Annotated in this window: 225 protein-coding genes, 17 tRNA genes, 3 rRNA genes, 2 pseudogenes, 5 CRISPR repeat arrays and 1 other annotated feature (2 of these 253 cut by a window edge); of the genes and pseudogenes, 75 read left to right on the top strand and 172 right to left on the bottom strand. The window is 41.1% G+C overall.

The window, feature by feature from the left end; translation table 11 throughout:
- From MHI23_RS05190 to MHI23_RS05175, 4 genes are all read right to left on the bottom strand, one after another.
- Nucleotides 1-33, bottom strand: the 5' end (the start) of a protein-coding gene (locus MHI23_RS05190; RefSeq protein WP_149125796.1) for an ABC transporter permease. Its footprint begins 918 nt before the window's first position; the window shows 33 of its 951 coding nt (coding positions 1-33); it begins with the start codon at nt 31-33; its stop codon lies beyond the left edge, outside the window.
- Between the two features lie 162 nt (nt 34-195).
- Complete coding sequence (locus MHI23_RS05185; RefSeq protein WP_024425485.1) at nt 196-474, bottom strand: barstar family protein; 279 nt, start codon at nt 472-474, stop codon at nt 196-198.
- 266 nt (nt 475-740) lie between these two features.
- Nucleotides 741-1,223: a hypothetical protein gene (locus MHI23_RS05180; RefSeq protein ID WP_024426543.1), complete on the bottom strand. Its 483-nt coding sequence runs from the start codon at nt 1,221-1,223 to the stop codon at nt 741-743.
- Nucleotides 1,224-1,522: 299 nt separating this feature from the next.
- Complete coding sequence (locus MHI23_RS05175) at nt 1,523-2,101, bottom strand: competence protein ComK (RefSeq protein ID WP_034621820.1); 579 nt, start codon at nt 2,099-2,101, stop codon at nt 1,523-1,525.
- A 289-nt stretch (nt 2,102-2,390) separates the two neighbouring features.
- Between MHI23_RS05175 and MHI23_RS05170 the strand changes: the two genes are divergently transcribed.
- On the top strand, nt 2,391-2,627 hold the full coding sequence (locus MHI23_RS05170; protein ID WP_008348804.1) for an IDEAL domain-containing protein: 237 nt from the start codon (nt 2,391-2,393) through the stop codon (nt 2,625-2,627).
- A 56-nt stretch (nt 2,628-2,683) separates the two neighbouring features.
- Here the strand turns inward: MHI23_RS05170 and MHI23_RS05165 are convergent, their stop codons facing one another.
- The gene (locus tag MHI23_RS05165; protein WP_024425480.1) at nt 2,684-3,544 is read right to left on the bottom strand and encodes an SDR family oxidoreductase; all 861 of its coding nucleotides are present in this window, start codon (nt 3,542-3,544) and stop codon (nt 2,684-2,686) included.
- A 142-nt stretch (nt 3,545-3,686) separates the two neighbouring features.
- On the opposite strand from MHI23_RS05165, the gene MHI23_RS05160 reads away from it, so the two are divergent.
- From MHI23_RS05160 to MHI23_RS05145, 4 genes are all read left to right on the top strand, one after another.
- The gene (locus MHI23_RS05160) at nt 3,687-5,219 is read left to right on the top strand and encodes an FAD-dependent oxidoreductase (protein ID WP_125587309.1); all 1,533 of its coding nucleotides are present in this window, start codon (nt 3,687-3,689) and stop codon (nt 5,217-5,219) included.
- Nucleotides 5,220-5,310: 91 nt separating this feature from the next.
- On the top strand, nt 5,311-6,606 hold the full coding sequence (locus MHI23_RS05155; RefSeq protein ID WP_339241101.1) for a globin-coupled sensor protein: 1,296 nt from the start codon (nt 5,311-5,313) through the stop codon (nt 6,604-6,606).
- Nucleotides 6,607-6,667: 61 nt separating this feature from the next.
- Nucleotides 6,668-7,252, top strand: coding sequence for a histidine phosphatase family protein (locus MHI23_RS05150; protein ID WP_024426547.1), 585 nt, complete (start codon nt 6,668-6,670; stop codon nt 7,250-7,252).
- 386 nt (nt 7,253-7,638) lie between these two features.
- Nucleotides 7,639-8,784 (top strand): S8 family peptidase, encoded by a 1,146-nt coding sequence (locus MHI23_RS05145; RefSeq protein ID WP_248351364.1) that lies wholly within the window; start codon nt 7,639-7,641, stop codon nt 8,782-8,784.
- A gap of 244 nt (nt 8,785-9,028) precedes the next feature.
- Here the strand turns inward: MHI23_RS05145 and MHI23_RS05140 are convergent, their stop codons facing one another.
- A complete protein-coding gene (locus tag MHI23_RS05140; protein WP_211484865.1) occupies nt 9,029-10,294 on the bottom strand; it encodes a M48 family metallopeptidase in 1,266 nt (421 codons plus the stop codon).
- A gap of 195 nt (nt 10,295-10,489) precedes the next feature.
- Between MHI23_RS05140 and MHI23_RS05135 the strand changes: the two genes are divergently transcribed.
- Nucleotides 10,490-10,897 (top strand): hypothetical protein, encoded by a 408-nt coding sequence (locus MHI23_RS05135; protein WP_024426550.1) that lies wholly within the window; start codon nt 10,490-10,492, stop codon nt 10,895-10,897.
- Nucleotides 10,898-10,978: 81 nt separating this feature from the next.
- Here MHI23_RS05135 and MHI23_RS05130 read toward each other — a convergent pair whose 3' ends face one another.
- From MHI23_RS05130 to MHI23_RS05120, 3 genes are all read right to left on the bottom strand, one after another.
- Nucleotides 10,979-12,532 carry a fatty acid--CoA ligase family protein gene (locus tag MHI23_RS05130; protein ID WP_025093351.1) on the bottom strand — a complete coding sequence of 518 codons (1,554 nt, stop codon included), beginning with the start codon at nt 12,530-12,532 and terminating at the stop codon, nt 10,979-10,981.
- A gap of 172 nt (nt 12,533-12,704) precedes the next feature.
- Nucleotides 12,705-13,694, bottom strand: a complete 990-nt coding sequence (locus MHI23_RS05125; protein WP_024425472.1) for a lipoate--protein ligase — start codon at nt 13,692-13,694, stop codon at nt 12,705-12,707.
- 2 nt (nt 13,695-13,696) lie between these two features.
- Entirely contained in the window at nt 13,697-14,440 is a 744-nt protein-coding gene (locus MHI23_RS05120; RefSeq protein ID WP_024426552.1) for an MBL fold metallo-hydrolase, read from the bottom strand.
- A gap of 156 nt (nt 14,441-14,596) precedes the next feature.
- Here MHI23_RS05120 and yhfH point away from each other — a divergent pair, with 156 nt between their 5' ends.
- Both yhfH and MHI23_RS05110 read left to right on the top strand, forming a co-directional pair.
- Entirely contained in the window at nt 14,597-14,734 is a 138-nt protein-coding gene (gene yhfH, locus MHI23_RS05115; RefSeq protein ID WP_008359029.1) for a protein YhfH, read from the top strand.
- A gap of 339 nt (nt 14,735-15,073) precedes the next feature.
- Nucleotides 15,074-16,363, top strand: a complete 1,290-nt coding sequence (locus tag MHI23_RS05110) for a cation:dicarboxylase symporter family transporter (RefSeq protein WP_024425470.1) — start codon at nt 15,074-15,076, stop codon at nt 16,361-16,363.
- A gap of 34 nt (nt 16,364-16,397) precedes the next feature.
- On the opposite strand, the gene MHI23_RS05105 is transcribed toward MHI23_RS05110, so the two are convergent.
- The 7 genes from MHI23_RS05105 to MHI23_RS05075 form a co-directional block, all read right to left on the bottom strand.
- The gene (locus MHI23_RS05105; protein ID WP_025093349.1) at nt 16,398-17,447 is read right to left on the bottom strand and encodes a M42 family metallopeptidase; all 1,050 of its coding nucleotides are present in this window, start codon (nt 17,445-17,447) and stop codon (nt 16,398-16,400) included.
- A gap of 144 nt (nt 17,448-17,591) precedes the next feature.
- Nucleotides 17,592-19,901 (bottom strand): YhgE/Pip domain-containing protein, encoded by a 2,310-nt coding sequence (locus tag MHI23_RS05100; protein ID WP_125587312.1) that lies wholly within the window; start codon nt 19,899-19,901, stop codon nt 17,592-17,594.
- Between the two features lie 64 nt (nt 19,902-19,965).
- Nucleotides 19,966-20,544 carry a TetR/AcrR family transcriptional regulator gene (locus tag MHI23_RS05095; protein WP_169510857.1) on the bottom strand — a complete coding sequence of 193 codons (579 nt, stop codon included), beginning with the start codon at nt 20,542-20,544 and terminating at the stop codon, nt 19,966-19,968.
- 175 nt (nt 20,545-20,719) lie between these two features.
- A complete protein-coding gene (gene hemY, locus MHI23_RS05090) occupies nt 20,720-22,132 on the bottom strand; it encodes a protoporphyrinogen oxidase (protein ID WP_041117028.1) in 1,413 nt (470 codons plus the stop codon).
- A gap of 22 nt (nt 22,133-22,154) precedes the next feature.
- The gene (hemH, locus tag MHI23_RS05085) at nt 22,155-23,093 is read right to left on the bottom strand and encodes a ferrochelatase (protein WP_024426557.1); all 939 of its coding nucleotides are present in this window, start codon (nt 23,091-23,093) and stop codon (nt 22,155-22,157) included.
- 32 nt (nt 23,094-23,125) lie between these two features.
- Nucleotides 23,126-24,184, bottom strand: a complete 1,059-nt coding sequence (gene hemE, locus MHI23_RS05080) for a uroporphyrinogen decarboxylase (RefSeq protein ID WP_041117026.1) — start codon at nt 24,182-24,184, stop codon at nt 23,126-23,128.
- 125 nt (nt 24,185-24,309) lie between these two features.
- Nucleotides 24,310-26,445, bottom strand: a complete 2,136-nt coding sequence (locus MHI23_RS05075) for a PBP1A family penicillin-binding protein (RefSeq protein WP_125587313.1) — start codon at nt 26,443-26,445, stop codon at nt 24,310-24,312.
- Nucleotides 26,446-26,572: 127 nt separating this feature from the next.
- On the opposite strand from MHI23_RS05075, the gene MHI23_RS05070 reads away from it, so the two are divergent.
- Nucleotides 26,573-27,058, top strand: coding sequence for an antibiotic biosynthesis monooxygenase (locus MHI23_RS05070; RefSeq protein WP_024426559.1), 486 nt, complete (start codon nt 26,573-26,575; stop codon nt 27,056-27,058).
- A gap of 63 nt (nt 27,059-27,121) precedes the next feature.
- Here the strand turns inward: MHI23_RS05070 and MHI23_RS05065 are convergent, their stop codons facing one another.
- Complete coding sequence (locus MHI23_RS05065; RefSeq protein ID WP_226015057.1) at nt 27,122-27,409, bottom strand: hypothetical protein; 288 nt, start codon at nt 27,407-27,409, stop codon at nt 27,122-27,124.
- Between the two features lie 148 nt (nt 27,410-27,557).
- On the opposite strand from MHI23_RS05065, the gene MHI23_RS05060 reads away from it, so the two are divergent.
- The gene (locus MHI23_RS05060) at nt 27,558-28,745 is read left to right on the top strand and encodes a M20 family metallopeptidase (protein ID WP_163115324.1); all 1,188 of its coding nucleotides are present in this window, start codon (nt 27,558-27,560) and stop codon (nt 28,743-28,745) included.
- Nucleotides 28,746-28,971: 226 nt separating this feature from the next.
- Here the strand turns inward: MHI23_RS05060 and MHI23_RS05055 are convergent, their stop codons facing one another.
- Genes MHI23_RS05055 through MHI23_RS05045 form a run of 3 tightly spaced genes read right to left on the bottom strand, consistent with a single transcriptional unit; the run spans nt 28,972 to nt 31,677 of the window.
- Entirely contained in the window at nt 28,972-29,679 is a 708-nt protein-coding gene (locus MHI23_RS05055; RefSeq protein WP_125587315.1) for an EcsC family protein, read from the bottom strand.
- A gap of 44 nt (nt 29,680-29,723) precedes the next feature.
- Entirely contained in the window at nt 29,724-30,944 is a 1,221-nt protein-coding gene (locus tag MHI23_RS05050) for an ABC transporter permease (protein WP_125587316.1), read from the bottom strand.
- Nucleotides 30,937-31,677, bottom strand: a complete 741-nt coding sequence (locus MHI23_RS05045) for an ABC transporter ATP-binding protein (protein WP_024426563.1) — start codon at nt 31,675-31,677, stop codon at nt 30,937-30,939. The genes MHI23_RS05050 and MHI23_RS05045 overlap by 8 nt, the downstream gene beginning before the upstream one ends.
- Nucleotides 31,678-32,163: 486 nt before the next feature.
- Between MHI23_RS05045 and MHI23_RS05040 the strand changes: the two genes are divergently transcribed.
- The 3 genes from MHI23_RS05040 (at nt 32,164) to MHI23_RS05030 (ending at nt 34,477) form a co-directional block, all read left to right on the top strand.
- The gene (locus MHI23_RS05040; RefSeq protein WP_342492348.1) at nt 32,164-32,592 is read left to right on the top strand and encodes an HIT family protein; all 429 of its coding nucleotides are present in this window, start codon (nt 32,164-32,166) and stop codon (nt 32,590-32,592) included.
- 159 nt (nt 32,593-32,751) lie between these two features.
- A complete protein-coding gene (serC, locus tag MHI23_RS05035; protein WP_024426564.1) occupies nt 32,752-33,831 on the top strand; it encodes a 3-phosphoserine/phosphohydroxythreonine transaminase in 1,080 nt (359 codons plus the stop codon).
- A 127-nt stretch (nt 33,832-33,958) separates the two neighbouring features.
- Nucleotides 33,959-34,477: a tryptophan transporter gene (locus tag MHI23_RS05030; RefSeq protein ID WP_024425455.1), complete on the top strand. Its 519-nt coding sequence runs from the start codon at nt 33,959-33,961 to the stop codon at nt 34,475-34,477.
- 253 nt (nt 34,478-34,730) lie between these two features.
- Here MHI23_RS05030 and MHI23_RS05025 read toward each other — a convergent pair whose 3' ends face one another.
- On the bottom strand, nt 34,731-34,922 hold the full coding sequence (locus MHI23_RS05025; RefSeq protein ID WP_024425454.1) for a hypothetical protein: 192 nt from the start codon (nt 34,920-34,922) through the stop codon (nt 34,731-34,733).
- A gap of 128 nt (nt 34,923-35,050) precedes the next feature.
- Here MHI23_RS05025 and MHI23_RS05020 point away from each other — a divergent pair, with 128 nt between their 5' ends.
- Nucleotides 35,051-35,407 carry a YtxH domain-containing protein gene (locus MHI23_RS05020; RefSeq protein WP_024425453.1) on the top strand — a complete coding sequence of 119 codons (357 nt, stop codon included), beginning with the start codon at nt 35,051-35,053 and terminating at the stop codon, nt 35,405-35,407.
- Between the two features lie 187 nt (nt 35,408-35,594).
- Entirely contained in the window at nt 35,595-36,215 is a 621-nt protein-coding gene (locus MHI23_RS05015; protein ID WP_024425452.1) for an HTH-type transcriptional regulator Hpr, read from the top strand.
- On the opposite strand, the gene MHI23_RS05010 is transcribed toward MHI23_RS05015, so the two are convergent.
- Nucleotides 36,193-36,537, bottom strand: coding sequence for a YhaI family protein (locus MHI23_RS05010; protein ID WP_342492347.1), 345 nt, complete (start codon nt 36,535-36,537; stop codon nt 36,193-36,195). The genes MHI23_RS05015 and MHI23_RS05010 overlap by 23 nt on opposite strands.
- A 232-nt stretch (nt 36,538-36,769) precedes the next feature.
- Between MHI23_RS05010 and MHI23_RS05005 the strand changes: the two genes are divergently transcribed.
- Complete coding sequence (locus tag MHI23_RS05005; RefSeq protein WP_024426567.1) at nt 36,770-37,291, top strand: DUF3267 domain-containing protein; 522 nt, start codon at nt 36,770-36,772, stop codon at nt 37,289-37,291.
- An 82-nt stretch (nt 37,292-37,373) separates the two neighbouring features.
- Nucleotides 37,374-37,559, top strand: coding sequence for a hypothetical protein (locus MHI23_RS05000; RefSeq protein ID WP_080652927.1), 186 nt, complete (start codon nt 37,374-37,376; stop codon nt 37,557-37,559).
- Between the two features lie 51 nt (nt 37,560-37,610).
- Here MHI23_RS05000 and MHI23_RS04995 read toward each other — a convergent pair whose 3' ends face one another.
- Together MHI23_RS04995 and MHI23_RS04990 are read right to left on the bottom strand one after the other, a co-directional pair.
- Nucleotides 37,611-37,700, bottom strand: a complete 90-nt coding sequence (locus MHI23_RS04995) for a YjcZ family sporulation protein (protein WP_017360317.1) — start codon at nt 37,698-37,700, stop codon at nt 37,611-37,613.
- A gap of 145 nt (nt 37,701-37,845) precedes the next feature.
- Nucleotides 37,846-37,932 carry a YjcZ family sporulation protein gene (locus tag MHI23_RS04990; RefSeq protein ID WP_008361129.1) on the bottom strand — a complete coding sequence of 29 codons (87 nt, stop codon included), beginning with the start codon at nt 37,930-37,932 and terminating at the stop codon, nt 37,846-37,848.
- A gap of 161 nt (nt 37,933-38,093) precedes the next feature.
- On the opposite strand from MHI23_RS04990, the gene MHI23_RS04985 reads away from it, so the two are divergent.
- The gene (locus MHI23_RS04985; protein ID WP_024425449.1) at nt 38,094-38,978 is read left to right on the top strand and encodes a peptidylprolyl isomerase; all 885 of its coding nucleotides are present in this window, start codon (nt 38,094-38,096) and stop codon (nt 38,976-38,978) included.
- Between the two features lie 53 nt (nt 38,979-39,031).
- Here MHI23_RS04985 and MHI23_RS04980 read toward each other — a convergent pair whose 3' ends face one another.
- The 4 genes from MHI23_RS04980 to MHI23_RS04965 form a co-directional block, all read right to left on the bottom strand.
- Nucleotides 39,032-39,262, bottom strand: a complete 231-nt coding sequence (locus MHI23_RS04980) for a sporulation YhaL family protein (protein ID WP_024425448.1) — start codon at nt 39,260-39,262, stop codon at nt 39,032-39,034.
- A 116-nt stretch (nt 39,263-39,378) separates the two neighbouring features.
- A complete protein-coding gene (gene yhaM, locus MHI23_RS04975; protein ID WP_024425447.1) occupies nt 39,379-40,326 on the bottom strand; it encodes a 3'-5' exoribonuclease YhaM in 948 nt (315 codons plus the stop codon).
- A gap of 62 nt (nt 40,327-40,388) precedes the next feature.
- A complete protein-coding gene (locus tag MHI23_RS04970; RefSeq protein ID WP_342492346.1) occupies nt 40,389-43,175 on the bottom strand; it encodes an AAA family ATPase in 2,787 nt (928 codons plus the stop codon).
- 16 nt (nt 43,176-43,191) lie between these two features.
- The gene (locus MHI23_RS04965) at nt 43,192-44,406 is read right to left on the bottom strand and encodes a DNA repair exonuclease (protein WP_342492345.1); all 1,215 of its coding nucleotides are present in this window, start codon (nt 44,404-44,406) and stop codon (nt 43,192-43,194) included.
- Nucleotides 44,407-44,578: 172 nt separating this feature from the next.
- Between MHI23_RS04965 and MHI23_RS04960 the strand changes: the two genes are divergently transcribed.
- Entirely contained in the window at nt 44,579-44,767 is a 189-nt protein-coding gene (locus MHI23_RS04960) for a YhzD family protein (protein WP_034623924.1), read from the top strand.
- A 31-nt stretch (nt 44,768-44,798) separates the two neighbouring features.
- Here the strand turns inward: MHI23_RS04960 and MHI23_RS04955 are convergent, their stop codons facing one another.
- A complete protein-coding gene (locus MHI23_RS04955; protein ID WP_051582030.1) occupies nt 44,799-45,572 on the bottom strand; it encodes an enoyl-CoA hydratase in 774 nt (257 codons plus the stop codon).
- A 181-nt stretch (nt 45,573-45,753) separates the two neighbouring features.
- On the opposite strand from MHI23_RS04955, the gene MHI23_RS04950 reads away from it, so the two are divergent.
- The 3 genes from MHI23_RS04950 (at nt 45,754) to MHI23_RS04940 (ending at nt 47,869) form a co-directional block, all read left to right on the top strand.
- Entirely contained in the window at nt 45,754-46,080 is a 327-nt protein-coding gene (locus tag MHI23_RS04950) for a potassium:proton antiporter (protein WP_231506868.1), read from the top strand.
- A 64-nt stretch (nt 46,081-46,144) separates the two neighbouring features.
- The gene (locus MHI23_RS04945) at nt 46,145-46,642 is read left to right on the top strand and encodes a cation:proton antiporter regulatory subunit (protein ID WP_024425442.1); all 498 of its coding nucleotides are present in this window, start codon (nt 46,145-46,147) and stop codon (nt 46,640-46,642) included.
- 3 nt (nt 46,643-46,645) lie between these two features.
- Nucleotides 46,646-47,869, top strand: coding sequence for a cation:proton antiporter (locus MHI23_RS04940; protein WP_024426572.1), 1,224 nt, complete (start codon nt 46,646-46,648; stop codon nt 47,867-47,869).
- Between the two features lie 37 nt (nt 47,870-47,906).
- On the opposite strand, the gene MHI23_RS04935 is transcribed toward MHI23_RS04940, so the two are convergent.
- The 5 genes from MHI23_RS04935 to MHI23_RS04915 form a co-directional block, all read right to left on the bottom strand.
- Nucleotides 47,907-49,181 (bottom strand): SidA/IucD/PvdA family monooxygenase, encoded by a 1,275-nt coding sequence (locus MHI23_RS04935; protein WP_342492344.1) that lies wholly within the window; start codon nt 49,179-49,181, stop codon nt 47,907-47,909.
- Between the two features lie 75 nt (nt 49,182-49,256).
- On the bottom strand, nt 49,257-50,756 hold the full coding sequence (locus MHI23_RS04930; RefSeq protein WP_024426574.1) for a coproporphyrinogen III oxidase: 1,500 nt from the start codon (nt 50,754-50,756) through the stop codon (nt 49,257-49,259).
- Nucleotides 50,757-50,869: 113 nt separating this feature from the next.
- The gene (locus MHI23_RS04925; RefSeq protein ID WP_024426575.1) at nt 50,870-51,736 is read right to left on the bottom strand and encodes a Cof-type HAD-IIB family hydrolase; all 867 of its coding nucleotides are present in this window, start codon (nt 51,734-51,736) and stop codon (nt 50,870-50,872) included.
- Nucleotides 51,737-52,187: 451 nt separating this feature from the next.
- On the bottom strand, nt 52,188-52,544 hold the full coding sequence (locus MHI23_RS04920) for a YlbF family regulator (RefSeq protein ID WP_024425750.1): 357 nt from the start codon (nt 52,542-52,544) through the stop codon (nt 52,188-52,190).
- Nucleotides 52,545-52,665: 121 nt separating this feature from the next.
- The gene (locus tag MHI23_RS04915) at nt 52,666-53,799 is read right to left on the bottom strand and encodes a DUF445 family protein (protein WP_125587322.1); all 1,134 of its coding nucleotides are present in this window, start codon (nt 53,797-53,799) and stop codon (nt 52,666-52,668) included.
- A 213-nt stretch (nt 53,800-54,012) separates the two neighbouring features.
- Here MHI23_RS04915 and MHI23_RS04910 point away from each other — a divergent pair, with 213 nt between their 5' ends.
- The 7 genes from MHI23_RS04910 (at nt 54,013) to MHI23_RS04880 (ending at nt 60,292) form a co-directional block, all read left to right on the top strand.
- Nucleotides 54,013-55,125: a YheC/YheD family protein gene (locus MHI23_RS04910; RefSeq protein WP_125587323.1), complete on the top strand. Its 1,113-nt coding sequence runs from the start codon at nt 54,013-54,015 to the stop codon at nt 55,123-55,125.
- A complete protein-coding gene (locus tag MHI23_RS04905; protein WP_125587324.1) occupies nt 55,082-56,440 on the top strand; it encodes a YheC/YheD family protein in 1,359 nt (452 codons plus the stop codon). The genes MHI23_RS04910 and MHI23_RS04905 overlap by 44 nt, the downstream gene beginning before the upstream one ends.
- A gap of 152 nt (nt 56,441-56,592) precedes the next feature.
- Nucleotides 56,593-56,802: a YheE family protein gene (locus MHI23_RS04900; protein ID WP_003211787.1), complete on the top strand. Its 210-nt coding sequence runs from the start codon at nt 56,593-56,595 to the stop codon at nt 56,800-56,802.
- A gap of 20 nt (nt 56,803-56,822) precedes the next feature.
- The gene (locus tag MHI23_RS04895; RefSeq protein ID WP_024426580.1) at nt 56,823-57,698 is read left to right on the top strand and encodes a helix-turn-helix domain-containing protein; all 876 of its coding nucleotides are present in this window, start codon (nt 56,823-56,825) and stop codon (nt 57,696-57,698) included.
- A gap of 144 nt (nt 57,699-57,842) precedes the next feature.
- Nucleotides 57,843-58,949, top strand: coding sequence for a sn-glycerol-3-phosphate ABC transporter ATP-binding protein UgpC (gene ugpC, locus MHI23_RS04890; RefSeq protein WP_024425745.1), 1,107 nt, complete (start codon nt 57,843-57,845; stop codon nt 58,947-58,949).
- A 236-nt stretch (nt 58,950-59,185) separates the two neighbouring features.
- A complete protein-coding gene (locus MHI23_RS04885) occupies nt 59,186-59,389 on the top strand; it encodes an alpha/beta-type small acid-soluble spore protein (protein ID WP_024425744.1) in 204 nt (67 codons plus the stop codon).
- A gap of 285 nt (nt 59,390-59,674) precedes the next feature.
- Nucleotides 59,675-60,292, top strand: a complete 618-nt coding sequence (locus MHI23_RS04880; protein ID WP_024425743.1) for an NAD(P)H-binding protein — start codon at nt 59,675-59,677, stop codon at nt 60,290-60,292.
- Nucleotides 60,293-60,408: 116 nt separating this feature from the next.
- Here the strand turns inward: MHI23_RS04880 and MHI23_RS04875 are convergent, their stop codons facing one another.
- Entirely contained in the window at nt 60,409-62,424 is a 2,016-nt protein-coding gene (locus MHI23_RS04875; protein WP_125587325.1) for an ABC transporter ATP-binding protein, read from the bottom strand.
- Nucleotides 62,421-64,178, bottom strand: coding sequence for an ABC transporter transmembrane domain-containing protein (locus MHI23_RS04870; RefSeq protein ID WP_125587326.1), 1,758 nt, complete (start codon nt 64,176-64,178; stop codon nt 62,421-62,423). Before MHI23_RS04870 ends, MHI23_RS04875 begins: the two co-directional genes overlap by 4 nt.
- A 556-nt stretch (nt 64,179-64,734) precedes the next feature.
- Between MHI23_RS04870 and MHI23_RS04865 the strand changes: the two genes are divergently transcribed.
- The gene (locus MHI23_RS04865) at nt 64,735-65,241 is read left to right on the top strand and encodes a universal stress protein (protein ID WP_025093324.1); all 507 of its coding nucleotides are present in this window, start codon (nt 64,735-64,737) and stop codon (nt 65,239-65,241) included.
- A gap of 45 nt (nt 65,242-65,286) precedes the next feature.
- On the opposite strand, the gene dat is transcribed toward MHI23_RS04865, so the two are convergent.
- Nucleotides 65,287-66,144 carry a D-amino-acid transaminase gene (gene dat / locus MHI23_RS04860; RefSeq protein ID WP_125587327.1) on the bottom strand — a complete coding sequence of 286 codons (858 nt, stop codon included), beginning with the start codon at nt 66,142-66,144 and terminating at the stop codon, nt 65,287-65,289.
- A gap of 296 nt (nt 66,145-66,440) precedes the next feature.
- Here dat and MHI23_RS04855 point away from each other — a divergent pair, with 296 nt between their 5' ends.
- Entirely contained in the window at nt 66,441-67,295 is an 855-nt protein-coding gene (locus MHI23_RS04855; protein ID WP_034282235.1) for a polysaccharide deacetylase family protein, read from the top strand.
- Nucleotides 67,296-67,335: 40 nt separating this feature from the next.
- Here MHI23_RS04855 and MHI23_RS04850 read toward each other — a convergent pair whose 3' ends face one another.
- The 3 genes from MHI23_RS04850 to MHI23_RS04840 form a co-directional block, all read right to left on the bottom strand.
- Nucleotides 67,336-68,082 carry an NAD-dependent protein deacylase gene (locus tag MHI23_RS04850; protein ID WP_125587328.1) on the bottom strand — a complete coding sequence of 249 codons (747 nt, stop codon included), beginning with the start codon at nt 68,080-68,082 and terminating at the stop codon, nt 67,336-67,338.
- Between the two features lie 14 nt (nt 68,083-68,096).
- Nucleotides 68,097-69,185 carry a mechanosensitive ion channel family protein gene (locus MHI23_RS04845; protein WP_024425736.1) on the bottom strand — a complete coding sequence of 363 codons (1,089 nt, stop codon included), beginning with the start codon at nt 69,183-69,185 and terminating at the stop codon, nt 68,097-68,099.
- Between the two features lie 164 nt (nt 69,186-69,349).
- Nucleotides 69,350-69,451 carry a YhdX family protein gene (locus MHI23_RS04840; protein ID WP_017360338.1) on the bottom strand — a complete coding sequence of 34 codons (102 nt, stop codon included), beginning with the start codon at nt 69,449-69,451 and terminating at the stop codon, nt 69,350-69,352.
- A gap of 305 nt (nt 69,452-69,756) precedes the next feature.
- Between MHI23_RS04840 and MHI23_RS04835 the strand changes: the two genes are divergently transcribed.
- Genes MHI23_RS04835 through crcB (MHI23_RS04825) form a run of 3 tightly spaced genes read left to right on the top strand, consistent with a single transcriptional unit; the run spans nt 69,757 to nt 71,237 of the window.
- Nucleotides 69,757-70,473, top strand: coding sequence for a glycerophosphodiester phosphodiesterase family protein (locus tag MHI23_RS04835; RefSeq protein ID WP_125587329.1), 717 nt, complete (start codon nt 69,757-69,759; stop codon nt 70,471-70,473).
- Between the two features lie 5 nt (nt 70,474-70,478).
- A complete protein-coding gene (crcB, locus tag MHI23_RS04830; protein ID WP_268479564.1) occupies nt 70,479-70,874 on the top strand; it encodes a fluoride efflux transporter CrcB in 396 nt (131 codons plus the stop codon).
- A complete protein-coding gene (crcB, locus tag MHI23_RS04825; RefSeq protein WP_342492343.1) occupies nt 70,875-71,237 on the top strand; it encodes a fluoride efflux transporter CrcB in 363 nt (120 codons plus the stop codon).
- On the opposite strand, the gene MHI23_RS04820 is transcribed toward crcB (MHI23_RS04825), so the two are convergent.
- Both MHI23_RS04820 and MHI23_RS04815 read right to left on the bottom strand, forming a co-directional pair.
- The gene (locus MHI23_RS04820; protein ID WP_024425732.1) at nt 71,234-71,626 is read right to left on the bottom strand and encodes a hypothetical protein; all 393 of its coding nucleotides are present in this window, start codon (nt 71,624-71,626) and stop codon (nt 71,234-71,236) included. The two genes, crcB (MHI23_RS04825) and MHI23_RS04820, sit on opposite strands and share 4 nt — an antisense overlap.
- 90 nt (nt 71,627-71,716) lie before the next feature.
- A complete protein-coding gene (locus MHI23_RS04815) occupies nt 71,717-73,099 on the bottom strand; it encodes a hemolysin family protein (RefSeq protein WP_024425731.1) in 1,383 nt (460 codons plus the stop codon).
- Between the two features lie 337 nt (nt 73,100-73,436).
- On the opposite strand from MHI23_RS04815, the gene MHI23_RS04810 reads away from it, so the two are divergent.
- Nucleotides 73,437-73,877: a MerR family transcriptional regulator gene (locus MHI23_RS04810; RefSeq protein ID WP_034667702.1), complete on the top strand. Its 441-nt coding sequence runs from the start codon at nt 73,437-73,439 to the stop codon at nt 73,875-73,877.
- A 58-nt stretch (nt 73,878-73,935) separates the two neighbouring features.
- Nucleotides 73,936-75,267: a hemolysin family protein gene (locus MHI23_RS04805; protein WP_024426590.1), complete on the top strand. Its 1,332-nt coding sequence runs from the start codon at nt 73,936-73,938 to the stop codon at nt 75,265-75,267.
- Nucleotides 75,268-75,513: 246 nt separating this feature from the next.
- On the opposite strand, the gene MHI23_RS04800 is transcribed toward MHI23_RS04805, so the two are convergent.
- A complete protein-coding gene (locus tag MHI23_RS04800) occupies nt 75,514-76,116 on the bottom strand; it encodes a 1-acyl-sn-glycerol-3-phosphate acyltransferase (protein ID WP_024425286.1) in 603 nt (200 codons plus the stop codon).
- Between the two features lie 371 nt (nt 76,117-76,487).
- Here MHI23_RS04800 and MHI23_RS04795 point away from each other — a divergent pair, with 371 nt between their 5' ends.
- The 3 genes from MHI23_RS04795 to MHI23_RS04785 are packed head-to-tail and all read left to right on the top strand — an operon-like array spanning nt 76,488 to nt 78,308.
- On the top strand, nt 76,488-76,979 hold the full coding sequence (locus MHI23_RS04795) for a sigma-70 family RNA polymerase sigma factor (protein WP_024425287.1): 492 nt from the start codon (nt 76,488-76,490) through the stop codon (nt 76,977-76,979).
- Entirely contained in the window at nt 76,972-78,030 is a 1,059-nt protein-coding gene (locus tag MHI23_RS04790) for an anti-sigma factor (protein ID WP_024426591.1), read from the top strand. Before MHI23_RS04795 ends, MHI23_RS04790 begins: the two co-directional genes overlap by 8 nt.
- Nucleotides 78,018-78,308, top strand: coding sequence for a hypothetical protein (locus tag MHI23_RS04785; RefSeq protein ID WP_024425288.1), 291 nt, complete (start codon nt 78,018-78,020; stop codon nt 78,306-78,308). Before MHI23_RS04790 ends, MHI23_RS04785 begins: the two co-directional genes overlap by 13 nt.
- A gap of 64 nt (nt 78,309-78,372) precedes the next feature.
- Here MHI23_RS04785 and MHI23_RS04780 read toward each other — a convergent pair whose 3' ends face one another.
- Both MHI23_RS04780 and MHI23_RS04775 read right to left on the bottom strand, forming a co-directional pair.
- Nucleotides 78,373-79,773, bottom strand: coding sequence for an amino acid permease (locus tag MHI23_RS04780; RefSeq protein ID WP_342492342.1), 1,401 nt, complete (start codon nt 79,771-79,773; stop codon nt 78,373-78,375).
- Nucleotides 79,774-80,225: 452 nt separating this feature from the next.
- On the bottom strand, nt 80,226-81,056 hold the full coding sequence (locus tag MHI23_RS04775; protein WP_041116968.1) for a C40 family peptidase: 831 nt from the start codon (nt 81,054-81,056) through the stop codon (nt 80,226-80,228).
- A gap of 353 nt (nt 81,057-81,409) precedes the next feature.
- On the opposite strand from MHI23_RS04775, the gene MHI23_RS04770 reads away from it, so the two are divergent.
- Complete coding sequence (locus MHI23_RS04770) at nt 81,410-82,774, top strand: alkaline phosphatase (protein WP_107163807.1); 1,365 nt, start codon at nt 81,410-81,412, stop codon at nt 82,772-82,774.
- Nucleotides 82,775-82,822: 48 nt separating this feature from the next.
- On the opposite strand, the gene MHI23_RS04765 is transcribed toward MHI23_RS04770, so the two are convergent.
- Nucleotides 82,823-84,238, bottom strand: a complete 1,416-nt coding sequence (locus MHI23_RS04765; protein ID WP_107163806.1) for a SpoVR family protein — start codon at nt 84,236-84,238, stop codon at nt 82,823-82,825.
- A gap of 76 nt (nt 84,239-84,314) precedes the next feature.
- Entirely contained in the window at nt 84,315-85,514 is a 1,200-nt protein-coding gene (locus tag MHI23_RS04760) for a globin domain-containing protein (RefSeq protein WP_107163805.1), read from the bottom strand.
- 183 nt (nt 85,515-85,697) lie between these two features.
- On the opposite strand from MHI23_RS04760, the gene MHI23_RS04755 reads away from it, so the two are divergent.
- A complete protein-coding gene (locus tag MHI23_RS04755; protein WP_047202875.1) occupies nt 85,698-86,129 on the top strand; it encodes an Rrf2 family transcriptional regulator in 432 nt (143 codons plus the stop codon).
- A gap of 160 nt (nt 86,130-86,289) precedes the next feature.
- Complete coding sequence (locus MHI23_RS04750; protein WP_039177466.1) at nt 86,290-87,765, top strand: catalase; 1,476 nt, start codon at nt 86,290-86,292, stop codon at nt 87,763-87,765.
- A 144-nt stretch (nt 87,766-87,909) separates the two neighbouring features.
- Here MHI23_RS04750 and MHI23_RS04745 read toward each other — a convergent pair whose 3' ends face one another.
- Nucleotides 87,910-88,173: a YqzG/YhdC family protein gene (locus MHI23_RS04745; RefSeq protein WP_224929232.1), complete on the bottom strand. Its 264-nt coding sequence runs from the start codon at nt 88,171-88,173 to the stop codon at nt 87,910-87,912.
- Between the two features lie 248 nt (nt 88,174-88,421).
- On the opposite strand from MHI23_RS04745, the gene MHI23_RS04740 reads away from it, so the two are divergent.
- A complete protein-coding gene (locus MHI23_RS04740) occupies nt 88,422-88,670 on the top strand; it encodes a YhdB family protein (protein WP_024425297.1) in 249 nt (82 codons plus the stop codon).
- A gap of 51 nt (nt 88,671-88,721) precedes the next feature.
- On the opposite strand, the gene MHI23_RS04735 is transcribed toward MHI23_RS04740, so the two are convergent.
- From MHI23_RS04735 to MHI23_RS04665, 15 genes are all read right to left on the bottom strand, one after another.
- Nucleotides 88,722-89,606 (bottom strand): GNAT family N-acetyltransferase, encoded by an 885-nt coding sequence (locus MHI23_RS04735; RefSeq protein ID WP_342492341.1) that lies wholly within the window; start codon nt 89,604-89,606, stop codon nt 88,722-88,724.
- A 250-nt stretch (nt 89,607-89,856) separates the two neighbouring features.
- Nucleotides 89,857-90,507 carry a response regulator transcription factor gene (locus tag MHI23_RS04730; protein ID WP_024425298.1) on the bottom strand — a complete coding sequence of 217 codons (651 nt, stop codon included), beginning with the start codon at nt 90,505-90,507 and terminating at the stop codon, nt 89,857-89,859.
- Nucleotides 90,504-91,649, bottom strand: a complete 1,146-nt coding sequence (locus tag MHI23_RS04725) for a GAF domain-containing sensor histidine kinase (protein ID WP_268416344.1) — start codon at nt 91,647-91,649, stop codon at nt 90,504-90,506. The genes MHI23_RS04730 and MHI23_RS04725 overlap by 4 nt, the downstream gene beginning before the upstream one ends.
- Before the next feature lie 155 nt (nt 91,650-91,804).
- Nucleotides 91,805-93,550: a phospho-sugar mutase gene (locus MHI23_RS04720; protein WP_125587335.1), complete on the bottom strand. Its 1,746-nt coding sequence runs from the start codon at nt 93,548-93,550 to the stop codon at nt 91,805-91,807.
- 135 nt (nt 93,551-93,685) lie between these two features.
- Nucleotides 93,686-95,347: a glycerol-3-phosphate dehydrogenase gene (gene glpD / locus MHI23_RS04715; RefSeq protein WP_024426602.1), complete on the bottom strand. Its 1,662-nt coding sequence runs from the start codon at nt 95,345-95,347 to the stop codon at nt 93,686-93,688.
- A 139-nt stretch (nt 95,348-95,486) separates the two neighbouring features.
- Nucleotides 95,487-96,983 (bottom strand): glycerol kinase GlpK, encoded by a 1,497-nt coding sequence (glpK, locus tag MHI23_RS04710; protein ID WP_024425302.1) that lies wholly within the window; start codon nt 96,981-96,983, stop codon nt 95,487-95,489.
- A gap of 15 nt (nt 96,984-96,998) precedes the next feature.
- Nucleotides 96,999-97,814 carry an MIP/aquaporin family protein gene (locus tag MHI23_RS04705; RefSeq protein ID WP_024425303.1) on the bottom strand — a complete coding sequence of 272 codons (816 nt, stop codon included), beginning with the start codon at nt 97,812-97,814 and terminating at the stop codon, nt 96,999-97,001.
- A 215-nt stretch (nt 97,815-98,029) separates the two neighbouring features.
- Nucleotides 98,030-98,587 carry a glycerol-3-phosphate responsive antiterminator gene (locus tag MHI23_RS04700; protein WP_024425304.1) on the bottom strand — a complete coding sequence of 186 codons (558 nt, stop codon included), beginning with the start codon at nt 98,585-98,587 and terminating at the stop codon, nt 98,030-98,032.
- Between the two features lie 158 nt (nt 98,588-98,745).
- The gene (locus MHI23_RS04695; protein WP_342492340.1) at nt 98,746-100,086 is read right to left on the bottom strand and encodes an aspartate aminotransferase family protein; all 1,341 of its coding nucleotides are present in this window, start codon (nt 100,084-100,086) and stop codon (nt 98,746-98,748) included.
- A gap of 255 nt (nt 100,087-100,341) precedes the next feature.
- On the bottom strand, nt 100,342-101,934 hold the full coding sequence (locus tag MHI23_RS04690) for a PucR family transcriptional regulator ligand-binding domain-containing protein (protein WP_125587337.1): 1,593 nt from the start codon (nt 101,932-101,934) through the stop codon (nt 100,342-100,344).
- 32 nt (nt 101,935-101,966) lie between these two features.
- On the bottom strand, nt 101,967-102,884 hold the full coding sequence (locus tag MHI23_RS04685) for an AEC family transporter (RefSeq protein ID WP_024425307.1): 918 nt from the start codon (nt 102,882-102,884) through the stop codon (nt 101,967-101,969).
- A gap of 284 nt (nt 102,885-103,168) precedes the next feature.
- Nucleotides 103,169-103,585 (bottom strand): VOC family protein, encoded by a 417-nt coding sequence (locus MHI23_RS04680; RefSeq protein WP_024425308.1) that lies wholly within the window; start codon nt 103,583-103,585, stop codon nt 103,169-103,171.
- Nucleotides 103,586-103,932: 347 nt separating this feature from the next.
- Nucleotides 103,933-105,471 (bottom strand): bifunctional GNAT family N-acetyltransferase/carbon-nitrogen hydrolase family protein, encoded by a 1,539-nt coding sequence (locus MHI23_RS04675; protein ID WP_012009394.1) that lies wholly within the window; start codon nt 105,469-105,471, stop codon nt 103,933-103,935.
- A 15-nt stretch (nt 105,472-105,486) separates the two neighbouring features.
- Entirely contained in the window at nt 105,487-106,152 is a 666-nt protein-coding gene (locus tag MHI23_RS04670; protein WP_034282284.1) for an HAD family hydrolase, read from the bottom strand.
- 307 nt (nt 106,153-106,459) lie between these two features.
- A complete protein-coding gene (locus MHI23_RS04665) occupies nt 106,460-106,807 on the bottom strand; it encodes a DUF5365 family protein (protein ID WP_041109882.1) in 348 nt (115 codons plus the stop codon).
- A 109-nt stretch (nt 106,808-106,916) separates the two neighbouring features.
- Between MHI23_RS04665 and MHI23_RS04660 the strand changes: the two genes are divergently transcribed.
- On the top strand, nt 106,917-107,825 hold the full coding sequence (locus MHI23_RS04660; protein ID WP_125587339.1) for an RluA family pseudouridine synthase: 909 nt from the start codon (nt 106,917-106,919) through the stop codon (nt 107,823-107,825).
- 37 nt (nt 107,826-107,862) lie between these two features.
- Here the strand turns inward: MHI23_RS04660 and MHI23_RS04655 are convergent, their stop codons facing one another.
- The 3 genes from MHI23_RS04655 to MHI23_RS04645 all read right to left on the bottom strand — a co-directional run bounded on the left by MHI23_RS04655 (nt 107,863) and on the right by MHI23_RS04645 (nt 114,846).
- Nucleotides 107,863-108,429 carry a class D sortase gene (locus MHI23_RS04655; protein ID WP_163115701.1) on the bottom strand — a complete coding sequence of 189 codons (567 nt, stop codon included), beginning with the start codon at nt 108,427-108,429 and terminating at the stop codon, nt 107,863-107,865.
- A gap of 46 nt (nt 108,430-108,475) precedes the next feature.
- Nucleotides 108,476-111,379, bottom strand: a complete 2,904-nt coding sequence (locus tag MHI23_RS04650; RefSeq protein WP_342492339.1) for a 5'-nucleotidase C-terminal domain-containing protein — start codon at nt 111,377-111,379, stop codon at nt 108,476-108,478.
- 86 nt (nt 111,380-111,465) lie between these two features.
- Nucleotides 111,466-114,846, bottom strand: coding sequence for a CheR family methyltransferase (locus tag MHI23_RS04645; protein WP_342492338.1), 3,381 nt, complete (start codon nt 114,844-114,846; stop codon nt 111,466-111,468).
- A gap of 144 nt (nt 114,847-114,990) precedes the next feature.
- Here MHI23_RS04645 and MHI23_RS04640 point away from each other — a divergent pair, with 144 nt between their 5' ends.
- The gene (locus MHI23_RS04640; RefSeq protein ID WP_125587343.1) at nt 114,991-115,635 is read left to right on the top strand and encodes a spore coat protein; all 645 of its coding nucleotides are present in this window, start codon (nt 114,991-114,993) and stop codon (nt 115,633-115,635) included.
- A gap of 24 nt (nt 115,636-115,659) precedes the next feature.
- On the opposite strand, the gene MHI23_RS04635 is transcribed toward MHI23_RS04640, so the two are convergent.
- Together MHI23_RS04635 and MHI23_RS04630 are read right to left on the bottom strand one after the other, a co-directional pair.
- Entirely contained in the window at nt 115,660-116,532 is an 873-nt protein-coding gene (locus tag MHI23_RS04635; RefSeq protein ID WP_125587362.1) for a hypothetical protein, read from the bottom strand.
- Between the two features lie 156 nt (nt 116,533-116,688).
- On the bottom strand, nt 116,689-117,195 hold the full coding sequence (locus tag MHI23_RS04630; protein ID WP_034623898.1) for a YhcN/YlaJ family sporulation lipoprotein: 507 nt from the start codon (nt 117,193-117,195) through the stop codon (nt 116,689-116,691).
- A gap of 151 nt (nt 117,196-117,346) precedes the next feature.
- Here MHI23_RS04630 and MHI23_RS04625 point away from each other — a divergent pair, with 151 nt between their 5' ends.
- A complete protein-coding gene (locus MHI23_RS04625) occupies nt 117,347-117,745 on the top strand; it encodes a hypothetical protein (RefSeq protein WP_024426613.1) in 399 nt (132 codons plus the stop codon).
- Nucleotides 117,746-117,779: 34 nt separating this feature from the next.
- Here the strand turns inward: MHI23_RS04625 and MHI23_RS04620 are convergent, their stop codons facing one another.
- Nucleotides 117,780-118,160 carry a hypothetical protein gene (locus MHI23_RS04620; RefSeq protein WP_125587344.1) on the bottom strand — a complete coding sequence of 127 codons (381 nt, stop codon included), beginning with the start codon at nt 118,158-118,160 and terminating at the stop codon, nt 117,780-117,782.
- A 96-nt stretch (nt 118,161-118,256) separates the two neighbouring features.
- On the opposite strand from MHI23_RS04620, the gene MHI23_RS04615 reads away from it, so the two are divergent.
- A complete protein-coding gene (locus MHI23_RS04615) occupies nt 118,257-119,348 on the top strand; it encodes a diguanylate cyclase (RefSeq protein ID WP_125587345.1) in 1,092 nt (363 codons plus the stop codon).
- 211 nt (nt 119,349-119,559) lie between these two features.
- Nucleotides 119,560-119,760 carry a cold shock-like protein CspB gene (gene cspB, locus MHI23_RS04610; protein WP_008349061.1) on the top strand — a complete coding sequence of 67 codons (201 nt, stop codon included), beginning with the start codon at nt 119,560-119,562 and terminating at the stop codon, nt 119,758-119,760.
- Nucleotides 119,761-119,873: 113 nt separating this feature from the next.
- On the opposite strand, the gene MHI23_RS04605 is transcribed toward cspB, so the two are convergent.
- The 9 genes from MHI23_RS04605 to queG all read right to left on the bottom strand — a co-directional run bounded on the left by MHI23_RS04605 (nt 119,874) and on the right by queG (nt 129,717).
- Entirely contained in the window at nt 119,874-120,233 is a 360-nt protein-coding gene (locus tag MHI23_RS04605) for a hypothetical protein (RefSeq protein ID WP_025093303.1), read from the bottom strand.
- Nucleotides 120,234-120,246: 13 nt separating this feature from the next.
- Nucleotides 120,247-120,771 (bottom strand): flavodoxin family protein, encoded by a 525-nt coding sequence (locus tag MHI23_RS04600; RefSeq protein ID WP_024425322.1) that lies wholly within the window; start codon nt 120,769-120,771, stop codon nt 120,247-120,249.
- 17 nt (nt 120,772-120,788) lie between these two features.
- Complete coding sequence (locus MHI23_RS04595; RefSeq protein ID WP_125587346.1) at nt 120,789-122,408, bottom strand: DHA2 family efflux MFS transporter permease subunit; 1,620 nt, start codon at nt 122,406-122,408, stop codon at nt 120,789-120,791.
- 39 nt (nt 122,409-122,447) lie between these two features.
- On the bottom strand, nt 122,448-123,080 hold the full coding sequence (locus tag MHI23_RS04590) for an HlyD family efflux transporter periplasmic adaptor subunit (RefSeq protein WP_125587347.1): 633 nt from the start codon (nt 123,078-123,080) through the stop codon (nt 122,448-122,450).
- A 364-nt stretch (nt 123,081-123,444) separates the two neighbouring features.
- On the bottom strand, nt 123,445-124,608 hold the full coding sequence (gene yhbH / locus MHI23_RS04585; RefSeq protein WP_034282299.1) for a sporulation protein YhbH: 1,164 nt from the start codon (nt 124,606-124,608) through the stop codon (nt 123,445-123,447).
- Between the two features lie 139 nt (nt 124,609-124,747).
- Nucleotides 124,748-126,643 (bottom strand): PrkA family serine protein kinase, encoded by a 1,896-nt coding sequence (locus MHI23_RS04580; RefSeq protein WP_024425326.1) that lies wholly within the window; start codon nt 126,641-126,643, stop codon nt 124,748-124,750.
- Nucleotides 126,644-127,087: 444 nt separating this feature from the next.
- Nucleotides 127,088-127,561 (bottom strand): tRNA (uridine(34)/cytosine(34)/5-carboxymethylaminomethyluridine(34)-2'-O)-methyltransferase TrmL, encoded by a 474-nt coding sequence (gene trmL, locus MHI23_RS04575; protein WP_125587348.1) that lies wholly within the window; start codon nt 127,559-127,561, stop codon nt 127,088-127,090.
- Nucleotides 127,562-127,604: 43 nt separating this feature from the next.
- Nucleotides 127,605-128,507 (bottom strand): amidase domain-containing protein, encoded by a 903-nt coding sequence (locus MHI23_RS04570; RefSeq protein ID WP_125587349.1) that lies wholly within the window; start codon nt 128,505-128,507, stop codon nt 127,605-127,607.
- A 61-nt stretch (nt 128,508-128,568) separates the two neighbouring features.
- The gene (gene queG / locus MHI23_RS04565; protein ID WP_024427417.1) at nt 128,569-129,717 is read right to left on the bottom strand and encodes a tRNA epoxyqueuosine(34) reductase QueG; all 1,149 of its coding nucleotides are present in this window, start codon (nt 129,715-129,717) and stop codon (nt 128,569-128,571) included.
- Nucleotides 129,718-129,800: 83 nt separating this feature from the next.
- On the opposite strand from queG, the gene MHI23_RS04560 reads away from it, so the two are divergent.
- Complete coding sequence (locus MHI23_RS04560) at nt 129,801-130,397, top strand: hypothetical protein (protein ID WP_241218609.1); 597 nt, start codon at nt 129,801-129,803, stop codon at nt 130,395-130,397.
- 98 nt (nt 130,398-130,495) lie between these two features.
- Here MHI23_RS04560 and MHI23_RS04555 read toward each other — a convergent pair.
- From MHI23_RS04555 to MHI23_RS04500, 12 genes are all read right to left on the bottom strand, one after another.
- Nucleotides 130,496-130,569: transfer RNA gene (locus MHI23_RS04555), tRNA-Gly, on the bottom strand.
- A 127-nt stretch (nt 130,570-130,696) separates the two neighbouring features.
- Nucleotides 130,697-131,353: a hypothetical protein gene (locus MHI23_RS04550; protein ID WP_197172745.1), complete on the bottom strand. Its 657-nt coding sequence runs from the start codon at nt 131,351-131,353 to the stop codon at nt 130,697-130,699.
- Nucleotides 131,354-131,432: 79 nt separating this feature from the next.
- Nucleotides 131,433-131,714, bottom strand: coding sequence for a hypothetical protein (locus MHI23_RS04545; protein ID WP_024425332.1), 282 nt, complete (start codon nt 131,712-131,714; stop codon nt 131,433-131,435).
- Nucleotides 131,711-132,616 carry a PqqD family protein gene (locus tag MHI23_RS04540; RefSeq protein ID WP_342492337.1) on the bottom strand — a complete coding sequence of 302 codons (906 nt, stop codon included), beginning with the start codon at nt 132,614-132,616 and terminating at the stop codon, nt 131,711-131,713. The genes MHI23_RS04545 and MHI23_RS04540 overlap by 4 nt, the downstream gene beginning before the upstream one ends.
- Nucleotides 132,600-134,066, bottom strand: coding sequence for a hypothetical protein (locus MHI23_RS04535; RefSeq protein WP_342492336.1), 1,467 nt, complete (start codon nt 134,064-134,066; stop codon nt 132,600-132,602). Before MHI23_RS04535 ends, MHI23_RS04540 begins: the two co-directional genes overlap by 17 nt.
- Complete coding sequence (locus MHI23_RS04530) at nt 134,044-134,790, bottom strand: ABC transporter ATP-binding protein (protein ID WP_076839170.1); 747 nt, start codon at nt 134,788-134,790, stop codon at nt 134,044-134,046. The genes MHI23_RS04535 and MHI23_RS04530 overlap by 23 nt, the downstream gene beginning before the upstream one ends.
- Before the next feature lie 115 nt (nt 134,791-134,905).
- Complete coding sequence (locus MHI23_RS04525) at nt 134,906-135,118, bottom strand: hypothetical protein (RefSeq protein WP_024425336.1); 213 nt, start codon at nt 135,116-135,118, stop codon at nt 134,906-134,908.
- A gap of 540 nt (nt 135,119-135,658) precedes the next feature.
- On the bottom strand, nt 135,659-136,801 hold the full coding sequence (gene ssuD, locus MHI23_RS04520) for an FMNH2-dependent alkanesulfonate monooxygenase (protein WP_342492335.1): 1,143 nt from the start codon (nt 136,799-136,801) through the stop codon (nt 135,659-135,661).
- A gap of 17 nt (nt 136,802-136,818) precedes the next feature.
- On the bottom strand, nt 136,819-137,649 hold the full coding sequence (locus MHI23_RS04515; protein ID WP_342492334.1) for an ABC transporter permease: 831 nt from the start codon (nt 137,647-137,649) through the stop codon (nt 136,819-136,821).
- Complete coding sequence (locus MHI23_RS04510) at nt 137,646-138,638, bottom strand: aliphatic sulfonate ABC transporter substrate-binding protein (protein ID WP_342492333.1); 993 nt, start codon at nt 138,636-138,638, stop codon at nt 137,646-137,648. The genes MHI23_RS04515 and MHI23_RS04510 overlap by 4 nt, the downstream gene beginning before the upstream one ends.
- Before the next feature lie 14 nt (nt 138,639-138,652).
- Nucleotides 138,653-139,420 carry an ABC transporter ATP-binding protein gene (locus MHI23_RS04505; RefSeq protein ID WP_342492332.1) on the bottom strand — a complete coding sequence of 256 codons (768 nt, stop codon included), beginning with the start codon at nt 139,418-139,420 and terminating at the stop codon, nt 138,653-138,655.
- Nucleotides 139,421-139,583: 163 nt separating this feature from the next.
- The gene (locus tag MHI23_RS04500; protein ID WP_342492331.1) at nt 139,584-139,739 is read right to left on the bottom strand and encodes an FbpB family small basic protein; all 156 of its coding nucleotides are present in this window, start codon (nt 139,737-139,739) and stop codon (nt 139,584-139,586) included.
- Between the two features lie 266 nt (nt 139,740-140,005).
- On the opposite strand from MHI23_RS04500, the gene MHI23_RS04495 reads away from it, so the two are divergent.
- The gene (locus tag MHI23_RS04495; protein ID WP_212053267.1) at nt 140,006-141,301 is read left to right on the top strand and encodes a homocysteine synthase; all 1,296 of its coding nucleotides are present in this window, start codon (nt 140,006-140,008) and stop codon (nt 141,299-141,301) included.
- Between the two features lie 41 nt (nt 141,302-141,342).
- On the opposite strand, the gene lepB is transcribed toward MHI23_RS04495, so the two are convergent.
- Both lepB and MHI23_RS04485 read right to left on the bottom strand, forming a co-directional pair.
- A complete protein-coding gene (gene lepB / locus MHI23_RS04490) occupies nt 141,343-141,909 on the bottom strand; it encodes a signal peptidase I (protein ID WP_342492330.1) in 567 nt (188 codons plus the stop codon).
- Between the two features lie 155 nt (nt 141,910-142,064).
- A complete protein-coding gene (locus tag MHI23_RS04485) occupies nt 142,065-144,008 on the bottom strand; it encodes an LTA synthase family protein (RefSeq protein ID WP_024427404.1) in 1,944 nt (647 codons plus the stop codon).
- 541 nt (nt 144,009-144,549) lie between these two features.
- Between MHI23_RS04485 and MHI23_RS04480 the strand changes: the two genes are divergently transcribed.
- The 5 genes from MHI23_RS04480 to MHI23_RS04460 all read left to right on the top strand — a co-directional run bounded on the left by MHI23_RS04480 (nt 144,550) and on the right by MHI23_RS04460 (nt 147,342).
- On the top strand, nt 144,550-145,353 hold the full coding sequence (locus tag MHI23_RS04480; protein WP_034624045.1) for a DUF2262 domain-containing protein: 804 nt from the start codon (nt 144,550-144,552) through the stop codon (nt 145,351-145,353).
- Nucleotides 145,354-145,371: 18 nt separating this feature from the next.
- A complete protein-coding gene (locus tag MHI23_RS04475; protein WP_224426424.1) occupies nt 145,372-146,061 on the top strand; it encodes a DUF1963 domain-containing protein in 690 nt (229 codons plus the stop codon).
- Between the two features lie 64 nt (nt 146,062-146,125).
- Nucleotides 146,126-146,395 (top strand): hypothetical protein, encoded by a 270-nt coding sequence (locus MHI23_RS04470; RefSeq protein WP_047202846.1) that lies wholly within the window; start codon nt 146,126-146,128, stop codon nt 146,393-146,395.
- Nucleotides 146,396-146,539: 144 nt separating this feature from the next.
- Entirely contained in the window at nt 146,540-146,737 is a 198-nt protein-coding gene (locus MHI23_RS04465) for a hypothetical protein (RefSeq protein WP_059377531.1), read from the top strand.
- Nucleotides 146,738-146,799: 62 nt separating this feature from the next.
- Nucleotides 146,800-147,342, top strand: a complete 543-nt coding sequence (locus tag MHI23_RS04460) for a histidine phosphatase family protein (protein WP_342492329.1) — start codon at nt 146,800-146,802, stop codon at nt 147,340-147,342.
- Between the two features lie 33 nt (nt 147,343-147,375).
- On the opposite strand, the gene MHI23_RS04455 is transcribed toward MHI23_RS04460, so the two are convergent.
- From MHI23_RS04455 to MHI23_RS04345, 23 genes are all read right to left on the bottom strand, one after another.
- Complete coding sequence (locus MHI23_RS04455; RefSeq protein ID WP_024425350.1) at nt 147,376-148,080, bottom strand: hypothetical protein; 705 nt, start codon at nt 148,078-148,080, stop codon at nt 147,376-147,378.
- An 18-nt stretch (nt 148,081-148,098) separates the two neighbouring features.
- The gene (locus MHI23_RS04450) at nt 148,099-148,893 is read right to left on the bottom strand and encodes a phosphotransferase (protein ID WP_125587360.1); all 795 of its coding nucleotides are present in this window, start codon (nt 148,891-148,893) and stop codon (nt 148,099-148,101) included.
- A 417-nt stretch (nt 148,894-149,310) separates the two neighbouring features.
- The gene (locus tag MHI23_RS04445; protein ID WP_056765984.1) at nt 149,311-149,736 is read right to left on the bottom strand and encodes a hypothetical protein; all 426 of its coding nucleotides are present in this window, start codon (nt 149,734-149,736) and stop codon (nt 149,311-149,313) included.
- 453 nt (nt 149,737-150,189) lie between these two features.
- Nucleotides 150,190-150,271 (bottom strand) — tRNA-Leu (locus tag MHI23_RS04440).
- Nucleotides 150,272-150,308: 37 nt separating this feature from the next.
- Nucleotides 150,309-150,397 (bottom strand) — tRNA-Leu (locus tag MHI23_RS04435).
- Between the two features lie 14 nt (nt 150,398-150,411).
- Nucleotides 150,412-150,482 (bottom strand) — tRNA-Cys (locus tag MHI23_RS04430).
- Nucleotides 150,483-150,487: 5 nt separating this feature from the next.
- Nucleotides 150,488-150,562: transfer RNA gene (locus MHI23_RS04425), tRNA-Gly, on the bottom strand.
- A gap of 7 nt (nt 150,563-150,569) precedes the next feature.
- Nucleotides 150,570-150,641: transfer RNA gene (locus MHI23_RS04420), tRNA-Gln, on the bottom strand.
- A gap of 9 nt (nt 150,642-150,650) precedes the next feature.
- A tRNA-His gene (locus tag MHI23_RS04415) sits at nt 150,651-150,726 on the bottom strand.
- 29 nt (nt 150,727-150,755) lie between these two features.
- A tRNA-Trp gene (locus MHI23_RS04410) sits at nt 150,756-150,829 on the bottom strand.
- Between the two features lie 14 nt (nt 150,830-150,843).
- Nucleotides 150,844-150,928: transfer RNA gene (locus MHI23_RS04405), tRNA-Tyr, on the bottom strand.
- Between the two features lie 15 nt (nt 150,929-150,943).
- Nucleotides 150,944-151,016: transfer RNA gene (locus MHI23_RS04400), tRNA-Thr, on the bottom strand.
- Nucleotides 151,017-151,022: 6 nt separating this feature from the next.
- Nucleotides 151,023-151,098 (bottom strand) — tRNA-Phe (locus tag MHI23_RS04395).
- An 18-nt stretch (nt 151,099-151,116) separates the two neighbouring features.
- Nucleotides 151,117-151,193 (bottom strand) — tRNA-Asp (locus MHI23_RS04390).
- A gap of 4 nt (nt 151,194-151,197) precedes the next feature.
- Nucleotides 151,198-151,274 (bottom strand) — tRNA-Met (locus MHI23_RS04385).
- A gap of 15 nt (nt 151,275-151,289) precedes the next feature.
- Nucleotides 151,290-151,365, bottom strand: a tRNA-Val gene (locus MHI23_RS04380).
- Nucleotides 151,366-151,398: 33 nt separating this feature from the next.
- Nucleotides 151,399-151,473 (bottom strand) — tRNA-Glu (locus MHI23_RS04375).
- A gap of 17 nt (nt 151,474-151,490) precedes the next feature.
- Nucleotides 151,491-151,581: transfer RNA gene (locus MHI23_RS04370), tRNA-Ser, on the bottom strand.
- Between the two features lie 4 nt (nt 151,582-151,585).
- A tRNA-Asn gene (locus MHI23_RS04365) sits at nt 151,586-151,660 on the bottom strand.
- A gap of 9 nt (nt 151,661-151,669) precedes the next feature.
- A 5S ribosomal RNA gene (rrf, locus tag MHI23_RS04360) occupies nt 151,670-151,785 on the bottom strand.
- Between the two features lie 109 nt (nt 151,786-151,894).
- Nucleotides 151,895-154,825, bottom strand: a 23S ribosomal RNA gene (locus tag MHI23_RS04355).
- 182 nt (nt 154,826-155,007) lie between these two features.
- Nucleotides 155,008-156,556: ribosomal RNA gene (locus MHI23_RS04350) — 16S ribosomal RNA — on the bottom strand.
- Together the 16S, 23S and 5S rRNA genes with 16 tRNA genes alongside form the textbook arrangement of a ribosomal RNA operon.
- 316 nt (nt 156,557-156,872) lie before the next feature.
- Nucleotides 156,873-157,751 (bottom strand): nucleotidyltransferase-like protein, encoded by an 879-nt coding sequence (locus MHI23_RS04345; RefSeq protein ID WP_024425790.1) that lies wholly within the window; start codon nt 157,749-157,751, stop codon nt 156,873-156,875.
- Between the two features lie 189 nt (nt 157,752-157,940).
- Here MHI23_RS04345 and MHI23_RS04340 point away from each other — a divergent pair, with 189 nt between their 5' ends.
- A complete protein-coding gene (locus tag MHI23_RS04340) occupies nt 157,941-158,288 on the top strand; it encodes a YgzB family protein (RefSeq protein ID WP_024425201.1) in 348 nt (115 codons plus the stop codon).
- A gap of 36 nt (nt 158,289-158,324) precedes the next feature.
- On the opposite strand, the gene perR is transcribed toward MHI23_RS04340, so the two are convergent.
- Together perR and bcp are read right to left on the bottom strand one after the other, a co-directional pair.
- On the bottom strand, nt 158,325-158,762 hold the full coding sequence (gene perR, locus MHI23_RS04335; RefSeq protein WP_012009347.1) for a peroxide-responsive transcriptional repressor PerR: 438 nt from the start codon (nt 158,760-158,762) through the stop codon (nt 158,325-158,327).
- A gap of 157 nt (nt 158,763-158,919) precedes the next feature.
- Entirely contained in the window at nt 158,920-159,387 is a 468-nt protein-coding gene (gene bcp / locus MHI23_RS04330; RefSeq protein WP_342492328.1) for a thioredoxin-dependent thiol peroxidase, read from the bottom strand.
- 129 nt (nt 159,388-159,516) lie between these two features.
- Here bcp and MHI23_RS04325 point away from each other — a divergent pair, with 129 nt between their 5' ends.
- Both MHI23_RS04325 and MHI23_RS04320 read left to right on the top strand, forming a co-directional pair.
- On the top strand, nt 159,517-160,812 hold the full coding sequence (locus MHI23_RS04325) for a glutamate-1-semialdehyde 2,1-aminomutase (protein ID WP_342492327.1): 1,296 nt from the start codon (nt 159,517-159,519) through the stop codon (nt 160,810-160,812).
- A 247-nt stretch (nt 160,813-161,059) separates the two neighbouring features.
- On the top strand, nt 161,060-162,133 hold the full coding sequence (locus tag MHI23_RS04320) for an aromatic acid exporter family protein (protein ID WP_024425203.1): 1,074 nt from the start codon (nt 161,060-161,062) through the stop codon (nt 162,131-162,133).
- Between the two features lie 228 nt (nt 162,134-162,361).
- Here the strand turns inward: MHI23_RS04320 and MHI23_RS04315 are convergent, their stop codons facing one another.
- From MHI23_RS04315 to fabL, 10 genes and pseudogenes are all read right to left on the bottom strand, one after another.
- A complete protein-coding gene (locus tag MHI23_RS04315) occupies nt 162,362-163,258 on the bottom strand; it encodes an ABC transporter permease (protein WP_125587596.1) in 897 nt (298 codons plus the stop codon).
- Between the two features lie 17 nt (nt 163,259-163,275).
- Complete coding sequence (locus tag MHI23_RS04310; RefSeq protein WP_024425205.1) at nt 163,276-164,277, bottom strand: ABC transporter permease; 1,002 nt, start codon at nt 164,275-164,277, stop codon at nt 163,276-163,278.
- A 60-nt stretch (nt 164,278-164,337) separates the two neighbouring features.
- The gene (locus MHI23_RS04305) at nt 164,338-165,924 is read right to left on the bottom strand and encodes an ABC transporter substrate-binding protein (RefSeq protein ID WP_070326745.1); all 1,587 of its coding nucleotides are present in this window, start codon (nt 165,922-165,924) and stop codon (nt 164,338-164,340) included.
- Nucleotides 165,899-166,876 carry an ABC transporter ATP-binding protein gene (locus MHI23_RS04300; RefSeq protein WP_125587599.1) on the bottom strand — a complete coding sequence of 326 codons (978 nt, stop codon included), beginning with the start codon at nt 166,874-166,876 and terminating at the stop codon, nt 165,899-165,901. Before MHI23_RS04300 ends, MHI23_RS04305 begins: the two co-directional genes overlap by 26 nt.
- Nucleotides 166,845-167,867 (bottom strand): ABC transporter ATP-binding protein, encoded by a 1,023-nt coding sequence (locus MHI23_RS04295; RefSeq protein ID WP_135033160.1) that lies wholly within the window; start codon nt 167,865-167,867, stop codon nt 166,845-166,847. The genes MHI23_RS04300 and MHI23_RS04295 overlap by 32 nt, the downstream gene beginning before the upstream one ends.
- A 111-nt stretch (nt 167,868-167,978) precedes the next feature.
- The gene (locus tag MHI23_RS04290; protein WP_025093468.1) at nt 167,979-169,721 is read right to left on the bottom strand and encodes an ABC transporter ATP-binding protein; all 1,743 of its coding nucleotides are present in this window, start codon (nt 169,719-169,721) and stop codon (nt 167,979-167,981) included.
- 95 nt (nt 169,722-169,816) lie between these two features.
- On the bottom strand, nt 169,817-170,347 hold the full coding sequence (locus MHI23_RS04285) for a DUF402 domain-containing protein (protein WP_024425209.1): 531 nt from the start codon (nt 170,345-170,347) through the stop codon (nt 169,817-169,819).
- 147 nt (nt 170,348-170,494) lie between these two features.
- Entirely contained in the window at nt 170,495-170,755 is a 261-nt protein-coding gene (locus tag MHI23_RS04280) for a YgaB family protein (RefSeq protein ID WP_234107686.1), read from the bottom strand.
- Between the two features lie 174 nt (nt 170,756-170,929).
- Nucleotides 170,930-171,079, bottom strand: a pseudogene (locus tag MHI23_RS04275) (gamma-type small acid-soluble spore protein); the annotation flags it as partial.
- 75 nt (nt 171,080-171,154) lie between these two features.
- Nucleotides 171,155-171,907, bottom strand: a complete 753-nt coding sequence (gene fabL / locus MHI23_RS04270; RefSeq protein ID WP_024425211.1) for an enoyl-[acyl-carrier-protein] reductase FabL — start codon at nt 171,905-171,907, stop codon at nt 171,155-171,157.
- Nucleotides 171,908-171,988: 81 nt separating this feature from the next.
- On the opposite strand from fabL, the gene MHI23_RS04265 reads away from it, so the two are divergent.
- A complete protein-coding gene (locus MHI23_RS04265) occupies nt 171,989-172,213 on the top strand; it encodes a hypothetical protein (protein WP_003217808.1) in 225 nt (74 codons plus the stop codon).
- Here the strand turns inward: MHI23_RS04265 and mutY are convergent.
- Nucleotides 172,200-173,300: an A/G-specific adenine glycosylase gene (gene mutY / locus MHI23_RS04260; protein WP_342492326.1), complete on the bottom strand. Its 1,101-nt coding sequence runs from the start codon at nt 173,298-173,300 to the stop codon at nt 172,200-172,202. The genes MHI23_RS04265 and mutY overlap by 14 nt on opposite strands.
- Nucleotides 173,301-173,491: 191 nt before the next feature.
- Between mutY and MHI23_RS04255 the strand changes: the two genes are divergently transcribed.
- Nucleotides 173,492-174,472 (top strand): metal-dependent hydrolase, encoded by a 981-nt coding sequence (locus MHI23_RS04255; protein WP_342492325.1) that lies wholly within the window; start codon nt 173,492-173,494, stop codon nt 174,470-174,472.
- A gap of 87 nt (nt 174,473-174,559) precedes the next feature.
- Nucleotides 174,560-174,858: a CRISPR direct-repeat array (repeat unit 32 nt; unit sequence ATTTCAATCCACGCACCCATGTAGAGTGCGAC).
- Nucleotides 174,859-175,150: 292 nt separating this feature from the next.
- A CRISPR array of direct repeats spans nt 175,151-175,643; the repeat unit is 20 nt; unit sequence ATTTCAATCCACGCACTCAT.
- Nucleotides 175,644-175,818: 175 nt separating this feature from the next.
- On the opposite strand, the gene cmr6 is transcribed toward MHI23_RS04255, so the two are convergent.
- The 9 genes from cmr6 to MHI23_RS04210 all read right to left on the bottom strand — a co-directional run bounded on the left by cmr6 (nt 175,819) and on the right by MHI23_RS04210 (nt 186,049).
- On the bottom strand, nt 175,819-176,595 hold the full coding sequence (gene cmr6 / locus MHI23_RS04250) for a type III-B CRISPR module RAMP protein Cmr6 (protein ID WP_342492324.1): 777 nt from the start codon (nt 176,593-176,595) through the stop codon (nt 175,819-175,821).
- A complete protein-coding gene (gene cmr5, locus MHI23_RS04245) occupies nt 176,592-176,960 on the bottom strand; it encodes a type III-B CRISPR module-associated protein Cmr5 (protein WP_342492323.1) in 369 nt (122 codons plus the stop codon). The genes cmr6 and cmr5 overlap by 4 nt, the downstream gene beginning before the upstream one ends.
- On the bottom strand, nt 176,957-177,826 hold the full coding sequence (gene cmr4 / locus MHI23_RS04240; protein ID WP_268421847.1) for a type III-B CRISPR module RAMP protein Cmr4: 870 nt from the start codon (nt 177,824-177,826) through the stop codon (nt 176,957-176,959). Before cmr4 ends, cmr5 begins: the two co-directional genes overlap by 4 nt.
- 13 nt (nt 177,827-177,839) lie before the next feature.
- Entirely contained in the window at nt 177,840-179,072 is a 1,233-nt protein-coding gene (cmr3, locus tag MHI23_RS04235) for a type III-B CRISPR module-associated protein Cmr3 (RefSeq protein WP_342492322.1), read from the bottom strand.
- Nucleotides 179,065-180,906, bottom strand: coding sequence for a type III-B CRISPR-associated protein Cas10/Cmr2 (cas10, locus tag MHI23_RS04230; protein ID WP_342492321.1), 1,842 nt, complete (start codon nt 180,904-180,906; stop codon nt 179,065-179,067). Before cas10 ends, cmr3 begins: the two co-directional genes overlap by 8 nt.
- Nucleotides 180,876-182,141, bottom strand: a complete 1,266-nt coding sequence (gene cmr1 / locus MHI23_RS04225; protein ID WP_342492320.1) for a type III-B CRISPR module RAMP protein Cmr1 — start codon at nt 182,139-182,141, stop codon at nt 180,876-180,878. The genes cas10 and cmr1 overlap by 31 nt, the downstream gene beginning before the upstream one ends.
- A gap of 57 nt (nt 182,142-182,198) precedes the next feature.
- Nucleotides 182,199-183,089 (bottom strand): DUF6602 domain-containing protein, encoded by an 891-nt coding sequence (locus MHI23_RS04220; RefSeq protein ID WP_342492319.1) that lies wholly within the window; start codon nt 183,087-183,089, stop codon nt 182,199-182,201.
- A gap of 243 nt (nt 183,090-183,332) precedes the next feature.
- A CRISPR array of direct repeats spans nt 183,333-183,632; the repeat unit is 34 nt; unit sequence TAATTTCAATCCACGCACTCATATAGAGTGCGAC.
- A gap of 343 nt (nt 183,633-183,975) precedes the next feature.
- A CRISPR array of direct repeats spans nt 183,976-184,340; the repeat unit is 32 nt; unit sequence ATTTCAATCCACGCACTCATGTAGAGTGCGAC.
- A 332-nt stretch (nt 184,341-184,672) separates the two neighbouring features.
- A CRISPR array of direct repeats spans nt 184,673-185,098; the repeat unit is 32 nt; unit sequence ATTTCAATCCACGCACTCATATAGAGTGCGAC.
- A gap of 179 nt (nt 185,099-185,277) precedes the next feature.
- Nucleotides 185,278-185,499, bottom strand: coding sequence for a sigma-O factor regulator RsoA (gene rsoA, locus MHI23_RS04215; RefSeq protein ID WP_029707333.1), 222 nt, complete (start codon nt 185,497-185,499; stop codon nt 185,278-185,280).
- On the bottom strand, nt 185,447-186,049 hold the full coding sequence (locus MHI23_RS04210) for a sigma-70 family RNA polymerase sigma factor (protein WP_098676621.1): 603 nt from the start codon (nt 186,047-186,049) through the stop codon (nt 185,447-185,449). Before MHI23_RS04210 ends, rsoA begins: the two co-directional genes overlap by 53 nt.
- Nucleotides 186,050-186,215: 166 nt before the next feature.
- On the opposite strand from MHI23_RS04210, the gene MHI23_RS04205 reads away from it, so the two are divergent.
- From MHI23_RS04205 to MHI23_RS04195, 3 genes are all read left to right on the top strand, one after another.
- Nucleotides 186,216-186,380, top strand: a complete 165-nt coding sequence (locus MHI23_RS04205; RefSeq protein WP_098676622.1) for a YvrJ family protein — start codon at nt 186,216-186,218, stop codon at nt 186,378-186,380.
- Between the two features lie 94 nt (nt 186,381-186,474).
- Nucleotides 186,475-187,638: an oxalate decarboxylase family bicupin gene (locus tag MHI23_RS04200; RefSeq protein WP_098676623.1), complete on the top strand. Its 1,164-nt coding sequence runs from the start codon at nt 186,475-186,477 to the stop codon at nt 187,636-187,638.
- A gap of 69 nt (nt 187,639-187,707) precedes the next feature.
- On the top strand, nt 187,708-188,127 hold the full coding sequence (locus tag MHI23_RS04195) for a regulatory YrvL family protein (RefSeq protein WP_024425804.1): 420 nt from the start codon (nt 187,708-187,710) through the stop codon (nt 188,125-188,127).
- Between the two features lie 61 nt (nt 188,128-188,188).
- On the opposite strand, the gene MHI23_RS04190 is transcribed toward MHI23_RS04195, so the two are convergent.
- The 3 genes from MHI23_RS04190 to MHI23_RS04180 form a co-directional block, all read right to left on the bottom strand.
- Complete coding sequence (locus MHI23_RS04190; RefSeq protein ID WP_342492318.1) at nt 188,189-190,783, bottom strand: YfhO family protein; 2,595 nt, start codon at nt 190,781-190,783, stop codon at nt 188,189-188,191.
- 87 nt (nt 190,784-190,870) lie between these two features.
- Nucleotides 190,871-191,854, bottom strand: coding sequence for a glycosyltransferase family 2 protein (locus MHI23_RS04185; RefSeq protein WP_024425218.1), 984 nt, complete (start codon nt 191,852-191,854; stop codon nt 190,871-190,873).
- A gap of 299 nt (nt 191,855-192,153) precedes the next feature.
- On the bottom strand, nt 192,154-192,426 hold the full coding sequence (locus tag MHI23_RS04180) for a YfhJ family protein (RefSeq protein WP_024425219.1): 273 nt from the start codon (nt 192,424-192,426) through the stop codon (nt 192,154-192,156).
- Nucleotides 192,427-192,542: 116 nt separating this feature from the next.
- Between MHI23_RS04180 and MHI23_RS04175 the strand changes: the two genes are divergently transcribed.
- Both MHI23_RS04175 and MHI23_RS04170 read left to right on the top strand, forming a co-directional pair.
- Complete coding sequence (locus MHI23_RS04175; RefSeq protein ID WP_003217849.1) at nt 192,543-192,692, top strand: small, acid-soluble spore protein K; 150 nt, start codon at nt 192,543-192,545, stop codon at nt 192,690-192,692.
- Nucleotides 192,693-192,717: 25 nt separating this feature from the next.
- Entirely contained in the window at nt 192,718-192,891 is a 174-nt protein-coding gene (locus tag MHI23_RS04170) for a YpzG family protein (RefSeq protein WP_008360604.1), read from the top strand.
- A 23-nt stretch (nt 192,892-192,914) separates the two neighbouring features.
- On the opposite strand, the gene MHI23_RS04165 is transcribed toward MHI23_RS04170, so the two are convergent.
- Both MHI23_RS04165 and recX read right to left on the bottom strand, forming a co-directional pair.
- Nucleotides 192,915-193,229 carry a YfhH family protein gene (locus MHI23_RS04165; protein ID WP_041087336.1) on the bottom strand — a complete coding sequence of 105 codons (315 nt, stop codon included), beginning with the start codon at nt 193,227-193,229 and terminating at the stop codon, nt 192,915-192,917.
- A 3-nt stretch (nt 193,230-193,232) separates the two neighbouring features.
- Complete coding sequence (recX, locus tag MHI23_RS04160; protein ID WP_133744899.1) at nt 193,233-194,024, bottom strand: recombination regulator RecX; 792 nt, start codon at nt 194,022-194,024, stop codon at nt 193,233-193,235.
- Between the two features lie 94 nt (nt 194,025-194,118).
- Here recX and MHI23_RS04155 point away from each other — a divergent pair, with 94 nt between their 5' ends.
- The 3 genes from MHI23_RS04155 (at nt 194,119) to MHI23_RS04145 (ending at nt 195,395) form a co-directional block, all read left to right on the top strand.
- Nucleotides 194,119-195,015, top strand: coding sequence for a TIGR01777 family oxidoreductase (locus MHI23_RS04155; protein WP_056767794.1), 897 nt, complete (start codon nt 194,119-194,121; stop codon nt 195,013-195,015).
- A 52-nt stretch (nt 195,016-195,067) separates the two neighbouring features.
- Complete coding sequence (locus MHI23_RS04150; protein WP_017358836.1) at nt 195,068-195,178, top strand: YfhE family protein; 111 nt, start codon at nt 195,068-195,070, stop codon at nt 195,176-195,178.
- Between the two features lie 61 nt (nt 195,179-195,239).
- Nucleotides 195,240-195,395: a YfhD family protein gene (locus MHI23_RS04145; RefSeq protein WP_024425223.1), complete on the top strand. Its 156-nt coding sequence runs from the start codon at nt 195,240-195,242 to the stop codon at nt 195,393-195,395.
- A gap of 38 nt (nt 195,396-195,433) precedes the next feature.
- Here MHI23_RS04145 and MHI23_RS04140 read toward each other — a convergent pair whose 3' ends face one another.
- Nucleotides 195,434-196,021 (bottom strand): nitroreductase, encoded by a 588-nt coding sequence (locus MHI23_RS04140; protein WP_024425811.1) that lies wholly within the window; start codon nt 196,019-196,021, stop codon nt 195,434-195,436.
- Nucleotides 196,022-196,292: 271 nt separating this feature from the next.
- Here MHI23_RS04140 and MHI23_RS04135 point away from each other — a divergent pair, with 271 nt between their 5' ends.
- A complete protein-coding gene (locus tag MHI23_RS04135) occupies nt 196,293-197,549 on the top strand; it encodes a transcriptional regulator (protein WP_024425225.1) in 1,257 nt (418 codons plus the stop codon).
- Nucleotides 197,550-197,585: 36 nt separating this feature from the next.
- Here the strand turns inward: MHI23_RS04135 and MHI23_RS04130 are convergent, their stop codons facing one another.
- The 3 genes from MHI23_RS04130 to mprF form a co-directional block, all read right to left on the bottom strand.
- Entirely contained in the window at nt 197,586-198,053 is a 468-nt protein-coding gene (locus MHI23_RS04130; protein WP_024425226.1) for a DUF393 domain-containing protein, read from the bottom strand.
- 334 nt (nt 198,054-198,387) lie between these two features.
- A complete protein-coding gene (locus MHI23_RS04125) occupies nt 198,388-198,936 on the bottom strand; it encodes a thioredoxin family protein (RefSeq protein ID WP_056767792.1) in 549 nt (182 codons plus the stop codon).
- A 92-nt stretch (nt 198,937-199,028) separates the two neighbouring features.
- Nucleotides 199,029-201,599 (bottom strand): bifunctional lysylphosphatidylglycerol flippase/synthetase MprF, encoded by a 2,571-nt coding sequence (gene mprF / locus MHI23_RS04120; protein WP_025093478.1) that lies wholly within the window; start codon nt 201,597-201,599, stop codon nt 199,029-199,031.
- 168 nt (nt 201,600-201,767) lie between these two features.
- Here mprF and MHI23_RS04115 point away from each other — a divergent pair, with 168 nt between their 5' ends.
- Nucleotides 201,768-202,247, top strand: coding sequence for a MarR family transcriptional regulator (locus MHI23_RS04115; RefSeq protein ID WP_024425228.1), 480 nt, complete (start codon nt 201,768-201,770; stop codon nt 202,245-202,247).
- Between the two features lie 15 nt (nt 202,248-202,262).
- Here the strand turns inward: MHI23_RS04115 and MHI23_RS04110 are convergent, their stop codons facing one another.
- The 5 genes from MHI23_RS04110 to MHI23_RS04090 all read right to left on the bottom strand — a co-directional run bounded on the left by MHI23_RS04110 (nt 202,263) and on the right by MHI23_RS04090 (nt 205,192).
- Nucleotides 202,263-202,550: a hypothetical protein gene (locus MHI23_RS04110; protein WP_342492317.1), complete on the bottom strand. Its 288-nt coding sequence runs from the start codon at nt 202,548-202,550 to the stop codon at nt 202,263-202,265.
- 12 nt (nt 202,551-202,562) lie between these two features.
- Entirely contained in the window at nt 202,563-203,090 is a 528-nt protein-coding gene (locus tag MHI23_RS04105; protein WP_286098995.1) for a YfiT family bacillithiol transferase, read from the bottom strand.
- Nucleotides 203,087-204,112 (bottom strand): zinc-binding alcohol dehydrogenase family protein, encoded by a 1,026-nt coding sequence (locus tag MHI23_RS04100; RefSeq protein ID WP_286098994.1) that lies wholly within the window; start codon nt 204,110-204,112, stop codon nt 203,087-203,089. Before MHI23_RS04100 ends, MHI23_RS04105 begins: the two co-directional genes overlap by 4 nt.
- Before the next feature lie 90 nt (nt 204,113-204,202).
- The gene (locus tag MHI23_RS04095; RefSeq protein ID WP_342492316.1) at nt 204,203-204,706 is read right to left on the bottom strand and encodes a hypothetical protein; all 504 of its coding nucleotides are present in this window, start codon (nt 204,704-204,706) and stop codon (nt 204,203-204,205) included.
- Nucleotides 204,707-204,805: 99 nt separating this feature from the next.
- Complete coding sequence (locus MHI23_RS04090; RefSeq protein WP_342492315.1) at nt 204,806-205,192, bottom strand: anti-sigma factor; 387 nt, start codon at nt 205,190-205,192, stop codon at nt 204,806-204,808.
- Nucleotides 205,193-205,284: 92 nt separating this feature from the next.
- Here MHI23_RS04090 and MHI23_RS04085 point away from each other — a divergent pair, with 92 nt between their 5' ends.
- A complete protein-coding gene (locus MHI23_RS04085) occupies nt 205,285-205,611 on the top strand; it encodes a YnfA family protein (protein WP_024425817.1) in 327 nt (108 codons plus the stop codon).
- Between the two features lie 61 nt (nt 205,612-205,672).
- Here the strand turns inward: MHI23_RS04085 and MHI23_RS04080 are convergent, their stop codons facing one another.
- The 4 genes from MHI23_RS04080 to MHI23_RS04065 form a co-directional block, all read right to left on the bottom strand.
- A complete protein-coding gene (locus tag MHI23_RS04080; protein ID WP_212052912.1) occupies nt 205,673-206,713 on the bottom strand; it encodes an NAD(P)/FAD-dependent oxidoreductase in 1,041 nt (346 codons plus the stop codon).
- 153 nt (nt 206,714-206,866) lie between these two features.
- The gene (locus tag MHI23_RS04075; RefSeq protein WP_056767763.1) at nt 206,867-207,496 is read right to left on the bottom strand and encodes a rhamnogalacturonan acetylesterase; all 630 of its coding nucleotides are present in this window, start codon (nt 207,494-207,496) and stop codon (nt 206,867-206,869) included.
- A 152-nt stretch (nt 207,497-207,648) separates the two neighbouring features.
- Nucleotides 207,649-208,113 (bottom strand): DUF6884 domain-containing protein, encoded by a 465-nt coding sequence (locus MHI23_RS04070; protein ID WP_056767760.1) that lies wholly within the window; start codon nt 208,111-208,113, stop codon nt 207,649-207,651.
- The gene (locus MHI23_RS04065) at nt 208,110-208,658 is read right to left on the bottom strand and encodes a VanZ family protein (RefSeq protein WP_342492314.1); all 549 of its coding nucleotides are present in this window, start codon (nt 208,656-208,658) and stop codon (nt 208,110-208,112) included. The genes MHI23_RS04070 and MHI23_RS04065 overlap by 4 nt, the downstream gene beginning before the upstream one ends.
- Before the next feature lie 176 nt (nt 208,659-208,834).
- Here MHI23_RS04065 and MHI23_RS04060 point away from each other — a divergent pair, with 176 nt between their 5' ends.
- The 3 genes from MHI23_RS04060 to MHI23_RS04050 all read left to right on the top strand — a co-directional run bounded on the left by MHI23_RS04060 (nt 208,835) and on the right by MHI23_RS04050 (nt 210,153).
- Nucleotides 208,835-209,413 carry a TetR family transcriptional regulator gene (locus tag MHI23_RS04060; RefSeq protein ID WP_025093485.1) on the top strand — a complete coding sequence of 193 codons (579 nt, stop codon included), beginning with the start codon at nt 208,835-208,837 and terminating at the stop codon, nt 209,411-209,413.
- A gap of 80 nt (nt 209,414-209,493) precedes the next feature.
- Nucleotides 209,494-209,838 (top strand): SMR family transporter, encoded by a 345-nt coding sequence (locus MHI23_RS04055; RefSeq protein WP_076839080.1) that lies wholly within the window; start codon nt 209,494-209,496, stop codon nt 209,836-209,838.
- Nucleotides 209,839-210,153 (top strand): multidrug efflux SMR transporter, encoded by a 315-nt coding sequence (locus tag MHI23_RS04050; protein WP_342492313.1) that lies wholly within the window; start codon nt 209,839-209,841, stop codon nt 210,151-210,153.
- A gap of 54 nt (nt 210,154-210,207) precedes the next feature.
- On the opposite strand, the gene MHI23_RS04045 is transcribed toward MHI23_RS04050, so the two are convergent.
- The 7 genes from MHI23_RS04045 to MHI23_RS04015 all read right to left on the bottom strand — a co-directional run bounded on the left by MHI23_RS04045 (nt 210,208) and on the right by MHI23_RS04015 (nt 218,093).
- On the bottom strand, nt 210,208-210,495 hold the full coding sequence (locus MHI23_RS04045) for a hypothetical protein (protein ID WP_342492312.1): 288 nt from the start codon (nt 210,493-210,495) through the stop codon (nt 210,208-210,210).
- A gap of 7 nt (nt 210,496-210,502) precedes the next feature.
- On the bottom strand, nt 210,503-211,171 hold the full coding sequence (locus tag MHI23_RS04040; protein WP_342492311.1) for a class A sortase: 669 nt from the start codon (nt 211,169-211,171) through the stop codon (nt 210,503-210,505).
- 129 nt (nt 211,172-211,300) lie between these two features.
- A complete protein-coding gene (locus MHI23_RS04035; protein ID WP_342492310.1) occupies nt 211,301-212,359 on the bottom strand; it encodes a DUF916 and DUF3324 domain-containing protein in 1,059 nt (352 codons plus the stop codon).
- Nucleotides 212,360-212,406: 47 nt separating this feature from the next.
- The gene (locus MHI23_RS04030) at nt 212,407-213,159 is read right to left on the bottom strand and encodes a WxL domain-containing protein (protein ID WP_342492309.1); all 753 of its coding nucleotides are present in this window, start codon (nt 213,157-213,159) and stop codon (nt 212,407-212,409) included.
- Nucleotides 213,160-213,162: 3 nt separating this feature from the next.
- A complete protein-coding gene (locus MHI23_RS04025) occupies nt 213,163-213,924 on the bottom strand; it encodes a WxL domain-containing protein (protein WP_342492308.1) in 762 nt (253 codons plus the stop codon).
- Entirely contained in the window at nt 213,905-214,333 is a 429-nt protein-coding gene (locus tag MHI23_RS04020; protein ID WP_342492307.1) for a hypothetical protein, read from the bottom strand. The genes MHI23_RS04025 and MHI23_RS04020 overlap by 20 nt, the downstream gene beginning before the upstream one ends.
- Nucleotides 214,326-218,093, bottom strand: a complete 3,768-nt coding sequence (locus MHI23_RS04015; RefSeq protein ID WP_342492306.1) for a pectate lyase-like adhesive domain-containing protein — start codon at nt 218,091-218,093, stop codon at nt 214,326-214,328. Before MHI23_RS04015 ends, MHI23_RS04020 begins: the two co-directional genes overlap by 8 nt.
- Nucleotides 218,094-218,472: 379 nt before the next feature.
- Here MHI23_RS04015 and MHI23_RS04010 point away from each other — a divergent pair, with 379 nt between their 5' ends.
- Complete coding sequence (locus MHI23_RS04010) at nt 218,473-219,981, top strand: helix-turn-helix domain-containing protein (RefSeq protein ID WP_342492305.1); 1,509 nt, start codon at nt 218,473-218,475, stop codon at nt 219,979-219,981.
- Nucleotides 219,982-220,137: 156 nt separating this feature from the next.
- Here the strand turns inward: MHI23_RS04010 and MHI23_RS04005 are convergent, their stop codons facing one another.
- The 10 genes and pseudogenes from MHI23_RS04005 to MHI23_RS03960 all read right to left on the bottom strand — a co-directional run.
- Nucleotides 220,138-221,418, bottom strand: coding sequence for a hypothetical protein (locus MHI23_RS04005; protein WP_342492304.1), 1,281 nt, complete (start codon nt 221,416-221,418; stop codon nt 220,138-220,140).
- Between the two features lie 23 nt (nt 221,419-221,441).
- Entirely contained in the window at nt 221,442-222,011 is a 570-nt protein-coding gene (locus tag MHI23_RS04000; RefSeq protein ID WP_149125865.1) for a hypothetical protein, read from the bottom strand.
- Between the two features lie 167 nt (nt 222,012-222,178).
- A complete protein-coding gene (gene thrS, locus MHI23_RS03995; protein WP_151040216.1) occupies nt 222,179-224,101 on the bottom strand; it encodes a threonine--tRNA ligase in 1,923 nt (640 codons plus the stop codon).
- 313 nt (nt 224,102-224,414) lie between these two features.
- Nucleotides 224,415-224,639: a binding site (T-box leader), on the bottom strand.
- A gap of 74 nt (nt 224,640-224,713) precedes the next feature.
- Nucleotides 224,714-225,895, bottom strand: coding sequence for a DUF1835 domain-containing protein (locus MHI23_RS03990; protein ID WP_151040218.1), 1,182 nt, complete (start codon nt 225,893-225,895; stop codon nt 224,714-224,716).
- Nucleotides 225,896-226,269: 374 nt separating this feature from the next.
- A pseudogene (locus tag MHI23_RS03985) lies at nt 226,270-226,347 on the bottom strand (MerR family DNA-binding transcriptional regulator); the annotation flags it as partial.
- A gap of 238 nt (nt 226,348-226,585) precedes the next feature.
- Nucleotides 226,586-226,711 (bottom strand): hypothetical protein, encoded by a 126-nt coding sequence (locus MHI23_RS03980; RefSeq protein WP_255222342.1) that lies wholly within the window; start codon nt 226,709-226,711, stop codon nt 226,586-226,588.
- A 25-nt stretch (nt 226,712-226,736) separates the two neighbouring features.
- Nucleotides 226,737-227,147 carry a DUF6508 domain-containing protein gene (locus MHI23_RS03975; protein WP_226015542.1) on the bottom strand — a complete coding sequence of 137 codons (411 nt, stop codon included), beginning with the start codon at nt 227,145-227,147 and terminating at the stop codon, nt 226,737-226,739.
- 171 nt (nt 227,148-227,318) lie between these two features.
- On the bottom strand, nt 227,319-228,077 hold the full coding sequence (locus MHI23_RS03970) for a methyltransferase domain-containing protein (RefSeq protein ID WP_226015543.1): 759 nt from the start codon (nt 228,075-228,077) through the stop codon (nt 227,319-227,321).
- Between the two features lie 386 nt (nt 228,078-228,463).
- The gene (gene rlmD / locus MHI23_RS03965; RefSeq protein ID WP_197202907.1) at nt 228,464-229,849 is read right to left on the bottom strand and encodes a 23S rRNA (uracil(1939)-C(5))-methyltransferase RlmD; all 1,386 of its coding nucleotides are present in this window, start codon (nt 229,847-229,849) and stop codon (nt 228,464-228,466) included.
- A gap of 102 nt (nt 229,850-229,951) precedes the next feature.
- Nucleotides 229,952-230,686, bottom strand: partial view of a DNA-3-methyladenine glycosylase gene (locus tag MHI23_RS03960; protein WP_226015544.1) — the 3' portion only. It continues 135 nt past the right edge of the window; the window shows 735 of its 870 coding nt (coding positions 136-870); its start codon lies off the right edge, out of view; it ends in the stop codon at nt 229,952-229,954.

Here is a 230,686-nt window from a genome sequence, read left to right as displayed (position 1 = left end):
TACAAAAAACAAACTTAATTGATACAATTTCATACAGGTTTCTCTCTTTCTATCAAGCTCTATCCGCCACAAATGATTATCATTATCAATTAAGCGACAGTTCATATATTATCACATCTAGTGAAATATTCAATAGCGGTATGAAAAAGACGCAAACTCAAAAAAAACAGCCTGCGGCAGCGGCTGCTTTTTTCATCATGATTGAATATCAAATTGAAATTGTCCATTCAGTTCTTCTTCTGCTTCTTGAAATAACTGACGCAAGTTCTCAGCATAATCACCAAGAGCGTCTTTGCTCGTTTGAAAATTCACCCATGTCAATTCTACTGGAAGAGCCACCTCTCCTGTCAAACAGTCCCAAAGGGCATCAAGATTTTTTCCGTAATAGTCAGGAAGGTGTAAAACTGTTTTTAGCTGGTCATGAAGCTCTTCTTGCGACCTGCACGCTGCACCGTCAAGCTGCACTTTTTTCATGTTCATCTTCCCCTCTCCTCTCTATATTTTAAACGAATTGGAGGAGAAAGAGAAAGTTGGACATCTTACTTTTGTTTCTGCCCGGCACCTGAGATTAATAGAATGAGACAGGCAGCAAAAGCAGCTGGTGTTGGCTTGAAAGCAATCGAAGGGATTACTGCTAGGATTCGCCTGTACGGACGAAAGCATGATTCAAGAGGGCGTTCGCCGTTTAAAGAAAATCCTTCACATTTAAAAAAGCCTGGAAGGTTTACTTCCAAGCTTTTTTAGGATGATTGCTGAATCTGACCTACTTCTTCAATAAATGCGGCTGTCTGCTGCAAGCCATCCTGAAAATGATGGGTAGCGGAAATAAACAGCTTCTCTTGATCGGGATGCTTCAAGAGCTTTTCCACCTTACCGATCCCTTTTTCAAAGGAAGCAAGTCCTGTCTTTAATTGTTGATCGGCCTTTTGATAAGCGGCTGGAACTTCTTGATGATCCAGCCCTTTTTGAATCACACGATCAAATGCTTTCGTCGCTTCTGTCAATTTTTTATTTGTTTGAATCTTTCCATGTCCATCTGAGATAAACTGATCGGTCATATTTTCATATGCTTTATTTAACTCATCCATATAAGACTGCACCCATTGTTCATAAGCAGCTTCTTTTGTGTCTTGCTTTGAAGGCGGCTGACCTGCTTGCTGACAGGCTGCTAGTAATGTCAAAGTTAGGATAAATAGCAGCACCAAATGTGATTGTTTTTTCATACAGAGCCTCCATTTCTTCATCCCATTCGTTCATATCGGTCAAATATAAGCATCCTTTACCACATAAGATTTCTTTTATTGTAACAGACAAGCTTGTGTCACTTCTGTGATTTATGAGTAAATGGATGAAAATACGTCAAAGGATCCACATTTCCCTGTCATTTCCCAATACAACCAATAGACGACGAGACATACGTATTTGGTTTCAATGAATTCATCTTTATGATGCAGCGGCGTCTTTTTACATTGCATTCATGCTTGATAAGATGTCCAGCGGCTGCTCTGCCGCTGGCTTTTGACTAATATCTGTTACGAAGCTCCCTTAATATAAAATCGTATACGAGATTGAGCTGCTGTTCCTTTGGATACAGCATAAATTCTTGTTTCTTCGGAAGACCGCCATCAAGACGATCTTGAAATTTCGTTCGGAGATATGCTGTCCGGTGCACCTGACTCTCAAATGATTTATATGAGACATCAAGTTTGACGGTTTGCTCATTTGTAAAGGTGACCACCGTGTCTCCGAAGGATGATTCTTGGAAGGTATGAATGTATTTGTGGGAGATCCAGCCGCACTGAGGACGGTTGGATGAATAAGTTGGGAAGAAATACAGATGATTGGATGAGTCAATCACAATTGGGGGTTTGTGAGAAATTCCTGTTACTTCGTATGTTCCCGCCTTTCTGCCTGCATAGCTTGAGCCGAAGAATCTGCAGCTGCGTTCAATAATTTGCAGGGGCTTTAATTCAACGTAAAAGCTTGTCTCTCTTTCTATGACTTTTGAATATACTCTTTTTCCTTCTTCAACTGGAAGGACCGCCATTGTTGTTTGATTAATGACGTATGAATCTAAAGGTGTTTCACTAATTCCTGACACTTCATTTCCTCCTGTGTTAATATTTGGTTATTTAAGATACTATTAATCTATCACCAACATATAAGAAACGACAGGATTTTTTCAAAATTTATTAAAAATCATCTTTTTATCATATTTTTTAGTCCATTCGATCTATCGAAAAGCCATTTTTAAAGATATATCACATCCTGTCGATTGGACAAGAGGTGTCGATTCTGCTCAAAAATAAATTGTCTAAAAATTATAAATTCTTGTTGATTTTTTCTCCGCCAATCCATATACTATAAAAAAGGCATCGGGGGGATTCTTTATGAAAGAGAAAAAAACGTATGCTGAGCTCATGAAGTCCCGCAACACCCAAAAAACCGAAGAAAACGGCGTCACCATTTTAGACATCTATATTCAAATGGTTTTAGATGAGGCGCTTTATAAACAGCGCTTAACCTTCCTAAGAGAAGAGATTGATAAGGCACTGGATCAGCGTGATGAAAAGCGATTCAATGACCTGTCAGCTCAATATGCAGAACACTGCTTACATCAATCATGATGATTTTACTTGCGGCAGAGAGACAGCAACTCGTCTCTTTACCGCAAGTTTTTTGTTTATCCATTTAAAATGGTCCCGCCATTCACATGCAGCATTTGTCCATTCATATAAGATGAGTCTTCGCTCGCTAAAAATAAATAACTTGGCGCAAGCTCTACTGGCTCACCAGGACGTTCCATTGGGACATCTCCGCCAAATTCAGAGACTTCTTTTTCCGTAAAGGTTGAGGGAATCAGCGGTGTCCAAATAGGACCGGGAGCTACTCCATTCACTCTAATCCCTTGTTTAATGAGCGATAAGGATAATGATCTCGTAAAGGTTACGACCGCCCCTTTTGTGGATGAATAATCGATCAATGTTTCATGCCCTTTATAGGCGGTGACAGAAGCTGTATTAATGATACTGCTTCCTTTTTTTAAATGAGGAAGAACAGCCTTTGTTAAATAAAACATGGCAAAAATATTCGTTTGAAACGTCCGAAGAAGCTGATGCGAGGTAATTTGCTCAATGCTTTTTTGCGGATGCTGTTCCCCGGCGTTATTCACCAAAATATCAATGGAACCGAAGGCATCTTTTGTTTTTTTGACGACCTCATTTGAAAAAGCCTCATCCCCTAAATCACCTGCAATTAAGATGACACGGCCTCCCGCTTTCTCAATATAGTCCTTCGTTTCCTCAGCGTCACGATGTTCACTTAAGTAAACAATGGCGACATTGGCACCTTCTTTCGCAAATAAAACAGAAACTGCTCTTCCAATCCCGCTGTCTCCACCTGTCACAATGGCTGTTTTTCCTGCTAACTTTTTATCCTGCACCTCACGATCAAAGACAGGTCTAGGATTCATTTTATATTCAAGACCCGGACGTTCATTTTGGTGCTGAGGCGGCAATGTTTTCTTCGGCTGCTTTGTTGACACGTTAGTCCACTCCTTCCTTTTATCTTGTTTATTTTTATGTGCTGGCGGCTTTTTTATGTATGGCGCCCTTGTTTCCTTTCAGATGTATGATTTTCAGCATTGTGGAAAAATTATACACAACAAGTCAAGTGGAGGCGACAACATGGAACAAGAACATAAAGGAATGGAACAGGCAAAATCGTTATGGCTGGCCGGCAGTCAGAAATATTCTTTCCCTGCTGTCAGTGAAGATCTCACAGCAGATGTGATCATTGTCGGCGGCGGTATTACCGGTATCGCTGCGGCGTTTGAAATGACAGAGCGAGGACTAGATGTGATCATCATTGATGCCGAACAATTGCTGCAAGGCACGACCGGACACACAACGGCTAAAATCACCTCACAGCATGATGTGTACTATTATGAGCTGATTCAACAAATTGGGATGCCAAAAGCACGTTTGTATGTAGAAGCAAATGAGAAAGCAAAAGACCTCATTCAAGCTCGTATCAAAGAGCACGACATTGATTGTCAGCTAGAGATAAAAGATGCTTACCTTTATACAAAAGAAGAAAGCGGTGTAAAAAAGTTAAAGAAGGAATTAGATGCCTACAAACAGCTTGGTATTGACCGGGAATGGAAAACAAAGCTTCCTTTTGACACTGACATTAAAGCAGCCCTTGCGATGACCAATCAGGCACAGTTTCATCCCCTTCATTATCTCAATGCGCTAATCGACAAGCTCCTAGAGCGAGGTGTACGTATCTTTGAACAAACAACCGCTGTTGATGTAAAAGAAGGGAACCGGCCTGCTGTCGTCACAAAAAGCGGACATCATCTGACAGGGCGCTATGTCATTTCATGCTCACACTTTCCTTTTTATGATGGAAAAGGACTTTATTTCACCCGAATTCATCCAGAGCAATCCTATGTCGTAGCAGCTAGAACAACCAAACCACTCCCAGACGGAATGTACCTAGGAATTGACCAGCCTGCTCACTCTTTAAGAACGGCAGAATGGCACGGTGAAGAAGTAGTCCTCATCGGAGGAGAAGGCCATAAAACAGGACAAGGCGGAGATGAATCCGCTCACTATGAAGGACTAGAAACGTTTGGAGATGCCACCCTTGGAATAGAAGAAGTGCTGTATCGCTGGTCGACACACGATATGGTCACAATGGATCAAATCCCTTACATTGGCCGCCTGACCAAAAACCACCAGAATATCTTTGTAGCAACCGGCTTTAGAAAATGGGGCATGACCACAAGCCACGTCGCAGCCACTCTTATCGGTGATTTAATTGAAGGAAAATCGAATCCATATGAATCAATCTTTACGCCATCAAGACCTGTTACTGACTCTTTCGTCAAAGATTTCGTTAAAGAAAATGCCAATGTCGCTGCCAAGCTGATCAGTGGTAAATTCAAACGAACTGATCAAACAATCGATGATTTAAAACCAGGCGAGGGCGGCATTATCTCGTATGAACATAAAAAGTGCGGCGCCTATAAATCAGAGGATGGGAATGTTTTTCTAGTCGATACAACGTGTACTCACCTAGGCTGTGAAGTGGCTTGGAATAATAGTGACCGCACTTGGGATTGCCCTTGTCACGGTTCACGTTTTTCCATTACTGGAGAAGTAGTAGAAGGCCCTGCTAAAAAACCACTAAAAAGGTCATATAAAGAACAGTGAAATTTCACTCGTCCCCCTTTAAAAAATCCAATATTATCCGATAAAAAACATAAAGTCTGATATTTTTGATGATTATAGGGGGACAAACACATTGTTATTTAAAAAAGAACCGAAAAGAAAAAACACTGCTTTTTTCACACAGCAGGATGATGGGATAAAACGAATCAACTTCTCGAACAATACGGACATCGCCAAACAAATCAAAATGATTGACCTGACGCACTATGACCTATTGATATTAAAACAGCTCAATCCAATTGTTCAGGATGATATTGCACATATTGTTGATAAGTTTTATAAAAATTTAGAAGTCGAGTCTTCCTTGATGCACATCATTCAAGACAATAGTTCTGTCGATCGTTTGAAAAAAACACTCCGCATTCATATTAGCGAAATGTTTGCAGGTGTGATTGACGAAGCCTATGTGGCAAAACGCATTAAAATCGCGCAAGTTCATTTACGGATTGGGCTCCAGCCTAAATGGTACATGGCAGCATTCCAAGACCTTCTGCTATCCATTATGGATTTATTCGCTAACCATATCCAAGATTTCAAAGAATATCAGACAGCGGTCAAAGCGACGACGAAAATTTTAAATTTAGAGCAGCAGCTTGTCCTAGATACATTCCAAAATGAATATTCTAAAATTCGTGATGAAGCAGAAGAGCAGCAGCAGGAGCTTCATACAAAAATCACAGAGACTTCAAATTCGCTTGCTTCGCTCTTCTCAAACACAACAAGTGCAGTCGACAAGCTTGTCTCAAAATCGGATGAGATGGCGGACATGTCACAAGCTGGAACACAAATTTCAGCCCAGGTCGAAGAAAAATCAATCGGCGGTAAAAAAGAATTAGAAATTCAGCAAACACAAATGAACCAAATTGATGGCAGCATGACAAAAATTGAAACAGAAATTAAACGACTTGAAGAAATCGCCAAACAAATTGAACAAATCTTTGGGATTGTCACAGGCATTGCAGAGCAGACGAACTTGTTATCTTTAAATGCTTCAATCGAATCTGCACGAGCAGGTGAACATGGAAAAGGTTTTGCTGTCGTTGCAAACGAGGTACGCAAATTATCAGAGGACACCAAGAAAACGGTTTCAACTGTATCTGAACTTGTCAACAATACTAATTCACAAATCGCCATTGTTTCTCAGCACATTGCGGACGTGAATTTACTTGTGACAGACAGTAAAGAAAAAATGACACAAATCAATTCACTCTTTGATGATATCGTCAGCAGCATGAACTTAAGCAAAAACCAAAACGGAAAAATTGAAATTGACCTTCAGACCTTCCTTAACGAATTGAAGGAAGTTAAACAAACGGTGTCTCAAGTCGCAAGCTCCGTCGAATCCTTAACAAGCCTGACAAATCGCTAATACAGTCTTTTTTCTTCTGCTTTAGTATAATAGAAGAAAAGATAGAAAAGGCGGGATTTGATTGACAACAATTTGCCTAGTCAGACACGGGGAAACAGATTGGAATGCAGCGAAACGAATTCAAGGACGAACAGATATCCCTTTAAACGACACAGGGAAATGGCAGGCTGAACAAACTGGACTTTACTTAAAGGATGTCCATTGGGATGTTGTCATTTCCAGTCCACTAACAAGGGCAAAAGAAACGGCACACTTGATTTTAAATCATGTCCATGCCCCACTTGTCATCATGGATGATTTTATAGAACGAGATTATGGTGACGCTGAAGGCATGTCGTTTGAGGAGCGTCAAAAGCTGTTTCCAGATAAACAATATCCAAATATGGAACCAATTGAGACGATTCAAAACCGAATGCTGGAAGGTATTGAGAAAGTCAGAGCCGCCTATCCAGATCAACATGTCCTGATCGTGGCTCACGGCGCTGCTATCCATGCTTTACTCACCACTTTGGCTGATGAACATATGGGTCTACAGAACACGAGACTTGTTAATGCTTGCTTAAATTATGTGGAATGGTCAGATGGTAAATGGAAGGTCCGTGATTACAACGTGGTCAGCCATTTAACTCAATCCGCCCCTTCTTAAAGAGCCTGTTATCTTAGCAGGTTCTTTTTTATGGCAAAAACAATGATAAAATAATATTTTTTTATATCGAAATTCGAAATAGATGCTAGACGATTCTACCTATTTTATGGCTTTTCGGGTATCGAATATTTAACCGGAAATGGATCATGAGAAAAAAAGCACACTCCCTTTTTAATAGATCATCGCTGAAATGATAGAATAAACATATTTTACCACCAGTTCCAAGTGACTTAATTCCCCAATTTTCGCTAGGACTTTCACAAAAATTCGGGTCTACTCTTATTTGCCTACTTCCCTTAAACTGAATATACAGAATAATCAAACGGATCATTCTTATAGACTACGGATGATTATTCTGAAATAAGAAAAAGGGATGTGGAATGTGCGTGAAAAAGAAAAATGTGATGACAAGTGTTTTATTGGCTGTCCCTCTTCTGTTTTCAGCAGGGTTTGGAGGCTCTATGGCAAATGCCGAGACGGTCTCCAAAACAGATAGTGAAAAAAGCTATATTGTTGGTTTTAAAGCCTCTGCCACCACAAACAGCTCTAAGAAACAAGCTGTCATTCAAAATGGTGGAAAACTAGAAAAACAATACCTCCTCATTAATGCTGCACAAGTGAAAATGTCCGAACAAGCCGCCAAAAAACTTGAACATGACCCTAGCATTGCTTACGTAGAAGAAGACCATAAAGCAGAAGCATATGCACAAACCGTCCCTTATGGAATCCCTCAAATCAAAGCTCCAGCTGTACACGCTCAAGGTTATAAAGGTGCTAATGTCAAAGTAGCTGTCCTTGATACTGGAATCCACGCTGCACACCCTGACTTAAATGTTGCAGGCGGTGCGAGCTTCGTCCCTTCAGAGCCAAATGCCACCCAAGACTTTCAATCACATGGAACTCACGTAGCTGGAACCATTGCTGCCCTTGATAACACAATTGGTGTTCTTGGGGTCGCTCCAAGCGCTTCCCTATATGCTGTGAAAGTATTAGACCGCAATGGCGACGGACAATACAGCTGGATTATTAGCGGTATTGAATGGGCTGTAGCCAATAACATGGATGTCATCAATATGAGTTTAGGCGGAGCAAGCGGTTCAACAGCACTTAAAAATGCCGTTGATACAGCAAACAGCCGCGGAGTCGTTGTTGTTGCCGCCGCAGGTAATTCAGGCTCTAGTGGCTCTAGAAGTACAGTTGGCTATCCAGCCAAATACGAGTCTACAATTGCTGTTGCCAATGTAAACAGTAACAATGTCAGAAACTCATCTTCTAGCGCAGGTCCTGAATTAGATGTTTCTGCACCTGGTACTTCTATTTTAAGTACAGTGCCAAGCAGTGGATACACTTCTTATACTGGAACATCTATGGCGTCTCCTCATGTAGCAGGAGCAGCAGCGCTTATTCTTTCTAAAAACCCGAACCTAACAAATTCACAGGTTCGCCAGCGCTTAGAAAATACAGCGACACCGCTTGGTGACTCATTCTATTATGGAAAAGGGTTAATCAACGTTCAAGCTGCTTCTAACTAACCAAGTGTGATAAAAAAATCCGGCTGATCCAGCCGGATTCAGCGCGTAAACAAAACCTCGCATTCGGTGTCAATCCTGCGAGCCGGTGCTCACGAATGCTCAATTCGCTCCGCTCCGGTACTCGTCCTTCCTAGACTTCAAAGGTTTTCTATCACGCTGAAAAGAAGACAAAGAGCTAAAATCAAGATCATTTTAGCCCTTTGTCAACAATCTAAATCCGGCTGATCCTGCCGGATTTTATTTATTACTGCTTTTTCGGCGTTTTCTCTTTTTCCGCCGCTTTTTCCATATCCATGATTCTCTCCATCATGGTTGGGTGTCCATAGCGGAAGATCTTCACTAAAAACGGTGGATTTACCTGGGACAGCCCTGATTTTGCAAGCTTTTGAAAAGACGTTACGCCTGCCTCCCCGTCTTTTGTCATGTTCACCGCATATTCGTCGGCTGCCCGTTCTTGATGCCTTGACACTGCATTTGTAAAAGGTGAAGCTGCAAATGACAGCATCGATACGATGATTAAAAGAATCGGAAGAGCAGCAATGTCGTGTGACACCTTGAGACGAAATGTGGCTGCGCCTTTTTGATAAAGATAAAAATAAAGACGATCGATCGCAAATAATCCGGCCAATGACAGCACTAAATATCCTGCTAATCCAATATAGACATGTTTCATAACGTAATGTCCCATTTCATGCGCCATGATAAATAAAATTTCTTGGTCTTTCAGCTTTTGCAGTGTTGTATCCCATAAGACAATACGCTTATTTTCACCAATTCCTGTGACATAAGCGTTCATCGTATTCGTTTTCTCAGACATATTGACCTCATATACATGATCTGCCGGAATATGCGCTTTGTCTGCCAGCGTTAATATTTTCTTCTCTAGAGCTTGATCCTTTAGTGGATAAAAATTGTTATATAACGGATCAATGACGACCGGCTGTATAAAGAAGAGAAACAGCGTAACTGGGACTGTTAAACACCACGCATACAGCCACCAGTGTTTTCTTCTCTTTTGAATCAGCCAAAAGAACACAATAGCACAAAGGGCAAGGAGCGGAAATTGAATCCAAAAATCCAGTGTTTGATCTTTCAACCAGCTTGCCGTACTTTGAGCAGATACTCCGTAGTGCAAAGACAGCTGATAGCCAATCCACTTAATTGGCAATGAAATGATCATTGTTAGAAGTGACAGCACAAACACATACACAAGTTTGCTTAAAAACTTGAAACGAGCTGCTGCCAGGCTCCAATCTGCTATTTTCCGTGAAAACCCTGAAATGAGCAAAAGGAAAAAGACATACCAATCTAATGGGATGGTTATGAAATACAGCAGATTCCGTATGTTCGAGAAATTCTCGCTGATCACAAGCTCATGACTTGTCATAAAGGTATGCGGATCTGCACTTGTCCCTTTTACACTTTCAGGTACCGATGAATCCCCCATTAGAAACAGATACGAATAAATAAAAAGACCGTACAATATGTATGCTACCGTTGCAAGAGCCATCCATTTACGTACTCGCACAGGTCAGCCTCCTTTCCATCCCTCTCTCTATTCTAGTCATGCATTTTTTCGTTTAGAACCTGTCTCATGTGGCTCCATCATAGCATGCCCCATCAGAAAAAGCTTTCGCGAAAAAAATGATTATGCGACTCAAAAATCGGAGAAGCTACATGTAAAACAGTAAGTTGGAGGATCAAAATGAAGAAAATCCTTGCAGGAGTTGTGATTTTTGGACTTTTATTAATCACCTTCTTTTATGTGTTCAGCCGGACGAGCGAAATCTTTGATGAGAATCGAGCTGAAAAATTGCTGCTCTCACCTGCGAATGAATCCATCTCTTATGAAATAGATGATAAGGACACAGTAGAAGATTTAATTGAAGAATTAAATAAAGGCAAACAAACAAGCAATCATCTGAAGAAAAATTTAAAAAAGCCCGATTATATTGCCAAGGTGATGTTCGGACGAACAAACGGCACCACCTTCCAGCTTTGGACCAACCGATCACAGGTCGTTTTTTTAGTTGATGGAACGTTTTATGAACTGAATCAAAAACAGTCGAATTCTTTTCAGAGACAGTTAAAAGAAGCCATTCAAAAGAGCTAAAATGATCTTTGAGAGAAAACTTTGAATTGCGAGGATTTGTCTACATGCGAAGGGAGTCTCTTCATCAGAGACCCCCTTTTTTTATTTACTTTCTTCTGCTTGATACTTTTCTCTTAGCGCTCTTCTTAAAATTTTACCTGTTGTGTTTTTAGGAATATCATCTATGAAATGGATCGTTTGGGGCTGCTTATATTTTGCTAAATAGCGTGAACAATGTGTGATGATGTCTTCTTGATTGATGTGAGCATGTTTCTTAGGGGAAATGTAACAGACGACTGCCTCTCCCGTGTTCGGATCTGGCACACCGATGACAACGGCTTCTGCTACAGCTTCATGTTGATAGAGTACTTCTTCTACTTCTCTTGGATAAACATTATAACCGCCAACAAGAATCATATCCTTTTTCCGATCGACAATATAAATATATCCTTCTTCATCTCTTCTCGCCAAATCGCCAGTATACAGCCAGCCGTCTCTTAGTGCAGCTTCTGTATCTTCTGGCATTTGATAATAGCCTTTCATGATGTTTGGCCCTTTTGCTATCAGCTCTCCGACTTCATTTGGACCGACTTCTTCTCCTAGTTCATTCACAATTTTATTCTTCACATTCATAATGTCAGTCCCGACAGAACCTGGTTTTCTTTTTCCGTCAAGAGGATTGAATGCAGTCACTGGAGATGCCTCTGATAGCCCATAGCCCTCAAGGACCGTAACACCGAATTTTTTCTCAAAGCCATGGAGTAAGGCAACAGGCATTGAGGCACCACCTGATATACAGATCCTCACGGATGACATCGCTTCCTCATGCCCCTCCTGGCGGTACAAATAGTTATACATGGTGGGCACTCCAACAAATAACGTTGGCTTCTCTTTTTCCATCATGCGCAAAAGCTCTGACGGGCTGAAATGCGGCAAGACATAAATCGTCGCACCATGAATCAACGGTGCATTCATACAGACTGTTAAACAAAATACATGGAACATTGGCAAAGCGGCAATAACCTTGTCCTTTTTATCAATCGATAAATACTCAGCGACATCTCTGGCATTTGAATAAAGGTTGAAATGAGTCAGCATGGCACCTTTTGGTTTTCCAGTCGTGCCAGATGTAAATAAAATAACAGCAGTATCATCTGGCTGAATGGAAGGATGTACGTTTTCATTCGCAGCACCTGACACAAGCTTTCCAAAGAAAACAAGTCGATCAGATACTTCCTTGAAGCTTGATCTGCACGCCGATTCATTTTCTGCACAAATAATGACTCTTTCAATCGACGGAAGCTGCTCATACACCTGCTCGTAAACTGGCAGAAGCTGTTCAGGCGCCACAATACCTTTCACATCGCCTGTGATGAGCATATATCCAATTTCACTAGGTGTATACGTTGGGTTAATAGGTACAACGACAAGCCCTGCCTTTAATGCGCCAAAAAAAGAAATGACAAAATGCGGTGAATTTCCTAAAATAAGCGCGATATGATCCCCAGCTTGAAACCCTTCGTTGACTAATCCATCTGCAAAACGCTCGATACTTGTCATCAGCTCTCGATAGGTCCACTTCTTTCCTTCAAAGATCAGTGCGATATTTTCTCCCTTCGTCATCGCCGTCTGCTGAAGATTTTTGATCAAATCCATTCTCCCACCCCTTACATGTCATCAATGAATGAATGACCATTCATTTTATGGCCGAACATTCCTCCTTTCTATTATAATAGACAATCGAAAAAATCCACAAGATCAAATGTAAATCGCTTTCATTTCCTTCAATCAAAAAAGCACTGCTATCTCTAGCCGTGCTTTCCCGCAATTAATAAATCAAATCAAGAAAATCCTCTTTTGATACGTTGCCGAAATAGTGGCGCATATCCATATCTTCTAAGACATCACTGATCGTTTTACGATCATATTGCTGTCCGATGAGCCGCTTCTCAATATCGGCAATATCCCCTACACCAAAGAAATCACCAAAGATTTTGCAATCCTGGATCATCCCTTTTTTCACTTCTAATCGCAAATCAATGGAGCCTGCAGGGAATCTCTTAGAATGCTGCAAATTAAATTTCGGTGAACGGCCGTAGTTCCATTCCCATTTTTGATAGCGATCTCTAGAAATTTCGTGAATCTTTTCCCAATCCTTTTCAGTCAGGCGATATTGAGGCACGTCCCCATTTGTATCAAAAATGTAGCTTAAAAGAATTTTTCTAAATTCTTCTGTTGTCATTTTTTGATCCATCAGTTCACTAATATTGGCAACCCTGCTTCTAATCGATTTGATGCCTTTTGATTCAATTTTTTCTTTTTTCACATTTAAAGCCGAAACGACATGTTCAATTTCTGAATCAAATAGAAGTGTGCCATGGCTGAAAATACGTCCTCTTGTTGCGAACTGGGCATTTCCAGAAATTTTACGTCCATCTGCCATGATGTCATTTCTGCCGCTCAATTCAGCTTTAACGCCCAGCTTTTCAAGCGCTTTGATGACTGGCTCTGTGAACTTTTTAAAGTTATGGAAGCTGTCTCCATCATCTTTTGTGATAAAGCTGAAGTTTAAGTTCCCTTTGTCATGGTAAACTGCACCACCGCCGGATAAGCGGCGCACGACTTTGATTCCGTTGTCTTCCACATACTTTGTGTTGATTTCTTCTATTGTATTTTGGTTCTTTCCGATAATGATCGACGGCTGATTAATGTAAAACAGCAAATACGTTTCTTCTGGATCTAAATATTTTAAGCAATATTCTTCAATTGCCAAATTAATCATTGGATCATAATGTTGTTCGTTATCGATAAACAGCATCTCTATCTTCCTTCCTTGTTCCATCTAAGCCCTGAATGGGCAAGCTGTATACTGCCAGTATATAACGCCTGTGCTTCATTGACTAGGTCTTTATGACGACCAAAATGGGGCAGATGGGTGATGATGAGTTCCCCAACATTTGCTTCCTTTGCAATCTTTCCTACTTCCGTACTGTTCATATGTCCAGCACCTGATCCATCTTGTCCAGCGTAAAAATTGCTTTCGGCAATGAGCAGATCTGCCCCCTTGCTAAATGGAATAAATGCCTCCTGATAGCTTGAGTCTGCTGTATACACGACCACAGCATCTTCTGCCTGAATTCTCATCGCATAGCATTCTGCTGGATGAACCGTTTTCAAAAAATCAATTTGAAAGGGTCCGAGTTGAATCCCTTCTTCCGGCTGATAAGGCTTTGCCTTTGTATGTACATCATCAGAAAGCCGTCCAAATGCTTCTTGATCACCAGTATGTCCATAGATCGGAAGCGGGCCGCTGCTTTTTCCTAAATGATATCCCACTAGCTTCGCATATTGGAGTGGTCCGATATCTGCAATATGATCGTGGTGATAATGAGAAAGGAGAACAGCATCTAGTTCTTCTATATCAATGTATTGCTGAAGCTTTGAAAGAACACCGCTTCCGCAGTCTACAAGAAGACGAAAGCCATTTGATTCAAAAAGGTAGCCTGATGTCGCTTCACCAGCTGCCGGAAACCCTCCATAGCATCCAATTATGGTTAATTTCATCGTCATTTTTCCCTCCTTTTCTAAAAATCCCCTTCTTACAATATACCCATTTTTCATGAAAAAAGCATTCTTCCTGCCTATTGTTACAAAACAGATTGACAATTATCAATCTGTTATAATACAATAATAGCAACAAAACGTATAGGAGGATGACAAATGCTAGGAAAAATCACAGAGTTTTTTAGAAATTTGCCCTCAAAAAAATGCACAAAATGTGGAAATGATTTAATGGAACAGCACGAGTGTTATGGTAATGAATGTGAGGAATGCTCACAAGTAAGTTATCTTAAATAAGGAAATAAATTGAATAAAAAAGCACTTTTTTCCTCCTTCGTCAGTTGGAGTCAAAAGTGCTTTTTATTTTTTCTGAAAAATAGGTAAAAAGGTAAAACCCCTGTCACAAAAGGGTTTTTTAGTATTTTCATATGATGAGTTTTAGTTCTGAAGACACTTTTTATTGACTAGAAGCAATGAAGGGGGTTCTAAATGTCTATTTTTTCTAACAATTTTGTATTTTCTTAATATAATTTTATCGTGGACGAACCTCTTTAATTTTAGTTATACTTTAATTCATATATTAAAACTTAATATGATGGGAATATTCCTTTAATGAATATGTTAGGGAGGAAATCTATGAAAAAATTAAAATTTGGATTGGCTACTCAAATCCTAATCGGTCTTATTCTCGGTGTCGTTGTTGGGGCAATCTTTTTCGGTAACCCAGGTGTCGAGACATACTTAAAACCAATTGGAGACTTCTTCTTAAGACTCATCAAGATGATTGTCATACCAATTGTCGTATCCAGCTTAATTTTAGGTGTTGCAGGTGCGGGTGATGGTAAAAAAGTAGGGAAACTAGGTTTTAGAACCATTCTTTATTTTGAAATTATCACAACATTTGCGATTGTCCTTGGTCTTGTCCTTGCAAACTTTGTACAACCTGGTGCAGGCGTTGACTTTGGACATGCAGAAAAACAAGATATTAGCCAGTATGTTGAAACGGAAAAAGAGCAAAGCAGCAAATCAGTTGCTGATACGTTCCTTCATATCGTTCCAACGAACTTCTTCCAATCATTGGCGGAAGGTGATTTGCTTGCGATTATTTTCTTCACTGTGCTATTTGCACTTGGCGTTTCAGCGATTGGGGAACGCGGTAAACCAGTGCTCGCCTTCTTCGAGGGTGTATCACATGCCATGTTCCATGTCGTCAATGTTGTGATGAAAGCTGCACCATTTGGTGTATTTGCACTCATTGGTGTGACCGTATCAAAATTTGGTCTTGAATCTCTTATTTCATTAGGTAAGCTTGTAGGTCTTGTTTATTTTGCGCTCGCTCTCTTCCTTATCGTTGTATTCGGAATTATCGGAAAGATGATTGGCGTCAATATTTTCAGATTTCTTGCTTACATGAAAGACGAAATGCTTCTTGCCTTTAGTACATCCAGCTCTGAAACAGTTTTACCAAGAGTCATGGATAAAATGGAGCGCATCGGATGTCCAAAAGGCATTGTTTCGTTCGTTATCCCAATCGGTTATACATTTAATCTGGACGGTTCCGTCTTGTATCAAGCCATTGCTGCGCTTTTCCTTGCACAGGTATATGGCATTGACCTTACGATCGTCCAGCAGCTTACACTAGTTCTTGTGCTGATGGTTACATCTAAAGGAATGGCTGCCGTTCCTGGTACTTCATTTGTTGTATTACTCGCGACATTAGGAACGATCGGTGTACCTGCTGAAGGTCTTGCATTTATTGCAGGTGTGGACCGTATCATGGATATGGCGCGGACAGTTGTAAACTTAACAGGAAATGCACTTGCAGCTGTTGTCATGTCTAAATGGGAAGGGCAGTATGACCCTGAAAAAGGACATCGTGTGATGACTGGACAAGAGGCACCTGAGCCAACACAGCTTTCAAGCTAATCAAAAAGAACCCCATCTATCAGGGGTTCTTTTTTTATGCTGTGATTAATGGTGATTGAACATAGTAGTAAAGGAGATCCGCTGTATGGATAAGTGAATCTTCATGTGTTCTTTCAAAAGCATGCGAGGAGTCTATACCAGGACCAATCAGTCCATGAATGATATCATGCCCTGCTCTAATGGCTGCTGATGCATCAGAGCCATAATAAGGGTAAATATCAAGGCGGTAATCAATGTTGTTCTCTTCTGCTAATGCAGCTAAATGCTTGCGTAATCCATAGTGATAAGGGCCACTCGAATCCTTTACACAAATCGATACACTATATTCATCTGTTGATTGACCGTCACCGATCGCACCCATATCTACAGCTAGATATTCCACTGTTTCTTCTGGAATATTCGAGTTGCCGCCGTAGCCAATCTCTTCATTATTGGAAATTAAGAAATGCGTCGTATGCGGCAATGTGATCTTTTCCTTTTGAATCCGGTGGATGAGACGCAAAAGCAGCGCAACACTTGCCTTATCATCAAGATGTCTTGATTTAATAAACCCTGAAGACGTCACTTCCACTCTCGGATCAAATGAAATAAAGTCCCCTACTTGAATGCCAAGTGCTTTGATATCGTCTGCATTTTTCACCTTTTCATCGAGACGAATCTCCATATTTTCTTGATTTCGTTTCGCTTTTCCAGCATCCGCATAGACGTGTACGGATGTTTGATGCATAAGAATGGTCCCTGTGTATGTATGGCCTGATGCTGTTTCAATTTCACAATATTCGCCTTCAATTGAGTTATATTGAAAGCCTCCAATGAGTGCAAGACGAAGCCGTCCATTTGATTTAATTTCCTTAACCATCGCACCGAGCGTATCAACATGCGCTGTCAGCATGCGGTGTTCTTTGTCATCTGTGCCTTTGATGGTGGCAATTAATCCGCCTTTTCGATTTCGTTTTGTCTCAATATTCAAATCTTGTAAAAAACGTTCAACAAAGCCGATCACTTTTTCTGTATTTCCTGATGGACTTGGAATTGATACGAGCTTTTGAATCAGCTGAACGGTTTCGTTTACTTCAGTTGTCATTCGGCATTTCCTCCTTTGTCTGAAAAGCAATTCCTTCCATGTATGCCTTTTTCAGCATCTCTTCTTAAAATATATCGCTTCAGGTTCGAGATGTCTAATTTCAAATGAAAAATCCTTCCTCTATAAAGAGAAAGGATTCATAGATTAAGCTTCGTCCTGTTTCATTTTTCTTACGTTCCAAGCAAAGTATGCTGTTGTTGCTGCCATCATGATGATCGCAACTGTTCCAAGGATCGCTGCTTGGTGCCATAAATAGCTGTCATCACCGCTTGCAATAATCGTTCTAAATCCGTTGATGGTATACGTCATTGGAAGCAGACTATGAATGACTTGGAAGAATTTCGGCACAAGCTCAAGCGGGAATGTACCAGCACTTGCTGCGAGCTGAAGAACCAAGATAATAACGGCAATGAAGCGTCCTGGATTCCCCATAGTCGTCGCCAGCAGCTGAATGATCGCTAAGAATGTCAGACTGACGATAATCGCAAAGAGATAGAAGCGCCAGAGGCTTTCCACCTCAAGACCAAGCCCAAAGATGAGCATGGAGCTTGCAATAACTGCTTGCAGGATACCGACAAAGAGAAGCACACTATATTTACTGAAAAACCATTCAAACGCGTTTCTAGGGCGTCCAGCAGGGTCTTTCATTGGGAATACAACGGTGAGCATGAGAGCCCCTACAAAGAGTCCCATCGATAAAATATAAGGTGTGAGCCCTGTACCATAATTATCGATCTTTTTCGCTGTATCATTTTCTGTTTTCACGGGACTCGCAATCATATTGTAATTGTCTTGACCCGCATCAATTTCTCCTGTTTCATCAGCGGCACTTTTTAATTTATCGGACAGCTTACCTGTACCGCTCTTTAAATCTCCCAATCCTTTATCGAGTGATTTTGAGCCTTCAGCAAGCTTAGATGTGTTGCTTTGGATATTCGTTGAACCACTTTCCAGCTTATTTAACGCTGCACTCAGCTGGCTTGAACCATTCGCAAGCTTATCTGCACCGCTTTTCGCTGTATTCAGCTTTCCATTTGCTGTTTGCAGACCATCTTGTAATTGGCCTTGACCTGTTTGAAGCTTAAGTGCACCTTGATACAATTTATTCGTTCCAGATGTCATTTGATCAATCGCATTTTGTATCGCGACTGTAGATGTGTACAGCTGTTCCGTTTTCTTTGGCAGCTGTTTGACTTGCTGCAGCTGAGCTTTTGCAGAAGCAACCGCAGATTGAACCTCACTTGCATCAGGCAGTTCCTGCAAGGCCGCTAAGCTTTGTTCAAGTCCAGACAGATCTGGCAGTTCGTTTTTAGGCAGACTGTCAAGCTGATCCATTGCCGCCTTTTTCTCTTCATCTGTCATTGAGCTGTTTTGGATGATGCTTTTTACTTTAGCATCTCGATTCGATAGCGCTTCTTTTAATGAAGCAAGTTTTGTACTAAACGTTTTTGCGTCTTTTTTCACCTGATCGAGTTTAGGCGCCATCTTTTCAAGATTCGCTAATTCTGGTGACGACAAGACTTTTTCTACTGCTTCAATTTTTTCTGAAAAAGATTGTGCTTTGTTGTTTAGCTGCTCAATACCCGCTGTGAATTGCGGCATTTTAGAAGCGAGCTGCTGATGACCTTCACGGCTTGTGTTTAACCCTTCAGTCAATGTATCAATTCCTGTGCCAAGCTCTCCAAATTTCTGATCGATGGTTTGATAGCCTGTTAAGAGCTGGCCAAGTCCGCTGTCAAGAGATTGTATCCCTGTGTTCAGTTCACCCATTTTACCAGCAAACTGATGAACACCTTCGCTATAGGTTAATGTTCCTTCAGCCAATTTTGCTAAATTGTCCTTTAACTTGTTACTGCCATCTTTTGCACTTTTTGTTCCGTCATCAATTTTCTTCGCACCATCGCTTGCTTGATCTAAACCTTTTGCAATCGTTTTGAAGTTATCAAAAATGACCTCTGCGTAATTTTTTGTGACTTCCTTTGAAACCGAATCTTTTAATTTGATAATGGCATTATTCGCAATTTGTGACGCCGCATAGTTGGCGCCTGGATTCGTATAATATTTCAGATTCGATTTTTTTGGATGTTTATCAAGGACTGTACTTGCATTTTTCGAGAAATCCTTTGGTATTTCCACGACGAGATAATAATCCTCATTATTTAATCCCTTCACTGCCTTTTCTTCACTATCGACAAAGTTCCATTTGAAATTATCGTTTTTCTTTAATTCCTTCACTAAATCATCGCCGACATGCAGTGTCTTCCCGTCATAATGACTGCCTTCATCCAAGTTGACAACCGCTACAGGCAACTGATCGACTGTACCATATGGATCCCAGTACGCTTTTAAAAATACACCGCTGTAAATCAGCGGAATAAATAAGACAGCTAAAATCGGGATCAGTAGTTTTTTGCTCGTCACAATGTCTTTCCATTGATTCCGAATTAAATTCATTGCTGTTTTCCTCCCATAGATGAATGACTAAATTTAGAATTTGGTCATTTGAACTTAAAAAAAATTATGGTGCTACTAAAAGTCCTTTGAGAACATAAAGTTCCAGCGACTCGGCCACCTCTTCTTTTGTTAAAGGCTCGTATCGCTTTTCCCAATCAAAAATAAGTGCAATATATAGTTTCACCATCACAAATGCAGTCAATTCAGGATCACATGGCTTAATGTCGCCTTTATCAATCGCTTCTTTTACTTTCGTTTTGATATAGCGAATGATCATTTGCTCCATCTTCTCAATCATTTCCTTGACCGCTGACGTGCCAAGCTCCGCACTTTCCTGAAAGATTTTGATTGTGAGCTGGTGGTTTTTTCGAAATTCCAATATTGCAAAGAGTGCTAAGTGAAGGTTTTCAGAGAAACTTTTTTCCTCATCCATTGCTTCATCCGCAATTTTCCTCATCTCCATTAAAAGGGATGTGAAAATTTCATCGAACAGCTCTTCTTTGTTTTTGAAAAAGGTATAAATGGTTCCTTTTCCGACGTTGGCAAGCTTCGCCACGAGGTCCATTGTGGTGGCTTTATACCCGAATTGAGTAAATGCCTTCGTAGCCCCGTCTAAAATCATTTGTCTCCTATCAACACTCATGATCTCACTCCCAAAATGACTATTTGAACGTTTTGGTCATTAAGTACAGAAAGTAATATACCACACCCTTTTCCCCGGATGCAACAACTTTGTTCACATTTATGATTCCCAACTCTTTTCGATTGATTCGAACATGAAAAACTCCCTTTCCATGACAGAAAAGGGAGTTGTTTTTTTATGAAAATAGGTAAGATAAAGCTTCTGAAATAGCAGCTTTTCCTTGATCAATACAATCAGGGATTCCGACACCTTCAAAAGCAGCACCTGTGATATAAACACCAGGATATGATTGCTTAAACGTTTCTCGCATGTTCGAAATAGCTTTTTGATGACCGACGTGATATTGCGGCATGCTCGTCTTCCAGCGAGTCACTGTCGTCAGTTCTGGATCTGCTTTAATATCCATGATTTTTTTCAAATCCTCCAGCACGATGCTGACGATTTGATGGTCTGACTGCTCGACAATTGATTCGTCGCCAGCTTTCCCTACATAGGCACGCAATAGCGTTTTTCCTTTAGGAGCTGTATGCGGCCATTTTTTGTTCGTCCACGTACAGGCTGTAATAGAGAAATCACTGTTTCTTGAGATGACAAAACCAGTACCGTCATATTCATTATGAACATCCTCTTCTTTAAAACCGAGTGCCACCGTTGCAACAGAAGTTGATGTCATATCATGCAAGTACTCAAGCCCTGCTTCTTTTGGAAACATGGAATAGATCGATTGATGCGGAGTTGTCACAATGGCTGAATCAGCAAAAAGCGTTTGACCGCTGTCTAACTGCACACCGTAGCCCCCATCTGTTTTTTCAATCTGCTGCACTTTTGTCCCTTTATAAATCGTTGTCAGCTTGAGCTTGCTTTCTACTGCTTCAACAAGCGCTTGCAGTCCTTGATTGATCGTTTGGAACTGCCCTTGTCTTTTCGCTGTCACTTGCTGCGCTTTCGCATGCTGCTGTGATTTTTTCATCCCAAGAATCAAACTGCGATGCTTTTGTTCTGTTTGATAAAACTGCGGGAAGGTAGACATTAAGCTGAGACGGTCAATGTCACCTGCATAAATGCCTGATAGAAGAGGTTCGATTAAATTCTCAACTACTTCATCACCGACACGTCTTCTAAAAAATTCACCGAGCGACTGATCTTCTGTTTGCTTGCTTTTTGGCAAGACGAAATCCATTGCGGCTCTCGCTTTTCCTGCAACTGAAAAAAGACCGGTTGTGATGAATGGGCTGATTTGAGTTGGAATACCCATGACAGCGCCTTTTGGCATCGGGTGAAGAGTTTCATTGACTAGTACATATGCCTGCCCTGTTTCATTATTGACGAGCTGATCTGCGAGACCCACATCCTTCGCCAGCTGCGGTCCACTGACCTTTCTTTCTAAAAATGAATCAGGTCCACGTTCAATGATGTAGCCGTCTTTATATAATGTTTGTATTTTTCCACCTAGCCTAGGGCTCGCTTCAATAAGAGATATTTGAATGGGAAGACCTTTTTCTTCGACTTCCTTTTCCAAATAGAAGGCGGCGGCTAAACCAGTGATGCCACCGCCAATGATGACAAGGTGTTTTTGATTGTCATGCATAGGATCGCCTTCTTTTATATAATTACTTGCTTTCGTCAAGCTTCTTTAATACGACAGTTGCGAGAGCATCAATAAATGCTGGTTTCGCATTTGGCATTTCTGGACGATAGTAGGCTGCACCGATTTCATCTGTCACGACTTTACATTCATAATCGTTGTCGTATAACACTTCAAGATGGTCAGCGACAAATCCAACAGGCACATATACGAACGTTTTATAGCCTTTTTGTTCGAATAGGTCACGTGTTAAGTCTTGAACGTCTGGTCCAAGCCATGGATCAGGCGTGTTGCCTTCACTTTGCCAGCCTATTTCATAATGTTCAATTCCTGCACCTTCTGCAATCATTTTGGCAGATTGTGCGAGCTGATCAGGATATGGATCTCCTGCTGCAATAATCTTTTCAGGAAGGCTGTGTGCAGACACAATGAGTACGGCTGATTCTCTTTCCTCTTCACTCATTGATGCATACGTATCCTTCACTTGTTTCACCCAATAGTCCACAAACTTCGGCTCATCGTACCAGCTTTCCACAGACGTAATCTTCAGATTGCCAAGCTTGTCTGCCTCATCTTGTGCACGCTTGTTATACGATTTCACGCTAAAGGTTGAAAAATGCGGCGCAAGAACAATACTCACTGCTTCTGTGATGCCGTCCTTGTGCATCTCTGCAACTGCATCCTCAATGAACGGCTCAATATGCTTTAAGCCAATGTAGACATGAAATTCAATGTCGTCTTGGATGTCGTTCAAATGATCACACAAACCATTTGCCTGCTGTTCGGTAATTTTTGATAAAGGAGAAATACCGCCGATTGCCTTGTAGCGATCCTTCAAATCTTGCAGCATCTCTGGCTCCGGCTTTCTGCCTCTGCGGATATGTGTATAATAACGCTCAATATCTTCTTCTTTATATGGGGTGCCATATGCCATGACAAGAAGTCCCATTTTCTTTTTCTCCACAACCAACACTCCTTCAGATCATTTGAAATAGTTTAGATGGATGATTTTTTATGTTTCGCTGAATAATCGTGAATAAAATCTGTCAGCTTCTTTAACGTATCTGGTGAAACATCTGGAAATACCCCATGACCTAAGTTAAAGATAAAGTGATCTGATTTCATTCCTTGATCTAAAATAGCTTTTGCTCTCTCTTCAATGACTTCCCAAGGAGCAAGTAAAATGGTTGGATCAAGGTTCCCCTGTAACGTTTTTGTGAGCCCTTCTTTTCTTGCTTCGTCTACACTCATACGCCAATCCAGTCCAACCACATCAAGCGGCAGGTCATGCCAGTCTTTCGCTAAATGGCTTGCTCCAACTCCATACATGATCATTGGGACGTTTTCAGACTTCAGCTCTGTGAAAATTCGCTGCATGACAGGCTTAATGAATGTCCGGTAATCTGCTGCATTTAAAGCACCAACCCATGAGTCGAAAATTTGAAATGCACTGACCCCGGCTTTTACCTGCGCGCGTATGTACGTAATCGTCATATCAGCTAACTTGTTCATAAGCAGCATCCACGCCTCAGGATCACTGTACATCAGTGCCTTTGTTTTATGATAATTTTTAGATGGGCCGCCTTCAATCATATAGCTTGCCATCGTAAATGGTGCGCCAGCAAAACCGATAAGCGGAACATTCAGCTGCTCCTTCGTTAAAAGCTGAATGGTATCAAGCACATATGGCAGGTCTTCTTCAGGATGAAGTTCCCCAAGACGTTCGATATCTGCTTTAGATCGAATCGGTGCATCAATCACAGGTCCAATTCCATTTTTAATTTCTACGTCCACTCCAATAGCCGGAAGCGGGGTCATAATATCTTTATATAAAATAGCGGCATCTACACCATATTGTTCTACAGGAAGTCTCGTTACATAAGCACATAGCTCTGGCTGATGCGTAATTTCAAATAGCCCGTATTTTTCTTTAAGGGCACGATATTCAGGCTGTGAGCGTCCTGCCTGTCTCATATACCAAACTGGTACATGGTCTGTTTTTTCCCCTTTACACGCCTTTAAGAACGTGTCATTAAAAACCTTCGTTTTTCCCATTACCTTTCATTCCACCTTTCGCCTTATACTCTCTTTTTGTACAAGGCTCAAACCTGCTTTTACTATACCGTTTTTTCAAGGCACGGTATACTAAAGCGGCTCAATGTTCAAAAAATCGCCGAATATTAACGTCCAAAAGCCTCTGGCTTGACATATGGACTGCCTTCGCCTTCTTCTTGCGTTTGAGTATTATATGGAACAACCTTATACTCTGCATTTGAAAATACATTGGCATACGGCATTGTATAGCTGCCCACGCCTGTCACTGTGTCGATCAGCGTCTCGCTTCCATTTCTCTTTTCATAGATACGGTATTCAACGCGTTTATCCTCTTGATTGTCCCAATACAGCTCTAATGTAAACAATCCTTTGATTTTAAACGCATAGCGGGCTTCAAATCCTGTAAGTCCCTCTAAATGGATAGGCGACTCGAGCTCTTTTATCCCCTCTGGTTTTTCAAACGTTTCATTGGTGATTTGAGCTGCTGTTAAAATATCTTTAAACAGCTGTACAGGGTATTGACTGCCCCCAGTTAAATAGTGGCTGTTATCGGTTTTGTCATACCCCATCCAAATTGCACCCGTTGTACTAGGCGTATAGCCGGCAAACCAAGCATCTTTTGTTGCACCTTTCACACCTGAATATGTGGTCGTACCTGTTTTACCTGCTAAATCTCCAGCGTATGAACCGCTCTGGGCTGTCCCGCCCTTGACGACTTGCTGGAGCATTCTTGTCATATTCCAAGCATTCTGCACACTAAATACTCGTTCTTGCTGACTACGATTCTTTTCTACAGTTTCTCCTTCATCATTGGTGATTTTTTGAATAAAGAAAGGCTTTTTATATACGCCTTCATTTGCAAAAGTATGAAAGGCTCCAGCGATTTGTAATGGAGAAACTCCTTTCTCTAAACCGCCAAGCGCAATAGCTAAGCCTTTATCCGAGATATCTATCCCCATTTTCTCGAGATATGATTTCGACATATCAATGCCCAGCTGGCTTAATGTCCACACAGCAGCGGTATTTTTACTTTTCATGAGGGCTTCCACCATTGTGACCCTGCCTTCATACTGCCCATCGTAATTCTTAGGTGAATAGCCGTCATAGCTTTTTTCTTTGTCTTCAAGCAGTGAATAAGGTCTGAATTTTTTCTCCTGCATTGCCGGACCGTAGACTGCGATCGGCTTAAAAACAGATCCCGGCTGCCTAACAGCTGTCACCCTGTTGTAGCCTCTTGCCTGATATTCTCGTCCACCGATGGCTGCTTTCACTCCACCAGACTCGTTATCAATGAATACGGCGCTGCCTTCCGGAGAACCGCTTTTTCCCGGGAAATAACGGTTGTTCTTCATCGCATCATAAGCGGTTTTTTGCAGATTCATATCAATCGGAACTGTAATGGTATAGCCGCCTTGAAGCAATTGTTCATGCGAAATGGCATACTCTGATTCTGCTTCTTTAATAATGAGATCAACATAGCTGTCCACCCAAGGCGTTTCTGATTTCTTTTTTAAATGAATGCCTAGTGTTCTCCCTTTTGCTTCTACTGTTTCTGTTGAAGACAAATATCCTTGTTCGTTCATTAAATTCAGGATGGTGTCCCGCCTCTGTTTATTTTTATCAGGGTGTAAAACAGGCGAGTAAGAAGATGGTGCCTTTGGCATCGCAGCGAGTGTGGCACCTTCGCTGACCGTTAAATCTTTCACATCCTTACTAAAATAATAATTGGCTGCTGCCTGAATACCATAAACACCATGGCCAAAGTAAAGCTGATTCAAATACATCTCTAGCAGCTTATCCTTTGAATAATCTCTCTCTAAATTAATGGCAATAATGACTTCTTTCGTTTTTCGAAGAAAGGTTTTGTCATTTGTGAGAAAAATATTTTTTGCGAGCTGCTGGGTAATTGTACTGCCGCCCTCTACCTTCCCTCCTGCTAATATATCTCGATAAACCGCCCTTGAAATAGACTGTGCATCAATTCCGTGATGCTCATAAAAACGCTTGTCCTCGACAGCCACAAAAGCTTTTGCTACTTTATCAGGCACCTCTTTTAATGACACAGGGTCCCGATTTTCTGAATACATGCTTGTGAGTTCTTTTCCATTCTGATCAATGATTTTGGAGGAAGCATGAAAAACAAGCTTCTTTTCATCTATGACATAATGTCCTAAAAATAAAATCGTCAGATAGCCAATAAATGAGAGTACAATTGTACTTCCTGCAATGACTAATGGAATGATTATCTTCTTTTTCTTCAAATTAGGTCACCTCATTCCTTTATACGGATAGTATGGGATGTATTGCTTCATAATATGTTTTATGGATTGACTGCCAAAGAATTATATATCATTCTTTTGTTATACTATCAAGCAGGAGGCGGTTTAGATGAATTTCTATATTACATATGGAACAGCAGATTTTTTGCATAAAATCGCAAAAAAACACCATCTGGAAAATCTGCTTTATATGGTCGGAAAAGAACAAGCAGCTCTTTTTCATGAAACGGAGGGTGAGACTGTATTTAAAGCCCCTCATGCCTATGATGTGATTTATGCGAAAGGCGAGCTTGTCCAATCTGGTTTCGTCACCTTGAATCATATCCCTGTTAAGCTTGAAAGCAGAGCACTGTTTGAATCCACCTTTCAGAAAAAGACGAACATCTCAGAACATCAGCGCGGCTTCCAGGCTATTCGCGTGTTAAGACCTAAAAAAGATGAAGAAGTTTATTTGATTTTGACACTTTGGGAATCAGAGGACTTATTTCAAGACTTTCAAGAATCAGAAGCATTCTTTCAGCCACACGAGGATACAGGCTCCATTTTCTCTCGTCCAGCTTACCTCACATCCTACCATGCCGTCACAGACAATTAAGGAAGTGCTGCTCTAGCACTTCTTTTTTTCATCAAAAAAAGCCCAGTCGCTGGGCTCTTCATTTTATGAGCTTGATTTCAGCTCGTACCGATGAATGATCGGCTGAAGCACATAGAAATTTAGCAATATCCACCCTAATAAGATCGGCCACTTCAACATAGGTGAAGCACCTTTCAATTGAATCAGCAGCACCAATAGTGGAATCAAGCAGATCATGAAAAAACTCATTTTTGAGACAAATGTTTCTTTGATTTGATGCCGGCAGCTTGGACACATCATCATTTTCGTATGTGATAAATGAAATTTTTCGACGAAAGAAAATGTTTTTGAACAATTTGGACAGCTTCCCAACGCTACTCCTCCCTTTCCTTGCTTCATATCCACTTCGACTTTTATGTAAAATGACCTTTTGATACTGACCACGAAATCCTCTTCTGTTGAAAGATTCTAACAATTACCATACAATCAGTAAAAGAGCATGAAGGAGGTTTTCGATTCAATGACAATATCCACTTTACAAAAAAGCATCAATGAACGTCTTGATGAACATTATGAGGAAATGGTTGAAATTAGACGCCATCTCCATATGAATCCTGAACTTTCTTTTCAGGAAGAAGAAACAGCCGCTTTCATCGCCAGCTACTATGATACATTACAAATACCTACGCGCACCAAGGTGGGCGGTCATGGCGTACTCGCTTTTATTAAAGGAGCTTCTCCGGGACCAACCATTGCCCTCAGAGCTGATTTTGATGCACTTCCCATCCACGATGAAAAAGATGTACCTTACAAATCAACAAAGCCTGGTGTGATGCATGCGTGCGGTCACGATGGGCATACTGCGACACTTCTTGTATTAGCTAAAATTTTGCATACGCATCGTGATCAATTAAAAGGGAAGATCGTCCTCATTCATCAGCATGCCGAGGAATATGCTCCCGGCGGTGCAAAACCAATGATTGAAGACGGCTGTTTAGACGGTGTCGATGTGATATTCGGTACGCACCTTTGGTCTTCAGAGCCTTGTGGCACGATTCTTTATAAAAGCGGGAACTTTATGGCAGCGGCGGATCGTTTCTCCATTCAAGTCCAAGGGAAAGGCGGACACGGCGCCCAGCCTCATTTAACAAAAGATGCCGTACTCATCGGTTCACAAATCGTCGCAAACCTGCAGCAAGTCGTTGCACGTAAAGTCAATCCAATTGATTCTGCTGTTGTTTCTGTTGGAGGTTTTGTAGCGGAGAATGCCTTTAACGTTATTGCAGACTCAGCTGTTTTAACTGGTACTGCACGATCCTTTGAAGAAAATGCACGGCATATCATCGAACGAGAAATTGAACAGGTGGTAAAAGGGGTATGCCAGATGCATGATGCTGCCTACACATATGAATACGTCAGAGGATACCCTGCTGTCAAAAACCATCCAAAGCCGACTGAATATATTGCTGACATCGCAAACCAGACAGAAGGTGTCACAGAAGTAAAAGAAGCGGAAACCCAAATGGGCGGAGAAGACTTTGCTTACTACCTTCAGCATGTCCCTGGTACCTTCTTCTACACAGGCGCCATGCCCGAAAACAGCCAAGACGTGTATCCACATCATCATCCAAAGTTTGATATCAACGAAAAAGCAATGCCTATCGCAGCAAAGGTACTCGCTAACGCCGTTCTTTCCTACAATGAATAAAAAAAAAGCCGCTGTCATCAGCGGTTTCAGCGTGTAGACAAACCCTCGCATTCGGTGTCAGGTCTGCGCTCCGGTGCTCACGAATGTCAAATTCGCTCCGCTGCTCGTCCTTCCTAGACTGCAAAGGTTTTCTATCACGCTGTGCTGAAAAGAAGACAAAGGGCTAAAATAAAGATTATTTTAGCCCTTTGTCAACAATCTGAAGCCGCTGTTATCAGCGGTTTTTCTATTTCATTTCTTTCAATATTCGCAAGTGGAACACATGGCGTGCAACCTCTCCGAGCTGTCCTGTCAGCTGATGATTTGCCACCCCGCCAACAGCGGCTCCGACGACCGGCATTAATTGAAACAGCTTTACAAGATCAATGTAATCTCGATACTCCTGCTGAAAGCTGTACCAATCCATTTCCTCGCAGCTCGTTTCCCAATCATCTATGATCTTCATCATTTTTTGACGATGTGCACTGCTGGAAAAGGCGAGTTGAAATATACAGAGCAAAAAGAGTCTTTCCTCCTTTTGAGATAAATCAAAGCCATAAATACACGCCAGCTCATAAAGGCATTTCATCTTTATGCTCAGCAGCAGCGGAAAGTCTGCCATTCCGAGGAATAAACCGCCTGCACCTGTTCCAACCCCTTCGATAGCAGCCGCCTTTTGGTAATACTTCACTTTATCCTTTGCCAGTTCATTTCGTTCAACAATAGATAATTGTTCATCAATCACTGAAAATGAAGTAAAGTGTGATCCTGATACGGTTGATTCAACCATTGTTTTGACTGCACTTGTGATGACTTGATGAAACCTGGCAGGAATTCGGCGGTTCACCTGCTGCTGAACTCCTTTTGAAAACCGTTCGATCTTTGAAGGTTTTCTTAAAAAACGTGTTTGAAAAAGAATGGCTTCTTCATACAACTCCCGTTCAGCTGCATTCATCCGGTCCCCTCCTTGATGTCATCATACGCTCGCTGTAATTCCACTTATCTCATCTTTTTTAATCTGCTTTGTACGTAAGGCTTAAAGAGGACAAGCACAAACGCTACAGAAATGAGAAAGGCAAGTCCGCTTCCCTGCCAGCCTCCTGCTGGAAGTACCGCACAGCTCAGCAATATCGATTGGATGATGAGCACATTACGGACGAGAACAAAAAAGCTTCGATCCTTTTCTTTTTGAGAAACTGGATAAAGTGCCTGTAATGAAAGATGAGCAAAGTGCTTCGTTAACGGCACAAGCTGTACACCTGTGATAAATACTGTGAACAAGACTAGTAACGCACCCACCCAGCCTGCTGCACCTGTATACAAAATAATCAGGACAAACACGGCAGTTAATCTAAACACCAGACCAAAATAGTCATTTGAGCGTACAAACGCCCTCACATACATATAAGAAAAAGTTTTACGCTGATCGTAAGGAACAAACTTCAACATCCAGTCCATGTATGCTCTTCTTTTCACCTGTTTCTTTAAGTGAGGCACATCTGTAAATAAGTTTGCCAAACGATAAAAGCGCTGCTTCCGTTTTAATTCATCAGAAATATGCATTTCCCATTGAAAGGGCTGTTTTTTCACTGCATTTGTTAAGTAGACAAGATAGACACCATAGATAAGATAAAAAACGATTGCAATCGCATAGGCTGCCTGTAAGATGGTGTAGATCAACATCATATTTAATAGAAAACGAAGGGCTGCATCGAGCCATCTCACGTGTTTTCCTTGAAAATAAGTCATTCTCCATTGAATGGCTGTATTCAGACCCTTTATTAAGATCATTTGCGCCAATATCAGCACATACTCCGTGATGCCTCCTGAAGACACCGCCGAATAAAGCGGAAGTGCGACAATCGATACAGCAATGAGAGGAAACAGCTGAGAAATGAAGCTAAAGTTAAACGCTTGTTTTAAGTAAGGCTCCATCTTTCCTTCCAAAGGAAGCAAAAACACGAGATCGGCTTCTTTAATCAACGTACGTACGTATGAGCTTGTAAGTACCAATGAGAAAACAACTGCCATCACCCAGTAGGATGGGAAGTGAGCTGGAATATGTTTGAGCCAGCTGCTGTACCAGCTTGCTCCGCCTGCAAGGAAAAAAATGAGCACAATGACAAGATGATCGTTGAACATGTATTTTAAGTATTTTCTTGTTTCTTGTATGTGTTCCTCTAATCTTGATTTCCAAATAGTAAGCGTTGTTTTACTCATAGCTTTCTTCCTTTGTTAATTCCAAATAAAGATCATCGAGTGTCGCATCTCTCATATCGAACTGTTCTCTCAGCTCTGCCAGTGTTCCTTTCGCTCTGATTTCCCCTTCGTGCAAAATAATGAAGGAATCACAATAGCGCTCAGCTGTCGCTAAAATATGCGTTGACATCAGGACACTAGCGCCGCTTTTCTTCGCTGCATTCATCCGTTCAAGCAGTGCATTGATTGCAAGAGGATCAAGCCCTAAAAACGGTTCATCGATGATATACAGCTCTGGTTCCACAAGGAATGCACACATAATCATGACCTTCTGCTTCATTCCTTTTGAAAAATGAGCAGGGAACCATTTCAGCCTTTTCTCCATTCGAAATTCTTTCAGCAATGATGGCAGGCGTTCGTCTAATTGTTCCTTTGATAGACCGTAAGCCATCGCTGTCAGCTCTAAATGCTCTTTTAACGTTAATTCTTCATATAAAACAGGTGTTTCAGGAATAAATGTAAATTGTGAACGATACGCCTCTTGGTCGTCTTGAAGAGTTCGTCCATTCAATTCAATGACACCTTTATGCGGTTTCATGAGCCCGATAATATGGCGGATGGTTGTACTTTTCCCCGCCCCGTTTAAGCCAATGAGACCGACGATTTGATTTCTTTCTAATTCAAATGAAATATTTTTTAGAACGGGATTCTTCGTATATCCGCCCGTTACATCTTTTACAGTGAGAAGGGACATGAATTCGTTCCTTTCTTTCTTTTTTCCTTTATAGTAACAAAAACGAATGATAATTTGAAATGTTTACCTATAGACGAGTCATGAATAAAAAATAGGCGCTTTGGTCATCATAATGTATGTAGAAGAAATGAACTTGATGACCAATAAGTAAATGAGGTGTTTGTTAAAGGCAAAGAACCGCATGACAAGTTGGTTTTTCATCTAAAAACCTTAGCTTCTGTTTTGCTTCACTGATTCTTGATTTTTGTGTCCTATACAATATGTATTCGACAAACCAAAACGTCAAATGAGGTGTTTACGGCAGAAATAGCAGGCACATGAATTCTTTATTTCAGTAAATAGAGAATTCAAAAGGCATTCGAATGAAAGCATCAGCATTTCTTCTGCAGGAGCAGGATGAGCGACCAAAGGAGTTCGCTTGTCCTGTTTTCTTTTTTGCTTCTTTTTATGATACGATAAAGGAAAAATAGTGAGGAGTGACATGGCGTGAGCGACTGCATTTTTTGCAAGATCATTGATGGAGACATTCCATGTGCAAAAGTATATGAAGACGAGCATGTATTGGCTTTTCTTGATATCAGCCAAGTAACAAAAGGACATACCCTTGTAATCCCGAAAATACATAAAGCAAACATCTATGAGATGACACCAGAAGTGTCTAACCACTACTTCCAAGCGATTCCGAAAATTGCAAGGGCGATCAAACAGGAGTTTGAACCAATTGGGTTAAACCTCCTGAACAACAACGGTGAAAAAGCCGGTCAATCGGTGTTCCATTACCATATGCATATCATTCCGCGCTACGGAAAAGGCGATGGCTTTGGTGCCGTATGGAAATCACACCAAGATCAATACACGTCAGAGGATTTAAAAGACATTTCTTCTGCCATCCACACGCGGCTTACCTCATCTTAACAGATGAGGTTTTTCTTATTTTTGCCCCTTTTCCTCGCTTCCATCTCCTAATAGTAAGATATTTTGAACGATTCAAATTTTTTGTCCAAATGCTTCAAATTTGTGATAGGATGGTTTTATCTTTTGATCCATTAACGCGAGAAATAGGGAGAGATTGTGATGAAGCGAACGACGAATTTTAATGCTGGTCCGGCGGCACTGCCGCTAGAAGTTCTTCAAAAAGCACAGGAAGAACTTGTTGATTTTAAACAAACTGGGATGTCTGTGATGGAGCTTTCTCATCGCAGCGGTGAATATGAAGAAGTCCACAATAAAGCAAAAGCGCTTTTGGGGGAACTGATGCACATTCCAGAAGATTATGAAGTCCTCTTTTTACAAGGCGGAGCTAGTCTTCAATTTGCGATGATTCCTATGAACTTCTTACATGAAGGCGAAACAGCTCATTTCATTCAAACAGGCGCTTGGTCAGAAAAAGCATTGTCAGAAGCAAAAGGGTTTGGTCAGACATCTGTGCTTGCTTCAAGTGAAGATGACAACTACTCGTATATTCCAGAAGTAGATACTTCTGGTTTAACAGATGGTGCTTACTTGCACATCACATCGAACAATACGATCTTCGGCACTCAGTGGAAAACGTTCCCGAACACGTCACTCCCGCTCATTGCGGATATGTCCAGTGATATTCTCAGCAAAAAAATAGACGTTTCTTCATTTGATCTCATCTATGCTGGGGCACAAAAAAACCTAGGGCCTTCAGGTATCACGATTGTGATTGCACGCAAACGTTTATTAGAGAAAGAGAAAAGCAGCACGCCGAAAATATTAAAATATTCAACACATGCAAAAGCTAACTCTCTTTATCATACACCACCGACTTTTGCGATTTATATGCTGTCACTTGTCCTTGAGCATGTCAAACAAGCTGGCGGTGTAGAAGCAGCGGAAAAACGCAATGAACAAAAAGCAGGCATTCTCTATGATACCATTGATCAAAGCGGCGGTTTTTATCAAGGGCATGCGCGCGCTGACAGCCGTTCACATATGAATGTCACCTTTACTCTTCGCGATGATGCACTTACTTCTTCCTTTGTGGAAAAAGCAAAGCAAGAGCAAATGGTTGGACTTGCCGGCCACCGTTCTGTCGGTGGATGCAGAGCATCTATTTACAATGCGGTCTCAATTGAAGACTGCCAAAAGCTTGCGGACTTTATGAAAAAGTTCCAGCAAGAAAATGAGTAAAAAGGCTTTTCTATAGAGAAATAAATTTGTTATAATAACGAGAAATATAAAGTCATGACTCTTGCAATAAATGATGAGCCATATTATTGGAGAGTCCTATAAGAGCTTAGCAGAGGAGAGCATAGAAATGAAAACAAAAGAATTAGTGATTATGTCATTGCTTGCAGCAATGGGAGCTGTCTTGCATACGATTTTCCCACCCATCTTTTTCGGAATGAAACCTGATATGATGCTTGTCATGATGTTTTTAAGCATCATCCTTTTCCCAAAGGTACAGCATGTTGTCGTGATTGCGCTAGTGACTGGTGTCATTTCTGCATTAACAACGGGATTCCCAGGCGGACAAATTCCGAATATGATTGATAAGCCAGTGACAGCCTTTATCTTCTTAGCCCTTTTCTTATCTTGCTTGAAGATAAAGAACAAAGTCGTGCTGACCGCTGTATTAACTGCGATTGGAACCATCGTATCCGGCGTGATTTTCTTATCTGCCGCTTTACTGATCACTGGACTGCCAGCTGCATTACCGGCACTTCTTGTGGGTGTTGTCCTGCCAGCAGCCGTGATTAATACCATCGCTATGGTATTTGTCTTCCCAATTGCTCAGTCCATTCTGAGACGTGCAAGAATGATAGAAGTTGCTTAACGAATAACCGAACCTCTTCATGATAGATGAAGAGGTTTCAGATTGTTGACAAAGGGCTAAAATGATCTTGATTTTAGCCCTTTGTCTTCTTTTCAGCGTGATAGAAAACCTTTGAAGTCTAGGAAGGACGAGTACTGGCGCGGAGCGAATTTGATATTCGTGAGCACCAGCACGCAGGACTGACAAAGAATGCGAGGGTTTGTCTACACGCTGGAACCTCTTCATGATAGATGAAGAGGTTTTTTTCATGCTTTTATAAAAGAAAAAGGGTCAGCAGCAAAATGAGGAGCGAAATTCCTGCACCAGCCGCACACACAAGTGCTTTTTGCTTTAAAACATGTTTTGGCGGATAAGACCCTGCATACCCAAGCTGTCTTGCATAATGAATAGAACCACCTGTAAAAACGATGACGATACACATAAAAACGAACAGAAAGACAGACAACCTTCTCCCCTCCCTTTTCTTCAAAAGTATGCTAAAATAAAGCAAGCTATGTATGGAAGTTCAATGAAGCTGATCGTCAGCTCAGAGAGAACATGCGAATGTGTAAAATTTGACTAGAGGTGATTTGAATGGCTAGTGGACGTTCTTTATTAACAGGATTATTTGTAGGCGGTCTCCTCGGAGGTGCGGCAGTGCTCCTGACGACTCCCTCTTCTGGCAGAGATGTGCGCGGAAAAGTGAAAGACGGCTATGACAAATTCGAAGATACGCTGACAAAATTAAAAAGAGATGGACAAGCTTTAAAAGAGCAAATTGTGGAAACAGCAAAAGAAAGCGCAGAGGTGATTAAAGAAGTCGGGTCTGAATTGCAAACATCGATTCAGCAATGGCGCGAAGAAATCAAACCTCATCAGCAGGACTTACAAAAGGAAATTCAGGAAATTGAGGAAAAGCTCAAACAACTGGAGAAAACCTTACAAAACTAATATACTCACAAAAAAATATTCGTTTACAAAAGTGTGCGGGGTGCGTATCCCGCACTTTTTTTGTTGAAAAAAGGTTATTTTGACAATGTTTTTCATGACTTTTAAAAATTCTTGAATTTTCAGCTTTATTAATCTTTATTTTATTGGCATAATAGAATTACAAGAAAAAGAGAAGTAGGTGAAATGGATGAATCATTCGGAACAGCCTTTCGATGTAAAAGAAGCACTTTTATTCAGTCAAAGAATGGCCCAATTGAGCAAAGCTCTTTGGAAATCCATTGAAAAGGACTGGCAGCAGTGGATCAAACCGTATAACCTAAATATCAATGAACATCATATTTTGTGGATTGCGTATCAATTAAAAGGAGCTTCAATATCAGAAATTGCAAAGTTTGGCGTCATGCATGTATCAACGGCGTTTAACTTCTCCAAGAAACTGGAGGAACGAGGATTTTTAAAATTTTCTAAAAAGTTAAACGATAAGCGCAATACGTATATTGAGCTAACGCCAAAAGGCGAAGAGACATTCCATAAACTACTCGAAGATTATGACCCGGCTCGAACTGGTATTGTCAAAGGCGCACAGCCGCTTCATGACATTTACGGAAAGTTCCCTGAGATTTTAGAAATGATGTGTATCATCCGAAACATTTATGGTGAGGATTTCATGGAGATTTTTGAGAAATCGTTTTCAAACATTGAGAAGGACTTTTTGAATGAGCAAGGAAAAGTCACAAAAAAGACTGAGGAACTTGAAAACTCAGCTGAGGCAGCAGAAAAAGCGTCTAAAACAAATCAAATTGTTTAATGATCTTTATAAATTCATTCATTAGCGGCTGAAAGAGCCCTTGATCATGCAAAGCAAATATCGTCTCATGAACATCCAGCTTTTCAATTAACTGTCCCGCAAAGAGCGCAAGGAGATCGTCAAACATGACGTAGCCTTGTGCTTTTTGCTTATCCATTTCCTCTGAAAGCTCAGCACAAATACGCTCAATTTCCTCTGCCTCTTCTTTCGATACACTCTGCCTGATCAATAACGCATAATATGGATAACGGCTCATATCGGCTGCCGTCAATAAAAGTTCCATATAATATTCAAGCTGGCTCATTCGTTCCTCAATACTCATGTACGTTCCCTCTTTCTCTTAGTCCTTCTATTTTAGCCGAAAATACTCATTGACGAAAGAGACGAACCTCCCCCTTCAGTTCTTTTTTCTTGAAAAATCCAAAGTTTCCTCTCTTTATTCCATATGAAGGCACCATTTTATTTTTTTTCATCAAAACCATTGATTTTTATCCTCAGGAAGAGTAAATTATCTTGAGATATTCAATTCGATTTTTAGATTGGAAGGATGAAAAATGAATTGTTGGAAGACCATTAATCTTGAAAAGGATTATGGTTATACGAGAATGATGATTTCTGCCATAAGTCTTGCTATCCTTTTTTTCATTATGGCATTTTTATGTTTTCAACTGACTCATCCTGAAACGAGGCTAAGCAGCCATAACGCACCGCTTTTTGCCGTGCTCTTACTTGTGACATTGCTTGTCCACCGTGTGGTTCACTTGATCCCAGTGATGAAAAATAAGAAAAAAATGACGTTATTAATGAAACGAAATTGCTGGCAGCGCGTACCTAAGAAAGTGATGCTTTTTTCACTTCTCAGCCCGTTTTGTGTCATCTCACCGGTTTACTTTGTGTTAGGCGTGGCGTTTCCTATGTACGCACACTATTTTATCATCATCGCAAGTATACATGCAGGCTATTGTTTGCCTGACTTTTTATTTGCATGGAAGCTGCTCAAAGCACCTAGATCCTGCATCATCGATCAAGCTCAAGACGAGTTTGATATTTTAGTTGACCAAACTTCCTCATCATGAGGTTTTTAAAGCCAACTTCTATCTTTTTCATAAAAAATTTGGTAATGTAGTATGGGAATAGCATAGAGAGGGGGGATCTCCGATAGTTTTATTTTACTTCATCGTCTTTGCCGCGTTTATTGTGTATTCAATAAACAGGCTTACTAATACATTATGCCTTGTCAGAGAGATTCCTGAAGAACGGCAAGATAAGGTGTTTCGCTTTATCAATGTATCAATACTGATCTTACTTATCTCATCATTTGTTCAAATTAACATTTCCATTTAAGATCAAAGCAAAAGCTGCCAGTTTGAGGGCAGCTTTTTGTGTATATTTGAATTAGCAAATCCAAGATGCACCGATGATGATCAATAAAATGAATAATACGACGACTAGTGCAAAACCGCCAGCAAAGACTTCTCCTCCCATGTGAAAACACCTCCTGCCAGTTCTTCCTCTGTTCTAAGCTCAGTGTATGCAGAAAAATAAAAAACGTTTAGGCACCTGTCATCGTTTGAAAAAAGAACCGCCCTCACGCACGGCAGGACGGCTCCCTTCTGTCACAGCGATTTAATTAGTAAAGATATGCTGCACCAACGATGATCAGCAAAATGAATAGCACGACCAATAAAGCAAACCCATTAGAATATCCTGCTCCCATATAATTCAGCCTCCTTTTTGTGATCACTATATGTGTATGTCGCGCGCAATTTTTTGACTAGACGAATGCCCTTCCATTTGCATTTCTTTTTACAGCGTGTCACAATATGTTATGATACAAGCAATGATAAATAAATTGGAAAGATTAGGAGTGTTTTTTGAATGAAAAAAATGGCTTTAGCAGCTGTAACAGCAGTAAGTGTTTTAACTCTTGGCGCATGCAGTAGCGGTGATAAAGATGTGATCGCCACAACGAAATCAGGAGATGTCACAAAAGGAGAACTTTATACAACTCTTAAGAAACAAGCAGGTGGAGATGCTCTAAACCTACTTGTTCAACAAAAGGTTCTTGCTGACAAATACAAAGTATCTGATAAAGAAATTGATAAGAAATTGGAAGAATATAAAAAGACACTTGGTGAAGATCGTTTAAAACAGCTTCAAGATGAATTCGGTAAAGATTACATCAAAGATCAAGTGAAATATGAGCTGCTGACTCAAAAGGCTGCCAAAGCTAACATCAAAATCACTGATAAAGAAGTAAAATCGTATTACGATGACCTTAAAGGAAAAATCCGTGCAAGCCACATTTTAGTAGCTGATAAGAAAACAGCTGACGAAGTGGAAAAGAAATTAGATAAAGGTGAAAAATGGGATTCCCTTGTCTCTGAATATTCAACTGATACTGCTTCAGCAGCACAAGGCGGAGATGTAGGCTGGTTCGCAAAAGAAGGCCAAATGGACGAGAACTTCAGCAAAGCTGCTTTCAAACTAAAAGTAAATGAAATCAGCAAGCCAGTAAAATCCCAATTCGGCTACCATATCATTAAAAAGACTGAAGAACGCGGTAAATATGATGACATGAAAGCAGACTTGAAAAAAGAACTGCTTGACCAAAAACAAGCAGACACAAATGAAATCCAAAACATCTTAAACAAATTAGTAAAAGATGCTGATGTGAAAGTAAAAGATAAAGAGCTTCAAAAAACGTTCAAAGAAAAATCTGAACAGCCTGCACAAAATCAGCAGACACAACAGAACCAGTAATCACAAAAAACCCCTCTGCCGTAATCGTGCAGAGGGGTTTTTGTATGACGAGATTAAGCAATTGAATGATCTTCATGTGCCGCAGTATCCTGTGATCTTTTCACCTGCTGATTCTGGCGTCTGCGCTCTCTTTCCTGTTCCATTCGCTCGATAAATATTTCTCCTTCCTTTTCAATAAAGGATTGATCAATTTCTTGCTCCTCTTTGGCTGTTGTCATTAATTTATACGCACAGAAAATAATGCCGATAATACATGCATACACCCACCACGGAAAAAACAACATTTTTTCATCGCCTCCTTTTCTTAAGGACATTCCTCTCTTCCTTTGTGTTACATGCTTATGCGAAAAGAAGACAAGTTATGAAAAAAACGCCCGCATAAACGGACGTTTTGACATGATTATTCGTGATGGAAGGTTGGTTTATAAAACGAACGATTCTCAAGTGCAAAAATACGTTCTGTATATTCTCCTGGCTTCACATGCTCAAGTGCACGATCCATCATGTTCATTTTCGCATCTAAATTATCAATATAGTGGAGAATTTCAGCTTCTTTCACCATTGGTGGTTTCGGGCTGCCCCATTCTCCTTTTCCGTGATGACTCAGGACTAAGTGCTGTAAAATGAGAATTTCCTCTGAATCAATGCTAAGCTCTTCCGCAGCTTTCGCAATTTCTGTCACCATAATGGAAATGTGGCCAATTAAATTCCCTTCCACAGTATATGTCGTGGAGACTGGACCCGAAAGCTCTTTGACTTTCCCTAAATCATGAAGAATGATGCCTGAATATAAAAGATCTCGATCTAGTGATGGATATAGGTCAACAATTGATTTTGCTAAATGCAGCATAGACACAACGTGGTAGGCGAGTCCAGAGACAAATTCGTGATGATTTTTTGTCGCTGCTGGATAATCAGCAAATTCCTGTCCATATTTCTTCAGCAAATGCCTTGTAACACGCTGAATATTAGGGTTTTTCATATCAAAAATATATTGCATAATCGTATCCATCATATCGTGTTTTGGAATAGGAGCTGTTTCGAGAAAGTCATCAATTCGAATTTGCTCGTTTTCAGCAACAGGGCGTATATTCCTAAGCTTCAGCTGATTCCTCCCGCGATAATGATGAATGTCGCCTACTACCTTCACGATGGTTTGCGGACCGTAGGTGATTTCATCATTCTGCTTTGCATCCCATAGTTTCGCCTCAATATCTCCACTTTGATCTTGAAGAATGAGCGTTAAAAATGGTTTGCCATTACTTGCAATCCCTTTAGTAGATGATTTAATTAATAAATGCAGGTCAACTTGTTCGCCGACATCATAGGTCATGATCCCTTTAGCCATTCAATAAAAGCTCCTTCCATGTTTCTGCTCATATAAGTATAACATAAGTCATTATTTGTCAATCATTCAACTGCTAAACTCGTAATCTGTCCATCTTCTGCTGCCTGCGTCATATGCTGATGACAGGTGAAATAAAACAGCTGTGTTTCAAAACGCGTGAATTCATTCATCAACTCCAGTACTCTTCCTAGACGAACATGATCAAAATGAACGAAGCTGTCATCCATCATAAACGGAAGCTGACATTCATGCTGATGAGACAAGGCGAGTGCAAAACGAATGGCCAGATAGACTTGTTCACAGGTTGCTTGTGAGAGCTCCTCTGGGCGGAATATTCGTCCGTCCATCCTTTTCACGATCAGCCGGTCATCCTCGGGTGAAAATAAAATGGCTTCATATCGATCATTCGTTAACGGCTGAATAAAGCGGGAGGCTGTTTGCAGCAGTGCTGGCAGCCTTTTTTCTTTATGTTCATTCAATTTTCCTCGAATGACGGAGCGAACAAGCTGAACCGCCGCCCATTTTTTCGCAAGATGCTTTGCATGCTCCTGCTCAGCTGAAAGCTGATGAGTCAAATCAGACACCGTACCTGAAGCTTCTATTTGCCGGATTTCCACTGCTCGTTCTGCCAGACGTTTTTCCATATTTGCCGCATTCGTTTGTATGTTATTCAGGTGCTGCTTTGCTTCCGCACACTCTTCTTCAAGAAGACGCAACCCTTTACGAACAATCGATTCTTCCTCATCAAAGCAGCCGCTTCTATGCAGCTCTTGATTCAGCTGCTGCAAATGGGAAAGCCGTTCCCGATATTCTTTCGATAGATGGGAAAGAATTTGGTAATCTTTTTTGGACTCTGCCTCTACTTGACGAAAAAGCGCGTCCATTTGTTTTTCGTAATAGTCAATTTCCCCTTCTAGCGCCGTGATCTGCTGTTTCACATGTTGAATCGATACATCCAATGTCTGACGTTCTTTTTCTCTTTTCGCCTCATCTTTCAAAATCTCTTGAAAGGCCGAGATGTTCTCTTGAATGGTGCCTTCCTTTCGTTGCAGAAGACTGCTTAACGCTTCCACCCTGTGCTCATAATTGGATTGCTGGCCGGCAAGCTCGTCTATTTCCCGGCTAAGCTCCTCATATTCCGCTGTATCCGTTTTTAATTGCTTCAGAATAAGAAAGGCTTCTACTAGGAAAGAAAGCTCTGAGGACAAGCCAAGCTGTCTTTTCTTTTCCTCTACTTGCTGCTGGACAGGTTCCAGCTCCTGCTCCCAGTCTTCATATTGCCTGATGATCCTTTCGTACAAAAGCTCCTTCTGCCTCACAAGCGTTTCAGCTGAAGCTGTCTGTACTTGGAAGGAATCGAATGCTCCCCTGCCGCTTCCCTGTTTCACCTGTGCCGATTTCAAAAATGGGTAAATAGCAAAGAAGACAAAAACAGAAAACCCTGCAAATAAGAAAGTAACCCACCACTCTGTTAAAAAGAAAAGGACAAGCAGAAATGCAGCATCAAATATCACCATCACAGGAAATAACCACGCCCGGGAATGAACCTGTTTCTCTTTTGTTCTTGTTTCCCCAGCTTCTACTGTACTGTACGATTTGGCCTGCTGTTCCTTTAATCCTTTTAAAGCGGTTTCCGCTTCTTCCAGCTCATGTCTTGCATGATCAAACCGGTCATCCAGCTGTGCCTTTCTGTCCATTAAACGAACGTATTGGCTGACAGCCTCCTTTAATTCCCACTCAAATTCAAGGGAGTCGTCAATCTGATCAAGCTTGACTGAACGCTGCCACTTTAGCTTCGCTGCGGCTTCGTCCATTTTTTGTTTCAATGAATCACGTTCTGCTTTACATTCAGCTAAGCGGTTTTTGACACGTTCAGCATGAGAAGATTCATCAACGACACGCTTCATCTCCAGTAATGTATCCTTGTCATAAAGCGGTTGAACTTGTGCCAGCGAGGTTTGCAAATGATCTAATTTTTGCTTTAGTGCAGTCATTTGAGCCTTTTTCGGGTGAAGGTGTGATTCTAATTTATCCAATTCATGCTCTGTTTCTGCTCTAAAGCGTTTGACTCGTTCTGGATAACGGGCTAATTCTCTTTTTAACTCCAACTTCTTCTCTATCATGGGATAAAGTCGAATGTGTTCGTTTAACTGCTGAATCTGTTCTTCTGTCTGCTTCATTTCCTTTTGAAGCGCTGCGATATTCTCTATTAATTCAGAATGCTCCCGTTTTTTTTCGGTATAACGGCCTTCTGCCAATCTAGCTTGTTTCAGCTGGGCAGCCAGCTCTTTTAAACGATCAAGCTGCTGGTTTAATTCCGGCTTGCGTCCATTTGGTTTAAACAGCTGCTCCTGCTGCTTAAGCAGCCTGCTATCCATCTTAGAGGCAGCATCTGAGCCAAATAAACTTGAGAAAAGGAGAAATTCACCGATTTGATCTTCGTTTAAGGCTTGGACATTTTGCAGTCCAAACACATCAAATGAATAGATTGATTGGAATAATCTGCGATCTGTTCCCTTTAAAAGAGTTCGTAGAAATGCTTCATCTTTCACTTCACCATTCGTTAAAAACACCTGTGCTTGACCGCCTCGATCGGACGACCTCTCAATGTGAATGACACCTAACTCCTCATCTAAGCAAGTGAGGGAGCCGCCATAGAAAGATCCTTGTTTCGGCTTGTATATCTTGTTTTTTGAAAAACCAAATAACATCGACTCAATAAACGCCTTCAATGTCGTTTTCCCCGATTCATTCAGGCCGTAAACTAGCTGAAAACCGTCATCAGAAAAGTGAAAGGTTCGATTTGAAAATTTCCCGAAATTCGCTATATGGAGTGAACGTATTTTCATCATACCTCTCCTTTTCTCATAATTGCTTCAGCTGTTCCTTCAGCAGCCTTTGTGCTTCTTCTTTTATATCCAATTCATCCTCTTTTGTGAGCGCTTTTCCTGACTTTCTGTAGATTGGGTGACGCTTGATCGGTAGAAGCAGCTCTTCATATGACTCAAACTGTGCAATTTCTGCCGTTAGTTCCTTCAAAAAAGAATCCTCTGGATAGATCACATCCTCATTTGTTCGGCAGTCAATTGACATCACCCAAACGAACACGTCTTCATCTTCCTCCTGCTCATGAAAAACAGTCAACAGCTCTTCAAGGACCTCAAGCTGCGTATGCTCAAAGTAAGAAGGTGCATCACCTGTCAATTCAATTCTCACAAAATGAGGAACGCCTTCCTCTTTCAGCTCATTGATTTTGCCTTCCACTAGTGTGACAAGATCCGTCATATGAACCGTTTCTGTGATGTCTATGGCCAGTTTCTCAAAGATGATATCTGCACAGCTGATAAAATCCGCTGTGTGAGAATCTTCGGAGAGGTGAATCAAGTAACAGCCTTTTTCTCCCGTTTCTTTAATATGTCTGCCCTGCACATTACCAGGGTAAATAATAAATGGATCTTCATACAGAAGGGCTCTTTTATGTATATGTCCGAGCGCCCAATAATCAAAATCCCGTGCTATGAGCTGCTGAAGCTGAAATGGGGCATATGCATCATGTCCTTCTTGTCCGGCTAAAGTGCCGTGAAGCATCGCAATGTGATAGGCAGCATCTGTTGTTTTGACATAATGAGATGTCATATTTTCATAGACAGCCCGCTCTTTGTAGCTAAACCCATAAATACTCGCGACAAGCTGCTTCCCTCGATAATAGGAGTGCTCACTTGGTGTACTGCTCGAAAAGACATGTACATTCTCGGGCCACTCAATCGGTGTCCATTCCCCGCCTAAATGATCATGATTCCCATAAATAATAAAGACTTCAATGCCGTGCGTTTGCAGTCTTACAAACTGATTTCTTAAAAACAGCTGTGCTTTTAAGCTGCGATTGGATTCATCAAATAAATCTCCGCTCAGCAGCACAAAGTCTACCGCCCGCGCAACGGCGAGATCAAAGATGTTCTTAGCACTTTGAAATGTACTTTCTTTGAGCCGCTTAAATATAGAATTAGGTATAGTCGACATTCCTGCAAATGGACTGTCTAAATGTAAATCTGCGGCATGAATAAAGGTGAGCTTAGTCAAACGTCTATCTCCTTGTCCGATACTGTCATTGTCCATATTTTATCATGCCATTTTTACGAATGCACGTTCTATCACTCTCAATCTAAAAAACACATTTTTAAGGGCTAAAAAAGAGGTTTTGTCTTATTCCATGTTTAATTACATTAAAAAACAGAGGAAAGGAAGATGAGGAATGGAGAAGACATACTTTTTAACCGTATTTGACCGGTCGGGTGAGACTTTATTAAATGAAAAAATCACAGCGGATAATGACGAGAAGGCAAAGGAATTAGGACGCCATCGCTTAATGGAACAGCAATACACAAAGCATTCTCATCGACTCGTTGATCAAGCAGGAAAGCTGCTTTTATTTGAACGTTAAAAAAGCCGGCTTTCGCCGGCCTCATGTTCATTTATGCTTTTTGAAAGACAGGACGTCTTTTTTCTAAAAAGGCTTGTATACCTTCCTTGTGATCATGACTTTTTCTCAGTCTTGCCTGTGCTGCTCTCTCTTTTTGAAGAACGGCTAAGAGCTTTGATTCTGACTGCTGGAAATAGATCATCTTTGTTTCGATAAAGGCTTGAAGCGGCATGTTCATAAATGGCTTCACACACACTTTTTGGTACGTATCGACCTCATCCTGAAACACCCCGTCTGCAAGGCGCAGCTTTAACGCTTCTTCAGCCGGCAGCTTTTGTCCGCTCCAAATCAATTGTTTAGCGGTTTGCTCACTCACTCTTTTTGTGAGGAAAAAATGCCCCCCGCCATCTGGAATTAATCCTACTCCATTAAAATTCATGGCGAGTTTTGCATCCTGATGCATAAACAAGTAGTCACAGCTTAGAGCAAAGCTAAAAGCGAGGCCTGCTGCTGATCCGTGGACAAGCGCAATCGTCACTTTTTTCATACCAGCTAGAGAAAGTGTAATTCCCTCGATCAAATCCATCACACGATGAAAATCTTCTTCACTTTCCTGCTTGAGCATCATCCCAATATCTCCGCCTGCTGAAAATCCTTTTCCTGCTCCCTTGATGACAACGACTTTTGCACTGCTTTCCTCCGCTGCATCACATGCTTCTTTGAATTCAGCAAACATGTCCACATGAAAAGAATTATAAGCTTCAGGTCTATTGAAAACGATTTCAAAAACATCCCCGTCTAACTGACAATTGATATATGTCATCATCCATCCCCCTCTTCTTTTAAAAGCTCATAACTTACTTCCATTTCCATCATGTAAAACCTTTTTCTCTAAACAAAAAATTTCAAGATCAATTGATACTAAAATAAGCATAATGATTGAAACAAGAAATATATTTTTATATAGTAAAAAAAGAAAGAAAATAAATTTGAAAGGAGGAGGATGATTGATCAGATGTTCCATCATGATATTGGTTAGCTTCATCGTCATGTTTTCTCCTTTTTCAAATGTCGTTTTTGCTTCACAGGCAGAAGCGAGTATACCTAGCCTGATTTCTCCATCCATTTATGATGAAGAAATCAATGCTGTGAAGACACCTTCGTTTTCAAAAAAACATGCTTCATCCATTCTGTTGAAGGACAGATTATCAATGATGGATGCCAAGACTTTTCTGCCAAAGCCTGCCCCATCAGCTGCATTGTCCATTGATCTATGTTTTTTGGAAATGAAGTGTGCGATCCCCGTTATGTATCAATCTAATTACCTCTACTGATTCATTTTATTTCATCCGCATTTACTATATGAAAAACACAGACTATCAAATTCGGAGGGATAAAATGAACATTAAAGAAAATGATCTTCCTGGGATCGGAAAGAAATTTGAAATTGAAACGAGAAATAGAGAAAAAATGACGATTGTGATTCATGATGATGGCAGACGGGAAATTTATCGTTTTGACGATGATGATCCAGATGAAGTGCTGTCTACCATTTCACTCGATGATGCTGAATCCCGGCAAATCGCTGCTATTATCGGCGGTATGGTGTATAAACCGCAGGCACTAGAAACCATTGAAATGGCCTTCAACGACTTGATCATTGAATGGTTTAAAGTGGAAAAAGGTGCAAAAGCGGTTGGACATACACTCGGTGATTTAGATGTGAGACAAAATTATGAAGTCACCGTGATTGCGATCATTAAACATACAAATGAAAAATTACTCAACCCTGGTGCCGATTCGATTATTCAAGCAAATGATACGATGGTCATTTCGGGCGAAAGAAAACACTTGAAACGATTGGTACGTGATTTTCTTTCTAGAGGGGGAGAGTGATGAATGGATCATTTAGTCTTTGAAGTTGGGACGGCGCTAATTCTTATCGCCATCGCCAGCTTAATCGCCAATAAAATTAAATTTTCTATCATCCCTTTTCTCATTGTCCTCGGAATGATTGTTGGGCCGCATGCTCCAACTATCGGGATCATTGATTTGAAATTTATCGAAAGCACGGAGATCATTTCGTTTTTTGGCAGAATGGGCGTCCTGTTCCTTCTTTTCTATCTTGGACTTGAGTTCTCTGTCGGAAAACTCATTAAATCGGGTAAATCTATTGCAGTCGGCGGATCTATTTATATTTTGATCAACTTCAGCTTAGGACTGCTCTACGGTTTTATCACAGGGTTTGGATTCCTTGAGATTCTCATTATGGCAGGTGTGATCACCATTTCATCCAGCGCCATTGTGGCCAAAGTCCTTGTCGATTTGAAACGGACGGCAAATCCTGAAACAGAGTTAATTCTAGGGATTATTATGTTTGAGGATATTTTCCTTGCCGTATATTTATCTGTCGTATCAGGTCTTGTCCTTGGAGATGCCACTACTGTTGGCGGTGCCTTATTATCAATTTTAATCGCTTTTGGTTATATGATGCTTTTCTTTATCATTGCGCGGAAGCTGCCAAAACTATTAAATAAGTTGTTTGATATCCGTTCGAACGAAGTATTCATCATTGTGATTTTTGCCGCTTTGTTCTTTGTCGCTGGTTTTTCAGAAACAATTCATGTAGCAGAGGCTATTGGGGCTCTCTTACTTGGTCTTGTTTTCTCAGAAACAGAGCACTCAGACCGCATCGAGCATCTCGTGGTTCCGTTTAGAGATTTCTTTGGAGCGATGTTCTTTTTCAGCTTTGGTCTCAGTATCGATCCGTTTACATTGGGTGATGCCTTCTGGCTTGCGATCGGCGCTGTGATTCTTACCTTAATTGGGAACTTCACTGCCGGAATGTTCGCTGGACGGAGAGCTGGATTTTCTCATAAAGCCTCTTCTAATATTGGATTAACCATCGTATCGAGAGGAGAGTTTTCAATCATTGTTGCCGAGCTTGGCATCGCCGGCGGACTTGCCGCTACTTTGAAGCCCTTTGCTGCTTTGTATGTCTTAATCCTTGCGATCTTAGGACCGCTCGTAACGAAAGAATCTAAGAAAATCTATCAAATCCTAAACAAAATCTTCAAATGGAAACCTGAAAAACCAAAAGTAAAAAAAGAAACGACGATCTAATGAAAAAGGGCCCTATGCTTGGGCCCTTTTCTATGTTTTATTCAAATTGCTGAAATGCAGTTTCTTGCTTGACTGGCGCTTCCTCGGCCCCGCGAATGGTTCGAATGACTTTCTGGTTGCGGTAAATCGATAGTTTCAAATTGGTTGCCGCTGTTCCATGAGAATGATCAAGATTCGTGAATGTAAAGAAATGATTTGAACGCTTGTCTTTGAACACAAGCCTGAAGTCGTCTGTCACTTTAAAATGCTCTTCACTTTCCCATTCAATCAAAGGTTCATATGCACTAAACCATTCAGGAATATTCGGTGTATACCCTGTAGCCAATACAGCATGATCTACAGTTATGCTTTTTTCTTTCTTCAGCTGCCACTGTTTGAGATGCAGCTCCAAAGGCTGATGCTCTCCTCTTTGAATCGCTTCAAGCTCTGTCATTGGCTGAATGAGCACAGATGGCTCTTCACCTGAAACAGAGCGATGATACAGCTCCTGATAAATGCGCGAAAGCGTTGATGCATCGATGCCATTTCTTAATCCTGTCAGCCTAGGCAATGTGTTCATACGTTCTTCATAAGGAAGCGAATGAAAATACTCGACATACTTTGGTGTAAAAAGTTCTTGGCCAAGCTCTGCCGTCTCCAGCTCTCTAAATTCACTAGAACGTGTAAACCATGAAAGCTGCTGTCCTTTCTTTTGATGCTGAAGCAGGTCTAAGAAAATTTCAGCTGCACTCTGCCCTGAGCCGATTACCGCCACCGACTCAGCTTCGTGAAGTGCTTTCTGCTGATCTAAATAACGGCTGCTATGGGTCACATATGGGTATGCTGCTTCAGGCACATCGACTGGAATCATTGGTTTGCTTCCTGTGCCTAACACGACATGCTTTGCACGATATTCAGAAAGCGATCCATCGTTCAGCCGTCTGACTTTCACAAGGTAGCCATCTTGGCAGTCCGTCACTTCTTCTACCTTCATCCCGAACTGACAGCTGTCTAATTCCCCTGCCACCCATGATAAATACTCATTGAATTCTCTCCGCGGGATATCAAACTGTTCAAATGTATAGAACCGGTGAAGTCTATTTGATTCATGTAAATAATTTAAAAATGTATACCTGCTCCTTGGATTCGCCATTGTGACAAGGTCTGCTAAAAAGGAAACTTGCAAATCCGTTCCTTTGATCAGCATACCAGGATGCCAAGCAAACTCAGACTCTTGTTCAAAAAAACAGCATGAGACATCCTCATACTCCTCTAACAAAGCGGCCAATCCTAAATTGGCGGGCCCAATCCCAATTCCGATCACATCTATCATATGTACACCTGCTTTAACTTTTTATCACTTATATACCCTTTTACAAATGAAAAAAACACTGCGTCATCGCAGTGTTTAAACGTGAGAAACAAATAATGATTCAAGGAATTGAATTTTCTCTTCTGTATAGTGTTCATACCGGTCATTATACGATTTTGGATCTTTTGGATTGGCATACTGCGTAATTTTTCCTGTCCGTGGATCAATGAATTTACTCGCTGCACCGCACCCAATGCCAATGATTGTCTGTACTTCTTCCATGATAATGATATTATACAAACTTTCCTGTCCATCTAATGAATACCCGACATTTTCGAGATTTCCCAAAATATTTTTTTGTCTATATAAATAATACGGGTGATATTGATGTGCTTTCGTCCAAGAGACCGCTTCATCCATCATACGTGTGATTTCTTCTCGGTCTGCTACTTGGTATTTCTCCTTATTGCGCGTCATTTCAGATGCTCTTTTAAAGGAGAGTGTATGCACAGTTAAAGATTCAGGCTTGAGCTCTTCAGTCTGCTGCAAGGAGTGCTGAAATTCTTTGAGCCCTTCTCCCGGCAATCCAATGATTAAGTCCATATTGATATTATTCATGCCGTACTGTCTTGATAAGTGATACTTTTCAATCGTTTCTTCCACACTATGATGCCTGCCAATAGCCTTTAGTGTTTCATTCTCATACGATTGCGGGTTAATGCTAATCCGGTCAATATTGTAGCGGTTTAGCACCTCTAGCTTATCAGGCGAAATCGTATCAGGACGCCCTGCTTCGACAGTCACTTCCCGTATATGCTTCACATCTGGGAACGAGCGATACATTTCTTCATACAGCAAATCCATTTCTTCCGCTGTGATGCTCGTTGGCGTGCCTCCGCCAAAGTAAACGGTCGTCACTTTGATCCCGTGTTCTTTTAGCCATGCGCCCATTTTTTGCATTTCATAATGCAGACCAAACAAAAACGTTCCCACTCTGCCAGCTTGTCCTTTAATGGCGTAAGCAGGGAACGTGCAGTAAGCACATTTTGTGGGGCAGAAAGGAATGCCGATATAAATACTCACTTCCTGCTGAAGGTCATACAGATCTGGAATGGCTTTAAGCTGACGATCGACAATCTCCTGCATCAAATTGATTTTTTCATCATGAATCAAGTAATCACGCTTTAATGCCTCATGTGCATCTTCCTTTGACATGCCTTCTCTCAGCATCTTATGGAGCAATTTCGTCGGGCGTATTCCTGTGAGAATCCCCCACTTTTGTGTCATTCCTGTGTGCTCCTGAAGCAAGTGTAAATAAACAGACAGCACTGTGTTTTTGATTTGTTTCCAGCGCTCCTTATCGTTCAAGCTCTCTGGGACATTCCGCGAAAAACGACTGGTGATGTCTGATCCATCGATATGACCAGATGCTTCCACCATGCCATTTTCTTCCTTCCAGCTAAATTCCATGATCAAACCATCATCTAGTTCACTTGGTTCAAACATCACTTCACTATCTTCTTCAAATAAATTGGCTATATTGACAAGCGGGCGATGAAATCGTTCATCTGACAGCCCTTTAATTAAAATTCGCATCATATCACCTTTATCTTCAAACTTGTTTCATTTTACAAAATTCATGTAGGAAAAGCAATGAAGGGAACAGACGAAGGCCCTGTCATTTCTTGATTGACAGGGCCTTCAGTGTATTATCTCTTAATATCGAATTGATGTAAAAATCCTTCTCTTTGCTGCATTCTAAAGTATTCCTTGATCATATAAGCCACACCCTGTTCATCATGCGAGCGCGTCACCCAATCGGCTTTACGCTTGACATCATTGGAGGCATTTCCCATAGCAACGCCTAAACCAGCCAATTCAAGCATTGGAATGTCATCTGTTCCATGACCAATGACAACCGTATCTTCTAAAGTAAAACCGAGTGCAGAGGTTAAAAGAGAAAGTCCCGCTTCCTTCGAAACCCCTTTGCATACAATATTCATTTTCTCATCACTGATCCTAATAAGATCAACAGATGGGAATGCTTGTTGAATGGTCCTGTGAATCTCGGGCTGAAGCTCCGCGGTCGAATATACTTCAATCACTGGAGTACTGACTGGTTCATCCATCAGCATATCACTTAACGATTCAACAAATTGAACGGGATAGAAAATGGGATCAGACGGATGAATGAGCGTCTTTCCCATCAGCTGAGACTGCGTTTTTTTCCGGTTGCCGATCGAGAATTTTTCATGCAGCAAGCGGACATTACAATCGAAGCTTTCAAGGATTTGCACAAGATTAAATGTCTTTTCTTCCGTTAATTTTTTCACATGAAGCGGCTCATCGAGTTTATCGGCGATAAATGCACCACTATGCGTCACAAGGGTTGATGTTGGAATCTTCAACGCCTTGGCAATTTTTTGAGCGGAACGAAAATGCCGGTTGGTGACAATCGTCACGTAAACCCCTTTTTTCTTTACATATTCCACAGCTTCTTTTGTAGCAGAATGGATTTTACCATTGGAACGAAGTAACGTCCCATCTATATTGAGTGCAAGTAGTTTTTTTGACACTGAGGCATCCCCCTTCTTGATGACTGTACTTACGATGAGGATATGCCCTAGCTTGGTGCTTTAGAACATGCAGTTGAAAGAGCCCCAGGTTATGAATAGATGGATAAATAAAAAAAGCCTACCCCTAGGCTTTTTTTTATGTATGGTTTGGATGCGTTACAATGGAGTGATGAAGCTCCCCATGATCCCCTTATCATTTACACACCAAAGCATTGCTTATATCAGATCCCCTTATGATGCTTTGCGTTTCTCCCAGAAGCGCTTCTCTCTCGTTTGGCTCACCGCCATAAATCCCAAGTGAAACGCACCCAATTGTCCCTTGAGAGCGCCTTTTGAAAGCACTTTCAATATAAGTATTATCGCAGAATTTATGTGCTTCGACAACCTTTTTTTAAAAGATATTGAGGAGAAAAGATAAAACAAAAAAGGGCGAATGACATCGCCCTTTCTATTAGTTTTCTTCTGGATTCCCATAAAGCTCTTCAAGTGGCTTCATGATAATTTTATTTAACTCACCGATAAGAACACTCACACGTTGTTCTGCTTCCATCAACTGAGAGATTTTGTCGTGCTGCTGAACAAGAGCAACTGTTTTTTGAGCTTGCTCCACTTCTTCTTGTGTGATCTCTTGACCAGTCATTTGTTTTTGTTGAAGGTTTACTTGAATGTCACGGAAGTTCTCAAACATTCTTTTAGAGGACTCATCCGCGTTTACCTCATCATAAAGATTTCTTAAAGTTGAATATTCTTCGCTATGACGCAATGCTTTTTCAAGGTCATATGCAACATCATAAAGATTTACAGACATGTTATGTCTCCTTTCTATCCGTTATCACCGATATGATCGGCGGACACCACTCCACTATAACAAACTATGGCTTTCGTTTCACATATATACAATGAATTCATTAAAATTTCTATAGCTTGTCTTAGAATAGCGCCACAAAAACAGCTTGGATAGCACCAATCATCCCGCCTAAAAGACCGCCTAGAAATGTTATCATCTTCAGCTCCTTATTAGAGATGCTGACTACAAGCTCTTCCATTTTTTCAAGCGGGAAAAGTTCAATTTGTTCACGAATGATATCTTCAAATTGCAGCTTTGCAAGCAGACTCTCTAAAGCATTTGAAGCCGCTTCGATCCCCTTATCAATCAACACTGGCGCAAAATGTGTTTTAAGGTCATCCGCTACAGCACTGACATATGTTCCAACTGGTTTGTCTAATATCAGCTTTGTAGAGAAATGAGAAAGCAATTGATTTTTCACACTAAAAATAAGTTCCTTCACATTCCATTTTTCATCAAGCTCATGAAGAGAAAATAGCTTCACCTTGTCCCATTCTTGAACAAGTAAATCTGATAAAAATCTTTTTGTTTCTGCGTTTCTTAAAAACTTGATGATTTCGGGATGTACACGATCAATTAAGCTTGAATTCCCTAGAAACATTTGGACCATACTGCCAAGCATTCCCCGTTCTTTTAAGAAATCATCAATCATATTGCCAAGCCTGGCTTTGCCTTCATCACTTTCAAAATAATGAATGCCTCTCTTTAAAATATAATCTGCTGCATCTGGAATTTTTGATGATATTTTGGTTTCCACTTCTACCGGGAGCAATTCAGATAAAGTTTGCTCGTTATATGTTTCAAGCAGTGATTTGAGCTTCTGATCAGACCACTGATGGAGCCATTCATCTGCTTTGACATCAGCCTGTGAAACGCCGAATTTTTCTAGCAGGGAGAATACGGTGATCTCCATATTTGCGCCTTTGTCAATATATTGATGGACTGTACGCAGGATCTCCTGCTTTGCCTCCGATGATTCAAATCGCTTTTGAATACCTTCTGGCGTGAGCAAATGCTCCATAACCATGACACCAACCTGCTTGGCTACTTCGTCTCTTCTTTTAGGGATAAGCCCTGGTGTAAATGGAAGCTGTTTTCCGAATAAGTAATATGGCTTATAAGGCCGGAAAAGCATTTTAATTGCAAGATGGTTTGTCGCTGCTCCTATGACTGCGCCGATAACAATCATAAAGATAAACGTTGTGAATATATTCAAAGTCGTCATCTACCTTTCAAACAACACCCGAGGTTTATTGTTTTGATCTATACGTATTATAGTTGTTGTCAAGTTCCCAAGCAAATGAAGCATGCAGCGAGACATATGATCAAGCGATCTGTCGTAATGATAAAGGAGCGTAAGCTTTATGTAAAATCATAAAAAAATGTTTTTTGATGGTAAAAAAAGAAGTTGAAAAGAAGGTGTTTTTTAATGACAACATTAGGTATTGCGAGCCTTTCTCCGCAGTATGAAGAGGCATTCACACGGCAGCTCGCCAAAGCTGCCTCTTCTTATCGTTTAGAGGTTGTTCGTTTTACACCATTTGATTTAAAGCCGGCTTCAAATATGATACAAGGCCAAACATATACGAATGGCCAAGGGTTTGCCGACGCACAATTTCCGATTCCCGACTTGATTTATGACCGATGTCTTTACCGGCATGACGCACAATCTAAAAAAGCAAAACCCATCATGGAATGGCTAAAAAAATATCCAAAAACAGATTTTTTGAATACCGGCATTTCAAATAAAATGGTGCTATTTGAGCAGCTCCGTCTCCTCTCTGCTTCACAGCCATATTTACCTGGCTGCTTTTTATTAAAAGAGCCCTCAGACCTGATCAATATGGTAAGGGAGTACGGGGCTGGCGGTTATTGTAGAATGCAGCCTCTCTCCCATCAGCATGCAGCATCTATTTACTTCATTTCCTTTGATGGCAAATCAACATTTACTGTTCAACTAAGTTCCAATCAAACCATTACATTTTCTCGTACGTCAGAGCTGGAGCGCTGGTGCAAAAAATATGCAGGCCGGTATTTCCTTCAATTTTTCAACACGAATGATCAAAAAGAAATTTTATTCAATGAAATCAAGATTTTCCTTATGAAAGATTCACAAAATCAATGGAAACGCATGGGAATTCACACAAAATCACCTGCAGAAAATAGTCTTTTAAGTCATACACAAAAATCAGCTCCTGTGATAGGCTTTGAACACTATCTAAATACATTGCAGCCACACATCAAGGAACTCCTTTTAGATGATATGGCATCCATTCAGGCATCAATCCCAGCTTATATAGATAAAACTTACTCTCCTTGCTTTGAATTCGCAGTAGACTTACTTCATTCAAGTGAAGGCAGACTTTTCATATCAAATATCAGATCAAAGCCAGGGCGGTCCGCTTTTTTAAAAGTTTATCCTGAGAAGGAACACGAATTGATTCGTATCATTCTTGAACATGCGCAATCGATAAAGTCTCAACCGAAGGAGGTTTCTTATGAACAGAAAGCACTGCATCATCGCCCCACACCTCACAAGTGAAAAAACAATTCATCTTCCCGTCCATTATAAACAGAAAGATGCCATCTATTCTCTTGCTCTAGGGTCTCGTTTAGTAGATGGCTTCAACATTTCCTATCATCAGCATCCAAATAAAATTTTATTATCTGAAGATTTATACAGAGGTTTACTGATTCCTTACCAATCAAAAGCTGATGTGATCATCATTGACCATACACTTTTTATAGGGCCGTTGATGGGCATTTTCACTGCAGGTTTTGAGCAAAGTACACAGCCATTAGGAACGAGATCAGAATTTTTTATCAAACTGCTGCACTCTTTCAGGCAGCATCCTGGTTTTGCCTATCTTTTTGGGTCACATTCTATTGATTGGGAAAAAGGAATTGTAGAAGGACTGTTGTACCACGAAGATTCATGGGTTAAAAAACAGCTTCCCCTTCCGTCAGTCATTTATGACCGGCTTCCAAATAGAAAAGCTGCTCAGTCGGCACTCATTCAAGAAACGAAGCGAAAACTCACCCAAGACTATGATATCCCTTGGTTCAATCCTTACTTTTTTAATAAATGGGAGATTCATGAACAGCTATTAACAGATGAAAAAACATGGTCCTTTCTCCCACATTCTGTACAATTAGATCCCGTGGACGCTCTAAGTAAAATTGAAACACTTCTCCATCTGCATCAAGTTATATACTTAAAACCGACAAACGGAAGTCATGGAGACGGGATTTATCAGTTAAAAAAGGAAAACGACGGAATCACTGTATCCTCAAATTTCGGAAATTCTATTCCATATGATTCAATAGATCAGTTTGTTCAAAGGCTGCGAAAGGATCATGCAATTCATGATTTTATTGCACAACAAGGCATTGAGCTTCTTCAAATAGACAATCAACCGATGGATTTCAGAGTTCATACGAATAAAAATAAAGAAGGTGATTGGACAGTCACAGCAGCAGCAGCAAAGGTTTCTGGAGATCATACCATCACGACTCACCAGTTACACGGGGGAACGGTGAAAACACTTTATGCTGTCTTTCCAGAAGAAAAGAAACGTTTGCAGATTTTACAGCAGCTTTCTCATACTGCCATCATGCTTAGCCAGGTGATAGATAAAAAAATGACCGGGCATATTGGTGAAATCGGTTTTGACTTAGGCATTGATCAAACAGGTGCAATTTGGATGTTCGAAGCCAATTCTCGCCCTGGCCGAGAGATTTTCCAGCATGTCTCTTTGAAAAAATCAGAATGGCTGATTGGGAAAAGAATCATGGATTACGCATCTTACCTTTCAAAAACGGCACTCACCACTTCAGATCACGCGAACGTCTACTGACGCTTTTTTGTCACATGTCAGTGCTCTTAAATCTATGCTTTTTCTATGCTCTTTTCATGAGATGAGATACAATAAAATCAAGTTCAAGGTTGTTTCCGTGTTGTCGTGTTTGTTTATTGTTTCATCAATAAAAGCAAGGAGGCAATGATGATATGATTTCTCATTTTCAATGGAAACCCCTTTTTAAGAAAGCACAATTGCCAGGCTGGAAAATATCCTTTTTCCACAATGGTGCACACTATGAAGGCATCTACCACAAAACAGGTGACATTGAATGGGGCTCTCAGCTTCCGCCCCATGAAGTAGAACCAACTTTAAAAGAAGAAATCCACGAATTAATGCTGTTCCATGTCTATGATTAAACTGTTTAAGGAGCCCCGCCATGTTAGAAAAATTAAAACTTGTTTACGGAGACCATATCATCAGCACACCTACTCATGACAAACAAATTCTTTGGTATCAAACAGACGAAGGTGAAATATTTGGAGTAAACAAATCGGAGCTTTCAGAAAGAGAAACACTTCTTCTCAACTCTTTTCTTACACCAATTGATCTATTTCAAAAAGCGCAGACCGAGGATGAACAAAAATGGTTCAGCTATCTTTTTGAAAACAAACCACTAACTGTTCAACATCCCGTCCGTGTTTATTATTTTCAAATGATCCATCAAGAAGAACAAAGACAGCAAATAAAAGAGGCTGTGAATAACAGCCTCGAACATACTCATTTCATATGGACAGGCCCTGAAACAGCTATGCTGATTCAACCAAATGCCACATCAGAAAACAGTCAATTAGATCAGTTAAATGATTTGTCTCTGGCTATTACAAGTGATTTTTTAACAGACTCAGTCTTTATACAAGGACAGCTGCATTTGCCAAATGACCATTTACAGATGAGGTTATTAAATGAACAACAGCTATTTTTATACCATATGCAGCGAGAAAAGCTTAGATCAGGGGCTGCCACATTTTATCAATGCCTGCCTTCGTTCATTTGTTATGATGCATCCGCACTCTCTCATGCTATTTCAGATGCTTTTAAAGAAGCGGTCTTTGACCGGGATGTTTACCGAACTCTCATGACCTATATGCAATGTAATTTAAACGCATCCAAGGCAGCAAAAGCGTTATATGTTCACAGAAACAGTCTTCAATATCGAATTGATAAATTTATTGAGCGCACTGGGCTAGATATACGACATTTTCCAGAAGCATCCGCTGCTTATTTGATGATGACTCTACTCGATCTTTCATAAAGAATGAAGACTTGAGCACCCTGCCCAAAAATGAAAATAGGATGTTGTGCACGTTGTCCATTTACAGACTCTTCCTCATTTTATACACTTTATTTACTAGTAAAGCGCTTTCAAAAAAAGAGGGACTGGGGAGGCTGACATCTAATGGCTGAAATGATGCTCAATCAAATTTATAAAGTATACGATAACAAGGTAACAGCAGTAGACAACTTTAATCTACATATAGAAGATAAAGAATTTATTGTGTTTGTTGGTCCATCAGGCTGCGGAAAATCAACAACCCTTCGCATGATTGCAGGTCTAGAAGAAATATCACAAGGAGACTTTCTGTTAGATGGAAAACGGATGAATGATGTAGCGCCGAAAGACCGGGATATCGCAATGGTTTTCCAAAACTATGCATTATATCCTCATATGAATGTATACGATAATATGGCTTTTGGATTAAAGCTTCGGAAGTTTCCAAAAGCAGAAATTGATGAGCGGGTTCGAAATGCCGCTAAAATATTAGGGCTTGAGCAATATTTAGACAGAAAACCAAAAGCACTGTCTGGCGGTCAAAGACAGCGTGTTGCACTTGGCAGAGCGATTGTACGTGATGCAAAGGTTTTCCTTTTGGATGAGCCGCTTTCTAATTTAGATGCAAAACTCCGTGTTCAGATGCGTGCTGAAATTTCTAAGCTTCATCAGCGTCTGCAAACAACATTTATCTATGTGACACATGATCAGACTGAAGCCATGACAATGGCAACACGCCTTGTTGTCATGAAAGATGGTTTTATTCAGCAGGTAGGAGCGCCGAAAGATGTATATGAAAACCCAGAGAATGTGTTTGTAGGTGGATTTATCGGCTCACCTGCGATGAACTTTTTTACAGGAAAGCTCTCTGACGGTGCGATTGCGGTTGGAAAAACTCATATTCGTGTACCAGAAGGAAAAATGAAAGTATTACGCAGCCAAGGCTATATTGGAAAGGATGTCATTTTAGGCATCAGACCAGAAGATTTTCACGATGAACCAGTATTTATAGAGGCGTCTGAAGGCACAAAAATTCATGCTGACGTAGAAGTAGCTGAATTAATGGGGGCAGAAACGATGCTTTATTCTTCTATTGATGGTCAATCGTTTATTGCACGTGTTGATTCTCGTACCGATGTACAAGCCGGACAGTCTATCCCTCTTGCGATTAATATGAACAAAGCCCATTTCTTTGATTCGGATACGGAGCTGCGCATTCGCTCAGCAGAATAAAAAGATATATAAGCAGCACCATCACTCATCATTGGGTGATGGTTTTTTGTATGTTAACACAACATTTACCATGTTCTTTTTTCGTATGTTTTTTTCGGAAATAACCATAATACTTAGTACAAAGCAGTTACTTCATTGGGTTTCGCCAAGTGGCAAATGACTTGATCATTTCGCTGGTGCGATTCCAGCAAACCCAACCAAAAAAACAAATCATATACAAAAAGGAGAATCACATCATGGCTAATTCTAATAGTTCAAACCAATTACTAGTTCCTGGAGCAGAGCAAGCGATCGATCAAATGAAATACGAAATCGCTTCTGAATTTGGTGTAAATCTTGGAGCAGAAACAACATCTCGTGCTAACGGTTCAGTTGGTGGAGAAATTACAAAACGTCTTGTGTCTTTCGCTCAACAAAACCTTGGCGGAACAAAAGCTTAATTTCATATCTGGATCATAGAAGGCACCTCTTATGGTGTCTTCTTTTTTTGTTTTTATCCCTCACCAAACTCCTTTCAGCTCATATCATGTAGTAGAAAGGAGCGGATCTTCATGGACATTTTTTCTGGTATGAACTTTGAACTTTTACAATTTGTAGGGATCTCTCTATTATGCGAATATGCTCATAGTATTCGGTCCTTTCATCTTTATAAAAAAAGCATCACATAAAAGTTGTACCAATTTGGGTTCTTTTCACTTATAGTATGTAGTGGAGGGATCGAACAGATGAAAATAGCTCTTTTCGGTGCTCATGGACGTGTAGGACAAGCATTTCTTCGTTTCGTTCAAGTAGATGAGCGTTACATGGTTCGTTCATTGATTCGGACAAACCGAGAAGAAATGCTTGCGGGTATGTTTCAAGTCACCGGCAATTCAAGAAATCGAGAAGATGTGCTTGAGACAATCAAAGGAGCAGATATTGTTGTGAGCTGTCTATCAACAGATGGTGATGATACATTATCTGTTTCAATGGAGCATATCGTACAAGCCATGAAGCAAACGAATACATCAAGAATTATTACAATTGGTACAGCAGGCATTTTAAAAGCAAGGCAGCAGCCGGAGCTCTACCGTTTTGAAACAAATGAATCAAGACGGACCACTTCCCGAGCAGCTAAAGAGCATGCGAAAGCGTTTGAAATCCTTCAATCGACTGATCTAGATTGGACCATTATTTGTCCAACCTATTTACCAGATGGAGAAGTGACACGGTCATATCGCTATGAGAAAGATTTTCTCCCTATAGATGGAAAGAAAATTTCAGTTGAAGATACCGCACACTTTTTATATCAGCAGTTAAATTCGAAGGAGTTTGTACATCAACGCGTCGGCATCGCTTATTGATGATGATGCCTGTCCAAACAATATAACCAGTAAAAGTCGAGGACAGAACCCTCGACTTTTTCATGCAAAGGAAAGAGCCTCTTCCAATTGAATGAGGCTCTTTTTTCTACTATTCATCAGCTGTTTGCAACAGCACCTTTTTGCAGTTCATACATTTGTGCATACAGCCCTTCTTGCTGCATGAGTTGTTCATGACTGCCACGCTCGACGATTTCACCTTTTTCTAACACCAAGATCATATCGGCTTTTTTAATAGTGGATAATCGGTGAGCGATCACAAAAGTCGTTCGTCCTTCTTTAACTACATCAAGCGCCCGCTGAATGATCGCTTCTGTTTCTGTATCAATGTTCGCGGTGGCTTCATCTAAAATTAAAATCGCTGGATCGTACGCCAATGCGCGCGCAAATGAAATCAACTGACGTTCCCCTGAGGAAAGGGTGCTTCCCTTTTCAACGACTGGTTCATCAAAGCCTTCTGGCAGGTGCTTCAATAACTCTGCGGCACCTACTTGCTTTAATGAGGATTCAATCGTTTCTCTTTTGATGTCTTCATTCCCTAAGCTCACATTGGAAGCAATCGTTCCAGAAAATAAATACGGGTCTTGCAGCACAATGCCCATTTGTTTACGGAGCGTTTGGCGCGACTGATCATAAATGCTTTCGCCATCTATGAGAATGTCTCCTTGCTGAACGTCATAAAAACGCAGCAGCAAGTTCATGATCGAGCTTTTCCCAGAACCAGTATGCCCCACAAGTGCAACCGTTTGACCTTTCTTCGCTTCAAACGTAATGTTCTTTAAGACATTTTTCCCTTCATTATAAGCAAAGGTGACATCTTTGAACTGAACGTGTCCCTCCAGCTTCTTCTGAACAGGTTCTTCCACTTCTGTTCCTGGTTCATCTAATAATCGGAAAACCCTTTCTGATGAAACCCTTGCTAATTCCAACCTAGAGAACTGATTCACAATGCCTGTAATCGGCTGGAACAATCGATTTAAATAATCGACAAACGCATAGAGCACACCAATGGACACAATGCCTGTCGCACTTAGCGACGCACCGCCAAAATACCAAATGAGTGCCACATATGCTAAATTTCGCAGCAAGTTAACCAAGTTATGTGAAAGAAGTGAATTTAAATGCAGCATCTTTCGCTGATATCGAAAGTGATTGTTGTTCAGCTCATCAAATTCCTCTTGCGTCGCTTTTTCATGACGAAAGGCTTGAATGATTGTCATCCCTTGAATGGCTTCATTTAGTTTGGCATTGATTTCACTGATGATCGAACGAATGCGGTGATTGTACACTGATGCAAACTTTCTATAAGTCATCGACCATAAGAAAATAATCGGTACAGCGACCAAACAGATGAGTGCCAGCTTCACATTTAATAAAAACATGGCAATGTAAATCCCGATCATGTAAATAGCACTCGTCACGAAATTTGCAAGGACTGTTACATATAAATCACGAATGGTTTCCGTATCATTGGTAATCCTCGCGACAACTTTTCCAGCCGGTAAATTATCAAAATATCGGATCGGCAGCGTTTGGATGTGCTCAAATACGTCTACCCTCATTTTTTGAATAATTCGATTTGCAATCCTTTGGAGCAAATAATGCTGCCCATACTGAAAGAAAATCGCAACGATGAGCAGTCCTAGATAAAATAGAACAAGCTGCACCAAACCACTGATTTCCGGCTGATAAAAAGCGAAAATCTCCTCTTTTGATAAACGCTTTACCTCATAGGTTTCACGCTCGTTCCCATTATCAATGGTAAGCTGATCTCCCGATATTTTTCTGTTTCCATCAAAACGAATCGGCTCATTCACAAAATAGTAACCGAACCCGACTTGCACTACATTGATTTGCTTTCCAGAATCCATTTCATTATTTAATCGATCGCTTCGTATATAGTTATTTCCCTGGTAATAAACGGTTTTGTCTGTCTTTTCATTGACCTCGACATACGGTTTTTCTACACCTAAAATATGATCATCAATCATTTTCTTCCCAATAAACGGCCCTGTCAGCTCAGCACCAACTGCAATCATTAGAAAGATTAAGGCAACAGACAATACTTTCTTATATAGGAGTGCGTAGGCAAGGAGTCTTCTTCCTGTTGTCATGCCTCATCCCCTCCTTCCAGCTGATTTGTTAGCTGCTGACGCAAAAATTGTTCTTTGTACCACCCATCCTGCTGGATGAGCTCGTTGTGGGTGCCCTTTTGGACAATGCGTCCTTCTTCCATGACAAGAATGAGATCGGCATGTTCAACAGCTGATAGGCGATGAGTTGTAATAAACGTCGTTTTGCCATGACGGTTTTGTCTTAGATTTTCTAGGATAGCGGTTTCTGTTTTTGCATCTACCGCAGACAATGAGTCATCCAGAATTAAAATGTCTGGATCAATTAATAAAGCACGTGCGATGGATATTCGCTGTTTTTGTCCGCCTGACAGCGCCACACCTTTTTCCCCAACCATGGTTTCCAGACCCTCTGGCAAAAGGCGTAAATCCTTTTCAAAGTAAGCATCTTTGATTGCTTGTGCTAACTCATCTTGTTTCGCGTCACGATAACCAAAGCGCATATTCTGTTCCACGCTTTTTGAGAAAAGTATATGATCCTGCGGTACATATCCGATCCATTGAAATAACTGATCTAATTCAATGTCTTGGATCGGAACACCTGATAGCAATATTTGCCCATCACCTGCCGGGTACTGGCGCAGAAGCTGTTTGACAATGGTCGTTTTGCCGCTTCCCGTTTTGCCTGTAATCCCAATTGTCTGCCCTTTTCGAACGGTAAAGGACACATCAATGAGATTATCTTTAGATGAGGTTGGATATCTGAATGTCACATGATCAAACTCAATATCTCCAGGCTCTTGTAACGTTTTCGGCTGAGCAGCATCTGTTACGTCCGGCTTGTAGCTGAGTGTATGATTTAACCGGTCTAACGACGCATTTCCTCTTTGCATAATATTAATCAATTCGCCGATCGCAAACATTGGCCAGATCATCATGCCAAGATAGACGTTAAATGCAACAAGCTCCCCAATGGTTAAATCACTTTGGAACACGAGATAGGCTCCGTAGCCGATTCCGATTAAGTAGCTGATCCCCACAAGTAATTTCACTGTCGGCTCAAACAAAGAATCAATGATCGCCACTCGCATATTTTTTTGAAATACATCATCTGTCATTTCTCGAAAGCGTTCGACATCTTGTTTCTCCTGCACAAAAGACCGAATGACCCGGACACCCGCCACTGATTCAAGAACGCGATCGTTCATATCACCAAATGCATCTTGAGCGACTGTAAAGCGCTCATGGATTTTGCTTCCATAAAACGCAATCAAGAGCGCCATCAGCGGCATAGGAATAATCGCCATTAAGGTTAATTTCCAGCTAATCGTCAGCCCCATCGTAAAGAAGATCATCAGCATATAAGCAGTGGAATCAACCAAGGTCAGAACGCCAAAGCCTGTTGTTAAGGCCACAGCATTCAAGTCGTTTGTACCTAATGCCATTAAGTTACCCGTTTTTTTCTTTTCATAAAAAGTAGGCGTCATCTTAAGCAAGTGACGCATCAGTTTCCCACGCATCACACGCTCCATGACATTTGCGCCGCCAAATAACTGATACATCCAAAAATATGTAAGTGTATAGACGACGACACCTAGTAAGCAAAAAATGGTCATATAAAACACAATACTGGATGTTGTAAATTGACCAGAACGAATGTCATCAACTGCCTGGCCAAGGTATCTTGGCGGCAGCATTTCAAGCACATTCACAATGAGCAGGAGCGTAATAGCAATCGTATAACGCCTCCACTCTTGTTTAAAGAACCAGCCTAATTTCGCAAATACTGAAAACATGTTTGTCTCTCCTTTTCAAGCTAGCCGCTTTCTAAATTTTCCTGCAAGTCACCTTGTTTCGTTTTTTGAGCTTTTGTCATTTGTCTTGATTTTGGCATGTTCACATGCTTTCACTCCTCTTCATTTACTTGTTGTTTTTCATCCCTTTATTTCGAAATGCGAAATGAATTCAACAAAAAAAGAGGCCACCAGCTGGCTGGTACGCCTCTTTTCGTCATGTAAAAAGGCGCATGTTGACAAATACGCAACATACGCCTTGATTCATCCGATCAATTGGAACAGACGAGTTCCTTTTCCATGACCAATGAAGGTGTAATTGTCACGTGAATCAACCCATTCATGCAGTTTGATTTCATTCTTCCAATGTTGCACATGACATTTCCTCCTTTTGGCTCTTGAATCTTTTTTTATCTTATAGTGGCTGTCACTATTTTGTCAATAAATATTTTTCAATAAATGAAATTTTCTAACAAAAATCATTCTCCTTCATGTGTATCTTTTTCTATTAACGGGTATACCATGAGTGTAAAGACTCCTTTTGAAAGGAATGAGGACATTGTTTCAAGCTGATCGGATGGTCGTAGCGTTTGATGGACATGAAGACAGTAAGAAAGCATTAAAAAAGGCAATCGCTTTAGCTAAAACCTTACATGCCAAGCTGACCGTTACCTATGCACATGATGGCAAAACAGACAGACAGGTGTTTGATGTGCCGCGCCCAATGACTGGCGGAGCTTATATCGGCGGCGGTACGGCAGATCTTCAAACACCCCCTGTATATGTACCTCATGATGAACAGCAAAGTCCCTTGATTTTTGAAGACCATACAGAAGAGGTCGTTGCGGAAGCAAGAATGCTTTTAAATGAGGAGCAGTTTGAGGCTGCCATTGAAATTGTAGAGGGAGAACCAGCGGAAGCGATTATCGAATATGCGGAGGAAATATCAGCAGACCTCATCGTCATGGGAGCACGTGACCAAAGCAGATTGAAAAAAATGCTGTTTGGCAGTGTGAGTGAAAAGTTATCAGCAAAATCAGATATACCTGTGCTTATTGTGAAATAAATGCATCACAAAAGGCTGTAAACATTAGTTTACAGCCTTTTTTATTTATGAAGAGATCGATGCTTCACTTTCATGTTTAATTTTTTGCTGGAAGCCTTCCTGTACGCGCTTTGTCAGCTTGCCCGGAACGCCTTCCCCTACTGGCTCGCCATCTATTTCAACAATCGGAATGACTTCAGCTGTCGTCGAGCTGATGAAAATTTCCTGAGCGCGCAGCAGTTCTTCTTTGCTTATACGAGTTTCTTCAACAGTACACCCTTCTTCCTCACATACCTCCAGCAGCTTTCTACGAGTAATGCCGTTTAAAATGAGATTGTTTGCAGGGTGAGTACGAATCACGCCATTAATCACGGCATATACATTCGAGGAGGTTCCCTCGGTCACAAAACCGTCTCTCACAAGGATTGCTTCAAACGCACCAGCTTCAGATGCTTTCTGCTTTTCCATGATGTTATATAAAAGGTTTAAGCTTTTGATATCACACCTTAACCAGCGAAGATCCTCAGATAAAATGGCCTTTGCCCCAGCTTTCTGCTCTTGAACAGGCTTTTTCACCTGGAACGTATATGCCGTGATTTGAGGAGTAAGAGAATCACTATATTGATGTTTACGAGGGGCGACACCCCGCGTGACTTGAATATACACACCGCCATCTGTTAATTGATTGTGAGCGACGAGCTGTTGTAACTTTTCTTCCATATCAGATACTGTACCTTGCAGATGAATGCCAATTTCCTTTGCACTCTTGAACAGACGCTCTGTATGCTCTTTTAACGTAAACAAAGTACCATTGTATACACGGATGACCTCATAGACTCCGTCACCAAATTGATAGCCTCTGTCCTCAATATCAACATGTGCATCCTTTTTTTCAATGAAATCTCCATTGTACAATACTTTCATATGGAATCTCCCCTTCGCTTTGCATTAATGGTTGAATCTGATGCTATCTTAGCGGATAAATGGGTACGTTTCAATGATTATTCAGAATTATTTCACATCATAAGAAATGGATAACCTTCTATTGTAACAAATATAGATTCATAACCAAAAAGATTCCAATTTTTTAGCAACTTCTATATTCATAGGCTCTTTTTTCCTGTATACTGACACCATATAAACATGACAAAAAACAGCGGAAAAAGACAGAATCTACTACATGATTCGACACAAATTTTTGATTTATTGGAGCGATTGTAATGCAACGGGTTAAAAAAAAACAGACACCTTCAAACACAATGCTGCTCTCAAAGGCGATTGGTTTTGTCATCCTGACACTAATCCTCTTTTTTATTTGGGATATGTCCAAAACCAATATGCAGGCAGCAGATCAGCCGGCGAAATTGTCTGCGAGCAGTCAATTTAGGGACACAAGTACTAGTATGAAAGCAAAAGATGCTTCTCGGAAAACATTAGATGCACATTTTAAGATCCATTCAAATAAACATGTAACGGATCAAACGATCTTTTTAACCTTCGATGATGGTCCATCAGCGACTTCAAATCAGCTGTTAGATGTGCTAAAAGCGCATCAAGTGAAAGCCACATTCTTTATGCTCGGACCGCAGATTAAAGAACACCCGGCAGCTGTGAAAAGACTCCATCAAGAAGGTCATCAATTAGGGCTTCATGGTATTACCCATGATGTGAAACGCTTTTATCAAAAAAGTGATTCTCCTGTTAACGAGATGAAGGAAGATCAGCGCATTTTGGCTTCTGTCACAGGTGAGTATACCCATCTTGTAAGAACACCTTATGGCAGCACCCCAAATTTAACCGATCAGCAAAAAGCACGTTTAAAACAAAAAGGCTTTGTCTACTGGGACTGGACCATTGACAGTCTTGACTGGAAATATAAAAGCTCAAAATATGTACCAGAGGTATTAAATCAGCTGCAAGTGCTGGAGACAAAATATCCAAAAGAACCAAAAATCATCTTAATGCATGATCAGCCGGCGACGGCAAAATACTTAAGCAGCTTAATCACGCAGCTAAAGGCAAAGGGCTATACATTTGAAGTCCTTGATGAAACAATGAAGCCGCTGCAGCAATAAAGTAAAACCCGCACCTTTAGGATGCGGGTTTTTTAATGATTTATAAAGCTTTCACGAGATCGCCAATTCGCTCATGAAAGACAAGATCAAAAAGCGGATCGAATTCTGTTTCACTCAAATTCGTCATCACCATGAAGATGGAAGGATCATGAGCTGCATCTTCTGGAATATATCTTGCTGGCGCTACTTCTAGGGAAGTCCCCATGACGAGCAGCATGTCCGTTTTCTGAAGTGATGTCTCCACTTGATCAAGATGTTTGACCATATCTCCAAAAAGAACAACATCTGTTTTTAGCACACGTCCACACGTACTGCCGTCTGGGGAAACCCTTTGACAGACCGGCACCTCTTCTTTTAATAAATAAGGCAGATCATATACCGCCTGACACGATGGACAAGTGGCCGTTTGAATGGAGCCATGGAGTTCATATACATGCTGGCTTCCCGCCTTTTTATGAAGACCGTCAATATTTTGGGTAAAAATATCCACATGCTTCCCTTGTTGCTCAAGGCTGGCTAAAAAGGTGTGCCCGCTATTTGGCTCATATTCTCCACTCATTTTCATTTGAAACAATTCTTTAAATTTTGGCCAGAATTGATGAGGGTTTGATAAAAAGTAGGACCGGCTCATCGCCTCCATGCGGGAAGTATCTTCTGTCCACAGACCACCCGTTGATCTAAAATCAGGAATACCCGATTCTGTACTCATACCTGCACCTGAGAGTACTGTGATATGTGAAGCCTGCGATAATTTCTCTCTTAACACATCCACCTTTGTTTGGTCCACTCACCATTCCTCCTTTATTCACCCAGCTGCTTCTCACCTTTTTGTTTCATATAAATGGCCTGACCAGGGAAAGCAAATTCTACGCCTTCCTCGTGGAAAATATCTATGATGCGATAGTTAATATCCTGCTTAATATCAAGGTTTTCAGACCAAGCTGTCGTGTTTGTGTAAAAGTTGAAAAACAAGTTCAAATAGCTGTCTGCCAGTACATCGAGATTTACCATGATTGTCTCCTTATGCACACCATCATGCTCGTGAAGCATCTGTTTGAGACGCTTAATACACTGATCAATATTTTCCTTTGGTGTATTGTAAGAAACGCGAACAGAGAACGTGATCTGACGTTTATTCATTCTTGTCCAGTTTGTGATTGGCTCCTTTGAAAGCGTAGAATTCGGAACGGTCACGACGGCTTCAGCAGGTGTTCGAAACCTTGTACTTCGAAATGTAATGTCCTCCACAGTCCCAAGAACACTTGGTGTCTCCACAAAGTCGCCCATCGTAAAAGGCTTCTCTGTAATGATAACAATCCCTCCAAAAAAGTTAGCCACTGTATCCTGCGCGGCGAGCGCAAAGGCTAGACCACCTAGACCGAGACCTGCCACAAGTCCATTTACGTCATAATTAAATTCTTGTGCAATGACACTAATACTCAGTGCAATAATAATGAAGCGAAGTACCTTTGATAAAAATGGTGCTAAAATATCATCCATATCTAATTCAAATTTCGAATTGACCTTTTGAAACAAGAAAGAAGATGCAGCGGTTAAATTACAAAGCCCCCACGTCAGCATCAATATAATAGAAGATCTATACAATTTAATGATGACATCCATATGATGCTCAAAGTATGGCGCTTGTCTTAACGCAAAATATAAACCAAGTGCCACGAAAAACAGCCTGGCTGGTTTTTCAAATGCCACAACAATTTGGTTAATGACCTCTGTTTTAGACCGATTCGTCAGCCTAAACAGAAGCTGAAATAAATACTTCGTAAATACTTTCCGAAGCAATAAAAAAAGCAATAAAATACAAAGGCTAATACCAATTTGGATCGCAATATCTACTGTAAAATATGTATCCATCCATTTTTGTGTAAACATGTCTGTCTCTCTCCTTTAAAACAATCCTCTCTAGTTTATAATATAACCTTCGTTCATGTCCTCTCTTAAATGTCTGACCTCTACATAAAAAGCCTCGGGACTGATCCCGAGGCATGAAGTTCAAATATGAAATTTTGGCTAGAGACATATCGACGGGCAGCAAACTACTTTTTCTTCTGTGCCTGATCAAGGAGAGTCGCTTTAAACATTTCAGCATCCGTTTCGGCCTTAATACGTTCTTCCACTCTAATTCTCCCTTTACCCAATCATCTCGCCTCCTTTTCATCATTATAAAACATCAGAATTTTCAGTCAACATGACGAAAGCACTAATATTTTGACGAACGCTGACGATTTGGACAAAATTGATCGAAGAAAAAATGATGTAGTTCAGATTTACTCAATAAGAGCTTGGGATATTCCTGCAACTTTTCACCTTTCATACACGATGCTTTCTCACCATATGCCATGTTCCATTACATACAGCTCTCCCTCGTACCATATAGTAAAGAAGGAAAAACAGCAAAAATTTGATATGATAAGACCAGAACTTATGTCAGGAGCTGGAGCATGTGTATATTATCGCGCATAGAGGGTCTTCAAGCGCTGCCCCAGAAAATACAATCGCCGCATTTGATTTAGCTGTTCAGCAGGGTGCGGATTATATTGAGTTAGACGTCCAGCTGACAATGGATCAGCACGTAGCCGTCATCCATGATGATACTGTTGATCGAACGAGTAACGGAAGCGGCTTAGTGAAAGGTTATACACTTGATCGGCTGAAGAAATTGGATGCAGGAAGCTGGTTTCATTCTCAGTACGCCAACGAACGAATTCCCACCTTACAGGAAATTCTTGAAAGATACAGTCAGCGTGTCGGGATACTGATTGAGATCAAGCATCCAAAACGGCAGATTGGGATTGAAAAGGCAGTTGTCGACATCATCAACCGGTTTGCCTATTCCCGTCACATCATGGTTCAATCTTTTGATGCCAATGCACTTCAAAGAGTCAAAGCTTACGCCCCTTCTCTTCGAACAGCTTTTATTATAAAACCCTCTGCCTTTAAACTGACGAAAAGGAAATTAGCGGAGTACAGCTCCTTTGCGGATTGTCTTAATATGAAGAAAACGATGATCAGCAGATGGTGGATTGATCGCATCCACTCATTTGGAATGGATGTCTTTATATGGACAGTGAAAGATCAAAAAACAGCCGACAGGATGAAAACATACCACATTGATGGAGTGGTGACGGATCACCCGCCATTTTTTCTAAAGGAGAAATGATGTAAATGAAAGCATATCTCGCCGTATTTATCGGTGGATTGGTTGGTACTCTTTGCAGATATGAACTTAGCCAATCCGTTGTCAGCCAGACATTCCCCTATGCAACACTGATTGAAAACATGACAGGCAGTCTGCTTCTTGGCTTTTCAACAGGGTATTTTATGTTTCGGAAAGGAAAAAAATATCTTGCTGCTTTGGTCGGAACAGGATTTTGCGGTGGTTTTACGACAATGTCCACTTTTTCTAAAGAAACGGTTCTCTTATTACAGGATGGACTGTTCACATCAAGTATCATGTACATTCTACTCTCAGTGATTGCTGGAGTGGGCGCTGCCTTATGTGGACTGATCACCGCTCAGCGCCTCTTTCAACAAGATGAGCAGCCGAAAGGAAGCAGATAAATGATTGTATTTTATACAGCTGTTGCCGGCGGGATAGGCAGTGCCCTTCGTTTTTTCCTCAGTCAATCGATTCAGAAAACCAAGTTTCATACTCGTTTTCCGTATAGTATTATTCTCATCAACTTACTCGGCGCTGCCGGCTTAGGTTTACTGACAGGTGCAGTGACTGACAGTGATCCGCTGCTAATGATCATAGGTACTGGGTTTTTCGGTGGTTTTACAACCTTCTCTACATTTAGTGTAGAGGCTGCGTCCATGCTGCAAGAGCGGCTAATTGGACAACTTGCTGTCTACTTATTGGTCACAATCATCGGGTCTTTATGTCTCTTTGCTGCGTTTTATCAAATAGGACAGCATCTTTAAATATTGGTAATAGCGGCTAAGCTGATGAGCAGCTGATCCATCAGCTGGCGCTTCATCAAAAAGAGTGTTTTTTCACTATAGCCAATTTCCATTGCACACTTTGCCATCCGCCAATCTCGAAAATATTTGTAATCGATGAGCTGCTGCTCTATTTCGTCCAACTCTTTTAATGCCGTTTCAATACAAGCAACGATGAGTTCATACTGATTTTTTTGCTCTTCTAACTTTTTCCGTGTCATGTGGTCGAGATGATGCGGGCTTCTTTTTTCAAGCTGCCTTTCGATATTTAAGATTGCTGCTTGATAATTTTTGAAATTCTTTAAATGAAACTCAATTCGTTTCATTGAGGTTTTCTTCTCCGTGATACTTGCTGTTTCATACCAAAGCATGTCCATCCCCCTCTATCGAACGTTTGTTCTTATTATATACCGAACATATATTCGTATAAAAGAGACTAAATACCTAAAAAAACCTTGAGCTTATTTTTCGCTCAAGGTCATTTCGTTTACTAGCAGCGGCTCCTTTATATCAAGTCCAGTGCGTGCACTGCCTTTTTCTGACGATGTGACGCCTTTTTTCAAATCGATCTTTTTAACGTAGCGTCCATCCATTTCCAGCACTTTCATTCGAATATCATCAAGATAGACGGATTGTCCTTCTCTGATATCAATATTCTCTTTTAAGATGAGTCCGCCGATTGTATCAATTTCCTCATCATGATAAGAGATCTCGATCAAATCTTGAACTTCATCTAATCTCACTTTGCCATCTAAAACATAATGATGATCGGCTCTTTTTTGAATCACTGGCTGTTCATCTTCATCGAATTCATCTCGAATATCTCCGACAATCTCTTCTAAAATATCCTCCGTTGTGACAAGTCCAGACGTTCCGCCATATTCGTCAGTTAAGATCGCCATATGCATTCTATCACGCTGCATCTTGACGAGAAGCTCTTGAATAGGAATCGTGTCGATAACCTCAATCACTGGATATATATAATCTTGAATTTTCAGTTGATCTTTTTCACCTTGATACACAAGATCTGCAAAGAGCTGCTTTTTGTTCAGCATGCCGATGACATGGTCTTTATCTCCTGAAAACACAGGGAAACGTGTATACTTTTCCTGCGTCATGATGGCGAGGATATCATCTAACGGCATATCTTCTGGAATCGCACAAATTTCTCGCCGCGGTACCATGATCTCTCTGGCAATTCGATTATCGAAATCGAAAATCTTGTTCATATAATTATATTCTGATGGGTTGATTTCCCCATTTTTTAAGCTCTCAGATAATAAAATCTTCAGTTCCTCTTCAGAATGGGAATGTTCTTTTTCAGACCCCATATCAATGCCCATCATTTTAGTTAGCAGACGTGCTGACCCGTTTAACACATAAATGAAAGGGAACATAAGGATATAAAATGCATGCAGCGGGCCTGACAGCCATAGTGTCATTTTTTCCGCCTTTTGAATGGCAAGCGTTTTTGGTGCAAGCTCGCCTACAACTACATGCAAAAAGGTAATAATAGAGAACGCAAGTGTTGCTGAGATCAGGCTGATTGCTGAATCAGGAATGTTTGTCAAACCAAAACCTCGAACCAAAAGTTCTTTCACAGCCGGCTTACCAATCCACCCTAAACCAAGGGATGTCACTGTAATACCGAGCTGACAGGCTGACAAATATTCATCTAGCCTTGATGTCACCTTTTTCGCCATGATGGCCTTTTTGGACCCTTCGGCAACAAGTTGATTAATTCTTGAACTTCTCACCTTTACTATGGCAAATTCAGATGCAACAAAGAAAGCTGTTAAAGCAATCAAAACACCGACTATACTCAGATTAACAATATCGTCCATTTAACCTTGCTCTTTCTTAGAAGAACAAGGAGTCACCTCCTGATTGATGATGTTATGTTTTGCAAAACGGTTAACTGATTAAATAAGACTACATTGAGGGCCCCACTTAACCACCTCCGGTTCACGTAAAATTCCGCCTCTCTACATATATATGAAACGGTATTCATTTTATCTTACCATAAATAATCTGAAAATTCCTGTATCATCATGCTGTTTTTGACATGACTGACTAAATTGAGGGAAATCCTCCTCTGTTTCTTCTTATTGGCAGGAAATATGAACAATTAACTTGTGTTTCAGACTAGAATTATATTAAACTATTTTCATAAACTATAACGTGACGGTTAGGAGGAGATGTTCAGATGGGGCTGAGAAAAAGTATCGTATTGGTGAACTAGCACAGATTGCACAGGTGACGAAACGAACTGTAGATTATTATACAAATCTAGGTTTGCTTGCGCCTGTTAGATCTTGCTCAAATTATCGTTATTACGATGAATATGCTTTAAAACGATTACAATTAATCGTTCTTTGCAAACAGCAGAGATTGGCTCTTTCTGACATCAAATCCAGATTAGATGAACAATTCCCTTCTCAAAAGGAAGATCATGATGAACTTGTCCATTTAACCTCTGATATCGATCGGATGAATGAGCATATGGACCGCATTTTGGCACGTTGTAAGCAGCTTCAGCCAGAACAACGTGAAAAACTAAAAGAGCAGCTTACTCCTGAAAAAATGACGGCTGTCCAATCATTTTTACTGCTGTTAAGTTAAAATTTTTACTAAACAGGAGGTGTTACCTTCGTTCTCAAAGTCAGAACGAAGGCCTTAATTGGACATAGTTAATTTACTCATAGTTGCTTTACTTATAGCTTTAACCGCGTTTTTCGTTGCATCAGAGTTTGCGATCATTCGCTTAAGAAGCTCAAGAATTGATCAGTTAATCGCAGAAGGTAATAAAACAGCAGTTGCTGTCAAGCATGTAACGACTCACCTTGATGAGTACCTATCAGCCTGTCAGCTTGGTATTACCATTACCGCCCTTGGTATTGGTTGGTTAGGGGAAGAAACAATTGCGCATATGCTTGCGCCGCTCTTTGCAGAGTTGTCCATTCCTCAATCAGCTAGTTCTATTGTCACTTTTATTATCGCGTTTAGTATCATGACGTTTTTACACGTTGTTGTTGGAGAACTTGCACCGAAAACACTCGCCATTCAAAAGGCTGAGCAAGTATCCCTTCTTTTTGCTAGACCACTGATGATCTTTTACAAAGTGATGTTCCCGTTCATTTGGGTATTAAATGGATCTGCTCGTTTGTTAACGAAAGCGTTCGGTCTTCAGCAAGTATCTGAGCATGACATGGCGCACTCTGAGGAAGAATTGCGGATTATTTTATCAGAGAGCTATAAGAGCGGCGAGATTAACCAGTCTGAATTCAAATATGTAAATAAAATTTTCGAATTTGATGACCGTCTGGCGAAAGAAATTATGATTCCTCGTACCGAAGTTGTCAGCTTCCCGTATGATATTACCATTGAGGAAATGCTGAAGGTAACAAAGGTAGAGAAATATACACGTTATCCAATTGAAGATGGCGACAAAGACAACATTATCGGTGTTCTTAACATTAAAGAGGTTCTCACTGCCTGCATTAGCGGTGAGTGCTCTACAAGCGATACGATCGAGAAGTTTGTAAATCCGATTATTCATGTGATTGAAACGGTTCCTGTTCATGATTTACTGCTCAAAATGCAGCGTGAACGTGTACACATGGCCATTTTATCAGATGAATATGGCGGTACAGCAGGTCTTGTGACCGTTGAAGACATCCTTGAAGAAATCGTTGGTGAAATTCGTGATGAGTTCGACATTGATGAAATCAACGAAGTGCGTAAACTTGGAGAAGACCATTACATCTTTGATGGCAAGGTTCTTGTTGATCAAGTCAACCTCCTATTAGGTACACAGCTTGATAATGAAGAGGTCGACACAATCGGCGGCTGGTTCCTTACTCAGAAATATGAAGTAGAGAAAAATGACGCCATTCGCGAACAAGGCTATGAATTTATTATTAATGAAGTCGATGGACACCATGTGGCATACATCGAAGTAAAAAAGTTAAATGAACAATTATTAGAAGCAGCTGAAGAAGGCGCTTCGTAACAAAAAACGCCCACTTGCTTAAGCAAGTGGGCGTTTCACATTGTGGACAAAGGGCTAAAATGATTTTTATTTTAGCCCTTTGTCTTCTTTTTCAGCGTGATAGAAAACCTTTGAAGTCTAGGAAGGACGAGTACCGGAGCGGAGCGAATTGAGCATTCGTGAGCACCGGCACGCAGGACTGACACCGAATGCGAGGGTTTGTCTACACGCTGAAACGACCCTTGCCTAAGCAAGCGGTCGTTTTTCTTATGCCTTTTCCATTAATTGAGCTTCTAGCTCTTTGATTCTTGTGTTTAATACTTCTGTCATGGCACCTAATCTTTCTTTTGGCGGCAGATGGTCAAATTCAGACAGCTCAATCGGTTCACCGATGATTAAGCGCATTTTCCCTTTTTTGAAAAGACTTTTCGCATTTGAAGGTCCTTTGTATGCGGCTGGAACAATTGGCGCTTTACCGAGCTGCGCAATGGTAACCGCCCCTCTTTTTAGAGGAACATCCTCTGTTGTACGTGTTCCGCTTGGAAAAATCCCAACGATCTTTCCCTCTTTTAATAATTTAATGGGCGTTTTAATACTGCTTGGCCCAGGATTCTCTCGATCAACAGGAAAGGCATGAATCTTTTTTAAAAATCCACCGATCCATTTATTTGCAAACAATTCTTTTTTCGCCATGTAGTGGATCTCAAACGGAAGAATTCCTGCGCCTAATGCAAGAACATCCACAAAACCCTCATGTGTACAAGCAATGACAAAACCCCGATCAGTTGGCAGATTCTCTTTTTGATATACTTTGATTCCACCTCGGAGACCAAATAATAGTTTGACGGTATAGCCTGAAAATTTATACATAGTGCACTTCCTTTGTTTGAAGAATGAAGGATTTGTCTCTATTATAACAAATTTTTTATTACCTGGTACTAAAAATTTGTACACAGTCCAATCCTCCCTATTTTTTTCGTTTAAAAATGAACGTTCTGCCTGTATTCAAGCACAAGGTTTTAGGGGAGAATAGAATAGGAATTGTGTCCAATTTTGTCGTTTTTCGATGTTTTTTCCTGATTTGTTCTATTGAAAATACTTTATAAATGATGCAAATTTCGCTATGATAAGGAGAAATGATTTTGATTCGGCGAAAGAAATGAGTAATGTACGGTAATGAGAAGTTTCGTGCAACTTTATGCCTTTCTTATGCGTGTATAACATAGAGGGGAGAAAAATCAGTGACGATCGATGAAATTTATCAAATGTATATGAACGATGTTTACAGGTTTCTGCTCTCCATGACAAAAGACAAACATTTGGCAGAAGACTTATTGCAGGAAACCTTTATGCGTGCGTATATACATATTCATTCCTACGACCATAGCAAAGTGAAACCTTGGTTATTTCAGGTGGCACGAAATGCTTTTATTGATTATGTCAGGAAACATAAAAAAGAAGTGACCATATCGGATGACCTCATTGGCGGTCTTTTACAAACGTCTGTACAAAGCCCTGCTGAACAGGTTGAAATAAAGGAAGTCCTCACCATGTATTTAGAGCAGCTTCCAGATAACTACAAGGAAGCGTTGACATTGTATTATTTAAAAGAACTAAATTACAAGGAAGCATCCAAGGTCATGAATATTACTGAAGCAAATTTCAAAAGTGTTTTATTTCGTGCAAGGCAGCGCCTAAAAGCACTTTACAACAGAGGTGTTAATGATGAATGAAGAGTTTAACAAGCGATGGGAACAATATAATAATGGTGAGATGAATGAGGAAGAAATGATAGCGTTTGAGGAAGAGCTGGAAGAAAACGAAAAACGCTTAAGCCAGGAACTGAACGACTCGGATTGGACAGATTTTTCCATCAGTCCTGAGAAGCAAAAAGCCATTCTACAATACGGAAAAAGAAAGTCATATTTACGTATTTCCGTACTTGCTGTCATATCGACACTCATTATTTTACCGCTTTGTACATTAGGAAGTTATTTATACTACGGCGTTGGCGGAGCCGAGAGCAAAGGCAATCACTTCATGGAAACAGCCGCTGTCACCGTCGCTTTGACCAAACCAAACGTGGCCATTGATATGAAGGATTTAAAAGGTCAGGTCAAGCTTTTTGGAATGAACACCGAATTGAAGCTGCAAAAGCAAATTGGCAATAAAACAGAAGCCATTGGCAGTGAACAAATCGAGATGTTTTTCGATAAATTAAAGCAGCCTACTATCTCTTATTATGGTGACAGCGCACGCGAAACGGAGGGTTTCTTTACCCATCCTTCGGCGCAGGCAGATGCCTCAAAAAAACAAACACTCACTACGTTAGACAAGCTTCCTGAAGGAACAGTAAGTGAAGTGTATGTATCCTATGACAGAGCTTACACACCAAAGGATATTTATTCCTTTGCTAAAAAATATGATATGAAAGTGCTGTGGAATGCGATTAAAACAGAGGATTCATTAAGTGGAAATCAGCGGCCAATCGGCTTTCCTGGGAAGGACTCTGAATTTTTAAAAGAGCTTCAGCACACATCAAAAACTGAGGTAGATCAATTCAAAGATGCCCTTGCTTATGTTAATCAGCACCCGACATGGGCAACAACGATCTCTGGCAGACCTGATCTTGATCTGTCTAATCGTATACGCTATATCGATCAAAATGGCGTCACCGTTTATGGCTCTGTGGTCACTGGACCTTCTAAAGAAATTGAGAAATTTGTAAAGACAAAACGCATTAAAACGGCAAAAGTGAGCGAGGTGGAATTATGGAATTGGTAAGAATTTTTAAAGAGCATAATGTATTTGGCTGGATTTCTGTCGGCACAGCGATATTATCCCTGCTCATGCTAAACCTCGCCATTATCAGCAACGTGACATTTTATTCTTTTCAAATGCTTCCTTTTGCAATGGCCGCAGTTCCATTTGGCATTATTGAACTGTTCATTAAAAAAGGCCGTACGGGTCCAGGTTTCCTCGGTGTCGTACTGAATATCTTTGTCATTGTTTGTGTCTATGCCATCGTATCAATCGATGTCGATCTTCAGTTAGGTTTTTAATCAGCACTCAAAAGCAAAAGCCCGTGTTACTTGACTAATGCCAAGCAGCACGGGCTTTTTTCATTTACTTTTTATTCAATTCTGAATGCTTTCTTGAATATAAGAAATACACAACCAGCCCAATGGCAAGCCAGATTAAGAAACGAACAAAGGTGATTGCACCAAGCTTATAAATGAGCAATCCGCAAGATAGAATAGCCAAGATCGGAATAAGCGGAACTGCTGGGCATCTGAAAGCTCGTGGTAAGTCCGGCTGCGTTTTTCTCATCACAATGACCGCCACTGAAATCAAAATAAATGCTGAAAGTGTCCCGATATTCACTAGGCTTGCCAGCTCATCAAGTGGAATAAATCCACCCATTAATGCTGACAATGTACCGAAGAACAGTGTATTGATGTAAGGTGTTTTATGCTTTGGGTGAACTTTTGATAATACCTTTGGCACCAAGCCATCACGAGACATAGCAAACATCACGCGTGTCTGGCCGTACAGCATGACAAGCATTACGGTTGTCATCCCTAGAATCGCTCCGACATCCACAATACCAGCCACCCAGTTTTGTCCGGCTACTTGTAAAACGAGAGACACTGGATGTGATACTCCTTCAAAATTCATGAAAGGAACGATGCCCGTCATAATCGCACTGACAACGACATAAAGCAGTGTACAAATCAATAAGGAAGTAATAATCCCTCTAGGCAGGTTGCGTGATGGATTTTTTGTCTCCTCTGCCGCAGAAGCAACTGCATCAAACCCGATAAATGCAAAGAATACGAGGGCTGCTGCACTTAAAACCCCTGATGTCCCAAATGGAACAAATGGTGTCCAGTTTTCAGGTTTTACATATTTCACAGCGACTAAAATAAAGAGCAGAATCACAGCAATTTTCATAATAACCATGATGTTATTGACTCGTTTTGATTCTTTAATACCAAAGTACAGCAGGAAGGTGATGACCATTAAAATAATAAATGCTGGAAGATTAAAATATGTCACTTGCCCTTTTAAACCACCTGGTGCTGCTGTTAACTCAACTGGTATATGAACCCCTATCCCATTTAAAAAAGACACAAAATAGCCTGACCAGCCCGCTGAAACGGCACTAGCAGCCAGCATATATTCTAATATTAAATCCCAGCCAATGATGAATGCTAGAAATTCCCCCATTGATGCGTACGTAAATGTATACACAGACCCTGACACAGGCACTGTGGAAGCAAATTCCGCATATGACAGTGCTGCAAACAAACAAGCAAGACCTGCGATGACAAATGATAGCACAAGTCCTGGCCCCGCAGTGACGGCTCCTGTACCTGTTAGAACAAATATCCCTGTCCCGATAATGGCTCCAATGCCCAGCATGGTTAAATCAAATGAACCCAATTCCTTTTTTAATGCTTTTTCCCCTTGTGTTGCCGCAATGAGCTCTGAAATGCTCTTTTTTCTAAACAACGAATTGCTCATACCATCACTCCCAAAACTTAGTATCAGTCTAAAGACGCCACATTCATATAATTCACAATATTTTCTGAATATTTAGATTAAATTTAGCACAATAAATTGGTGGCGTAAAATTATTATATATGAAAATTAAAAAATGAAAACACTTTTTTAAAAAATAGAGTGAAAATTCTTATATATCAACGAAAATATTGTCAATAAAACGGTTAGATTTTCTTCAATCCTTATTCAATTGATAGTTTGTCTCCCTCTATTTATGATACAACATGGAAGATTATATTTTTTTCATATACTTATTATTCAACAAAAATAAGACCCTTTTTTTAAAAGCGGGGTCACAATTATGTTATTTTAAAGCCTTTAGACCGATAGTGATCTATGAGAAAAAGACCAGTTCTGCGGCACAAATGATATATGAAAAAAGAGACTGCTTCATAGCAGTCTCTTAAAATGAATTAGTTTACAAATGTTTTCGCTCCAAGATAAATAGGCTTCCAATAGCTTGATGTCATATCACTGATCGTTACACCGTCAGAAGCAGCATGGATAAACTTATTGTTCCCAAGGTAGACACCCATGTGAGATGGACCCGATTTATACGTTGTAAAGAAGACAAAATCTCCAGCCTTTGGTTTGGATACACTTTTCATCGATCCCCAGAAACCTTCAGTTGTTTGTCTTGAAATCTTTTTTTGTTTGTTAATGATATACCACATAAATCCGCTGCAATCAAAGCCCTTCGGTGTCGTTCCACCCCATCTATATGGAGTACCGTTTTGCGCTTTAGCATCTGCTATGAGCTTAGACGTGTTTAAGGAAGAAGTAGAGACTGTTTTTTCTTTCACAGGTTTCGCCTTTACTTTAGACGTCTTTTTCACCTTTAGCTTTTGCCCGATTTTAATGAGGTCTGTTTTAAGTTTATTTAACGATTTCAACTCTTTCACAGTCATCCCGTATTTTTTGCCGATCTTAGATAATGTATCACCTTTGACAACTTTATGAGTGGCAGTTGCTGAAGCCGTTTTTACTTTTGTTGTTGTTTTTGATGTCTTCACTGCTTTTTTCGAAGAAGTGCCATTCACTTTTAAGGTTTGTCCAACATAAATCACGTTAGATTTCAGCTTATTGTCTGATTTAATTTTGCTCACGCTTGTTTTGTATCTTTTCGCTAGAACAGAAAGAGAGTCACCTTTTTGAACTTTTACTGATTGTGCTGAGGCAGCTCCGGCAAATAATGTCGTCCCAAGTAGAACTGCACTTGCAGCTGTGATCAATTGTTTTTTCATTTGTTCCTCCTGTATGTATCTATCTGATCCGATTTTTTATCTACTCCCTATTATAAGGATCAAATACCAGAAGAAATAGTCTTGACTTCCTACGACATTATGCTTATTAATTCGGCAAAATTTATTTTTTTTTAGGGTTCTTTTTATTTCATTTTTATTACACAATCATGACAAAATAATCGCATCTTGTCATGGATAAATGATACATTCATTTCTCTTTTTGGTTCATTCTATGTAAAGTGGACCTTTACAATTTTAAAGTGAACTTTACGGTGCTGTAAAAAGGAATCCACACTTCTGCTCTACCATTGTAAACGTAAGAGCGATACATAAACAATGAGGAGGCAAAATGAATGAGTGTGTTGAAAAACTCAAAAACGAAAATCGCTGCAGTGGCAGCAGCATCTGTGCTATCGATTGGCATTTTTTCAGGGATTGAATTTGGACAAGCTGACAAAGCTGAGGCTAAAAAGAAGCCGAAAAATGATGTGCAAAATGTGATCGTGCTGATTGGAGATGGCATGGGAACACCTTATCTTTCAACTTACCGCTCATTTAAACACAACGGTGACCTTTCAAAGCAAACAGCGTTTGACCCTTACCTCACTGGCATGCATAAAACATACCCTGACGACTCTAAAAGTAACATTACTGATTCAGCAGCGGCTGGTACAGCCATGGCCACTGGTAAAAAGACATACAACAATGCCATTGGTGTAAATAAAAACGGCAAAAAATTAAAAACCGTTTTAGAAGAAGCCAAACGCAAAGGAAAGTCAACGGGTCTTGTCGTGACATCTGAATTAACGAATGCCACGCCTGCTGCGTATGCCGCTCACGATGTGTCTAGGAAAAACACAGCAGCCATCGCTGATGATTTCTTCGATGAGAAAATCGGAAAACAGCATACAGTCGACGTCATGCTTGGCGGTGGACTTGTCGATTTTGTCCGGAAGGATCGTGATCTGACGAAAGAATTCAAACAAGCCGGTTATGATTATGTCACCAATAAAGCCGCCTTACAAAAAAACAAAAATGAAAAAGTGTTAGGCATTTTTGCTGATGGAGGTCTAGATAAAGCCATCGATCGTGATAAAACGACTCCTTCCCTGCAAGATATGACATCCTCAGCCATCAAACAGCTGTCTAAAAACAAAAAAGGATTTTTCCTTATGGTTGAAGGCAGTCAAATTGACTGGGCTGGACACGATCATGATATTGTCAGTGCGATGAGCGAAATGAAGGATTTTGAGAAAGCATTTGAAGAAGCGATTCGTTTTGCGAAAAAGGATAAAAACACGTTAGTCATCACGACAGCAGATCATTCAACTGGCGGACTTTCCTTCGGAGCAGACGGTTCGGGCAGCTGGGATTACAAGCCTGTCAAAGCAGCGAAAAAGACGCCTGACTTTATCGCAAACAAAATTGTCAGCGGCATGCCTATTGAGTCAGCGCTGAAACAATATATCAATCTTGATTTCACAAAAGAGGAAACAGCCGCCATTCAAAAGGCCGCTGAAACAAAGGATGCTGTTAAAATTGATGATGCGATTGAAGAAGTGATCAACACGAGATCACATACAGGCTGGACCACATCAGGTCATACCGGTGATGAAGTTCCATTCTATGCATATGGTCCAACAAGTGAGCAGCTAAAAGGTCTGATGGAAAACACCGATCAAGCAAAGCACATTTTCAAACTGCTGAAAAACCAATAAAACGAGCAAAAAAGATGTCTGCTAAGAGACATCTTTTTTCGTCTTTTTTTATGCGAGATATTTCCGATGAACCCCTTTTCCATCATAAGAAAACATGACTTCTTTTCCTTCAAGAACTGACTCGATATGCACACTTCTTCCCCATAGCTGATATAAATACGGCAGGACTTTTTCTAAGTATTTCAGATCAAGTTCAATGCCTTCATACCAATGCTTGATATAAAGTTCATTATTTTTTAAATAGTCGCCATCAATCACGGTCAAATACGGAAAGCCGCCATTCACTCTCATGCTGACTAACTGATCACGTACCGCCTTCCATTCTTTATCAATGACTTTATAATCTCTCCCCTGCTTTTGAAACAAGTACAAGTCTTCTCTCATCACAAGGTCTTTCGTTAAGTAGTTTCGAATAAAGGAAATATCCGATTCAATTTCCCTGACTTCAAACATTTTGCTGCGGCCAGATCCTTCTGTGACCCCTGCTTTTTTTAATTCTTCACACGGGTTGTCATAGCGCTCTTCGATATCTTCAAAAATCTTCAGCCCTAAATAGTAAGGATTGATGCCTGTTTTAGATGGCTGCACCACACCTGCATTTAATTTTGCGAACTCTATCGATTCACTTGAATCCAAATCAAGCTCCCGCATTATCCGTTGGTGCCAATACGATGCCCAGCCTTCATTCATAATCTTTGTTTCCAGCTGCGGCCAAAAATAGAGCATTTCTTCTCTCAGCATAGTAAGAACATCCCGCTGCCATGGCTCCAGCTCCCGGGAATGCGCCTCAATAAAGAGTAAAAGATCCTTTTCCGGCTTTGGCGGAAATTGTTTGACGGTTTTCTTTTTCTGACGCGTCTTCGGCTCATCCATTCCCCACAAATCATCATAAGGCGTTTGACGTTTTGGTTTATCATCTTCATATTCTTCTTCATCGTCCATACTCCAGCTTAATTTTGATCGAACAAGAGACGGATCAATATGCTCTTGGATAGCCAATACCGCGTCTAAAAAGGATTCGACTTCTTTTGTTCCGTGGATATGCTCATATTCTTTGATCCGCTCTGCCGCTGCTGACATGCTTTCGACCATATCTCGTTTTGTGTTTTGGAAACGGCAATTATTTTTGAAGAAATCACAGTGTGCCAGTACATGAGCCACAATTAATTTATTTTGAACAAGCGTATTGTTATCAAGTAGAAAGGCGTAGCAAGGATTTGAATTGATCACCAGCTCATAAATTTTACTTAACCCTAAATCATAATGAAGCTTCATTTTATGAAATTGCTTCCCAAAGCTCCAGTGGCTGAATCGTGTTGGCATTCCGTATGCACCGAACGTATAAATAATTTCCGCGGGACAGATTTCATATCTCATCGGATAAAAATCTAGACCAAATCCTTCTGCAATTTCTGTAATTTCATCAATCGCTCTTTGTAAAAGACGTTTTTCAGATACGCTCAAGGAAACCATCCCTCCTCATCGGACTTATCCCTACTATATGAGCGTATGTAAAAAAACATGATGTTCCTCCAACCGTTTAGACGACTTCCATTTCTTTCGTGGATTGCCCGCCAAATGCTTCGAAATGAATATGGTCTGTTGGAATTCCCAGCTCTTTTAAAATATGAATGATCTCCTGTGTAAACACCGGGGAACCGCATAGATAAAATTGGCCTTTCCCTTCTCCGATCACCGATTGAAGAAATGGACGATCAATGCGGGAAACCGCTTTCTCAACAAGCTCACCCTTTCCAGACTGCGCAAATTGTTCATTACATAGAATGATGCGCCCATGGGCTGCTGAAGCTAAAACGCGTTCAAACTCATTTTCAAAAGCGATGACATCCTCTAATCGATCAGCATGAATCATCGTAAATGTCTGGCTGTTTTGTGCTGCAGTTTTCACTAAACCAATCATTGGTGTGACACCAGACCCAGCACTGATGAAATAAACAGGCTCTTTTATGTCATCTTGCAAGCAGAACATTCCCTGCGGCATACTCACTTGAAGAACGTCCCCTTCTTCCATTTCATCATGCAAAAATTTGGACACATGACCATCACGCTTCACTGTAATACGGTAATAAGATGGATGATGCTCGTCTGATAAGCTGTATTGTCTGCTGCACATATAGGCTTCTCCTGGCATATCTGTCTGAACCGTAATGTATTGGCCTGCTTTATACATTGGCAGCTCTGATTCATCTTCTGGTACTAAATAAAAGGAGATAAGCGATGGAGATTCTTGCTTCTTTTTCTTTATCACAAACGGCTTCACATCTGCCCATCCACCTGTCTGCTTCACATTATCATCCATCATTTCTGCTTCAATGGTAATGAAAATATTCGCAATGATGTCATATGCAGCTTTCCACGCTAATAGAGTGTCATCTTCTTCTCTTAAACGAAACACATCTTTCATCGCTTCAATCAAGTGATATCCGACAATTGGGTACTGCTCTTTTTTGACCATGACACTGACATGCTTATGGGCAATTTGTTTGACCGCAGGTAGTAATTCCTCTAATCGATCAATGTGCAGTGCAGCCTGATATAGTGTCGCAGCAAGTGCCTCTGGCTGACTTCCGTTCATAAGATTTGTTTTATTAAATTGATTGAGTAGCTCCGGGTGCTGGCGAATCATATTTTCATAAAAAACAGTGACAAGTTTGGTTCCCTCGGCTTTTAATAGAGGAGCTGATTGCTTTATTGCATTCATTTGATCTTTAGATAACATCTTCATTCCTTCTTTCAAAAGAAGTATTTTAAATACATCTTTATCGTAATGGAAGACAGTCTCTAAAAGCAATATTTATAATACATGTTTTAAATGTTGTCACATTTCACACTTTCTCGAACAGTTTTTGTCTAAAATGTGTTACGATGATACAAAACTCTATTAGGTTTAGAGGTCGTCAAAATGAAACTTACGAATTACACAGATTTCTCATTAAGGGTACTCATTTATTTAGCATCAAGAGAAAACAATGAACTGTCAAATATTCAGCAGATCGCCGATGTTTATGGCATTTCTAAAAATCATCTGACGAAGGTGATTTATCATCTTGGAAAACGCGGGTATGTAGACACGATTCGCGGAAGAAATGGCGGGATCAGGCTTGGAAAAAGCCCAGAAAGCATTAACATTGGAGAGGTTGTCCGTTATACAGAGGATGATTTAGTCATGGTTGAATGCTTTGATCCAAAGAAAAATGGCTGCATCATTTCCCCGATTTGTTCATTAAAGCATGTACTTCATGAAGCACTCACTGCTTATTTAAGCGTTCTTGACGGATACACACTAAAAGATTTAACACAAAACAAAGATGCTCTCAGAGAGCTCCTGCTTTAAGGCGAAAGAATTTTATTCTTTCGTCTTTTTCTTTACCTTCTTGTAATAATAATTTATTTAAAATTATTATAAATAAATATTGACTATCATGTTTGATTCAATATAATTAGGGTATATAGATTGCTAGAAAACACTTTTTTGTTTACAGGAGGAGAAAAGAATGACAAATTCAAATCATAAAAATTTGACAACGAACCAAGGCGTTCCTGTTGGCGATAACCAAAACTCAAGAACGGCTGGTCACCGCGGACCTACCTTTCTTGATGATTACCATTTGATTGAAAAACTCGCACACTTTGATCGTGAACGTATTCCAGAACGTGTCGTTCATGCTAGAGGCGCCGGCGCTTACGGTGTGTTTGAAGTAGAAAACAGCATGGAGAAACATACAAAAGCGGCCTTCTTAAGTGAAGAAGGAAAACAAACAGACGTTTTCGTTCGCTTCTCCACCGTTATTCATCCAAAAGGTTCACCTGAAACCTTACGTGACCCGCGCGGCTTTGCTGTCAAATTTTATACAGAAGAAGGTAACTATGATCTCGTTGGTAACAACTTGCCGATCTTCTTTATTCGTGATGCATTGAAATTCCCTGATATGGTTCACTCTCTCAAGCCAGATCCTGTAACCAATATTCAAGATCCTGACCGTTATTGGGATTTTATGACCTTAACACCTGAATCCACTCATATGCTCACATGGCTCTTCTCTGACGAAGGAATCCCTGCAAGCTACGCTGAAATGCGCGGTTCTGGTGTGCATACATTTAGATGGGTGAACAAATACGGCGAAGCAAAATATGTGAAATATCACTGGAGACCTTCTGAAGGTATTCACAACTTATCTATGGAAGAAGCAGCAGAAATTCAAGCGAACGATTTCCAGCATGCGACAAGAGATTTATATGACCGCATTGAAAAAGGCAACTTCCCAGCATGGGACTTATATGTGCAGCTTATGCCGCTTAGTGATTATGATGAACTTGATTATGATCCATGTGACCCAACTAAAACGTGGAGCGAGGAAGATTACCCGCTTCAAAAAGTAGGACGCATGACACTCAACCGCAATCCTGAAAACTTCTTTGCTGAAACAGAACAGTCTGCTTTCACGCCAAGTGCATTTGTTCCAGGAATTGAGGCATCTGAAGATAAACTGCTTCAAGGCCGTCTGTTCTCATATCCTGATACGCAGCGTCACCGTCTTGGTGCGAACTACATGCGCATTCCGGTTAACTGCCCTTATGCACCTGTACACAATAACCAGCAGGATGGCTTTATGACAACGACTCGTCCAAGCGGTCATATTAACTATGAACCAAACCGTTATGACGATCAGCCAAAAGAAAACCCTCACTACAAAGAAAGTGAGCCAGTTCTTCACGGTGACCGTATGGTGAGACAAAAAATTGAAAAACCGAACGATTTCAAACAAGCTGGAGAAAGATATCGAAGCTACTCTGAAGAAGAGAAACAAGCATTGATTAAAAACCTAACAGCTGATTTGAAAGATGTAAATGACAAAACAAAATTACTTGCAATCTGCAACTTCTATCGTGCCGATGAAGATTACGGCCAGCGATTAGCGGATTCACTTGGTGTGGATATTCGCGCTTATCTTCAAGGAAGCATGAAGTAAATCCATCTCGAAATAAATTGTTGGACAAAGGGCTAAAATGATCTTAATTTTGGCCCTTTGTCTTTTTTTGAGCGTGCTAGTAAAGGCAGTTATTGAGGGTTTGTCAGAACACCTCAAGCACCTTTTACAAAAAAAGGTGCTTCTTTATAGTCGAAACACGTTAATACTAATCAAATGACCGGTCACCGGATGAAAATAAATTTCTGCATGTGCGGCAAAGCGAGTTGAGCCTTCCTTAACAGTTACGCGAAACACATCTTTTGTCTGCTCATCATTTACTTCTGTCCGGCCAATGTAATGATAATCGTTTAAAGCGGCACCTTTATATTCATCTTGCAACGCTGTGTACGCGAGTCTTTCCCAATTTTCAAACGGCTGCACCGCTGCTTTTGATGCAGGATGAATCATCAAACTGCCAAGCAAAACGATTCCTGCTGCAATAAGCATCCACCATTTCGACTGCATGATATCATTGATCTCACTTTCATATATGTTTTGTTTAGCTTTAGCTGGCTGATCCTTTTTCATACATGAAGCAATTATTCAGCCTATAATTCCCGGTACGCAATTCATGCGGACACCAACTTTTCCCCTGAAAAAGTCGATATGTTCCGAGCAAACTAATGAGGACTTCTCAAGGGAAAGGAGAAGGTTTAATGAATGTGGCGGATTATGATAAAGCACTTTATTATACGCATCGCTCGCAATGGGATAATTTACTTATTCTTATGGTACGTACGCAAGATGATTTGCTCTCGAAACGTATTGAGCATTTCTTACATGCGTATCAATTTAACCGGAACGATGCAGATGTTGAAAAATGTTTATATGGGCTCCTGCAGTACATTGACCACGCTTCAGAGGCTGCTGCTGCTGAAGTTTATTCACAACCGATGTACACATAAAGAAAAAGGGCTAGAATGAAGTTTATTTTAGCCCTGCCTTTTTACATACAATTAGCAGTGCGCTGTGATGGGAAACATAAAGTGGCCTTTTGCCCAATGTTCCTTTGTGTAAATAAATAGTGCATCCTCGTCATTTGGCTTCGTAACTGCGTGTAAACCTTCAATTGTCGTATCAGGCGTGAAATAAAAAATCACTTTTTCCGTTGTTTCCTTCACAATGCTTTCTACAACTTCTTGTACATTTGGTGTTTGAAGCGAGATGATATCAAACACATGCATCGTTTCATTTTCTTCATTCAACAGCACAATGCTATCTAATGCTTCAATATAAAAAATGGCATCCGGCCATACTAATGTAAAATAAAACATCAATAAGCTGCTGTGATGCTGAGCATCCAGCTTCATTGAGTGAGTTTGCCGATTTTCTGCGAACTGTTCAAGTAATGAGAGGTCTTGCTCCAATGTCAGCTTTTTAACATCTACGCCTTTTTTTATTTGAATAGCGCTTTTACTGATATTTAAGCTATATTCACTTTCGTGATGACGGGTAAAACCAAATCTCGGATAAAAATCTAACACAGTTTCATTAGCAAAAAGAAAGATGACATCACACTCATTTTTGTATTGATCCATGATATGCTGCATTAATTTTGCCGCTAATCCTTTGCGCTGATAGGCTTGATCTGTCATAACAGTGCCGATTTGAACTGCTCGATACGTTTGCCCATCAATGATCACTGACATAAGATAGACAGAAGCGTTAGAGATTACCTTCCCGTTATGTACAAAGGAATAAGGTATATATTTTTCATCCCAATAGCCTCTTTCGTACCAGCCGCTAAAATCCAAATCAAATGTATCGATCGCAAGCTTATTAAAGCTCTCTTTTAATTTGACATCATGGCGATAACCACTTACTAATTCATATTTTTCCACTTTGATTCCCTCCCATTTTAAATTCACCTGTGATTGACCAGTTCATCACCTCCTATAAAATAAAAAAAGACTTGATGAGCATCCACTCGTCAAGTCTTTTACATTTTTCTATTAGAAATTAGACGATCCATGCCTCTCTTTTTACACAAAAGCGCACATCAAATAACCAACATCTGTGCTCTTTTTTATTCAATTCATTGAATTGAATGTGCGCTTAAAAGTTTTAGCATAACGACTAAATCCCCTTCTGTCATAGCAGCTCTTTTGGCTGATTTTTTTGATAATCCACTGCATACAAAGCGGCTTGGGTTCGATCTGCCAGCTCTAATTTTGATAATACATGGGATACGTGCGTTTTGACAGTCTTTTCAGAAATAAACAGCGATGAGGCAATTTCTTTGTTGCTTTTGCCTTTTGCAATCTCAAATAAGACATCTCTCTCTCTATTGGTGAGCTCTTTCATCAATGCCCATTTCTGCTCTTTTGGCTCTGTCAGATGCTGCACGAGAAAGGTCGTGATATGACCATCTAACTGATAGGTGCCATTTTGAACTTCAATCATGGTTGATAGCAGTTTTTCTGGTGCTACATCCTTTAATTGATAGGCCTTCGCCCCTGCTTGAATGGCGGGAATGACATAATCTTTATCCGCATAGCTTGTCAGGATCACAATACGAGAGTCAGGCATTTCCAGCGTCATTTGTTTCGTTGCCTCAATGCCATTCATGACAGGCATAGACAAATCCATTAAGACAATATCAGGCCGGGTTTCTCTGACAACCTCTAATGCCTCTTGCCCATTGGACGCCTCACCAACGATGTCGACATCAGACTGTGTCTGCAAGAAAAACACAAGCCCTTTTCTCACAATATGATGATCATCTGCAATGACAACTCTCATGACGATCCCTTCCTTTCTTGTGAAAATGGCACTTTTACATGAATCGTGGTTCCTTTACCTAATTCTGAATAGATACAAAATGTACCACCTGCTCTTTGGATGCGGTCAGACATCCCTTTCAGCCCAAGTGAAGGAAGGCTCATCTGCTCGTCATATTGAAAACCTTTTCCGTGGTCAATGATTTTCATCTCCAACGTGTCTTTTGATTGCTCAAGCTTGACCTCGACTTCTTCTACTTCCGCATGTTTTTGACAGTTATTCAGTGCTTCTTGACATACCCGAAACAAAGTTTCATTGTGTGAATGATCCATTTCTATACAGCCTAATAAAGATAAGTTGCAGCGTAATCCTAAAAGCTGTGCATACTCTTCAATTGCTGTCGTAAACCCCTTTTCAAGGCCTCTTGGTCTCAGCTGCCAAATGAGTGACCGCATTTCAATCAGAGCGTCTTGTGACAAATGCTGAATAAAATCAATCATTTCTCCTAAATTCTGATCGCTTGTCATTTGCCGTGCAGCCTTTGCCGTCAGACTCACAGAGAACAGCATTTGGTTGACAGAATCATGCAAGTCCTGTGCGAGCCGGTTTCTTTCTTCCAAAAGTGCGTGCTGCTGTTCATTTTGCACAAGCTTCATCCGCTGAATGGCAGTGCCAATTTGAAGTGCAATGCTTTCAAGCAAATTCAGCTCTTCTTGCGTAAACGTAACTTTTCCTTTTGCTGCCACATTTAATAAGCCGAACGTACGCTTACACGCTTGTAGCGGTACGGTCGCATGATGAGTAATTCCTTCTGTATCCCCAAGCTTTTCTTCAATCGCCGTTTCAATCCGTTTGCAATTAATAATATTGGTGGCTGATTGCAGTGTGCCTTTTGTGTAACGGTTGATGCAATAACAATCATTTTGACACATGAGCTGCTTTTGATGCTTTGCGAGTGCTTCAGGTAAGGAAACCTCTGCCATCAGTTCATATGACCCGTCTTTTTCTATAAAATAAATCCATGCTGAATGAAAGCCTGTGACATCCATCAGCATGTGGAGTACTTCATGGAGCGTTTCTTTCATTTCCATGCCTTCATTTAGCTTTTCAGCAATTTCTTTTAACGTTTTTAATGTTTCAACCTTCTCTTGGTATTCTCCCATAATGTTTACCCCCGGCATTTGCAGCCTTCACTTCTCATTACGCTCATTATACCATGAGCCCTCTCGTCGCTCTTTCTCCAAAAGAATGATTTCTTCTCATCCTTTTGGCTGAGAAAAAGCCATCATGTATTCATACACGATGGCCTTGTCTTTCGTTATTTCGCTGTTTCTTCCACAATATCATAAACGACTTTCATCACTTCTTCTGACAAATGCTTTAACTTTTCTTCACTATCTGTTAAAGACGTGCCTTTGACTGCAATATAAAATTTCACTTTAGGCTCAGTGCCGGAAGGTCTTAAGCAGAACCACGAACCATCCTCAAGGAAGTATTTCAGCACATTTGATGCTGGCAGGTGAATGGTTTCCTCTTTCTTTTCAGCCACAAGTTGTCTTTGACTTGATTGATAATCCTCAATCACTGTGATGCGCTGCCCTGCGATGGCAGCTGGCGGGTTTGTTCTAAAGGTATGAAGGATCGCTGAAATCTGCTCTGCTCCTTCTTTTCCTTTTAAGGTTAACGACTTTAATCCTTCCCGGTAAAATCCAAACTGCTTGAAAATATCAACAAGCGCTTCGTACAAGGACTTGCCCTGCTTTTTATAGAAAGCAGCGACTTCAACGGCTAAAAGTGCCGCTTGCACCGCATCTTTATCTCGGGCAAAGTCACCGATCAAATAGCCATAGCTCTCTTCATAACCGAATTGAAACGTGTATTCTCCGCTCTTTTCAAACTGCTTAATTTTTTCTCCAATAAATTTAAAGCCTGTGAGTGTGTCTATCGTGTCGGCACCAAAAGCTGATGCTACAGCGCGCCCAAGCTCACTTGTAACAATGGTTTTCATCACAACGGGACGAGGCGGCAGCTGACCCAGCTTTTGTTTTTCAGATAATAAATAATGGAGCAGCAGAGCGCCTGTTTGGTTGCCTGTTAAGACGGTAAATTCTCCTTCGTGATCTCTGACCGCAATGCCTAACCTGTCAGCATCTGGGTCTGTGGCAATAAGGATATCTGCATTTTGTTTTTCACCAAGCTTGATGGCGTACTCAAATGCTGCATGCTCCTCTGGATTCGGCGAGGTCACTGTTGAGAATTGTGGATCTGGTTTTTCCTGCTCAGGCACAACAGTGACATGCTGATATCCAAGAGCCTGCAGCCCGTTTCTGACAGGGTGATTGGCTGTCCCATGAAGCGGAGTAAACACGACTTTGACATCGACCTCATGTGCCAGCTCAGGGTGCACACTAATGGTTTTTAATTTTTCAATATAAGCATGGTCGATTTCTTCTCCGATTATTTTGATCAGCCCTTGCTGTTTCAACGTTTCTTCAGAGTCAACTGAAATCGACAGTTCATTTTCAATTGCATCTACTTCTTGAATGACTTGATCTGCTTCAAATGGAGGCAGCTGCCCGCCATCTTCACCATACACTTTATAGCCATTATATTCTGGTGGATTATGACTTGCTGTCACGACGATTCCAGCAAATGCATGCAGCTCACGAACCGCAAAGGAGAGCTCTGGTGTCGGACGCAATTCATCAAATACGTACGTTTGAATGCCTTGTGAAGCAAGTGTTTTAGCTGCTTCCATCGCAAATTCAGGCGATTTATGGCGTGAATCATATGCAATGGCGACGCCTCTATTTTTTGCATCCTCTCCATGTTTCGCAATATACGCAGCAAGACCTGCTGATGCTTTACGAACAGTGTACACATTCATTCGGTTCGTGCCTGCACCAATCTCACCGCGCATTCCTCCAGTGCCGAACTCAAGGTTTTTGTAGAAACAGTCTTCAAGTGCCTGGTGGTCATCTTGATGCGTCTCCAGCCATTCCTTTAGTTCAGTATCCAGGTGCTTCTCATTGATCCATCGCTCATAATTCGTCTTCCAACTCATGGTCGTCCTCCTATTTATTGCCATCATTATAAATAATATCTACTTATATTTTATATCGAATCATCCTTAATGTCATGCTATATCCAAAATTACGATGGACAATTAAAAAAGCCGATGCATGATCGGCTTTTCTTTTTATTCAGCATCAAGCGGTACGACTGCTTCATGGAATAGTTGATCTAATTCTGTTTGATGTTTCTGTTTTGCTGCTTCATCCCAGCCAAAACGCTCTGCCATGTAGTCAACAACAGGCTGTGCGTATTTTTTTGCCCAATTGATATTAAATAATAGGCTTCCTGTTCTTCTTAAGAAGAAATCGACAGGTGTTACAGCTAGTTCTTCTTCGATCGCATAGACAAGCTCTGCCAGCACATATGCTGGAATGTTTCGTTTGTCTGCTTCCCCTTGAAGCTGCTCTACTCGTTTGTAGACACTGCTGACGTTTGAACCATATTTTTCAGCTAGTTTTTGTGCAATCGGTTCTGTTAAACCAACAGATGCGCCTTCTGCTGTTTTCGCTTGAACAAAGGCTGCCATGTTTTTAGATCCGCCTACATGGCCGCCTGAGATTGGCATATGCTTTGTTTTACATGGTCCGTAATCTTTGCCCGTTTCCTGTTTCAATCCATCACGTACTAGATCGACAATATGCTCAGCCATTTTACGGTAGCCTGTTAATTTACCGCCAGCAATGGTGATTAAGCCTGAAGATGATGTCCACACTTCATCTTTACGAGAAATTTCTGAAGGATCTTTGCCCTCTTCATGAATGAGCGGACGAAGACCGGCCCAGTTGGATTCTACATCTTTTTCTGTAATATTGAGGTCAGGGAACATGTACTGAATCGCTTGGATGACATAGTCACGATCGGCTTTTGTCATACGCGGGTGCTCCAGCTGTTTTTTGTACACTGTATCTGTTGTTCCAACGTACGTTTTGCCTTCTCTTGGAATGGCAAAGACCATACGTTTATCAGGCGTGTCAAAGTAAATCGCTTGTTTTAATGGGAAGACCGATTGGTCAAATACTAAGTGAATTCCTTTTGTATGCTGTAAGTGTTTTCCTTCTTTTGAGTGGTCCTTGTCTCTCAGCTGATCTACCCATGGACCTGTCGCGTTGACGATCTTCTTCGCATACACATCGTATGTTTTCTGCGTCATGACATCTTCAATGACAACACCAACCACTTTGCCTTTATCATAAATAAATTCTTTTACTTTCGCATAGTTGACCGCTTCCGCTCCGAATTTCACAGCCTCTTTCATGACTTCAATTGTGAGGCGTGCATCATCTGTACGGTATTCAACATAGTAGCCGCCGCCTTTTAAGCCGTCCTTTTTGACAAGCGGTTCTTTTTCAAGTGTTTCTTTCGCACTTAGCATGCTTCTGCGTTCGCTATGCTTTACGCCAGCTAAAAAGTCATACACTCTCAGTCCAATAGAGGTTGAAAACTTACCAAATGTCCCGCCTTTATGCATCGGAAGAAGCATCCATTCTGGCGTTGTCACATGAGGACCATTTTCGTATACAATGGCACGCTCTTTACCGACCTCTGCGACCATTTTTACTTCAAATTGTTTTAAATAACGAAGTCCGCCGTGCACTAGTTTCGTTGAGCGGCTGGAAGTACCTGCTGCGAAATCCTGCATTTCTGCAAGACCGACACGCATTCCGCGTGAAGCCGCGTCAAGTGCTGTACCAGCGCCTGTTATACCCCCACCAATGATAAACACATCATATGGTTTTTTTGTCATTTCCTGAAGCATTTGTTCTCTTTCTAAGCTAGAAAAAGTCATCTCTTGTTCCTCCCATGTTGTACGGTAAAGAAAAAGAGACCGCAAACACCCAAAGCGTATTTCTACACTTCGGTGCCTGCGGTCTCTCCAGTTCTCCAACCGTTCTATTAACTTACTTGAAGTATACCATACTTTTGGTTTATTTGAAAGCTTGAGCTGCTTTTACAGCCTTTTTCCACCCGCTGTATAACGAGTCACGGCTGTCCTCTTCCATTTTAGGGTCAAAGCGCTTGTCAAGGTTCCATTGTTTTGCAATGTCTGAACGGTCGTTCCAGAAGCCAACTGCTATTCCCGCAAGATAGGCCGCACCGAGTGCCGTCGTTTCATTAATTTCTGGACGCTCTACTGGTACATCCAGCAAATCACTTTGGAAGCCCATTAAGAAATCATTCTTTACAGCTCCGCCATCCACACGCAAAGTTTTTAATGAGATGTTTGAATCCTTTTCCATCGCATCTAAAACATCCTTCGTTTGATAAGCAAGTGATTCTAACGTTGCACGGACAAAGTGCTCTTTAGAAGTACCGCGTGTTAATCCGAATACAGCGCCTCTGACATCACTGTCCCAGTATGGTGTGCCTAGACCAACAAATGCTGGAACGACATATACGCCATCTGTTGACTCAACGCGCTCCGCATAGGCTTCGCTGTCTTTTGAGTCTTTAAACATTCTCAGTCCGTCGCGCAGCCACTGAATCGCTGAACCAGCTACGAAAATACTTCCTTCTAAAGCATATTCAACTTTACCGTCAATGCCCCATGCAATTGTCGTTAATAAACCATGATCCGACTTAATTGCTTTTTCCCCTGTATTCATCAACATGAAACATCCTGTGCCATACGTGTTCTTCGCCATTCCTTCTTCAAAGCAAGCCTGACCGAATAGTGCAGACTGCTGGTCTCCCGCCGCTCCTGCAATCGGGATATTTCTGCCGAAGAAGTGATAGTCTGTTGTTTCACCATAGATGTGTGAAGATGGTTTCACCTCTGGAAGCATAGAAGCAGGTACGCCAAGGATCTCAAGTAATTCTTCATCCCATTTCAGATCGTAAATGTTGAACATTAACGTTCTTGACGCGTTGGAGTAATCTGTGACGTGTGATTGACCGCCTGTCATCTTCCAGATGAGCCATGTATCAATTGTGCCAAACAGCAAGTCGCCATTTTCTGCTTTCTCACGAGCACCTTCTACATTGTCTAAAATCCATTTTACTTTTGTCCCTGAGAAATAAGCATCAATGAGAAGACCTGTTTTATTTCTAAACGTTTCATTGTGTCCTTGCGCTTTTAACTCTTCACAAATGCCAGACGTTTGTCTAGACTGCCAAACAATTGCATTATAAACGGGTGCGCCTGTATGTTTATCCCAAACAACAGCTGTCTCACGCTGGTTCGTAATTCCGATACCGGCGATTTGATCTGCTTCAATGCCTGATTCAATTAAAGCAGTTGAAATGACGGATAGAACAGAACTCCAAATTTCATTTGCATTATGTTCTACCCAGCCTGGGTTCGGAAAATATTGATTAAATTCCTTCTGAGCTGTATGTGCAATTTTGCCTTCTTGATCAAATAAGATCGCTCTTGAGCTTGTTGTCCCTTGATCTAAAGCGAGAATATATTTTTCTTTTGCCATGGTGTTTTCCTCCCCTTACATACTTTCATTTACAGCATTTGTTTGATTTTTCGTAGAGACATAGAGTCCTAACAATACCACAACTAAAATAACGCTTACAATCCAAAAGGCTGGTGTGATGTTCGCTTTAAAAGCTGCATTGTAGAAAACACCGCCAAATGCGCCGCCTAAAATTGGACCAACGACTGGCACCCAAGCATACTTCCAATTCGATGGACCTTTACCTGGAATCGGCAGAATCGCATGTGCAATTCTCGGACCTAAATCACGTGCAGGGTTAATTGCATAACCAGTTGTTCCACCTAAAGAAAGACCAATTGCGACAATTAAGAATCCAACAATCAGCGGATTGATTCCGTCTGCGAATTTATTTGCACCAATCGCTAAGATTCCTAGAACCAATACAAATGTACCGATGACTTCACTAAGTACGTTTGCAAAAGTATGCGGAATCGCAGGACCAGTTGAGAATACACCCAGCTTTGCACCTGGATCGTCTGTTGCTTTCCAGTGCGGTAAGTAATGTAAAAAGACAATAATAGCTCCTATTAATGCGCCAAGCATTTGACCGGCAATATACATTGGTACATCAGCCCAAGGAAAACTTCCTTCTAGCGCAAGCCCAATTGTTAGTGCTGGATTCAAATGTGCACCGCTGATTCCACCTGTTGCATAAGCTGCTATGGCTACTGCAAATCCCCATCCGAAAGCGATTACAATCCAGCCGGACTGATATGCGAGCGATTTCTTTAAATTGACTGCCGCACATACACCGCCTCCAAAAATAATGAGAAGCATTGTACCTACGACTTCACCCCAAAATGGTGTCATGAAAATTCCTCCTCTGGTTCAGTTGCCATCCCCTATGAATGTGTAAAAAAAGATAAAGAAAAAAGATCCACAACAAACATACTTTACATCAGGGTCATTTGTCACCTAGTAAAGCGCTGTTGTGGATCTCCGTTTCTCCATCACATGATATTAACTTAGTGCTATAGTATCAGAGGATGAAAACGTTGTCAATCAATTTTCACATTTTATCTTTTTCACTTTTGGAACGCTTTCCAAAGGGCTGTATTCGATGTTGTCACAGCTGTAGCTCCCGCTTCAAGCGCTCTTTCTACATCTTCTTTTGTACGGATAAACCCGCCTGCAAATATTGGAATCCCAGCTCGCTCGCGCACTTCTGTAATTAAATCAGGTACGACCCCTGGCAATACTTCAATAAAATCTGGGCGGTGTTTTCCTACGAACTCCATGCTTTTTTCCATCGCACTTGTATCAAGTAAAAACATTCGCTGAATGGCATATACCTTTTTTTGCTTGGCTTTTACTATGACAGAAGACCTAGTAGAAATAATTCCTGCCGGCTTCATTTCCTGACAAATAAATTCCGTTCCATACTCATCATGTTTGATCCCATGAATGAGATCGACATGGACAAACATTTTTTTATGATGGGCATTTGCCTCATTCATAATGCCCTTTAGCCGGCCTAAATGCACATCAAGTAAGACCCCATATGTAAATGGACTTTTTAAAAATTCCTCAAATTGCTTCATATTGCGAACAGCAGGTAGAATGGGTTGATCATGAAAACTCATATGCCGTCTCCTTCTAAAGTGTATTGGTTCAGTCTTCTCCTAACAGTAATAGAATCTCTTCTATTTTTCAATACACCTAGTGTATCCAATGCCGATTGCACCTAGCAGATCTTAATGTATGTGCTCTTCCCATAGAAAAAAGCAGAGAAATCTCTCTGCTATAACTGTGCCATGCTTTCTTTTAGCGTGTTGATAATAAATGAAGCGTCTTCGGCTGTTATATTTAGCGGCGGTGCAAGCTGGGCAACGTTATTATAGCCGGCAACCGTATCACCATTTTTCCCGATGATCAGTCCGCGTTTTTTACATTCTGCAATCAATTGACCGACAACCTGTGGAGCAGCCGGTTTTTTAGACTGTTGATCCTGAACAAGTTCAATACCAAACAGCAGGCCTTTCCCTCTGACATCACCGACAAATGGATGCTCTTTTAACTCTTGCAAACGTTCAAGCATGTCTTGCCCAAGTGTGTCAGACCGTTCTACTAATTTCTCGGTTTCCATGATCTCTAGGTTGGCAAGGGCCACCGCACAAGAAGCAGGGTGACCGCCAAATGTATTTACATGGCGCAGCCTGTCATACGTATCTTCCCCTGCGTAGGCTTCATAGATTTCTCGTTTCACGCACGTTGCAGAAAGAGGTAAATAGCCGCTTGTGATCCCTTTTGCCATTGTAATGATGTCCGGCTTTACATCTTCATGCATAAAACCAAACCGCTTCCCTGTCCGGCCAAAGCCGCAGATGACTTCATCCACAATGAGAAGCGCTCCATGAGCCTCACAGATGTCTTTGACCTTCTGCAAATACCCTTTTGGCGGCATTAAGATACCGCCGCCTGTAATAATCGGTTCCATAATGACCCCAGCAATGGTCTCACTTAGTTCCCACGTCATGGCTTGATCGATTGCCGCTGCACTTGCCAAAGTCTCTTGATCCTCAGGATGACGATACATATCAGGCGGTGCGACATGGATAAAGCCTTGACCTAATGGTTCATATTTATATTTACGCTGCGCCTGCCCCGTTGCAGCAAGAGCTGCTGCGGTATTACCGTGATACGACCGATACCTGGAGATGAACTTTGTTCTTGTGCTCTCTCCTTTTTGCGCATGATATTGTTTGGCGATCTTAAATGCGGCTTCATTGGCTTCAGAACCGCTGTTAGAAAAGAAGATGACATAGTCCCCGCCAAGCCATTCATTTAGCTTTTCAGCCAGCTGAATCGCTGGCACATGGCTTTGCGTCAGCGGATAGTAAGGCATTGTATTTAGCTGCTCATATGCCGCTTCTGCAAGCTCTTTTCTGCCATAACCGGCATTTACACACCAAAGACCTGACATCCCGTCTAAATAGCGATTCCCATGAATATCAGTCACCCATGCGCCTTCTGCCTTGTGAATGACCATGCTTTCATTTTCCTTGTTTGTCCCTTTCATATGATGCCAGATCAACTGATCATCTTTCGCCTGAAGATTTTGAGCCTGCTCATGTATTTTCATCTTCCCGACCCCCATGTATCCGTTTTCATCATTAAAGAAGCTTAAACCGGTTCAGCAGCACATTGCCCCTCTATTCATTATATGGCTGAAAAGGGAGGCATATGAAACTGAAACTAGGCCGCCCGTAAGAGAGAACCAACCATTACTTTCATTATAAAAAAGGGGCCGGGCCCATTACATTAGACAGATCGTCAACTGATTGAAAAGAACCGTAAGACACTCTACTAGGATGCTTAGCAAATCTAACATACCTCGTTAACGGTCATTTCCTTGCAGGAATTCATATGCAAGAATCGCAAATTCAAGCGCCTGTCGTTTCGGTGCCTGCATCATATCCTCGCCAAGCAATGCTTGCAGTTTATCTAGTCTATGATAAAGCGTCTGCCTGACAATATAGAGCTGGCTTGCAGTTTCCTTTTTAGAACCGTTTGTCTGTAAAAAGATATTCAGCGTTTGATAAAGTCTGCCGCTATTTTGCTTATCATATAAAATGACAGGCTCCAAATACTCTTTCACCATACATTCAAGCAGTCCGCTTTCCTTCATGACAGGCATGAGACGGAGCATATGCAAATCTTGATAAAATGGGCTTTCCACACGCTGGGGCATCACTTTCTTTAAATGCAGCACTTCTTTGGCTGCTTGAAAGCTTTTTCTCATATGCTGAAACTGTTCACAATATGGACCGATGCCAAAATTGATCACAGTTCCGCGGGGCTGCTCGCGCTCATACAATTGTTTGATATCGCTCGCAGCCCTCTCTGCACGCTCTTTCCAATCCTCCTTCTTTCTCGTGTTCAATAAAATAAACAAGGTTTGTCCTTGATGCTCATAAGGAATCAAATGGAAACCCGCTCGCTGAAAGATAGAGCGGCAAGATACGAGAAAATAAAGATTTCCTGCGATTTCTTCGATTTGATGATGCTTTTGAAAGAGCATCACCACACAGCCGGTTGGCTTTTTCAATCCCTCTGTTTCTTCAAGATGCTCTAAAATATCTCTTTCTGTATGCTCTTCTTGGAACCATTTTTGCAGCCATTCGTTCTCTTTTGTCTTCTTCAATTCTTCTGTATAAAGCTCTCTTAGCGTTTGCTGGGCAAGAGCATTTGCCCCTTTATCCATTACGAGCAGTTCGAATTCTGAGAGTGTGTTTGTTTGATGAATGAGCACAAGGTCTGCAAATGTCTGCTTGAGTGCAAGCACTTCTTTTTTGGTCACTTCGTATCCTTTTGGCAAGGAAGCAAACTGTAAATAATTCATGACCAGCTCTTCGGTTTGTTTGGAGGAATCACATAAAATAATCGGCTCCCCCTGAACAGGAATGAGTAAAAGAATGCCTCTTACGTGCTGATACACTTGATCCAAAATATCCATCTGCGGATGCGGAGTCAGCAAAAGCTCATTCAGCTTTGATGACAGTGCTTCTAAATCAGCCATCATTTGATACTGGCGTTCAATCATCATCGTATGGAGATGCTGTGTGATGTTGACGAATTTCACTTCTTTTGTAAACAAAATCAGCGGAAAATCTCTTTCTTCTGCATACGCAATCAGTTCTTCCGGCACATCGAATCTGAGCGGAACAAATTCAATACATAAGCCTGCCGCACCAGAATCGATCAGCTGTTTTAAAAATGCTTGAAACACATCCAATTGATCATGAAAGCCTGCGGCTGTTGTTAGGATGAGCTCTCCCCCATTTAACAAATCTTCTACAGCAGGCACTTCTAGCACATGGACCCATTTGACCTGCCGAAACAATCCCTTTTCTCCTGCTAACACTTTTGCATGGGCAAAATACTTTGTTTTCAACACATCACTCACTTGAAAATGAACATCTGCATTCATTGATATGTCCCCCTTTGTTTGCCGCCTATCCCCTATCCCAGAGGGTGCATAGATAAAATCCATAATAAAACTGGTAATGTCACGATGCTTAAAACGGTACTGAGAAATGTCGTGCTTGAGACAAACTCAGGCTTCGTTCGAAATTGTACAGCCATCAGTGTGGTATTTGCTGCTGTCGGCATGGCTGCAACTAAGATCATAATTTGTTTCACTAGATCATCTACCGGTAAAATGAGTGTAAAGCCAAATGCGATGAGTGGTGAGATAAACAGCTTCAGCAATACAGCATAAGAAATATTGCGATAATCCACTTGCTTAAAAGAAATGACGGCGAGCTGCATGCCTAAAATAAGCATAATCGTCGGTATGGCGGCATCTCCCACAAGCTGGACACCCGTCATCACCTCTTTAGGTAGTGTAAGATCCATCAGCTGAAATAATAGACCGAGGAGTGCCCCATATGCAACCGGCATACGCAGCACTTTTTTCAGCACGACCTTCCCATCCCCTGCATCCTCTCCGCCCTTTGCTGCATAATACATACCGATCGTACTCATGACAAGCTGCTGCAGCACCATTAAGACGATGGCAATATCTAAACCTGCTGCTCCGAAGACAAGCAGGACAACAGGCGTGCCGTAATTCCCATTGTTCATAAATGCTGACGACAGAATCATGGCACAATACATTTCCTTCGAATAACCATAAATACGAGATAAAATAAAGACACATAAAACAAGTGAAAGACAAAGTCCGACGACAAAAATAGATAGGTACACATAGTCCATCGACACTTTGTTTTGATAAAAGGTTTCAAACGCAAGAAATGGTGACATTAAATATAAAGACATTGATGAGAGCGTATGTATGTCAAAACCAATGGCCTTCTGCCCAATATACCCGATAAGGAAAATACCGAACACTGGCAGTAAGACAAGTAAAAACTCCATGCTGCACCTACTTTTCTCTAGATGAATTCCTATTTTTTGTTTCCTCATAATCATACCACTGTTAAACAATAAAAAAGAAGCGACCTTATGAAAGGTCGCTTCTGATTATTGACAAAGGGCTAAAATGTTCTTTATTTTAGCCCTTTGTCTTCTTTTCAGCGTGATTGAAAACCTTTGCAGTCTAGAAAGGACGAGTACCGAAGCGGAGCGAATTTGACATTCGTGAGCATCGGAGCGCAGGCCTGACACCGAATGCGAGGGTTTGTCTACACGCTGAAGCACCCTTATGAAAGGCCGCTTCTCTCCTCATCCAAATAGAACACTTCCCACAAATGACCATCAAGATCCTGAAAGCTCCAACCGTACATGAACCCATGATCCTGCTTTTCCTTAAACGGCGACCCGCCTGCTGCCATCGCCTGCTCCACCAGCTCATCGACCTCTTTTCGTGAATCAACCCGCATTGAGACAATGACCTCTGATCCCTGCCTTGCATCCACCAATTGTTTTTCTGAGATGGTTTGAAAATGCTTATGGGTTAACAGCATAACCGTAATGGTGTCACCAATGACCAAACAAGCTGCCTGATCATTCGTCAGCTGCTCTTGAAAGTCAAAACCCAGCTGCTCAAAAAAAGCCTTTGATTCCTTGACATGCTTTACCGGTAAATTGATATACAAATGTTTAGCTTGTCGTCCCATGTTCCTCTCCTTTTTGAACACATGATCTCCTTTCAGTATATTCAGATTTTGCTCCGGCATCCCTTTATCGCATGAAAAAATAAGCTTTCCACCTTATTTAAGCAAAAAATGATGATGAATCTTGAACAGGTAGCAGCGCTCGTGCTGCTACTATGTCTCTTAATCAAAAAAAAGCGCCTTGTGACAGGCGCTTCTTTTCAGCGTGATAGAAAACCTTTGCAGTCTAGGAAGGTCGAGCACCGGAGCGGAGCGAATGAAACATTCGTGAGCACTGGAGCGCAGACCTGACACCGAATGCGAGGGTTTGTCTGTGCGCTGAAGCGCCTTGTGACAGGCGCTTCCTTTCATTATTTCTTATATTCAATATGGTACACGTCTCTTCTTCGGTCTTTGAGCTGACGTACCGTTCCATCTTGCCGCTGTCTTCTTAAAATTTCTAAATCGACATCGCCAACGACAACCATTTCTATATTCGGATTACATTCTCCTACAATCCCATCTCTTGCAAATTCAAAGTCAGATGGGGCAAAAATCGCTGACTGTGCATATTGGACATCCATATTTTCGGTTTGCGGAAGGTTTCCGACAGTTCCTGAGATAACGGTATAAATCTGGTTTTCAACCGCTCTAGCCTGTGCACAGTAACGCACTCTTAAATAGCCTTGGCGGTCTTCTGTACAGAACGGAGTAAAAATAATTTTCGCTCCTTTATCAGCTGCAATTCGAGCAAGCTCAGGAAATTCAATATCGTAGCAAATTTGGATCGCAATTTTACCACAGTCTGTATCAAATACCCGAACCTGATCACCTGCTGAAATCCCCCACCATTTTCTTTCATTCGGTGTGATATGGAGCTTATATTGCTTTTCAATTGTTCCATCACGTCTAAATAAATAAGCGATATTGTAGATTTTCCCTTCCTCTTCAACGAAATGGGATCCGCCAATGATGTTAATGTTGTACTTCACAGAAAGGTCTGTGAACAAATTAATGTAGTCCTCGGTATATTCTGTGATCCTTTGCACTGCAAGACTTGGGGAGCGCTCCTCTAAGTAAGACATGAGCTGCGTTGTAAAAATTTCTGGGAATACGGCAAAGTCAGCTGACGCATCTGAAGCGACATCAACATAATACTCCACCTGATTCATGAATTCCTCGAAGGAATGAATTTGTTTCATCGCATATTGAATGACGCAAATACGAACTGGGAATGCCGATTTATAATATCTCTTCGATTGCGGACGATAATCGACGTTGTTCCATTCCATTAACGTCGCATATGTGCTCGATGCCTTATCATCCGGCAAGTAATTCGGATTGATCCGCATGAGGCTGAATTCATTTAACAGCTGAAAAGATAAAACAGGATCATAAATTTGGTGAAGCATGACCTGCTCCACATATTGACGAGGCGTCATTTCCTCTTGGTATTTATGATAATTCGGGATGCGTCCGCCAATGATGATGCTTTTTAAATTTAATCTTCTCGCTAAGTCTTTTCTTGCTTCATATAAACGATGGCCAATTTTCATGCGGCGGTATTCAGGACTAACCATCACTTCAATTCCATACATATTCATCCCATCTGGATTATGGTTAGTGATGTACCCATCATCTGTGATGTCCTGCCAAGTATGACGGTCATCGTATTCATCAAAGTTAATTAATAAACTTGAACAAGAGCCAATGATTTCTCCCTCAAATTCAGCACAAAACTGACCTTCTGGGAAATGCTCAAGATGGCTTTCAAGGTGCTCTCGTTTCCAAGGGTCCATGCCCGGAAAGCATACCTCCTGCAAGGCGATGATTCGGTCAATATCTTCTTCCCGGATATTACGGATCACCATTCTTTTTTCAAACCGCGTTAAATCGAGTTTTTCTGCCATGATGTTTTTGCCCCCTTACTGATCCTCTTTTTCAAGCTGATGGAATAGCTGGAGCAATTCGATTTCAGCCATGGATTCTAATCTGACATCATATTCTTCAAACTGCAGCGTGCTCGTCACTTTGTTTGGGACGATGACGCATTTCATGCCTGCGCGTTTGGCAGCAATTGATCCATTCACTGAATCCTCAAATGCCACACAATCCTTTGGCTCTACACCTAAGCAGCTTGCGGTTTGCAAATAAAGCTCTGGATGAGGTTTGACTTCTTCCACATCATCTGACGTGCGGATACATTCAAAGTAATCGAAAAGACCAATTTGCTTCAGGTGATCAGACACCCATTTATAGTCTGAGCTGGAAGCAAGTCCAATCTTGATTCCAAGCTCCTTCGCTGCCTGTAAATAAGCTTCTACGCCAGGTCGTGCTGATTCATCCTTCATTCTCTTTTGAAAACGAGAACGCCGGTCCGCTGTGAGTGCCTCATGATCGAGCGTCTTTCCTAGCTGCTTTTCTAAGTATTCAAAAGGCTTAAAGCCTGCCTGCGTCCCGATGACGTTGCCCCATACAGAAAGAGGCAGCTCCGACTCATGCTCTGCAAACATTTCTTGTAAAACTTCATATTCATGTGTTTCTGTATCTAAAATTAATCCGTCAAAATCAAATATAATCGCCTTTACCAACGAGGCCACTCCTTTTTTACGAAAGTCTTTAATATGATACTCAATGCTATCATATCGTGAATAAAATTGACTTTCAAAGATGAATGTCTGCTAAAATCATTATGTATAAAAGGAGCCTGTACCATTTTGTCAGGCTCCTACCCGTGTTCGGTTATTCTGCAAGAGATCCAAGCGCTCCGATTCGTGGAGAAATAGGCAATGTTGAAAAAGAGCGGGTTTGGTATTACAGATCTTAAGGTTTCTCCGTTCCCTTAAAAATAGTATGTGCGGCAGCCTTGTAAGTTAACAAGGAAGTTCACACCAACTTTTACGCATTTTGAAGACGGCGGCTGGCAAAATCGTCTAAATCAAACGGAAAAGAAAAGCCGCATGCATTGACCTGATCACGATTTCGCTCGAATAGCTCACGATCACGCTTTGTAATATGGCGTTTAGGTTTTACAATAATGGTATGTAATAGCTGAAGTCCCGATAAAATACGAAAAGCATCGTCCATCGTTCCGTTATAAACCCCTTCAACAAAGGTCAGCGGGCGTTCTTGTTGACGCGCAGCTGGGTTTTCACCGACAGCATGGGATAGAAGATCTTCAACATCCTTTGATATTTCTTCAATTGCCTGCTCTTGCATGTCTGTAGCAGCTTTCATTATTCTCACGTGGCATCTACCTCTCTGTCGTTATTTCTCCATTCAGAATAGCACAGAAAAAAAGGCGTTCGCCAAGGTAAGTGTTTCCTATATATACCCAAAGAAAGGAACGGATATCATGAACATTAACGGACACACGCTCTCGCTAAAAGCAGGTGAGCACGATCATGACACTTCACTGAGTCAGTTTTTAAAAACAGCCGTGTCGGCCTCAAAACCGATTATCCATTTTTGGATGGAGCATCAAAAAATACGTTTAAATCAAAAGCCTGCCCATCACGCGGCAAAGGTTAGTACAGGCGATCACATCCTGATCGATTTATTTGAAACGGAAGAAAGTGATGTGACGCCAGAATATGGTGAATTAGAGGTGCTCTTTGAGGACGAGCACTTATTGATTGTGCAAAAGCCCGCTGGACGACCAACGCACCCGAATGAAAAGGGACAAACGGGCACACTGGCAAACCTTGTGGCCTTTCATTTTCAAGCAAATGGCGAGGAAAAGCGAGTGAGACATATCCACAGACTCGATCAAGACACAAGCGGCACGGTCATTTTTGCCAAACACAGATTAGCTCATGCTGTGCTTGATCAAATGCTTTCTAAAAAAACGATCAGCCGAACCTACATCGCTATCGCAGAAGGACTTTTCAAGAAAAAGAAAGGCACTATCGAGGCAGCGATCGGCCGTGACAAGCATCATGCCGTCAGACGAAGAATCTCTCCTACTGGTCAAAGTGCTGTCACTCACTTTCAGGTTATGGACACTAATAAACGTCTGCAAATGACAGCTGTTAAGCTGCAACTTGAGACCGGAAGAACACATCAAATTCGTGTCCATCTTAGCAGTCTCGGGCATCCTTTAGCCGGGGATTCACTTTATGGCGGCGCTCGCGCTTATATCAACAGATGCGCTCTTCACGCCAAACAAGTAGACATGACACATCCTTTTACAGGTGAGCAACTGAGCATAGAAGCACCGCTTCCACTAGATATGGCTCAGCTCATGGACGAGATCATTCATTAAAAATGAGCCTGCTTTTGATAAGCAGGCTCTTTCTTCATTAGACAGATGCTCTTTTGGCATAAATAATGTACCGCTCTGGTGCATTGCCGACGAAATGAAATGGATAGCATGTCGTTAACACCAGCTCTTCCTTTTTATTCTGCAAAGTAATAATGGATGTATCATGCTGATCCACGATTTTCGTATGTGTGATTTTATAAACAAATTCACCATACGGCACAGTGATTTTCAGCTGATCGCCAATATTCAATTCACCTGTCCGGCGAAATACCGTGTCACGATGGCCAGATAGGACGATTTGTCCCTTTTGATCAGGGTAATAACTGCCTTTGTAATGCCCGACTCCTTTGGCAAGATCATCCGCATCTGTCCCTTCGACAATGGGAAGGTCTGCTTTTAATTTCGGAATCGTCAGAATGCCAGAGGCTTTCCCCACTTCAGGAGAAAACTGCTTCTTTGACATCCTTTGATCGTCCGCTACCGCTTTCTTCGCGTCTTCTAATGATTGTGCTGTTTGAAGGTGCGTAGAGGCGATTTGCCAAATTCCCCAGCCTAGCAAGACAATTCCTGCTGTCATCACAGTAAGTGCAAGCCACTTTTTCATGCTTAAACTCCTTTACCTGTTACATTTCTCTTAGATGATACGCTCTTTAGCTTGCTGCTTTTTCTTCTTGTTTTGCTTTTTGAATGCGTCCCTCTTTTTGATACACAATGGAAGCTCCTTCAAAGCTCTTCACAAAAGCGACAGTGGCTTCTAAATCCTCTGGACCTGTTTCAGGATTTTTCCCCAGCCTTCCTATCGGTGCATACTTACTGCCAGTTGCAGTTGCCATAAAGTTATTCACCGTGAGTGTATATGTTTGATCGAGCGCAACGTCTGATCCATCTGGCAGCTTTAAATCGACTACTTTATATGTTACCGGATCATAGGAATATGAAAAGCCCGAAATGCTATAATCTGGTCCAAATTGAGGAGAAATTTGCGCTTCAATGATCTCAGCCAAGTCTTTCCCCTTAATCTCAAGTTTAACTAAGACGTTGCCAAAAGGCTGAATATTAAACAGATCTCCCCACGTAATCGGCCCTTTTTCAAGGTTTTGCCTGATGCCGCCGCCATTCATCATGGCAAAATCACTTTTCATAGAATACCTCATACCATCAGCAATCAAATTACCGAGCGGCGTGTCTCCATCATTTGAATAGCCGCCTTCCATTTTGACACCAGCTTCTCCAACTACCTCACTAATAATCGGCTCAACTTCTTTCCCGTAATGAGCCAAGATGCCGGCTGCTTCCTTGTCCTTTTCAATACCAGACTGGTCTACATACTGGATATTTGCACTCTTTTTGACAATATCCTTCGTTTTGCGGTCAAGTGTTACATTGACCTCGCCAATGGCCTTCCCATATTCAAAGGCTTGAACAATTAATTTCCCATTGACCTCTCCGTTTACGACTTCGTGATTATGCCCCGCAAAGATGACATCAATTTCATCATCGCCTTCTTTAGCCAGCTTCGCACTTTCTCCAGTGATGGTATCTCCATTTTGAGAGGCCGTCATATGAGCTAAGACCGCAATGGCTTTGATCCCTTTTTGTTTTAATTCCTTCGCGGCTTCATTTACGGCTTTGACTTCATCTGTAAACTGAATGTCTTTAATCCCTTCTGGCATCACCATTCCTGCGGCTGACTTTGTCACAACACCGATAAATGCTACAGGAATTCCCTCGACATCCATGATTTCATAAGCAGGTAAAAGGGGTTTACCTGTATCCTTGTATTCACAGTTTGCACAAACGAGCGGAAAATTCTGTCCGTCATATCCCTTTGTGCCTTTAGGATGATCTCCGCCATTTATGATACGTAATAGCTCGTCCACCCCTTCATCAAATTCATGGTTGCCGACCGTGCCAACATCAAAGCCAATGTTCTCCATGAGTTCAACCGTTGGTTCATCCTGCAGAAGAGACGATATTGGAGAGCTGCCGCCTATCATATCTCCAGCATGGACTGTGATCGTATTTTTGTTTGCTGCTTGTTTCTGTTTCATATAAGCCGCCACATAATCCATCCGTCCGTACGTTACTTTATTGCCATCACCTTTTAGATCCAGCTCGTATTGTTGATCAATTTTTCCGTGTAAATCATTCATGCTTAAAATGGTTAATGGCACTTCCCCAGCTTCCTCTGCCGGCTGATAGCCAGCCCGTTCTGCTTCTTCTTTTGAAGCAAAAAAGATGCGTTTATCTACAGCGATTTCTTTCCAGCTGCCAGGCGATACGTAGGTTTTCGCTGATGAATCACCGACGTAGCGTGTCAGTCCTTTTTTCTGTTCACGTGCCCTAAATTCAAACGGCTGTTCCAGCAGCGGGTCCGCTTCGTTCCATATGCCCAGCCCTTTTTGTTTTGCCTCTTTGACAGCTTTTTGGAACATCTGATAGTCCTTTTCATCTCCAACCGGCCAGATGAAATACGTAGGGGCATATCCTTTTTTCACAAGCTCTAAATTCGTATTGACCCCTTTTTTGGTTTTCACTTGAGCTAAAAGACGTCCATAGCCATCCTTCGCTTCAGGACCAATCTTTAATGTGACTTTATCTCCGCTTGAAAGAAGCGTATTTAAATAGTCCGCCGCCTTTTGTCCAAAACGCAGCTGGTTTTGATCTAATTCATTTTTTGGCTTATGGTACGTTTCCGGCGTGTCCATATTCACAAAGCGCACCTTTGTTGTACCAAGCACAGGCTTCTTTAAATGAATCGTATCTCCATCTACCACCCGGTCAACCGTTGCCTCGTATTCTTTCTTCATTTTTGGCGGCTTCGGCTGGCGTTTCAGCAGACTGACATCACCTTTGTGTCTTGGAAGCACCTGCAGCGTATCATATCTGCTTAACACTCCTGTAAACTCATACCATTTCCCTGTCTTTACTTCATCAATGGCACTAGTATCCACCATCACTCTAAGGATGGTGCTGTGATATTTTTTATCAATGACTACTACATTGTATCCACCGCCAGCCGGCTGCTCTGGTTTTGATTCAACATAGCCTTTGACCTTCACAAGTTTTCCTTCATGTTTACGTGCCTGATCCGTTTCTAGTTGTTTCACGGAGACTCGCTTCGGCTTTGGCAAAGTTTGATTCACACCATCGATCTTCAGACGGTCTCGATCCGGCACAATTTCAATCAGTCCTTTATAAGACGTGATCTTCCCCGTTACTGTCACCTTCATGCCTGCTTTTAGTTCTGGGAAATTGCTTTGCTGTGCTGAATAAATATTGATTCCAGCTGATTTGTCTTGAATGTACGTTGACAGTTTCCCATTGCCTATAGCCGATTGGTCTGCTGTCACAATTCCACTCACCGTCACCGTCTCTCCGATCAGCTGACGGGCTTTCTTGATTTTCATTGGCTTCTTTTGGTTCCAAACCGTTTCCTTCTTTTCAGACGCAATGGCTTGTTCTGCTGTGATTATGCCAGGCAGTAAGGATTGCAGACTAAAGATCACTAAAACCAGACAGCAGATCATTCGAATGGATCGAACACGTTTCATTAGACCCTCCCCTTCCGAGCTTTTTCTCTCAAAGTGTACTAAGTAAATATTGATGGTAGATGGATTTCTTGTAAATCTTATGTCTGTCAGCTCATTGGAAACGTAATAATCACTCGTGTCCCCTCAAAGCTTTTGCTTTCAAAACGAATGCTGCCGCCATGGCTTTCAATGATTTTAATCGTCATCATTAAACCAAGGCCAGTCCCTTTTTCTTTCGTTGTATAAAAAGGTTCACCCAGTTTCCCTATTTCGTCTTCTGGTATGCCCTTTCCCTGGTCTTCAAAAATCAGCATCATCTGATTATGTTCCAATACGGATGTGACTTGAATGACACCTGTCACACCATCCATCGCTTCAATACCGTTTTTAAGAATGTTTAAGAAAACTTGTTTCAGCTCATTTGGTATACCTTGAATGTTTGGCAGCGACGGAGATAAATTCTTCTGAATAGACACGCCTTTTAAAACCGCCTGTGATTCAACGACCATGATCACTTCTTCGAGCAGAAGATTGACATGTACCGGCTCAAATTTCACCGATTTGCTTCTAGAGAGCACAAGGAATTCATTAATAATCGCTTCAAGCCGATTAAATTCAGACATCATCACATCTGCATAATCCTTCTGATATTTCTTACTTTGAATCATCAGCTGTAAAAATCCCTTTAACGACGTCAGCGGGTTCCGTATCTCATGGGCGATGCCGGCTGCAAGTTGACCAACTGCGGACAGCATCTCTGACTTCATCAGCATTTTCTCTGACTGCTTTTGATTGGTAATGTCCTCTGAAATCCGCATCACGGTTGACTGCATTTTGTCAGGATCATCAATTCGGTGTAAAGAGACTCTCTCCCATCGTTCACGGCCTGATAAATCCTGAAAGTACAGCTCACCAGTCCAGCTGCCTTCTTTTAAACAAACGTCCCATTGCTTTTCTAAATCATCACATTGACACAGCGAATGATAGACAGAAAAAATATCTTTGCCGATCAGGTCATATTCATGCTGCTGTACAAACTGGCAAAAGCGCTGATTCACGCATTGGATGACCCCTTCCTCAGTTGCAACAACAATATGGATATGGCTATTATCCAGTGCTGTTACCGCTAGATGGAGTGACTGTTTGATTTTTGTCATTTCCGTCATTTTAATCCACGTCATCACCGCTCCCTCATGATCTTGATCAAAGATAGGTGTGATGTGAACAGTGAATTGTTCTCCTTCATTCGTTTCAATTTCTCGTTCGATGACGCGCCTGTCCGAGATAACCGATTGTATGTCATGATAGAGCGTTTCCTGCGTAAGCTTCTTAGCCATCGCCTGAAAGGATTGCTGTTGCCTTATTTGAGCTGAAGTAAATAAAGAGGCGGCTGTAGGAGTGTAATAGCGAATATTCATGTCCCGGTCCACAAACAACGTCGCAAGCTGGGGCTTAACAGAAGGTCTATACAGTTCTTCCCTTGTTACCCTTAAGTTGTTTATGATATTAATAAAATGTTCATGTTTTTTCTCAAGCTCCGCTATTTGCGTGTTTTTCACTTTTAATTGAGCCCTTGCCTCCTGCTCTTTTTGTTTAATTTCATTGAGTTCATTTTCTAAATCGACAATACGCTGTTGATAAACTGAATTCTGATCTGGCATCCCTTTTTCCCTGCTGTTCTTTTGAATTTTCCCTCTCTCATTCATTCGAATGAGAATGACGTATACCCCTTTAAAACGGTGATCAAAACTCTTTACAATAAAATCCGCATACTGCTTTTTTCCTTTTTCCGAAATGAGGACATGCTGAAACACAACCTCTGTCTCGTCCGTCCATACCTTTTGAAAGGTTTGACTCAACATCTCTTTCAAATAATCAGGTGTCACATATTCACATGATTGATCTGACACTTCTGTACGGTCTAAGAAGGAATAGGCCCCATTTGACATCGCCAGAATTTTGTCACAATCATTGATCACCATGCATGCGTCATATTCTTCGCTCACTTCTTCCATATATTGAGCAGCTCGCTTTTTTAACTCGGCATCACGAGCGTCACATACCCAAGGGACACTAGATGCAGGAACATTTGAATAGGTGTAAATGTTCCACTTCTCATTGAATAATTGAAACAATCGAGGAATATTGGGAACAGTTTCATTTGGCCCTAAGATTAACACCCCTTGATCTTTTAAAGCATATTGGAATCGGGATAATACTCGTTTTTGTACTTCTGGCTCAAAGTACATCAGAACATTTCGGCAACTGATAAAATCGAGGTGGATAAAAGGTGAATCAATCAATAAATTGTGAGGAGCAAAAACAATATGTTTTCTAAGCGACTGCTTCACAATAAAAGCGTCACCTTTTTTTTCGAAATATCGCGCCCGCCATTTTTCCGGTATGCTTGCCATAGACTCTATCGAATAAAGACCTTTACTAGCTATTTGAATGGCTTTTCGGTTGATATCTGTCGCAAAGACTTGAAGTTCAATGGACACATCTCTTCGCTTCATTTCTTCTAAAAATAAAATCGTAAAAGAATAAGCTTCTTCCCCTGTCGAACATCCCGCAGTCCAAATTCGGCATCGAGATTTCCCGTTGTTCATCGAATGGTCAATGATTGACGGGATCACCTTCTGTTCACATACTCGAAAAGCCTCCATATCTCTAAAGAAAGCAGTCGTGCCGCTTAGGAGCTGGGCATGCAGGCGGTCAAGCTCATCTGGTTCTCTTTCTAATAGACGATCGTACTCTGTTAATAATGACATCGGTTCGTCTGCGGTGCGCATGCGTTTTTGAATAACAGAAAGCAGCCTTTTCTTTTCATAGGTTGAAAAGGCAATCCCTTTATACATTTCGAGACGTTCAATGATTCTTAGTAAAGCTGGATCCGTCTCATCCGCATGCGGGACATTGATGATATTGGCCATATAAGCTGCAAGGGTGGATGGATTTTTGAATGTGTGATGATACATGCTGTCAAAACCACTCTCTACCTCACTGCATGATAAAGCTGTACCGCCTTGCTCAACCAACCGAAGCAATCCACTCCCCACACAATGACCTTTTTGAAAAAAGATCGCAAACGCCTCTTCCTTTTGAACACTGGCAAGTGACTTAAAAAGCGAGTCGACAGAGCATGCCTTGTTTGTTGGCAGCTGTTCTGATACATGAAGCCGATGATCTTCTGTTAACGTCACAGCCTCATGCTGCGGACAAAAATAGATGGTCTTCTTCATGACTTTCTCACCATGTTTAATCGTTTTTGCCCGGTAGCCAATCGGTAAAACAAGTGCTTCTAAATCTGTTATACAATCGCCTGTCACATGATTTTGCACAACAATAAAAGAGGCATTTAATTCATGTGGCAACGATTGAAAAAAAGCCTCAAGATGATGCTGTTCAAACGGCGAAACACCGATGCCGATCACTGGTGCCTGCACATGTTCGTCTTCTATCAAACGATTAATGATTTTGTCCTGCATCTGGTACCCCCATGTTCATTCGTCTGATACTTTTTTTCGACAAAAAGAAAGAAAACCCTCTAATTGTAAATAATGTTTTTTGCATGAAAACGTGAAAACATCCTCACATTAAAACAGATTGTATAAACAAAAGGAGGAATCTCAATGCAAAACGATCAGCAGCCAATGTTTCAAGGAAACGCTGAGCAGCCTGAACTCAACCATGGCGGGCATGAGTTATTCGATTTACATGAAATTTTAGCCGGCACGATTAATATTTTGGATCAATATATGATCCTGCGGCAATTTATTCAAGATCCTGCATTATCCGACATCCTGGATCGACAATATCAATTCGTTTTATCCCAGTACAATGTCACTGTAGATTGTTTTTCTACAGGCCAAAAGCCTAGTGAAGAAACCGCTACTTATATGATGAAAGAACACACACAAGTGACATACGGAATCAAACCTACTCAGCCGAAGAAGCCGAATCAGTCCTTACAGGATGTAAAAGACTTAGGCATCACAGGACATATGCTCAGCCTAGTCAAATCACACGCTGGGTTACTTTCCATGTCCGCATTAGAAGTTACAAACCCTGTTGTCAGACGTGTGCTTGCTGCGCAGATCCCGAACTTTATCGAAATGGCCTATGAAATTTTCTTGTATCAAAACAAACATGGCTACTATCAAGTTCCTCAGCTTTCCAAACAAGACATGACAGCCATGACGACAGCTTTTGCACCGCTTCAAGGGCAGGTTCAAATGCCTCCTAGTAAGGCCGATCAACAAAGGCCTCTTCATTAAAAAAACGGCTGACCCCTTCTCTGGTCAGCCGTTTTTTCTTTGGTACATCACTTTGAACTGTTCTTCAAAATCTGTGAGCCTCTCCCCAGTCGCCTGTTCAAAGCCGCTAGCAAATTGGCCCGTTTTCGCAGTTTCCTCCATGATCTCATGTATGACATCTCGTCCGTAAAGCTGCACCAGCTCATAGATCATATAATAGCTTTGTAAATAAACATCTGTCTCATACGTTACCCGGGAGTTCTGCCAGTCCTGATCAGAATGAAGAGAGTGAAATGGAATCACGTCGAAGCGTTCAGACGTAGCATTTAACACGTCATAGGCCGTCCACTCTGCTGTTCCCTCGTGGAACCAAAGCGGAAAAATGCCTGGAGATACTTCATATGAATGGACCTTTTCATAGAAAACAAAATGAGCATACTCATGAATAAAAAGCGAATTGAAAAAGTATAAAGGCAGTGTCTCTTTCTTCAATAATGCTTCCCGTTTATCTGGATATAAACCAATCATTTGATCATGATCAGAGTAAAATCCGGTTATATGCTTAATTCCAGCCATTTGTTCGATCGTCTCTTTATCATCAAAATAAATAACGTCTAAAGGTCTGTCAGCTTCAAACTGAAACACTGACGCTGTTCTCTTCTCTGCCTGTTTCATGGCCTCTATGGTTATATCAACAAAAGCATCCTCTTCCTCTGCATAGTAGATTCGAATATGTTCATAGACTTGCTTATTGAGTCCCTCCGTAATAACCGTTTTAGGAGAAGACTGCTCCAAATATTGTCCTGTCAGCTGAAACGCAACATAAATCAAGTACGCGGTGAAAGCATAAAAAATCAGACCTGCTGCAATCATCCCGCTTACAAGTTTTTTATGAATCAATGACGGCCTTGCTTTCATTTGCTCCCCACCTGAATTCATCCTGCACCCTCTTTCTCTCTCTATGAAGAAACAAAGATCAACAAGAGGTGATATATTTTTTACTTTATGCAGTCAGGTGCGCGAGGTGCGGTTCCAAACAAAAAAGCCGCATATGACATACGGCTTTTGTCGTAGCTATTTTGATTCAGGGAAGACACGTCTAACCGTTTCAGTAAATTCATCGAAAAATCCTGAAATCGGCTCTCCGCTTTTAATACGTTTTCCATAACCTTGCATACGATCGACAAAGTCTGGATTAGCAGATACATACACGTTGTCGATTTGTTGATCCGTTGATTTGACTTTGTCTGAAATTTTCTTTTTCAGATCGTCCGTCACATCACCGCTTTTATTGCCTTCAAGTACAACGGCAACAAATGCATTTTTTCCTGTGACAAGTACGTTCGCTGTTTTCACTTCAGACATATTGGCTACGAGCTCTGACGCCTTATCTGACACTTTGACCTTCTGAGGTGTTTGAACATCTGGCTGATCCTGCCTCATGTTGTCATTCTTATATGTGACATTTTCATACTGCCGTTTCATTGTTCCTCTACGCTCATCGCCTTGGTTGTTCATTCCACACCCAGCAGTGATTAAGGTTGGCACGAGCAGTAAAGATAGCATCCATTTCTTATTCATCAATTATTCCCTCCTTTTGCTCATAGGTTTTTCATCCAGCCGGCTTTTTATGCACATATCCTCTCTTTCCGCAAAATGAATTCATAATTCAGCTGTGATTGGTCATCCTAAACTTGATGAAAGATCATCACGATCAAATGGAGGGATTCGTTTGTTTAAAAAAAGAAAAGGTATGAGCACTGGCGCAATGATCGCAGTATCAACAGCTATCATTGCATTATTCTCCCCGGTTTTACGAAGAAGGCTGAAAAGCATGACACAAATGAATATGTCTTCAATGATGAAAGGCGCAAACCATCAGCACCAAGATTCATCTCGTCATGAGTCCCGCTCACATAAGGAATCAAAAGGAACAGGTGAAGTTGGCCAAATGATCAAGCAGGCATTCACAGCTGTCCAGCCAAATCAAACGAACCAGCACCAATCACCATCAAGAACTCATCAGCCAAGAGAGTCTTATGCGCAATCTCTTCACATTGATGAAAGTGTGATGAATGTGATGGATGATGAATCGATCCAGCAAGTCATCAATGACATCGAGCACAAATAATAAAACAGGAGCCTTCATAAAAAGAGGCTCCTGTTTATTCTCCTGAAAAATGTTCTTTGACCATAAGACAAAAGGAAGGTAGAAATGTGATTTCGATTGTTGTAATGAAGTCGTCATGATGCTCTAATATCAGCAAAAGCTCCTTTTCTTCCTTCCGATCTTTTTTAATCTCTACATGCTGCACTGTTTTAAAATCATATATTCCTAAAACGGATTCGGTCTTTTTTCGAACGACGTTTAAGCTAAACTCCTTCATAGCAAGCGACATGTTCACAACAAATTGCTCCTCTTGATTCTCGAACCGAAAAGTCAAATCTTGATATTCAACCGGCATTTCTTTTTCAAATCCGGCATCTGGCATTTTTTCAAAAAAAGAAAGCCAGTCCGTTTGATCTGGAAAGCGTTTTCCTCGCATTTTCTTCAATTCCTCATCATTAAAATTTTTATTAATTATCTTTTTTCCCCTTTTCTTTTGCAACAAATTTTAGTAATTTTAAAAAGGTGATTCTATTTGCTAAGAGACCTCTTTATTAATTTAACAATTCTTGTTACTTTCCATTACTTATTTATACTTGTGTTTAAAGAGAATTTTCTAAAGAAAGAAGATACCTTGCTCAGACAAATATGCAAAGGCATGCTTTCTGGGTTACTCGGTGTCCTTTTAATGTTCTTCTCTATTAAAACAGGGCCAGCGATCATCGATTTAAGACATATTCCCCTTATTTTAACAGCCTTTTATGGAGGCATCGCTCAAACAATGATTGCGGCCTTTGTTGTCATCATTGGCCGATTATTAATTGAAGCCAACATCGCTTCTTCCATCAATATTTTTTCCATGATGTTTATCGCAGCCGCTTCTTTTTTGATTGCAGAGCGTCATATGAATCATGTTGTGAAAATGCTGTTATCCATTACGATTGGTAATGTGGTTGCCACAAGCCTGTTCATCTTGATCGTGCATGAGACATCATTTCAACTGCATTTTACTTATTGGGTTTTCTCATATATTGCTGGGTTGTTTAATTTTTATATCATTGAGCATCAAACAAAAGCATATCAGCTGTTAAATTTGTATAAATTCCAAGCTCATTATGACTTTTTAACAGGTGTTTTAAATAAACGGAAGTTCGATGAGGTATTAAGTGATGCTTTTACTAAGAAGTTGAAGCAGCCTATCCATCAAATGTCCCTTATTTACCTAGACATCGATTACTTCAAAACCATCAATGATCAATATGGGCATCATGAGGGAGATATTGTTTTAAAAGAAATCGGTACAAGACTGATTAAAAACACAAGAAGCTCTGATTATATTGGTCGGATTGGCGGTGAAGAATTCGCTGTCCTTCTACCAAATTGTACAATTGAAAAAACATGGCAGATTGCAGAACGCTTGCGAAAAAAAATAGCCGATCAGCCGATTTATTTAAAAAACGGTCTGTCCATTCACACTACGGTATCAATTGGATGTGCTTATTCTCATGGAACTGGTGCAGACATCAAGCAATTACCGATTATAGCTGATCAGGAGCTCTATAAAGCGAAGGAGTCCGGCCGAAATCAAGTGAGCTTTTCAGAGAGAAAAAAAGACCATTTGACATAGGCATTTTCCTCAATTTGTTAGCACTAATTATTTTTAAAAAAGTTTTCGTATAACAGTTGTTTTTTCCCGCAAACACTGGTAAAGTAAAGGTAATTATTTTTGTTCGTATCATCTTTAAGAAGAAAGTTTTGAAAGAGTTTTCGTCTTTGAAGTTTGTGTAAGAGCAAGAATAGTGAATTTAAGCGTTAAGATCGCTTTAGGAGGAAATTTCATGTTAGAAGGTAAAGTAAAATGGTTCAACTCTGAAAAAGGTTTCGGATTCATCGAAGTAGAAGGTCAAGACGATGTATTCGTTCACTTCTCTGCTATCCAAGGCGAAGGCTTCAAAACTTTAGAAGAAGGTCAATCAGTTTCTTTCGAAATCGTTGAAGGTAACCGTGGACCACAAGCTGCTAACGTTAACAAAGCGTAATTTAAGAGCATCTGCTCTTTTAGCACTTTATAGAGTGAAGGAAAACCGCCCGGCTTCTGCCGGCGGTTTTTTTGTACCATAAAAAAAGAGAACCTGATGAGAGGTTCTCTTTTTTATTTGTCCTTCTGCTTTAGCTTCTGCAAAGCAGAACGATACATATCATCATTCATTTTTGTCTCTGGTTCTTCTTCTTTGACAGGTGGTTCTGGCTGCTTAAACTTTTGAAGCGCCTGTCTATAGAAATCGTCGCCAGACGCAGCATCATCCGTTTGAGAAGGCTCTGACGCTTTTTTTTCAACTTCAGGCTCTACATGTCTCGCCACAGCTTCTGGCTCGCTATGCGGCACGTCAGGCTGTTTGGAGACATCTTCTTTGATCTCTTCCTTATCGGCTGATGCGTGTCTGACATTGAACGCTACTAATCCAATAATGACTAGAACAGCAGCTACTAACGCTACAATAATCGTCGCCAAAAGAACCCTCTCCTTATCGCTTAAATGATGCAGTGACTGATGCTACACGTCTTCCTAGTGCTTTTCCAAGTTCAATGCCTTCAGTCGAAATCAATTCATCTGAATCGATCGGACATGTCACACCAGCTCCATAGTAAGAGCCGTATAAAGCATTCTCTGGAACATTTCCAGGAAGGCCGACAACAAGCATTCCTTGGTGGAACATTGGTGTGATCAAATTATGCATTGTCATTTCTAAACCGCCGTGTGTTGTAGCAGTTGTACAGAAAACAGCACCGACTTTATCGATTAGTTTTCCTTCTGCCCATAAGTAGCCGAGACGGTCAATCCATGTCTTTAACCCAGAACTAATGGTACCAAAGTGGCCAGGGCAGCCCCAAATGATCGCATCCATTTGATCAAGCTTGCGAATATCCGCATCTTTCACGTGATCAATGAATACTTCAGCTTGCTCTGTTTCACCCGCGCCTGCTGCAATCGCTTCTGCAAGTGCTTTTGTATGGTCACCTTCACTATCGTATACAACATAAATTTTCATGTACGGTCCCTCCACACTTATCTTGCATCTTGGTTTGCTTCCTTAGGTGCTGGAAGCAGTGATATTTCTTGTTTCTTATGCTGCTGTTCTTTTCGCTTTTTATCCTTACGAACATCTCGCAGGAACAAGCTGAGAATGACACCAGCCGCACAGAATAATGTCACCCACATATAAGCATCATTGATACCCATCACGTTTGAATCGATCTGTGCTTTCGTAAAGAGCTGGGTGGATACATATTTTTGAGCAGCTTCTGCTGTCATACCCATATGATGCATCACATTCGATACAGCCGCCTGGAATGAATTCATAAAGAACGGGTCCGCTGTATTTGTTTGATCCGCCATATTGGAATAATGGAATGTCGTCCGATTCGTATAAATCGTTGTGATCAAACTCGTACCGATGGAACCGCTAATTTGTCTTAATGTATTAGACATCGCTGTACCATGGCTGTTTAAGTGCTGCGGTAATTGGTTCATCCCTGCTGTCATAACTGGCATCATCAAGAGTGACATACCAAATGCACGTACTGCATACATGAGCACTATGTGACTATAGGAAGTATCAATGGTCAGCTTTGTAAACTCATATGTCGTGACAACGGTAATGAGCATCCCCACTATGGCAAGCGGACGAGGTCCAAATTTATCAAACAAGATTCCTGAAATCGGGGACATAATGAGCATCGCAAGTGCCCCTGGAAGCATTAATAGCCCAGATTGCAATGCCGTAAACCCAACGAGGTTTTGCAGATAAATCGGAAGTAAGAACATCCCTGTATATAAAGCAACCGTAATAATGATGTTAATGACACTTGATAATGAGAAAATGCTGTATTTAAATACGCGGAAATCAAGCATCGGATTATCAACTTTCAACTGTTGGAAAATAAAGAGAATGATCGCAATCGCACCAATAATAATCGTAGATAAGACGATCGGATCTGTCCAACCATCACTTCCTGCTTCACTCACTCCGTATAGAAGGGAAGCAAAACCAACGATTGAAAGAATCGCACCAAGACTGTCCAGCTTGATTTTTTTAGGCTCTACAATATTTCTAAACATAAAGAAAGCCGCGATAATGACAATCGCACCGATTGGCACAAGTCCATAAAACATAATACGCCAAGAATAATGTTCAATAATGTAACCAGATAATGTTGGTCCTACTGCAGGAGCAAACATCATCGCAAGACCAAAAATCCCCATTCCTTTCCCTCTGTTTTCCGGAGGGAAAATAAAAAGGATTGTTGTCATGACAAGCGGCTGTAAGATACCGCCGCCGACAGCCTGAATCAAACGGCCGATAAGCATCGTTGAAAAGTTTGGCGCAATGCCGCAAATAAATGTACCTAGTGTAAACGAGATCATAGCCACTAGGAATAAGCTGCGCTGTCCAAAACGTGTGATTAAAAACGCAGACAACGGAATCAGCACACCGTTGACAAGCATGTAGCCTGTTGTCAGCCACTGAATCGTCGTTGCACTCACATTAAATTCTGTCATTAAATGGGGCATGGCTACGTTCAAAAGCGTTTGGTTTAAAATCGCTACGAACAAACCGGCCATTAAAATGATCAGTAAAGACAAGGAGCCTGTTCCCTGTTTTGTCGCTGCAGGTTGATTTGCCATCTCAGACAACCTCCTTTCATTTTTTGATATCAATCATCATTAAGATGAAATTTTGACAGAAGCATTCATACCTGGAAGTACTTTGTCTGATGGGTTTTTAATTGAAATTTTCACTGCTACTTTTTGTGTTACTTTTGTATAGTTGCCACTTGAATTAGTTGCTGGCAGCATATTGAATGTTGAGTTTGTCGCATAACCAATTTGTTCAACAGTTCCTTCAAATGTTGTATCAGGATCTCCATCTACAACGATGTCGACTTTGTCGCCTTTTTCAATGTTTTTAATATCTGTTTCTTTAATATTTGCTGTGATGTAAAGCTTGCTTAAATCGATTGTTTCACCAAGAACTGTACCAGGCTGCACTTGTTGGTTGTTTTGGATTTCTTTTTTGACTAATGTGCCATCAGCCACTGCTTTAATGTTTGTTTTTGTTTGTCCTTCAACTTTTGCAACTGTGCTGTCTTTATCCACTTCGTCACCTTCGTTGATATCCCAGCCTTTGATTTGTCCAGCTGCTGGTGCTGTAATTTGATACATGTCACCTGTCACTTTTGCCTCATCTGTTTTAACAAAGTTTGTGCTTTCGTAGTAGTAATAAGCACCTCCGGCAATAATGGCAAGAATCACAATAAGGCCAATAATGTTCGTTAGCAATAAACGCCCTCTGTTCATGTTTTGTTTCTCCTTTCATGTATAAAGATATAGTGTCATCTGCTTTAGCAAACTTAGAATGCCCATCATCTGACAGAATATGAAACAAGCTCAACAATCTGTCCTTTTCCCTTCATCTACTCCCGCCCCTATCATGGTGTGCAGCCCATTTATATTTATTGTTCACTTATGAGCAAAGAGCAGAAAAAGAAGAAAAGACGATCGGCATCTTTTTTGAAAAACTTATATTTAACAAGATTAAATATTAATAAATGAAAATTGAAATGTCAAAGAGAAAGTTTTACTTTTTTTCTGGCGATCCTTTCCTTCTCCACACAAAAAACCTTTCAGCCCTTATGCTGAAAGGTTTTTTCAAATGTGCTCGTTATGAATGAACTTCTTCCTGCTGAAAAAATTTTTTTAGTGCGAGAAAAACGTCTGATTTTTGCTTCAAAATATAATGCTTAAATTTCTCATCCTGAATATGCTTATATGCTGACATTAACGTAGAATGGCGGTTGTATTGATTCACTTCACCATAGCAGAATAAATTGGCTTTTTTCATGATCTCAGAAACAAGTTTCACACACCGGGCGTTGTCTGAGGTCAAATTGTCACCATCAGAAAAATGAAAAGGATAAATATTATATCGCGACGGCGGGTATCGTTCGTCTATGAGCTCTAGTGCCTTTCGATAGACAGACGAGCAAATGGTCCCCCCGCTCTCACCCCGTGAGAAGAAATGTTCTTCGTCTACCACCTTCGCCTCTGTATGGTGGGCAATAAATTCAATATCGACCGTCTCATACTTTGTCCGTAAGAAACGTGTCATCCAAAAGAAAAAACTTCGCGCCATATATTTTTCCCAAAGTCCCATACTTCCACTCGTATCCATCATTGCCAAAACGACGGCTTTCGACTCTGGTTTGGTCACTTCATTCCACGTTTTATACTTGATATCCTCTGGGTAGATTGGATAAAAGGAAGGACTGCCTGTCATCGCATTTCGTTTAAATGCCGACAGCATCGTTCGTTTTTTGTGGATATTTCCTGTTAACCCGGTTTTGCGAATATCGTTAAACTCAATTTGTTCGACAATGATGTCGTCAAGCTCCTTTTGCTTGAGGTTTGGCAGCTCCAGTTCACGAAACAGTGCTTCCTCGAGATCCATTAATGAGACTTCTGCTTCGTAATAATCCTCACCAGCTTGATCTCCAGCGCCCTGGCCCTTTCCTTGGCCTTGCTTACTGTCTGAGCCGTCGCGCGCAACAACATCTCCAACCTCACTGTCTCCATCGCCTTGACCTACATGCTTATTTTTGTCGTAGTTATACCGAATTTTATATTCATCTAATGAACGGATCGGAATTTTCACAACATCTTTTCCATTCGACATGATGATGCTTTCTTCTGTGACAAGATCCGGCAAATTGTTTTTAATCGCCTCTTTGACTTTTTTCTGATGACGCTGCTGGTCGTCATAGCCTTTTCGATGGAGGGACCAGTCTTCCTGTGACACAATAAACTGACTTTTTTCTTGCCGGGACATCCATCCCCCTCCTCACCTATTTGCACAATTCTTCTAACCATCGATTCCTTTATTCTATGCTGCTTGTCATCCAAGTTGACGATCATTTCTAAAAAAGACATTACCGGTGCTGATGCGCCAATAATGCCTCCTTCATTTATTAACGGTTCAGAAGACTGCCTACATATTTTAAAAGTTCATTTGCACTTGTTGAATTATAGCCATGCTCATCAATCAATCTAGCCACTACTTCATTGACCTTCTTCAGCTGCTGTTCATCCGGTGTCTTCGTCGATGTCGTGATTTTCACCACATCTTTTAGATCAGCAAACAGCTTCTTCTGAATGGCCTCCCGCAATCTCTCATGCGAATTATAATCAAAGCGTTTTCCCTTTCTCGCATAAGCCGAAATACGAATCAGAATTTCTTCTCTAAATGCCTTTTTGGCGTTTTCAGAAATACCGATCTGCTCTTCAATTGAACGCATGAGCTTTTCATCAGGATTCATTTCTTCACCAGTTAACGGATCACGCAGCTTGTTTTTATTGCAGTATGCCTCGACATTATCTAAGTAATTATCCATCAGCGTTTTCGCAGACTCCTCATAGGAATACACAAAGGCCTTTTGCACTTCCTTCTTCGCAATATCATCATACTCTTTTCGCGCGACTGAAATGAAATTCAAATAACGCTCCCGGTCCTCGCTGGAGATAGACGGATGCTGATCAAGCCCTTCTTTTAAGGAGCGAAGAACATCCAGTGCATTGATCGATTCCATATTCTTTCGAATGATGGTAGATGAAATTCGGTTGATTACATAACGCGGGTCAATTCCGCTCATCCCTTCGTCATGAAATTCCTTTTTCATCTCATCAATGTCGACTGATTGGAAGCCTTCGACACTTTCTCCGTCATACAGACGCATTTTTTTCACCAAATCAATATCAGAACGCTTCGGCTCTTTTAATCTCGTCAAAATGGAGAACATTGCTGCTACCTTCAGCGTATGCGGGGCAATATGCACATCTGAGACATCACTTTCTGAAATCATTTTATGATAAATGCGTTCTTCTTCTGTGACCTTTAAGTTATAAGGAATTGGCATCACAATAATTCTTGAATGGAGCGCCTCGTTCTTTTTATTTGAAATAAACGACCGGTACTCGGTTTCATTCGTATGGGCGACGATCAATTCATCTGCACTAATCAAGGCGAATCTTCCTGCCTTAAAATTCCCTTCCTGCGTTAATGACAGGAGGTGCCAGAGAAATTTCTCATCACACTTTAACATCTCCTGAAACTCCATCATCCCTCGGTTTGCTTTATTGAGTTCTCCATCAAAGCGGTAGGCGCGGGGATCTGACTCTGATCCAAATTCAGCAATGGTTGAAAAATCGATGCTGCCTGTTAAATCGGCAATGTCCTGAGATTTCGGATCAGACGGACTAAAGGTACCAATGCCGGTCCGTTTATCTTCAGAGAAAAAGATCCGCTCGACCCTTACATCCTCAATTCTGCCGCCATATTCCTCTTCCAGTCTCATCATGTTCAGAGGCGACAAATTCCCCTGCACACGAATCCCATATTCTCTATAGAAATCCTCCCGCAGATTTTGCGGAATGAGATGAAGCGGATCTTCATGCATAGGGCAGCCTTTGATCGCATAAACTGCGCCATGATCTGTCAATGAATATTCTTCAAGTCCTCTTTTCAATCTAGTGACAAGCGTCGATTTCCCCCCGCTTACTGGTCCCATCAGTAATAAAATACGCTTCCTGACGTCTAGCCGCTTTGCAGCAGGGTGAAAATATTCCTCTACTAATCTTTCGAGTGATTCCTCTAACCCAAACAGCTCCTGATCAAAAAATTTGTAGGTTCTGACCCCATTCTCCTCTTCAATCCCGCTGTCTTTAATCATATGATAAACGCGAGAATGAGCAGATTGAGCGACAAGTGGATTTTCCTTAATAATGTCTAAATAATCGCTGAATGTGCCTTCCCATTTGAGACGCTGCTCTTCTTCTCTGTGCTGTTCGATTTTCTTTAAAATATCCATATGAACCTCCTCTTTCAAGATTGAAGCTAGAAATCAGATACTGTTTTACAATCTATGCGGAGGCGTCCTATTACATGCTTTCGTTCTTCAAAATGACGAATTGGCAAACTGAATTGACAACCATCCGCAAGACCCTTCATAATAAAGGAAAAATAGGAGAAAAATGATTTTCTTCTCCTGCTTTTCAAGGTGAACTTCACATCATATGAAACAGGCAGCGAACGGAACAAAGGGATAAGGGGGAGCTTATATGAGAACGGTCATTATGATGGGCGTCATCATTACGTTTTTAGTATCCATTTTCACTGCTGGCTACGAAGGCAAGCCTGGTAAATGAAAAAAAGGATGTTCCATTTGCGGAACATCCTTTTCATTTTCAACATGTCAAAAAAAGTGATTTCACATAAAAAAGCCGAGTTCAGTATCTCGGCTTTTATCATGATCTTATGTGAGATCGCGATATTGCTGCTGGCGAAGTGCCTCATATACAAGAATGGCTGCCGTATTCGACAGATTCAGAGAACGAACATGCTCTGTCATCGGTAAACGAAGACAACGGTCCATATTTTGTTCAATCAAATCTTTCGGCAATCCACTTGTCTCTCTTCCAAACACAAAGAAATAGTCTTCATCCAGCTGAGAGTAATCAAATGTTGTGTGCGGCTTTTGGCCAAATTTAGTGATATAGAAAAATTGCCCCTTCGGATGTGCCTCAAACAATTCATCAAGTGAATCATGATAGACCACATTGGCAAATTTCCAATAATCGAGTCCTGCACGCTTCAGCATTTTGTCATCTGTCGAAAAACCAAGCGGACGAATCAGATGAAGGGTTGTATTTGTTGCTGCACATGTACGCGCAATATTTCCAGTATTAGCTGGAATCTCTGGTTGATATAAAACGACATGAAGTCCCAAAAAAGTTCACCTCTAATTTTCTTTTCCGCTCAACATTATACCACTAACTATCCTTCGCGGCATCGTCCAAAATGTGAAAAAACATATATCGAATAGCAGGTGTATAGGCAGTCGAATCCTCATATGACCAATAACGCATGCGGCAGTCATACGTCTGTGCATTCACAAGAGGCATTCCGCCTTTGTCATGATCAACGACAATGGTTGTATGATTATACCTTCCATCACCTTCAAAATCGTAGCAAATGACATCACCAATTTGAAGCTCGTGCGCTTCTTTAAGTTTCTTTGCTCTCAAACCCGCTTTTGAATTCGCTAAATAATTTTTCATCGAATGAGCCACCGTCCAGCTATAGCTCCACGTATGCGGACGCACCCACCAGCCAGACCCGCGGTTCGGATACCCTCTCGTTGGCGCATTCCCTGCTTTCAAACATTGTGAAATAAAATTTGTACAGTTATCTTCAAAGTTTTTATAGGCTGGATTCCGTTTATTCCAATATGTCTCCGCATACTTCACGGCAGCCCGCCGGTCATAATGAAAGGCTCTCCCAAATTGATCTTCGGTCTGAAAGCGCTCATCCAAATGCTCTTCCCATTGCCGCTCTTCTAACATCATCCGATCTTTGACAAGCATGTTGTTATAAAGAAATGCTTCTCTTTTTTCCACCTGTTCCTCTAAATAAAAAGAATCGTCTACATCCTTGCATACATATGTGAGATGAGCAAGGTACTGCACATGCTGAGCCCCATCATCTTGAATGGCTGAATCGAGAAGTTTTGTTTTTGCTTTTGCCTTCACAATCTCAACCTGTCTTCTAGCAAAAAGCTCTTTTTTCCGCTCTACTGCTTCCACATCAGACATAAGCTGCGGCTGTTTGATTGCACGGTCATTGATTAAATACGCCAGCCTGTCTTCTAAAGTTTTCTCTAATAATTGTTTCACACAGACACCACCAAACATTTTTTAAAATCTTTGTTTGGTTCATTCTATGTTCACAGGGATGTTATTTAGTATTTAAAGGTGTCTGTAAAAGCTCAATCCCTTTCACAATCTCCTCTTTCGCTTCTTCATCACTTTCCCGCTCAAGGGCCTTTTCCAGCTCTGGGAGCTGCTGATCATCACCAATTTTGCCAATTGCCCATGCAGCCGTTCCTCGAATGACCGGCCTTGGATCCTTGTGCATCAACTCAATTAATACTGGTAAGGCAGATGTATCTTTAAAATGAGCGAGTGCCAAAATTGCATTCCGCTGAATGGGCTTTTTCCCCCGCCATGAACCTGAAACATGACCGTATTTTTCCTTAAACTCACGATTGCTGATCGTCAGAAGCGGCTTTAACAGCGGCTTCGCAATTTCAGGGTCTGGCTCCATTTCAGGATGCAGATGAAAGTCTTTTCCTTTATTGATCGGGCAGACAGTTTGACATGTATCACACCCGTACAATCGATTCCCTATTTTCGAACGAAACTCATCAGGTAAAAAGCCTTTTGTCTGCGTTAAAAATGAAATACACCGCTGAGAATTCAGCTGTCCTGGATTCACCAGCGCACCCGTTGGACACGAATCCACACATTTATTGCAAGTTCCGCACTGGTCTTCAATTTTCTCATCCGGTTCAAATGGGACATTTGTGATCATTTCAGCCAAATACACATAAGATCCAAACTCTGGCGTGATAATCATACAGTTTTTTGCACTAAAACCAATGCCAGCACGTTCCGCTACAGCACGATCAGACAATTCTCCTGTATCCACCATTGATTTTGTCCGTATATCAACATGTTTGCTTCGCAAAAATTCTTCGAGCATATCAAGCTTTTTTTTCAGCACAACATGATAATCCGTTCCCCATGAAGCCCGGCAAAAAATCCCCCGTCTCGCATCCTTTGTACTTCGAGGAGCATCTTTCATTTTGGAAGGATACGCGAGCGCTATCGCAACAATTGATTTGGCCTTCGGAAGCAGCAAAGAAGGGTTTGTCCTTTTTTCAATATCAGGCTCTTCAAAGCCTGACAAATACCCTAACGATTCATGTAAGATGAGGCGGTCCTTTAATGAATCAAATGTGTCGGCACTTGCAAATCGAATTTTATCGACACCAATTTCTTTCGCATATTGAATCAATTCTTCTTTTAATTCTCCAACATGAATCACCTTGCAAACCTCCTTTCTTTGTTTCTTCTGTTGTTTTCAGTATAATACGAGTGTATCATGACCGATTGGAGTGAGTCACTGTGAAGATACATATGGAAATTTCTCATCCTCAAAACCCGTCTATCCATGTTGGACAGATTGAATATTCGCATATTGAAGTGGGTACATCACCTCAAATGTTAAAAGGCCGATTACGCCTGTTTCAAGAATCCCTATTTTTTGAATACGAAGATAAAGTTTTAGAAGAAGTATCAGCCATCAAAGAATGGACGGATATTTTAAAAGACGTTCCTTTCCTTCCACTTCTTTCTAACATCCAAAAGGAACAATTTATTGACTCGACCAATTCCGTACAGGATTTGTCGATATTTTTCTCACTAAAATATTTCTTACCTATCCTGACTTTAGATGCCGATCGCATCAAAGGACCGCTTTCAGTGGCAAAACATGAGGCTGGTCACATCGAATGGCAGGACAGCGCAGGACTGAATGGATTATTTTCTCAAGCAAGTAAAGCACAAATTTCTCAAGACACAAAGAACATTCTTCAAATCATCCTTTTCCCGCCATCTATTTCCCGGGAAAAGAGTGAAGCTCTTATTCAATCCTTGACGAAGATGTTTGTACAAATACATGGCGGAGAAAGCAAATATGAACTCATTGAAAAAGCACTGTAGCCTGACAGTGCTTTTTCACATTATACTGACATAATAAAAAACGCAACACTTCGTTTATCTAAGAAACGAAATACTGCGTTATAAACAAAATTATGTATTGGAGCGGGTGATGAGAATCGAACTCACGACATCAGCTTGGAAGGCTGAGGTTTTACCACTAAACTACACCCGCATCAATCTTTTAAAAGCAACGTCATCGCGTTGACTTTTATTATGTTACAACTTTCTTAACAATTCGTCAAGAGAATATGAAGATTTTTCGTCAAAAAACTTCATATTCTCCGTATATATTACGATAGTTATTTATCTAGCTGGATATAAAATAAGTATGCATGTGACTTATTTTTCAGCGCTTGCTTTGGATTCTTCTGAATTTCCTCAAGCATTGGTGCATTTCCATCCTTCCCCATTGCCGCTGTATACGCAATCAGTGCCTTTCCTCCAGAAGCAACTTTGACAGTTTCAGATTGTGCAGAAAATACATAGTCACTTACTTTGAACGGAAAGCTTGATGTCGCTTTCGTCATCCCATCATTCTTTTTATTTGACCAAATACTAAATTGTGATTCATATGTATCTTTCTCATGATGTAATTGAAGAAGTACATTCACCGTTTGATCGGTTCCATCCTGGTGTAAAGTAAAGGTAGCAGATGATGCTTCCTTATTCACTAATCGTCCATTTTTGTAATGACTCCCGATAAACGTAATACTTTTATTCTTCTTCGTTAATCCTTTCAGTGTCAGAGCCACCTTTTCATTAGTTGTTGCTGCTTCTAGTAAGTTTTTTTCTTTTTTTGAGAGTTTCATTTGTTCGATGGTTACTTGGTTTTTAGTGGCAGACTCTGTTTTAATTGTCGAAACCGTCTTTTCGGTTGTCGTGGTTTCTTCGGCCTTCTCGCCGCATCCTGCTAATAGAAAAACTGTGAATAAAAGAATGCTCCATTTTTTAACCATTGTGATCCCCTTTGATGTTTTTTATTTCTTATTATACTAAAATTTGGTCGTAACACAAAAAAAGGTTAGGAGAATTCTCCTAACCTTTTGCTTTTTTCTGTTTCATGGCTGATAGGAATGCCACAATGAGAAAACTCACAGCAAAAATCACCATCATATAAATAAAAAAGTTTGGCTTGATCTGAAAAGTAAATGCGGAAGAGCCTTCCATCTCAAAAGCGAGACTGTTAAATAATAAAGCATCATTCGTTTTTGATTGAAATAAATGATAGAACAGTACACCGATTGTCAGCATCGGAAAGCCTAAGAATCCTAGAAAACTACCAACTATCGCGCCTTGTTTCATCGCCTGTACGTTCATGATCGTTGTCCTCCCATTCCCCCAAGCAATAGCTGCTTCATAATGGACTTACCATCCCCCATAAACGGAAGAAGATAGAGTAATTGAATAAAATACGTGATTGAAAAGATGAAAAAAGCTGTCGAAACCGGGTTTTCTTTTAGAAATAAAATGGTGACAATAATGCCTGCTGCGCCAATCACACCGGGAACAAGCGGTCCAAGCAGCGTAATCCATACCTGCTTTTTCTGAAACGGATCTAATACGGGTCTTACAAATTTCACAGACATCATATCACTCGCAAAAAAGCCTTGAGGACCATCTCGCCCCGCAAATTTCCGATGTGCATAGCCATGTGCCGCCTCATGTAAGGCGGTTCCGGTAATTAATCCGAAATAAATAATCGTAAAATATATCGCAATGGCTGCAATCGACGGATCAGGAATGAATAAAAAAGCGATCCCTGCCATGACCATGAAAAGCATCCAGAAAAAGATGATTTTACGCGTCACCATGAGCAAAGCCGTCCTAAAAATGTGAAGGAACGAGTGACCAGTACAATCAAATCGTTCCTTCATTTTGACTTGATACTGCTTGAAAAATTGGCAGCAGGCTGTCACAATCCGATATGGTGAATGATAATGAATAGACAGCAAGTGATGCTGATTCAATCCCATCATCAGCTGATAAAAATCACGAGCAATCACCGACTCATCGACCTGAAACAAATCGGCGAGCTCTGCGGTAATACTCGCTTCAGTTCTTTTACCGTCCACTTTCGTTAACATATGATAGGCACTTTCATTGATCGGGAGTGTGCTTCCATACTGCGTATCCGTGAGATGCCTTTTTTGTAAGGTCACATACGGCGCTAGTGCCGGTACCCGCTCAATCTTTAGCTTATTGTTAAGAAGTTGAATCATGTGAATACCTCCATGAAAAACCTTTGTATATGGCAAAGATGAGCAGACCCTCAAATGCAGCCACAAGCAGCCATTGAAGCGTTTGACTCGACGCCCCTATGACATAGTTTCCAATAAAAACAATCGGAATCATGAGTAAAATAAGCGCTCCAAATGAAAAAATGCCTGTATAGGGATTGTTTCGATCAAGAGGAAGTAAAATACCTACCACATAAAAGAGCGCAGTCGCATTGCATAACACAGCGGCACCAATCAATGCGTGCCAAATCTGATCAGGAAGCGTCAGCGTTGTCAGCATGAATAAAACAATTTGTAGTACACCTACGAGCAGAAGGCCGATAAACTTATACAAAGCCACTTCCCACGATCTCAGACCAAATGTTTTATACATGCCCAGCATTCGTTTATCATTGCCAAACGAATTGAAGGCTGTTAATCCAGCAAGACCACATAGAACAAAAAACGCTTCTTCTTCAAAGCGGAATCCAAATTGATAACGAACGAATAAGATCACAATAAGAAGAATAAGAAAGTTTAAAATGTTTTCTTCATTCCGTACCTGTGACTTCATTTCCTTCACAATAAGCGACCACTTCTTTGAAGAAGAGAATGGCAGCTTGTGTAAAAAGGTTAACGCTTTTTTCTCTGCCATAATCGGCATCATCGCAAGAGAAAGAAATGTGCCGCCTGCCGATAAGAGGATGATCAGAATCAAGATGGCATAATTTACCCCTTCAGGAGGCATTCCTTGTGCCGCTAGGAAAAACGGAGCTGTCAAATACATCAAATGATAATCAAACTGAATATATGATTGCTGAATTTGGCTAATATCAAAGTGCGTCAATCCATACGTGACAACCAGTGCCAATAAAACAAATATCGCTGCAAATTTTTGCAACGGTAATCTTAATTTCAAAACGAGTAAATAAGTGATATTGTAAATAAACTGCAGCAGCATTAAGACAAAAAGCGACTGCAAAAGCACCATCAAAAAGAAAGTAAAGATAAAGAAAATACCAATTCCCTGGGCAATAAAATTAGGTAAAAGCAGGATGCCGATAAAAAATAAAACAAGCCCTGCCACCACTGTCACCATCGGAATGAAGTATCCAAAACTTTTCTGAAAGGTAGAGAGCGGGAACCAGCTGAGCTGCATAGAAAACCGGTCTTGTTCAGGTGTTCTGACCTTGATCAAAACGAATAACAAGCTTGTAAAAATAGAGGCATTGATCGCCATTGACACGACAAGTAATCCAAGTGAACGTTCATCTCCATTTAAGAAAGCCTTCATAAAGACACCTGTAAAGCTGTATCCGATAATGGCTCCCATTGTGATGGCAAACAAAAAGAATAAGACCACAATGATCCGCTTCGTTTGAGTATCAAAGAGCTTATACATCTCCTGCTGCCACATTTTAAGCATCATTTTAGAAATGATTAATGATTTCATCAAAATGTGCACCCCTATCACTTAACATTGAAGCTTTCAGAAACACCTGTTCCAATGTGCTTGATTGATACTTCTCCTTTAAGGCTGAGACCGTCCCTTCATCCATTTTATTTCCTTTAGAAATAATGGCGATTTTGTGGCACAGCTCTTCCGCTGAAAGCATATCATGCGTTGAAAGCAAGATCGCACCATGGTGCTTGGCATACCGCTTCATCAGTTTCTTTGTGTTTATAACCGCTTCAATATCAAGTCCTCTAAAGGGCTCATCCATGATCACCAATTGACTATCAAGCATAAATGCAGCAATCAGCTGTGTCTTTTTTTTCATCCCATGTGAATAGGTTTCGATCGGTCTTGATAAAGCCGAGTCCATATCAAACAGTTCAATTAGTTGATTTCTTCTGTGAATTGTTTTACATTCATACATAGAAGAAACAAAATCTAAATATTCAGCACCAGTCAATGCTTCAGGGAGCAGCAGGTCATCTGGAACATAGGCTACTTGTTTTTTAAAGGATGGTTCATCGTTTGGGACGTCCTGCAAGTGAATCCTTCCTTCTGTATGCTTAATAATGCCGAGTATACAGTTAATCATCGTTGTTTTACCCGAACCATTCGGTCCAGCAACAGCAACGATTTGATGAGGGTCGATCTTTAAATGAAAATCATTGACAGCAGTCACGTTATTTTTATACGTCTTGGTTAAATTCTCGATCGTAAACATATAACCTCCAAGTGTCTGCATATTCTTTAAAAACAGATCAGGCTAAACCGCCCGCCACAGACGGTTTAGCCCTGGTGTCTTATCTAAGAAGCAAAAAGATGAATCCTAAGTATAGCTACTTACATTCAATTTTGACTTTTAAGCCACTTTCCCACTGAACGGCTCCTGTAAAGCTACCCTTGCCGTTTGCGATACACCAAACTGCTGCTCCTAGAACGACTGTTGCTCCCAATCCAAGAAGGACAGCAACAAATACTAAGAACCAAGCTTGGTCCATAATAGCAGGTTCCATAGTGGAATAGTCAACTTGCGGCGCTGCATAAGTCATACTTTTCACCTCCCAGCTTATGATGATCGTATCATAGGCGTCACACTCCAAACATCTACAGAACATCCCATTTTTGACCGAACATACATTTGATTAAAATGTGACTTTTTATTCAATTATTCCCTTTCATCCGTTTAAACCCTCTCTTATTTACTAGATTTTGACACCCCATAAGAACCACAAAACCCATTTAATGTCATTTGCACCATCTTTTTTCTTCTTTTTTTCAAATAGTCCATATTTATCATCTATCATATTTATTCTTTCTTTTTTGTGAGATAGAAAGAATTCCCCCGATATATCAGATAAAAAAGTCCCGATTTTATGTCGCAATAATGCCAATTATGAAATATTTACTGATCATTCTGATAAAAGAGTGGGCATATTTCCCTTCTTTTCTTGACTCTATAAATGTGTATATACAAGAAAAGCGATTGGGAAAAAAGCCCTTACTTTGTTCAGCAGTACACAACATAAGACTCCCGCTATTCTATGAAAAAAAGCAAAGCAGCCATCGCAGACTGCTTTGCTTTTTCATATTTATGAGGAACTAGCAGCAGAGGCAGCATCTGGGAAATGATTGTTCCCAATGATTTCACCAGCTGGCACAGAGAGTCCTGTAGCCCCTGATCTCTTGAATGGAAGGAGCGGGAAAACAAGCTCTGCTAAATAATAAGCTTCTTCTAGGTGCGGGTATCCAGAAAATATAAATGTATCAATGCCTAGAGACTGGTATTCTATGATACGATCTGCTACTGTTTGCGGATCTCCGACGAGTGCTGTTCCTGCACCGCCGCGTACTAAACCAATGCCTGCCCAAAGATTTGGGCTGATTTCAAGTTTGTCTTTCCTCCCTTGGTGCAATTCCACCATTCGTCTTTGACCTACTGAGTCCATCCCCTGTAACACTTGTTGCGCCTCATCAATTGTTTTTTGATCCAAATGACGAATCAGATGTTCCGCTGCCTGCCATGCCTCCTCTTCGGTATCTCTCACAATCACATGAAGACGAATGCCAAACTTCACCGTTCTTCCTTCCTTTTTAGCCTGTTTCTTCACTTGTGTAATTTTCTCTTTTACTTGTGCAGGCGGTTCGCCCCAAGTTAAATAGACATCTGTATGCTTGGCGGCTGCTTGAATTCCTGCTGATGATGATCCGCCAAAAAAGACTGGTGGATGGGGTGTTTGAGCCGGTGGGAATAACAGACGGCCATTCTCCGCTTGTAGATGTTTGCCATGAAATTGTACATTTTCTCCTTTCAATAACCGCTTCCAAATTGTCAAAAACTCTTCTGTTGCCTCATAGCGTTCATCATGAGAAATGAACAACCCATCCCCTTCAAGCTCCTCTTTACTTCCCCCTGCTACCACATTAATCAACAGTCTCCCGCCTGAAAGACGATCTAATGTAGAAGTCATTCTAGCAGCAACAGACGGCTGCATCAGCCCGGGTCTAAGAGCCACGAGGAACTTTAAATGAGTGGTTTCCGCAGCTAAAGCAGCTGCCGTCAGCCATGGATCTTCACATGATCTCCCAGTAGGCAGTAAGACCCCTGTATAACCAAGCTGATCAGCTGCTTGAGCAATCTGTTTAAAATATGGATAGTCTGCCTGTCTTGCCCCTTTTGCTGATCCTAAATAACGGCCGTCTCCATGCGTTGGAATAAACCATAAAATATTCATGACATCGCCCCCTGTTATTATTCACCTTGATAACTAGTGCGCCACTTGAGCAGACGCTTTTCTAACAGACGTACAAATGAATCTGTCAGCTTACCAACTACTGCAAAGATGATAATTCCTACAAACACTTTATCTGTTTGAGAGAATTGCCTTGCATCCATAATCATATAGCCGACGCCGCTGCTTGAACCCATCAACTCAGCTACCACTAAACCAAGCCAAGCAATTCCTAATGACAGTCTCACGCCCAGAAGAATATGAGGAAGAGCAGCCGGTAAAATCAGCTTTGTGATGCTTTGATACACATTAAACTCTAAGGCGCGAGCCACATCAAACAGCTTATTGTCTACACTGCGAATACCTAGAAACGTATTAATATAAATCGGAAAAAAAGCTCCAAGTGCAATCAATAAAATTTTCGCCGTTTCATCAAAGCCAAACCAGAGGATGAATAAAGGAGTGACCGCTAAATGTGGAACGGTTCTCAGCATTTGCAAGGTCGGATCTACATACTGCTCTGTTTTTTTAGAAAATCCTACGCATACGCCCAGCAAAAGACCTAAGCCTCCCCCTAGTAAAAATCCACATATCGCTCGATAAAGGCTGATGTATAGATGGCCAAACAGTTCTCCAGAACGAATCAACTCTCGAAAGGATTCTGCAATCAAGACGGGCGAAGGCAAGACAGTGGAAGAAACGATTTGAGAACTAGCTATGATCTGCCAAACAGCAATAAGTAGAACAGGTAATACCAGTCCCTTTAACTTATATAAAGATATAGCTTTTCTCCTTTTTCTCTTTGTTCGCTCGATTTCAGATGCTAAAGCCGGATTCGAAATAGCTTTCATTTATTCATCTCCTCTTTTAGCATTTTTTCAATAAACGAATTATCTACAACCTGATTGACATCAATTTTCCGCTGGATCGCTTTTGTTTGATATTGAAAATCAGCGGTATGCTGCTGAGCATTGATGATCTTCTTCGAAATGGGCTTATTGAGTGGTTCCGTATTGTTTAATACTTGTGTGACGACCTTCTTATCTAAATTTTTTAAACGCGCGTATAGAGTAACAGCCTCTTTTGGATGTGATTTCTGCCACTTCACCGCATGGTCATATACCTTTAAAAATTTCACTACTAGTTCAGGATGCTGATCAGCAAACTGAGTTCGAACAAGTGTGAAACCTGGAGAATATAAATCGGTCGCTTCCCCATTCACTAGCAGCTTTGCTCCCTTCTTTATCGTTTCAAGTGATAAGAACGGCTCCCAGATCGACCAAGCATCAACGGACCCATTTTCAAATGCTGATATCGCTTCATCTGGCTGAAGCTGAATGATCTGAACATCCTTCGCAGATAAACCTGCCTGATCTAATACTTTGTATAAAAAGTCAAAGCCGCTGCTCCCTTTAGCGACAGCAATTTTTTTCCCTTTTAAGTCTTCTACTTTTTGAATCTTACTGTTCTTATTCACTAAAATACCGTTCGCTTTCAGCCCATCCTGAGATAAACCAATTTCCTTAAAATCAATACCTGCTGCCTGACCTGCTATGACAGGTGAGTTTCCAACTTGCGAGAAATCTAATTGATTTGCAGCAAGTCCTTCAAATTGAGGAGGACCACTTTGAAACTCCACCCACTTTACCTTCACTCCTTCTTTTTCAAATGATTGTTCAAACCACCCTTTTTCCTTTGCTAAAAGCAGCGGGCTCAAACTTTGCTGAATCCCAATCCTAATTTCTTTCACCTTGTTTTCTGAGCCGTCTGCTGCTTGATCACACCCTGCTAAAACAAGGAAAAGACTCAAAAAGATAACGATCATCTGTTTCTTTTTCATGCGATTTCCCCTCCCTAAATCCCTGATCCATCAGTTAGTAACAATTCATCTGTTTTCTCAAATTCTGAAAGCACCTTTTGTCTTAAGCTTTGAAAAGCAGTTGACGTTCTATCACGCGGAAAAGGCAGGTTCACAGGAAGAATTTTATGGATTCGGCCAGGTCTCGCTTGCATTAGCACAATTTCATTTCCTAAATAAATCGATTCATCAATATCATGAGTAACGAGAATCATTGTTGTTTTTTTCTCCTGCCAAATGTCCAGCAGCACATCCTGCAAGTGCTTTCGTGTGAATGCATCCAGCGCACCAAATGGTTCATCCAGCAATAAGATCTCCGGATCACGAAGGAGTGCTCTCGCAATGGCAACCCGTTGCGACATTCCTCCGGAGAGCTCATGTGGATAAGCGTGTGCAAATCCTTTTAAACGAACAATTTCAATCAGTTCATCCACTTTGCGGCGTACATCCTGTTGTTTTAAATTGAAATTGGCCGCTATATTTTCTTCGACTGTCAGCCATGGAAACAGGCGGTGTTCCTGAAAGATAAAGCCCTGTTTCATTCCTGGTTCTGTGACCTGTCTGTCTCCTATCAAAATTTGCCCATCATACGCTGTGTCGAGCCCGCCTATGATTTTTAGCAACGTACTTTTCCCACATCCGCTCGGACCTATTACTGTTATAAATTCACCAGGAATGATGCTCAATCTTAAGTTTTCAAGTACCCGAATGGACTGTTTGTTTTTCCAAAAGGATTTATCCACAATATCAATTGAAATCGTCATTGAAACCTTCACTCCTCTTGCGATCAGATAAATACACAGAAAGGCCCTTATCCCAAAAAAGAGATAAGAGCCTTCGCGTTGTCCGATCAGCTAATCATATTGATTTGTTAGCACCATCCTAAATCATATTAATCCCATAAATCAACTCAAATTTATAAAATGGTTATTTTGTCCTTGTATGTTTTTCATCGATCCGATCAAAAATCGCTTCTATTCGTTCCTTGCTGCTGTAAATCTCATATTTGTTCCGCTCAATCAATATGTCTAGTGTGAGATCCATGTGTTTTCTGTATTTTTTTCGTTTTTTCTTTTTTTCCATCTTCATCATCCTTTCTTTTTTCAAATAAAAAAAGGCTCTTCACTCATGCTTAAGTGATAGAGCCTTCGGTTGACCGATCAGCCATTCTTGTTCGTGTTTTCAGTATGCTCATGTTAATACACACTATTCCTACCTGTCAACTATATTTATTGTTTTTTCAGATTTATCTAAAAAATGATTGACCGAGCAGGGAACAAGATTTATAGTCTTATTAAATATTTCTTATCAAAACAGTTGGTTTTATCTAACAAAAGGAGGATACACACATGTCAGAAGAACGTCCATTTCGTTTAGAAACAAAAGCCATTCACGCAGGTCAGGAGCTTGATTCAACGACCTATTCAAGAGCCGTGCCTATTTACCAAACGAGCTCATTTGGTTTTAGAGACAGTGAGCATGCAGCGAATTTATTTGGTCTTCAGGAACCGGGAAATATTTATTCACGTATTATGAACCCTACAAATGACGTATTTGAAAAGCGTATCGCTGAGCTTGAAGGTGGAATTGGTGCACTTGCTGTTTCTTCTGGACAAGCAGCGACGACTTATTCTATTTTAAACATTGCAGGAGCCGGAGATGAAATCGTTTCCTCAAGCAGTCTTTATGGCGGCACCTACAATTTATTTGCCCATACACTCAAAAAACTTGGAATTACAGTAAAATTCGTCGATTCATCCAACCTTGAAGAACTCGAAGCGGCGATCACAGACAAAACAAAGGCAGTGTATGCAGAGAGCATTGGAAATCCAAAAGGCGACATTTTACATATTGAAGCCATCTCAGCCATTGCACACAAGCATCATATCCCGCTTATTGTGGACAATACGCTCGCCAGCCCTTATTTATTAAGACCTATCGAGTTTGGTGCAGACATTGTCGTCCACTCAGCGACGAAATTTATTGGCGGTCACGGTACATCAATTGGCGGTGTCATCGTTGATAGCGGCCGATTCCCTTGGGCTGACAGCGATAAGTTCAAAGGACTGACTGAACCAGATCCAAGCTATCACGGTCTGACATATACAGAAGCGATTGGAGAAGCGGCTTATATCACAAAAGCACGAGTACAGCTCTTACGTGATTTAGGGGCAGCTCTGTCGCCATTCAACTCATTTTTACTTCTGCAGGGCTTAGAAACATTACATCTTCGTCTTGAGCGGCATAGTGAAAATGCCTTGAAAACAGCACAATTCTTACAGGATCACCCTCTTGTCGATTGGGTAAGCTATCCAGGTCTTGAAAGTCACGAATCATATGAGCTTGCTCAAACCTATTTACCAAAAGGACAAGGTGCAATCCTCACATTCGGTATTAAAGGTGGACGCGAAGCAGGTAAAAGGCTCATTGATTCTGTGCAGCTTTTCTCCCATCTCGCAAACGTGGGCGATTCTAAATCCCTCATTATTCACCCTGCCAGCACAACGCATCAGCAATTAAGCGAAGCAGAACAAAAAGCGACAGGTGTCACACCAGAGCTCATTCGTTTATCTGTTGGAACAGAAGCGATTGAAGATATTCTTGCAGATCTTGAACAGGCGATTACAAAAAGTCAGTCTGAATGACATAGAAAAAAGCACACGGCTGTGTGCTTTTTTATTGTTTATTAATGATTGAGTAATCGAATGTCTTGGAAAGGATAAAATACAAATGAGGTAGTTCCTTGAATATCACGCTTTGTAAAAAGACCTAAGCCGTTGCGGCTGTCCATTGAATTTTGGCGATTGTCCCCCATGACAAAGTACTTTCCTTTTGGAACATTCAGAGGGCCAAAATCAGGTGTCAGCAAAGTGCCATCTGCAGCTGCTTTCTTTTTGTTTGACGCTAAGTAAGGCTCCGCCACTTTTTTTCCATTAACATATAGCTGATCATTTTTCATTTCAATTTTATCACCAGGTAAACCAATCAATCGTTTGACATAATGAGTGCTGCGGTCTTCCCCATCAAGAACAATGATCTGTCCTCGTTTATAATCACCGAAATAATCAACCGTTTTATTCACAAACACCCGCTCTGTATCATGCAATGTCGGATACATGGAAGATCCTTTGACAATGTATGGCGCGAATAAAAAGTTCCGAATGATAAAAACAGCAATAAATGCGATTAAGATGGCTTTGATCCAGCCCCATAATTCTGATTTCTTTTTTTGTGTTTTTGTATTTGTTGTCATAAGCTCCTCCTGAATTCCCCAAGGACGAAATGTGTGTCACCAGTTGCCAGCCGGCGTCACGCTTGTTTCTCCCTAAATATAAACATATTTTGCCAACAAATCAAGCGAAGAGAGAGAAAAAGGCAAGCACCTTTCTGTGCTTGCCCAAAACTCAGTTAGTTAGCAGAAGAATCCGCTTCTTTTTCTTTGTTTGCTTTACCATAGAAATAATCCGATGGATTCACTGGTTTGAAATCAGATAACTTATGGAATCGAAGAAGATCCCTATAGAGCACTTTATCTGAAAGACTTAACTGATTATCAACACGGGCTTTAATCGCCTCTGTCTTTTTATTTTGTTTCACCACTTTACCCGTTTTCGTATCATAAACGGTATTATCGACAAGTGTATATTTCGGTGTCACATAGTTTCCATTACGGAAGGCAACAGTCTCATCATGCTTTTTAGAGAATAAGTCTGTTCCAAAATTCACGAATTCATTTGAATCGATACCTTGTAAGTGAAGAAGTGTTGGCATAACGTCGACTTCACCACCATACGTATGGTTCACGCCGCCCTTCTTACCAGGAATACGAATCATGAGCGGAACACGCTGGTTTTGTGCATTTTGATAAGGAGTGATTTCTTTCCCTTGAATTTCACTCATTGCACGGTTATGGTTCTCAGAAATACCGTTATGGTCACCATATAATAAAATGACTGAGTCTTTATACATACCTGATTTTTTCAAGTCTTTGAAGAATTGCTCTAATGACTCATCTAAATATCTTGCTGTTTGGAAATAGTTATCGACTGTTTTATCGCCAGTTGTTGCCTTAGCGATTGTCGCATCTTTTTCATCTAAATTAAATGGATAGTGATTTGTCAGTGTCATTAAATGTGCATAAAATGGCTTTTTCATTGATTCTAGCATTGGAATTGATTCTTTGAAAAACGGTTTATCCTTCAGACCCATATTCACAAGGTTTTCTTCATCCATGTTGTAATAGGAAGCATCAAAGAATTGATCAATTCCCATATGTTTATAAATCGTGTCACGGTTCCAGAAAGATTTATAGTCCCCGTGAAGTACTGCACTCGTATAGCCTGCTTTTTGATCTAGGATGGCAGGTAGTGATTGGAAGGTATTTTCACCCTTTGTCACAAATGCTGCTCCCTCTGGCAAGCCAAACATACTATTATCCATCATCAGCTCAGCATCTGATGTCTTCCCTTGACCTGTCTGATGGAAGAAGTTATCGAAATACGTAAAGTCGTCTTTCCCATGAGCCAGTTTGTTTAAGAATGGAGTCACTTCTTCTCCATTTAATTTGTAGTCAATTAAGAAAGACTGGAAGCTTTCTAAATGAATTTTAATAATGTTTTTGCCTTTTGCTTTACCAAAATACTCTGCATTTGGCTTCGCATAGTGAGAAGACGTATAGTTCACAACATCCGTTAAATCTTCACTGCTTGCATTGGCTACCTGTGTTGCGTTTTGTGCTGCTTGTACCCCATCATAAATCGTATAGTTATAAACACCTAAGTATTTGACAACATACTTATGATCAAAGGTTCTCGTTAATAATTCTGGCCGATCCTTTTCAGCCAAATGAAGGTTTACAAAGAACAGTCCAATACCTGCAGCTACAATCAGCAGTGCAAACGTCTTTTTCATTTGGAACTTCTTCACTTCTGGTCTCCAAATGACAATCGCAATCAAAATGATAATATCAAGGAAGTATAAAAGGTCATGCGGCTTAATGCTTGCTAGCACACCGCCAGTCATGCCTCCCCCAAGATTTCCTGCCTGCTTCATTGTTGAGAAAGTCAAAAAGTCATCAAAGAAACGGTAATACGCTACATTTGCATATAAAAGTGCGGTCATAATAAAATCAATAACAATTAAAACAATGGCAGATTTACGCCCCTTCAAAAAGAGAGCAAGTCCAAAAAACACGATGGCTGAACTAAATGGATTCAATAAGAGAAGCCCCTCTTGAAAAGAACCTTTTACTCCTAAATTAAAGTCCATTTTGTAGGCTGTGTACGATTTAGCCCAGAATAAAAGGACAGCCAAAACAAAAAAGCTATATTTGTTTGCAAATATTTTTTTCATAAAACCTCTTCTTTCTTATCATCGTTCTGATATAAATGAAATCATAAAAAATTTACATTCATTTTGCAAATGTAAATCTTCTTCGCCAAGCATGCCGATGCTCTGTCTCCGCCGGATACATGCGCTCCTTTAATATAACGAATGAGAGGCATCATAAGTTTCAAAAAAAATACGAGTAAATAAAAGGAAAAATATCCATTTACATTAAATTTACGCACACTTCATGTTTTAGTGGATGAAGAAGGTTTTGTAAATCACTCAGTATTACTTTACTTTTTTCATCTATTCGTGTCAAAGTAATTATAAAGAAAAGGAAGAATAACCTAGGCTTTTCGACTCATTTACCCAAATTTATACAAAATTCGATCCTTGCTTCTTTTATTGTGACTCAACCTCCATTAATCCATGTACCTCCCTAAAAAAACAGTTTTAAACAAAAAAAGCTTGATTTCCCCTACTGATGTGCGGTGTGATAAAGAGGTAGAACTTGATCACAACACTTATATGTTCATGACAAAAAAATCAGGCTGGAGGACATCACATGAAGATTAACAAACAAATCAACACTTTTGAAGAGAGATTTTCAGAAGATGTAGTCACTATCATTGCTGTTACAGGACCTTCTGGCGTAGGGGCAGGAAAAGCAGGCCAGGCACCTCTTTGGACCGCTTCTATTCCACTGATTGCTTGGAAAGAAAACGGTCATATCATAACCGAAAATGTAAGACTTTGCTGGCTAACAGATGACGAGGGATTAAGGGAAAAACAGGCACAATTACATAAAGAATCAATCGTTACACTTCAGGTTCGAAAAGGCGAAGGTGAATTCATGCTTGTATCTTTAATCAATACAGATACACAGGATCAAGCGCTTCAAGAAATTTTAGAAGAAGCCCAAAAGCCTGTGTATTATCATGATGATACACTTGGCACCTTTGAGTTAGTGAAAGGACTAGACTTATTTGAAAAGACGATCCAATGGAGCAATGAAGAGTGCCTTCTCTACTTCAACCTCGAAGAAGATGAAAAAATAAATGACTCTCTTCGAACAGCAAACCAACTTATGCAAGAGCAAGCCAAATGGGATTCTTCTATTAAATCATTTGCCGCGAATCAGCTGATAGATCTAGCAAAGGATTGGCAGGAACAAGACGAATCAGCTGAAAAGCAAGAAGAACTCACACTGAATCAATTTATAAGCCGCATTTCACTTGAAAGCCTGCATGTTTACCCTGAGGGAGAGTTTGAAGTCTACTATCATGACGGTGATTTATTTTGGGGTCATGTCATTATTGTCACAGGAAATATAAATGGCACATTTCATGATGCACACATTGCAGGCTAAAGGCTGGAGGAATAACCCATGGAAATCAAAGCTTTTCAAGAATTAAATCTAATCGGGAAAACGCCAGCCATCGCCAAAATTGGCGGCTTCCGTCCTGATCCAGCTATACACAGCTGGTTTGCCGGCCATTTTTTCATCGATCCTAACCAAGGCTGGCCGACAGATCAAGATGGGGCCATGATTCCGATTTTACAAATTTATTTACCAGAAGTGCCAGGAGGAATGAATGGCTTCAATGAGTGTAAGCTGATTCAAATTTTTCTCAACCAGAAAGCACTTCCGATCGATATCACCAAAAACGGCGAAGGCTGGAAGCTCATTGAATATTCAACAATCGAAGAATTAGAAGTAGTTGAAACTCCTGAAGAAGTAAGAGGACTCAAACCCTTTCAAATCCAATGGAACGAAAGTGAGCAAAGGGACTTTCCTTGCTGGGAAGAAGCATGGTCATATGTGGATCTAACAGAAGTAAACGAAAGTGAAGAAGCGACAGACCACTTTTTTAATCAATACACAAATTATTCGTTCACAAAAATCGGTGGATATGGGGCGTATATTCAATCCCCACCCCATCAACAACAAGGCGAATTCATGCTACAAATCGCCTCAGAAGAAAAACCTCGTTTCATGATTGGTGATAACGGCACGATGTATTTCTATTATGACAAAGAATCAAAAGAATGGTTTATGCACTGGGATTGTTTTTAACGTTTATTGAATGAAACCTTGCCTTCTCCTAAGCGTAATGAATAATATGAAAGGAGGAAGCAAAATGGGATTCATTTTAGACATCTTTTCACTTGCTGTATATATCCCTTTTCTAAAAGTGGATGAAGAGGAGATCTCGAGGAACGCAGCACATCTCAAAAAATATAGCTGGTTTCAGGCACTATTACATGATCAAACTTGCAGGGAGCTCATCATTTATGATCCCGGTGTCCGGCGTGTCATAGGCAGGTTTAAAACGGAGAAACTCCATAAGAAGCGATACAACTTAAGATGCGAACGTAAATTACTACAAGCATTACAACGCGCAATGTAAACTGAAACAACAAGAGCCGCACTTTCCTGTGGCTCTTTTTTTAGCAATTGAATCGTTCCTTTATAAGAAAACATTTGACGCCTGGACAACTCTCCCCGTATATTATGTATAAATCCATCTTTTTCAAAGAAAAGGGGGCCTCACATGCACTTGTTTAAGAACTGGAGAAAAAAGCAGCCTGCACAGCAAGTCGCTTCAGAAAAACAAGAAGACAGCATCCAAATCAACTTCTCCACACTTCCCTTTGGCACAGACACCGTCGATGATTTTTTGTTCAACCTAGACCTGACCTCCAAGCTCACAGATCCCTATAAAGAAACAGATACGAACAAGCTTACCTAGCTCTTCGCAAATCCTCATCCAATACTGGATGATTTTTTTATACTCAATGAAAGGTGTATCCAATGAAAACATATTATATCGTCAGACACTGCCAAGCAGATGGACAATCTAAAGATGCAGCTTTAACACCACAAGGCATCACTCAATCTCACGAACTGTCACAGTTTTTTTCCAGCATTCATCTTAATCAGATTATCTCAAGTCCTTATAAACGAGCGATCCAAACTACTGAGCCCCTTGCTCATGCAAAACAGCTCGAGATAAAAATCGATCAACGCCTCTCTGAACGTGTGTTAAGCAGTAAGCCAATAGACAATTGGTATGAGAAGCTAAAGCTTAGTTTTACAGACTTACATATGACCTGTGAAGGCGGAGAATCGAGCCAAGAAGCCATGAATCGTATTGTAGAAGCACTCCACGAACAAATAAAATTAGAAACAGATCATACCCTATTGGTCACACATGGCAATATCATGAGCCTGCTTCTTAAACACGCCGATTCAACGATTGGATTCGAAGAGTGGAAGAAACTAAGCAATCCAGATGTCTATATCCTGAAATATTTTAGTCCAGATCATATAGAAGCAAAGCGAATATGGCAATAAAAAACGGCAGAGTTCATTCTGCCGTTTTCTCATCTATTGCTGATAATAAAAGGACTCTACCCACTCATACGGTTTCTTACGCTCCGCACACCATTTCATAAAGCCTCTTGTCTCCGTCTGCTGAAACGTCATCCAGTCCGTTAAAAGTTGGCCATAATAGACGGCTTGTTTTTGAACATTGGTTCGAATTCTTTTATCTTGAATCAGCATCATAACACGTTCAATCCCTTGAATTCTCTCTTGATCCTTCTCATAGGTGCTTAAATAAAGATCTTCATGTATATGATGAAACGAATACCACAAGGCCGATAAATAGGTTTCGCAAATTTGAACAATCACACGCTGTTCCTTGCTGCCCCCAAGCTCTAGTGCCTTCAATAAATGAGGCAGCCCTTCTCCCTGATGCACAAACAAACCTTGCCAGCGATACGGTCTCACATCCAATGGATCAACATTCTCCCACGTTTGAAAAACAGGCTGGATTACCCCATTTACCAGCGGATACACAAGCAGATGATGACCATCCTCAAACCGTTCAATCCACTCAAACAGCCAAGCAGCAAATTCCCGCTGTACTTCAAAATCGTTCTCTTTCATCTCTTCAATAAAGGCCTGAAGAACGTTTAGCGCATCTTTACGCAGGCCCTGTTCTTTTCTCACACAGTACTGTCTAAAAAGAGGATAATCATTTACTCCCTCGTCTTGAATGATAGCCTGTAATATCGTCTTCGTTTGCATAATCACAACGCCGCCTCTTTACATCCATTCTTTTCCATGTTCATGAATAAATTGAATGTCTTTTTGATAATGTTCAAGATGTCCTTCTTGAATCATGTTTTGAAAAGCGATATCCCCCTCACTCGCTTTTCGTTTCATATACTGACATAATCCTTCTAAACGCAGCAGCACCATATCCAAATAATCTTCTGCTATTTCCTCACCATAAGCTTCAAAAAACAGTTTCACTCTATGCTTTATCTGGTCTGCATGGTCTGATGAATGATAGTTCACGATGTCTCCTGTTTTGGTGCGAAAAAACCTACTGATAGGTACACATGTATACAGAGTATATGCCATATCCCAAAGTCTTGGACCAGGAGCAGCTACATCAAAATCAATGATACCTACTGGTTTTTCATTATTGAAAATGATGTTGTACATTGCAAAATCATTATGACACACAACCTCTATTTCGACAGGCGTATTGTCCATTCGTTCCCAATCGTCTGAAATGGGAAAATCATGAACAGCATCATGATACAGTCTAAGCATTCTCGCTATTTCTTTTAAGGCATGGTGAGAGCACATATATTCTTTTAAAGGCTCATGACCGGCTACGCCTTCAATGAAGGACAATATCTCTCTACCTTGTTCATCAACCCCTAAAAACTTTGGAGCATAGGAGAAATTCTTTTTTTCTAAATGCTTTAGCAGCTTTCGTATATTGATATTGTCTGACTTTACTTCTCGACGAACCGTATCTCCCGAACGATATACGTTCGAGACATTTCCACCTGTCAATAACTCTTCATGAGCATTTTGTTTTTTCATAAATTCTCCCCTCAAACTGGGTCACCATGTTGATGTCAGTTAAAGATGTGTATGTACCCACAAATATTCATTTAGTTACTCAAAGGTAGTACAACAGTTTTATGTGAATGTGCTGCTCCATTTTGTTTCCTTACATGGTTAAATGTATCTTATCAAATGTTGCAAATCATCTAAAGATTATTCTGCTAAAAGAAGTACATACTCATTATTTTCTAATAGGCTCCTATTTTTTATCTAAATAACTCATTAAACCACAAAAAAACGTTTTACCACGAGGGTGAAACGTTAGGTTCATGGAAAAACCAATCATGAAACTTTTAACAGATACCGGTGGCCGGGGTCGAACCAGATGATAAATTATTCCAAAAAGGCAAGGTATACCCTCTTATAGTAAAGCACCCGTTAATGAATGAAGAATTAAAGCTCTTCCTGATATATTTCTGATTTTATCGGCTTTAAACTCAAAGGTATTTTAAACTCATGAATACTTTCAATATGATTAAAAAAATGATCGATATCGTCATAATCCATTGACCATTCTTCTACCACCTTTAACTTTTTTAACTCGCTTGTTGGTTTAAATAAAAATTCACAGTGTAGTTGTTCCATGTGAGAATAATCATCTTCTTCATAAACTGTAAACTGACGTACAAAGTCAAAATGAAATACTTCCTCTCCTGTAAAATCATAGACACCACACTGAAATAAAATTTCTTTATCTTCTTCGCCCTCAACTGTCTCCTTTGAAAAAGCCTTAAATGTTTCCCAAACCTTTTTTATATCATCGGTATCTTCACCAATGCTATCTTTAAGATAACTTTCAGCATTTTTAACCGTAATCATTACAACACCTCTTATGTACAATTTATATCCAATCCTTCTTCAATTATCCTGCCTCTTTAGTTTAATCATAAGGTAACCATCAATAAAGTAAAAGTAATCTCCTTAATATGTTCCTCTGTCATATTGCTGTTAGAGAATTAAGAAACGCCTTAAAAATTTATTACTCACAGTCCTAAACAAATAATTCAATAGCTTCCCGAAATGATTCAACATAAGACTTAGTTTCCTTTTCTAAAATTGCCAATTCACCTTGGTCTAAGATATTTTTACGTCTTGCCATTTAGCTAGGTCCCCTTTCAGCAGTGAAACGATTTGAAGTAATTTTATCGTGTGAAAAATCAGCTAAAAAACAAATAAAAAACGCCCTCCTACAATTTGTAGAAAGACGTTTTAAACGTTGATATTCTTTAATTCTTCTGTGATTGACGATAATAAAGAATATCGAAAACTAGATACCGGTGGCCGGGGTCGAACCGGCACTCCGTGAGGAACACGATTTTGAGTCGTGCGCGTCTGCCAATTCCGCCACACCGGCATGATCATTAAAGAGCGCAACTTATATTTAAAAACAATGGTGCCGAGGGCCGGACTTGAACCGGCACGGTAGTCACCTACCGCAGGATTTTAAGTCCTGTGTGTCTGCCAATTCCACCACCCCGGCAGTCTTTTCAAAAAAGGCGACACCCGGATTTGAACCGGGGATAAAGGTTTTGCAGACCTCTGCCTTACCACTTGGCTATGCCGCCATTATTGGAGCGGAAGACGGGATTCGAACCCGCGACCCCCACCTTGGCAAGGTGGTGTTCTACCACTGAACTACTTCCGCACATCAACTGGGCTAGCTGGATTCGAACCAACGCATGACGGAGTCAAAGTCCGTTGCCTTACCGCTTGGCTATAGCCCAATAATAAAATGGGGCGATTGATGGGAATCGAACCCACGAGTGCCAGAGCCACAATCTGGTGCGTTAACCACTTCGCCACAACCGCCATAGATGTAATGAATTATAAAGTATAATTGGCAGGGGCAGTAGGAATCGAACCCACACCGGAGGTTTTGGAGACCTCTGTTCTACCGTTAAACTATGCCCCTATGAAAACAAAAAATGGTGGAGGGGGGCGGATTCGAACCGCCGAACCCGGAGGGAGCGGATTTACAGTCCGCCGCGTTTAGCCACTTCGCTACCCCTCCACTTTTGAAAAACAGTGCCGGCAAGAGGACTTGAACCCCCAACCTACTGATTACAAGTCAGTTGCTCTACCAATTGAGCTACACCGGCAAATAGTGGTGGCTCGGGACGGAATCGAACCGCCGACACACGGATTTTCAGTCCGTTGCTCTACCAACTGAGCTACCGAGCCAAGTATTCTTTTGAAAAATGGCGGTCCGGACGGGACTCGAACCCGCGACCTCCTGCGTGACAGGCAGGCATTCTAACCAACTGAACTACCGGACCATTTTGGTTGCGGGGGCAGGATTTGAACCTGCGACCTTCGGGTTATGAGCCCGACGAGCTACCGAACTGCTCCACCCCGCGACGATATAAAAGATATGGTGGAGGATGACGGGCTCGAACCGCCGACCCTCTGCTTGTAAGGCAGATGCTCTCCCAGCTGAGCTAATCCTCCGAATAAAAAATGCTGGTGTATATTCTATAAAAATGGTGACCCGTACGGGATTCGAACCCGTGTTACCGCCGTGAAAGGGCGGTGTCTTAACCGCTTGACCAACGGGCCCTTTATTATGTAAATTGTGGCGGAGAGCAAGGGATTCGAACCCTTGAGACGGGGTTACCGCCTACACGATTTCCAATCGTGCTCCTTCGGCCACTCGGACAGCTCTCCAAATTGGCTCCGCAGGTAGGATTCGAACCTACGACCGATCGGTTAACAGCCGATAGCTCTACCACTGAGCTACTGCGGAATGAAGAAAGCCTGGCGATGTCCTACTCTCACAGGGGGAACCCCCCAACTACCATCGGCGCTGAAGAGCTTAACTTCCGTGTTCGGTATGGGAACGGGTGTGACCTCTTCGCCATCATCACCAGACAATTTAGTGACAAAAGATATTATACTATGTATTGAAAATAAATCAAGAGATATTTTAAAAATATTCTCTCAAAACTAGATAACAATGTTCATGCTTCACATTAGAATATAGGTTAAGTCCTCGATCTATTAGTATCTGTCAGCTCCACGTGTCACCACGCTTCCACCTCAGACCTATCAACCTGATCATCTTTCAGGGATCTTACTTCCTTGCGGAATGGGAAATCTCATCTTGAGGGGGGCTTCATGCTTAGATGCTTTCAGCACTTATCCCGTCCGCACATAGCTACCCAGCGATGCCCTTGGCAGAACAACTGGTACACCAGCGGTGCGTCCATCCCGGTCCTCTCGTACTAAGGACAGCTCCTCTCAAATTTCCTGCGCCCGCGACGGATAGGGACCGAACTGTCTCACGACGTTCTGAACCCAGCTCGCGTACCGCTTTAATGGGCGAACAGCCCAACCCTTGGGACCGACTACAGCCCCAGGATGCGATGAGCCGACATCGAGGTGCCAAACCTCCCCGTCGATGTGGACTCTTGGGGGAGATAAGCCTGTTATCCCCGGGGTAGCTTTTATCCGTTGAGCGATGGCCCTTCCATGCGGAACCACCGGATCACTAAGCCCGACTTTCGTCCCTGCTCGACTTGTAGGTCTCGCAGTCAAGCTCCCTTGTGCCTTTACACTCTGCGAATGATTTCCAACCATTCTGAGGGAACCTTTGGGCGCCTCCGTTACATTTTAGGAGGCGACCGCCCCAGTCAAACTGCCCACCTGACACTGTCTCCCTGCCCGATAAGGGCAGCGGGTTAGAAGGTCAATACAGCCAGGGTAGTATCCCACCGATGCCTCCACCGAAGCTAGCGCTCCGGTTTCCAAGGCTCCTACCTATCCTGTACAAGCTGTACCAACATTCAATATCAGGCTGCAGTAAAGCTCCACGGGGTCTTTCCGTCCTGTCGCGGGTAACCTGCATCTTCACAGGTACTATAATTTCACCGAGTCTCTCGTTGAGACAGTGCCCAGATCGTTGCGCCTTTCGTGCGGGTCGGAACTTACCCGACAAGGAATTTCGCTACCTTAGGACCGTTATAGTTACGGCCGCCGTTTACTGGGGCTTCAATTCGCACCTTCGCTTACGCTAAGCGCTCCTCTTAACCTTCCAGCACCGGGCAGGCGTCAGCCCCTATACTTCGCCTTACGGCTTCGCAGAGACCTGTGTTTTTGCTAAACAGTCGCCTGGGCCTATTCACTGCGGCTTCTCGGGGCTTTAACACCCTAAGAAGCACCCCTTCTCCCGAAGTTACGGGGTCATTTTGCCGAGTTCCTTAACGAGAGTTCTCTCGATCACCTTAGGATTCTCTCCTCGCCTACCTGTGTCGGTTTGCGGTACGGGCACCTCTCACCTCGCTAGAGGCTTTTCTTGGCAGTGTGGAATCAGGAACTTCGCTACTAAATTTCGCTCGCCATCACAGCTCAGCCTTTACGGGAAACGGATTTGCCTATTTCCCAGCCTAACTGCTTGGACGCGGATATCCAATACCGCGCTTACCCTATCCTCCTGCGTCCCCCCATTGCTCAAATGGTGAGGAGGTGGTACAGGAATATCAACCTGTTGTCCATCGCCTACGCCTTTCGGCCTCGGCTTAGGTCCCGACTAACCCTGAGCGGACGAGCCTTCCTCAGGAAACCTTAGGCATTCGGTGGACGGGATTCTCACCCGTCTTTCGCTACTCATACCGGCATTCTCACTTCTAAGCGCTCCACCAGTCCTTCCGGTCTGGCTTCACAGCCCTTAGAACGCTCTCCTACCACTGTTCGTAAGAACAGTCCGCAGCTTCGGTGATACGTTTAGCCCCGGTACATTTTCGGCGCAGAGTCACTCGACCAGTGAGCTATTACGCACTCTTTAAATGGTGGCTGCTTCTAAGCCAACATCCTGGTTGTCTAAGCAACTCCACATCCTTTTCCACTTAACGTATACTTTGGGACCTTAGCTGGCGGTCTGGGCTGTTTCCCTTTCGACTACGGATCTTATCACTCGCAGTCTGACTCCCAAGGATAAGTCATCGGCATTCGGAGTTTGACTGAATTCGGTAACCCGGTAGGGGCCCCTAGTCCAATCAGTGCTCTACCTCCGAGACTCTTACCTTGAGGCTAGCCCTAAAGCTATTTCGGAGAGAACCAGCTATCTCCAGGTTCGATTGGCATTTCACCCCTACCCACACCTCATCCCCGCACTTTTCAACGTGCGTGGGTTCGGGCCTCCATTCAGTGTTACCTGAACTTCACCCTGGACATGGGTAGATCACCTGGTTTCGGGTCTACGACCACGTACTCATGCGCCCTATTCAGACTCGCTTTCGCTGCGGCTCCGCATCTTCTGCTTAACCTTGCACGGGATCGTAACTCGCCGGTTCATTCTACAAAAGGCACGCCATCACCCGTTAACGGGCTCTGACTACTTGTAGGCACACGGTTTCAGGATCTATTTCACTCCCCTTCCGGGGTGCTTTTCACCTTTCCCTCACGGTACTGGTTCACTATCGGTCACTAGGGAGTATTTAGCCTTGGGAGATGGTCCTCCCGGATTCCGACGGAATTTCACGTGTTCCGCCGTACTCAGGATCCACTCTGGAGAGAATGACATTTCAGTTACAGGGCTGTTACCTTCTTTGGCGGGCCTTTCCAGACCTCTTCGCTTATATCATTCCTTTGTAACTCCGTATAGAGTGTCCTACAACCCCAAGAGGCAAGCCTCTTGGTTTGGGCTGTTCCCGTTTCGCTCGCCGCTACTCAGGGAATCGCATTTGCTTTCTCTTCCTCCGGGTACTTAGATGTTTCAGTTCCCCGGGTATGCCTTCTCATACTCTATGTATTCAAGTATGGATACTACTCCATTACGAGCAGTGGGTTTCCCCATTCGGAAATCTCCGGATCAAAGCTTGCTTACAGCTCCCCGAAGCATATCGGTGTTCGTCCCGTCCTTCATCGGCTCCTAGTGCCAAGGCATCCACCGTGCGCCCTTTCTAACTTAACCATTTCTTACTTTAGAAAGAATCACTATGTGTGATGAACTTTGCATTGCATTCAATGTGAATGTATTACTTATTGTTATCTAGTTTTCAAAGAACAATCCTGTCTCGCTAGAGACATGTTTTGAAGGAATGATCCTTCAAAACTAAACAAGACGAAAACGCACGCTGCTCCATATATCCTTAGAAAGGAGGTGATCCAGCCGCACCTTCCGATACGGCTACCTTGTTACGACTTCACCCCAATCATCTGCCCCACCTTCGGCGGCTGGCTCCATAAAGGTTACCTCACCGACTTCGGGTGTTGCAAACTCTCGTGGTGTGACGGGCGGTGTGTACAAGGCCCGGGAACGTATTCACCGCGGCATGCTGATCCGCGATTACTAGCGATTCCAGCTTCACGCAGTCGAGTTGCAGACTGCGATCCGAACTGAGAACAGATTTATGGGATTGGCTAAACCTTGCGGTCTTGCAGCCCTTTGTTCTGTCCATTGTAGCACGTGTGTAGCCCAGGTCATAAGGGGCATGATGATTTGACGTCATCCCCACCTTCCTCCGGTTTGTCACCGGCAGTCACCTTAGAGTGCCCAACTGAATGCTGGCAACTAAGATCAAGGGTTGCGCTCGTTGCGGGACTTAACCCAACATCTCACGACACGAGCTGACGACAACCATGCACCACCTGTCACTCTGTCCCCGAAGGGAAAGCCCTATCTCTAGGGTTGTCAGAGGATGTCAAGACCTGGTAAGGTTCTTCGCGTTGCTTCGAATTAAACCACATGCTCCACCGCTTGTGCGGGCCCCCGTCAATTCCTTTGAGTTTCAGTCTTGCGACCGTACTCCCCAGGCGGAGTGCTTAATGCGTTAGCTGCAGCACTAAGGGGCGGAAACCCCCTAACACTTAGCACTCATCGTTTACGGCGTGGACTACCAGGGTATCTAATCCTGTTCGCTCCCCACGCTTTCGCTCCTCAGCGTCAGTTACAGACCAGAGAGTCGCCTTCGCCACTGGTGTTCCTCCACATCTCTACGCATTTCACCGCTACACGTGGAATTCCACTCTCCTCTTCTGCACTCAAGTTTCCCAGTTTCCAATGACCCTCCCCGGTTGAGCCGGGGGCTTTCACATCAGACTTAAGAAACCGCCTGCGAGCCCTTTACGCCCAATAATTCCGGACAACGCTTGCCACCTACGTATTACCGCGGCTGCTGGCACGTAGTTAGCCGTGGCTTTCTGGTTAGGTACCGTCAAGGTGCGAGCAGTTACTCTCGCACTTGTTCTTCCCTAACAACAGAGCTTTACGATCCGAAAACCTTCATCACTCACGCGGCGTTGCTCCGTCAGACTTTCGTCCATTGCGGAAGATTCCCTACTGCTGCCTCCCGTAGGAGTCTGGGCCGTGTCTCAGTCCCAGTGTGGCCGATCACCCTCTCAGGTCGGCTACGCATCGTCGCCTTGGTGAGCCATTACCCCACCAACTAGCTAATGCGCCGCGGGTCCATCTGTAAGTGACAGCCGAAACCGTCTTTCATCCTTGAACCATGCGGTTCAAGGAACTATCCGGTATTAGCTCCGGTTTCCCGGAGTTATCCCAGTCTTACAGGCAGGTTACCCACGTGTTACTCACCCGTCCGCCGCTAACATCCGGGAGCAAGCTCCCTTCTGTCCGCTCGACTTGCATGTATTAGGCACGCCGCCAGCGTTCGTCCTGAGCCAGGATCAAACTCTCCGAGGTATGCAGGATGCATATCACACATGCGCTGCTACACGATGTAGCGAACTTAGCATGTGATCACTTCCTGCCTCGCCAGTTTGACTGACTACCTATGAAGTTTCATAGGATTTTTTTATAAAAACTCGAATTAACAGGTACGTTTTGTCTTGTTTAGTTTTCAAAGATCATCTTCGTTATCGCTCAGAGGCGACTTTCTTAATATAACATTTGAGCACCGTGTGCGTCAAGCGTTTTTTAGAATTTCTTTTTGTCAGCTTTTCTTTCAAAGCAACTCAGTTGCTCGTTAGCGACGTTTAATAATATACCATCATAATATTCATGCGTCAATATCTTTTTTCACAAAATATCCTCGATGATAGATTTTTTGTCCCTTTGTCTCAATCGGCTCCACTTGAACAATTCCTTTTTCCACAAAGAAATCAATCATGACGCTAAGGTCAGGCGTGAAATACTTAAGATCAGGATGTGCAAGAAGCTCACCAAAAAGCCATATATCCTTCTGTTCCATGACATGACGCAAATGAGCGGCACCAATTTCTGCTTTTGAATGGATCAAAAAATCATTTGCTAAAAATAAAAGTTCCAAACGTTTATGCAGACTTTCATGGCTTTCAATCAGTTCTGAATAAAGTTTGTATACTTCCGGCTCCATGTGACGCACTTGGTTCCAAACGGTCACTTCTGGGTGGAAGCCTTTATCAATTACTTCAATACGTGCTAAGTGATGCAGGGCATGCACAATGGAATTATATGCATCAAGGAATTGATTTGACTCAAAAAATGCTTTTCCTTCTATATATCTGCGAATGAGCTTGCCATATTCTAAACCGATTTTGAGCTTGCGGTTTGAAAACGGGAATGTACTTAGTTCATCAATTAAGTTGAAGATATATTCATTTCGATCAAACAGGACTTTTCCATTCAAAATCCAATCGATGATTCGGCGGTTAGTACCGAGGGTGATCCATTCCTTTAGTTGATCATCTGTGACAACGTTTAAAGAAGCTGTTTGGTGATCGGATTCATAGTGCTTGATAAATAACGGCTCTTCCGCTTCTTTTACGATGACTAAAAGTGCTGCATCAAAGTTATCCGTTTCAGAAGATACTTTATGTCTTCTTTCTACTATAATCACAGCTAATGTGTCTGGATGGCTTGCTCTCTCTTGATAAATAGGACGGAGAAGATTTTCCATAGTGATTCCTCCAATACTCGGGTGTAAAGTTCTTCTCTAATGCTATGTATTTCTCCTCATAGAATCAAAATTCCTTCAATACATGAAAAAAGATCATTGAATCATTATAAGCAATTTATTCACAAAACTCTATAACTAATTCAAACGGAAAGGTAAAATGTGCTATATTGGAGATAAGGGGGACTAGGGATGGCGAAATACTCCAGTAAGATTAATAAAATCAGAACATTTGCACTTAGTTTGGTTTTTGTTGGCTTTCTGATCATGTATATCGGTGTGTTCTTCAAGGAATCGATCTGGCTGTCGACTTTCTTTATGCTGCTTGGCGTCTTATCGATTGGATTAAGTACAGCCGTTTACTTTTGGATTGGTATGCTTTCTACGAAGGCTGTACGTGTCGTTTGTCCAGGCTGTGAGAAGGAAACAAAAGTGCTTGGGCGTGTGGACATGTGCATGCATTGCAGAGAGCCGCTTACACTTGATCCAGCATTAGAAGGTAAAGAGTTTGATGAATCCTACAATCGAAAAAAGTCATAAAAATAAGCTGACCATTTAAACGGTCAGCTTTTTTCATTAATGATTTTCTTTTTTCGCACATTCTTGACAAGTTCCATAGATCTCCAAGCGATGATGACTGACTTTAAAGCCCGTCACATGGGATGCAAGCTGTTCAACTTCATCAAGGCCAGGATAGTGAAAATCTACGATTTTTCCGCAGTTTTCACAAATCGCATGGTAGTGGTCAGATGTCGCAAAATCAAATCGGCTTGAGGAATCACCATACGTTAATTCCTTTACTAATCCAGATTCCCGGAAGACTCGTAAATTGTTGTAAACCGTTGCGACACTCATGTTTGGAAATTTTCCTTCAAGTGCTTTATATATATCGTCCGCGGTTGGGTGAGTCATAGAATTTACGAGAAACTCCAAGATGGCATGGCGCTGCGGAGTAATTCGAACACCGGTTTCTTTTAGAGCATCTAAAGCGTCTTTTAGTTCGTGAGCAGCCATTTCATCATGCACCTCTCTTCAAAAATATTCTTATATTATAATCTTTATAAATAGTGTACCCCCAGAGCCGAAACTTTGTCAATTACAATCCTCTTTTTTACCTATTCTTCTTTACAAAAAAGACCGGCATGACTGCCGATCTCATCCTGTGAGGATATTAAGCGTGAGCTTTCAATTCCTCAAGTGCTTCCTCTACGTGGTCTTTCACCTTTACTTTTCGCCATTCTTTCACAAGCGTGCCTTCTTTATTAATAAGAAACGTTGAACGCTCGATTCCCATATATTCTTTGCCAAAGTTCTTTCTCAGCTTCCATACCCCAAAGGCTTCAGACAATTTCTGTTCATCGTCTACAAGAAGCAGAAACGGCAAATCATGTTTTTCTTTAAACTTTTGGTGCTTGTCCTGACTGTCTGGGCTTACACCGATAATGACAGCATCTAATTCTGCAAAGCTTTGATGGCGGTCGCGGAAATCACATGCTTCTGTTGTACAGCCTGGTGTCATATCTTTTGGATAGAAATAAAGAACAATATGTTTTCCTTTAAAATCAGAAAGCTTTATTTTCTCCCCGTTGTCACCGGTTAATTCAATGTCAGGTACTTGCTGCCCTACTTCGATTGTCATGACACAATCCCTCCAACCTATTTTTTAATTAGCCTATCCAATTTTGAGAGGATATTCAACTAAGGACGCTTGCATCGGCATGTTAAAATAATGTTAGACGACGTGATACGTTGAGATAGGAGGCTATTTATGAAATTCACAGAATCAGAAAAATTACATCAAGAGGCGCTGGAGCACATTGTTGGAGGTGTCAACAGCCCGTCTCGTTCATATAAGGCAGTAGGCGGCGGTTCACCCGTTGCGATGGAAAGAGGAGAAGGCGCTTATTTTTGGGATGTTGACGGAAACCGCTATATTGACTATCTAGCAGCATACGGTCCAATTATTACAGGACATGCCCACCCGCATATTACAAAAGCCATCACGAAAGCGGCTGAAACAGGTGTCCTTTACGGAACACCAACGAAGCATGAAGTCACTTTTGCTAAAATGCTGAAGGAAGCCATGCCTGCTTTGGACAAAGTTCGTTTTGTCAATTCAGGTACAGAAGCGGTGATGACAACGATTCGAGTGGCACGCGCATATACAGGCAGAACAAAAATCATTAAGTTTGCCGGATGCTATCACGGCCACTCTGATCTTGTGCTTGTGGCAGCAGGCTCTGGTCCTTCCACTTTAGGAACACCTGATTCCGCGGGTGTACCAAAAAGTATCGCCAATGAAGTCATTACCGTTCCATTTAATGATATTGACAGATATAAAGAAGCATTAGATCGCTGGGGTGATGAAGTAGCAGCTGTCCTTGTCGAGCCAATTGTCGGGAACTTCGGCATCGTAGAGCCTAAGGACGGTTTCCTGCAGCAGGTCAATGACCTCACACATGAAAAAGGCGCACTGGTGATTTATGATGAAGTCATTACCGCTTTCCGCTTTATGTATGGCGGTGCACAGGACTTGCTTCAAGTAAAACCTGACCTCACTGCATTAGGAAAAATTATTGGCGGCGGACTTCCTATCGGAGCTTACGGCGGTAAAAAAGAAATTATGGAACAAGTGGCCCCGCTTGGACCAGCCTATCAAGCTGGCACAATGGCAGGAAATCCTGCATCCATTCTTTCAGGTATTGCCTGCTTGGAAGTGTTAAAAGAAGACGGTGTTTACGAGCGTCTTGATCAGCTTGGCGCTATGTTAGAAGAAGGCATTTTAGCCCATGCCAAAAAGCATCAAGTAGATATTACAGTGAATCGCTTAAAAGGAGCGCTCACAATTTATTTCACAACAGAAACGATTGTGAACTACGAGCAGGCTGAAAATACGGATGGCGAAATGTTTGCCCGTTTCTTCAAATTAATGCTCGCCCAAGGCATTAACCTCGCTCCTTCTAAATATGAAGCTTGGTTCTTAACGATCGCACATACTGAAAAAGATATTTCTGAGACGCTAAAAGCAGTAGATCATGCATTTGCACAGCTAAAACAATCATAATGAAGTCCAAAACAGGCGTAAAAACATGCGCCTGTTTTTTTATTTACCAACTCTTGTTTGTCAAAAGCGTGCGAATCTGTTACATTTCTTCTCAATACCTTCTTTAGATGTTTTCATGAACTTTCAAAAATCACTTGAATATTTCGGAAGACCGCTGTATATTACTTAGTTGTTTCATCAAAATATGAATGATAAATGACGAGTGATCATCTATTATCGAAAAGAAAGGAATGCAGGGACAAAACCAATGAAACTTGGAGCCCGTATTTTAAAAACTGGTATTGCCATTGTACTCGCGCTTTACCTGGCAACATGGCTTGGGTTGCCAACGCCCGTCTTCGCGGGAATTGCAGCTGTATTTGCTATCCAGCCATCAATTTATCGATCTTTTTTAACCATTGTTGATCAAGTGCAAGCCAATATTATTGGAGCAGCGCTTGCCATTACGTTCGGTCTGCTTTTTGGCACAGGACCAGTCATTATCGGTTTAACCGCCGTCATGGTCATCGCCATTAATTTAAAGCTGAAAATTGAACACACCATTCCAATTGCACTTGTAACCGTCATTGCGATTTTAGAAAGTGCAGGGGATCATTTCCTTTCCTTTGCCTTAATTCGAACAGCTACTGTGGTGTTAGGAGTTCTTTCTTCATTTTTAGTGAATTTAATCTTCCTGCCGCCAAAGTATGAAACAAAGCTTGTTCATCACATTATGGAAAATACGGAGGAGATTTTAAAATGGATCCGTCTGACCTCCAGACAGTCTACTGATCATTCCACATTAAAGGATGACATCGATCAAATAAAAGAACGCATGATCAAATTAGATCATATTTACTTGTTATACAAAGAGGAACGAAGCTATTTAAAGAAAACCACCTATGTCAAATCAAGAAAGCTTGTTTTGTTCAGACAGGCCATTATGACATCAAATCGTGCTCTGTATTTACTGAAAAAGCTTCATAAATTAGAAAATGAAATTCATTTGATGCCAGAGCATTTCAGGGAAAGCTTAACGGATGAAATTGATTATTTACTGTATTGGCATGAGCGCACCTTGATGAAATTCGTCGGAAAAATGAAGCCGCAGGACGATGAATTTCAAAATGAATGCTCTCTTCGTCTTGAGACGTTAACGAAATCATTTATTCAGCATCAGCAAAACCAAGAAAATGACTTACTCGATTACAACATGCTGAATGTCATGTCCAGCATCATCGAATACCGTGATGAGCTAGAGCATTTAGATACATTGATTACAAGCTTCCAGACGTATCACCCAAAAGATAGTGAAATCGAGACAGAAGAAAAAGAAGCATAAATAGAAAAGACCGATTCCTAGAATCGGTCTTAAATTGTTGACAAAGAGCTAAAATGATCTTGATTTTAGCTCTTTGTCTTCTTTTCAGCGTGACCTGAAAACCTTTGCAGTCTAGGAAGAACGAGTACCGGAGCGGAGCGAATTGAGTATTCGTGAGCACCGGCACGCAGGACTGACACCGAATGTGAGGGTTTGCCCGCGCGCTGAGACCGATTCTGAGAATCGGTCTTATTTTATTTTCTTCATTTTAGGATCTAGTGTGTCTCTTAATCCATCCCCCATCAGGTTAAAGCCTAAAACAGTCAGCATGATCGCTATTCCTGGGAAGATTAATGTCCAAGGGGCTTGAACGAGATAAGGTCTTGCGTCGGCGAGCATTTTCCCCCATTCTGGACTTGGCGCCTGTGCCCCCAATCCTAAAAAGCCTAAAGCGGCTGCCTCAATAATTGCCGTTCCGATCGCTAGCGTCGCCTGTACGATGACCGGCACCATACTATTTGGCAGGATGTGGCGCAGAACGATGCGGCGGTGTGACATCCCCACCGCCTTTGCTGCCAGCACGTATTCTTCTTGTTTAATACTCAGCACTTTTGAACGAACGAGCCGTCCAAAGGTTGGGACATTAATAATCGCAATGGCAATAAGGGCATTTTGTAAGGAGGGGCCTAGGATGGAGACAATAGCAATCGCTAATAGAATGCTAGGAAAAGCAAGTAAAATATCAAACAATCTGGAGATCACAGCATCTAACACTCTTCCGCCATAGCCTGCTATCAATCCAAGCAGTGTGCCTAAAATGACAGACCCGAGGACCGAGAAAAAACCGACCCATAAGGAAATCCGTGCTCCATGCACAACTCTTGAAAATATATCTCTGCCGAAATCATCCGTACCAAACCAGTGTGCAGCTGAAGGGGCACTAAATCGCTCACCGAGTGATTGTTCATTGATTCCATAAGGAGCAATGAGCGGTGCAAAGATCGCTAGGATCAGAAATAAAAAGACAATCACACTGCCAATGACCGCCAGCTTATGCTGAAAGAACTGCTTCATCGATTCAAGAATCAATGATTGAGAGCGTTCATCTTTTGGCTGAGGTGGTTCAAGCTCTTTTTGTGCTTCCATATTGTCACTCTCCCTCTCTAATATTTAATCCTTGGATCAATGACCGCATACAAGATGTCCACAATGAAATTGATCAGGACAAATATAAGCGCAACGACGAGAATACCTGTTTGAATGACTGGGTAATCACGATAACTGATGGCGTCATATATATACCGCCCGATTCCCGGCCAAGCAAAAATGGTTTCTGTTAAAATCGCTCCACCAAGCAAGAGGCCCGTCTGAAGACCAATAATCGTCAAGATCGGAATGAGCGCATTTTTCAGGCCATGCTGATAAATGATAAAAAATGAACGTACTCCTTTTGCTTTTGCTGTTCGAATAAAGTCGGAATGAAGCACTTCCAGCATACTTGCCCTTGTAATTCTCGCAATAATCGCAGCAGGAATTGTGGCGAGTGCTGTACTTGGTAAGATCAAATGCTTGATGCTGTCAGCGAATTGATCAAACCGGCCCTGCAAAAGCGTGTCCAGTGTATGGATATACGTGATCGACTCGACTGGATTCCTTACGTCTTCTCGGCCCGTTGTCGGCAAAATACCTAATTCGATCGAGAACAGCCACTGCCCCATTAAGCCTAACCAGAAAATTGGCATGGACACTCCGATGAGTGCAATAAACATCGCGGCATAATCAAAGAAAGAATGCTTAAACCAAGCACTAATGATTCCAGCATTCACTCCCACGACAATCGCCAGCACCATGGCAAAAAAGGTCAATTCTAACGTCGCAAATAAGTAGGGCTTCATTTCCTGGGCAATAGCCGCTCCTGTTCGAATGGAAGTCCCTAAATCCCCTTTTAAAAGGCCAAGCATATAATGACCGTATTGAACGTACCATGGCTGATCTAAACCGAGCTGGATCGTTAATTGTTCTACAGCCTCTTTCGTTGCCCGCTGTCCTAAGATGACCTGCGCTGGATTTCCAGGTATAAAACGAATAATTGAAAACACGACCAATGTCATTCCGATCAGTACTGGGATGAGCATTCCTGCCCGCTTCATACAATAAGCAAACAAACAGCTTTCACCGCCTTTATCTTTGTTTGATAAGGGAGATACATGATCTCCCTTATTTGCTTATTCGAAATACACGTCAGTTAAAGCTTCTGAACCAGTTGGATGCGGCTGATAGCCTTTTAAATCATTAGAAGCGGCAAGCATTGGAATCGAATGCACCAATGGAATCCAAGGCGCTTCGTCATGAATGATTTCCTGCGCTTTTTTATACAGCTCATTTCGTTTCTTTTGATCTGTGTCTGTTTGCGCTTCAATGAGAATGTCATGCATTTTATCGTTTTCGAAGAATGTATAGTTGTTACCGCCAATGCTGTCTTTGTCCAGCAGTGTGTAAATGAAATTATCAGGATCGCCATTGTCCCCTGTCCAGCCTAATAAGAACACATCTGCTTCCCCTTTACTTGCTTTATCTAAATAGGTCGCCCAGTCATATGTCACAATTTCTGCTTTGACGCCTACTTTTTCAAAATTTGACTGAATGACTTCTGCTACCTTCATCCCATCTGGCATGTATGGACGTGGTACAGGCATCGCCCAAAGCTTGATGCGAAATCCGTCAGGGAAGCCTGCTTCTTTTAATAGTTCTTTCGCTTTTTCTGGATCATACGGATATGGCTCAATGTCGTCATTGTAGCCTTCTAAAGCTGGCGGCAATGGATTTTTTGCTGGCTCAGCAAGTCCGCCATAAAATGACTCAATAATCGATTCTTTATCGACCGCATAATTGAGTGCCTGACGAACCAGCTTGTTATCAAGCGGCTTTCTTGTGACGGTCAGTCCGATATAGCCTACGTTCATCGATGGTCTTTCAATAAGCTGGAGTGCTTTGTCGGTTTTAATGCCATCTAAATCTGACGGATTCACGCCATCCATTAAGTCGATCTCGCCTGTTTTAAGGGCATTTAAACGAGCAGAGTTTTCTGGAATGGAGCGGAAGATGATTTGATTCAGCTTTGGTTTATCCTTCTGCCAATAATCCTCGTTTTTTTCTAACACGATACGGTCGTTTTGCTTCCACTCTTTAAACTTAAATGGTCCTGTCCCCACTGGATTTTCTCTAAATGAATCGCCGCTTTTTTCAACTGCGGCTGGACTGGCGATGCCAAATGGTGACATGGCGATGTTTTTGAGGAATGTCGCCTGCGGGCGCTTTAGCTGAAATTCAATTTCATGCTCGCCTTTGACGATGATGTCTTTAATGACATGCCCTTTATCTTTTTTATAGCCGCCAAACATACCATAGTAAGGAAACTTTTCTGCGTCTCCATTCATCCAGCGCTCAAAATTGAATTTCACTGCTTCTGCGTTAAAGTCTGTACCATCGTGGAATTTCACACCTTTTCTTAAGTAGAACGTGTATGATTTTCCGTCCTTTGCAACATCCCATTCTGTTGCGAGGCCAGGATGGATGGTCGTGTCTTTCTCACCGTAATTCAAAAGCTTTTCAAATATATTCTCTGTGACCTTGAAGGTTTCGCCTTCTGTCGTTGTAATTGGATCTAGTGAAGTGGAATCCCCCCCTCTGCCAAATACGAGGGTATCTTTTGTAGCCTTTTCTTCTGATGTCGGCGAAGACGAGCATCCGCCTAAAAAGAGCGCCAGTGCCAGCACAAAAATGAAACTACTGAATAACCATGTCTTCTTCATTGTGTTCCTCCTTTTGATATAAATAACACGCGGCCGCGTGCCCCGGTGCCTCCTCATACAAAGCAGGAACTGCTTTCAGGCATTTCTCCCATCTTTTTGGACACCTTTTGTAGAAAGGACAGCCGCCGCGTTCCGTCATTGTGGTTTCTTCTGCTGCCACATCTTGCGCCTCTAGTACGTGATCCATATGTGGAATGGATTTCAGAAGCAGCGATGTATAGGGATGAAGCGGGCTGTGAAACACCTCTTCGGCAGGCCCCATCTCCACAATGCGCCCAGCATACATGACGGCGATCCGGTCACTCATATATCTGACAACCCCAAGGTCGTGAGAAATAAACAAATACGTCAGAGAAAGCGTCTTTTGCAATTCAAGCATCAAATTCAAAATTTGCGCTTGAACGGATACATCTAAAGCCGAAACTGGTTCATCGGCAATGACAAGACTTGGGTGCGTAATAAGTGCTCTTGCGATACCGATACGCTGCCTTTGTCCGCCGCTGAATTGATGCGCATAACGTTCCCCGTAGGAAGGATCAAATCCAACAATGTGCAGCATCTCTTTTACCCGTTTCCGTCTTTCTGCTTTCGTCCCATGCTGATGGACAATCAGCGGTTCCTCTAAAATATCTTTGATTTTCATTCTCGGATTTAAAGAAGCATATGGATCTTGAAAGATCATTTGAATATCTTTTCTTAAGGAACGCATGTCTCGTTCTTTTAGAAGGGTGATCTCCTGCCCTTTTAATTGAATAGAACCTGACGTCGGTTCAGTCAATCTCATTAGGCTTTTGCCAAGTGTTGATTTACCGCAGCCTGATTCACCAACAATGCCAAGCGTTTCTCCTTCCTTCACGTGAAAGGACACTTGATTTAAAGCCAAAGTCGATTGTTTATGTTTAGAAAAAAAAGCGGCTGTGTCATACCGTTTTGTCAGCTGATTCACTTGCAAGAGTGGGTGACTCAGTGTCTTCTCCTCCTTCCATTAGAAAACATGCCACGCGGTGATTCTGTTCAATGGATTGTAAGGCTGGATCTTTTTCAAGACATTGCGCCATTTGATATGGGCAGCGTGGTGCAAATTGACAGCCGGACCGGATGGCTCCTGGCTTAGGCACATGACCTGCAATAGAGATGAGTTTTTCTTTTTTCTCTTTAAACGATGGAACTGAGGCGAAAAGACCTTTCGTGTAGGGATGCAGAGGTTTTTGAAAAATACGGTCAACGGTTCCTTCTTCTACAATTCGACCGGCATACATAATCATGACTCGCTGGCATATTTGCCGCACGACACCTAGATCATGGGTAATAAATAAAATAGCAGTGTCCATTTCTTCGTTCAGCTTTTTGAGCAGACGAAGGATTTGCGCTTGGATGGTTACATCAAGTGCAGTTGTCGGTTCATCAGCGATCATGAGCTTTGGGTGACAAAGCATTGCCATCGCAATCATGACTCGCTGGCGCATACCGCCTGATAATTCGTGTGGATATTTTTTAAGTAACGATTCCGCTTGCTTCAACCCAACTGTTTCAAGAAGATCAACTGCCTTCGCTTTTGCTTCTTTCTGACCGATTGCTTGATGTGTGAAAAGGGCTTCCGTCATTTGTTTGCCGATGGGCATTAATGGGTTCAGAGAGGTCATGGGCTCTTGGAAAATCATCGAAATGTCATTTCCTCTTATCTCTCGCCACTCTTTCTCTGAAAGTGACAGCAGATTTTGCCCTTCGAAGTGAACCTCGCCCGTTGTATCGGTTTGCTGATTCAATCCCATTAATGACATGCTTGTGATACTTTTCCCGCAGCCAGATTCGCCCACAATCCCTAACGTTTCTCCTTTTTGAATCGAGAACGATATGTGATGGACGATGGGCACTTTTTGCTTTTTCTGCTGAAACGCAATGGACAGCTGTTTGACATCTAGTAGCACGTCTTGTTCTTTCACATATTCACCACCCCGTCATACTTTTTAAAATTGTATTGAGACAAGCTGGGAAATATGTCATGTTTTTGACAACATAAAAAAGCCTATCCGCTAGAATCGGATAGGCTTCTACTAATTTAATGTTTGAATGGTAAATAAATGACGATAGTGGCTGTCTTGATTCATTAATTCTTCGTGTGTTCCTTTTTCCACTATTTCGCCTTGTTCCATGACCACAATTTGGTCAGCGTGTGTAATGGTTGATAATCGGTGTGCGACAATAAAAGTTGTGCGATCCTTCGCCAGCTTTTGCATCGCTTCTTGAATGTAATGCTCACTTTCTAAATCAAGTGCGGACGTCGCTTCGTCTAAAATCAAAAGCGGTGGATTTTTAAGAAATACCCTTGCAATGGAAATCCGCTGTTTTTGTCCGCCTGACAGCTTCACGCCCCGTTCTCCTACTTTCGTGTCATATCCTTCAGGAAGAGACATAATAAAATCATGGGCGTTTGCCGCTTTTGCAGCCGACACGATTTTTTCAAAAGATGCTTCTGGGTCACCAACCGCAATATTTTCTTTAATCGTGTCACTGAATAGGAATGTATCCTGCAGCACCATCCCGACTTGATTTCGAAGACTTCTTGCTTTGTACTCTTTGATATCAATGCCGTCAATTTCAAGTGACCCGTTCGTGACATCATAAAACCTTGGAATTAAGCTGACGAGTGTCGACTTTCCTCCACCGCTCATTCCTACAAGGGCAACTGTTTGTCCTTTTTCTACTTTCAAGGAGATATTGTGCAGAATCTCTTCCTGCGTGTGTTCATACCGAAACGACACATTTTTAAACTCTACCTCTCCTTTTAAATGATTGGCTTCTTTTGCATTCGGCCGGTCTGTGACCTCATATGGCTCATCAATAAACTCAAAGATCCGATCCATTGATGCAACGGACTGAGTTAACGTCGTGGATGAGTTAATGAGACGGCGAATCGGATTGTACATCCGGTCAATATAGCCGACAAAGGCGATCATGGTTCCGATCGACAGCGATCCGTTAATTACTGTATAACCCGCAAATGCAATGATTAATAGCGGTGCAATGTCAGTGATGGTATTGACGACAGCAAATGTTTTGGCGTTCCAATTCGTATGGTTGATTGCTTTGTTTAAGAAATTTTTGTTTTCATCATGAAAATTCTCTTGTTCATATTCTTCAATCGCAAAGCTGCGAATGACCGGCATTCCTTGTACCCGCTCATGCAGGTGCCCTTGCACTTCAGCCAGCGCCTGTGACCGCTCTTTTGTCAGCTTACGAAGCCGTCCGTAAAAATACTTTACTGCAAACGCGTATAGCGGAAAAATAATGACAGACACGATGGTGAGCTTCAGATCCAGTGTACACATAATAGCGATCACGATCAGTACAGTCATCATATCCAGCCAAATGTTCATGAGACCTGTGATGACAAATTCCTTTGTCTGCTCCACATCGTTGATCACTCTTGAAATAATTTCTCCTGTTCTCGTGTTGGCATAATAACGAAGACTTAGCTTTTGAATATGCGAGAACAGCTTCTCCCGAATATCAAATAATACCTTACTGCCTGTCCACTGTGCGTAGTATTGTCTATAGTATTCAACAGGCGGCCTCAACACTAAAAATAATACGAGCATGATTCCCATTATGATCAGTAGAGTTGATGTCTTTTCTTCAGCTGACCCCGAGCCTTGAATGACATCATCAATGACGTACTTTAAAAGCAGAGGCAAGGTTAAGGGAATCGAGAACTTAATCATTCCGATGACCATTGTCAATGCAATCTGTTTTTTATACGGTGTTACAAAAGCCATGTAGCGTTTAATGACCCCCATGTAAATCTCCTTCCCAATCTATCAGTGCCTCTTATCCGTACGCAGTCAAAAACCTGTTAGCCTAAAAAGCCAAACAGGTTTTTGGATGCTCTTGCTTATTTTGTATAATGTAAAAAACGTTCATACCACATATCCACAAATTCAGGAGCAAACGGACCTTTCCGCTGGTGAATCCAATGAAGTAATGTATTCAGATGCTCTCTTAAGATACTATCGATTTCTTTTGGATAATTCATCTGCCTCTTATGATCTGCATATTCGTCCTCATCCAAAATATTGTACGTCATGTCTGGAAAGACTTTGACGTCTAAATCGTAATCAATATACTTAATTGCCTCATCATCTGTCGCAAAAGGAGAGCTGATGTTGCAGTAGTAATATACCCCATCATCTCTAAGCATCCCAATTACATTAAACCATTGTTTTGCATGGAAATAGCAAATAGCCGGTTCTCTCGTCATCCAAGTACGGCCGTCGGATTCAGTCACCATTGTACGGTCGTTTGCACCAATGATACACAATTCCGTTGCTTTCAGAATGGTGGTTTCATTCCAAATCCTGTGGATCAAGCCATTATGTTTATAGCTTTGAATTTGGATGGTTTCTCCTTCCTTGGGATAGCCCATATTTTCTCCCCTACTTTCTATAACAAACAAACCTAACAGTCCAAAGACCTAATTTCCCAACTAAACATGTCTCTATTATATTATACCGTTACATCATTAAAAAATGAAATGAAAAAGCCATTCAACCCAATTGAACGGCACACTGACTTACATCACGCTAGAACTCTTTTCGATCTGTTTATATGAGTTGATGACCTCTTCTGTCTGTTTTGTAAACAAGGTTTGCACTTTTTGCAGTTCCTCACGTTTCTGTTTGATCTGATCACAAAGCTTATGCCACTCTTCTTTTTTTTCATCCTGCAGCAATTGTTTTTCTGTTTCTAAGCATAGATCGAGTTCTCCCTGCACATCGAGCAGCTGATCCATGAGCTGCATTTGTTCTTTTACAAGCTGATCGAAATCAGACATCTAACTCCTCCCTTTTCATCGAATCCACTTTTTGTCTGTATACCATTTCTTGAAAGAAGGAAGAAATCCTTTGACTGTTTATGTAGAGGTTTTACAGGTTTTGTCGGATGGTGGTGAGAGGCAAAAAGAAAAGCACTTCATTCGTATATGAAGTGCTTTCCTTTGTTTCAGTGATTAGCTGTTTTGTTGTTTGTTTTGCTCAGCTTTTTGGTTGTATTTTTTTACTTGCTGTGCGTCAGTCTCACTAGCAAATTCAGTACCAAATTGACCGCCTTGTGCAGAAGCTTGGTTTTGTTTCTTTACTTGTTGCGCGTTTGTTTTGTTTTGTTGTTGATCCATCATTATCACCTCCACGCACATTAATTTGTGCAGAAGGTGTACATCCTATTCATGATTTTTTTAAACAAGCAAAGAACGTCCGCCATCCACAATAATCGTCTGGCCTCTAATCATGTCTGCTTTGCCTGATACAAGGAATTCCACGCTGTCGACCATGTCTTTAATTTCCACCATTCGGCCGGCAGGTGTATTTTTCTTCGCATCTTCTAAAAGCTCTTCACGGTTCGGGAAGTGCTTGAGTGCATCGGTATCGATCGCGCCGCCTGATACAGCGTTGACGACGATATTTTTTTGTGAAAGCTCAACAGAAAGGTAACGTGTTAAAGCTTCTAGTGCTGCTTTTGATACGCCGACTACTGTGTAATTTTCAAGGTAGCGAATAGAGCCAAGAGAGCTAATGCTGACGATATGTCCGCCGCCGTTTTTCTCCATTAGTTTTGCCGCTTCTTGTCCGCAGAATAACAAGGCTTTCGCATTGATATTCATCGTCCAGTCCCAATGATTTTCTTCAAGGTCCATAATGGGACGCTGAACACCTGATGCCGCATTGTTTACAAATACATCTAAACGGCCAAAGGTTTCGTCAATTTGCTGAAACATGTCTTTGATTTTCTCAGGCTGGCCTACATTGGCTTTAACAACCAATGTTTTGACACCCATCGCTTCAATTTCTTCCGCTGTTTCAAGTGCGGCTTTTTTGCTTCTCGCATAGTTAATGACAATGTCATATCCTTTTTCAGCGAGGCGAAGGGCTACTTCTTTCCCTACTCCTCTGCTGCTTCCTGTAATTAATGCACATTTACGTTGACTCATTATGGTTCATCTCCTGATTTGAATAGTTTTCGTTCATTCGCTTCACACTAATAGGAAAGTTCCTATTAGGAGGTTACATTCATGTATGTCGGACGCGATTTAAGCCAGCTTGGCATGATGTCCAAGGATCAATGGAAAGATACTGAGCTTGCTTACTTTCATCATGCTTTCCAACAAATTTTACCTTATTTGAATGAAGAAGGGCAATCTAAGTATCGAGAAATCATTTCTGAAATCGAAGACCGCGGGGGTCTGCACCGAAATGAAGCTGATTATACCCACGGGACAACGGTTAAATATGACTAGGCTGCTCAAGTGCCAGCTTCCAAATTTTTTGGTGTGAGACTGGCAAAGCATATGCCTCAAATTTTTCTGTTGTGACTTTTTTCAGCTTCGTGTCATCAGATACAGAGGTAACTCGTCCAAAGAAAACAGAAATATTCCAGATGAGGTGGGTAAATACATGCTGGATGGTGCCTTCTAGATCACCAAGCTCCGCTTGTACACCCGCCTCCTCTTTTAAGAAATCAATCAGCTGCTCTTTTTCCGTTTTTCTTCCCTTTGTTGTTTCCATGTTAGGGAATTCCCATAAATTCGCAAGGAGGCCTGTACTTGGCCGCTTATGAATATATAGGTTGCCTGCGTCATCAAATAACACCGCTGCTGCCATTGATTTTGCAGTCGGCTTTTTCTTTTTGCTTTTCACTGGGAGCTCATGCTGAACGCCTTCCTCGAATGCCGAGCAATGCATGTTCAAAGGGCAAATGAGGCAGGCTGGGGATGTTGGGGTGCAAATGAGCGCACCTAGCTCCATCAGCCCTTGATTAAATTCTGACGGCTTTTCCCGGGAAATGAGCTGATCGACCGCAAATTCGAAAATGTTTCTCGTTTTTGGTTTTGCAATATCATCCCATATGGACAAAATACGAGAAATGACCCTCATAACGTTGCCGTCTACCGCAGGATATGGCTTGTTATAGGCGATACTCAGCACTGCGCCGCTCGTATACGGGCCTACACCTTTGAGCTTTGAAAATTGCTCTTTCGTATCAGGGACAACACCCCCGTAGGATTCATATACTTCTTTCACAGCTGCCTGTAAATTACGCACTCTTGAGTAGTAGCCAAGACCTTCCCATGCTTTCATGACCTTTTCTTCATCAGCTAAAGCGAGATCCTTCACCGTCGGGAATTGCTCCATAAACCGGTTGAAGTACGGAATGACCGTATCTACTCTCGTTTGCTGAAGCATCACTTCTGATACCCAGACGCGGTATGGATCTTGATTTTCACGCCATGGCAATGTTCGTTGTTCTTTTTCATACCAATCAATTAAATCATGCTGAAAGCCCGCAATATCTTTGCGGTCCAGCTTTTCTTGAATGTCTTTCATATCTATACTCCTTCTCATTGGACCGAGGGCTAACGTTCTGAATAGAACCTTATTTGTTGTATACTGTTTGTAGATACGTTAACATGTTACATTAAATCGGGATAAAGCAAAAGTGATTTTGCACATAGTCTTGATTGAAGACGTATACTTTGTATGATTGTTCCTAAGCATGACAACTAGGAGGTAATCAATTGGACACTGGTACTCATGTAGTAATGGGCATTTCTCTTGGGGGACTTGCACTTTTAGATCCAGCCGTCAGCGCAGATCCACACATGGCACACGCCGTGATGATCGCGACAATCGCCGGCTCCCAAGCACCAGACATTGATACTGTGCTAAAACTAAAAAATAATGCGGTTTATATAAGAAATCACCGAGGATTTACACATTCCATTCCGGCTGTACTGTTCTGGTCATTGCTGATTCCGGCTGTGATTTTCCCATTTGTGCCGGGGGCGGATTTACTTCACCTTTGGTTATGGACACTATTAGCCGTTGTGCTTCATGTGTTTGTCGATATTTTCAATGCATACGGTACGCAGGCCATTCGTCCATTTTCGAAGAAATGGGTAGCGCTTGGGATCATTAATACGTTTGATCCGTTTATCTTTTTTACACACCTTGTCGCCATTGTCGTTTGGGCGATTGGCGGTCATCCCGGCTTTACGTTCATAACGCTGTACGCCGTGATTTTCTGTTACTATATCGTCAGGGTCATCATGCAGCTTCAAATTAAACGTCAGCTGCATGCACGATTCGATGAAATTGAAGAGATTATTATTTCGCCTACAATGAAGTTCAGACAATGGCGCATTGCTGTGAAATGTAAATCCTCTTTCCATGTTGGGCGCAGCATGAATGGAGAGGTCGTCATTTTAGACACCTTTAACCGGGTGCCGGTCCCGGATACTGAAATTATGAAAATTGCTAAGCAAGATGAAAACATTTCAGCCTTTCTCTCCTTCTCCCCTGTCTACCGGTGGGAAGTGGATAAATACAAGGATCATTATGAGGTGCGGTTCATTGATTTGCGCTACCGTAGCAAAGGTCATTATCCTTTTGTCGCGATCTGCCATATCGACATGGACCACCAAATCAAAAATTCCTATACCGGCTGGATTTTCAGTGAAGAAAAACTACAAAAAAAATTAAGACTCGGCTCTGTGTGAGCGAGTCTTTTTTGTTGTGTAGGGCTTGAATTATTATATGTGTAGATTTTGAACTGGATAGTACTTGAATTTGTATAAAACGCAGAAACTGTGATCTATGCACTCATGTAGAGTGCGACGTATCTCTCCAATTGATAAATTAGAAAAAATTTGTATTTCAATCCACGCACCCATGTAGAGTGCGACTGTCTTTAAAATATAAACGCAAGGCCCTTGAAATCATTTCAATCCACGCACCCATGTAGAGTGCGACCGCTCGCTGTGCCATTATAGCTTGTGCGTGCAGTATTTCAATCCACGCACCCATGTAGAGTGCGACATTTGAGATCCAACAAAACAAGCCAAAATCATTAAATTTCAATCCACGCACCCATGTAGAGTGCGACTGCGATTTCCGCCCTAATTATAACATTTTTTAGGGAATGATCGTCAAAACCCACAAGTTTCTATATAGAATTTTGTTTTCACCCTTAAAAAATATACATTTTTTCTCATTTTTGTCGAATGAATAGGTGCGAATGTTCCAGGGATTTTATGTTCACCTCACATTCGCACCGACTTTTTCTTAGTATGAAATCTATTGAAACTTGTTAATCATACTTCTTTATATTTCAGCAACAATTGAATTCAATTAGATTCATGACTACTGAGGCAGGAGGCAGAGTTATGTTTTCGCAATTATTAATCCGTCCACTCATGTAGAGTGCGACCCTTTAATACCTAGTGGCTATGATTTCCTAGAAATTTCAATCCACGCACTCATATAGAGTGCGACTTACACACGAATAAAGGGTTATGGAAAGGTGAAGATTTCAATCCACGCACTCATGTAGAGTGCGACCAGGAGCTTCTAATAGTTTAACTGGTGATCATAATTTCAATCCACGCACTCATGTAGAGTGCGACGTGAAGGCACAGTAAAAGTTGTCATCACTGACGGATTTCAATCCACGCACTCATGTAGAGTGCGACGATGGATTGTAAAGATTATAACTGATATTTAATATTTCAATCCACGCACTCATGTAGAGTGCGACATAGACAAGCAAAATTATGTGGGGCTGCTCCGGCAAATTTCAATCCACGCACTCATATAGAGTGCGACGGAAAAATATATTCGGAAATATGGCGTGGTTAATATTTCAATCCACGCACTCATATAGAGTGCGACTGCGATTTCCGCCCTAATTATAACATTTTTTAGGGAATGATCGTCAAAATCCTTAAGTTTCTATATAGAATTTTGTTTTCACTCCTAAAAAATATACATTTTTTCTCATTTTTGTCGAATGAAACGGTGCGAATGTTCCAGGGATTTTATGTTCACCTCACATTCGCACTTAGTCTTATGAAATGTCGTCGTCCATTTTAAGTCTTCCATAACCTGCATTTGTTTTAGCACCGATTCCTTCGTATTCTAAAGCGCCTAGTAAGATGGTTTTGGCGAGTTCGAGCCATTCCGATTCTTCTGGTAGATTCTTTTTTGTTTTCAATAGAAGTTGAAAGCGGCCGTTGACCACCGTTAAGAAATGAATCGGTGTTGGTGAGTCATCATCTCGAGGGGCTGGAACACTTCCCCCTTTGTTCATCTTATCTAGCTTGACGCTGTTATAGTCTGAATGATGTGGTGTCATCACATCTACTTTGAATGCTTCCTTTACTGTCTCAGGCATCATGAGCGCATCATGAAATTCGATCATGCCGGCACGTTCGTTTGTTCCAAACAATGTGTTGTAATCACTACCACCTTGTTTTAGTTCTGGAAAGTTTTCACCTAATACAGAATGGGCATAATGAGAGGCTACGCCTTTTAAAGCTGTTCCTGGTAAATAAGGAATGCCGTATATCGGGTGTAATAACAATCCCGTTTCAAGTACACCCTCGCCTCCATGTCCAATGACTAACGGCGATATGGATTTGACTAAGCATGCGGGGTTCGTATCGGTATAATATCGCTCCACAAATTTTTCATACAATAAGCGATTTTTTCCCCATTGCTTTCGATGTAAACTAATCACATTTTCATAAAATGACTGCTTCTTCGCACTGTCCTTTATGATGTTCGATAATGTAGAACCACCAATCTCCCATTTGCTTTTGTTTAAGGTTAATGACAGATTCATTGGATGTCCTCCACACTTTCTGCCCCTTGTTCCACCTTTAAAATAGATTCCGCATATCTTTTGAACCAAATAGATGCACTTAATGCTTGTCTTGATTTGATTAAGTAATCTCGATTGGAAGCTGACCAACTTTCTTGTAAATCTAGCGTTTCTTTTATATCTTGAACGAATTGTTGATAAGCATTTCCTTTTTTTGATTTTGCCTCAAAAAATGTAATGGTGAGCCTTAATCCATTTGTTAAGATCATTGAGGCGAATCTGTGACAGAGTTGTCCATATTGATTTGAGAAATTCTCCTCATTCGATTTGGCATTCATCACATGTTGATACGCTTTCTCAGCATAATGATGTTGAATGAGTTTCATGATTTCTCTCCTCCTGTCATACGCCAGGATACTCTTCCTTTACCTACGTTTGTGTTTCCACCTAATTGAAGATACATCTGTTTTTCTAGTTGATTTAACAGTTGGTGTCTAACAGATAAATCATTGCTTCCATCGACACGATCACACCATATTAGCCCATAAAATATGGCTTCTGCTGGTACATACTCTTCATACCAGAGAGCTCCTTTACTAACTGTTTGGGTTTCATGATCAATTCTAATACGAGGTGTCACTTCAGAATTCATGGTGACAATGTATTGAAAAACGTCATCACTTACAATCACAAATCGTTCTATCCAAAGAGTTTGTGATTGTTTATCGTCGAATAAAAGTTTGGCCATCTGTTCAGCAAAATCGGTGAGTTGTTGAGATTTTTTGGCTGCCCCTTGGAATTCACCTAGATATAATTCGTCATTCTCTACTAATGTAGAATTCATGGTGACTAGTGTGCTTGATTCTTCTATGAGATCAGGGATATCCAGTGATACGCCTAATGCTTTTGCATCGCGAGCTAATCTTTTCAATATGAGTGGGCTTGCCACATATGCAAATGTACCGTATCTACTCGCCACCGGGAATGAAAATAACCTGCCATCTGTCATCACGATTGCCCCAGCGCTTCCATCTTGATCTCCTTGTGTACCAAATACTTTTTGTACGAATGTGTCTTGTCTTTTCGCGCGATAATGCTCACGCTGCACACCTTTGATACTGCTTCCAGGTATAATCGGCCATTCTGTGACTTTTTCTCGTTGAATAGGCATATCAATCACGCCAACTCCTTCACCCGCTCCAATATGAAGGGGGGATAAACAATGTATCCAAAACCAACGGCTTGCTTCCATCGTCTCACTCCTCTTATTCATTCGGTTTCCATGTTCCCCAAAGTGCTAACCCGCAGCCATCTTCACGATCAAACGCTTCTTTGCGCCGGTTACGATCGGATACTGATTGAAGCCACATTTTTTCGGCCAGTTCTGCTGGATCTCCTTCTTCTACTGTAAAAAAGTAAACGCTACCTGCGGGGACTAAGCGGCGTATTGCTTTTTCACGCCCTTTGTCTTTATTTGCTAAGCTCCATCCAGAGATAGGCTGCCAATGTGGAACAGAGGCCCAAACCAATTTCAGTCGTACATTTGTATCAAATAGTGGTTTTGACATAAGCTGTTCATCCAGCCAGCCGGGCTGCCATCCTTTACTGAAATAAGCGGGTGTCGCCAATATCATGCGAACATACGGCTTGTTTTTGAGCGATTCTTTAATAGCATCCGGACATATCCAATCTTGTTGGTATACATGTGGCCTGTCTTCTATATGAGCCAGCCGACGTTCACCACCTATCGGGTGAATGCCTGAGAAAGGCTTTAATCCTTCTGACTCTTCAGTAGATAACTCTATTCCCGCCTCCAGTTTAAAGTCATCTAGGAATAAGAGCGATTCTGTTGAAAATAGATGCTGATCTTTTGCTCTTTTACTGCCAGTTTCCACCTCAATTTGTGTTCGTTCCTGACGCTGTAATGCTGGAATAAATGCCGGTGGTGTTTCCTTTTTGAAAGAATGATTTTCCTTCTGCATGTGTTGATATTCAGTCAAGGCTTCCTTCACCTGACTCTCATCCACTGCATCTGTCAGCCAGTTCACCATCCACTTTAGTGATACAAAAGCAGGCGGCGATTTCATTTTTTTACGAGCACCAGCTCCAATTGGCGGCCATAATGCCTCACTAAAACGGCCTGTTTTTCCTGTACCAAAAAAGCCCTGTCCTTCCGACATCATTGGCTTTGGTCTCACTTGATTCATCCCATACTCATCATCGAATAACTCAAGGTCATTAGGCATTGGCACATATAAATGATCATGCCAGCGATATAAAGGACCTCGCACAAGAGATTTCGCATAATAAGAAAGTGGCGTGGTATGTTTGATTGATTGTCGTTTCTTTGCTAGAGCTGTACGAAGTGTTCCTGCGACCACACTCGGCGGAACATCGTTTAATGAACGCGCCCGTATACCCGGTACACGTTGAAATGGGCGTGCATCACGAATAAGCAGCGGATCAAGCGGTTGAATGTGAAACCATCTTTCAGGCATGTCCACTTACCTCCTCTAGTTGAAGAGCAATGATCATACATTCAGCGATTGTATGTAATTCTTCTAATGTATTCTTCTTCGGTATATACTTCGCAATCAATTGATCGATCCACTCTTTCGTTTCTTGCTCTGTTTTTGCTTCCGTTTTCTTTTTGAATGCAAGACGTCTTATCTCTAGTGGAATGAGTTCATCTAAGATTTCCGGCTGTTTTCTAAAAGAAGACTGTTCGTATGTTTGATACAACTCTCGTAAGCCATATGCAAAGCCATTCGTGAAATAAGACTGTTTTAACCACGTCGTCATCTCTTGGATAGAGGCCACTGGATCTATTTGAAATGAGACTGAGATATTCATTGTGTCTCCTCCGCCTCGCTTTTGGAAATGAATCGCTAATGAATTTCGCTCTTGTTTTGCATATTGTTCAGCCTGACGTGCCATGCTTCTTACTTCTTCAAGAGGCTCAAGCATATGAACGATGGCAATTCCAATTGAAATCGAAGGAGGTATTTCACTATGTTGATGAGCCTTCATCGTTGAAACAAATTCTCTTTGTAATTTCCCAGCTGCTTCTAAGCATTGGTGCACCGGTACATAAGCCATGACATCATCTCCACCGCCATAGATCAATGTACCTTTACATTTGGAAATAATCCCACGAGCCTTTGAAGCAAAAGTTGAGAGCGTTTTAGATAATGCAATATGGCTTTCTACATGCTGTATATTTCGCAGTTGGCTGCCCATCTTATCTCCATCCGCCATGAGAAAGGCATAGTAAGGTGAAGGTGCTGGTGGTTTGATCGGCTGGCCGTGATGCTTGCTGTATTCACCTTTGAAATATTTTTCGAGCAGCTGTGTGATATCATTTTTCGCTTCTGTTCGTGTGTTCCCGACAAGTCCACGTTGTTCAAGATAATCTTCTATTCTTCTTTCATAAAAAAGCGATGCCTCACTCCAATCAATAGGAGCTACTTTTAGATTCATATTCTCAAGATATGTTTCTACATCTTTCACATATTGTATGGCTGTTTGCTTCATCTGTTCATTTTGGTCCAACATATTTTGATAGGGAGCAAAAGCTTTATCACATACAGATGGAAATGTCATACTCGGATGCTTATGTAAGGACAATCGTTTGATCACTGAAATCGCATCTAATGATTCATGTTCACCAATTCCCCATTTTGCTAGTTGCGCCACTTGCTGTGTTTTTTTTTGCTTTTGGAAAACAGACTCTCGTCCACCGTCAAGTGATGATTTTGGTTCACCGAATAACGCCCCTGGTTCATTTTGTTTAAAATCTCTTAACGTCTTCCGTGCCGCCATTAAACCTTCGACTTCTTGAAGAGCCAAATGATATGGACTTGCGGACGCATTTGCCGCTCTGTCTTGATTTTGCACCTCAGTCCACACAGCATAAAATTCCAATAAATCATCTACTTGTCGATTCCATGTGCCTATTTGAATATAAGGATCCACAATCTCTCTTACAAAATCTGTGTATTCCTTCCATTTGTCATATATTGCTTTTTTCACTTGTCTTGCAACGGATGAAGGCTGTTCATATGAGATTTCTCCCAATATTTTATTTGGTGAGTTGTTTGTTTCTGAGTTGTTTGTTTCTGCGTCGTTTGGTTCTGCAGAGGATTCGTTGAACACAGGGAAAATAAGCGTTCCACCCAGTTGTTGAAATTTCTTCGCACCTGCTTTACTTAATTCAGATAGAAGAAAAGAGCCAAACCATAAATCACGCGTCCGCCTTGCTTGCGCAATAAATTCTTGAACAGGCCCTATCGAAAATAGCATCAATGTTTGTTTTTGTGATTCTTCTGACAAAATGTTTGCACCTCCTTGCTATGTAAAAAGGCTTGAATCGCCGATGAGTGCGTCCGGCCACTCTCGTCTTGTAATGGGTTTTTTGAGTAGGTGGCTGTTGGATAGATACTTTGTTCATCTGTTACATTGGGCAAAGGCTTTCCGTACCCTAAAAGCGATAAAGCTTCGATCTTTGGTTGCTGCAACACTATCACCATGCCTACCGATTCCTTTTGATTAATAGCTAACGGTTTTAAGATGAGTGGTGAAGCCAAACGATCCTTTCCTTTAGGTAGGAGCGTTACAGGATCTGGATCTTTCCCACTATCTTTAGGAGCAAATCGGAACTGAATAGGCAAACCAAATTGAGCTCTAGGAAATGCTTGATATTTAAATGGTTTCTCTTTTGGATAAGGGATGTGATGACCTGATTTAGCTTTACCTGTTAACAGACGAATAGTATCTGCTTCCGGCCAGCAACTTCTTCCTCTTTTTTTGTCCGGGTTAGATCTTCTTCGAAATGTTTCATATGTCTGAATGACAGACTGCCAGCTTGAGATCATAGATGATGGAAATGCCTGTACTTTGAATTCTCGACTAAGCGTTGGCCATTCTCGACTTGATGCTGGCAATTGAATGTCATATTCTAAAAGCTTTTGCTCAAACCATTTTTCCAATTGGCTTTTTGTCCTCTTGTTGTATGGTGAAAATTGCTTGCAATATAAACTGCCACACCCACGTCTCGTTCTTGAACCAAGTCCACCGAAGTTGATCCAAGCCCATAATGCTGCTTCAACTTCTTTTTTGATTAACTCAAAATCGGTTGTTTTTTTAGATAACCGGATATTTAAAGAAAATTGCGCCTTCATAAGGTATGGTGTTTCATCTTTCATATTTGAAAGAACATACCGTGGAAAAGGATGATTTTTCTTTTTAAAAAATACTTTTGAATTTCTTTTCACTTCGTCTTTTTCATAATGGGTTACCACTTGAATCTGGCTCGCTTGTTCTGTATGACCAAATATCTCTGCTTCTCTTTTAGATAATTCATTCGCATTTTTGCAGGCAGCTCCTCGAGTTGCACGCCACCAGAAACGAAGATGTCCACGAATCGCACTTTCTCGAATCGGTCTCTCTTGATCAATTGAGTTTGATTGGGGCCCTCCCCCAAACATTGGTGTAACCAAATGAATAGTGAGCGGCTCTTTAAAAAGTTTTTGGTCTTCATGAATTTTCGTGTCAATCGCATGTTTCACATCATGCCAATTCGTTTTGGGTTTACTAAATTCCCTTGTCATGTCGCTCTCCTTTCTTCACTTTGTTATCTGTTTCTGAAATAGCTCGGCATATGCATAGTGAGGGAAAAACATGGGGTTGTTGATGAGCATCAGCAATTGATTTAATTGGAAGTTTAGCGTTAACAGATCGTATCCATCAATACGTAAATCGCTGAGTTTGTTCGAAATCACTTTGTCTTTACTATTATCTTTATTTTTCTCACTATTTTTTTTCTTTTCTTTATCCTCTTGTTCCTTAGACCTTTCTGGATCATAACAATTTAATTCATTAGCCCACCATCCTAGCTGTTTATCTTCATTAGGAGCTCTTAAATGAAATACACTCTTTTGTTTTATAAGAATAAGGTCAAATGCTTTGTCTAATATTTCAAACATCTTTGAAGATGAATTTGCTGTTTGCCTTTTTAAATTACTTGCTAAAATTAAAATAGGACGTGTTCGTTTCTGTGTATCATTTTCAACCATGACAACCCCTTGAGCGGCCATCCTAGCTATTCCTTTTGTTTTCGGTACTAATTTTTTTATATTGTCAGACCAAACTTTTAAATTATCAACATCGAAATTTGAACTTTTACATTCTATAGCAACCGCAACCGCCTCAATCGGTATAAACTTCAACGAATTGTGTTGGAACACATACGGCGTATACTGCTCATCAAATACGGCAATATCGACTTCGTTAGAATGATTTCCTTCTGAGTCAATAATGATGACACCTTGTGCTAATGAATATTTTTTAGGAATGATTTTCCGAAAAAACTCCAGCCACATCACTTCTCTAGAATCCCCTGTCAGCCCGCCATGATTAGAAGCAAAGTCCACTTCTTCTGATATCATGCTGTTTAATCTTTGATAATTCTCTAAGATCAGCTGCTCCACTTTACCGGTTCGCTCCGTCTCACCCAAACCATTTCCTCCTTCATCATTCATTACGAATGGATAATATTTGAATCTAAATGACTACTTTTCATTTCGACTTATTTTGAGATTTTTTAAGGTTTATTTAGGAAAAAGAAGAAAAAAAACATGACTGCAATGAGTCATGTTTTCACTTTACAAATGAACAGTCTATTTTGATGGCTTTTGTATCTGAAAAAGGGTGTTGTAAGAATCATGATCTCTGAGAATGTCATACCGTTTAAGACACAATCATTTAAAATCACGCACTCATATAGAATGCGACCAGTAGTGAAGAAAGGACAACCGAAGGTTTATAATTTCAATCCACGCACTCATATAGAGTGCGACGGCAATTCCTTTGAAAACTGTTCCGGCGGCGTTAATTTCAATCCACGCACTCATATAGAGTGCGACATGTCTATGTAGCTAGTAGACCAGAAATAAAGGTATTTCAATCCACGCACTCATATAGAGTGCGACAGCGCACAGATCAATCCGTCGAGTCTCAGTGGTAATTTCAATCCACGCACTCATATAGAGTGCGACTGCGATTTCTGCCCTAATTATTACATTTTTTAGGGGATGATAGCCGAAATCCCCAATTTTCTATATAGAATTTTGTTTTCCCCTCTAAATAATATACATTTTTTCTCATTTTTGTCGAATGAAAAGGTGCGAATGTCCCGGGGATTTTATGTCCATCTCACATTCGCACCGAATTTTTCTTAATCCTACTTAATTAAAAATTATTGCTCTTGAAAATCATACTTATTTTAATTGTTTCACCAATAGCTTTGAATTCATTTAAAAACATGACTACTGGGCCAGTCATGTTTTTCACACCTATCATTCATACTCTGAACCCATCGGTAGCCAGCCTACGACTGCCATTATTTCAATCCACACACTCATGTAGAGTGCGACCGAAAGTATTGATGAGAAATTGCGTTCTATGACAATTTCAATCCACGCACTCATATAGAGTGCGACGCTACGAATATCCTCATACTATGATAGTTGGATATTTCAATCCACGCACTCATGTAGAGTGCGACATGTAGGATTCATGATAGTTGATAGAGTAGTAGGAATATTTCAATCCACGCACTCATGTAGAGTGCGACTTTTCTTTGGAGGGAACGTGTTGAAGCGAGCTGAATTTCAATCCACGCACTCATGTAGAGTGCGACGACCTTACGTCTGTCATTACAAGGTGCAACTACAATTTCAATCCACGCACTCATGTAGAGTGCGACTGCGATTTCTGCCTAATTGTAACATTTTTTGGGAAATGATAGGCAAAATCCACAACTTTCAATAAAGAATTTTGTTTTCCCCTTTATAAAATATACATTTTTTCTCATTTTTGTCGAATAAAAAGGTGCGATTGTCCCGGGGATTTTATGTTCACCTCACATTCGCACCGAATTTTTCTTAATCCTATTTAAATAAAAACTATTGCTCTTGAAAACATACTTATTTCACTGTTTCATCAACAGCTTTGAATTCATTTAAAAACATGACTACTGAGCCAGAGTCATGTTTTTCACACCTAAATCAAGCCCAACTGTCAACATTTTTTTCAAGCTACCTCAATCCATACACTCCTGTAAAGTGCGACACATAGAAGCACTGAGCACGGTCACACAATCATTATTTCAATCCACGCCTCATATAGAGTGCGACGAGGCTGACGAAAAGGCTAAGCGTGAGGCTGAGATTTCAATCCACGCACTCATATAGAGTGCGACATCGTTGGGACCTGGAAAGATTAATAGCAATTGCAATTTCAATCCACGCACTCATATAGAGTGCGACCTAGTACCATCTTCATTCACACTTTGCGAAAATAATTTCAATCCACGCACTCATATAGAGTGCGACGATTGATCTAAAGCTATACAAGACCCTCTCAAAATTTCAATCCACGCACTCATGTAGAGTGCGACAATAAAAGGAATGACAAAAGAAGACTTCAAGATCATTTCAATCCACGCACTCATATAGAGTGCGACTGCGATTTCTGCCTAATTGTAACATTTTTTGGGAAATGATAGGCAAAATCCACAACTTTCAATAAAGAATTTTGTTTTCCCCTTTAAAAATATACATTTTTTCTCAATTTTGTCGAATAAAAAGGTGCGAATGCACCGGGGATTTTATGTTCACCTCACATTCGCACCATCAGTTCCTCTTACAACTTCGTCATATATTCCACAATAAACTCCCAAAATCCAGGTCCTTCTTGGTAAATCAGCCGGTCTATTTTTTCGATGAGTTTGATATAGAGTTCTTGTTCGAGGTCTTCTCTTTCTTGATATGCCGTGTTTTGTAGTTTCTTTTTGATCATGGGTGTGAAGGTTTCAATGAGTTCTTCCATTTCTCCATTGGTCATTTTGTCTTCGTGCACGGACATCTCCCCCTGTTTCTTCTTTTAGTTTGTTGAGTGCTTTTTTGTGAATGTTTGAGATGTTTTGTCTTGTTTCGCCGAACTGATCGGCTATTTCTTTCATCGTTTGGCCTTCGACATAGATTTGGGTTAGGACCATTTTTTGTTTGTCTGTGAGCTGCTGGTAGGCCTTGTACAATGTTTGGTCTTGCAGATGCTCCCCTAGGTCTTGCTGGTTGAAGAGCACAGCTTCATACGTATCTGTTTGAACATGGTCTTTCACTTCTTGTGTATCAGGATGATCAAGTATGAGCGGAAAACGCTGCTGTTTCTTTTTTACTCGTTTGTCAAAGTCGACTGAAAAGATGCGTATCATTGTGGAGATATACTTGATGATGCGGATTTTCTGATAGAACTGTTTGAACTCGGAATCTAGTTTTTTGGCATTTTCCTCGTTTGGCTCTTCCATGACTTGCCGGAGCAGCTGCTCGTTTTTCGGGTTGCTTAAAAACTGCTGAATGAGCGGGTGATCAATGATTTCCTTCCATTTTGCTTTCAATAACAGCCGATAATCCATGTGCATCCTCCCCTTTGTTCCCTCTACTAGCATTAAGTGGACAAAAGTTAAAAAAAGTAAACTTCGTGAAACGGGTCTAATGATTCATTTTCTCCCCCTCTGCTTTCCTTTTTCTTCTTTCATACCACTTATATAGAAGACGAGCATCCGCTGGGAGGTGAGACAAATGGAGCCCTTTTTTTCAGAGGAATGGCTGAAGCAGCTCGGTCAGGCTGGCTTCCCTGCCATTTTGACGGTTTACTTGCTGACACGCTTTGAACGAAAGTTTGATGAATTAAGCAAGCTCATCCAACGATTAGTCGCTGCTCAAAAAAATGATGAATCAGATTGACATCTGCCTGATTCGTTTCACCTTATGAAAACGAGGGCGAAATGAAAGGCCTTTTGTCACCTCACACAATACGATGTTGAAAGGGGATTTTATCATGAGTGAAAAGCAAAATGGAATACCACAGCCGATTCGAGGAGAAAAAGGAGCAACGGTCAAAATTCCACGTAATCTCGAGCGGGACAGACAAAATCCAGATATGCTCACGCCGCCAGAAACCGATCATGGAACGGTCTCCAACCTGAAATATTCTTTTTCTGATACACACAATCGTTTAGAAAAAGGCGGCTACGCCCGTGAGGTAACAGTCCGTGAACTGCCGATCTCTAAAAGTCTTGCATCTGTTAATATGCGGTTAAAGCCTGGTGCGATTCGTGAGCTTCACTGGCATAAGGAAGCGGAATGGGCGTACATGATTTATGGGGAAGCCCGGATTACATCGGTTGATGCAGAGGGGCGCAATTTTACAGAGGATGTGACTGAGGGTGATTTGTGGTACTTCCCTTCTGGCCTGCCGCACTCTATCCAAGCACTTGAACCGGGAGCTGAATTCTTGCTTGTGTTTGATGATGGGGCATTCTCAGAAAATAGTACGTTCCAAGTAACCGATTGGCTTGCCCACACGCCAGAGGAAGTCGTGCTCAAGAACTTCGGTATGACAAAAGAGCAGTTTGACAAGCTGCCAGAGAAAGAAAAGTATATTTTCCAAAAAGGAATTCCTGGTTCCCTTGAATGTGACAAGGTGAAAACAGAGCAAGGAGAAGTCCCGAATTCCTTTAAATATGAGCTGTTAAAACAGGAGCCGATTACATCAAGCGGCGGACAAGTGTGGATTGCGGACTCTACCAATTTCAAAGCATCTAAAACGATTGCATCCGCTCTTGTGAAAGTTGATCCAGGTGCCATTCGTGAGCTGCACTGGCATCCAAATACGGATGAATGGCAATATTTCATTTCTGGAAAAGCACGAATGACGGTATTTGCTTCTGATGGACATGCGAGAACCTTCAACTATCAGGCCGGAGACGTTGGATATGTCCCATTTGCGATGGGGCATTATGTAGAAAATACAGGCGACGAACCACTTTATTTCTTAGAAATCTTTAAGAGCGATCATTATGCAGACATTTCACTCAATCAGTGGCTTGCGGTCACACCGAAACAGCTTGTTCTTGATCATTTAGATCAAGGTGAAGACTTCTTAAAACTGCTTGATACTGAAAAACATCCTGTGATCGCTGCGCCTAAAAAAGAGGATTAACATATAACTTCCTGCAAAAAGGCTGTCCTTTTTGCAGGTATCTTCATGTAAAGGAGTGTTTGTTCACCTATGCAGCAATCTGTTCACGCTTTATGGCAAGGGCTGAAATGGCTCATGGCGGCGTCGGCTGTCTGTTACATATTTTTGTTGTTTTGTGTACTGTTCTTTCATTTAACGGGTGCTTTTTATCAATCGATTTTATCGATGCTTTTATTTATGGGCATCTATGTGGTACTTGGGATATCCTTTGAGCATGTGGAACATGTGCTCATGAGGGTTGTGAGAAAGTGCCGTTCCAAAAAACGCTCCATCGTTTTCTATGCCATTTCCATTCATCTCTTGTTTATTTGGGGGGCTGTCTATTTATCTGATGAATTGGTAGGCGGCATTTTACTGTCTACTTCTGAGGAAATTCTCTTTGCCCTCAGTCTTTGGTTGTTTCATTTTTTGTTTGATTATGCGACTTTTTCGTTTGAGAAAGAAGCTTAGTGATTTGCTTCATATGATGGATATCGTGTTCGATCAGCCCTTGGAAGATAAAAAACACCACTTATGATGAAAAGTGGTGTTTCTTGTGTTTTCTCCGTGCATATAGGATCGCAACGATCAAACTGACGAGTGAAATCAACGCGAGAATTCTGATATAAGGCGGATAGTAGGTTAGCACAATCTCGTTTTTACCTTTTTCTATTGGAAAACCGATAAAGGCGTAATTGGCTTGTTCAATATCGGTCTGCTGTCCGTTTACTGTGAGCTCCCAGCCTTTTTCATATGGTACTGGCAGAACCATATAATCATCGCCGCGTTTGTTATCATATGAAATCGTAAAGCGGTTGTTTTCGAGCTTTACTTGCTGGCTGCCATCATCCTGTTTTTCTTTTTCATATGCCTTTTCTAGGATGCGGTAAGGCTCTTGATACAGCTTCAGTTGATCGAGTTCATACGTCCCTTTTGGTACTCGAATGGAAAGAATTTTTTCCGCAGGGACTCGAATCGTCACTTCATTGACGCCTGTTTTGTAGATGGATGTATTGCTTTTTCGTGAGGTGACGTAGTTGTCAACGGATAACTGAAATCCTTCGTTCCGGTCTGTCCGCTTCACATAAAAGCTCACATACACATCTCCAGCGCGGGCCATATCATCTGGCAGCGTGATATTCAGACCGCCTGTTTCTCCGTATACATCAAGCACGCCGTGTTCGTATACGGCTTGTTCCGTATGAATCTTTGTATCCTTGACTCGATCTGGCGCGTGCTCAATTTCAGCGTTTCCTTTTTTGTCTAAAATCACACCTTGCAGCATCGCATGCTCTCTATCAAGTGCTGAGGCATTCTTTAAGGATTCTTCTGAATAAACGGCGCTTGTTGTTCTTGCAAATGGCAGCGGCCGTGTATTTTCATACACTTTATAATGCTCGCTTTCCAATATTGGCTTAAAATAAGCTGGCGGTGAGTCAGGCATCGTATTGTCTCTCATATAATACTTTCCGTAGGTCAGGCTGTATAAATTCGCTCTGTCCCCCATTGTTGCATAACGGCTGACACTTTCTCGTCCCATATCGATTTGCAGGTCATTCCAGTAGAAATTGAGCAAATGCTGATTCAATATACTTGAATACGCACTCATGCCTTGAAAGCCTTCAAATAACGGGGTGTTGTTGCGCACGCCATTCATCCAGTCAATCCGGGCAAGCGGATCTTTTGAAGAGCGGCTTTGAATCTGCTGAATGAGCTTCATTTGCTCATGTCCAGCATACGCCTCACTATTCAGATACGTATCTGACACGCTCTTAATATTGCTTCTTTCAGATAAGTAGCCCTGCTGGTACACGCCTGCTGTCAGTAAGCTGACAACGATGAGCACAGCTGAAAAGAGACGAAGGTGCTGGCGTTTTTCCGCATGAATCACAAGGAAAAACAAGCTGATCACAAGCAGTCCTATGCCTGTAAATACAACAACATCCATATTTCCCTTTGCTCGTTCTGATAAGATGACTGCGAGAAGAAACACGATCCAAGCACCTAAGACCGCACGCTTTTTCCACTTCCACTCAATTTGCGAGAAATGCTTGATGGTGATGGCTACGACCGCTCCAACTGTAAAGGCAAGAATGTATTCAAACCTGTACTGCGGTGCTGAAAAACCATTAAACACGCTCGCCATCTTTGGACTGTAGTGAAAAACAATGAGCAGAACGCTGATCGATGTAAACATGAAAAACCACCTGTTCCGGTAAAGCGGAACGAGGAACATACAAATGAGAAAAATCACAGGTAATAAATACACCCTGCTTGTAAACAGCAGATGATCATGCAGATCAAACCAAGGTATAGATTGATCATATGGCGGTCTTATATTATGAAGAAATCCATAGACAGACGGGACAAAAAAGGCAGCACTGATACCAAAGGATAACAGCGTAGAGACCGCCAGCGTCCAGAACACCTTCCACCCGTTCTCCTCACTTCGAAGCTTGATGATATATCTGAAGACAAGATAGATCGCTAAAAAGATAAAATGAATATAAGCAAAGTAAAAATTGTTGATGAGCATCAGGCTGCACGCCGCAATAAACCAAGCCGGCTTACCTGTTTTGAAAATCCGTTCAACCCCAAGTACAAGCAGCGGGAGCCACATCATACTGTCGGTGAAAAACTCCCAAAATGTTTCATGTCGAAAATACACAATAGACAGTCCGTAAATTGCGGCTCCTGTTAATGCACTCAGCCTATGCTGAACCATTGAAAGAAGCACACGGTAAGCGATGAAAAGAATAAGCGTCAGCTTAATCACACTCAGCCAAATGACGGCATTTGCCCAGAATTGAATGTCCGTTGACTGGATAACATGAAGCGCATTCATCAGCCAGACGACAGCGACTGTGACCATAAAGACAGTTGACGTTGTGAAATAATAACCTAATTGCGTATATGTACCGCCGCCTAGACCGAATTGATAGGAATAAAAGAAGTTCCCTTTGACGTATTCATCGTAAAGCAGCTTTTTAAATGGGAGCATTTGTGAGATCCCGTCTCCATCTCCTGTCATATACCGGCCTTGCGTATATTCATATAAGAAAAAGGAGTGTCCTAATAAAGCGAGAATGAGGCACATTCCTATGATTATCCATCTACGTTTCATCATCTAAATCCTTTCCACAAAAGATCCACTGTTCTTTGAAACAAAACAACCCAGCAAGCGATTCGTGCTTGCCGGTTATTTGACTCCACGTTATTTAAATAACTGCGTTAACACTCGGTCTTGTTCCTTTGAGCTTGTCTCTTGTTCCATCACATTTGATTCCTGGATTAAATAATGCGGCCTCTTTTTCGTTTCATAATAAATACGGCCAATATATTCTCCAATCACGCCTAGACTCAAAAGCTGGACACCTCCGAGGAACAGCACAGCTGATATTAAAGTAAAATAACCCGGCACCATTATGCCCGTTCTGACGATTTGAATAAAGGTGGCCACGATGTAAATCAATGAGAGAAATAAGATCAGTATGCCAGTATAAAAACAAATGCGCAGCGGGCGGTTGTTAAAGGAAATGACGCCATCAATGCCATAGTTAAATAATTTCTTCAGTGACCATTTTGTATCACCATGCTGTCTTTCTACATTTTCATAATAGATGACCTTTTCTTCAAACCCAATCCAGCAAAAAAGCCCTTTCGAAAAACGATTTCCCTCTTTCAGCTGAAGCAGTGCATCGATGGCTTGGCGTGAAATTAAACGGAAATCCCCGACGCCATCACGCAAGTCCACTTCTACTACCTTGTTCATCACCTTATAGTACATGGATGAGAGGTAAGAGCGCAGCTTGCTGTCACCTTTACGATTCCGTTTGGCAATGACTTGATGATAGCCTTCTTCATACCCTCTGACAAAGTCCTGAATTAAATACGTCGGGTGCTGCAGATCGGCGTCCATAATAATCGCAGCTGCTCCTTTTGCATGTTCAAGACCTGCCAAAATAGCGGCTTCCTTTCCAAAGTTACGGGAAAAGGATATATATTTAACTTTTGCACTTTTGCGAGAGAGCTCTCTCATGTATTGAAGCGTGTTGTCTTTGCTTCCATCATTTACAAAGATGATTTCAAAGTCATAATGAAAATCGCGAAACTCTTCCTCGAGTGCCTCAAAGATTCGTCTGATGTTTTCACCTTCATTGTAAGAAGGAATTATAACAGAGAGCAGTTCCCGTTCCATATCGCACCTTCTCTTCACTTTTTTCACATAGTCTGATATGTTCATTATTCCTTTTTTGTCAGAAAACGAAACCCTTTTTTATTATCCATAAATTACATGTCTCTTCAATCGTTTCATTATATCAGAGTTTTATTTCCAGTAATTTTCGGCAGGATGAATTTAATGTAATTTTAAGTTTAATCATTGTAAAAAGCCTGTAATTTCGATCACAGACTGGGTATTGTTTCATAAAGTTATTTGTTCATTTGTATATTTTCCTTATTATTGAAAAAGATGAATGGAAGTAAAAGGGCAACCTTTTAGTGAAGCAGCCCTCGATTGTTTTGTTGCAGATGCTCATTTGCCTTTGATTGTTTATTTTGAAATAAATGCAACTGCGCGCCGTAGCTCTCGATCCACTCTTGGACAATTCGTTCTGTTGTTTCCTGTCCTTTATACTTGCGGCCAGCCTTTGCATAAGTCGTTTCAAAATCACTCCAAAGCAGCTCTACCCATGTACGTGCTTCGTCATATGTCAGCATATTGTTTTTTTCCATAAGTTGTTCTGTTAGTCGCTCAAAGTATTGTTCCATGTGTATTCCTCCTTCATTTAGCAGAAAGTGCCTTTTTAAAAAAACTTCTTTTTTCATATACTACCCTTACGTCTTCAAAAGACGCAAATGATTTGTATTGTTTGGAGGGAATCGATATGCGTAATAAAGCAAAAGGCTTTCCAAATCAGGTAAATCACAAGTTTGAAGGCGAACCAGGCGCTACAGATGCTTATGCGTCTAAACGGCCGAATGGTGAAACGAATACACGTCCACAGGAACGTATGAGGGCATCAGGGAAACGCTAATTTTTCCAAAGGGAGTGCTTGAGATATGAGTTCAAATGGGAAATCGTATATGGCAGACTTTGTTCAATTAAGGACAACCGCTTACCCTCAACCATGGGCAAATGCAAAGCATTCTGCCTCTCAGGTCAACGGAGAAACGCAGCAAACGCAGCACGACATCGTACTTCAGAACAACGTCCGTAAACAGCGTTCGAAGTAAAGAAAAGGACTGATCTTTTAGGATCAGTCCTTTTGCGTCAGCATTGAAATCGGCAGGGCATCTTCCTTATTTGGAGCCGATACTCTGTATCCCCATGCAAAAACGCCATTTAGATATTCCACATAAAACTCTTCTTCTGTGTCTTTAATTTGATAAGTTGTTTTCGTTTGAATCGAGGCTGGATCTAATAAATAGGCTTTCGCCATATCGATTTTCCGTTCTAAAACTGCGTATTCATTCACAATGCCAAGCTGCTCAGCCTTTCGTGCTTTTTCAGAAAGGGCGGCAATCTCCTGCTTCAATTCGTATTCTGTCATCTCACTATAGCGTTTTTCCATCTGTCATTCCCCTTTGTCTAAAACGTGATCAATTGTATCAAGATCAAAGCCTTTTCTGAATAAAAATTGCTTTACTTTCATCTTCTTTTCAAATGATCCGTCATATCCTACCTTGCGTTTTGCCTTCTCCAGCATATAAAGGAGGGCTTCTTCTTCCTTTTCGTCTTCTTGTCCATCATAGGCTTCTTGAAGGGCTTTATCAATGATCTCAAACGAAAATCCCTTTCGCTGCAGCTGCAGCTTGATGCGCTGCTCGATCTCTTTTGCAGAACGATTTTTTTCTTTTTTGACAAGCTTGAGAACCTGCTTTACAGCTTCCTCCAGCTGTAAGTCATCAGGGTATTGCGATAGCGCCTGTTCAATCGTGTCATCGTCTATCCCCTTGAGCTTCAATTCTTTTTTTAGGACGGACGGTCCTTTGCTGTTCGTTTTCCGGTGGGTGCTGACATAGGCTTCTGCAAATTCAAGATCATTTACATACTTATAATGCTTCAATTTGTGTATAATTTCACTAATAGCAGGTGCAGGGATTTCTTTTTTCGTTAAATAATCGGTGACTTCTTTCACTGATCTCATGCGGTAGGATAAATAATCAACGGCCTGCTGAAATCCTTTTTTCACTGAATCACCGAATTGAATCTCAATGATATCTGCTTCGTCCAGCTCTTTTCCTTTTTTCAAATCGTGCTGGACGAGCACATCTAAATCAACGCTAAAGGCGTACTTTTCATCAAGAAAGATGTTGACCCGCTCGGTATTGTTTTTCTGAGCAGAAATTTTTGTAATATAGGGCATCCTGTGATCACTCCTTTTCCAAAACAGTCAGGATGTTTCTTCTGATTCAAAATCGTGAAAGATATAGGTATGTATATGAGAGGAGAGATGTCAATTGAATATCGCCATTACCGGAGGAACCGGTTTTATCGGCCAGCATGTCACAAAAGTGCTCGCTGCTGAGGGACATCATCTATATATTTTAACAAGAAATCCAAAGGAATCCGAACAAAATCATTTACATTATGTGCAGTGGCTGACTGAAGGTGCTGCGCCTGAGCATGAATTGCCTGCCATCGATGTATGGATTAACCTTGCTGGAAAATCCATTTTTACACGCTGGACAGACAAGGCAAAAGAAGGCATCCTCTCCAGCCGTCTCAAATCAACACAAGAGGTAAGACGCATTATAGAAGCGCAGGAATCAAAGCCATCTGTGCTGATTCAAGCAAGTGCTGTCGGGATTTATGGCACTTCTCAAACAGGAGATTTTACGGAGGAGTCACCCCCTGCAGATACTGATTTCTTAAGTCATACATCAAAACTTTGGGAAGCTGAGGCGCAAAAAATTGAAGCACTCGGCATTCGTACAGTCTACACCCGCTTTGGCGTCGTGTTAGGCGAAAAAGGGACATTGCCACTGATGGCACTGCCATATAAGCTGTTTGCCGGCGGAACCATGGGCTCTGGCACACAATGGGTTTCATGGGTACATGTCGAGGATGTTGCACACCTCATTCAATATGCCATTCAAAACGACGACATTTCAGGACCACTTAATGTCACGTCTCCGAATCCTGTTCAAATGAAGCAGCTCGGACAAACCATCGCCTCTGTCCTTCACCGTCCTCATTGGCTGAAGGTCCCATCTTTTGCGATGAAAACGGTACTTGGCGAAATGTCATTACTTGTTTTAGAAGGCCAGCGTGCTCTTCCGAAAAAGGCACTGCTTTCTTCTTATGACTTTTTGCATCCTGAACTAAAAGAAGCGATTTTGCATTCTAAGGAATAAATGTTGTCAAAAACACCCATCCTATTAGAAATGATATGAGGGGGCGATTTTGATGAAGAAAAAAGAACACCAGCCAACTTCGAAGTTGAAGAAAACCCAGGAAGTCCTGTATCAGCAGGAATTCAAAAAAGCGGAAAGAGCAGCAGAAAAAAGAAACAAATAAGACGGATATTCCCCTCCAACAAGCACATAACTAAAGTGATCTTGTAAAGGAGGGAAAGGCTTTGAAAAAAGACCAACACAAAAAATCCAACCACGAGCTCGCGGCACAAGAGACGGATGGCGAATATGTTGAATTTTCCAAAGAACTTGCAGATCCGAATGACGTAAAAGCAATGGCACGTATGAAAGCGGCCGATCAGCGCGCCAAAAAACAATAAGTAAAAAAGCAGACCTTATTCAGCGGTCTGCTTTTCTTTTATTTGATTTCAGTAAGAAGACTTGATGCTTTCTGGCGTGATTTTTCCTCAGGTACCTCTTCTGGATAACCTATATGAAGGATCGCAGCAAACCGTTCGTTTTCCTTTAATCCCATGTCTTGTTGAAAGCCTTTATCGTATAAAATGCGTCCGCTCTTCCATACCATACCGATCCCTTGATCCCACGCAAGCAGCTGAAGATTTTGAATAAGCGCGCTGACGGCGGCAAAATCATCATTTCTCACCACAGGGTTCTCGTCTTCTTTTAGTACGACAAGTAAAAGCGCTGGGACCTTGGAGAAGTAATCTCTGTAATGATTGATTTTTTCTTCTTTTGCATCTGGGTTGTTGCGCTGAAAGAAAGCAATAAAGCGCTCTACAAAAGTCGCTTTCGCTTCATCCGTCACCGCATATAAAAAGCGCCACGGCTCCGTGATTTTATGGTTCGGTGCATAAACTGCATCCTCTAATAGCGGCTGAAGCTGCTCAATCGTCACCGGTATGTCTTTGAATTTTCGAATCGATCGTCTATATCTGACAGCGTCTCGAACTGTTAACGCTTCTGTTTGTTGTTTCGTTTCTGGCATATATGTCATCCTTTCAATCAACTTAATTGAAATTGATTCTCATTCACATTATAAACGTCATCTCGTGCAGTTGCAAATCAAGTATCCCTCCTCCCCGTCTAAATAGTTGTTTGACTTTTTCAAGTAATGTTACAATCATATTACGTTTTAAACAAATTTTGAGAAAAAAGCCAAGATGATGAAATGATTTTCAAGTATTCCCATTTTGTCTGATCTGGTTTTTTTGTCAAAAGGCTTTCAACCATGATTGGAAGGGAGGCTTCTGGATGGAATGAAAATCAATATTGGACAAATCATTAAACTCTACCGTTATAAACAAAATATGACCCAATCTGAATTGGCAGAAGGAATTTGTTCTGTCTCTCATTTAAGTAAAATTGAAAATGGCTCAAAGGAGGCCAATCAAGATACGATCAATTTGCTGCTTGAACGGCTTGGCATCAGCCAAGAAAAGCTGTCACAAAAGGCGCGTCATCTGCTGTCACTTTTGGATGAGTTTCAAATGAATATGTATTTCTATGCTCTCGATCAGGCTGAACAAAATGCAGAAATGATCATTCAGCACGAGGAGCAGTTCTTTTCGCTCGATTTAGGTATTCAGTATCATTTGTCCTTATTTCAATTTTATTTATTAACGGATAAACAGCCGCTTGCCTTAAAAACACACCGCGTGCTCAAAAAATTCGAAAAAACCTTTATTGAAACGGAAAAAGAAATTTTTGAATATCTTGACGGCATTCATCAAATTAAAATTGGTCAGCTTGAAGATGGGCTCAAAAAGCTTGAAAGCTGCTTTTCCTACGCTTCAGTCGAACAAAGTGATTTGTATTATCACTATGCAAAAGCACTTGGAAACATGGGACAGCTGGGTGATGCGCTTGAAGCGACACATCAAGCAATGGATTTATATAGACAAAAGAACAATTTCAAGCGGATTATTCACTGTACACTCATTCACGGCGTGATCTCACTTGAACTAAAAGCCTATCAAACTGCGAAGAAATATATAAAGGAAGTGATTTTGCACACGTCCCTTCATCCTGATGCCTATATTAAAATGTCCGCTTATTTTTATTACGGGGTGCTCTTAAAACGTGAAGGTGATTTCTCTTCAGCTGTGCCTTATTTACTAGATTCACTCAATTACTTTAATCAAGAACAGATAGAAGACCGTTACTGTGAAACGCTATATGAAATTGCGACACTATACGCTGAATATGACCGCAAAAAAGCACTTCCCTACATACACGAGCTGTTAAAACAGCCTCGTATTCAGCCAAACTGTTTATATATGATCAAAATCTATAAATTGATGATTGAGGAAAACCCACTTGATTTGAAAACCTATTTGGTCGAAGCAGCCCTTCCTTACTTTGAACACAATGAGCTGCACAGTGAATATTTGTTTGCTCTTAGGACCTTACTTACCTATGCAGGTGCTGAGCTTGATGAGCAGGCCTATAAGTCCTATACAAAGAAATTGCTCGATCATTTAACAGTATATCTTCCCTATTACAAAAAAGCATGACCTTCTGCCGATCGAAGGTCATGCTTTTTCTATTTATTAAATGGTCTCTTGTTGATCTGTGTCATGATGGTTCACCCGTTTGACAGAATGAATATACCGTCTTTTTGCAAAGAAATCGTACGCATGCTGTCCAAAGCCAAGCCAGATGCTGAGCACGATGAATGGGACCGTTCCCCATAAAGCAGGGATATGGCAGGCCATACGCAGCCAAGTATAAATCCCTGAATTCTTTTGATTTTTGGCTAGGGAAATAGACACAATTCGTTTTTCCGCCTTCTCTTCACTGATTTTATTCAGCCTGAGCAGCTGCGAGTGTCTAAAGGATTCAAAGTGAATCCGATTTTTCCAATCGAGTGATCTTAACACATCAATCGTTTTTGCACATGCAGGGCTTTGTCCGTCATAAAACACAAGCAGCCTCAGTGATTTAATGGAACGCTGTTCTCTTTTTTTCGATTCAGCGAGCTTCTTTTTTTCTTGATCGAGATAAATAATTTTTTTCATAAATTGATCGCCTGTCCTTTTCCATCATTTTTTTAGTTCGTTCAAAGGAGATTACAACTAGATTACTATAGTTGCTGGGCCTCTTGTATTGGGAAAAAGCCAACCGTTGTGCGTTATATGAGCCTTTGGATAAGGGCAAAATCATTGATTTCATAGCATAATATGAGGTTTTTCAACTAAAAGTGGTTGGGAAAATCGTGGTGCTTTGCGGTTTTCTGCGGTATTTGATAGAATTCTGCGGTTTTCTACATCTTTATGCGGTGGTTTTGTAGGTAAAACGCAAAAACAAGATAAAAAAAGACTACTTCCCATTGCGGCGAAGTAGTCTTTTGGTTTATATTTTTGCCAAAACTTCTACTATTTCTTTCTCAATATCTTTCCATAAGTAGCGGTCTGTCGTATAGTGATGTGCGGCTTCTTTCGCAAATACTTGAAAAGCTTCTTCATAATCAGGTGCATCTTTGTCCGGTTTTTTCTCGTCGACAAAGCGCTGCGCCTCTGCTGAGCGAGGTCCCCATTTGCCCACTTCATTCCCCTCCTGATCAATGATGACGATAATCGGAATCGATCTTGCGGTCCCGTTCGTTAAATACTGATCCATCAGGTCTAGATGCTCATCTCGAATGAAATAGCGCGCATCAATGAGTGCTTCATTTGCAATACGCATGAAAATTGGAACATTGACCATCGCATCTCCGCACCAATCCGCTGTGATGACAAGTGCTCTGAGCTTTTTCTTTTGCAGCTTTTGGAGCAGCTCTTTTTCTTTTTGATGAATTGCATACTGGTTGTACACCGTGAGCAGATTTTCCCGGTTTTTCTCCATGTTGTGTACATATGTACGTTCAGCTAATCCCTTTGTAAACCATTCATTTAATGTCATATGAACATCCCCCTTACCCTTCAACTTTACCACTTTTGCTATTCTTTTGTCTAAAAAAACCTTCACCTAGTGAAAGGTAAAGGTCTTTTGGTTTATGGACGGCGCTTTCGATTTGGGTCCATCCCGATCAGCTTGGTGACAAGTACCATTGTGACAGGCAGTGACGTATTCTTTTTATACGCTAAATATTTCCCGCGCCATTCAGGCTTATATTTCTGTTTAAATGACCGTAAACCGCTGAAGCTGTACATGTATCTGACATTGTTGAAAATAACACTCGCCAAACGCTCCGTAAGAAAGGACTGATGGAACGTCCCCACATTCGATAAAGGTGCCATTCCCATGTTAAACGATTTGTAGCCTCTTTCTTTCGCCCATTGAAATAGGTGGATAAACAGCGCATCCATCATCCCATTCGGTGCATCATGCATATGACGCATTAAATCGATGGAAATCTCCCCTTCTTGATACATCGGCATCAATGATACAAAGGAAATGATCTGCCCTTGCTCATCCTTTAGAATCGCAATCGGTGCTTTTTGAAGATAGTCTTCTTGAAAATAACCGAGCGAAAATCCTTTTTCTTTTTTCTTTCCGAGCCAGCTGTCAGAAATCTGCTTTAAGGTTGAGATCAACTCATTTGAAAAGGGAGGTTCCAGCATTTCAAAGGTGTAGCCTTCTCGTTCAAATTTATTCGCCACAGCTCGTAAATTTGATTTTTTCTTACCTGACAGAGTAAACGTTTCTAAATCGACCATGGCTTCTTCCCCAAGCTTAAAGAAGTGAAAGCCTAAGTCATGATAAAGAGCCATCCCTTCTCGTTCTACTTGATAAAAAGCGACGCGGTAGCCGGCTTTTTCTGTCTCCTGTAAAAACTCTTCAAGTACAAGCGGATAAGACGCCTCACGTCCAGATGGATCTCCGAGCACAATGACGCAGCGGCCAATTCGCCCAAACTGAAGCATTGCTTCTCCATCACTTGAGAAAAATAGTTTTTTGTCGCCTAAAAAGCCAAGATGACTGAGGGCATTTCCGCCCTTTTCTTCTAAAAACGTTTTTAGTTTTTCCTCATCTGCTTTTTCTCCAATCGGAAATGCTTTCTTATTAAAGATCAGTTTACTAATGAAGAAGAAAAGCGGGACACCGATGAGAGCGATCATGCTTGTCATCGTGATATGCCGTTCATTATGCACCAAGTAATCCTTACTCAAGAAATGCCCAATTTTTGTCCAAATAAAGTTGCCAATAACATTATAGTTAAAGAGCACGAATAAATAACCAGCGGCAGCCGCCACAAACTGATACAAGGAATAAGGTGCCTGCTGCTTTACAAATTGATTTCGAAGAGAGAAAAACACAGCCATGATGACTGGCAAAATAAAAATCAAACTGAGGTTAAACCCCTTTAACAAAGTAAACACAAAACCGCCTGCTAAAGAGATCATTGTCAGCACGTATGATCTTTTCGTTCTTTTATACACTTCAATGGACAAAATCATCAGAATGATTCCGAACATTAAAGAAAGACCATTAAATCCTGATAACAGAAAGCGTGGAATGCTGGTAATCACACCTAATCGATCGACTGGAAGCACAACAGATGCCATGATAAGCAAGCCGCTTCCAAAGGTTAAAATCGATAAAGATCCGTACAATAAACGGATTAATAAAGCACGGTGCAAAACAATTAAAACGTTCGTCGTTTCAATGGCAGGTGCCATTTTCGGATTGCCTTCAAGACGTCTAAGCGTCGTTCCCGTTAAATCGTAAGCAGCTAGACAAAGCCCTAAGATAAACGGGAAAATCGAGTACACGAAGCGGTACAAGACGAGCGCCGTCAGCACCATCTCTTTATCAAAACCAATGTATTGCATGCTCAGTAAAAAGATAAGGTCAAACGAACCAAATCCGCCCGGAACCATACTGATTAAACCGCCGATTGACGCAATCGCAAATACACCTAAGACTATTCGGACATCGACATTCATCCCCATAGAGACGACAGCCATGTACATGACAAGTCCAGCTGCCAGCCATTCTAAAAACGATGCCCCGATATAAGCGTAAATTGGATGCTTCAGTCCATTTTCACCGCTCTCGATCGAGCTTTTTCGAATGGAGGCCATGACGATATAAATCGGTACAATACAGGCAAAGATAATGACAAATGCCCAAAGCCACGGCTCCTGGCTGATAATACTTTCAACTGGAAGCACCCTGACCAAGATCAAATCACTGAAAATAGATAAGCCCAAAAGGACAGAGGAAGTCAAAAGGGCAATGCCTTTCAGCAATTTTTTCGTATCTGTTATGTACTCCTTATAGAGAAGCGTTCTAAGCCCTGCTCCTGATAGACCGCCAAATCCAAGAACACTGTTAAAGGAGTTCGCAATCCAGGAAATGCGTATCGTTTTCCAGCCGCTGATGGGCATATCAAGGCTTTTTCGTAAAATAAAATCATATAAGGACATCGATAAAACCGCGACAAGTCCAAGAAAGACAAGAATAAACAAGTCCATTCGGTTCAAGCTGTCAATAATATAAAACGTCTTTTTAATGGAAAGTCCGCTCAGCTCCTGCTTCGCGACAAAAATCAAGACAAGGATAATGACGATCGGAAAAAGCATTTTTAAGATCGTCATACCCGTTTTTTTGTTCCACATGTTTTTCCCAACTTTCTAGGTTGCTTCATTATTTCAACTGAACATTATTATACAACAAATACCACTTGATTCATGCAGTTTAACATTCAAAAGCTTGACGAACCTTTCAATTAGAAGTAAAAATCAGTAATATAAAGAAAAAGAGCCGCTTAAAGGAAGTGAACAAGCGTGGAATATAATATTCATGACACCACCGTATTAAAAGAAGAGATTTTATCTCCAGAAGAAAAAAAGACATGGGTTCTTTATATGAAAGTGCTCACAGCTGCAGGTCTTGGAGATGTTTCTGAATGGATGAAGCTTGATATGAGTATGCCTCAAATGAAGGTGCTCATGCTGCTCAATAACCATGGCTCTCTCAAAGTATCCGAAATCGCTGAAAAAATGGGCGCTTCTTTGTCCAATATGACAGGTCTGCTTGACCGGTTAGAACAGTCTAACTTTGTCGTGCGAAAGCACTCTGAGCGTGACCGGAGAATCATTGTCGTAGAACTGACAGAGGAAGCAAAAAATATATTCAGAAGTATTTATCAAAAAGGACACGAAAAAATCAAAAATTCCCTGCAGCGGCTCAATGACGAGGAAAAAGAAAAAGTCAATGAAGGCCTTGCTATCTTAGAAAAAGCACTGCGTCCTGAACGCGGCTAAAAGGAAAAAAGACGGTCACTTGGAGTCCGTCTTTTTTGTTTCTTCTACTTGCCGATATGGGTTGAGAAGATTTTTACGAATCACTTCCCTGTCATCCCATAAAAGATAGGCTAAGCCAATGATGAGAAAAAAGATGCTAATCCACGTACCGCCAGGGGGCACTTCTTCAAGAAGCTGAAATTTACTTACCTCATCATCAAAGCTCGTTCTAAAAAAATGAATCTCAAAAAGAACATATTTCGCTATATAAAACAATGCCGCCATACAAATAAACATGGCGCCGACAATTCTTCTTCCAGACATGCATTTACTCCTTTAATTCCAATGATTTCTTTTGATTAATTCCGTGATATGGGCAAGGTGATGCTTTGAATGCCAGACGTACATTCCTGCTGCATCATATAAGGACACCGTTTGTTGATCGGCAGGGTGATAATAAAAAGCGTTGAAGTCATCCTCTGACATTCCCCGCAGTAAAGTGACCCACCTGCGATGCAGACTGCTGATCAAAGGCAGGGATAAACTGATGGGCGCCTTGCTGTCAGGAAGTGAGGCAAATCCCTCCTGATCATATGGACGTATGTCCGGTGTATCTTCTGTGAGAGCAAGCTTGAATCGTAAGTATGCATTTAGATGACTGTCTGCTACGTGGTGAATGAGCTGACGAACAGTCCATCCTCCCGGCCGATAAGGTGTATCAAGCTGAGCATCTGTCAGCGGTGCGGTCACCGCTTCATACTCTTCGGGGATTGCAGCCAGCTGATCCATCCATGCTTCAAGTTGTGCTTTCGTTTTTGTTTCTACCGGTTCATATAAGCCAATCGGATATTGTAATGACGTCATACGCTCTCTCCTCTCTCAAATCCTTCAAGCACAAATTTTCCAATCATCTTTCCTTGCTCAAGTGTTTGATGTGCCTGCTTCAAGTTAGCAGCATTGATCGGACTGAGAACCTTTGTTAAGGTATGCGTTATTTTTCCCTGCTCAAATAACTCACCCGCCTCTGTCAAAAGCTCATGCTGTTTGATCATGTCTGCTGTTTCATACATAGGGCGTGTGAACATGAATTCCCATACAAATGCCGCACTTTTATTTTTGAGTAATTGAATGTCTAGGTTGTGCTCGTTTTCGACAATTGTACAGATCGTGCCTTGCGGTTTGATAGCTTCTGCCATGCCTTTGAAATGTCCATCTGTATCATTTAAGCATAAAATAAAATCCACTTCGCCTATTCCTTTTTCCTCGAGCTGCGCTAAAAGCGGCTGATGATGATCAATGATATGATCGGCACCTAATGACAGACACCACTCTTTTGTTTCTGGTCTTGATGCGGTAGCGATCACAGTTGCCTTCGCTAATTTGGCTAGTTGAATGGCGATAGACCCAACACCGCCTGCACCACCAATGATCAGCAAGGTTGAGCCTTCAGCATTCCTCTTCATATGCATTCGTTCAAATAAAGCCTCATAAGCCGTAATTGTTGTAAGGGGCATCGCGGCGGCTTCTGCAAAGGATAGATTAGCAGGCTTTTTCGCCACAATACGTTCATCCACAAGCTGATATTCACTATTCGAGCCTTGACGTGTAATATCTCCCGCGTAGTATACGTGATCACCTGGCTGAAACAATGTACACGATTCACCCACTTCAACAACCGTACCGCTTGCATCATAGCCTAGAATTTTCAGTTTTTCTTCCTTCTGATCCTTCGGTGATCTCACCTTTGTATCAACTGGATTCACGGACACAGCCTCTATCTTCACCAGTACATCTCTGCCAGACGCTTTAGGCTTTTCAACCTCCTGATCCATCAGGCTTTGCTCATGCTCAATCGGCAAATACTCCAATAGTCCAACTGCTTTCACTCGCTCGCACTCCCCTTCTCTATTCTTTCTTTCCACATTTTATCATAATTTTCTGATGTTGATGGCTGGATCAAACGAGTGATGGCACATTTATGACCTTTTCAGAGCCTTTCGCTCCCTCGCCATGTATGAAGGACGTGCTTTTTGCAAAGAAGGAACATAAGTGAACCAGCTGTTGGATTTAAAAAATAGCTGAACGTAGTAAAACTGGACGTGCTGTAGAAAAAAGATGACCAATAGAAAAAGAGTGAATGAGAGTGTAGATAGATCCGCCCTTCCTTGTATCCATTCATTGATCAACAGAATCACAAAACCGAGGAGGATGAGCTGTTCAACTCTTTGCACGAACTGGCTAAGGAGCTGCCCGCGTTTTGATAAATCACCAGACTGGTGCTTTCTAATCTTTCTCGATTTGTAGAACCAAATGATACTTTCTGCTAAGTTATGAGTTATAAATAGTGCAATAAGCGCTATCGATAAAGGAGATGGGTGATAAAAAATTGGGACTGCAAATGGGATCACAAGAAAATAAATGGCAATCAATGCGTGTCTGACTGATAAGACAAATAGGTCTTTTTCTATGGATGTTTTCATGTGTTTCACCTCCATATGTACTACGTTTCAATTGCCAAAATGTTCCCCTTCGCTATCAAAAAAGGATACCCAAGAAGGCACCCTTTTCATGAATCAAACTTAAAAAGCAGCGCTTAGTACGACAGGGCCTTGCGGGAGCTTGTTATCCTTTTTCGGTTCAAGTGTAACAGCCACGGTATCCCATGATTCGCCTGCTTCTTTTTCAGATAAAGCATAAGTGACGGTTCCTTCCCCTTTGTTATCTGTTTTAAAGGCACCTGCTGGAACCGGCTGATCTCCTTTAATAAGCCACACTTGATAAACAGCAGATGAATCAAGCGGACCCTTTAAGCCGTCTGCACTCACTACAAGTTCTTTTTCTGAAAAGGAAGTGTGCTCCTCATGAGAATGTAAACACTTTATGACATACAGACCGTTTGGATCACCCATCGTACAAAAGTCAAGAATCCATGTTGTGACCACTCTCTGATCAGCTGATTTTAGCAAACTCTCTCTCCCTCTCAATTCAGTTGAGGTAGAACGCATTCTTTCCTCATGTCATAATAGGGTGTAAATTGGAGAAATTGGAGTGTCCGTATATGATGGTGACGATTGTTCTTTTTTTATTAGCAGGCTTAGCAGAAATTGGCGGCGGCTATTTGGTGTGGCTTTGGTTGCGTGAAGCAAAACCTGTCAGCTTCGGAATCGCCGGCAGCCTCATCTTGGTTGCATATGGCGTCATTCCAACCTTCCAGCAGTTCCCGACTTTCGGACGTGTTTATGCTGCCTATGGCGGTGTTTTTGTCATTCTTGCTGTGTTTTGGGGCTGGTGGGTCGATCGAAAAACACCTGATCTCTATGACTGGATGGGGGCTTTGATCTGTTTGGCTGGAGTCAGTGTGATGTTATTTGCGCCTCGCAGTTAATGGCCCCATATAAAAAGTGCTGCCACATACGGGCAGCACTTTGCTATGTTATTTAAATGCTTCAACGAGCTCCAGCTGTTTGTAATTCTTTGTTTTTCTCTTTAAAGCGTTCGTTATGAGAGGAAACGTACGCCACTTTTTCAGCTTCTGGTTCGATGTACAGCTTTGCGCTATTCAGTGCATTGACTCCATCAACAAACGTGCCGGCAATTAAGCGGACCTTGCTTTTATGTGTACACAAGTCGCCTACCGCATAGACGCCCGGTAAATTGGTTTCCATTTTTTCATTCACCTCGATCAGTCCCCATTCACCTTGCTTGAGGCCCCATTCTGATAGCACGCTTAAATCGCCTTTCATCCCGTGATTGACAATCACAGCATCTGTTTCGATTCGTTCTTTTTCACCTGTCTCTATGTTTTGAATGGTGACCGCAGCAATTTTGTCGCCTTGACCATGCAGCTCTGTTAGTTCATGCGGGGTTAAAATTCGTTTGCAAGTTGCCTTCATGTTGGCGACGTTTTTCTCATGTCCGCCAAACATGTCTCGACGATGCACGACGGTGACACTTTCAGCAATCGGTGCAAGGGCATTGGCCCAGTCAACCGCTGAGTCGCCGCCTCCAGAAATCACAACCCGCTTCCCTGCAAATGTCTTGAGCTCCTGGACAGTGTAATAAAGGTTTGTCACTTCATAGCGGTCTGCATGCTCGATTTCAAGTTTCCGCTGAACTGGAATGCCGTGACCCATCGCTAATATGAGGGTCTTTGTCAAATGACGATCACCATTTTCAGCCGTCAGTAAGATGTGATTATGTTCATCTCTCTCAAATGACGTGATTTTTTGATTCAGTGCAATCTCTGGTTCAAATGTTTTCGCCTGTGTTTCCAGCTGCTGTATCAGCTGTTCTCCTCTTGTTGGCGGCAAACCGCCGACATCCCAAATGACCTTTTCAGGATACAGAAGGATTTTCCCGCCAAGGCTTTCGTTGTACTCAAGTACCTTCGTCTTTAAGTCCCGCATCCCACTATAAAAGGCGGTGTACATGCCTGCTGGGCCGCCGCCAATAATGGTGACGTCAAACAATTCAAGCTGATCTGTCATTTGAGTCCCTCCAGTTTTCCATCGAATGATCTATTTTCCAGTGATATTGATTCTCATTATCATATGTACCTATTGTAGTCTACTCTAGTGAAGGGAATCAATAGCTTTCTGCAAAAAAAGAACAGGACGAGCGCTCACTCGTCCTGTTATCCATCACACAATGGTTAAACCAAGGTCTTTTAATTCAAGAGAAACAAGTCTTGCAATCGCATCTGCGCCTTCTTTTGTAAAGTGTGTGCGATCCTCAATTCCTGTTGACAGCATAAAGTAAGAGGTCGTTTTCTCTATACCGGAAATTTGATAAAACTGAAGGCTTGCCGTATTTAAATCAACGAGAAGGACTTCTTCTTCATCAGCTAGTTCTTTCATAGCGGCACAATAATCAGGAAAATCATTGATAAATTCTCCGTCTTTTTCATGAAAACGTCCGACTGGCGTTAATAAAAGTGGTGTTGCCCCTTTTGCTCTTGCTCCATGAATATATTGAGACAGGTAGCTTTTATACGTCGTGAAAGGATCTGTATGCCGCTCAGGCTTTTCCTTGGAAGCATCATTGTGCCCCATTTGTGTGAAAAGCCAGTCTCCTGGCTGAATGTCAGCCAATATGTCATCAAGGCGTCCTTCTTCAATGAATGTTTTTGAGCTTCTTCCACCAATGGCACGGTTCTCGACGCTCGTGCCGTGCGCTGTATAGCGGTGTAAAAACTCTCCCCATCCTCCTTGAACAGGACGATCTGGATAAGATGAAACGGTCGAATCACCAGCTAAATAGATGGTTGTCATGTTCATACGCCTCCCTTTTTCATTGAGCCACTTCACCCGAGCGATACGGACATGCTAGTGGCTGCTGAAAAGATATGAAACAATCAGCATCGCTATTTCAATTATTCTCTTTTTAATGATCAAAACCCTGCTTACCGGTAGATGTGAATGTGTTAAATATGCGGCGGAAGTTCTATTTTTGATTCCACTGCTTGATGTAACGCCTGAAGCATATAGCCAATTCCTTTATATGGAGCCAGCGGATAATTTGCTTTTTGATGAGGCTGTAATAAAGGATCGATCACTTTTCGATATTTCTTTCCACCTAGTACCACCAGTTCATCATATGCGAAAAGATTTTTTTGATGAAATTGCTGGCTCAGTTCTTCTCGTGTGATCTGGTCAGCATTCGGTGTACCAAAAGCCACATCATAATTTTCGTGAATGATATCATCTGCCTTTAAGAAGCCGTGCTTCGCTGATAAGATCATCCAGTCTGAAAAGAACGTTTGAGCATAGCTTTTCGTACGCTGATGCAGGGGACTTAAATAGACATGGTTCGCTGGCTGGCTCCCTGCTTCTGGATCGACATCCCAAATTTTCTTCGCGCCACATGGAATGATACAAACTCGCTTCACTCAAATTTCTCCTTCCTTTTTCGATAGATCTGATACATGATACAGCCTAGCGCTGTGCCAAGCGTATTTAAAAGAATATCATCAATATCGCTGCTTCTTGTAATGATACCAGATTGCGAGAACATCCATTGGAGCAATTCGATTATGGTTGACAGGAGAAAGCCCCCAAGAACCGCCTTTTGCCAGCGCATGGTTCGAAAGGCTTGATATAGAAAAAAACCGAGTGGTACAAATAACAATATGTTGCCTGCTAAGTTTAAAAAGACAAGATTTGGATAGCCGTGATGGTAGGCGTGAAGATTTTGATAAATGGACTGCAAAGGCATGAGGTTGACACTCACCTGATCTCTTGGGGCGGAAAAACGATTTGGAAAGACCGTCAAATATAGTAAAACATTCGTATAAATAAACAGACTGGCAAGGAGCAATTCTGTTCGCAAATAGATAAAACGATTGTGCTTTTTTGCCTGTCTGTATCTCATATGTAAATAGAGCGGGACGAGCAGGAGAAAATAAGCAATGGAAAACATAGCACTGGATGTCATACAGAGAGCTGCCCCTTTCTCAGATGATGATGCTTGACCATATTTACAGCTTATTCAGGCTTGCCCGCATCTATTCATCACTTATTCTCACATTCAATGAAGAGAAGACCATATTGACAAATCGTCATTTCCCCGCTAAAATGAATGACATTCAGTCAGTTAAGGCCGGTGATGATATGTCGAAACGAGAAAAGATTATGCTTGCTGCGATTGATGCGTTTAAAGAAAAAGGAATCGAAAAGACGACCATTTCGGATATTGTGAAAGCAGCAGGAGTAGCGCAAGGAACGTTTTATTTATATTTTCCTTCAAAGCTTTCCGTCATGCCTGCAATCGCAGAACATCTCATCGCACAGATGGTGCCTGCAATCGAAAAGGAATTCACTCAGCATGCAGATGTCCTCGATCAAGCAGATGCGCTTGTTGAATTCATTTTCGCTTTTACAAGGCAATACCGTGATGTCCTTGCCCTGACCTACTCAGGCTTAGCCGCCACCGAGCATTTAAAGGAATGGGAAGATATTTATGAGCCAATTTACAAATGGGTCGCTGCTTTTTTAGAAAAAGCAAAGCAGGACAAAAGGGTCCGTGCGAATTTGAACTGTCAATATGCAGCCAAATTCATTATCGGTTTACTTGAATCTTCTGCTGAGCAAATGTACTTATTTACGGAAACAGATACAGAAGAGGTTCTGATTCAAAAGCGAGAGGTGAAGCAATTTCTTCTTTACGCACTTGGCATAGAGACACCTTAACTTAGTACAGCAATTGCTGTACGCTCTTTTTTGATTTCAAAATGACGAATCGTCATTTTTAAGTTTTAGGAGGAAATACGATGAAAAAAAGCTGGATGTATGTTGCACTCACTTGTTTATTCGAATTACTTTGGGTGTTTGGTTTAAATAGAGCTGATGCTGTGTGGGAATGGGCGGTCATTATCTGTCTGATCCCAGTTGATTTTTATTTTTTAATGAAGGCCTGCGAAAAGCTGCCGACAGGGACTGTGTACGCCGTGTTTGCCGGAGTTGGAACGATTGGGACATCTTTGATGGATTATACGCTGTTTGGCGGTTCTTTTTCATTAGAAAAGCTCTTATTTATGGGCATTTTAATCCTCGGGATTATTGGACTGAAAGTGTCTGATGGAGATGTACATGAGCAGAAAGGAGAAGCGGTATAAATGGGCTGGTTTTTTGTACTGTTGGCCTCTGCCTGCGAAATCGGTGGAACCATAGGCCTCAATATGTTTAGTAAGAAGAAGCAAATCACGACTGGCATTTTATTTGTCGGCGGGTTTGCCTTATCCTTTTTGTTTTTATACGCCTCGTTTTCTACGGTTCAAGTATCTGTTGCCTATACGGTCTGGATTGGACTTGGAACGGCAGGCTCTGTCTTGTTTAATATGATTCTATTTAAAGAGTCGAAAAACATGATTCGTATACTGAGCTTGCTGCTGATTGTAATTGGTGTGGTTGGGCTGAAGTTGTTTGCTTGATGTGTGAAATCAAAGAGGCTGTGGATTCGTCCACAGCCTTTTGCTTACTTCAAATCAATGATACACAACTTCTTCTTGTAACATTTCAATCGCGTAAGGAACACACTCTTGATGATCTAGAAGCAAATAAATCACAATGGGATTTTGTTTGTTACTATTTTTTTGGATGAACAACACACAAACAAATGATTCAATGTCTTTTGGCAATTTATCTTTAATAAAAGGATGTAGCTTTGATGATATTCTTAGTACCTCTTTATCTACCAACCACTCATCATGACGAAGAGCAGGATAATATTCGTTGATAAAATGTTGAAAAATATCAATATCCTTTGAACACAAACCTCATTCAGCTCCTTTTATACAGGAAATAGCTAAGGATTAAAAAGACAAAAATCAGTACAAAGACTAGTAAAAGTATTTGATTGTCTGCTAGCGTTTCTTTCATTTGTAACTTGGTTTCTTCTTGTTTAAATTCTTCATTCATCACCTTGGATTGCTTCACTAGGTTCGCTGTAACCATTAAACGATGTGTAGTTGCAGTTGGAAGGTCACAGGTTATTAAGGTTAACCGAGCATCTGCCGTCTCTTGTATCACATCAATTTGAGATTCATCTATGGTGTTGATGTCTGTGACTTCATAAATAAATACTTGTTCCTTATTTGTTATTTTGATCTTGTCCTGTTTTTTTAGTTTTAAAAGAGGACCAAACAAGAGGTCTTCATCTCTCATATGATGGCCAACTAAAGGATAATTTCCTTTCCCCATTTGCTGATCTTCTCTCATTGTCGCTGCACCTGCGAGCAGGTTAGATGAATTGACTCCTTTAAGGATTGGCAATGTGACTTGGAGGCGCTCAATTTCTATTTGACCGATGACAGCACTCTTCTTCACTTGATTGCCATACTTCATGACATCTAACAATGTTGGAGTTTCGACTGCTTCAAAATGAAAGGAAGCTTTTTTCTGCTCGTTTACTTTCAACTGCTTAGCAGAATAATGATTGATATGAAACATCAACACATTCTTGCTGATCAAAAGATTTTTTATTTTTGGTGCATTGATCAAAGTGATACCTGCTATTACAAGGACAATCATAGTAAAAATAATGAAATGATCTTTCCACTTCTTGACTCTCATAATCCGCTACGCATGAAAGGTCGTCTGATTCTCTTCTTCAGAATGTTTATTACGTTTTCTCTTTTTTCGAATAAATAATAGCAGAATCCCAAGTGCTATCATGAGCAGGCCGATTCCAAGAAGAACATACATCCAGGTGTAATCTGTATCGATCGTGACATCTTTTTGATTTAATTCTTTTGCAATATTCGCATCTATTGTAAAGTCCTTCGTCCAATGCCATGTCTTATTCAACGACTGCGCCGTCATATTGAGTGTATATGTCCCTGCCTTTAATTTCTGTCCATTTAATGGAACTGGAAAGCGAAAGTGTGAATTCGGTGCCATTTGCATTTCTTTCTTATCTGCTTGATAAAGTACCTCACGACTCCCTTTTTCCATAATTTTTGCCTTCACACTCATTTTGTTCATATACATCGGCTTCACATTTTGAATCTCTGCTTGAATGACATTGCGTGCATTAAGCTGGCTTGGCTCAATCTTGTTTAACTGTAACTTTGGTACAATCTTTGTGCTGTTCCCACTTAGTAAAATGGCAACGACATATGAATATTTATTTTCAATTGACAGGCCAGCTTCTTTTTTGTTTTCCTTTGGCTCTTTTTCTTTTTCTTGAAGTGTAACCCCTCCAGCTAACCATCCATCAAAACGTTTCTCAGGTGCAGTTAAATGTAACGCTAGTGTTTTTTTCCCTTTTGCTGGAATGGTCACATCTTTATTTATTTTCACTATATCTTCCATTTTATATTTCAATGTCGGATCTTTTTTTCCTTCTGTTTTCCCATATTCTACTACACCATTTACATTTGTAGTGGCTGTATGTACCTGCGGTTCTATCACAATTTGTCGATTGGTGTCATTTCTCAATAAAATTTGAAGTGTTTGTTTTTGTGAAGGTTTGACTTTTAAATCAAAATAAGACTTTGATTGATCTATTTGATTGTGCGGGATGACGGTTGTAACAGAAAAATTAAGTTCTGACGCATTTACTTGTTTCGTCTGTGAGACATTTATGATGCTGAACATCGCCACCATCATGAATACGATTTTCCATATTGGTTTCATCTCAGTGCACTTCTTTCCTTTTATTGATAAAAAATACACAGAACAACTTAGAATTGCCCTGTGTTTTCGTTGGCCGGGACATCAGTCAATGTCCATGTGAATGATGTTTTATAAACTTCGGCCAGCTTTGTTGTGGAACCTGGAACCTCTAGCGAAATGCTTTCACTTTTTGTCTGGTCTGTTCCAAAAGCATACACATACGTGCCGGCCCCCTCACCATTTCCAGCACTCACCACTTGCTCAGCTGCACCAGTACCATCTGGCGTAAGGCTGAATGTATCTTTCAATTGGGATGGCTTTGGTGAAGTGGATATTGTATTGATTTGAGCTTGTTTAAATGTTATTTTTGCGCCTGATAGCTCGTGGCCCGATGTTGAAACAAATTGTCCATTTTGTTTTACTTGAAGGGACCATCCCGTTTCTGTTCCTCGGTTATCCGTGATTTGAACATAGTTCGGTCCCTCTGATCCTCCAGTAAACGCTTGGGCTTTTGCATAATACACTTCATTTTTAGTTGAAATTTTATTTTGACCAAAATGAAGAGAAGATGCATAATCGATACTCAGAGGCCCAGCAGTCCCTGGGTTTGGTCCATTGGGATTGACCGGATCAATTGGTGTCACTGGATTCTCTGGATCTGGATTGCTTGGATTCACAGGCGGCGTGACATCTTGATTTGGTACGAAATTGACCACCGCATTAGAATCATATGTTTGAACTTCCGCAAAAACTGGGTGGCTATTCAGTAGGATTCCACTGAATATAGCCACTGTGATGACAACAAATCTATTTTTTTTCATCTTTTATTCATTTCCTGGAACATCAGATAATGTCCAAGTAAGTTCCGTTTTATATTTCACTGCATCCTTTGGTGTTTTCCCAGGAACAGTCAGTGTGACAGCTTTATTTTTTTGTAAACTTTCTCCGTTCACATCTACTGTCTCAACGGTTCCAAAACGATCAACCCATGTTCCTGCACCTGCTCCAGCTTTCGCAGTCATGACGTTAGATACTGCTCCACTTGGGTCAAGAGTAATATCTGAAGTAGTCGGTTCTGCCATAGCTTCTGCGTTACTTACTGCTTGCCCCGATACCAGCTTAATTTCAGCACCAGTGAGCTCCTTGTTCTGTGTCGCATCATTTGAGAGCTGCCCTTCCTGCTTAACTGTTAAAGTCCAGCCTGCGTTACTTCCACGCTGATCTGAAATTTGAACATAGTTTGGGACACTTCTGCCATCTTCTAACTCTTGAGCATTTGCAAAATAAGTTTCATCTTTATTTGTGATTTTATTTTTTCCAAAGTCTAAGCTAGATGCAAAATCTATACTTAGTGGTCCTGCCGTCCCTGGATTAGGGCCATTAGGATTCGTCGAATCGACCGGATTTACTGGATTGTTTGGATCTGGATTCGTTGGATCGATTGGGGATGTAGGCTCTGGGTTTGCCACAAACTCTACAACACCGTTTGATTTGTATTCACCACCGTCTGCGGCAAGAGCTGTTGTTGTACCAGTTGTAAATAATAAAAGTGTTGCTGTGATTGAACTAGCTTTCAAATATTTCATGTTCATTTCTCCTTTTTTGTTTTGATACTTTGAAAATGATTAAAAATAGGATCGAGATAAAGATGAATACCCATCCAACGACGAGATAAATAGACTCTGTTTTGTCTCCCGCTCTTGGTAATACTGGATTGGCTTGATGATCTTGATTGGCTCCATTGGCCTGATTATTTTGATTGGATCGATTGCTCTGAGGTGCTTTCTCTCCCTCCTGATCCGATTGGTTATGTTGATCTTTAGATTGATTTTCTCCATTTTCCAGTTCATATGTCCCGTAAAAATCCACTTGTCCATTTGATTTATAATTTTGACCTGCTGCATAAATGGCCTGAGAACTTAAAACAAATGCGAAGCACACGATAAATATCACAATGACGAACCTACCTTTAGACAATAACCATCTATTATCCATTTCCCGGAACATCCTGTAATGTCCATTCAATAATCCCACTATAGTTCGTACTTCGTGCTTCACCAGCTTTAATGTCAAGTAAAAGTCCTTCCTTGACTCCTTCCCATTCAGACGAGATATTCAATGGATTATAATCCACACTCTTGTGCCGATAAATGATCACATCACTCGCTCCTAATACTTGATCTTGTCCAGCTTGTCGATAAACTAGTGCACTTGGCAGCGTATCTCCATTACTGCTTTGTAACGTTTTCATCATACGTGCTGATACTTGCCACTCTGATTTCACTTTTCTTGTATCCTGTACAACTAAATCATCAACTTGATGAACAAGAGGATATCTTTCATTCTTTGGCGAAATTTTTAATTGTTCCCCAAAAGAGAGCATTTTAGGAGCCGATACGAAATCTAATATCCCCAATATCTCACCCCCTGGATTCTCCACTTCATTTGATTGGACTGTTATTGCTTTCAATTCTTTCTCTGGATCAATTGGTCCGGGTGTAAATTCAGCTTCTTGCGGTATTTCTCCTGTAGCAGAAGCTTTATTTTTAATCGTCTTCTCTACTGCGCTATCGTTCACCTTTGCTTGAAACACCACATTTATTTCTTCTTGTGATGATAGATTGCCAAGCTTGATTTGAAGCTTTTTCGTTCCTTCATCATATGAAAACTGAGAGGAATCAATCGCTTCTCCATTTATCTGGACGGAAGATGGAATGAAATCAATTCCATTATTCAACACATCTTCTAATATCACTTTTTCCCATTTTGTTTGAACAGCTGCTGCTTTGTTGTTCTTCACATTTAATGAATAAGTAAGGATAGAACCAACCCTTGTCACTTGATTCTCATTATTGACAGATACAGACTTGGTGACAGTGTTTTCATCTGGCAGAACATCCTTCACCTGAAAGCTGGCTGCTTTTTTAAATGTTGTATCATGATATTTCAAGTCTTCTGCCGGATTGATATTGCCCTGACTGCTGTTCGTAGACGGCGGGTTTTTGATATTTGCTGCTTGTCCCGCTTCATCTGTTAAAAATACTTGGACAACATCATTCTTCTGTAAATAGGCCGGTAAATCGAACTGCCATTCTCCTTGGTCGTTTACCTTAGCGCTGCCTTTGATGGAAGAACCGTTTACCTTGATCGTTACGGCAGCCCCAGGTTCACCATTCGTTCCAGAAATTTGTTTTGTTGTATTCGTTATATCGGTGGCATTCGTGATGACAGCCGGATTTGGCGGCGTCACATCAACGACGGTTGTTTTTGATACCTTCAGATCATCTGATTGACTCAGTCGTGCTTGTGGTGAGGAGGGATCTTCCTTTCCACGCCATGCACTGATCACTTCAACCTGATCTCCTGCATTTAATAGTTGCTGATCAGGAAGATCAATTTTAAATAAGCCTGCCCGCTCTGCATCTCCATAAACACTCAGACGATTTTCACTTCCATAGGTTTTACCAATCAGCTGCTGCTTTGTACCATCAGCTTTCGTCACTTCCACTTTGACATATACTTCATTTGTCCAAGCATCACGGCTAGATGAATTTTCAACTGGTACAGTGACATGACCATAGATGGAATGATCTGCATTTGTTGGCACCCTTAGCTCATCAACGATCGCCCTAGCATTATTCCCACTCATTCGAGAATATACAGTCGCCCCATTTATACCATAAGAACTAGAAGACGTATTAAATTCATTTGGTATATTTGTAGAGACAATTGTTGAGAAATTCGCACCGCCTAATTGATAATTAAAGTTTGACCAATGCCTTGATGGGTCCCCATCTAAATTACTGCCTTTTGGCCATACAGCAAGATCTGAATTTGTTGATGTAAAGCTTGAGCTGCTATTAAGCTGAAAAATAGAACCGCCGCCACTTCGATTATTTCTAAAATCATAAAATTTTGGTTCATCTACCTTGATTGTCGCCAGTCCAGCATTAAATATGCCATTATTAATACCGCTTGTTCTGCCTTCTGCGATAAAAGTCGTTCCACGGCCGGCTTCAATGCTGCCTCTGTAATTTTCCATATCAATAGCAGGACCATTTTCCGCTTGGATATTCATGATAGAGTCTTCATCTTGAAGGTCAAAGATGGCATCATTTCCAGCAGTGAACAGGATGCCTTGATTTGCTGCATCGCTTCCTCCATTTGCAGGTGAGCCATTACCTGCATTTTTAATACTGACCTTTCCACCGCTTCTCACAATAAATTTGTTATGATCGCCGTACATTCGAACGGCCGGCGCATCACCACCTGTTTTATTGATATTGATTTCGGCGTTATCAGTTACATTAAATGTCATATTACCTGCTAAACGAAATCTTAATGTGGCTCCTAAAGAATTGGCATTGGCATCAGAACGTAAGTTTAACTTAGAGTTACCACTGACATTAAAAACGCCGCCACTACTATTCATTAACATCGCGGATGTCCGTTTACTGTGTACATTGATTTCAGCATGGTCTGTGATATTTATGACTGCACCATCACCAACCAATGAAATAAGTGCCCCGTCATCTCCGATTCGGTTTGAATTCCCTTCTACTTTTAGCAAGGTGTTTTGACCCGTTACATTTAAATCTGTTTTGGCGTTCATCTGCATAGCCACATCATCTTCGCTATAAAAGGAAACTTGAGATCCTTCACTGATTTGGACAGTAGAACCATCTATACCGGTGTAATACAACACATTTGAACCACTTGCATTCAAAATGGCTCCATTCTTTATAATGAAATGCTTTGCAATAAACGCTGTATGTGTTGTGTTATAGGTGTTTTGCCCGCCATCAAATTGAATTGTCCCCTGCGGCAGATCGGCCAGTCCTGAAGTCGATCCATCTACACTTTCAACGTTTTGAAAAACAACCTTCCAGCCGGCACCATTGCCAATAATCGATGATGTCAAAATAGGGATACCACCAGTTTTTTTGACCTTTACATTTTTCATTGAGAATGTAGCATCTGATACTTGTCCTAATGTCAAAGCACTTAGTGACCCAAAATCAATCGTATGACCATTGCCGTTAATTGTAATGTCCCTTCTGTAAGTGCCTAAGCTGATACCAAAACCTTTGGAAATACTTTGGCTAAGCGATATCACATGTACAGCTGGATCATCAAGAGCTTGTATAAATTCACTCCAGCTTGAAACGATCGTTCCTGCATCCTCTGATTGCACTGAGGCCGCCTTAAGCATTGTGCCTTGCTTCATTTTTTGTTTAAGTGGTGCCAGCTTTTTTTCCTCATTTATGTTGAGATCAGCTGTCTCTTCTTTTTTCTTCTCGGCGTTAATCACCAAAGGAGGTGATTGATAAATTGAATGATCTATTTCTGCTTCAGCCGTTAAGCTGTAGTTTGATGCTTTATCCAATTTAAAAGCCATGAAGACTTTACCTATGACTTTCTCTTCTCCCTCACCTTTTAAGGGGGAAATTGTCACTATAGATGAAGAATCGTCCCAAGTAAATTGGACATCTTCATTCCTTATATCCTCTTTCATTTGTTGAAGTGAAATGGATAAACCATCAGGTATTTTCATTTGAATCTTTTGATAAATTGGATTAAGGATGTCCAATGTTGTATCAAATGAATCCCCTTCATTGAGCTGAACTGAATCACTCCCCCATGTAAGGCCCCCTTTTGTGGAATCTTCTTCAACAGCAGCTGCTGTGGGTATTAACTTCTGGGTGAATATCATGATGATGATCATTAAAATGCTGATAGCCTTACTTTTATTCACTCCATCCTCTCCTTTGTATTCTCAAAAGTGCCGCCTTCCAATCTAAGTCTTTTTACGCTTAATCTTAGAAAAGTTTATTACCTAGCACCTTTCATTTATCATAGTTTAATTTTGTTTGTTCACTATTTTTTATTTTTCAAAATTGCATGCAAAATTCTATACAATTTTATATAATAAATCAGCATTTCTTCTTCATTGTCTACACAACAGACAAAAAAGAGCGATTTCGCTCGTCATTTTTGTAAATAATTGTTGTTTTCGTTTTAAAAATTGCTGTACTCTTTGTATTTTTTAAAACAAATTTGAAGTGATAAAACAATACAATAATTCAAATTTCAATTCTTATTTTGATGGAATTCGTTGGAGGGGCTTCATTTAAATGAAATTAATAGATACTAAGTCTAAGAGAATGATTAGCATTTTAAAACTACTCGTTTCCCAAAACAAATGGTGGACGATTCAAGAATTTGTCGATTTAGAAATTGGATCCTTCCGTGCCATACAACATGACCTGGAAATCATGAAAAGTTATCAAACTGAGGATTATGAGCCGCTTTTACAATTCAAATTAAGAAAAGGGATACATATTAGCTTTTCTCATCGGCTTCGAGTTGATTACTACATAAAAAAGATTTTGCTTGAAAATACAATCATTCAATTAGTGATTGGCATTATTTTTGAACCACCAAAGTCGTTTGGAGATTGGTTGAATGATTTAAATGTTAGCCGCTCTACTTTATATTCAACGATTAAAAAAATTAATGAAGAATTAAAAGAGTATGATATAGAGTTAAGGTCCGATACAATGCAATTTCATGGAAATGAAAAAGAGATTCGCCGTTTTTACGTCGAATTCTCCTTTGAAATTTATGGAAATGATTATTGGCCATTTTTACATATCGAAAAACAATCTGTCTCCGCTTTTCTTTCAAAACTTTGTGAACTCTTTCATATCAACTTACCAGAAATATCAATAAACAAATATTATTTTTGGATTGCCGTCCTGCTTCAACGTTTGAAAGATAATAAAACGATTCCTTCTAAAATTAATTCAATTCGTTTAGAACCAGTTTCAGCCGAATTTAAAAAATCATTTGACAATCTTGAGAATTGGTACAGTATTTTACAAGAAGAATCCTTTAAACAATTTAAAATAACGATTCCTCATTCGGAATTAACTTATTTTTTAATTGTGCTTACAGTAGTAGGGAACTTCAAATCCAATTACTCTATTCAAGAAAAGACCAATTTATTGAAATTGTTTTTTTCCGATCTTTATAATAGAATTCAATGTTTTATCCAACAATTAGATAACTTTTATTCACAAAAAATTGGAAATCGTCAAGAACTCGCTGTTATTTTAGTGCAATTTTACTTAAAAACGAAGGATTTAAAAGGAACTAGTGATTTCATATTTAAAAAAACCAATAAATATCTTGAACATATTCAACGGCATCTCCCCTATTTTTATGAACGAATGACTTATGTAATTCAGCAATTGCATTCAGACGATCTGTTAGCTTCTTTTGTAAACAATCAAGAGGAACTCATATGTCTTATTACTTCTAATTGGAGGGGACTCATGTCATTAGAATTACAGAAAAAGTGTCCTATCAATGTGTATATCATCTCCACTTTAGGTTATAATCACACGTTGTTTATTGGAGAGATCATGAGAGATCACATTCCTCACCACTTTCAAATCATTACGAGTAACATTCAATCAGTAGATAAACAGTTCTTATCTGAGCAAAAAATTGATTTGATTATCACCGATATCGAATTACCTAAAGAGGTTCATTTACCGATCATAAAGATCGATTCTTTTCCTACACATACAGAACTTGAATCGATTCATCATCTCTTAGTTAACATGAGTCCATCATGATATGGTCATCACTTATACAACTTGATACATTTGAAAAGCCTTTATATTGATAAAAATAAAACGAAGCAGTATATTCACTGCTTCGTTTTATTTAAATATCTTCATTTCCAGTGTGTTACTTTCCACCGTGGTTTTTGTTTATCAAAATCTTTAAAACTAGAGGTCTTCCAATAGAATCACTTCACCGCTCACTGCATCAACGCCTTCATGACAGTCGAGCTTGCCGCATAAAACATATCGTTTTTGCACATCGTCATAGACGTAGATGGGTGTAAGTTCGAGGCGTTCCCTCAATTTTTCAAAGGCTTCTTTCTGAGATATGGTGATTTCACTAGCGGTTTGAGATGGATTGAGTATCCCGCATACTTGAAACATCTCTTTTTTATCTATGTAATTAACGGCTTCAAAAGTGCTGGCATCAATGAAGACCTTGATCTTATCCATAAATCCACAGCCTTCTTGCTCATTCGTTTTTAATATCGCTTGGATGTAGCCATGATCACGGTGGAGTGTTTTTAGCACCCACTTCCCTGTATCCTTTGAATATTTTTGCGCCAAAAAGGTTCGAACCGCTTTGATACACGCAGCCTGCTCTTCTTTTGAGATTGGGAATATATCCGGCGAAGGCTCCAGTGAGAAGGCTTGTTCAGCCGTAATGTCCTCGTTTATATCGATTTCCTTTTTTTCAAAGGCTTTGTTTAACGGTTCATTCCACTCCATGACCTGATGCATGTGGATGCAATGCGTTTCTTCACGCCCAATTTCAAACGGAAGCGTACCTGTTCCATCGTTCTTCACATAAATTTCTTCTAACGCATATATAGGGCGGATTCGATTCTTCTCAAAGGATGGCCAATCAAACCGCTGCACTTGCTGCTGGGCTAAATTCTCGATCCTATCAATGGAAAGCACATATTCTTCAGTTTTTAGTCGTTCTTTTGCCATAAATGGCCCTCGATGTATATAGTGAATGAGCTGCCCATGTTCATCCCATTTCACCTCGATTCTGCCTGAAGGCGTCACTTTCATACCATCTATTGCTTCTTCGAAAAAAAGTTCCCCTTTCTCCTTTTGATGCATGTGAAAGTGCTCGCCATAGATCAACCCTGTTTCTTGTTCGATCCATTGAATGACATAAGCTGGATAAGGCCTCTTAAATGTGACACCATTCTTCGCGAAGGTTTTGTCCATGACAAAAATGACCGTTTCAACCTGGCCTGTATTTAAGTTCACGTCAATCACAGCTGTGCCGTCCGGGTTTAGATCATCCTCCTCGGGTTCAGCTTCATGAGTGGGAAACCATTCCATATTCAATGTATAAACCGTTTCATTGAACATATTGACGTAGCGATGAAAACTGTGTCTTTTTAAATAGTAAAGATCTAAACCAAATTTCGCCTTTGTCTGATCGATCAGTTGTTGAATGTTTGCATTCATTTGTTTCACCTCAAAATTCAGTTTTATGGAAGAAAAAAGATGACGATAAATCCGAATATGACAATCACTGATAATAATCCTAAAGCCATTGCCATCATGTTTGATTCCTTTGTAAAGCCTTTTAATCCATGCGCTTCCGTCGATCGGTCGATTTTTCTAAAGCGATAAAGCATGCTTACATTAATAAGAGCTAGAGTTACAAATAATAAGAAAAGTAAAAGTATAGGCTGTATGCTTAAGAATGGAATCGTTACATCTTGGAAACTAAATGACTGGAGGAACATCAGACCACTCAATACCACTCTCGAAATATTTTCTGTCCTCTTTTCTTTTTCCCACTCTTCTCCCAATTTTTCTTTTTCATAAATGGCTATCTGCTCAAAAATAGGAATGAAAGACTTTGTTGATCCTTTTTTAATAAAACCATAAATACTTAGAAAGAGCATGATAATTCCTAAACAAAGAAAGAAATGTGTAAATCGAATGTCAGACAGTTGAATCAAGATATAAAAAGCGACGATTATGATGCCGGTTATTAAATTAGAGACGATTATTTGTTTTGTCCTCATCTTTTTCAGTGCTGCTTGTTCCATGCAATACTCCTCTCCGTTTTAAACGGTTTCTGTTAAACGCTCTATCTTTATTACGATTTTACCGAAAAAATGTTTCAATATTTTCCCTTTCCATTGCAGATTCAGCTTTTCTGCAAATGAAAAGACGCCCATCATTCAATGAACGTCTCATCCTTTTTAATATCAAATCATATCTGAGCAGCCGATCTGTCTTTTATTTGCTTAGCTGCCATGTGTTTAAAGTCCTCAATAGACAGCTCTTTTGACGTTTTTTCTCCGTGCAGTCTAATATTCAGTGTTTTTTCTTGCCTTTCTTTATCGCCGATGACCGCGATATAAGGGATTTTTTGTATTTGTGCTTCTCTCATTTTATAGCCAAGTTTTTCATCTCGCTCATCGATTGTGGCTCTTATTCCGATACTTCTTAATTGCTGCTGCACCTCTAAGCAGTGATCAAGGTGAACAGTTGAGACAGGGATGATTTGTACTTGTACTGGTGCTAGCCATAATGGGAAAGCGCCCGCAAAATGCTCGATGAGAATACCTAGGAAACGATCTAGAGAACCAAAAATGGCACTGTGAATCACAACTGGACGAACCTTTTCATTTTTTTCGTTGATATATGTTAAATCAAATTTCTCTGGCATTTGGAAATCTAGCTGAATTGTGGCGCACTGATGGCTCCGCTGCAAGGCATCTTTAATATGAAAATCGATCTTTGGACCATAAAATGCGCCATCTCCTTCATTCAGCTGGTAGTCGACCTTTAGACGATCAAGCACATTTTTTAACGCTGTTTCGGATATATCCCAAATAGCATCATTGCCTAATGCTTTTTCTGGACGAGTGGATAGCTCGACTGAATACTCAAATCCAAATGTCCGATACACATGATCAACTAATTGGAAAATCCGTTTGATTTCAGCTTCGATTTGATCTTCTCTTAAAAAAATATGGGCATCATCTTGGCAAAATGTTCTGACCCTGAACAAACCATTTAACGCTCCGCTAAATTCATGACGATGCACCTGACCAAACTCAGCCATTCTGATCGGAAGGTCTCTGTAGGAATATAAGCTGTTTTTAAACATGAGCATATGCCCTGGACAGTTCATCGGTTTTAAAGCGAAGCTTGTATGGTCTACTTCCGAGAAATACATATTTTCATGATAATGATCCCAGTGCCCTGACTTTTCCCAAAGCTCTTGGTTCATCATAAACGGTGTACTCACTTCTTCGTATTGCGCTTTGCCTCTCACTTCTCTTGAAAAGGCCATTAATTCATTTCTGACAATCTGCCCTTTTGGTAAATAAAACGGCATACCTGGCGCTTCTTCTGAAAACATAAAGAGGGATAGCTGTTTCCCTAATTTCCGGTGATCACGTTTATTTGCTTCTTCCATGAAATGAAGATACTCAGCGAGATGCTTTGGGTGTTGAAACGCCACACCATACACTCGCTGCAAGACATCCTGATGACTGTCTCCCCGCCAATAAGCCCCTGCAACACGTGTTAGTTTAAATGACTTTACGTACCCTGTAGAAGGTACATGCGGCCCGCGGCATAAATCTACAAATTCTCCTTGCTGATAAACCGTGATGGCTTCTTGAAAGGGTAAATCTTTTAAAATATCCAGCTTATAAGGATCATGTGCAAACAGTGCTTCAGCTTCTTTGTAAGAGACTTCCTTTCTTTGGATAGGATGATTCTCATTTATGATGTTTTTCATCTCTTTTTCAATTTCTGCTAAATCCTCTACGCTTAATGATTGATTGAGCTTCATATCATAGTAAAATCCGTTTTCAATGACCGGTCCGATCCCCAGTGTGACATTGTTATATAACCTTTTCACAGCCTGGGCTAATACGTGGGCAGATGTATGGCGCATCACTTCAAGCCCTTCTTTTGAATCTAGTGTGACAATAGACAGCCGAACATCGCTGTATAGCTGCTCACTTAAATCAACCATTTGATCATTGACCTTACCTGCCACTGCTTTTTTTCTTAAGCTCGGACTAATATGGGAGGCAACATCTGCGACAGTCGTACCTGCGGGAAACTCCTTTATCTTTCCATCCGGAAATTGAATCTTCACCATGTTTTCTCTCATAACCGACACACCTTTCCTATTTTTTGAAATAAAAAAACACATCCATCCCGCGTAAAGGGACGAATGTGTAATCCGTGGTTCCACCCAAATTCCCATAATGCGTATTCGCTTTATGGCTCTGGTGCCGTAACGTGGCATTGACGGTATTGGATACTGCAATTTTCCCCAATACAGCTCAAAGGTGGTAAGACCGCTTTTCTGCGTTAGGAAGATTTCAGCGTGACTTCCCTCTCTGGTAACCGTAAAAGCTGCTCATGTCCTTTTCAAAGCAATGATCCTATATGAGTGTACAAAAAAACACACCCATCCCTCATAAAGGGACGAATGTGATATCCGTGGTTCCACCCAAATTCCCATAATGCGTATTCGCTTTATGGCTCTGGTGCCGTAACGTGGCGTAAACGATATTGGATACTGTGATTTCCCCAATACAGCTCAAAGGTGGTAAGACAACTTTTCTGTGTTAGGAAGATTTCAGCGTCACTTCCCTCTCTGGTAACCAGTAAAAAATTGCTCATGTCCTTTTCTTCGCTTTTAATTTCTCCATATCTTACATGATGATGATGGATTGTGTAAAGCTTTATTTTGTACAGTGATAAGAAAATTCATTCTTTAAATGTAATATTGCGCGTATTCACTTGGGCTGTATTCAATTTGAAACGCAGGAGATAAGGCTCGTTTCACTTCTTCAGTGATACGCTCTCCTTCTTGATTGAACTTCCTTTCCATGTCTACGCCATTTGGCAGCAAATCATCGGTCTCTTCGTCAAACCAGCGGCCATACTGTATGTTCCAATTCCAAATCTTTGAAAAGAGTGTATCACTCATTGGTACATCATCTCTTTCTAAATGACATTCGCAATACCCACACTGAAAAGGTTCACCGTAATCTCCTTCAATTTTCACAAAGGGATGATCCTTAAACTCTCGACAGCACACCCATTTTTTGAAGTGCTGACCAAACTCTGTCAGTTTAATTGAGTAATAACGCATGGAAGTTAGTTTACCTTTCATATCAAAAATCTCTTGATCAATTAATTTCTTGATTCGATATTCAATAAAATCATCGCCGATATACTGATCTAAATGACCAATGACTTCTCCTATTAAACGTGGAGTTACAATGTACTCGTCTTCTGGCGCGGACTGATGAAGCCGCTTAGCCATTTTCACTAAATAAGCATCAAATTCATCTTCTGGTACGCTGATCGTTTGTCCTTTTTTCCATATCCGCAGCGTATGATTTTCTTTAGCAAATGAAAGCCATTCGTTTTGTAATTTTTCTCTTTCTTCTGTTGATACTGTGTGAATATGCTCTTTACTTCTGTACAAAACCTTCAATTTTTCAGATGTGATTTCCCCGGAATGTCGAATATCCATTCTTCTTGTATTAGTATTGAACAGCTGATCAAATGCAGTCGTTGTATTGATTACAGACAATTCTATGCTTTTCTCTTTTAATAAATAGACGGCATATCGCAAGCCAATTTGCTCATGTGCATTACTGCCTGTCCAGATGAGAATACGACTGCCTGCTGTTGTCTCTTTTATTTGCTGAAGCATTCTGTGCTGATCGTTGACCATGTCGTCAAAATAGCCATATTCATTTGACATCACGTTACGCAGCCACTCTATACGGTTCGCTTGTCCTTCATCTTCGTGTAAATGTAGAAGTGGTCCAATCGAATAAATATCATCAAAAGCGATGATATCATCTATTTGATCTTGCTTCATTTCACGTACTGCTTGTTTTAAACTACCGGCAGCTGCCGCCCCAAATATGATATGTATCATTATTCGTCTCCCTTTATCTTACAGTTTATTTCATCTTCACCTATTCATGGTTCTTGCGTCAATTCTATTGAGTCAATTTCATTCAAAAGTATGACAAAGAGATGATCAGATCTTTACAGAAGTGATCATGGCAGAACCGTGGAAGCTAGACTTTTACGAAAAACGAAAAGCCCCACAAAATGGGGCCATTTGCGTACAACCCGCTCTGAGGCTTTCTTTCCGATTGATTTATTAATAGAAATCTCCTAAAAAAAGGATTTTCATATCTTTATTCACAAATTCCCCTTCACAATCGTTCTCTTTGCTTTTTTGATCATTTGCTAGTCACTTTTGTATTAAAATCCTTTGACCACTGTTCGCACAGGTTTCGCGTCCAATTCAATTTGGTCATAATACCTTAAGGTTTTGACAGGCACTTTACTTAACATAGAAAAATCACCGATTTTGAACATCCTGCATCTCCTCCGTTTTGTTGATCTGATCAAAGTATAAACCTTTCAGTAAAGGGGAAAGTCAACAGAAGAATTTCATTTGCATAATCATTTGATGAAGTTGAATAAATTTTCCAAAAGCGCAAAAAAGCCTAGATTTCTCTAAAATCTAGGCTTTGCCCATTATCCTAAAATTTTTTCTAACAATCCCATCTGCTCAACAATCTTCATATCATTCATAAACCGTTCCAAACTTACTTTATTCTCTTACACGTTCATCTTCTTTTTCAATTTTTATTGCATCAAGATCATATAATAATATTTGATCAATTTCTTCTATTTTCATAGAAGGAATAGTATCGGCTACATTTGTTTTATTTTTCATATGATCACTCCAATACTCATCGCTCTTACTCCAAACAATCCAATCTTTCAAGACACTTCAACATGGTTCCACTTTTAAAAGAATTGAATATGGAACCCTCGCAAAACCGCTCAGCTCTCACAACCCCCATGATGAGGGCAAGTACACACTGCACATTTAAATTTGAAATGTCCACATTCTCGATATCGTTCAATCCACCTTCAATGCCATTTTCTTTGAGGATTTCTCTGTAGCGGGTAAGCTCCATCTCTTGATGTTGTTCTGCAAAGGTATAGACATCTTCGATAAAGTGACGGACCGTTTCGGAATAATTCACAAATGGCATCTGGATTGGGCGTTCAGCTGTTCCATCATTTTCTTGATCGATCACCCATTCTCCGATATGGTCCTCGCGGAGCATCGGTATGTATTTTGTTAGACTCTCGAATTGGCTCATTTCCATCCTCCTCTATTTTTTTAGAATGTTTTCAAGCCCAACAACATTAAAAGGAAACATATGATGAATCGTACGTTTTATTATTTTTCAGCTCATGTATCGTGCATACAGAAGTGGCATTTGTTCAGAATTAGGCTGGAGCCTTCAAATATATCAAGGCTCCATTTCCAACTAAACTGCTTTAGCTAAAATAATAAATCTGTGTTGTTTTGCGTCAAAATAACCCTTTTGTTCAATGGTTTTATGAATGGTGTATAATTCATCCTTGAAATTACTTATTTCAAAACCTGGCACTTGCCAAGAAATTGCTTTCAGATAATACACCAATGCTCCGATATCATAAAATCTTTGAACAGGAAACTCTTCTGCACTTTTCAACACCTCAAAATGATTCTCCTGTATTTCGTTTAAAGCTTTCTTTAAGTTCCAATCAATAATTTCTTTATTTATTGGTACCCTTAGATTCTCATTAATCTCTATGCAATCGAGTCCACCGACTTGTTGAGTTAGAAAAATACCTTCCTTCGAGATAATTCTTCTCACCTCTCTAGATGAAAATGACTCATGTTGGTTGATGATAAGATCAAATTTTCCAGTCTCAAACGGAAGATTTCCATCATTAGAAATTTGAACTACCTTCACTCCTAAAGGTGTTAATCGTTCTTTTGCGATAGGTACATTAGGCAAGTAACCTTCTGTAGCATAAACTGACGTTGGAAAAGGTCTTAATTTTGATAAAAACTCTCCACCACCTGTTCCCATGTCCAGCATTGATTTTGCATTTTGAACAAGAGAAGTAGCTATACTACCATATGACCATGAAAGCAACTCACTTTTCATTCTTCCAGTTTCAGATATGAATGAGAAATCCCACCCAACAAAAGGTTCATCTGCTTGTTTTATAAATGAAGAAAACTGTTTGTCATTCATCATAATCCCTCCAATTATCATTTTGAGTTTAATGATTAAATATTTGGCGGGCCTCTTACGAATGTATAAAGTTGTTATATTTCATGTTCTTTTAGTCTCATATTGAATCACTCCCATTAAAAACACTTAAAATTATATTTAAAGAGCCCTTGCCGAAGACCTTGATTTTTGACATTTATTTTATATTCATTCAGCTGATAATTGAGTGAGACATGAGTTGTTTGAGAATCGAGAGGACTAAGTACAATGATAGATAAGAATCCGAATAGGAAAAAATAAAATAGATTGTTAGTTAAAGTAAAACCCCTCCTGTTGGAAGGGTTTTTATCATTTAGAGACTGTTTTTCTATTGCTGTTTTCGGTCCATCATAGCTTTCATTTCCTTTTTATTTAAGAGATAAAGACACCACACACTCCACATGCGCCGTATGCGGAAACATATCAACTGGCTGCATGTATTCGATTTTGTAGTCTTTTGACATGTATTCAAGGTCTTTTGCTAGTGTGGATGGGTTGCAAGAGACGTAGACAAAGCGTTTTGGTTTGACTTGTTTGACGGTGTCTAAGAAGGTGCGCTCGCAGCCTGTTCTTGGCGGGTCGACGACGATGACGTCAGGGCGGAAGCCTTCTTTGACCCATTTTGGCAGCCAATGTTCAGCAGTTCCTGTTACATAGGTCGCGTTTTTCATGCCGTGTTTTTTGGCATTTTTCTTGGCATCATCAATTGATTCTTTGATGACATCCATTCCTCGTACTTCTTTTGCGCCATCTGAAAGCCACATCCCAATGGTCCCAACACCGCAATACGCATCGACAACCTTTTCTTTTCCAGTCAGTTTGGCCGCTTTTTTCGCTTCATCGTAAAGCTTTAGCGTTTGCTTCGGATTCAATTGGAAGAAAGCACGTGCACTCAATTCAAAGGAAACGTCTCCTAAAAATTCTTGGATGACCATATTTCCAGCTAGGTGAGATGTTTTATGGCCGAAGATAACCGACGTTTTTTCACCATTAATATTGTGCATGATAGACGTCACTTCAGGCAGACGTTTTTGAATGGCTTCGGCGATTTCTTTTTTCTTTGGAAATTCAGGTTTTGATGTGACAAGAACGACTTGTACTTCACCTGTTTCAAAGCCGACACGCACGACAATCGAGCGTACGTCACCTTTTCTTGTCCGTTCATTGTAGACCGATACGCCGAATTTCTCTAAAATTTTGCGGACAACGCCTGTTGTTTTGTTCGTTTTTGGATGCTGCACGATACATTCCTTGATCGGTACAAGCTTATGAGAATTCAGTCCGTAAAGTCCTGCAATGATGTCTCCGCTGTGAGAACGTCCTACTTGGAACTGACTTTTGTTTCGGTAATGCCACGGATCTTCCATACCGATCGTTGGCCGAATATCAAGCTTTTCAACCGATAGCTTTGTATGGCGCTCCATTGATTGAATGACAATATCACGCTTTTCATTTAGCTGCTGCTCGTACGCCAAATGCTGAAGCTGACAGCCGCCGCACTGTTCGTATACTGGGCATGGCGGTTTGACTCGATGCTCGGAGCGCTTTCGCACTTTCCTCACTGTACCTTCTGCATATTTTGCTTGGACATTCGTTGCTTCAACCACCACTTCCTCACCTGGAAGCGCACCTGGAACAAAAACCACTTGCTTTTTAAAATAACCGACCCCTTCACCATTAATGCCAAGGCGTTTAATGGTAAGCGGGAACTGCTGTCCCTTTTGCAAAAGGGCACCTTGCTGTTTTTCTTTCACTTTATTCTCTCCGTTCTATTTGAACCCTTGATAGGTTGTCTTCATTTTATTCCATCTCATTAGTATATCACGTCTTAGACAAAGAGAGAAAATTCCTTTCCGTTATTTATCTGTCTCAATGCTTCTCCATAAATATAAAGAAGCGTAGCTTAAATATGGTGTCCATTCCTTGCTTAGCGTTGCCATCTCTTCTTTTGTCGGTTTTTCAGGCAGGTCAAAGTGCCGTTTGATTGCGTTTTGAATGCCGATATCTGCCATCGGGAAAAGATTTGGTCTTCCAAGCCCATTCATGAGCACATTTTGAACCGTCCAAGGTCCAATCCCTCTAATCGGAAGCAAACGCTCTTCTACCTCCAGATCGGATAAATCGTGTAATTCTTCTAAACAAAGTGAGCCTGTGACAATTCGTTTCGATACATCGATGACATATTCTGCTTTTCGCTGACTAAATTGAAGCTTTCTCAAATCATCTGTTTCAAGAGAGGCAATGGTTTCTGGTAAAGGATCAAACCATACACCTTCTATTTGCTCGCCGTACGTATGGACAAATCGTTTCGTGAGCTCGTAAGCAAACGAAAGATTAAGCTGCTGATGAATGATGCATTTCATTAAACAATGATATAAATGGAAATCAAGCATGAGCGGCGTTCCGATATGCTGCTCAAAAATGGGCGCTAGATTGGTTTGAGAAAAATGGTCTTGAATCATGTGTAATTGATGCTCCATGCCAAATATCCGTTTCACCTCAGAAAGAAGGGGTTCCTCTGGGCCGTTTGATTGCACCCGGAACATAGGCGCATCTTTTGTTCCAGTAGCTTGAACGATGACCACGTACGG

This window comes from Bacillus sp. FSL M7-0003 (assembly GCF_038628485.1).
Classification (GTDB): domain Bacteria; phylum Bacillota; class Bacilli; order Bacillales; family Bacillaceae; genus Bacillus; species Bacillus safensis.
This window is presented reverse-complemented; position numbering and strand designations above follow the sequence as displayed.

What these genes read in the sequence shown, in the direction of transcription:
- MHI23_RS05185 (WP_024425485.1), bottom strand. Translation starts at nt 474, where the DNA reads ATGAAAAAAGTGCAGCTTGACGGTGCAGCGTGCAGGTCGCAAGAAGAG.
- MHI23_RS05180 (WP_024426543.1), bottom strand. Translation starts at nt 1,223, where the DNA reads ATGAAAAAACAATCACATTTGGTGCTGCTATTTATCCTAACTTTGACA.
- MHI23_RS05170 (WP_008348804.1), top strand. Translation starts at nt 2,391, where the DNA reads ATGAAAGAGAAAAAAACGTATGCTGAGCTCATGAAGTCCCGCAACACC.
- MHI23_RS05160 (WP_125587309.1), top strand. Translation starts at nt 3,687, where the DNA reads ATGGAACAAGAACATAAAGGAATGGAACAGGCAAAATCGTTATGGCTG.
- MHI23_RS05140 (WP_211484865.1), bottom strand. Translation starts at nt 10,294, where the DNA reads ATGGCTCTTGCAACGGTAGCATACATATTGTACGGTCTTTTTATTTAT.
- MHI23_RS05135 (WP_024426550.1), top strand. Translation starts at nt 10,490, where the DNA reads ATGAAGAAAATCCTTGCAGGAGTTGTGATTTTTGGACTTTTATTAATC.
- MHI23_RS05130 (WP_025093351.1), bottom strand. Translation starts at nt 12,532, where the DNA reads ATGGATTTGATCAAAAATCTTCAGCAGACGGCGATGACGAAGGGAGAA.
- MHI23_RS05125 (WP_024425472.1), bottom strand. Translation starts at nt 13,694, where the DNA reads ATGCTGTTTATCGATAACGAACAACATTATGATCCAATGATTAATTTG.
- MHI23_RS05120 (WP_024426552.1), bottom strand. Translation starts at nt 14,440, where the DNA reads ATGAAATTAACCATAATTGGATGCTATGGAGGGTTTCCGGCAGCTGGT.
- yhfH (WP_008359029.1), top strand. Translation starts at nt 14,597, where the DNA reads ATGCTAGGAAAAATCACAGAGTTTTTTAGAAATTTGCCCTCAAAAAAA.
- MHI23_RS05110 (WP_024425470.1), top strand. Translation starts at nt 15,074, where the DNA reads ATGAAAAAATTAAAATTTGGATTGGCTACTCAAATCCTAATCGGTCTT.
- MHI23_RS05105 (WP_025093349.1), bottom strand. Translation starts at nt 17,447, where the DNA reads ATGACAACTGAAGTAAACGAAACCGTTCAGCTGATTCAAAAGCTCGTA.
- MHI23_RS05100 (WP_125587312.1), bottom strand. Translation starts at nt 19,901, where the DNA reads ATGAATTTAATTCGGAATCAATGGAAAGACATTGTGACGAGCAAAAAA.
- MHI23_RS05095 (WP_169510857.1), bottom strand. Translation starts at nt 20,544, where the DNA reads ATGAGTGTTGATAGGAGACAAATGATTTTAGACGGGGCTACGAAGGCA.
- hemY (WP_041117028.1), bottom strand. Translation starts at nt 22,132, where the DNA reads ATGCATGACAATCAAAAACACCTTGTCATCATTGGCGGTGGCATCACT.
- hemE (WP_041117026.1), bottom strand. Translation starts at nt 24,184, where the DNA reads ATGGGAAAAACGAAGGTTTTTAATGACACGTTCTTAAAGGCGTGTAAA.
- MHI23_RS05070 (WP_024426559.1), top strand. Translation starts at nt 26,573, where the DNA reads ATGAATTTCTATATTACATATGGAACAGCAGATTTTTTGCATAAAATC.
- MHI23_RS05060 (WP_163115324.1), top strand. Translation starts at nt 27,558, where the DNA reads ATGACAATATCCACTTTACAAAAAAGCATCAATGAACGTCTTGATGAA.
- MHI23_RS05055 (WP_125587315.1), bottom strand. Translation starts at nt 29,679, where the DNA reads ATGAATGCAGCTGAACGGGAGTTGTATGAAGAAGCCATTCTTTTTCAA.
- MHI23_RS05050 (WP_125587316.1), bottom strand. Translation starts at nt 30,944, where the DNA reads ATGAGTAAAACAACGCTTACTATTTGGAAATCAAGATTAGAGGAACAC.
- MHI23_RS05045 (WP_024426563.1), bottom strand. Translation starts at nt 31,677, where the DNA reads ATGTCCCTTCTCACTGTAAAAGATGTAACGGGCGGATATACGAAGAAT.
- serC (WP_024426564.1), top strand. Translation starts at nt 32,752, where the DNA reads ATGAAGCGAACGACGAATTTTAATGCTGGTCCGGCGGCACTGCCGCTA.
- MHI23_RS05030 (WP_024425455.1), top strand. Translation starts at nt 33,959, where the DNA reads ATGAAAACAAAAGAATTAGTGATTATGTCATTGCTTGCAGCAATGGGA.
- MHI23_RS05020 (WP_024425453.1), top strand. Translation starts at nt 35,051, where the DNA reads ATGGCTAGTGGACGTTCTTTATTAACAGGATTATTTGTAGGCGGTCTC.
- MHI23_RS05015 (WP_024425452.1), top strand. Translation starts at nt 35,595, where the DNA reads ATGAATCATTCGGAACAGCCTTTCGATGTAAAAGAAGCACTTTTATTC.
- MHI23_RS05010 (WP_342492347.1), bottom strand. Translation starts at nt 36,537, where the DNA reads ATGAGTATTGAGGAACGAATGAGCCAGCTTGAATATTATATGGAACTT.
- MHI23_RS05005 (WP_024426567.1), top strand. Translation starts at nt 36,770, where the DNA reads ATGAATTGTTGGAAGACCATTAATCTTGAAAAGGATTATGGTTATACG.
- MHI23_RS04995 (WP_017360317.1), bottom strand. Translation starts at nt 37,700, where the DNA reads ATGGGAGGAGAAGTCTTTGCTGGCGGTTTTGCACTAGTCGTCGTATTA.
- MHI23_RS04990 (WP_008361129.1), bottom strand. Translation starts at nt 37,932, where the DNA reads ATGGGAGCAGGATATTCTAATGGGTTTGCTTTATTGGTCGTGCTATTC.
- MHI23_RS04985 (WP_024425449.1), top strand. Translation starts at nt 38,094, where the DNA reads ATGAAAAAAATGGCTTTAGCAGCTGTAACAGCAGTAAGTGTTTTAACT.
- MHI23_RS04980 (WP_024425448.1), bottom strand. Translation starts at nt 39,262, where the DNA reads ATGTTGTTTTTTCCGTGGTGGGTGTATGCATGTATTATCGGCATTATT.
- yhaM (WP_024425447.1), bottom strand. Translation starts at nt 40,326, where the DNA reads ATGGCTAAAGGGATCATGACCTATGATGTCGGCGAACAAGTTGACCTG.
- MHI23_RS04970 (WP_342492346.1), bottom strand. Translation starts at nt 43,175, where the DNA reads ATGAAAATACGTTCACTCCATATAGCGAATTTCGGGAAATTTTCAAAT.
- MHI23_RS04960 (WP_034623924.1), top strand. Translation starts at nt 44,579, where the DNA reads ATGGAGAAGACATACTTTTTAACCGTATTTGACCGGTCGGGTGAGACT.
- MHI23_RS04955 (WP_051582030.1), bottom strand. Translation starts at nt 45,572, where the DNA reads ATGATGACATATATCAATTGTCAGTTAGACGGGGATGTTTTTGAAATC.
- MHI23_RS04945 (WP_024425442.1), top strand. Translation starts at nt 46,145, where the DNA reads ATGAACATTAAAGAAAATGATCTTCCTGGGATCGGAAAGAAATTTGAA.
- MHI23_RS04940 (WP_024426572.1), top strand. Translation starts at nt 46,646, where the DNA reads ATGGATCATTTAGTCTTTGAAGTTGGGACGGCGCTAATTCTTATCGCC.
- MHI23_RS04935 (WP_342492344.1), bottom strand. Translation starts at nt 49,181, where the DNA reads ATGATAGATGTGATCGGAATTGGGATTGGGCCCGCCAATTTAGGATTG.
- MHI23_RS04930 (WP_024426574.1), bottom strand. Translation starts at nt 50,756, where the DNA reads ATGCGAATTTTAATTAAAGGGCTGTCAGATGAACGATTTCATCGCCCG.
- MHI23_RS04920 (WP_024425750.1), bottom strand. Translation starts at nt 52,544, where the DNA reads ATGTCTGTAAATCTTTATGATGTTGCATATGACCTTGAAAAAGCATTG.
- MHI23_RS04910 (WP_125587323.1), top strand. Translation starts at nt 54,013, where the DNA reads ATGACAACATTAGGTATTGCGAGCCTTTCTCCGCAGTATGAAGAGGCA.
- MHI23_RS04905 (WP_125587324.1), top strand. Translation starts at nt 55,082, where the DNA reads ATGAACAGAAAGCACTGCATCATCGCCCCACACCTCACAAGTGAAAAA.
- MHI23_RS04900 (WP_003211787.1), top strand. Translation starts at nt 56,593, where the DNA reads ATGATTTCTCATTTTCAATGGAAACCCCTTTTTAAGAAAGCACAATTG.
- MHI23_RS04895 (WP_024426580.1), top strand. Translation starts at nt 56,823, where the DNA reads ATGTTAGAAAAATTAAAACTTGTTTACGGAGACCATATCATCAGCACA.
- ugpC (WP_024425745.1), top strand. Translation starts at nt 57,843, where the DNA reads ATGGCTGAAATGATGCTCAATCAAATTTATAAAGTATACGATAACAAG.
- MHI23_RS04885 (WP_024425744.1), top strand. Translation starts at nt 59,186, where the DNA reads ATGGCTAATTCTAATAGTTCAAACCAATTACTAGTTCCTGGAGCAGAG.
- MHI23_RS04880 (WP_024425743.1), top strand. Translation starts at nt 59,675, where the DNA reads ATGAAAATAGCTCTTTTCGGTGCTCATGGACGTGTAGGACAAGCATTT.
- MHI23_RS04875 (WP_125587325.1), bottom strand. Translation starts at nt 62,424, where the DNA reads ATGACAACAGGAAGAAGACTCCTTGCCTACGCACTCCTATATAAGAAA.
- MHI23_RS04870 (WP_125587326.1), bottom strand. Translation starts at nt 64,178, where the DNA reads ATGTTTTCAGTATTTGCGAAATTAGGCTGGTTCTTTAAACAAGAGTGG.
- dat (WP_125587327.1), bottom strand. Translation starts at nt 66,144, where the DNA reads ATGAAAGTATTGTACAATGGAGATTTCATTGAAAAAAAGGATGCACAT.
- MHI23_RS04855 (WP_034282235.1), top strand. Translation starts at nt 66,441, where the DNA reads ATGCAACGGGTTAAAAAAAAACAGACACCTTCAAACACAATGCTGCTC.
- MHI23_RS04845 (WP_024425736.1), bottom strand. Translation starts at nt 69,185, where the DNA reads ATGTTTACACAAAAATGGATGGATACATATTTTACAGTAGATATTGCG.
- crcB (WP_268479564.1), top strand. Translation starts at nt 70,479, where the DNA reads ATGAAAGCATATCTCGCCGTATTTATCGGTGGATTGGTTGGTACTCTT.
- crcB (WP_342492343.1), top strand. Translation starts at nt 70,875, where the DNA reads ATGATTGTATTTTATACAGCTGTTGCCGGCGGGATAGGCAGTGCCCTT.
- MHI23_RS04820 (WP_024425732.1), bottom strand. Translation starts at nt 71,626, where the DNA reads ATGCTTTGGTATGAAACAGCAAGTATCACGGAGAAGAAAACCTCAATG.
- MHI23_RS04815 (WP_024425731.1), bottom strand. Translation starts at nt 73,099, where the DNA reads ATGGACGATATTGTTAATCTGAGTATAGTCGGTGTTTTGATTGCTTTA.
- MHI23_RS04800 (WP_024425286.1), bottom strand. Translation starts at nt 76,116, where the DNA reads ATGTATAAATTTTCAGGCTATACCGTCAAACTATTATTTGGTCTCCGA.
- MHI23_RS04790 (WP_024426591.1), top strand. Translation starts at nt 76,972, where the DNA reads ATGAATGAAGAGTTTAACAAGCGATGGGAACAATATAATAATGGTGAG.
- MHI23_RS04785 (WP_024425288.1), top strand. Translation starts at nt 78,018, where the DNA reads ATGGAATTGGTAAGAATTTTTAAAGAGCATAATGTATTTGGCTGGATT.
- MHI23_RS04780 (WP_342492342.1), bottom strand. Translation starts at nt 79,773, where the DNA reads ATGAGCAATTCGTTGTTTAGAAAAAAGAGCATTTCAGAGCTCATTGCG.
- MHI23_RS04775 (WP_041116968.1), bottom strand. Translation starts at nt 81,056, where the DNA reads ATGAAAAAACAATTGATCACAGCTGCAAGTGCAGTTCTACTTGGGACG.
- MHI23_RS04770 (WP_107163807.1), top strand. Translation starts at nt 81,410, where the DNA reads ATGAGTGTGTTGAAAAACTCAAAAACGAAAATCGCTGCAGTGGCAGCA.
- MHI23_RS04760 (WP_107163805.1), bottom strand. Translation starts at nt 85,514, where the DNA reads ATGTTATCTAAAGATCAAATGAATGCAATAAAGCAATCAGCTCCTCTA.
- MHI23_RS04755 (WP_047202875.1), top strand. Translation starts at nt 85,698, where the DNA reads ATGAAACTTACGAATTACACAGATTTCTCATTAAGGGTACTCATTTAT.
- MHI23_RS04750 (WP_039177466.1), top strand. Translation starts at nt 86,290, where the DNA reads ATGACAAATTCAAATCATAAAAATTTGACAACGAACCAAGGCGTTCCT.
- MHI23_RS04745 (WP_224929232.1), bottom strand. Translation starts at nt 88,173, where the DNA reads ATGATTCATCCTGCATCAAAAGCAGCGGTGCAGCCGTTTGAAAATTGG.
- MHI23_RS04740 (WP_024425297.1), top strand. Translation starts at nt 88,422, where the DNA reads ATGAATGTGGCGGATTATGATAAAGCACTTTATTATACGCATCGCTCG.
- MHI23_RS04730 (WP_024425298.1), bottom strand. Translation starts at nt 90,507, where the DNA reads ATGAGAGTTGTCATTGCAGATGATCATCATATTGTGAGAAAAGGGCTT.
- MHI23_RS04725 (WP_268416344.1), bottom strand. Translation starts at nt 91,649, where the DNA reads ATGGGAGAATACCAAGAGAAGGTTGAAACATTAAAAACGTTAAAAGAA.
- MHI23_RS04720 (WP_125587335.1), bottom strand. Translation starts at nt 93,550, where the DNA reads ATGAGTTGGAAGACGAATTATGAGCGATGGATCAATGAGAAGCACCTG.
- glpD (WP_024426602.1), bottom strand. Translation starts at nt 95,347, where the DNA reads ATGACTTTTTCTAGCTTAGAAAGAGAACAAATGCTTCAGGAAATGACA.
- glpK (WP_024425302.1), bottom strand. Translation starts at nt 96,983, where the DNA reads ATGGCAAAAGAAAAATATATTCTCGCTTTAGATCAAGGGACAACAAGC.
- MHI23_RS04705 (WP_024425303.1), bottom strand. Translation starts at nt 97,814, where the DNA reads ATGACACCATTTTGGGGTGAAGTCGTAGGTACAATGCTTCTCATTATT.
- MHI23_RS04700 (WP_024425304.1), bottom strand. Translation starts at nt 98,587, where the DNA reads ATGAGTTTTCATGATCAACCCATTCTACCTGCTGTTCGCAATATGAAG.
- MHI23_RS04695 (WP_342492340.1), bottom strand. Translation starts at nt 100,086, where the DNA reads ATGAAAATACATGAGCAGGCTCAAAATCTTCAGGCGAAAGATGATCAG.
- MHI23_RS04690 (WP_125587337.1), bottom strand. Translation starts at nt 101,934, where the DNA reads ATGAATGCAGATGTTCATTTTCAAGTGAGTGATGTGTTGAAAACAAAG.
- MHI23_RS04685 (WP_024425307.1), bottom strand. Translation starts at nt 102,884, where the DNA reads ATGGAGTTTTTACTTGTCTTACTGCCAGTGTTCGGTATTTTCCTTATC.
- MHI23_RS04680 (WP_024425308.1), bottom strand. Translation starts at nt 103,585, where the DNA reads ATGGGACGACAAGCTAAACATTTGTATATCAATTTACCGGTAAAGCAT.
- MHI23_RS04675 (WP_012009394.1), bottom strand. Translation starts at nt 105,471, where the DNA reads ATGGCAGAAAAACTCGATTTAACGCGGTTTGAAAAAAGAATGGTGATC.
- MHI23_RS04660 (WP_125587339.1), top strand. Translation starts at nt 106,917, where the DNA reads ATGAACATTAACGGACACACGCTCTCGCTAAAAGCAGGTGAGCACGAT.
- MHI23_RS04655 (WP_163115701.1), bottom strand. Translation starts at nt 108,429, where the DNA reads ATGAAAAAGTGGCTTGCACTTACTGTGATGACAGCAGGAATTGTCTTG.
- MHI23_RS04650 (WP_342492339.1), bottom strand. Translation starts at nt 111,379, where the DNA reads ATGAAACGTGTTCGATCCATTCGAATGATCTGCTGTCTGGTTTTAGTG.
- MHI23_RS04645 (WP_342492338.1), bottom strand. Translation starts at nt 114,846, where the DNA reads ATGCAGGACAAAATCATTAATCGTTTGATAGAAGACGAACATGTGCAG.
- MHI23_RS04640 (WP_125587343.1), top strand. Translation starts at nt 114,991, where the DNA reads ATGCAAAACGATCAGCAGCCAATGTTTCAAGGAAACGCTGAGCAGCCT.
- MHI23_RS04635 (WP_125587362.1), bottom strand. Translation starts at nt 116,532, where the DNA reads ATGAAAGCAAGGCCGTCATTGATTCATAAAAAACTTGTAAGCGGGATG.
- MHI23_RS04630 (WP_034623898.1), bottom strand. Translation starts at nt 117,195, where the DNA reads ATGAATAAGAAATGGATGCTATCTTTACTGCTCGTGCCAACCTTAATC.
- MHI23_RS04620 (WP_125587344.1), bottom strand. Translation starts at nt 118,160, where the DNA reads ATGCGAGGAAAACGCTTTCCAGATCAAACGGACTGGCTTTCTTTTTTT.
- cspB (WP_008349061.1), top strand. Translation starts at nt 119,560, where the DNA reads ATGTTAGAAGGTAAAGTAAAATGGTTCAACTCTGAAAAAGGTTTCGGA.
- MHI23_RS04600 (WP_024425322.1), bottom strand. Translation starts at nt 120,771, where the DNA reads ATGAAAATTTATGTTGTATACGATAGTGAAGGTGACCATACAAAAGCA.
- MHI23_RS04595 (WP_125587346.1), bottom strand. Translation starts at nt 122,408, where the DNA reads ATGGCAAATCAACCTGCAGCGACAAAACAGGGAACAGGCTCCTTGTCT.
- MHI23_RS04590 (WP_125587347.1), bottom strand. Translation starts at nt 123,080, where the DNA reads ATGAACAGAGGGCGTTTATTGCTAACGAACATTATTGGCCTTATTGTG.
- yhbH (WP_034282299.1), bottom strand. Translation starts at nt 124,608, where the DNA reads ATGTCCCGGCAAGAAAAAAGTCAGTTTATTGTGTCACAGGAAGACTGG.
- MHI23_RS04580 (WP_024425326.1), bottom strand. Translation starts at nt 126,643, where the DNA reads ATGGATATTTTAAAGAAAATCGAACAGCACAGAGAAGAAGAGCAGCGT.
- MHI23_RS04550 (WP_197172745.1), bottom strand. Translation starts at nt 131,353, where the DNA reads ATGGTTAAAAAATGGAGCATTCTTTTATTCACAGTTTTTCTATTAGCA.
- MHI23_RS04545 (WP_024425332.1), bottom strand. Translation starts at nt 131,714, where the DNA reads ATGAACGTACAGGCGATGAAACAAGGCGCGATAGTTGGTAGTTTTCTA.
- MHI23_RS04540 (WP_342492337.1), bottom strand. Translation starts at nt 132,616, where the DNA reads ATGATTCAACTTCTTAACAATAAGCTAAAGATTGAGCGGGTACCGGCA.
- MHI23_RS04535 (WP_342492336.1), bottom strand. Translation starts at nt 134,066, where the DNA reads ATGAAATCATTAATCATTTCTAAAATGATGCTTAAAATGTGGCAGCAG.
- MHI23_RS04530 (WP_076839170.1), bottom strand. Translation starts at nt 134,790, where the DNA reads ATGTTTACGATCGAGAATTTAACCAAGACGTATAAAAATAACGTGACT.
- MHI23_RS04525 (WP_024425336.1), bottom strand. Translation starts at nt 135,118, where the DNA reads ATGACTTATGCAGCGCCGCAAGTTGACTATTCCACTATGGAACCTGCT.
- ssuD (WP_342492335.1), bottom strand. Translation starts at nt 136,801, where the DNA reads ATGAATATTTTATGGTTTATTCCAACGCATGGAGACGGCCGTTATTTA.
- MHI23_RS04515 (WP_342492334.1), bottom strand. Translation starts at nt 137,649, where the DNA reads ATGAAAGCTATTTCGAATCCGGCTTTAGCATCTGAAATCGAGCGAACA.
- MHI23_RS04510 (WP_342492333.1), bottom strand. Translation starts at nt 138,638, where the DNA reads ATGAAAAAGAAACAGATGATCGTTATCTTTTTGAGTCTTTTCCTTGTT.
- MHI23_RS04505 (WP_342492332.1), bottom strand. Translation starts at nt 139,420, where the DNA reads ATGACGATTTCAATTGATATTGTGGATAAATCCTTTTGGAAAAACAAA.
- MHI23_RS04500 (WP_342492331.1), bottom strand. Translation starts at nt 139,739, where the DNA reads ATGGAAAAAAAGAAAAAACGAAAAAAATACAGAAAACACATGGATCTC.
- MHI23_RS04495 (WP_212053267.1), top strand. Translation starts at nt 140,006, where the DNA reads ATGTCAGAAGAACGTCCATTTCGTTTAGAAACAAAAGCCATTCACGCA.
- lepB (WP_342492330.1), bottom strand. Translation starts at nt 141,909, where the DNA reads ATGACAACAAATACAAAAACACAAAAAAAGAAATCAGAATTATGGGGC.
- MHI23_RS04485 (WP_024427404.1), bottom strand. Translation starts at nt 144,008, where the DNA reads ATGAAAAAAATATTTGCAAACAAATATAGCTTTTTTGTTTTGGCTGTC.
- MHI23_RS04480 (WP_034624045.1), top strand. Translation starts at nt 144,550, where the DNA reads ATGAAGATTAACAAACAAATCAACACTTTTGAAGAGAGATTTTCAGAA.
- MHI23_RS04475 (WP_224426424.1), top strand. Translation starts at nt 145,372, where the DNA reads ATGGAAATCAAAGCTTTTCAAGAATTAAATCTAATCGGGAAAACGCCA.
- MHI23_RS04470 (WP_047202846.1), top strand. Translation starts at nt 146,126, where the DNA reads ATGGGATTCATTTTAGACATCTTTTCACTTGCTGTATATATCCCTTTT.
- MHI23_RS04465 (WP_059377531.1), top strand. Translation starts at nt 146,540, where the DNA reads ATGCACTTGTTTAAGAACTGGAGAAAAAAGCAGCCTGCACAGCAAGTC.
- MHI23_RS04460 (WP_342492329.1), top strand. Translation starts at nt 146,800, where the DNA reads ATGAAAACATATTATATCGTCAGACACTGCCAAGCAGATGGACAATCT.
- MHI23_RS04455 (WP_024425350.1), bottom strand. Translation starts at nt 148,080, where the DNA reads ATGCAAACGAAGACGATATTACAGGCTATCATTCAAGACGAGGGAGTA.
- MHI23_RS04450 (WP_125587360.1), bottom strand. Translation starts at nt 148,893, where the DNA reads ATGAAAAAACAAAATGCTCATGAAGAGTTATTGACAGGTGGAAATGTC.
- MHI23_RS04445 (WP_056765984.1), bottom strand. Translation starts at nt 149,736, where the DNA reads ATGATTACGGTTAAAAATGCTGAAAGTTATCTTAAAGATAGCATTGGT.
- MHI23_RS04345 (WP_024425790.1), bottom strand. Translation starts at nt 157,751, where the DNA reads ATGGAAAATCTTCTCCGTCCTATTTATCAAGAGAGAGCAAGCCATCCA.
- MHI23_RS04340 (WP_024425201.1), top strand. Translation starts at nt 157,941, where the DNA reads ATGGCGAAATACTCCAGTAAGATTAATAAAATCAGAACATTTGCACTT.
- perR (WP_012009347.1), bottom strand. Translation starts at nt 158,762, where the DNA reads ATGGCTGCTCACGAACTAAAAGACGCTTTAGATGCTCTAAAAGAAACC.
- bcp (WP_342492328.1), bottom strand. Translation starts at nt 159,387, where the DNA reads ATGACAATCGAAGTAGGGCAGCAAGTACCTGACATTGAATTAACCGGT.
- MHI23_RS04325 (WP_342492327.1), top strand. Translation starts at nt 159,517, where the DNA reads ATGAAATTCACAGAATCAGAAAAATTACATCAAGAGGCGCTGGAGCAC.
- MHI23_RS04320 (WP_024425203.1), top strand. Translation starts at nt 161,060, where the DNA reads ATGAAACTTGGAGCCCGTATTTTAAAAACTGGTATTGCCATTGTACTC.
- MHI23_RS04315 (WP_125587596.1), bottom strand. Translation starts at nt 163,258, where the DNA reads ATGGAAGCACAAAAAGAGCTTGAACCACCTCAGCCAAAAGATGAACGC.
- MHI23_RS04305 (WP_070326745.1), bottom strand. Translation starts at nt 165,924, where the DNA reads ATGAAGAAGACATGGTTATTCAGTAGTTTCATTTTTGTGCTGGCACTG.
- MHI23_RS04290 (WP_025093468.1), bottom strand. Translation starts at nt 169,721, where the DNA reads ATGGGGGTCATTAAACGCTACATGGCTTTTGTAACACCGTATAAAAAA.
- MHI23_RS04285 (WP_024425209.1), bottom strand. Translation starts at nt 170,347, where the DNA reads ATGGGCTATCCCAAGGAAGGAGAAACCATCCAAATTCAAAGCTATAAA.
- MHI23_RS04280 (WP_234107686.1), bottom strand. Translation starts at nt 170,755, where the DNA reads ATGTCTGATTTCGATCAGCTTGTAAAAGAACAAATGCAGCTCATGGAT.
- fabL (WP_024425211.1), bottom strand. Translation starts at nt 171,907, where the DNA reads ATGAGTCAACGTAAATGTGCATTAATTACAGGAAGCAGCAGAGGAGTA.
- MHI23_RS04265 (WP_003217808.1), top strand. Translation starts at nt 171,989, where the DNA reads ATGTATGTCGGACGCGATTTAAGCCAGCTTGGCATGATGTCCAAGGAT.
- mutY (WP_342492326.1), bottom strand. Translation starts at nt 173,300, where the DNA reads ATGAAAGACATTCAAGAAAAGCTGGACCGCAAAGATATTGCGGGCTTT.
- cmr6 (WP_342492324.1), bottom strand. Translation starts at nt 176,595, where the DNA reads ATGAATCTGTCATTAACCTTAAACAAAAGCAAATGGGAGATTGGTGGT.
- cmr5 (WP_342492323.1), bottom strand. Translation starts at nt 176,960, where the DNA reads ATGAAACTCATTCAACATCATTATGCTGAGAAAGCGTATCAACATGTG.
- cmr4 (WP_268421847.1), bottom strand. Translation starts at nt 177,826, where the DNA reads ATGGAAGCAAGCCGTTGGTTTTGGATACATTGTTTATCCCCCCTTCAT.
- cmr3 (WP_342492322.1), bottom strand. Translation starts at nt 179,072, where the DNA reads ATGCCTGAAAGATGGTTTCACATTCAACCGCTTGATCCGCTGCTTATT.
- rsoA (WP_029707333.1), bottom strand. Translation starts at nt 185,499, where the DNA reads ATGTCCGTGCACGAAGACAAAATGACCAATGGAGAAATGGAAGAACTC.
- MHI23_RS04210 (WP_098676621.1), bottom strand. Translation starts at nt 186,049, where the DNA reads ATGGATTATCGGCTGTTATTGAAAGCAAAATGGAAGGAAATCATTGAT.
- MHI23_RS04205 (WP_098676622.1), top strand. Translation starts at nt 186,216, where the DNA reads ATGGAGCCCTTTTTTTCAGAGGAATGGCTGAAGCAGCTCGGTCAGGCT.
- MHI23_RS04200 (WP_098676623.1), top strand. Translation starts at nt 186,475, where the DNA reads ATGAGTGAAAAGCAAAATGGAATACCACAGCCGATTCGAGGAGAAAAA.
- MHI23_RS04195 (WP_024425804.1), top strand. Translation starts at nt 187,708, where the DNA reads ATGCAGCAATCTGTTCACGCTTTATGGCAAGGGCTGAAATGGCTCATG.
- MHI23_RS04190 (WP_342492318.1), bottom strand. Translation starts at nt 190,783, where the DNA reads ATGATGAAACGTAGATGGATAATCATAGGAATGTGCCTCATTCTCGCT.
- MHI23_RS04185 (WP_024425218.1), bottom strand. Translation starts at nt 191,854, where the DNA reads ATGGAACGGGAACTGCTCTCTGTTATAATTCCTTCTTACAATGAAGGT.
- MHI23_RS04180 (WP_024425219.1), bottom strand. Translation starts at nt 192,426, where the DNA reads ATGGAACAATACTTTGAGCGACTAACAGAACAACTTATGGAAAAAAAC.
- MHI23_RS04175 (WP_003217849.1), top strand. Translation starts at nt 192,543, where the DNA reads ATGCGTAATAAAGCAAAAGGCTTTCCAAATCAGGTAAATCACAAGTTT.
- MHI23_RS04170 (WP_008360604.1), top strand. Translation starts at nt 192,718, where the DNA reads ATGAGTTCAAATGGGAAATCGTATATGGCAGACTTTGTTCAATTAAGG.
- MHI23_RS04165 (WP_041087336.1), bottom strand. Translation starts at nt 193,229, where the DNA reads ATGGAAAAACGCTATAGTGAGATGACAGAATACGAATTGAAGCAGGAG.
- recX (WP_133744899.1), bottom strand. Translation starts at nt 194,024, where the DNA reads ATGCCCTATATTACAAAAATTTCTGCTCAGAAAAACAATACCGAGCGG.
- MHI23_RS04150 (WP_017358836.1), top strand. Translation starts at nt 195,068, where the DNA reads ATGAAGAAAAAAGAACACCAGCCAACTTCGAAGTTGAAGAAAACCCAG.
- MHI23_RS04140 (WP_024425811.1), bottom strand. Translation starts at nt 196,021, where the DNA reads ATGCCAGAAACGAAACAACAAACAGAAGCGTTAACAGTTCGAGACGCT.
- MHI23_RS04135 (WP_024425225.1), top strand. Translation starts at nt 196,293, where the DNA reads ATGAAAATCAATATTGGACAAATCATTAAACTCTACCGTTATAAACAA.
- MHI23_RS04130 (WP_024425226.1), bottom strand. Translation starts at nt 198,053, where the DNA reads ATGAAAAAAATTATTTATCTCGATCAAGAAAAAAAGAAGCTCGCTGAA.
- MHI23_RS04125 (WP_056767792.1), bottom strand. Translation starts at nt 198,936, where the DNA reads ATGACATTAAATGAATGGTTTACAAAGGGATTAGCTGAACGTACATAT.
- mprF (WP_025093478.1), bottom strand. Translation starts at nt 201,599, where the DNA reads ATGTGGAACAAAAAAACGGGTATGACGATCTTAAAAATGCTTTTTCCG.
- MHI23_RS04110 (WP_342492317.1), bottom strand. Translation starts at nt 202,550, where the DNA reads ATGTCTGGAAGAAGAATTGTCGGCGCCATGTTTATTTGTATGGCGGCA.
- MHI23_RS04105 (WP_286098995.1), bottom strand. Translation starts at nt 203,090, where the DNA reads ATGACGTCATTACAATATCCGATTGGCTTATATGAACCGGTAGAAACA.
- MHI23_RS04095 (WP_342492316.1), bottom strand. Translation starts at nt 204,706, where the DNA reads ATGAAAACATCCATAGAAAAAGACCTATTTGTCTTATCAGTCAGACAC.
- MHI23_RS04085 (WP_024425817.1), top strand. Translation starts at nt 205,285, where the DNA reads ATGATGGTGACGATTGTTCTTTTTTTATTAGCAGGCTTAGCAGAAATT.
- MHI23_RS04080 (WP_212052912.1), bottom strand. Translation starts at nt 206,713, where the DNA reads ATGACAGATCAGCTTGAATTGTTTGACGTCACCATTATTGGCGGCGGC.
- MHI23_RS04075 (WP_056767763.1), bottom strand. Translation starts at nt 207,496, where the DNA reads ATGACAACCATCTATTTAGCTGGTGATTCGACCGTTTCATCTTATCCA.
- MHI23_RS04065 (WP_342492314.1), bottom strand. Translation starts at nt 208,658, where the DNA reads ATGACATCCAGTGCTATGTTTTCCATTGCTTATTTTCTCCTGCTCGTC.
- MHI23_RS04060 (WP_025093485.1), top strand. Translation starts at nt 208,835, where the DNA reads ATGTCGAAACGAGAAAAGATTATGCTTGCTGCGATTGATGCGTTTAAA.
- MHI23_RS04055 (WP_076839080.1), top strand. Translation starts at nt 209,494, where the DNA reads ATGAAAAAAAGCTGGATGTATGTTGCACTCACTTGTTTATTCGAATTA.
- MHI23_RS04050 (WP_342492313.1), top strand. Translation starts at nt 209,839, where the DNA reads ATGGGCTGGTTTTTTGTACTGTTGGCCTCTGCCTGCGAAATCGGTGGA.
- MHI23_RS04040 (WP_342492311.1), bottom strand. Translation starts at nt 211,171, where the DNA reads ATGTTTCATATCAATCATTATTCTGCTAAGCAGTTGAAAGTAAACGAG.
- MHI23_RS04035 (WP_342492310.1), bottom strand. Translation starts at nt 212,359, where the DNA reads ATGAAACCAATATGGAAAATCGTATTCATGATGGTGGCGATGTTCAGC.
- MHI23_RS04030 (WP_342492309.1), bottom strand. Translation starts at nt 213,159, where the DNA reads ATGAAAAAAAATAGATTTGTTGTCATCACAGTGGCTATATTCAGTGGA.
- MHI23_RS04025 (WP_342492308.1), bottom strand. Translation starts at nt 213,924, where the DNA reads ATGAAATATTTGAAAGCTAGTTCAATCACAGCAACACTTTTATTATTT.
- MHI23_RS04020 (WP_342492307.1), bottom strand. Translation starts at nt 214,333, where the DNA reads ATGGATAATAGATGGTTATTGTCTAAAGGTAGGTTCGTCATTGTGATA.
- MHI23_RS04010 (WP_342492305.1), top strand. Translation starts at nt 218,473, where the DNA reads ATGAAATTAATAGATACTAAGTCTAAGAGAATGATTAGCATTTTAAAA.
- MHI23_RS04005 (WP_342492304.1), bottom strand. Translation starts at nt 221,418, where the DNA reads ATGAATGCAAACATTCAACAACTGATCGATCAGACAAAGGCGAAATTT.
- MHI23_RS04000 (WP_149125865.1), bottom strand. Translation starts at nt 222,011, where the DNA reads ATGGAACAAGCAGCACTGAAAAAGATGAGGACAAAACAAATAATCGTC.
- thrS (WP_151040216.1), bottom strand. Translation starts at nt 224,101, where the DNA reads ATGAGAGAAAACATGGTGAAGATTCAATTTCCGGATGGAAAGATAAAG.
- MHI23_RS03990 (WP_151040218.1), bottom strand. Translation starts at nt 225,895, where the DNA reads ATGATACATATCATATTTGGGGCGGCAGCTGCCGGTAGTTTAAAACAA.
- MHI23_RS03980 (WP_255222342.1), bottom strand. Translation starts at nt 226,711, where the DNA reads ATGAAAAATAAAACAAATGTAGCCGATACTATTCCTTCTATGAAAATA.
- MHI23_RS03975 (WP_226015542.1), bottom strand. Translation starts at nt 227,147, where the DNA reads ATGAGCCAATTCGAGAGTCTAACAAAATACATACCGATGCTCCGCGAG.
- MHI23_RS03970 (WP_226015543.1), bottom strand. Translation starts at nt 228,077, where the DNA reads ATGAATGACAAACAGTTTTCTTCATTTATAAAACAAGCAGATGAACCT.